Genomic DNA, 230,686 nt, shown 5'->3' with positions numbered 1-230,686 from the left:
ATTTGTATCCGCTTATTCAACTTTTTGACCAAGATTCATCGGTTGCTCTAGGTTCTGTTAAGCAGTTAGACAAAAAAAGGAATGATGATGCGCTCCCACATAATGATATTTTGCTTATTGATGACGATGTTGAATTAGTAGCTTATTTAAAAGAATCATTAGAGAAGCAGAACTATTATGTAAGCATTGCCTTATCCGCTGAACGGGGTCTTAAGATTTTCTATGAAAGCAAACCGGATCTGATTCTTCTGGATATTCTTTTGCCAGATATCAGTGGGATTGAGGTCTTGAATCAAATTATCGGCAAAGCCAAAAAAGAACTTATTCCAATCATCATTATAAGTGGGGAGTACTCCAAAGCGACTCAATTGCATGCCTATAGGCTGGGTGTAATGGATTTTTTATCGAAGCCTGTAGATATTGATTTATTCCTAGCTCTGATCAAAAACCGCTTTGAGCTAAAGTGGGAATGGCAGGACTCCATCATTGTGGATGAATTAACGGGTGCGTTTAATCGAAAACACTTTAATCAAGTGATGAAGCAACTGATTTGCGATTTTAAGCGCACGGAACGGGTATTTTCTTTAGCGCTGATTGATCTGGACTATTTTAAAAAAATTAATGATACATACGGTCATCTAATCGGAGACGAGGTATTACAGTCCTTATCTGAGCTTGTACAGAGTTCGATCCGGATGGAAGATACCTTTTGCCGCTTTGGTGGAGAAGAGTTTGCTGTGTTCCTGCCCAATACGGATGCGAGTTCTGCATTGTTAGTGATTGAGCGTATTCAGGAGCGATTTGCTGCCACCGATTTTTTTGCGAAGAATGAAATCTTCCATGTGACCTTCTCTAGTGGGATATCTGAGGTAACAGAAGCTGAGAATATTGCCGATAAAATTGTAGAAAGAGCAGATCAGGCCCTCTATGCCAGCAAGGATGCCGGAAGGAATCAGACGACACTCTACACGGACCATTTATCGTCAACTAAAAAACACTCAGTTCTCAATGTAATTATTGTGGATGATGATGCGTTGATTCGTAGAATTGTGACTCATCAGTTTGACACTTGGGAGCCGGAAGATATTGCTGAGGTCAGAATCAGCAGTTATGCGAATGGACTGGATTTCTTGCAATCGGATTGGTTTTCCGTCGATGAGAAATATATTATCCTGCTGGATGGTGTGATGCCGGATCTTGATGGCGTTGAAGTCTTGGAAAGAATCCGCAAGACGTATCCGGAAGTGAATATATTAGTGATCATGCTGACAGGAAGAAATAATCAGGCGGATATTGTACATGCCCTGCAGATGGGCGCTGATGATTACGTAGTAAAACCAGTTCACATGCCTGAGCTGTTGTCTCGGATGGAACGATTGGCTCATAGATTCTTGTTCTAAAACGAAGGGAATTATGCAAATATGCAAAAGATAATGGTAGTGGATGATGAAGAAGTATTACGGATGTTAATCGAGGATACGCTGGAAGATTTGGAGAATGTTGAGATTCACACAGCGGAGAATGGATTGGAGGCACTGACAAAGCTATCCAAGAATCATTTTGATTTGGTGATTCTGGATTATATGATGCCGGAATTGACAGGGATTGAAGTACTTCAACAGCTGGATGAGGAGAAGAAGAAAGCTACAGCTATTTTAATGTTAACGGCCAAGGCTCAAGATGTGGATCGAATTCGAGCTGTTGATGCAGGAGCGCGTTACTTCATGCCGAAACCATTCAGTCCGATGGAACTCTTGCAGATTGTGGAGGGGATCCTAAGTGGCGAAGGAAAGTAGCTCTAATCACAGTATAAAAAATAGATATTTGCGCATTATTATTGTTGTGTTCTCTTTAATCGTCATTATGGGAACAGTATTCTTTCTTTTCATAAACTATGAGCAAGATGAATTAGGTAGAGACCGTGAAACTTTGAAGTATAAAGCAGACACGATTAGCGAAATGGCGAGCACCTTAAATGAGGTGTTTTTTCGAGCTAGAGGATTCACTTTGCTCAAGGACCCGAATGAATTAAAGCTCTTAAACACGGCCCTCGCTAACTTTGATCAGATTCTGGATAAGTATTCCAATCTTAATTTAAGTTCCGAAGAAGTCTTATTTAGGGATGGATTAAAATCATTTTATGTCCAGTATAAGAATAATACTTTACCAGAAGCGATTCGGCTTGTTGAGGCTGATGATTATGTAGCTTTGAGAGCTTTGGCTGAAGAAGGTAGTACTAAATCAGTGAATGACTTTCTTGCGTATACGAAAGAGTACAGACTGCGATCAGATACCGCATTAAATAATATGGCTCTGCATTATATCAAACGGGCTAACGAATTTACTTTTATCTCCTTTTTTTTCAGCACTATAATTCTGCTCTTCTTCACTTTTATGATTTGGCGGATTCTAAGGAACTTGATTAATCCCATTCTGAAGCTGGAAGGCGCAACTCATTCATTGGCTGCTGGTGAGGAAATTCTTCTGGGCAAGCTTAAGAATCAGGATGAAATCGGACGACTTTATACTGCATTTCTAAATATGGCCAGAAGTATTCAGGACAAAGAAGAAGAATTGATGATGCAGAATGAAGAGCTACAAGCGCAACAGGACGAGCTTCAGGATCAGCAGTACAGGCTGCAACATTCACTTAATGAAATTGAAAGTATGATGAAAGCGCTGGATCAGTCGGCTGCAGTGGGGATTCTTACTGATAAAGGAGTCTTTACCTACTCGAATGATAATTTAAGCAAATATTCCGGCTATAAAAAGTCTGAGATTATCGGTTTTACCTATAAGTTATTTGAACTCTATAATATATCTAGTGACCAAACGCAGGGGGTCTTTAACAAGTTAAATACGGGTGGGGTATGGAGCAATGAGCTCCAGATTCTGACCAAAGATGGATTGCCGATCTGGATGCATCTGACTATCGTGCCGTACCTGAACAAAGATGGAGAAATATATCAGTATATTCTTATTGCGTATAATATCACCTCTATGAAAAGTGTACAGCTAGAACTGGCGGAAATGCTAGAAAATACGGAACAGACTAAAAAGATTCTTGAGCTTTATAATCAGCTGAATCATGATATTACCTATACCTTAGATAAACATGAATTTGCAGATAAGTTTATTCAATTCATACATCGTAAGTATGCATTTGATTCGTGCTTCTTCCTGCTCGTGAAGGATAAGATTGCGGCTGTAAAAGGGGTTCCTCAGAAAATTGTACAGCGGTATATCGATAATGAGAACAACGAAATGTTATATCGTTTGAAGTCAGAAAAGACATATGTGGTTAAGCGTTTAGCCACGCAATCGGAACAGGGAATTTCTTCGAATAAGGTCTACTGCTATGACTTCTATACCACTGTTGTGAATGCAGAAGATGAGATTGTAGCTGTATTTTGCGGAAGTCGGATTGGACACTCTTTCAGCAAAGAAGAGATTAATGAGGTTCAAGGGATGATGAACCGAGTGGCTCTAGTGGTTGAACGTTTAGTCATGTACGAAGAGATCGAACATGAGCGAAAGCTGAACCACGATATCGTGAATAATGTAAACGAAGGGATTCAGTTCGTAAATACAGAAGGCATGATGCTGCAGATGAATAAGGCGCTGTGTAATATAGTTAACTATGAATGGACCGAAGGTACCTTGATTCCTAGAAAAGAATGGATGGATTATTTCATCGAACGCTCGAATGAACACGATGAACTTCGGTTGTTCTTTGAGCAAGCGATCTCTGAGCATGCTCTGGAGTCGAGCACTATGCAATTCTCTATTGGAACTGAATCCAAGAAGCATATTGATGTATATGCAATTCCTGTTTTCCGTCGTGAGCTTCGAATTGGTTCATTGTTCGTCTACAGAGATATCACCAGGGAGTACGAGCTGGATCTTATGAAATCTGATCTTGTCAGTACGGTAAGTCATGAGCTGAGAACGCCTTTGTCGAGTGTACTAGGATTCACGGAATTGCTATTGTCCAAAACCATGAAGCCTGAGAAGCAGCTGAAGTATCTGGAGACGATTCATAAGGAAGCGAAGCGATTGACTGAGCTCATTAATGATTTTCTAGATCTGCAGAGAATGGAATCAGGTAAGCAGCAGTATATCACGGAGCATGTGAATCTCAGTGAAATTGTACTTGGGGTGATCGATCAATATAAACTTAGCAGCACACATCATGTGCTGCTGGTGGATGAAGCTCTTAATGCAGAAGTGGATGTGGACAAGGATAAGATTGTCCAAGTTCTAACGAATCTGTTAAGTAATGCGATTAAGTTCTCGCCTGCTACTAATGAAATAAAGGTACTGTTGCATAATGAGCCAGGTCAAGTAATTGTTCGCATTCAGGATAATGGTCTTGGCATTCCTAAGGATCAAATAGGACAGCTATTTCAAAAATTCAGAAGGGTAGATAACAGTGCCTCCAAAAGAATTGGTGGAACAGGTCTCGGTCTAGCCATTTGTAAAGAAATTATAGAGAAACAAAAGGGAAGCATCGGAATTGATTCGGTAGAGGGAAAGGGGACGACCGTTTGGTTTAGCCTCCCAATCCTCCATTCAGAAACAAGCAGACATCAAGATGAGCTAAATAAATGGAATGCAGAAAAAGAGCTCAAGCCTAATGTAATGATCGTTGAAGATGATTACAGTCTATCGTTGCTTTTATCAGAAGAGCTTAAAGGGAAGGGCTTCCGTGTTACCCATCACTATCATCCACAGCAAGCTTTTGATCAGGCCTTGAAAACACCATTTGTGGCGATAGTGGTTGATTTGATGCTTGGTGAAGAACTGGACGGTTGGGATTTGATCCGAATGCTAAAAGATGATTCGAGAACAGAGAATATTCCGATTGTTATCTCTTCTGCTCTGGATCAATCGGATAAGAACCAACTGAATGATGTGATTCAGAAGTATTTAACGAAACCTTATCCGCCTGGCGAGTTATCGAATACGCTCGAAGAGATTGTGAAGATAAAGATGGGGGTAGGCGAGGTATTATTTCCCGAAAGTAAAAAGGATTTATAGTTTTTATTTATCACAATATTTTATAAATAGTATCACTTTTTATAATGAAACCGATCAAATCAGAGTAAATCATACTGTTTTGATCGGTTTTTCCGTACTTTCTTGATACTTTTTCAATAATTAACAATTTTTAGGTGAAAATGACTTCATTGATCGTTTACAATTATTGTGATAGCCTGATTTCATGAGGTTCTAAAAAAGGCTCAGGTAGATTTATATGAGGTACGGATCATAACCAGATTTCATGTTTAGGAGTGGTGGATATTGTCGCAACTACAGGTAACGAACAGTCCTTTTAACGAGAATCAAGTCGAGCTTCTCAATCGTCTTCTACCATCCTTAACGGAGACACAGCAAATATGGCTCAGCGGATATTTGTCCGCAATTGGCCGTGCTGCGGCGGCAGCGCCGGCAGGTTCCGAACTTCAAGTGCAATCGAATACGATTGGAAACGCGGAGGTTGGCGGCGTTTTAACGAGTCAACAAGCAGCATCACGCGAAGTAACCCTATTATTTGGTTCGCAAACTGGGAATTGCCAGCGACTGGCGGGGAGCTTGTCCCGCAAGTTGGAAGAGCAAGGATTTCAAGTCACAATCTCCGCGATGAATAGCTTCAAACCTACTGCGCTAAAAAAGGTAGAGAATCTGCTATTACTGGTAAGTACTCACGGAGAAGGTGAACCGCCTGATAATGCACGTATATTCCATGAATTTCTTTATAGTAAAAGAGCTCCTCAATTAGAGAACCTACGGTTTTCTGTTCTGGCTCTGGGAGATACCTCTTATGAATTTTTCTGTCAGACGGGTAAAGACTTCGATCAGAGGTTAGAGGAACTTGGCGGAAAGCGGCTAAGTCCACGTGTAGATTGTGATCTCGATTATGACGATTCCGTTGCCGAATGGTTTGAGGGTGTAATTGGTGCATTAAATGCAAATTTAAATGCTCCAGCTATTGCTGCAAAAGCGGTTCAAGCCGCAGAAGACGCAGAGTCGCAAGAGCCTTTATATACACGGAATAATCCTTTTAAAGCAGAGGTACTGGAGAATTTGAATTTGAACGGGCGCGGTTCGGACCGTGAGACTCGTCATCTGGAGTTATCGCTTGAAGGCTCTAATATACAGTTTGAACCAGGGGATGCACTGGGAGTTTATCCAGAGAATCATCCTGAATTGGTGGACGCCATTATTCATACTATGGACTGGAATCCTAACGATACGGTCCCGTTTAATAAGAAAGGTGATGAAGGAACCTTACGTGAGGCACTTCTGCATCATTACGAAATCACTGTATTGACCAAACCTTTGCTGGAGCAAGCAGCAAAGCTGTCCGCTTCAAACAAGCTGAGTGAGTTATTAGCTCCAGACCGTGCTTCGGAGCTTAAAGAGTATATTCAAGGACGCGATCTGCTCGATTTAATCCAGGACTTCTCACCGTGGGAAGGCTCAGCCAGTAGTTTTGTGACTATTTTGCGGAAGCTTCCTGCACGTCTCTATTCAATCGCTAGCAGTTATAAGGCTAACCCGGATGAAGTTCATCTAACGGTCAGAGCTGTACGTTATGAGGCTCACGGCAGAGAACGCTACGGTGTCTGCTCAGTGCATTGCGCAGAAAGAGTAGAGCCAGGAGATACGTTGCCTATTTACATTCAGCATAATCCTAACTTTAAACTACCGGCTAACCCGGATGCGCCGATTATAATGATCGGACCAGGCACGGGCGTTGCTCCATTCCGCTCTTTCCTAGAGGAACGTGGAGAGCTGGGAGCGGAAGGGAAATCATGGCTGTTCTATGGAGATCGGCATTTTGTGACAGATTTCTTGTATCAGACTGATTGGCAGAGAATGCTGAAGGATGGCTTTCTAAGCAAGCTGGATGTTGCCTTCTCACGTGATACCGAAGAGAAAGTATACGTACAGCATCGCATCTTGCAAAAGAGTCGTGAGGTTTATGAATGGCTGCAAGAAGGTGCTCATATTTACGTTTGCGGTGACGAGAAGTATATGGCGCATGATGTTCATTCTGCTTTGCTTACTGTGATTCAGAATGAGGGTGGGTTGAGCCCTGAAGCGGCAGTGGCTTATCTGGAAGATATGCAACAGACGCAGCGTTACCAGCGCGATGTCTATTAATGGATAGATGGAAAGTTATCGAATGACTTCGGGGGGAGATAACACAATGGCAAACAATGAGAAGGTCAAGCCGATCGGCGGGCCTCCAAGTGATGTTGAGCATATTAAGTCGGAGAGTAACTATCTACGGGGCGCGTTAGTTGAGACACTAAGCAATCCGATTACGGGCGGTCTGCCTGAAGATGATAATCGACTGCTTAAATTTCACGGAAGCTATATGCAGGATGACAGAGATTTGCGCAACGAACGGGAACGTCAGAAGCTGGAGCCTGCATTCCAGTTCATGCTTCGCGTAGTCGCCCCTGGTGGTGTCGCTACACCCGAGCAATGGCTGGTGATGGATGATCTGGCACAGAAATATGGTAACGGAACCTTACGTCTGACTACCAGACAGGCGTTCCAAATGCACGGAGTCCTCAAATGGAACCTAAAGAAGACCATCCGAAGCATCAATGATACGCTAATGACAACCCTTGCAGCATGTGGGGATGTTAACCGTAACGTAATGAGCAATCCGAATCCCTATCAATCAGAGGTTCATGCAGAAGTGTACGAATGGGCGCGTAAAGTCAGCGATCATCTATCACCACGTACTCCCGCTTACCATGAAATTTGGCTAGACGGTGAAAAGGTAGTGGATAGTTTAGGAGATCGGGCAGAAGTTGAGCCGATCTATGGTCCGGTCTATTTACCACGTAAATTCAAGATTGGTCTTGCGGTGCCCCCTTCTAATGACGTAGATGTGTTCTCGCAGGATCTGGGCTTTATCGCTATTCTTGAGAATGATAAGCTGGTAGGGTTCAACGTTTCGGTAGGCGGCGGTATGGGTATGACTCATGGCGATACTAGCACTTATCCTCAGCTTGGTCGTATCATTGGTTTTTGCCGTCCTGATCAATTGATCGTTGTAGCGGAGAAGACGGTAACGATTCAGCGGGACTATGGTAATCGCTCTGTCCGCAAAAATGCACGGTTCAAGTATACGATTGACCGCCACGGTCTGGAATGGTTTGTCGATGAGCTGCATGAAAGACTCGGATGGCGGCTTGAGTCGGCACGTGAATACCATTTTGATCACAATGGAGACCGTTACGGCTGGGTGAAGGGTACCAATGGGAAATGGAATTTGACGCTTTATATCCAAAGTGGACGGATTCATGATCAAGAAGGGTACACGTTAATGACCGGTTTGCGGGAAATTGCCAAGATTCATACTGGAGATTTCCGGCTTACACCGAATCAGAATTTAACGATTGCCAATGTAACCTCTGCAAAAAAACGAAAAGTGGCTGAGCTGGCTAAACAGCATGGACTTACGGACGGAGCACATCTTTCTGCACTACGCCGCAGTTCTATGTCCTGTGTAGCACTCCCTACCTGCGGACTTGCGATGGCTGAAGCAGAACGTTATTTGCCTTCGTTGATTGATAAGCTAGAGCTTGTCCTTGATGAAGCTGGCCTACGTGATGAGGAAATTGTGATCCGGATGACCGGCTGTCCCAATGGATGTGCAAGACCGGCACTGGGCGAAATCTCGTTTATTGGTAAAGGTCCAGGCAGATATAATATGTACTTGGGAGCAGGTTTTACGGGAGATCGCTTGAACAAAATGTATAAAGAAAACATAGATGAAAAAGAAATTCTGGAGACGCTGGAGCCAATCCTTCATCGTTATTCGAAAGAACGTCTGCATAGCGAGCATTTTGGCGATTTCGTGATCCGTGCAGGTTATGTCAAAGCGGTTTCTTCAGGTCTTAATTTCCATGACTAATCCAAAATAGACTGAAGAGGTGTCCCGGAGCCGATTATGGCTACTTGGACACCTCTTTGTTAGTTGTGAGATATGCTGAATTCTCTCCAAATTGGAAGGTGTTCGGATCCTCTAACATTTTTATAAGAATGAGGGGAGTTTTTTTAGTTTCAGACCGGAATAAATATTTTTTTTGCTTAATGATTTGGATTTCTCGTGTTTTTCTTTCATAATATAAAGGGGAAACTAAATACAAACGAAGAGCCATTGCCTGTGAGTGATGTGTTCTGTACAGAAGAGGCGATATTATGATTATCATGAAAACGATGGAAGAGATCGAAAAAATGCGTGCAGCGGGAAAAATCCTCGCTGAATGTCATCGTCAAATTGCGCAAATTTTGAAGCCCGGAATTACTACTTGGGAGATCGATGAATTTGCAGAAAAATTTATATTGTCCCAAGGGGCGACTCCTGAACAAAAGGGATATCATGGGTATCCTTACGCAACCTGTGCATCTGTAAATGATGTGATTTGCCACGGGTTTCCGAAGAAAGAACCGCTGAAAGATGGAGATATAGTAACTATAGACATGGTAGTTAATTTAAATGGCTGGTTGGCAGACTCGGCCTGGTCCTACGGAATTGGCAACATCAGTGAACAAGCTAGTAAACTACTCGACACGACAAAGGAATCTTTGTTCCGTGGAATTATGCAGGCTGTTGCAGGCAACCGGATCGGGGACGTCGCTCATGCAATACAGGTGTATGCGGAGTCTAACGGATTTTCTGTTGTTCGTGATTTTATTGGTCACGGAATCGGTTCAGAAATGCATGAAGCTCCTGAGGTTCCTCACTATGGTCCAGCAGGAAAAGGGCCTCGACTTAAAGAGGGGATGGTATTTACGATTGAGCCGATGCTGAATACAGGCAGCTATAGAACAAAGATTGATGCGGATGGTTGGACTGCTCGTACGATCGATGGCGGACTGTCAGCACAATATGAGCATACGTTAGCTATAACCCCTCAAGGGACTATTATCCTGACTGAACTATAATTTAGAGTTCAAAAAAAGACCTGATTAGCATCATTTTCACATGATGTTGCTGATCAGGTCTTTTTGTTGTTGTTCAATTAATCGGTTATGTTGCGAGTATAATATTCAATGATATCTTTTCGTCGAATGATTCCAACAAATACGCCCTCATGATCAATAACAGGAACGAAATTCTGATCAGCGGCGAGCGTCAGCATATCCTCCATTTCGGCATTTATGAGAACGCTTTCGTTATGGACATGCTTCTGGATATCGCTTACTGGAACTTCCCCTATATTGTCAAAGGTTAGATCTGCTGTGTTTTTCAACTTCCACAATAAATCGCCTTCCGAAAGTGTTCCTACATATTTTCCTTCATTATCAATAATAGGAATAGCCGTATAATGGTGCTGCTCTAATTGTTCTAAGGCTTCCAGCATGGATAGTGAGTTTGTGATATAGGCAACTTGATCTTTAGGCAACAAAAAAGAGGATATTTCCATCGGCATGAACTCCTTTGTATTGAGGTTTTTTGGTTAGGCTACTTTTATTAAAACATACTTTTTGAAAAGATATGCATTTTAAATTTAAATCACATTAAATTATAGGTAATAAGGCCTATTTAATGACAGTCGCATTTTGTCGATTAAAGATAAGGTATATTATCCTAGAGTGGAGATGTTTAGATGGCGTTGTATCGTAGGCTTTCTTTAACGGTTAAATTTGTTCTGGCATTAAGTTTGGTGATCATCATTATCTTTTTCTTTAGTTTGGTTGCAAATCTGCAAAATCTGCGTAGTGTGAGCATATCCAATGGTGAACTTCAGGCAGAGGTCGCGGGACGAAGTTATGCGGAATCTATTCAGAATAGTATGATAAACATTGAGTCAACAGCTAAGGCATTCACAGAAGTGTTGCTGGAATCAAGAGAACATCAGACCTTAAGTCGTGAAGATGTTATTTCTACAATGAAAACTATGCTTGAGAACAGACCAGAAATTTTTGGGATAAGCATATTATGGGAACCCAATGCTTTTGATCAAAACGATCAGGCTAATATAAATAAGATGCCGTATGATGATGATACGGGGCGTTTTATTCCTTATGCCGTTAGAAATCAAGGTTCAGTTACGATTGAACCTTTAAAGAATTACGATGTAGAAGGTGCGGGTGATTATTACCTTTTACCTAAAAAAGAGAAAAAACTGATCTACATGGAACCCTATTCCTTTGAGAGGACTGGTGGGGCTATAGATATGATTTCGGTCATGCTACCGATTTTGGATAAAACGGGTACTTTTCTTGGGACTGTGGGGTTCGATGTTTCGTTAACCCAATTGCAGGAAGAAGCCGTTAACTATAAACCTCTGGGAGGTTATGTTTCTCTAATCACTGGTAATGGTAAATATGTAGCTAATCCTGATGATCCACAAAGTGTACTCAAAGATTTTGGTAATACGGAAGAGAAAGCTGCGCTGTGGAAACGAGTGAAGAATGGGGAGACGGTGCAGGGGTATACCTATAATTCTAAGGGAGAATATGTACTGCGGATTTTTGTTCCGATTCCAATGCCTGAAAGCGATCAGGTATGGTATACGCAGACAGCGATTCCTAAAGCTACAATCATGGCTGACTACGAACAAGCCAAAACAAAATCTTTTATCATCATGATTGTTGGGATGTTGATTCTAGGAGTAGTTATAGGTTTTCTACTATGGTTGATGGTTGTTAAGCCACTTCGAGTGTTATCTGAAAAGCTGCAGCTTATGGCTCAAGGGGATTTAACCCAAACCTTGCAGGTTCGAAATGATGATGAATTCGGCAAGATGGCCTCGCATTTTAATCAGATGACGCATAAGCTTCGAGAAATGTTTGGACTTGTGGCTGATTTGTCGATGTCAGTGGGAGCTACTTCTGAAGAGTTGACAGCTAACGCTGAACAGACAGGGAAAGCTGCTGAACAGATTGCGGTGTCTATTGGACGAGTAGCCGAGGGAGCGCAGCTGCAGAATGATTATGCGGGAGAATCTTCTCTGGCCATGAGCGATCTTTCCGTTGGAGTGCAACGTATCGCCGACTCTTCATCAACGGTGTCTACTTCTGCAGATGAAGTAACCGATCAAACGAAGAGAGGCAGTGCGCAGCTGCAAATGGCGGTTAGTCAGATGACTGAACTTAAGCAATCTGTGGACGAGACCAGTCTGGCGATCGAACGATTAGGTGAAAGATCTGTCCAGATCAGTGGGATTATTGGTCTGATCTCGAACATTAGTAAACAGACTAATCTATTGGCATTAAACGCAGCTATTGAAGCGTCCAGAGTCGGTGAGCATGGTCGTGGATTTGCTGTAGTAGCTTCAGAAATACGCATGCTGGCGGATCAAACTAAACAAGCTGCCGAACAAGTTACTGCATTAGTCGAAGATGTGGTCCAAGATACTAATCAAGCCTCACAGGCTATGGCAGTTGGAAATGAGCAAGTACGTATTGGTGTACAGAGTGTGTCCGAAAGTGATCTGTTATTTACATCGATTCTTGCTGAAATGACACAGGTGACAGATCAAATTCAGGAAGTGTCTGCAGCCGCACAGCAGATGACCGCTGGTACGGAGCAAATTACAGCTAGTGTCAAACAATTAGCCGTACTTGCATCGGAAGCATCCGCTGATTCACAAAGTGTAGCAGCAGCCTCAGAGGAGCAGCTTGCTTCTATGGAAGAAATCTCAGCCTCGACGGAGTCCCTCAGTTCGATGGTGCAAGATTTGCTGGACAAATTGTCTTATTTTAAAATTTAAAATGAATAAGATGTTGTGATTATAAGGGGAGGCTTAGCTGTCTCCTCAGATATTAGTAAAACCCTGTTCTTTTCAAAATGATCAGGGTTTTTCCATTTGTTACATAATGTAAAAGAGTATCTAAATGACTTTAGATGTGCTATAATCAATATATCGAAAGTAGTTACCTAGCGAATTCACATAGCGTAGAGGGTTATTCTTAAGATGACAATAACCTTGTACCATATGTGAATTTTTATTTTTTTAGAGATTTTGTAAGAGATTTTTTAGGGATAAGAATAACATGTAAATTAAAATAAGGTGGTAATTTATTATGCAAACAGGAACAGTGAAATGGTTTAACGCAGACAAAGGCTTTGGTTTTATCGAGGTTGAAGGTGGAGAAGACGTATTCGTACATTTCAGTGCAATCACTGGTGACGGGTTCAAGTCTCTGGATGAAGGACAACGTGTGGAATTTAACGTAGTTCAAGGCAACCGTGGTCAACAAGCCGAGAATGTTGTAAAACTCTAGTATAATGAAATGATCCCCAAACTTATCGTTTGGGGATTTTTTTTATAGAAAGGTGGTTGATGTAAATGCAGGTGTTTGAAGACTGGAATTTAAAAGTGAAGAAGACCTTTAACGCTACAAGCAACAAGGAAGTATTGACGGTATCTGAAGCGGGTAGCTTGCTCGGTCTGTCTAAAGATCAAATGAAAATCTATGTAGATAAGCATAAGTTAACTAAAGTCCCGATCATGAGGAGTGTTGTCAGGTATCTTTTACTGAAAAGTGAAATCGATATGATTCTGAACAAAATCTAATATAACCAACCAAAAAAACATTGAAGACCAATCCTTGATAGGATGTGGTCTTTTTTTTGCCACACAAATTTCATATAACTAGAAACTTATTGATCCGATGATCGTCTATAATAATGGGATATTTAGGTAATGGGGGGTAAGCACAAATTCCGATTTCTTCTTGTAGAATGAATTGTTTGTAATTTTAGTTCCATCCAGTAAAAAAATATCTTCACGAGCTGTTGACGTTACTTTTGATCCATCCACTGAATAAATCACAAATCGAGCCGGCTTATTTAATGAATTAGTTTGATTAGTAGTTACCTCTTTTTTGTTGTCTTCGTTTGCGAAGTCAAAAGTTGCAACAAATAAAATCAGGCAGAAAGCAGCACTTAGAGTGATTACAATTCTTTTCAACTTAAAAAACCTCCATAAATGACCTTAATAGTAATTATAAGTATAAACGTAATTCCCAGTAATAAAAAGTGATGTTCATTAATGGAGAGAAGTCGCATCAACAGAAAGGGTAATTGATCCAGATGAAAAATAACCAAAGTACTCATCCACCTGCTTCATTTACTTTAAGTAAAATCGAGAAAAAGAAGGGAAAGAAGAAGAATAAAATCAGCAAGAAAATGAAGATCTGGTACGCTTCGCTTGCGATCGTACTTATTGCTGGGCTGGGATCTTTTATTTTCCGTAAAGAATTAATGATTTTTGGGTTTGATAATGTTGTAGCTCCAACTATTGAACACACCCTTAATGAGTCCTATGTGCCGTTAGAAGATACTGAAGAACCTGGATTACAACCAACGACGGAAAATAAAGACCATCCGTTTTCTATCCTTCTCCTAGGCACCGACCAGCGTGGCAAAGAGAACGGACTTTCTGACTCCATCATCTATACAGTTATTCGACCTATGGACCATAAGGCACTGCTCGTCTCGATTCCCCGTGATTCATTTACAGAAATTATTGGAGCGGAAAATATCAAAGGAGCAAGAACAAAAACCAAGATTAATGCGGCGCATTCCTACGGTGGTCCACAGATGAGTGTAGATACCGTTAAGAATATATTGAACGCGCCAATTGATTACTATGCTACTATAAATTTCAATGGGCTTGTGGGCGTTACGGATGCTCTAGGAGGCGTGGTGCTTCCAATCACCAAGGTGATAGAGAATAAGAATCCAGTTCATGAGAAACTAAGAATTGAGCCGAACAAACCGATCTATTCTGGTAAGGAAGCTTTAATGTATGTAAGATATCGAGAAGACTCTGATTTTAAGCGAACAGAACGGCAACGGATTTTTTTGAAATCAGCGCTTGAACGAATGAAAAGAATAGATAATATTCTTAATATACAGAACATTATCGAAATTGCTGGTAGTAACTTTAAAACCAATATGAAGTCGGACTTTATTCTAGATTTGGCTAAGAAAGTAATTCTTGAAGGGGGAACCCCTGAAATAACCAGCCATATGTTGCAAGGGGAGGGAAGCCATACGGATCAATGGTATTATATACTCGATGAAAATGATGTGAAGCGTACCCATGATATGATCGAAGTTTGGTTGAATCCGGAATCTACTGAGGCTGATCTCACAACAGCTTCTAAGGATGATGCAGCATAATATTTTTGGTAGACTAATTTATTTTCACACGGAGGTTAGCTTCTATGGCAGTAAAAACAAATGAGCAAATGCTACTCGAATTTAAGTCATTCATTCCATTCGTGGAATCATTAGAAGAGGTGCCAGAAAAACTATGGAATGAGCCCATAGCAACTGGTAAATGGACCGTGAAGGATATTATCTGTCACCTCATGCTGTGGGATAAGTATTTCTATGAAGGTGCTATAAAGAAGATTGTTTTGAAGGAACCGATAACAACGAAACATCTGGATTTTAACGAGTTTAATGCTAACGCTATTGAGTATGCCAAATTGTTATCCAAGCAAACATTGATTGAACAATTTGTGCTTTACAGAACTAGAATTTTAGATGCAGTCTCTGGATTAACGGATGAAGAATGCGATCAGGAATATAAGGATGGAGACCGCAAGAAGTTCAGTGTTCGCAAGTATTTGAGAAGTTTTATCCCACATGATAAGCATCATAAAAAACAAATTGAACAATTCCTAAAATACATACAGCAAGGTTGAATCCTTGTCTTCTCATGGCTTAAGCCTTAGCGCGATTCTGAACCAATTTCATGGATTGGCGAATGAGTAATGGACCGAACATGCTGCCGGCTGAGGCGGCTATAAAGGAATGTAAGGGAAACTTAATGGCAAAGTAAATGACCGTTCCAGCTACAAAATCAATAAGAATGAATTTCTTGATCTCTGATAGTGGGATTGTGACGAATACAAAAGACTCTTTATTTTTCAAGCGGTTGACGTCATAATTGAAAATGCTTCAAATTAATTTATTGTTCATTCTATTTTGAGAACAAGCTGTCCCATTCGAAAAATTTAGAGCGGGATTAGCACTGTAAATTTTCAGGGATGGAGATGTGAGGTATGGAGCAGAAGAAGATCATTGTTTTTTTGGATAGTGGAGATACGCTAGTGGATGAATCCACAGAGATCAGAGACGAGGACGGAATCGTGCTAACAGCGGATCTTATACCGGGTGCGGATGTCATGATTAGAACTTTGCATGAGAAGGGCTATACATTGGCGCTGGTCGCTGACGGGGATACGCAATCATTCAAGAACGTATTTAATCAGCATGAGCTTCATGAGTATTTTACAGCTATGATTATCTCAGAGAATATTAAGGCGGTTAAGCCTAGCTCTCGAATGTTCAAAGCTGCTATTGGTGCCCTTGATTTATCTGAAGCGGACTTCTCACGCACTGTCATGGTAGGCAATAACTTAAGTCGAGATATGAAAGGAGCGAACGCGCTCGGCATTACGAGTATTTTTCAAAGCTGGACGACGCGTTATCCTCACACACCTGCTGATGAATCCGAACGACCAGACTATACGATCAGCGAACCGATTGAATTGATAGAACTAATCGATAAGCTCAACGAGGAGCTACAGTAATAACGGCATAGAAGAGTAAAGGGTGAAGGCTCGTATGGACAATCAGGATCAGCAAAAAGAGCGGAAACCGCTATTATATATACAGACTGCAAATCATGTGATGGAAGAAATCCGGAAGAGGAAGCTTCAGCCACATGATGTCGTCCCATCTGAAGGGGAGATTGCCAAGTTGTACGGTGTCAGTCGTATGACGGCAAAGCTTGCTCTGCAAATCTTGGAGAAAAAAGGGATCGTTTATCGCCATGCCCGTCGCGGGACATTCTTATCTGCTGATTACCAGACGAATTCAGAGGAACTGGTGCTAGAGAAGGTAATCGAGGAGAAGAAACCGATGCGAAGGATTGCATTGGTAATTCCCATCATGGATGATTATATTGGGAGAATCATCGTTTCCGTCGAAAGGGAAGCGCGCGAGGTGAATTGTCATTTACTCATACGAATGACTGCGGATAAGGTAGATGAAAGTGTATGCTTGCAAGAGCTGTACGATGATCAAGTGGATGGTATTATTTTATATCCACGTGGGGGTACGCAGTGCAGTGAGAAAGTGTTGGAGCTTAGTCTACTTAACTACCCTCTAGTTATCATCGATCGTATCTTTCGCGAGGTGCAGATTGACTGTGTTTATCATGATCATTACCATGGGGCTTATAAGATCACCCAGTATTTGATTGAGAAAGGTCATGAGGAAATCGGATATATCTCGATGGCATTTGACGGTGTGACGAGCAGGGAAGATCGGTACAGAGGTTATCTTCAAGCCATGCTGGATCATGATCTGCCGGTCAACAGCCGTAATATTTACTTGAATTGCACCGAGGATTATATGCAGCAGTTGAGTGCTCCTAATACGCAGTTGGAAATGTTTCTAGGTAATAATTCGACGTTGACGGCAGTTGTATGTGTAGACGACTATATCGCTACATCGTGTCTGTACACGGCAATCTCAATGCAAAAATTGGTGCCGGATCAATTGTCCATCATAGGATTTACTGACATTCAATTGGTGAGCTTGTTGCCGGTTCCTTTAACTACTGCAAGACAAGCGACAGAGAAACTCGGACAAGCTGCCGTACAGCGAGTTGTTAAACGGATGGATCATTCACGTGAAGGGGCGCTAACGATTAAAATCGATACCACCATCGTCGAGCGGAGCTCCGTTCGATCCTACGGTGTTATTTGATTCAAGTGTGTATCACCTTTTGAAGCTCTTTTCCCCACCATTTTGGTGGAGGGAAGAGCTTTTTTTATATCAGTGATATATAATTATGACACTGTATTTGTTATATTATTTAAAGATGTTGTTTCGGATTATTTGATTGTATAGATCAGTGACATATATTAGTCTGGGAATAGATCGTTCCGAAATTTCAGTTTTCAATAAGCGATAACCTAACGGAGGTAGAGCGGGAAAATGAATAACACTAAGAAGGTCCATGTTGTATTTAAGACGCATTTGGATATCGGGTTCACGAATATGGCTGCGCATGTGTTAAGACAATACATGGAAGAGTACATTCCGAAAGCGATCGCTTTGGCCGATACACTCGAAGCTGAAGGAGGTCGCGCGCAATTCGTATGGACGACCGGATCCTGGCTGATTCGTTATTATTTGGATCACGCACCTGCTTCGGAAAAAGAAGCGATGGAGAAGGCGATCCGTAAGGGGCATATTGTGTGGCATGGTTTACCATTCACTACACATACTGAGCTAATGGATAAGGAGCTTTTCCGATACGGGCTATCGATTAGTCAACAGCTTGACCAACAATATGGAAAACAAACGATAGCCGCCAAAATGACTGATGTGCCAGGTCATACACTATCCATGGTTCCGTACATGCATGAAGCAGGCATTCAATATATGCATCTTGGAGTTAACCCAGCTTCTATGCGTCCTGATGTACCAAAGCTGTTTCGATGGCAGGCAGGGGATGGCAGCGAATTAATTGTGAACTATGCTGGAAGCTACGGAGAGCCTGTTGAGGTTGAAGGGATCGACGATATATTGCTATTTGCGCATACGGGTGACAATTGTGGGCCGCCAAGTGCTGAGGAAATCGAAGAGCAATTCCGTGAAATCCAAGAACGATACCCTGACGCTGAGATTATTGCATCTTCTCTAGACGCATTCGCGAGAAGTCTTATGCAAGTTCGCGAGCAGCTTCCTGTGGTTTGTGAAGAAATCGGTGATACTTGGATTCATGGTGCAGGGACAGATCCACTAAAACTTGCCAAGCTTCGCGAGCTTCAGCGTTTGAGAAACAAATGGCTATCCGAAGGAAGCTTAGACGAGCATAGTGATGCCTATAAAGGGATGAGCGATGCTATGTTGTTGGTAGTAGAGCATACATGGGGGTTAGACGTAAAGAAATGGCTTCCTGACTTTCAGAACTATGCGAAAATAGACTTTAATGCGGCTAGAATCAAAGACAAGATTGATGTAGACGATATCCCCGCGAAATTCAATTATATTGGTGCATTTGCTATGGATGAATTCGATAAGCATTCTAGTGGCTTATTCGCCTCAGAGCAGAGCGTAAGAACGTACTCGATGATCGAACGTTCATGGGCGGAGCAACGGGGTTATCTGGATCAGGCAGTCGCCTGCCTGGATGAAGATAAACAAGCGGAGGCAAAGGAAGCGTTCGGTAGGTTAGAGCCTGCGAGGAGAGATTTTTCCGCTGATGCTGAGCAGGCCAGTGTCCAAGAAGTGTATGCGGTTGATGGTTATAAACTGTCCTTTGGCGTGAATGGCTCACTTATTCATTTATCGGACGCTAATGGAAAAGTATGGGTTGACGAAAGCCATCCCTTCGGCGTTTATTCCTATGAGACGTTTGGAACGGAGGACTACGCCAGATACTTCCGTACCTATATGCAAAACTTAGGCTCCACCCATCCATGGTCAGATGCCGACTTTAACAAACCTGGTTTTGAATTCGTCCGACCATTGCCTAGTCATCAGCTATATGAGCCCATCGTGACTGATATGAAGCGAATAAACGGCAAACAGTTCTTGCTACGTTTACGCATGCCAGCACAGGCATATGAATTATACGGCGCTCCGAAAGAACTAGAATTACTGTACGACTTTGGGCATGAAGGTGCGATCGACGTATCTCTGCAATGGTTCGGAAAAGAAGCAAACCGCCTTCCGGAAGCAAGTTGGTTCGGTTGTGCGTTGAATGTCGATAATCCCAATCTTTGGATGATGGATAAGATGGGCTTACCAGTCTCACCTTTGCGCGTAGTGAAGGACGGGAATCGAAATCTTCATGCATTAGGTCGTGGAGTTAGTTATCAGGGTGCGGATGGGAGCGCCTTTATCGAAACAGTGGATTCTGCTTTGGCAGCACCAGGTCAAAAAAGGCTGCTGCAATTCGACAATTCTTTTGCTTCCCTTGATAAAGGATGGCATTTCAATTTGCACAACAATATCTGGGGTACGAATTTCCCTATGTGGTACGGTGAAGATGCAGTATTCCGTTTTCGTCTAAATTTACAATCGAACCGTAAATAAAATAATGGAAGTAACTTGTGACTGGAGTGCACCCCATAGAATAAACATTGGAAAAACCCCTGGGTAAATCCGATGTAATTCTAGGAGGTGCATTTTTGTCCAGCTTCTGCAACAGATATAGTTCCAATGTTAAAAAGACAAATTTCCACTTGGAAAATTTGGTTTTCATAGGTGATATCCCATATTCCGCCGGTTTCCTCTACCGCCTTTTTTACGCTTTTTAGACCAATACCATGAAAATGCTTGTCTCGTTTTGTTGTGGCTAGTTCTCCGAAATGGTTAGTACGTATTGAATGTTGGTATGGATTCTGTATTCTTATAAATAAAGTGCCTTTATGATAATGAAGTTGGAATTTAATATAGGGCTCAGTCAAATCTGGATGCTTACATGCTTCAATGGCATTATCGAGAGTGTTCCCTAGAATAATGCTAAATGCATAAGCATCTAAGTCGAGCTGTAGTGGAATCTTAATGTCTGTTTGAAAGGAGATCCCCAGATTTTTGGCAAATTGCGACTTGTAATTAATGATAGAGTCGATTAGGATCGAGCCGGTATTACAACCATCTGAAGAGAGTTCGATCACTCCAAGAAGCTTATCCACATCATACAGTCCTGCTTCTTTCTCCCCGGCTTGTAATTGTGACCTCAAGCCCAGCAAGATATTCCTGAAATCATGTTGAAACGTAAAGACTTCTTGCTGCCTTTCTTTCGTGAGCAGATACTGGTTCATATAGTAGGTGTTTTGTTGTTCCAACAAGTAGTTTTTATTCTGTGCCGATTGTATGGTTAATACGCGATCGCACAGAAGAATGATCAGGAAGTTGATCAACAGCATTCCGCCGGACAAAGTCGGATACAAGGCGGGATATTCCCGCAATGACAGCTCGCCCGATAATTTTGCAATACTGAGAATGCTGATAAACGGAAAACAGAACAACCCGATCCAATACCAACTGCCTAGATTGCCCTCGCCAAAAGCTTTGGTAAAACGAAGCGTGATCTTCACCAGTAAAAACATCAGAATCTTAGACAAAAACAAGGTAAAGATGTATTCGCTGGTCGTATACACAGGCGCAGTAGCTGCATCTGACAGCATAATGAGTGCGACGATGAATAAACCGGCGCCAATACGCCATTGTATTTTTCCTTTGTACAAAAAGGACAAGAGAACGATCCCCGTTATATTGAGCCCAAGCATCCACATGCCGGGGAGCGGGCTGTGATGTAGGAGGAGTACAAAAACATAATAGGCAGTGTATACAGCATAAAGAATCATTTTGGATTCCCAAAGCCGCTGAAAATAATGGTTATAGAAATAATGGATGATAAATGGGAGAGCAGCCAGCGTGAGGGCATAGAACATCTCATCCAGAACAATATTATTCAAGCAGACTCCCCCTGAATTGCAAATAGCTCTTTTTCACTACAGTGCTCTGCTTATCGCTGATCGGAAGTTCTTCCCCACTCGTTAATACAATTCTTTTGCTCTGAATTTGTTTGATGTAATCGAAATTCACAAGATACGATTGATGAATCCGCACGAACTGCTTCGAAGGGAGCTTTCCTTCTTCTATAGATAAAGTACTGTAATACTCCGTTTGATCTTCCGTTGTTTGCAGAATAATTTTTCGACGGTCACTTGCCAAGTACATAATATTACGGATAGGAATAAGTAGTTTAGTTCCACTTTGGTGTACGGGCAGTAATTTTGGTTGGTTTTGCTGACGATTGACCTTTATTTGCTGAATCATAGAGAATAGTTTTTTTTCAAAAGACTCGTTATGTATAGGTTTCTTTATAAATCCCGAAGGTTGAACGTCAAATAGCTGAACATGATACTCTTCGTGGCTCGAAACAAAAATCAACCGAACCCTATCATTATCACATTCTCTCCGTAAGATATGACCCGCTGTTATTCCGCTTATCCCTTTCATTTCTATATCCATAAAAATAAGATCAAATGGACAGCCATGTTGAATCGCTTTCGTGAAGCTTTCACCAGAATAGAATATGGATACCACTATCTTTACGGATTGCTGAATTGGATGGTTAATGATCAATCTCTCAATATATTCTGTTGCCTTGAAATCATCATCACAAATGGCAATATGTATCATGTGAAATTCCCCTCCTGTGTTATAAATAATAATACATTATATGGGAGTATAATCAACCTTTATCCTTTTAGGGATCACTTGGAAGTGGCGGAAGTTACATTTATTCCCTTGTTTTTTACCATAGTGATTAATAATTCTAGTAAACATGCTAATTTGATATCAATTAGTAGTAGCAAGGGTTATGGAGGAGTTGGAAAATGAATACAACAATCTTTGAAGCTGAGGGATTAACTAAACAGTATGGCAGAGCAATTGCGCTTCAAAATATAAATATGCAGATTAAACAGGGTGATATCTATGGCTTTGTAGGTGAGAATGGAGCAGGTAAAACCACACTCATGAAAATAATTAGTGGATTAGTTTATCCTACAAAAGGGACTATCCAATTGAAGGGTAAAAGTGGTGAGAAGGACATCGCTCGGATCAGAAAAAAGATGGGAGTTTTAATAGAGCTCCATGCCCTCTACCCCCATATGAATGCCGAAGAGAATTTAAACTTTTATTGCAAGATTCATGGGATTTCAGATTTTAATAGAATTAAAGATGTACTGAATTTAGTGGGACTAACGGATGTTGGAAACAAAAATACATCGGAATATTCTCTGGGCATGCGTCAACGCTTAGGGCTGGCAATCTCCCTTCTTAACGAACCGGAATTTTTAGTTTTGGATGAACCGATTAATGGACTTGATCCTACGGGAATTGTAGAGATGAGAAAATTATTGGCTAAGCTGGCACATGAAAAAGGGGTAACCATTTTGATTTCCAGCCACATTTTGAGTGAGCTCCAATTGCTCGCTACCAAATTCGGATTTATTCATAAAGGACAGTTAATTAAGGAGGTCTCTGTGGAAGAACTCCTGCAATCAGCCGAAACGCAAATTTGTATTAAAACCGTTGAAACAGCAGCTGCAATATACGTGCTTAAGAACGATCTTAATATTCATTCGATCACATTGTCAGGTTCCGGTGAAATATTGGTTCCCAAGGATTTGACAGATCTTGAACAATTAATGTCAACGTTAATTAGACATGGGATTCCACTTGAAGGAATCAACCTGTCCACTGCAAATCTTGAGCACTATTACATGGATCTGATAGGAGAATGAGCAATGAGGGATTTTCTGAGAGCTGAGTCTTACTTTATGAAAAGGGATACCATGTTTAAGGGGATTTCTCTGCTGTTCCTAATAGCAAGCCTGGTATTAGCGTTCTGGATTGGCAGTAAAGCTGGTTTTGAAATCGGTAATCTCGCGGAACCCTTAACGATTGTAACGCCTTTATCTTTATTTTTTTATTTTATTATTCCAGTCTACGTATGTTTTTTTGCAACCGAAGGATTTGAATATGGATCTATCAAAGTTATCCTTGCTTCAGGACAAAGTAGGTTTATCTATATCACGGGGAAATACCTTTCTGTTTTAAAAATTATTATATGGTGGATTTTACAATTTACAGGAGCGTTTTATCTCACTTATATGATAGCTGCTTTGATAATCGGGACTGACATCGGTAATCGTAATTTAAATGCTGACTTGATTCAGGTTTCTCGTGTATTGGGATTAAATGTCCTTTATTTATCAGCATATGCTGCTCTTATCATTATGATAGGCATTCTTATTAAAAGAACGGCCTCGGCGGTGGTTGTAACTTTTCTAATTGTATTCGGTGATTTCATGATATCGGGTTACTTCCGTGATGCGTCCTCTGCATTGTTAAGGGCTGTTTCAGACCATACCTTAACGACCCAAATTATGAAATTTTCCGGAATCTACGTCGTTAATTCAGAACATATAATCCTAACCGGAGCAAAGAACTTTATTGAAGTGGTGCTGATCCCTGTGATTATCATATCTATCAGTTTGTCTGTCACCTATATTTCGTTTGGAAAAAGAGATATACATGCGTAGATAAAAGGAGGAATTGAAATGGACAGGGGCAATAGATCACCTAAAACGATCGTTATTGTAGGTGCGTTGATAGCTATTGTAGTTTTTGTTGTTCTTTTTGTTGGTATTGAGATGGGATGAGGCTAGTCTCAGTATATGTCGCGGTAGCAGAACTGGATTAGTCTATTCTGCAACGATTAACACGGTGGTACGCGAAGAAGAGACGACGGAGAAGATGGATGGCGTCACTGACAAAGGGATAATATCGTCATAATCCTCGGAAGAGTATTGAAAGTCACAGTAGATTTTTTAAATCCTCGATATAATGTAAGCGTTATCTTTTTGCGGTAGTTTACTTATATATTGAAGGAGCTATGCTATGAGAGTGAACAAAGTTTCTTTTAACCAGTTAGTGTTTATTTGTTTAGGTATTCAATACATGTTAATGCATTTGTTCTCTGCAGGCGAGGCGATTGTCATCACATCCATAGAGCTTGTTATATATATGATTTTTACTGTGGTTGGCCTTGTAGGGTTGTTTATGCGGAGCAGAAAAGTGGATAGTGGGGCTATATCGGGATTGGTCTCGTTATTCTTCAGTGTATTATGGATGGTGTCTTTATTCTCACAATTTAGGAAAGAGAGTTACCCAGATGCCTTAACTGTAATTAATTCGCTCGGCGTATCGACGGCTTTACTTGTGCTGCTCGCTGAGTTTATCATTATAGCCAAGGCCTAGCGTAAACACGAACTTGAGTCGTTATTACTTTTAAACCAAAAAAGCAAGACAAGACTATTTAAGACTTGTCTTGTTTTTTTGCATCCCCAAAAATGAAACCTGGCCTTGATCATTCCATTTAAATTCATATTCTGATTCATGTTTAGTGTGATGGAATTTTGTTTCGGAGATTGGATAAAACGGTGTAACCTCTACATCATTCCACACGAAATAATAATTCTGGCTATTACGCTCCACGCTCGCTTTGCAGCCATATCCCTCATAGGTTCCCATGTATGCATCATAAATACTGTCATCAAGAGGGAAGGCTGGTGGGGATATCGGAACCTCCGTGGGTTCACCAAATACTAATCCTGCTAGTGAATCCGTTAGCTTAGTCACTGGGACACAATCATAATTAGTCAACATGATGACGCTCGTTTGATCTTCCGGGTATCTATGCAGTTCACTTCGGAAGCCGCGATATGCACCGCCGTGATACATTCTTTTTCGATCAAAGCGTTCGTCCAAGAACCAACCAAATCGATATTTGAGATTGCTGGAATGAAAGGCCATCTCCAAGGTGTCGTGAGACACTAATTGATCGGAGTACAAAGCTTGATCCCACAGGAAAAGATCGGCAGCCGTCGAATACATCGCACCAGCGGATAAGATAGAGCTCATATCTATGTACTCCCCCTGAGTGTACTCTCCCCAAGAGGAATGATAAGGTGCGGCTAATTTTGAAATGATTTGATGATTGTTATAAACTCCTGTATTTACCATACCCAGAGGCTGTAATATAAAAGTAGTGATATAATCTTCAAAAGTCATACCTGAAATCTTCTCAATAATCATCCCTAGTAAATAATAACCTGAATTGTTATAGGAAAATGAAGTACCAGGCATAAATGCAGACGGTTGACTCATAAATAGCTGTAACATTTCCAGTGGAGTCAGCTTCAGCTTATTTAATTTTTGATTATATTCGGGTATAGAAGTGTAGTTGGCTAGTCCAGAGGTATGTCCCAGCAGGTGAAGGATGGTAATCCCCTCTAGTTCATGCTGCTGAGGAAGATATTTTAGGATCGGATCTTCTAGTCTCAGACGTTTCTGTTCTTTTAGCATTAGGATGGCCATGCCAGTGAATGATTTGGTAAGCGACCAGATCCGGAATTTAGTATCTAAAGTGTTCGGGATCTGATGTTCAAGATTCGCATATCCGTACGCTTTATGTAGCTTGATTTCTCCATGTTGAGCTATTAATACTGTGCCGCTTAAAGGCCAACTTTGTTCATATTTATCTAAATATTGCGCCAGACGCTGGGATTGTTTATCCACAGGTAACCCCTCCTTAAAGGAATATTCTACCATAATAATAAATTCTGTTGAAGCGGAGAGAAATCCATGAGATATGATTGTTTGATTATTGATGATGAAACTGAACTTGCGGAAACCACCTGCGAATATTTTAATTTGTTTGATGTTCAAACCGCGTTTGTTACAAGCGCCGATGCTTGTCGGAGCTTTTTGAGTGAGCATCAGGTGTCGATGTTACTCCTTGATATTAATTTAGGTGGTGAATCCGGCTTCCAGTTATGTAAAGAGCTGCGTCAGACGACTGGAATCCCCATTCTGTTCATAAGTGCCCGCTCCAGTGAGGATGATGTATTGATTGCTCTTGATATCGGGGGAGATGACTATATTCATAAACCGTATACTCTGAGAGTGCTGCTCGCCAAAGTGAAGGCAGTGCTTAAACGGTACAACAACGAAGTTGTAGCCGCCGAGGCATCCATTTTTGAATCCGGCCCCATCCAGATTGATCCCGAACTTAGAAGGGCAAGTCTTAACGGCGTACCTCTCAAGCTGAAAACGATGGAATATAAATTGCTTAAGTTTTTGATTCAGCATAAAAATCGGGTAATCCCCAAAGAGGAGTTATTCACAGGAGTATGGGGGGATGTTTTTGCGGGAGACGGCACTTTAAATGTACATATACGCCATCTTCGTGAGAAGATCGAGCAGAATCCTAACGACCCACAGTATATCCGTACCGTTTGGGGTATCGGTTATGCTTTTGAGGATAAATAGCCATGACTAAAAAACTACTGTTAACTCTGCTGCTCACTATACTCGCTGCAAGTATAACTCTCCTATTTCTGATATTTAATTTGAAGGTGGAGACCTCAACGGATCGAGTGGCTATCAACACCATTGTTAAGCTTACGGAGCAGAATTGGGAGAAGCTCGATCCGAAACTGTATAAGGAAAGTCCTTATGATTTCGCCGTTATTGATTCCTTGGGAGCTCTTAGATATCAGACGAAGAATGCGATTTCTACTACCATTAACGAGGCCATCAACAATCGTGACACCTTAGTCGATGTTGTTGTTCAGGATAAGATGGTGGGTAAAGTGATTATTAATAATGATTACCGTAAGATTTTTATACATATGAAACAACAATTCATACAAGTTTCTGTTGTGATGCTGCTTTTGCTTACGATTCTAGGCATCCTCTATATTTGGTTCCTGAATAGATCCATTCTTCGTCCGTTTCGCAAAATGCAGTTATTCGCGAAGCACATCGCGAGAGGTGATCTTGAAGTGCCGCTAGAGATGGATCGTAATCATCTGTTTGGGGCTTTTACGGAAAGCTTTGATATGATGCGGGAAGAGCTTGCAGCGGCTAGGCACAGCGAATATTTGGCGAATAAGAGTAAGAAGGAACTGGTTGCTAGTCTCAGTCATGATATTAAGACACCAGTCGCTTCGCTGAAGGCGATCACGGAACTGATGTTATTAAGCACAAGAGATGAGAAGACAAGCAGACAGCTGAACACCTTATTTTCCAAAGCGGATCAGATTGATCGTCTGGTCACAGATATGTTCCATTCGACCTTGGAGGAATTGAATGAACTTAAAGTCAGCTTAACGGAGGAGCATAGTCATCTGCTGACCCAAATTATAAATAATGTGAATTTCTATGAACGGATTTCAGCCGCGTCTGTGCCAGACTGTATCATTACTGTGGACCCCTTGCGGCTACAGCAGGTCATCGATAATGTTGTGAATAATTCCTATAAATACGCCAACTCCGGTACACCCATCGATATTAAATTCGAGATTAGGGATCATTACCTGGAGGTTGATATTCTGGATTATGGACCTGGTGTTCCTGAGGAGGAATTGCCCTTAATATTCAATAAATTCTTTCGGGGCAGTCTGGCCATGAGTCAGAACGGCGCGGGTCTAGGTCTGTACATTTCCCGTTTTATGATGCAAAAAATGCAGGGCGACATTATATGTTCCAATCGGCAGAATGGATTTACAGTAAAGCTGTTGATTCCATTGGCAGGATAGAATTAAGAATTCGCTAAGGATTGCACAAAGACATGTTAAGAACTTTTAACGTACGATAAGGTTGCAATTGCGAATGAATCTGTGATTGCAGCCATTATATTTCGCTTAGATCTTTAGTTTCTATTAGCGTAATTAATGAGCATGAATGTAAATGGAGTGTTCAAGATGAGCGTTGTAAATAATAAAGTGCTAATGCAGACACATAAGCTTGGGAAAACCTTCTCCCATGGAGGAACTCAGCAGCATGTTTTAAAAAATCTAGATCTGACTTTATATCATGGCGATTTCACGATTATCATGGGCAGTTCAGGATCTGGTAAATCAACACTGCTGTATGCCATTTCGGGAATGGATAAGCCAACGCTCGGAGAGGTTCTGTTTGAAGGCCAGGATATTACGGCAATGAGTAATGATCAGCTTGCGGTATTCCGGCGGAAGAATTGTGGATTTGTTTTTCAACAGATTCATCTACTCGATACGATGAGTGTCCTCGACAATGTGTTATCAAGCGCTTTTCTTGTACAAAAGGATAGAGCTGGGGCCGTGGAAAAAGCCAAAAAGCTGCTCTCTGATGTAGGTCTGGATGACTCTATTTGGGGCAAGTTTCCGGCGCAAATCTCAGGAGGCGAAGCACAGCGTGCCGGAATTATCCGGGCCCTGATCAACAGTCCAAAGGCGGTATTCGCTGATGAGCCGACTGGAGCGCTAAATAGCTCAGCAGGAATAGGTGTACTGCGTGTCCTGACAGAGGTGAATAAGCAGGGGCAAAGCATAATTATGGTTACTCATGATCTCAAAACTGCGCTGCGTGGTAATCGGATCTTGTATCTGCAGGATGGAGTAATCGTTGGAGATTTGTGCCTTTCCCCTTATAGCGAAGATAGTGGACCTGAACGGCAGCTGCAATTACAGTCCTTTTTAACCGAATTGGGGTGGTAGGGATGAGAAGCTTAATAGGAAAACTCGCTTGGGCCAATATTCGCAAAAGAAAAAGTGCAACGATTACGCTCTTTGTGTTGATTATGATAGCTGTGCTGCTGCTGAATATTGGCCTCACGGTCAGTTTGAAGCTCAATTCTTTTCAGCAAGAAAAAATGACTGAGCTAGAGACACCAGAAATAAGCGCATATTTTGCAAAAGATGAACATCTAAAAGAGTATCAAGATCTCGTGGATAGTTATCCATATACCGAATCTTGGGAGACTGAAGCAGCGATTCTGTTAGCAGACGCTAAAATGAAGTACGGAGAAACGGACACTACTGTTGCTTTTATAATTCTTAACTCGGATACACCGCGGACCAAGGGAGTATTCAAAACAACGACCCCGCTCAAATTTAGCGATCCGAATATGATCTATCTACCATATTTATTCCATGTAGGATCGGGGTATGATCTTGGTGATACCTTTTCTTTAGTATACGATAATAACCAATTCTCTTATACCATCGGTGGCTTTATTGAGGAGCCGCTTCTAGGGACATTAACGAATGGAGCGTTAAAAGTTTTTCTGAATGATGAAGGGTATAAGCAATTGGAGAAACGTCTTGGAACAGAAGCTCAGTATAGTTTTCTTTCAGCAGATTTGATCGATCCTTCAAAGGATGTGAAGCTGGAACAAATGCTAAGTGAGCGGATTTTTGCCTCAGGAAGTAAGAGTCAATTTCAAGTAATGCGGGCGGAAGTCGGACTCGAAGGGAACCGTGTTTTTGTTAATCTTTTAGCAGCTATTTTGATCGTATTTGCATTGATTATGGTTCTGATCTCGCTTATTGTGATCAGGTTTCAAATATTAGGACATATTGAAGACAATCTGACTAACATTGGTGTTTTAAAAGCGAACGGTTATACCTCATGGCAGATTAAAAACGCGCTTCTGCTACAGTTCGCCTCGGTTTCCATCATCGCAGCCATACCGGGAGGCGGGATAGCAGGATTAGTTATGCCCTTGGTAGGGAATATGATTTCATCTTCGATCGGACTGCTGTGGCCTGTATCATTTGAAATGGTCAGTGCGGTGCTTAGTTTGGTTATCATCTCCGGACTGGTTCTACTGGTTACCTATTTGTCGAGTCGGCGAATCCGGAATATTACTCCGATTGCAGCTCTGCAGAGCGGAATCCATACGCACAATTTCAAACGGAATCACATTCCACTTGAAACATCCCGTATGAATCTGCAAATCAGCTTAAGCCTTAAAGCATTATTAAGGCAGATGAAACAGAATATGATGATCGTACTGATTGTTGCCGGACTAACCTTTTCTAGTATTTTTTGCTCTATACTGAATTTCAATTTTAAGGGAGACACCTCCACCGTTATAGAACTGGTGGGTATAGAGCGCAGCGATTTCATGTTGTTACCAAAGAACGGAAATCTAGAGCAGGGGATGTTTACAGAATTAGAGGCTATGCCAACGGTCAAAAAGTTGACTGTATTGGATAGTATGCTCGCTTCGATTAAAGACACCAGCTTTATGCTTCGAGTATCAGACGATTATAGCAAGCTAGAGACACAAACAACATACAAAGGCAGGCAACCCATTTATGATAACGAAATTTCGATTTCCGGTGTTATTGCGAGATTGGAGAATAAAGAAGTAGGGGATGAGGTTCCGGTCAGTTTTAATGGTATGACTGAGAATTATTTGATCACTGGCCTAAGCCAGCAGATTAATCAGCTTGGGATGGTAGCGAGTATGACCGGAGACGGAATGAGAAGACTGCAACCGGAGTACACCTCTCAATCCATCAATGTGTATCTGAATGAGGGGGGAGATTCTCAAGCTTTTGTGAAGGATCTGGAAGCACGTTTCCCCGGACAATGGAATATTACTAACGTTCGAGAAGCGATGGACAGCACGCTTAGTACATTCACTTCAGCAGTATCTTCTATGACAGCAGTCATTACTGTGGTCACAATTATTGTGGTCAGTCTAATCTTGTATTTGGTGATTAAAACTTTGATTATGAAGCGTAAGCGAGAATTCGGTATTCTTAAAGGTATAGGATATACCACCTTTAACCTGATGACACAGATTACGTTCAGTCTCTTTCCGGTGATTGTAATTGGAGTAGTGCTGGGGAGTTTAGCGGGTTATTTTTTCTCGGATTCGGCGTTTGTATTATTACTTTCAAGTCTAGGAATTTATAACGTTCAGCTGGCGGTTAGTTTACCTCAAGTGCTTCTACTGTGTGCGATCATTCTAGTTGTTGCTTATGTGGTGTCTATGCTAGTTGCAAGGCGGATTCGGAAGGTCAGTGTGTACGGTTTGATTATGGACTAAGCACTTGAACAAAAAAATAACGAGCTGGAGGTAGGCTGCACCCGTATTAATAGGTTTCGCAGCCACTCCAGACTCGTTGTTTTTTTATTACATATTCATTCGTCCGTCATCATAATTGAATTGCCAATCGATGCCGAATTTATCTTTTAAACTACCATAACAGCTGCTCCAGAAGGTTTCTTGTAACTCCATCACTACTTTACCGCCCTCTTGAAGTTTATGAAAATAGCTCTTAACGTTATCCATATTCTTACTAACAACGGCAAGACTAATATTGTTTCCTTCCACAAAAGGCATGCCTGGGAAAACATCTGAGAACATTACATTGCTGCCTTCAATATTCAAACGGGTGTGCATTACCAAATCTTTGGCTTCCTCAGGAAGAGTGAAATTGGGATCGGGGGGTGTTTCTCCAAAGGTCATGATTTGTGGACGTTCAGATCCAAACACCTCTGCGTAAAATTCTGCGGCTTCACGACAATTTCCGTTGAAATTAAGATAAACATCGATAGACATTTACTTCACTCCTTTAAAGTTTTGTTGGCGATACTTCAATGACCTACTTTGTACACAACCTGCATCGTAAGCATTGCCTAAAGTTAAAATTTAAGATTTCATGTGACTTCCATATTGTATCATTTACCAGTTTATAAACAAATATACTTATAGTCTCATTTGGTATGAACTTTTATATCAAAAATCAAAAGAGCCACTGGAATGTTATCCAGCGGCTTTTTCTCTATTATTTAATTCGTTTACCGAGCAGAATTAGCAGCCATATGATACCAGCGCCTACTATGGCATGACCGAGACCCGCAATATGTGGCAAGAAGCTGATGTCAGTCCCGTTAATTTGCAGCATCCCGCGAGTAGCCATGGTACCGATTGTGATTAGAAGACCAATGTTATACACAATGTACCACGCGCCAAAGGACTTAGCCTCATGGATATTAAATAACTTGTCTAGGATCATTGCAATGATAAAGAAGAAGAATCCTAGCACAAGAATATGGGTATGAAGCGCGACTAATATGGTGTTTCCTTCGAAATCATTCATTTTGGTGATTTCACGATAAGCAACACCAGCTATTAAACCGAGAATCGCATAGAAAAAAGATGTGTAATACAATTTTTTCATGATCTTGTCTCCTTTGTATTTAACGTTATGATTGAAAGTATATCATGCAAATAAGAACGCAATATGAACGAATGATTATATAGTGAAGAATTTCACGAAATAGACAAAAATTATCCGCTAACATGCCCCACATAGTTTCAACACAATATTCATCTATAATGTTAATATTATTGAACCCACTGTTCATCGGAGTCAGGGTGTTCGATGACACGGGAGGATAAATATGAAAAAAGCGGATTGGATCATAGCCATTCTAGTTATGGGAATGGGTCTGATGTGCATGTTGGTTTCAGCAAACTTTTTTTCGTATTGATTTTTTTCCGTATTTTAATTTAGGAGATGTTTATTTGAAAAGAGGAGTATTTGCAGTAATCTGTGTAATTATTTTGTCATTTGGAATTGGAACAGCTGTTTATGCTGCCGAGGTTTTTCCGAGCACTTTTAAAGAGATGTTACCCTTTATGAAAGAAAGACATCCTAACATGGGTGATTCCGAGCTAGAGCAAATGTATAAGAGCTGTCATCAAGAAGATGGCATTTCGAATACCCGTGGAATGATGTAGAGGCTATGTTGATGAAGAATCAACTATAATCAATCAATACCTTTTAATAAGAACCTTTTGTTGCATACAACAAAAGGTTCTTATTTTATCTAACCCTAAAAACTATTCTAATACCCTTGAGAGATAAAGAACAAAAAACACTTGAATCCCATTGGTAATGGTTAAGTTGTCGGGTTCATAGCCCCTTGATACTCATTCATTAAATTGTCGATAATCTGCTGTACGGACAATATCTCTTTAATCTCATGAACTCTGGACCCGGCAAAAACCAATCCGTTCTTAACATCTCCTCTAAGGGAAGTAAGCAGGGATTCCATAGTACAGAAGCGATGTGAACAAACTTTTAGACAATCATAGCATTTGGTAATTTTTAATTTGGCATCATCACTGATCCGGTCTGTGAATTCATTCTGAATCGCTCTGCCATCTAGACCCACCGTTGACTTGATCAGGATCGTATCGCCTTGCTGAGCATCTACATACTTTTGCTTGAACGCCAAAGGGGCATCACATTCATGGCTAGCCACAAAACGGGTACCCATCTGGACACCAGATGCGCCCATCCGAAGGGCTTTTGCGATATCATCTCCTGTCAGAATCCCACCTGCAGCAATAACCGGAATCGAAACGGCTTCTACGACTTCAGGAAGGATATCAAACATGGATCTATCAGTACCTAAATGGCCCCCAGCTTCAAACCCTTCGACAACGACTGCGGAGGCACCAAGTCTTTCAGAGATTCTGGCTAATTTGGCGGATGAAACAATAGACACCACAGGTGTGCCATACTCTTTTCCCCAAGCATAAATATCTCTGGAAATTCCGGCTCCGGAAATAATAAAGTCCACCTTTTCTTCCAAAGCAACTTTCATTTTATCTGCAAAGTCCTTCATAGCGAATAGCACGTTCACACCGATATATCCAATCCCTTTAGAGAGTTCTCTTGTTTTGCGAATATGCATTCTTAGTTCTTCAGTGGTGATGCCTGTACCAGAAATGGTGCCGATCCCACCTGCGTTGGCTACAGCAGCGGCTAGTCCACTTAAGGATATGCCTACGCCCATTCCACCTTGAATAACAGGAACCTTGGATTTAATATGTCCGAATTGGATTGTTGGAAGTTTCATACACGCACCTCTTTCACTAGTTGTAGAGCGTTATAAAATCTCTATTGGAGTAACAGCTATAAAGGTATCACAGTTAAATCTTTGCAGATGTGACTGTGCGCATGCTCAAACTATGTTAAATATCATGTCCATTTCATTTGAGTAGAAAATATGGAAATCCGATTATGATACAATAAATAGCATATCAACAAGATCCTGCGTAATGCTAAACTCTTTATTTAGGGTCTGCATTTTAGGGATACATATCATAAGGAGAGAAGGATAACGTATGGAGTTTGAATATTTGCTTCGTGTAGTTGGAGCTGGAATTTGTGGAGTTTTAGTTGGATTTGAACGAAAAAGCCGAATGAAAGAAGCGGGAGTTAGGACGCATTTTATTGTAGCTTTAGGTGCTGCACTCATGATGATCATCTCAAAATATGGATTTCAAGATCAATCCGCTTGGCCCAATCTTACCCTCGATCCCGCACGTATAGCTGCCCAGGTAGTAAGTGGAGTTGGATTTCTTGGAGCAGGAATGATTTTTATGCAAAGACACACAGTGAAGGGTCTCACAACTGCAGCGGGGATTTGGGCAACGGCGGGGCTGGGGCTGGCGATTGGATCAGGCCTTTATATACTTGGTGGAGGAGCAACCATATTAATCTTACTTGGGCAAAAGATATTACATAGTCGATACAGTTGGCTGGCCTCACCGAAAACCCAACAGATTGTTATCTGTCTATCTAATACAGAAGGAGCCATGAGTCGAATTCAAGGGCTACTTGAAGAAAAAAACATCTCCATTCTAAGCTTTCACGCTGAAAATATTAGTACTGAATTCGAATTGAATTTAGAAATTATCGTAAGATTTCCTGAATCGTTCAATCCTGTAAAATTGTTATCACTGATACAAGAGGACGCATCTGTTAAGGCAGTAGAGTTTCAATAATTTCTCAAGACATTCCGTATCAAAAGTTAGTTTCTTTTTAGAGAACTTACTTTTGATGCGGGAGCAACCTCCATTTCACCATCAATCCGCACACTATTCTACTCGTGTTTCAATTCTCAGATTCTCAAACCATCCGCTTCGACCTTTCATCCAAACCTCTCATTATTCTGATATATTCCCCCTTTAAATCAATATCTTACCGTTTATAGTTTTAACTGGATCTATTATGCTATGAGTTTAGGATTTTTGTGTCAAGTTTATGTTATGTATTGAATGAGATTGTTATAAAAATCACAAATTAACCGCTTTCATTTATTCTGAATAAAAAATATGTCATTTATATTGACATACAACCAATGAGCCTTTATTATTAATCCCATCACTGGATAAATTAAACAAAAATTCAAGTCAAACATTATAATATTACAGCTTAATTTGCGAATATTTTCTTGTTTTTATAGTTTTATTAGTTTGATTAATACACTGGAGAAAATAATTAGGAGAATGCCTGTGAAAAAGCACGATCAGGATTTTATGAAGCGGCAAAATCGATTGACGGTCTTCGAAATCATTAAAAACCAACAACCGATTTCTCGCGCTTCCATCGCTAAACAAACGGGTATGAGTCCTACCACTGTAAGTCGAATTGTTGGGGAATTAACTGAGCAAGGATATCTACTCGATTCGGATCAGGTATCGTCAGGATTAGGTCGGAAATCAACATTGATAGCTATGGTTGACGCTTCTGTGTTGTCGGTTGGGGTTGAACTGGATCGCAGTCTTATGAATGTTGGCATCGTAGATTTACAAGGCAAGCTTCTCTGCAGCAGGCAATACCCACGTATACCGGACGAGAGTGTAGACAAGACGCTAGAACGAATTAATGAAGCGATTGAACAACTGAGTCAGCAGCACCTGATTGACAGAACACGTATCGTAGGTATTGGCGTTGGACTTCCCGGCATTGTGAATAACGAAGAAGGTATTGTCGTCTTCTCGGTTCAGTTTGGATGGAAGAATGTAGCCTTAGCTAAACGCCTAAAGGAACTAACCGGTTTTGAAATTGCTGTAGATAATGAGTTGAAAGTTAGAGCTCTTGCTGAACACCTCAAAGGTGCTGCTGTTGGATCTGTCCGTACCGCACTATTGGGCTTCGGGCAAGGCGTTGGCTCGGCGATGATTCTCGAGGGAGAGATTTATCGCGGGGTGATAAACAGTGCTGGTGAAATAGGGCATACGACAGTGGATCCTAACGGAATGATGTGCGAGTGCGGTAAGGCGGGTTGCTTACAGACCTATATAAATATCAGCTCGTTGTTGTCAGAAGCCAATCGGATTCGTCCGATTCGCACGATCGAGGAGTTATTTGAAGCAAAGGATGCAGGAGAGCATTGGGCTATTCATTTGATCGAGCGTGCGCTCATGTATATGGCGATTACAATCAACAATGTCGTATGCATGTATAACCCCGATAGTGTGATCTTGAGTGGAGAACTCGTAGACAAATTCCCGGATATTTATGAAGCAGTCGAGAAGCTCTATCTTTCACGCTTCATATGGGAACCCCTTCGTGGGTCTTTCTCCATTCATCGTTCGATGTTGAACGAGAATGGTGTAATTATCGGATCGGGACTACTATCGCAAAATCGTTTTTTCGCATTGGATTAAAATAATTACATCGAGGGAGGTTGTACAGATGGGGTTTACAACTTTAGTAGAAGAATATCGCGGTGGCTTACTGGAGAATGTGCATTATGGTGCAGTTAGCGTAGTCGATGTGAAAGGTAACATTTTATATAAAGCAGGTAATCCGGAGCATATGACCTATCTTCGTTCAGCTGCTAAACCATTCCAAGCTTTACCGGTTATGAAGCGTCGGATCGATGAAGTTTATGGTTTGACGAGTAAGGAAGCCTCACTCTTTACTGCTTCGCATCGGGGAGAGGCCTTTCATATTGAAGCACTTGAATCTCTTTTTCAGAAAATGGGATTAAAAGAAGAGGGACTTCATTGTTGTTCTACATACCCACTGAATGAGGAAGCCAAAGCGGAGCGCCATCGGGCGTATGAGCCCACTCGCAAAATCTTTCATAATTGCTCAGGTAAGCATGCTGGATTAATGGGCCTTAGCAAATATATGGGTTGGGATATAAATACTTATTATGAGCCTAACCATCCCGTGCAACAGGAGATCCTTGAGATCATGGCCTATATTGCTGAAGTACCGAAGGAATCCATTCCTCAAGGGACTGATGGCTGTGGTCTACCTATCTTCGCACTTCCACTGCACAAAATCGCTTATTCATATTTAAAGCTAGCCTGTCCTGATTTAATCGAGGATATTGAAATACGCAACGCAGCTGCTGTGACTGCAAAGCTTATGAACGATAACCCGGTGATGATTGCAGATACGAAATTTGTCTGCTCTGAGCTTCTAAAGGATGATAATCTGACGGCCAAGGGCGGCGCTAAAGGCGTGTATGGTATTGGACTCCGAAAGGAAAGAATCGGTATCTCGCTAAAAGTATCCGATGGATCCGAACAAGTCTGGCCTTGTATCATCTCTTCCATTCTGGAACGGTTAGGCTATAGCAATCAAGAAACGATTGATCGTTTATATGCACTCGTACCGAACACCATTGTTAATGATGGCGGTACTGTAGTAGGCGAACGCCGTGCTGTATTCCAATGGGAAGTCTGATTCTAAAGATCGAGAATAATCTTCAAGTCTCATGAATAATCGGACTGGGAGCTTTTTCTAATACATCGTTTCTAAAGGGGAGTGTAAAAATGAAAGCAAAAGGAAAAGTATGGTCAATGTTCATGCTGCTGCTTATTACAGTAGTAATGACTGCAGGGTGCGGCAACAAAGGGAACAACGAGGGACAAGGCGGCAATACCGCTGGCGGAACTGAAACTAGCACCCCAACTACAAAGAATGATAAAGACATTGTAATTGCCATCAATTCTAACTTTATTACGCTGGACCCACATAACGCAAGCGATACACATTCAATCAGCGCTGCCAGAACGATGTACGAAGGTCTAATGGGTTTTGATGAGAATATGAACGTAGTTCCTGTTCTTGCCGCAAGCCATTCCATAAGTGAAGACGGGTTGGTCTACACATTTACGTTGCAAGAGAATGTTAAATTCCAAGACGGTACTGACTTTAATGCTGAAGCGGTTAAAGTAAACATCGCTCGTATTCAAGATGAGAAGAACAATCTGAGACTGCGCAAAAGCTTCGCAAAGGTAGCCAAAGTGGAGACTCCTGATGCCAAAACAGTGGTTATTACACTCAGCGAGCCATATAACGCATTTTTAAATAAAGTAGCTATGGCACCTATTATTAGTCCGAAAGCTCTAACAGAGAACGGTGCCGATATTACAAAAATGCCTGTAGGTACTGGCCCATTTAAGTTCAAAGAGTGGGTGCAAGGCGATCGACTAGTTGTTGAAAAGAATACGGATTACTGGCAAAAAGACTTGCCGAAAGTGGATAGCATAACCTTTAGACCCGTACCAGAGAATGGATCACGGATTGCGATGCTAAAAACTGGTGAGGCTGATTTCATTTATCCAATGCCAACCGAGCAAGTATCCGAGGTTGAAGGTCTTGAAGGAATTACTGTAGATACTATCGATTCAACCATTGTTCGTTATGTAACTTTGAATACGATGAAAAAACCTTTCGATGATGTAAAGGTACGTCAAGCCATTAACTATGCTATCAACAAAGATGCTTATATCAAGGTTGTGAAATCGGGTCTTGGCGCTAAGCTTGATTCCACAATGTCTTCCAAAACACAATATTACTCCCAACAAACAGGTTATGACTATGACATTGAAAAAGCTAAACAATTGCTTGCTGAAGCAGGATATCCTGACGGATTCGAAACCGAAATTTGGGGTGAGAATGAATCCGAAACCATGAAGGGGATGCAATTCATCCAACAACAACTGGCACTTGTAGGCATTAAGTTAGATGTGAAGTCTATGGAAGGCGGTACATTGTCCGACCAAATTAACGCTGCTAAAACGCCTGAAGAAGCAAAAATACAAATGTGGTATGTCAGCTGGTCTCCTTCTTCCGGTGATGCAGATGGCGCTACTAGAGGTTTGTTCAGTAGTGAAATGTTCCCACCTGCTGGCTCGAATACAGCTTATTACAAAAATGAAAATGTAGATAAATGGATCGCTGAAGCAAACAAAGCTGTTGATCCAGAAGCGGCTAAATCCATTTATGCAAATATTCAAAAAACAGTATGGGAAGATGCTCCGTGGACATTCATGGGCGTTGACCAAATCATCTCAGGCAAAAGATCGAATCTGGAAGGTGTCAAAGTCTTCCCGGATGGTTCCATTAATGTCCTTAATGCAGAAGTAAAATAACGCTAAACAAATGTAAGATTTAATATCCCAAGAATTGAACGAGGCCGCTTCTTAAGAATGGTAGGAAGCGGCCTCAACTAAATCATTTGTCGATACTGAAGGGGGCTTATGAGTTGGGTAGATATGCTTTACAAAGACTCCTCGGGGTTATTCCGTTGCTATTCATTGTATCGGTACTAGTCTTTTTGTTTATTCACTTAATTCCGGGCGATCCGGCCCGACTTATTGCGGGTAAAGACGCCACGCTTGAAGAGATTCATGGCATTCAAGAGCAACTAGGTCTCAATCTGCCGCTGTGGAATCAATACATAAACTACATGAGCGATCTACTAAGTGGTAATCTGGGTAATTCGATCCGTTCAGGGATTCCGGTCACCGATATGTTAGAAAGCAGAATCATGCCTACTTTATGGCTAACGTTTCTAAGTATGGCTTGGGCGCTTGTCATTGGTCTTTTAATCGGTGTTATTTCAGCGGTTTATCGCAATAAATGGCCTGATCACTTAGGCACATTGACAGCTATTTCGGGAATGTCTATTCCTGGATTCTGGTTAGGTTTAGTACTCATTCAAATTTTCTCGGTAGAGCTTGGCTGGTTTCCGACCGGCGGTGTAGATTCCTGGAAATCCTATATTCTTCCTTCCATTACACTTGGAATGGGGATTATGTCGATGCTGGCTCGTTACTCACGGTCATCGATGCTAGAAACGCTACAGGAGGATTATATCCGTACTGGACGTGCGAAAGGCTTACGCGAGTATGTTGTTATCAGCAGGCATGCGCTGCGCAATTCTCTTATTCAGGTCGTTACTGTAGCTGGACTTCAATTTGGGTTCTTGCTTGGTGGCTCGGTAATGGTTGAAACAGTTTTCAGTATTCCTGGTCTTGGTAGACTGCTGGTAGATTCCATTCTGTTCCGGGATTATACAGTTATTCAAGCTTTGCTACTGCTGTTTTCAACACAATTTATTCTTATCAATTTAATTGTAGATTTATTATATGGCGTACTCAATCCGAAAATCAGGTTTTCTCAGTAGCTAAAATGCCACCGAGAAACAGACATACGATAGTTTTATTTAGGGTGAATTTAGGATTAGGAGGGATATCATGAGCGACAATTCGGCGGTAATGGGAACTAATTCTCCTATACCTGGAGAGGTAATAGCCCCGGAGAAAACGAAAGGCCGCGTGGGTGTTTTTATTCGCAAGTTCAGTAAACAAAAGATGCCCCTATTGGCTGCATTTTTTGTCATATTGCTTTTTTTAATTGCCATTTTCGGGCCATTTCTGACCCCTTATAATCCTGATGAACCAAACTACGATGCACTAATGCAGGGCCCATCTGCCGCTCACTGGGCCGGAACGGATGAATATGGTCGTGATATTCTAAGCCGCCTTATTGATGGTACACGGTTGACTTTGGCGGTCAGTCTTAGTTCTGTGCTCATTGCGGGTGTACTTGGAACCATTCTTGGTCTAGTCAGTGGATATTATGGCGGCTGGCTGGATCGGATTATTATGCGTGGCAGTGACGTACTGTTCTCATTCCCTGATTTACTGCTTGCCATTGGGATTGTTGCTATACTCGGGCCTGGTTTATCCAACGTTGTGATTGCAGTTGCAGTCTTCGGTACACCATTGTTCGCCCGCATTATTCGGAGCGTAACATTGTCTGTGAAGGAAACGTTGTTTGTTGAAGCTGCCCGTTCAATGGGTGCAAAGAATCCCCGAATCATTTGGCGACATATATTTCCTGAAACAGTCCCTAGTATCATCGTTAATCTATCCATGAAAATTGGCGGGGCAATCTTAGCCGCTGCGTCACTGAGCTTTCTTGGCATGGGCGCGAAGCCAACGGAGCCCGATTGGGGCGCGATGTTAAGTATGGGCCGTGATTATTTAAGTATTGCTCCGCATATCGTTTATTTTCCGGGGATCGCTATCTTTTTGACTGTACTTGCATTTAACCTGGTCGGGGACGGACTGCGCGATGCTCTTGATCCCAAAATGAAAAACTAAGGAGGGACAAGACATGACTCAAAATTTGCTGGAAGTACAAGGGCTGAAAACGGAGTTCAAACGCGGCGATGGAAGTATAACGGCAGTTGCAGGTGTTGATTTTGTGATTAAGAAAGGTGAAGTGCTGGGTCTAGTTGGAGAATCCGGCTGTGGCAAAAGTGTAACCTCACTGTCGATCATGCGACTCCTTAAGGATACGCCGGGCAGAATCTCAGGAGGTTCTGTTCGCTTCGAGGGAACTGATCTGACGAAGGTAACGGACAAAGAGATGCGCCAGATACGGGGAAATGAAATGGCGATGATTTTTCAGGAACCGATGACTTCGCTGAATCCTGTGCTGAAGATTGGTTTGCAATTGATGGAGCCGATTATGCTGCATTTGGGTTATGGTCGGAAGAAGGCCCGTGAGCATGCTATTCATATGCTGCGGCTTGTTGGCATACCACGTGCGGAAGAATTGGTGGATGAATATCCGCATCAGCTCTCTGGCGGTATGAGGCAGCGCGTCATGATTGCGATGGCTATGTCTTGCCACCCGAAGCTGCTGATTGCAGATGAACCGACAACGGCGCTGGACGTAACGATTCAAGCTCAAATCCTTGATCTAATGAAGCACCTGAAAGAAGAACAGGATATGGGAATGCTGCTCATTACCCATGACCTTGGAGTAGTAGCCGAACTATGCGACCGTGTAGTCGTTATGTATGCTGGCCGTGTAGTAGAGGAAGCTTCCGTTTATGAACTATTTGCAAGACCGCAGCATCCATATACGAAGGGTTTAATTCAATCCGTTCCGAAGCTGCGTCAAAATGTACGTCGTTTGAATTCCATTAAAGGGAATGTACCTGACCTTTCACAAATGCCAGCAGGTTGTAAGTTTGCGGCACGCTGCGAGTTTGTCACAGAGCGTTGTCTCTCGCAGGAGCCAGAGTTACTTCCGATTGAGGGACTAGAGCGAAAGAGCCGTTGTTGGCTTACACAGCAGGAGAACACGGAAGGAGGGGAACGTTTGTGAAGGAGACTCCACTAATTGAAGTTAAAAGTTTGATGAAGTTTTTTTCGGTGAAGAAGGGCTTTTTTGGAACTACTAGATATTTGCATGCAGTGGATGGGATCTCATTCGCTATACGTAAAGGAGAAACGTTCAGCCTTGTGGGTGAGAGTGGTTGTGGTAAATCTACTACGGGTAGACTAGTGACTCGCTTGCTGAAACCGAATGACGGTGAAGTGTGGTTTAAGGGTCAAAATATAAGCCATATCTCAGACAACCAAATGCGGCCTATTCGTAAAGATATGCAGATGGTGTTCCAAGATCCCTACGCTTCACTTAATCCACGTATGAAGGTGAAGGATCTTGTCGCTGAACCTCTGCTCATTCATACAAAGCTTTCGACCAAAGAGCGGGATAAACTATCATGCGAGTTACTAGAGACAGTGGGATTGAATAGTTTCCACGCCGAGCGCTACGCTTTTGAGTTCAGCGGTGGACAGCGACAACGGATTGGGATCGCCCGCGCATTGTCTGTTCGTCCAAGCTTAATCGTGGCAGATGAGCCCGTGTCTGCACTGGATGTATCGATTCAGTCACAAGTCCTGAATCTATTGCAGGATCTGCAGGAAGAGTATGGCCTGACGTATTTATTCATTTCTCATGATCTAAGTGTTGTTGAGCATATTAGTGATCGAATCGGTGTCATGTATCTTGGTTCCCTCGTAGAGACGGCGGATAAAGATACTTTGTATGATCGTCCAATGCATCCGTACACACAAGCGCTACTATCTTCTGTACCTGTGCCCGATCCTACCTTAAAGAAGGAGCGCATTATTCTGAAGGGAGATCTTCCAAGTCCGGTTGATCCACCGACGGGTTGCCGTTTTCATACGAGATGTCCTTCCTGTATGGAAATCTGTAAGCAGCATGCGCCGATATCCCGAGAAGTTGAACCAGGTCATGAGGTTGCGTGTCATTTATTTGATGAAGAAATGCTGAAATTAGAGCGATAACTGAAATTGTGAGTAAACTTTACGGAAAAGAAGGGACAGCGATGAATATCTTATTCGATTCCGCTAATGTGGCGGATACTATTGTCTATTTAGCTTATGACGAGGAGTCTTTTCCTTTTAAGCTGGGAGCGGCCCACAAACAGAGCTGCAGTGTGACTTGGTTACACGCTCGCTCTGAGGAAGAGTCCGACGTGTTAGCGGTAGGAATGGGAAAGCGCAAGGATATTACGCTTGAGAAGATCCGCCGAGCAGGTGGAGCTGCTGCTCGTGCAATTCTGAAGGAAGGGCGAATCAGTGCTTCACTAGTTCGCCTATCATCAGTGGCTGTAGATGGGAATAGTGATATTTCTGCTGCTGATGAATTACAAGCTTGGATTGAAGGCTGGACTCTGGGTTTGTACCGTTTCCAAACTTATCGCGGAACTACCAAGGTGGAAGGCTCCGTTGATTTACATCTTCAGTCGATAGATTGGCCTGAGCTGTCCTCGGTTGAATTGGAAGCTGTACGGGTTTCTGCACAGATACGCGCTGAAGGAGCAGTAGTTGCTCGCGATCTTGTGAATGAGGTGCCCGGGACACTGAACCCTGACGGTTTCGCGGAATGGATGGCTGAATTTTTCGACCGTGATGATGCTGCACTGAAAGTTCATATCTATCGAGGACAGGAGCTTGTGGATCTTCAGATGAATGGATTGCTTGCAGTTGGAGCAGGAAGTAAGCACTCTCCTGCCTTAGTTGAAATCCGTTACGAGAGCAACCCTGAATTGCCGATGTTAGCACTGGCGGGGAAAGGAGTAACCTTTGACTTAGGTGGCATGAATGTGAAGACGGCCAGTGATATCAGCGATGCACGCATGGATATGGGCGGTGCGGCTGCTGTTATTGGGGCTATGGACATTTTGGTACGGAAGCGGGCTAATGTAAATGTGACCGCACTCATTCCAGTCGTTGATAATGTGCCAGATGCAGAGGCAATGTTGCCTTCGTCTGTTATCCGCTACCCTAACGGGCTAACCGTTCAGGTTGCGAATACGGATGGTGAGGGTCGACTTATCATAGCGGATGCGCTTATTCATGCCGCGAATATCGGAGCCAACCAAGCTATTGATATCGCTACGCTAACTGGAAATGTCGGTGCGGCGCTGGGATTAGGCATCGCGGGTATATGGGGCGATGCCGATATAACGCAGAGCCTGGTTGAGATCGGTGAGCGCAATGGAGAACGATTGTGGCCCATGCCGCTAATGGATGAATATGAAGCAGATCTTCGGAGTAATTACGCTGATCTGCGCAATGTTAGTACTTCCCCCTTTGCAGGTGCGATTACAGCAGCCCTATTTATTCGGCGCTTTGTAGCAGAATCGATGAGCTGGGTTCATATTGATATGGCTGGGACGGTACAGTACAAACAGGATGTGGGGTACTCAGAAGCTGGAGCAACGGGGTATGGTGCACGCCTGCTCGCCGATTATGTCATGAAACAAGTGCATCATTAATAACTGGAAGAGTGGGGGAAAGTTATGAGATTGGAAGTCATCGCTACTTGTATGGATGATGCTCTGACGGCTGAGGCGAATGGCGCAGATCGCCTGGAGCTCATTACTGCCATTACGGAAGGCGGATTAACACCAGGAATAGGATTGGTGGAGCAGGTGGCCAAATCGGTTAGTATTCCTGTCTTTGTTATGGTCCGTCCGCACAGTCGATCATTTAACTATTCCAAGTATGATATTTTGACCATGGCTGCAGAGATCAGGCGGATTGCAGCCAGCGGTGCTTCGGGAATCGTTCTTGGCGCATTAACACCGGAAAAAAAGATCGATGAGCGTGCGCTTGAAACATTATTGCCGTTGACAGATGGCTTACAAGTCACCTTCCATCGTGCTTTTGATGAGCTGGAGGACCAAATTGCAGGTTATCGAACGCTTTGTAATTACCCGCAAATCACTCGTATACTTACCTCTGCTGGACCAGGTCCGGCACCTGAAGCCATTCCCGCTATGCGCAAGCTAGTAGAGGAATCAAGAGGTAGTTCGATAAGTATATTGGCTGGAAGTGGTTTGAAGCCAGAAGGTATTACATCATTTATTAAACAGACCGGAGTCACAGAAGTACATTTTGGATCGGCTGTTCGTCTTGGCAATGACGCTTTGTCGCCAATCGATCCAGTAGCCCTGCGGGCGTTAGCTGAGAATATTCATTCTAACGGCTAATAATAGATAGTGAAAAGGTGAATGGTTATGCATAAGGCTGAGAGCTATGTAGTAGGAATTGATTTAGGCGGAACAAAAATTGCCGCAGCATTGTTCGATTCAAAGGGTACCGTGTTGAATCGGGAATTAATGGAGACAGCTGGCGCGCGCACCGCGGAAGAGGTGGTGCAGCGAATGATCGGAATGATCCGCTCTGTATCCGAAGGACGACCGCTGATTGGGGTCGGACTGGCATCTCCCGGAGCTGTGAATAGTCAGGATGGAATTGTAATTCACGGCACCAATCTTCCTGAATGGGATAATGTCCCACTGAAACGTTGGATGGAGTCAGAACTTGGCACAGAAGTGAAAGTGGTAAACGATGCGAACGCAGCGGCTTGGGGCGAGTATGTAAGAGGAGCTGGCAAAGGCTCGAACAATATGGTGTATGTTACCTTCAGCACAGGTATTGGAGCTGGAATTGTCATGGATGGTGAGCTGCTGCTCGGCACGAACTCATTTGCAGGAGAGCTCGGTCATAATATTATCGACCCGAACGGAACGGAATGTAGCTGTGGAAGATATGGGTGCTGGGAAGTATTTGCTTCGGGTACAGCGATTCGGGACATGGCACTGCGAAGTATGGAGAGCAGAACGTCGATGATTACGGAACTGGCTAGTAGAAGTGTTGAAAAGATTAATTCTCGACATGTCTTCGAAGCGATGGCACTAAAAGATCCGGTGGCTGTTGAGGTGATTGAGCGAACGATTCATTATATGGCGATTGGATTAGCCAATGCGGTACATACGTTTAATCCTGATCGCATTGTAATCGGTGGAGGCGTAAGCAAAGCTGGTGAACTACTGTTTCCAGCGCTGAGAGAGAAAACAGAGGGACTTGTCATGAAGCCGTATATAGGAACTTATACTATTGAATCAGCAGGGCTGAGGGATGATGTAGGTCTTATAGGCGCAGCGGCATTATTTCATACCGCCCAAGGCTAGGTTAACTATTTATCAAAGCTATCGAAAACGGAGGGGCTGAAGAGATGGGTACAAGAGAAGAAAGAACGAGATGGTTCTTGCAGGATAGATTCGGTATGTTCATTCACTGGGGATTATATTCCATTCCAGCACGAGGTGAGTGGATACGCGGGAACGAGCGAATGAGTAGAGAGCACTATATGACGTATTTCGATGAATTTGACGCATCTCGATATGACCCGAAGAAGTGGGCCAGCGCAGCCAAAGCAGTGGGGCAGAAGTATGCGGTTCTTACGACCAAGCACCACGACGGATTCTGTTTGTTCGATAGTAAGCTAACAGACTTCAAGGCGACTAACACGCCTGCTAGACGTGATCTCGTTCGGGAATATGTAGACGCTTTCCGGGCAGAAGGCATTGCTGTAGGTCTATACTACTCTATCATCGATTGGCATCATGATGATTACCCTGGGTATGGTGATAAAGCGCATCCGGATCGGGACAATGAAGCAGCTAAAGATAAGCCGATCGATTTTGATCGATACTTGGAGTATATGCATGGACAAGTGAAGGAGCTGTTGACGAATTACGGCAAAATCGACATCATGTGGTTTGACTTCTCCTATGACAATATGACCGGGGAAAAATGGAAAGCAACGGAGCTAATCCGTATGATTCGCTCTATCCAGCCGGATATTATTATCGACAATCGTTTGGGTGGGAATATCCGCGCAGCCGAGCCAGAAGAATATGCCGGAGACTTCTTCTCTCCAGAGCAGATCATTCCTCCTGGCGGTATTGTTGACGTGAATGGTCAATCCATTCCTTGGGAAGCATGCATTACGCTTAACGATAACTGGGGTTATCACTCCGAAGATAAAAATTATAAATCAACCCAGCAGGTCATTCGCTCAATGGTTGAATGTATTAGCAAGAACGGTAACCTGCTCCTTAACATTGGTCCAGATGCCAAAGGTGAGATGACACGAGAATCACTTGAAATCCTTGATGAAGTGGGCGAGTGGATGCGTCTGAATGGTGACAGTATTTATGGATGCGGCAGTTCCTTGCTTACTAAACCAGAGTGGGGCCGTTATACACAAAAGGGCAACAAGTTGTATGCTCACGTATACGATCGTGGAATTGGTCCAATCTATTTCCAAGGCTTGAAAGGGAAGATTAAGAAGGCTAGATTACTACGAGATGGCACGGAATTGAAGGTAGAAGCACCATGGATGGCTGAGGAATATTCGGATGTCAACGGTGGCGCGTTTATTACATTAAAAGGGGCCAAACTGCCCGACGAGATGGATACGGTTATTGAGCTTGAGCTTTTTACATAATTGTTATTAACTTATATGACCTCTCACGAGAACAGATCCTAGGGTCATTGACCTTAGGATCTGTTTCACTTAAAAATATTAAATTCTGGCCTTGCGGAAGCCTTCAAATATATTAAGAGCTGCAACTAAAACTAATGAGGAGATTCCACCGATAACTAACCCTGCTTCAAATTCATAAGTCTTAATGCTAAATAATTCAGACATGTACGAAATGAAATCTTGGTTGAATACATTTGGATTCCTTAGTATAACAGCGAATACAATGATCCCAAGCAGCTCGAGAGCTGTAGTACATAAGGCCAATCTTCTTGTCCATTGTTTCTTGATTAATTTATAAATAGCTAATGCGACTTCAAGTCCGATCACAACAAGAATGACGGGCCAATATTCAATTAACACATACTGATTAAAAACTGGGGCAACGAAATCAATCGCACCTTCACCCCCTCTATAGACTCCGATCAAATGTTCAGCGTTAAAATAAACAGTAGCCCAAATGGCAATCCACATTAAACTTCCGAACACTTCGAAGTTTGTAATTGCTTTTTTCTTATGGACAAGCGCGATATCCTTCAAATCATCAGGAGTCCATTTACTTAATTTTGTTGTAAGTGGATGACCTTCCTTTCCTTTATCTGCCCGTTCGATAATAGCGAACACAACAGTTATCCAAAAAAAGACTTGGATTCCTACTTCAAGGATGGTTCCAATTCCTGTACTTATAACAGTAGTAACAATATTCACAACTGTTTTATCACCGCTATAGCCAATCAAGTAATCAGCAGCCAGAGCGATTAAAGAAACAACTACAGCGATCGGTATAATCATTTTTAAAAACGTAACATATAAATCGAAATAGCGTGGGCCGATGAGATACATGGGCTGATCGCGATACTCACTAGCTAAAATAGCGGGATTGCCCAATTTTGCAAGGACGGCTTTTACCTCTTTTTCGTCATATTCATCCGGTAACATATCCTCGATGGTTGATCGTAATTCTAAAGCGATATCTTCCCGATTTTGTTCCGGTAACCTCCGAGTCACTTCATGGATGTAAATTTCAATCAGATTCATGGTCATCCTCCCCTTGTAATAGGCCGTAGAGTTCTTTCGAATTCTTAAGCCATTCTTCCTTTAGCTGTAAAAAAATTTCTACGCCATAGTCACTTAAGACATAATACTTACGGGGTCTGCTCTCGGATGTGTCCCAGCTGCTCGTCACTAATTCCTGTCTCTCTAATCGGCGAAGTAATGGATATAGGGTGCTTTGATCAATGGTGATGCTGGAATCCTCCAATAATTGAACAAGCGAATATCCATACTGGGGTGTTCGTAATTGACTTAAAACAGCTAGCGTTAACGTGCCTCTTCTAAGCTCTGTGATTAAAGAATTTAATAAAGTACTCATTCACCCACCTCATTAATTTAAAATATAAGGATTTATAAGTTTCTCTTATAAATTGTTCTTATATTCCTCGTCTAAACGCTTGCCGACCTTGAAAGGATGCCGAAGGCGTTTATACTTGCTATGCGTCATACAGTATTTGATTTATACTATGTATCATACACTATTGTTGTTCCTACATCAATTGAATAAAATGAACTTCTAAGAAAAATTTTCTATTTGATGAATCAATCTAAATTAAAAGGAGGTTATGAAATGATTTCATTCTATAGTGATATCCCGGATGCTTCTACATGGGAAGTCGTTGAACCGGTTCATAAAGGCTGGTCAAAGGATAAGAAATACTATATTAAGACCATTGGCGGCAGAGAACTATTGCTGAGAACGGCGGATATCTCCTTATATGACCAGAAGAAACGGGAATACGAAGGTATCCTACAGCTGGAGCATAAAGATATTTTGATGTCGAGACCGCTTCAGTTTGGGGTATGCAATGGTGGTCAGACCGTATATTCCTTATTGACTTGGATTGAGGGGGAAGATGCGGAAAAGATTATCCCTTCACTTAGTACTGAAGAGCAATATCAGCTGGGAGTGACAGCGGGACAGTTCTTGAGATCTATGCATCAGATTCCTGCGGGAGATGATCAAGCGCCTTGGGCTGATTATTATAATAGGAAGATCGATAAATACATCACTAACTACAAAACATGCGGCATTGTTCTAAAGGGAGCAGATAAAGTCATTCAGTTTGTAGAGGCGAATCGATACCTACTTGATGGACGCCCTCAATCGTTTCAGCATGGTGACTATCATGTGGGAAACATGATTGTTAAGAAGTCTGGTGAACTTGGGATTATTGATTTCAATAGGTTTGATTATGGTGATCCTTGGGAGGAATTTAATCGGATTACATTTTGTGCGATGATGAGTGCAGAGTTCGCCTCAGGTCGTATTCATGGATATTTTAATAACGGCGTCCCGGATCTGTTCTTTAGAATGATGGCTTTATACATCGCTAGCAACCAGTTGTCGAGCATTCATTGGGCGATTTCATTCGGAGAAGAGGAAGTTGCTAATATGTTGAGCCGAGCGGAGAATGTTCTGGAGTGGTATGATGATTTTCAAACCTATATTCCGAAGTGGTATTTAGCAAGCAGGTAGGATTTCTACTGAGCTTGACTTCTTATCAGTTTACTAGTATACTCATATTAATAAATCAAATCATTATCTAAATAACAAACGATGGACGTGACCAAATGAGAAACAATGGATTCACTGAAGATAACCAATTAAGCTTATTGATCTGGTTGCGACTTGTCAGGGTATATGAGAATAGTAACGATCTTTCCAATGAATTCTTGAAACAATTTGACTTGAGTGTCAATCAGTTTGATACATTAGTACAAATATTAATACATCAGCCTGTATCACAGATGGAGATTGCAGAACACCTAACTATTACCAAAGGAGGAGTATCGCATATGTTAGGCCGATTAGAAAAAGAAGAATTAATCGAACGCAAACAGGATTGGAAAGTGAAGTACATTACTTTAACGGAAAAGGGCCAAACGCTTATTGAGAAGGTACTGCCCCTACAATCGGACTTCCAAGCTTCGTTATTCGATCCTTTGACGGACGAGGAGAAGAAAGTGTTCTACAGCATGCTTAAGAAGATCCATCGGTATAGTCAAGATGAGAACCGAATCCCTCGAGGAATTCAGTAGTGATCCTAAAGCTTTATTGATAATAAAGCTTATTTTTTTCTCATCAGTATACTAGTAAACTCAAATTGAATACAACTTATACAGGAGGTTTTTAAAATGAAACAACAACCCATAAACGGACAACATCATGTCTCCATGCTTACTAAGGACGCTAAACAAAACTTATGGTTTTATACAGAGGTACTGGGACTGAGACTTGTAAAGAAAACGGTCAATCAAGATGATCCATCCATGTACCATCTATTTTATGGAAATCGTAATGGCGCCCCTGGCACCGAGGTATCTTTTTTTGAAATGCCAAATGCAGGTCAGACTCGCAAAGGGACGAACAGTATCAGTTCTTTCTCCCTTCTTGTTCCTAGCGATGAAGCCTTATCGTATTGGACTAGTCGATTAGATTCTTTTGAAGTTCCACATGAAGCCATTGTAAGTATAGGGGAACGCAAGTCGCTAACTTTTTATGATAGGGATGAATTGATGGTCCATCTAGTATCTGCTGAAAAAGATAACGGAATCGAGCTGGTTGAGCCGTGGATTACAGAAGATATTCCTCCAAAGTATGCCATCGTTGGGTTAGGACCCGTTTAGGTCCTTTTTTGAAATATAAGAATTTATATGTTCTACGCTATAAATTATCCTTATATTTCTCGCATAAACGCTTACCGTCCTTATAGGACGCCAAAGGCGTTTTTGCTTGTGTTAGCGGATGGTATTATAGTACAAGTACATATTTGTTTGATAGGGTTCTTTTTAAAGGAGGAAAATGTGATGAAGAATATGATTGCTAATCACCGTCTATATAATCAGAGGATCGCAGGTTCCAGGCTAAATAAGCCAGAACAAGTCGTAGAGGAATTGGGTGCTATACAAGCGCAAGACTATATGCAGGCGGTTTGGGCTATCGGGTTACGTTCTCCATCTACGAATTTAGCTGATATAGAGCGTGCTATCGCAGACCGTAAGATTATTCTTACTTGGACGCTGCGAGGTACGCTTCATTTCGTCCCAGCAGAAGATGTGAAGTGGATGCTTCAGCTATCTGCACCACGTTTAGTGGCACAAACGAAGCGGCGAATGGCAGAGCTTGGACTAGATGATCAAACACTGGAGCGCTGTAGAGAAATTATAGTAGATGCATTAAAGGGCGGGAAGCAGATGGATCGTTCTGTTCTACTTCAGCTAATAGAAGAGGAAGGCATCTACACTGGGAATCAACGCGGTTATCACATGCTGTGGAATAGTGCTTACCAAGGGTTAATTTGTTTCGGACCGATGAATGGTAAGCAGCAAACGATAGTGTTGTTAGAGGAGTGGGTGCCAGATTATCGAGAGCTATCTTACGAAAGATCGTTGCAAGAACTCGCTTTGCGGTATTTTACAGCTCGTGGATTGGCGACCGTTCAGGACTTCGCTTGGTGGGCAGGCATAACACTTACAGATGCCAGACGAGGGCTAGAATCTGCGAAAAAGGAACTTCAATCGGAGTACATAGCTGGCAGCGAGTTTTGGATGTCTAGCCATCGACTAGCTCCAACGGATGAAGATTCGGGTGTCTATTTACTTCCGGGTTTTGATGAGTATATTCTTGGTTATAAAGACCGGAGTGCTGTACTTGAGCCTGAAACGGCTCCTTTGATTGTCCCTGGGAACAACGGTATTTTCCTGCCGATGATTGTCGTAGGTGGCCAAGTTGTAGGTACATGGAAACGTACGTTTAAGAAAAAAGGAATTGAGATAGTCATTCATCCTTTTGGAGAGCTTGGAGATGCTGAAGAGGCGGTGTTTAAAGCTGCTGAACGATATGCCGCATTTATGGGGCTGCCGATACTCAAAATGAGTGTTTTTAGATAATTGATTGAGAACATTTACTACATAACACTTTTATGAATTTTAAATAAAAAAGACTAACCAGAAATTTCTGGCTAGTCACGCGTTCCGTTCGAAGTTATTTTGTCACTTTAAAGCCCATGGCTTGCATGACCTTAGTGAATACTTCAGTATTTTCGTATACTCCAGTAAACAACTGAGCGTTTTTGCCCATGGCTGTAATAGGAATATCCACTGCTGTATGACCTGAAGTCGTCCAGTCTACAACGAAATTCTGCTTGGAGTTAGCGATGGCAAACGGACCATCTTCTTTGGAAATGCCGTCACCTGATTCATCTTCAGCGTCTACGGCTTCAATAGAGAAACCACCAGTTTCATGATCGGCGAGAACTAAGACAAGGGTATCAGGATTCTTTTTAGCGAAATCTCTTGCAACCTGTACGGACTTATCCAATTCTTGCCCCGCTTTAATCGTCATTTTGGCATTGTTTTGGTGTGCAAATTCGTCAGTACCTTCTTCTTCAACCATTAGGAAAAATCCCTTTTTATTTGCTGCAAGCGTGTCTATCGCTTTTTTCGTCATTTCAGGCAGGGATACAACCGGGTTGTAGATATCTCCTTCACCCTCTGGTTTTTGCTGGAACATTTCCTCGTTTGCAAATAGCCCAAGAAGCTTGCCGTCTTTTGCTTTTTGCATATCTGCTTTGTTCGTTACATAGGTGTATCCAAGCTGTTTAGCTTTGTCTACAAGATTGCCTTGCGTACCTTTACTCTTCTCTGAAGGATCTTCAGCAGGCTCATCTGCGAATGTACCGGGATTTCCTACCGGATACCAGAAATCTTCGCCTCCGCCGAGAAGAACGTCAACTTTACTCTTGGTCAGAAGTTGCAGAGCGATGTCACTTTGTTTGGAGCGATCTTCAACGTGAGCACCGAAAGCGGCGCCTGTAGCGTCAGTAATTTGACTGGTAGTTACAACACCTGTAGATTTACCTGCTGATTTTGCATATTCCATAATGGTTTGGACGGACTTTTTATCTGCATTCATTCCGATGGCTCCATTATAAGTCTTGAGCCCACTGGCATAAGCTGTGGCTGAAGCAGCTGAATCCGTAACAGGGACAGTGGAGCTTGTATGAATTAGTCCAGCATATGGCATAGAATCCATAGCTAGATTTCCTTTTTCACCTACTGTAGCCAGGCGGATGGCATTGCGTTGGGCAGTTCCCATACCGTCACCGACAAACAGAATCACATTTCGTGTGTTTGATGAAGCTGCATTGGCATGATTAGGTGATTGCGTAGTGACTACGTTTGAAACGAAGAGAGCAGTTGCCGCAGTCGCTACAATTGCCGTTTTAACGACGTACTTTTTCGGTGATTTCATAATTTCCCTCCTAATGTATGTTTACAACCTCATACTATAGTAATTACATTAAGAGAATGTTTTCTGAACTTGTAAAAAATGTAAAGTGTAGCGTGCTTTTGAATTTTCTGATTTGCAGTAGGTAAGGTTTCAAAATAAAATATATCTAGGTGTATTATTACAATATTGAATATATTCATCTCCGAATACGGACTTTAAGTGCTGCTCTTCCTGTAGAATAAGTAAATGAATGGCGACAATGTTAAGAATGAATATAATAAGTGTTAATATATTTGGATACATAAGATACAATCCCAGAAACATGAGATCAAAGCCGATAAATGCGGCGTTTCTACTATATTTATATATACTGTGCGTGATGAGTTTTGTTACAGTAGTCTTATCAATCCCAACTCTCCATGAAGTGCGCATGGCAATCATTGCTTGAATGAAAATGGAACATCCGAGGGCCACTACACCAACGCCGATAAAGTGAATCACGGGATTATCAAACTGTTCGCCTATTAGTGTAACTATGAAAGACTCTGCTAAGGAAAACGCAAACCATGTTGCACCCCATAAAAAAGTAGTAGTCTTAACGAATAGCTCGGTAAAATGGATCTTAGATAGCTTTTTTCCTTTAGCTAATACGTTTCCATTAATATGGTTCTTCTTGTATAGTATAACGAGCTTCAAAAGGTAAGAAATAAGGAAAATGGAGAAAAGAATCAAGGATAGGATATTTTTTAGATTGCTCATAGTAATTTCCTCCTCACTAATACATATGAATGATTGTTCATATGTTTGTTTATATTTTATTTCCTGATGCTGTGCATGTCAACCAATTAGGGGGATAAATTGATGAAGGGACAAAAAGAAGGGGAAGAGAAGGCACGATTGATTCTGCCTTCTGCTGACCAGCAAGAGGAATGAAATCACCAAGCCGCTCTTATAATTAAATATCCAGAAGCGGTGATCATAGGGGATTAACGGGGAAACCGTAAAGCATTTGCGCGCGAAGGAAATCTACAGGCTTATTTATTGGTATCTCTAAGAAATATTCAGACTGCCATTTTTGTGTTTTTTGAGCTTGTGTACTCGTAGGACTATCCCAAGGTGGGTAGACTCGCATTGCTCTTTTCCCACCTTCACCTCTGTCGGACAGTACATCACGATCTCCTAGGACAGCTTTTGGAAATATAAATTGGCCAAAGTGATTCTCTTTTCGTGTACTTATCACGTAGTAATCAACTTGATCTGATACGTCATAGGGTTGGATGGGGCCATCTCCACTTCTCTCCCATAACGTCACAAACTGTCCGACCTTTGTCGGCGTGATTTTTGCCACACGAAATCTAATAGATAGTGCGTTTAAGTTAAATACATAAGCTCCATATTCTTCATTTTGTGGCTCAAGAATAGGTGGAGAGCAATTGAATTTGCAAGGGTTATATACAAGTTCCTTGATGGCAAGAAGGTCAGTATGTATGGTATCTAGAAAGCCATGATGTTTAACTTTCATCTGTTCATATCTCCTCCTGTTTGAGTTCCATAGAACACTCTATAGGTACCCCTAATGTTTCACTATCTTAATGCAAGAATAACGAGTTCACAAGCGCGAATAGAGTAGATGTTCCGGAATTGCAGAGATCTATAGGAGGGATGACGCTAAACTTGGAATGTTCAGAGGTGGTTATGGAGGAAGTGTATTTGGTGAGTTGTTTGTTTTAATTACTGATTTTTTGTCATTAGTTGGATATGTTTTATTAATTTTGTTTTCCATTATACTAATAATAAATAATTTAAATTTCAAAGAAAAGTAAATGACGAAGATGCGAAATAGGTTAGTAATCTAAGGGGAGTAGAAGCTTTGGATATGAGGAATAAACATGATGAACAACGGTATTGTCCCATATGTAAAGAATTAAATCATTGTGGTGCTGACAGTGGTGACTGTTGGTGTTTTCATACGGAAATTCCTACAGAACTACAAGAACGGGTACCTATAGAACTAAGAGGTAAAGCCTGTATCTGTCAAAAATGCGTAGAGACTTTTAAAAAATATTAACCAGAAATTTAACTAACTCAAGGCGTTAACAGTAATTTGAGTGTGTATACTTAAATCATGATATAAAAAAACTTATGGGGGACACAGATGAGAAAGCCAATAATTGCAGTTGATATGGATGACACGATATGCCATCTAGTCAAACGAGCTATATACCATAACAACAACGATTTCCCCACGCATTTGCTGAAGTACGAGGAGATGCTTGATTGGAATACGGATCATTTACGTCATCCGGATTGTACACAAGATGTATTCTATGGGCGACCTGGTCTATATGAGGAACTTGAATTGTTCGACGAGCATGTTGTAGGAGAAATGGAGAAGCTACACAACGCTTATGATGTTATTATCGTTACGGCAGCCCAGCCCAAGGCAGTTGTTGAAAAATGGAACTGGCTACAGAAGCATATGCCGTTTATTCCCTTTGAAAATTTTTTCTCTTGCAAGCGAAAGAATCTTATTAATTATGATCTTCTGATCGATGACGGGGTTCACAACCTAGTTCCTGCAATGCAGGACGGAAGGAAGGTGCTCTGCATTCCACATCCATGGAATTTGAGAGCCCGTGAACAACATGCCTTTCCACTATTGACCTCCTGGGAAGGGGCAAAAGAGAAGATTGATCAGATATTAGAAATTCAAGAAATGAATTGATAATAAAAAGCTATTGCCTCCCCTAAAGGGGGGAACTGTGACCCGCTTTGTGGACAGTTTAAAAGAAAGACCCCGGAGACCAAGCCGGCAATGAGATGACTTCTGAAGGAGTCATCTTTTTTAATGTCCTCTGATATCGCTCGGAGTTGTAGTTGGTGATATACTCCGTAACACATCTTTCATGTGCCAAAAGAATGAGTCCATCGAAGTATTGTCCCAGCAGTTCCCTTTGCGGATATGGATTGTTGAAACCCTGTCTGTTGGATTTGGATCTGAGTTTCAGGATGCGTATAATGCATGACCTAATCAGAGTGAAGTGACTCTGATTAAAACACAAAAGACCCACAAGAAAGTCACTTTTTGCAAAGTATCTTTCTTGTGGATCACAGTTCAAGGTAGCTCTTTTCTGTGGGCGTTAGCCTATCGGTTCCGGGCAGGGACAGTAACATTTGGTCGGAATCCGGTGATATGTCGAATCGAATAAAAGACGACTTGAGCTGCTTCGGGGTTGCCGACAGTAGGACGAATAACGAAAGTGCCATGCCCTACCGATTCCAGAACACCGATCTGGTTTGGCGGATTGCCGTTAGCGCTTGATCCCCCTGAATCAATAACCTCGATAACATCACCGACAAACCGCAGCAGGTTCGACCGAAGTTCTGTCTCACACGAACTTTCCGGTGTAGTCACATTGACGATCGGAGCCGGAATCACGATGGGGGACGGCTGGGTCAGCTCTACATTGGGTGCGGCCACATGAATGTGAGGCGGCGGGCATGCTGGAACATTGACGATTGGAGCTGGAATTACGATAGGAGACGGCTGGGTTAACTCTACATTAGGTGCGGCCACATGAATGTGAGGCGGTAGGCATGCTGGAACATTGACGACTGGAGCTGGAATCACGATAGGAGACGGCTGGGTCAGCTCTACATTAGGTGCGGCCACATGAATGTGAGGTGGCGGGGACGTTGGAACATTGACGACCGGAGCCGGAATCACAATGGGAGAGGGCTGGGTCAGCTCCACATTCGGAGTGGCAACATTGATTTTCGGCCGCTTGCAAGAAGGGAAATGAATGATTGATCTACTGCGGCGTGTACATTTACGGATAATAATCTGTTTTCTCTTTTTCACGAGATGCTTTTTCCTGGGGCGACTCGTTTTCTTTATCAATATATAGGCACCTCCTAGAATGATCAGTGTATCTTACTCAGTTTTTTAAGAGTTGGCATGGTCAATCATCCATATTTTGAAATAAAGGCTAATGCCATCAGTCGGTCAAAGATGATGACTTTGTCTATAACTAAATCGCTCCGTGCTTACTATAATAGATTGGATGCAAGTCTAAATTACAAAATATAGGACTAGAAGGTGAAGCTAACTCATGGCGATTGTTATCTATCCGCCAACTATAGACTGGGAATATATGAAACAGCGGCCGCAGCATATAATGAGCATGTTCGCAAGCCACGGTTTCCCTGTCCTTTATTTTAACAAGCAAAATAAGGAAGGACCTGTCTTGTATAAAGCGGCACCCAATTTATATGTGGTTAACCATTTTGAATTCTTCATGCAGGTTTTATTTCCCCTTCTGAACGGTGAGAAGAAGCTTTATTGGTCCTCTTGGAGTAAAATGCTGGGGATTGCCTCCCACTTTCAGCCGGACACGATCGTCTACGACTGTGTTGATGATTTCCCGGATTGGGAGACGGATGAGAAAAATTGGGTTCATTTGGCTGATATGATCGTCTGTACGGCGGACCACTTGCAGCAAAAAATGCAGCAACAGGCCCCAGGCAAGCCCATAACTATGATTCGGAACGGCTGTGATTGGAACCATTTCTCCGCTGCAGTGTCGATGGAAACCCAGTCGCTTCATCCACTTTCACCAACTGCTGAATTTAAGATCGGATATATAGGTGCCTGGGCCCCTTGGGTAGATGAGGAGCTAATACGGAAGGTAGCAAGTGCATTTCCCAACTCTCAAGTCATCATTGTCGGTCCGAAGTTGCGTGCGGACGGTGACCAGTTAGGGTCAAACGTATTTAATCTCGGTTACCGGAATTATGATGAGCTACCTCAAATCCTATCTTACTTGGACGTATGTATCATTCCGTTCCGCATCAATCGTATCACGGAGAGTACTAATCCCATTAAGGTATATGAATATCTGGCAGCGGGAAAACAAGTGGTTTCGACAAACCTTCCGGAAGTACGCAAGCTTCAGGCGTTCGTGAGCGTTGCTGACAACCACGACGAATTCATTGAAAGTGTCCGCTCTGCCCTGGAAAGCTCCAAGGAGGAGCGGTTCAGTTTATCCCAGTTCGCCAGAGCTTTCAGTTGGGAGCAGCGGTTTGCACAAATTTATGCCATGCTGAAACAACATAGTCCCGACATTATTTCTCCATCTCCTGCTCCGGCGAAGTTGTCGGGGTTGTTGGATGCCATGGCGAAGGGCTACGTGTCCAGCCTAATTCCTCTCGTGCACGGCACGGTAAATTCCTATTATGAGACACGAGTACTCGTAGATGATTATCCCATGATTGGTAAGCTGCCTAGGGGAGAATACCAATGCTTTTTGCAGATAGAATCTGGCGTAACTTTGCCGATTTTTGAAAGAGCATATCTGGAATTTGAGTGTTCTGCTCAGCATGCAGCCACAATGGATATTATCGTTCAAGTGGGAATCAGCAGCATAACATGGGACCCCCGGCAGCTGACGTTCCGCAATAAGCCTTCCAGTACGCCTTGTTCAGTTTGCAAATACTCGGACTATGTCAGCAGTACGATATCAGTCGAGGTGACCTCCATTCTGCAGGCTGGATCTCTTGTAAGCTTTCATCTTAGTACATTGCAACCGCAGCTGATCGGCATTCAAAAGCCTAGATTGACACTAATATCTCAGTCGTAAGGAGGCAACCCCCTTGAATATTTGTGTGTGTGGTTATTACGGGTACGGTAATTTCGGTGATGAACTGTTTCTTCAAACCCTGTCAGGACAATTTCTGGAGGATCAAGTATTTCCCTACACGCCGCAGGTTGATATAAGCCAGGTGGATGCAGTGATTATTGGTGGTGGCGATTTAGTTACCCCTTACCATTACAATAACTATTACTTCCCGCCCGCTCTCTCCGACCTACCCACATGGGTGTATGGTGTAGGGTTCGTTGATTTCTACCCAGAGGAGACATGGCCGGTAGAAGAAGTGCAGCAGTACAGAGAGCGTCTACAGCAAACCCAAGGACTCTACTTGAGGGATAAGTGGTCTGCGGAGATTGCTGAAAAGTATCAGTTCCACTCTATGGTTAAAGTTGTACCTGATATAGCATTCAGCTACAAAGAACCTCATTACCCTTTCCGCTTCTCCACAGACCGAGAGGTTATCGGAGTTTGTGTGTTTTCATATGAAGATTTTCCAATGAAAACGATGCTTAAGCTGCTGGCAGATTTGTCTCGTGAGGAATATCACCTTGTCCTTATTCCTGTAGTACATCATATGGGTAATCCTTACAACGATTCACCCGTTTGTTCCCGGATCCAGGAGGAATTGTTGGCCGACAACCCCTTAGCAGAAATCTTTATTGCAAATGTCATGACGGATTTAAACATGACATATCAATACATCCAATCGGTAGATTACCTAATCTCATTCAAGCTGCATCCGGCTTTGGTGGCGTTACGTGGAGGGATTCCCGTGTTGTGCCTAAGCAAGATGGGAAAGGTTAGGAGCTTATTCCAATCACTTAATCTTGAACCATACACCATGGACTACGAAGCGCCGTTTCAGGACATTTCGGATCGAATGCAGAAGCTGCTGAAGGAAGGGAAAAAGGATGTAAGCAGAATTCTGCCCCTGATTCGGCAAAAGGAAGTGGAAGGAACGGAACAGCTTCGATTGCTGAAGGAACAACTTCACAGAATCTAGCTAGAACACGAAAGCTTCAATTTCCTTTACTCTGTGTGTCCAGGTGTTCTGTAAAGCAAATTTACGCCGTGCTTCACAGTCTCCCGGATCTCTGAGACGCGAGGCTACAAGCTTCAGAAAATTTTCCGGGCTTGACGCAACATCTACAAAGGGCTGCATGAGTTGGCATTCCGGCAAGCCGGTACTTATCACCGGTTTGCCGGCTGCCAAGTACTCATACGCCTTAATGGGGTTAGTGGCAAGGGTTACCGTGTTAAGAAGGAAAGGGATAAGACATACATCCAACAGGCGCAGGTAGCTTGGCAACTGATGGTGCGGTTTCATGCCAGGAAAATGTAGACCAGCTCGGGAAGGAAGAAATTTACGACCAAATTCCGGTCCAATGATGATGACTCTAGCTTCACTTTGTTCTCTTGCCAGTCGTGTCACGAGCTTCGAATCAATCCAGGGAGCCCATGCTCCGATATATCCTAATGTAGGAACGGTTGGAAAATCTTCAGGCATTTGCTGATCATCCGGCTCACCTGGAAGGTGAAGCCTCATGTCAGTATCATACGCATTGCGGATCAAAGCGAGCTTCTTATCTGGGTATTGCCTGGTTATCCGACGGAACAATCGTTCCGAGGTACATATGATAGCATCAGCGGTAGCGGCCATGTTCCTTTCGTACGGGGCCCACTGCGGAAATTCATCCACACAGTCATAAATAATTTTATCTGATTGATAAGCTTGTAATGATAAGGACAACTGGGGAAGCGTGCACCAGACTATTACTGGTGCCGACTTTCTTTTTTGGATGTCCGGCCACTCAGCTTTCAGCCATCGCTCATGATGCTTTACGAGATAAAGACCGGGTGAAATTTCCTCAGGGGGGGCTTCTTCCTGCGTTTTATTACAGTAATAAACCGTATGCCCGGCACGAGCCAGGTATTTCATCAGTTGTTGCGGACGTTGTTTCATCCACGACCAGTCAATCGTGGGAGGATATATAAAAATGGCCATCAAAACACATCCTTTCTTTCAATTAATATAGAATGCACTTCCTATCTTATGATGGAATACTGCATTCTGCACCAAGCCAAAAGAATACTCATAGGATGTAGAACTATTTTTAGAAGCCCATGTAAGTAGCATTGGGGGGGAGAACTATGAATGTGCTTATTTTCTCAGATGAACGGAAATGGGAAGCAGATCTGACTGCTTCCAGCGTGTACTCTATATTCCCAGCAGCCAATGTGTATACCGCCGATGAAAAGTGCAGAGAGGGTATCCAAGCTTGGATAGATAACTTACCATATCCTTATTTGCTGACTGTGCGTGCCGGTACAAAACTCCTCCCGGCTTTTCGTAGTGAAGTAGAACGGGCTTTACAAAGCCTGCAACTGGAAACCTTGGGATGGATCATCTTCTCCGTATCTGAAGCAGGACCTTCCGTCTTCGAGGTCGATCATCATTCCACACCGGTGCTCTGGAAAAGGGGGTGTATCAGGGAGGGGTTAACCAAGGGATTTGCTAATCGTGCCTTTCTTCCATTTCCGAAACTGCTTGTTACTGATAAGCAAGCTCAAGCCACAGACGTTGGATGGTCCGGGACGACGGTAGCCGCGACGGGCTTTATGCTTCCGAAGAGAATTATGGCTAGACTTGGTAAGCCGGACGTTGAACGCAAATTTATCGTCCCCATTCTTACCTCAGCTACATCTGCACCGGCACTTTCCCTGGGAGGACCAGACATTAGTATTCTACTATGTGCATACAACGAGGAGAACTATATTCCATGGGCCGTCAGGAGCGTGCTTGCTCAGACATATTCGGCTTGGGAACTGATCATTGTGGATGACGCCTCATCGGATGCTACTGCCGCCTTGCTCACGGTATTCATGCCCGATTCACGGATCCACTATATTCGCAATGAGACCAATCAGGGGAAGGCGCACAGCCTTAACCGCGGGCTGCAAGAGGCGCATGGGCGCTGGATTATGGAGCTTGATGCAGATGATTGGCTTGTGCCGGAATGCCTGGAGTTAATGATGACAGTTGCTGGGGGGGATGCAGGGGAAACGGCTCTCTGGTACAGCGACTATTATGAATGGGTCGAACTGAGAAGCGGAGAACTTCGTTTTAAAGGTCTGCGCCGTTCATTGTCTACCATTGACGGGCAGCGACTCTTGGAACATGCTGTGCCTTTAGCCCCCCGATTTTATCGAAAAGAGACTTTGCTCCGGATCGGAGGTTGGTACACAGAAGACCCTTCCGGAGGTAGACTGTATGAGGATTTCGAGATGATCGTAAGATTGCTGAATACCTTTCCGATCGCTTATGTTCCTACGGCTCTATATCATAGGAGGCTTCATCCCTCTAGTATTACACGGCGCCATACCTACTCATATGGGGATTGGAAGAAATGGCTAGAAAACTCCAGGCATAGAAAAGGATAAGGGGAGCCTGTGGCTCCCCTTATCAGAACTTACATAAGAATACGGACATAATTCACCTGAGTAGTCACAAGGTTCATTTCCACCGGCGCATAATACCCTTGTGTCTCTGACAGGGTGAAGAAACCATTCCCTACAAAGATCAATTGTCCGGTGAAAAATTCATTACTCAAAAAAACCTCGACGGTACGGCCGAGATAGGTTGCCAACAACTGCTCAAAAGTCATATCGTAAGCTCCTTTCTAACTTTAAATAACGCCATTAATTTGAGCAATCGGGACTAAGATGATGTCCCCCGATTCTTCTAGAAGTTGGGCAACATCTGTTCCGAGCATAATCAGAATTCCGGTGACGGAACCGGCATCCGTTATAAGAGTAACCACTGTGTCGATACGGCTCTGAAGTATGGTGATGATTGGGTTTTGGGGAACCGGTTCCGTACGATTAAACATCACCGTATACCCATTGGAGTCTGCAGACTGAAACTCTAGAGTAAGCCCCTCTTCAAGCAAATAAGATATGCAGGATGCAATATCTTTCCCGTATAAATCTTCTTCAGTCGTGATTCCATTATTTGAAATGCTTGTAACTAGTATGCCTCCGACTAGATTGTTATAAGAGCCTCTTAGAACGATAATATCAGTCATAGGGCCGCCTCCTTATTTCATTTCGTGACCTAGAGCCGTTAGGTCTGTAACTTTATCATACGCAACTATGGAGAATTTGATATGGATATATAACCATTGTCAATGTACTTTGATTGTTACCAGGGTCTGTCAAACAATTGCTCCCACGCGCCATCCGCTCCCCGCCAATCCTCGCCTCTTGGAATTCTAACCGCCTTGAGGTGCTCCAGCCCCCATTCCTCACTGACTACATCCGTTCTTGACCAATCTTCATGATTGTTGACGGCAAGCAAGACATAGTCGGATGTCCCAATCCAAGGTTTGACGGCTTGGAGCAGTTGAAGCGCCGCTTCCTTCGTTAATTGAGTCCGCACCAGCACAATAGATGGACTTTGGGCGAGTGTGTCTAAAAACCGCTGAGCTCTACGTTCTATTTTTTGTTTAAACGCAGCATATTCCTGATTCCATAGGCTTTCAGGCTGGATAAACGAGAAATCATGATAGGAGTCGATGTTGTAGTGGGTATCTCTTACAATGTAATGCTGATGCGCCTTGCCGATCAATTGAACTTGGTCGAAGTCCATGTAATACTGAAACTTATTATTAAATAACTTTACAAGTCCGGGAACGGATTCGGAGATGAACCAGTCGAAAGGACCGGCCTCCTTACGAAGCTTCATGCGCCGGAGCTGATAGGAGGTTTGGCAGGAAGAGCCAATACTGATGATGTCGTGATATTGCCCTAACGATTTCATGGCCCTGATAACCTCCTTCTAACAGGTTAATTCTTCTACAGATTATGTGAAGTACAAGAAGGAGTGAGGGCGTTAAGATCAAAATTGAATACAAAGTATGCTTGATAGGTTATCCGTTACTACATTAGTGAGGATTATCCAAAGGTCTCCTGGAAAGTTGCAAAAAGAGCAGGTTGCTTTAATAGATAAATTGAGGTAACTCTATTCCTTTGGGCATCCTCAGGATTCAGGCTTTTATTCATGTCAAGGAAATTGGAGTCTGAATGATCTAGGAGCATACCCATAATACTTCGCCTTCGCATACACTATCCAGAAAGGAGCGTTTAATCTTATGGATAGAAACTATAAACTAAGCAACGTGACACAAGCTTACCTGAATGCTTACTATACTATTCTAAAAACCATGATTAGAAGGATGACAAGTGTACCTCTCTCGTGTAGCATCTCAGATACCTTTATTCAGCAGATGATTCCTCATCATCGCGCAGCCATTGAAATGTCTAGGAATATACTTAAGTACACGACGAATCTTGAACTGCAGAGTATCGCTACAAATATCATTTCAGCACAAACCAAAAGTATGGTCCGCAACTGTAACTAATGGAGTGAATGCTAATTTTGTGCGAGAGATGATTCCCCATCACGAGGGCGCTGTGCGAATGTCAAATAACGTCCTTCAGTTCAATATCTGCCCAGCGCTAAAACCTATTCTGTATGCAATCATTACCACTCAATGCGAAGGCATAGAACAGATGAAACGCCTGCTAAACAACCTCGATAATTGCTAATATACCCGTATCAAAAAAGCAATTGCTTACCTGGAACATCCGGATAAAAGCAATTGCTTCTTTAGTTTACGACTCAGCTCTATAGAGATATACTCTATATGTTTTTACTCCATCCGGAAAGGGATACATAACATGGAAAATCTGAATTATAACTTATATTTTGAAACGCTATGTGCAAAATACGAGTTAGGTCATTTGAAAAATGAACCTGAACAGGTAACAGGCGGTCTTCTACACAGAATGTATCGTCTACAAACGGACAAAGCGTTATATGCAGTGAAAACTCTAAATCCTCAAATCATGCAACGGGATACAGCCTTGTACAACTATACTCTTTCTGAAAAAGTTGCGAATATGGCTTATCAAAATGGAATAAATGCAGTACCGGCCATCGTATCCAATGATCGATTTATGCATGAAGTTGAGGGTCAATTCTATTTATTGTTTCCATGGGTCGAAGGTAAGTCTTTGCCATCCGATGAAATTGATATAGAGTGTTGCAAAAAGATTGGGGAAATCCTTGCGAAAATTCATAAGATCGATTTCTCTACACTTCTTGATCATCCTATTGAAAATCTTGAGGCAGTAAATGCATCCACTGTTTGTTGGAATGAGTATGCTCTAAAAGCAAAGCAGGATGGTTTGGGATGGTCTAGTTTGCTATTCGATAACCTGAACCAAATAAATCATTGGGAACAACTTGTAGATTCTTCAGCGGAACAATTATTGAATCATATGGTGATCAGCCATAGGGACTTAGATCAAAAAAATGTATTATGGGATGAGCATCACATACCCATTATTATTGACTGGGAAGCAGCAGGACCTATCCATCCAACCCAAGAGCTGATTGACGTAGCCCTGTATTGGTCAAGTTCTGAATCGGCAAGTGAAAGCAAAGATGCTTTCTGTACGCTTATTAATGCATACCGCGATCATGGTGGCGAGATTTATGCTAACTGGTCCGATGTGCTCAACTATGGTTTTCGTGGGAAGCTAGAATGGTTAGCTTATAATATCAGACGGTCACTTGGACTAGAGAGTACGGATGATACGGAGCGAGAACTTGGAACTCGTGAAGTAATAAGAACAATAACTGCTATAAATGACTATGCTGATTTTATTCCTAAATGTTTACTATGGTTAAGTGATCTTTAAGATGATCTTATCCAATTCGCTAAAGGAGGGCTTAATCATGAATGTAGTAAACGCTACTATGGAGGATATAAGAGGGTGGCTATCAGTTTCAAAGCAAGAAAGAAATAAAGGAGTCGCGACAGCCCTTTTTAACCATATTCTCCAAAGTATCGAAACCCCAGCAGAGATATTCGTTACTACATTTGGTGAGGATCATCCAGAGGGTCAACCTGCTAGAAGATTTTATCAGAAGTTTGGTTTTGTTCCTTTGCAGGATGGTTTGCCGGATGGCACTGAAGGTGGCTCAAGACAAGATTTCAAGTTGACGATTGCTCACAAGGATTATTTATGAAAAAATTAATTTATTTATCGACGATTTCAATTTTCTTGTTAGCGATTTCTATTAGCCCATTATTCAACTATATCCGTGAGTATATTATTTCAGATCAAATTAATCAGCGTTATGAGATAACCCATGCTGAAAAGGGTTATAACACTTTAAACGTTCAAGAACTAACGGTTGTTGATAAGAATATTAAAATTCAAGAAGAAAATACAGGCAGGAAAGCAGAATTGACCCTATGGGATGCAGATGAAAATGTCCCACCTGGAGATATTGTGAGAAATAAGTATAGTCCAAAGACTGACAGATGATAGTCAGCCGATGGAAAAGAGAAAATGGAAAATAATCACGGTCACATGATGAAAGCATAGAAGAAAAGGTGCTGAGTTATGCTCAAAGAAGTGATAATCATCTAGGTGTCAAGCTTATCGGGTCTCTGGTACATCACTTATGGGTATGGGTTACTACTCGGATATAACAAAAGGTTATCCCAGCGTTATCTTCCCACTCTTATTTCCGTTTCTAACTGGTGTGTTGGGATTCTTTATAATGATAGTAGTGTTTGCTCTCTTACTAATAAAGCTTCATCATAGACGTGTTATTAAGAACAGCGGGCGATAAAGGCCAAGTTCTAAAATTACTTGTAGTTACGAATCACCTTTAACTTGGTCAAGGTTGATAAAGCAAACAGTAGTAGAAGGACTCCGATGGAACCCATGACAGGGGCTGGACTGAAGTGATCGGATAGGAATGAGACGGCTGTAAGACCAAGTGAGGGGGCTACACTCATAATGGAGCCTAGTACACCAAAGACTCTACCCTGTATATCCTCCGAAACTTCCAGTCTAAGGATGGTATTAATCAGCAATGTACAGAATGAGAACATAAAGCCAATTAGAAGAATGATGGGAATGGCTAACGCAGCAGTAGTGACGAACGATAACAGGAGGTACATGGGACCCAGACATAGCAGTCCAGTCATGATAAGGAAGCCGCGGTTCTTTAATTTGGAGCCGAGAAACAATATCATGCTGGAACCAATCATATAACCAAGTGGAATACAGGCTTCCATGAGTCCAAACTGAAAGGGACTAGAATTCCATACTTTGACGGCCATAACTTGCGTTAGCATCAGTGAAGGCATAAAGAACAAAGTGAGCGTGGGGAGCATAATGATAATCGCTCGGGCGAAGGGGTATCTCCAAATATAACGAACTCCATCAGCAAGATCCTGCGTAAATTTTCTTTCTTCCTTAGGTGCGGTATTTACTCGGTTTGGCAGCGGAAGGGAGCGAACGGCAAGAACCAGTAGAAAGGAAACAAAAAATGTAGACCCATCAAATAAGATGGCATCAGCCGCTCCAAAACTCGCTACAAAAATACCTCCAGCCGAAAACCCAATAGTCCGACAGATGTTCTCCGACAAGTTCAGAATCCCGACCGCTTTTTGCACATGTTCTTTGCCAACAACAGTGGTAATAGAAGCTTGATAAGCAGGGGACTGGAATAAGGCTGAGACTGTCGTAAGTCCCGTCAGTATGGCCACGATAATGAATGATGTCGAAGCCAAGGAAATGGCCAAAGCAAGCGTAACTACTAGACCGAAGCTTATCAAATCTGTGATCAACATGATTGTTCTGCGATTGATCCTGTCTGCAAGTGTACCTCCTATCGATCCGAGCAAAGAACTGAGCAGTAAATTGATTATTGTGATAATGGCAATCATTTTAGCGCTTCCGGTCGTCTGAAGTACCCATAAACTTAAAGCAATATTGTGAAATGTATTTCCAAACAAAGAAATGGAATAGGAGCTGAGTAGCAGCATAAATCTCCGGTTTCTCCAAAGGGTTGGATTGGATTGAACGGCGGTGGATGCATATTTTACTAAAGCAGGATCTGGCATGGATTACTCTCCTCTCAACTTAAACGCTTAAGTGAATATCGAAAAAAAATTAATTAACAAAATAACGATTATTCTCTTGTTCGGAGTAGTCAGGACGGTGTAATAACTCGTGCATCAGTTTAAAAGCGGTGGTTGCTTTATCCCCTGTGAATATGAATTTCTTAACGTCTTCTCCAAGCATTTCTGGGCAATTACAGGTACAAAGAACAGAAAGCCGTGCAAATACCCCGGACTTTTCAACATAACTTCCGATAAACTCATTAATAACTATGGCTTCTTTGTAGATCCCCTCCGATAAGATTGTATTCAATTCCTCCAGATTTTGAATTTTGAATATTGCTTTTTCAGGTAAAGGAAGACTGTCTTGGATAAAGTGAGTGAGCAGGGAGTTATTGAAGCTCTCCATAATTAAACATACCTGTGAAAGATCCTCCGGCATTACCTTTTGTAGAGCTAAACGATAATTGTAAAGGACTTGCTTAAAGAGCTTATCTTCAATCATGCTGTCGATCAAAATCAAGGGAATACCTTCTACAAAATGCTTAGAAATCGAATAGAAGGAATCATCACGGACATCGATCAGAAAGACGGCTTCGAGTTTTCTTTCGACGATGATATCCATAGAAGGATGGTCAGTATCAAGAGAGTATAATAGCGTATGATATCCAGCATCTGTTAAACGCTGTTCCAAAGCACGAATAAATGTGAACTGGGCATAGAGCTTCCAATGTGGCATATGGGCAGAATTATTGACAAGTACGCCTATCAATCCCGTTTTTTTATTGGCTAGCGAACGGGCTGCTAGATTAGGAATGTAATGAAGCTCTTCAGCAAGCAGCAGAATTTGATTGCGGGTCTTCTCAGGAATGGTTTGGTTATCGACGCGGTTCAGAACATAGCTCACAGTTGCAACGGAGACATTGGCCCGTAGCGCGATGTCCTTCATTGTAGTCTTTTTCACCAGTAAACTTCTCCCTTGCTGAGATATTTATTTCCAAATATTATCATTAACACTTGAGAAGAGTCAACGATTGACTTTTTATCAAGAAGATATTGATCTCTGTGAAATCGCTTTATATACTGACACAAATTTGTGAAATCATTCACTTAATTATTAAGAATTTTAATATATAATTAATTCATAATCAAAATTAGGGGGAATCGAAATGAAACTATTTAAAATGATTTTAGTGGCAGGGGTTTCGGTAGCAGTATTGGCTGGTTGTGGTGCAAATGAGGATAAAGCAACCAATTCGGCAGCAACTTCAGCTCCAGCTACTGAGCAGACAGATGCAGTCACTACAGCCTCGATTGTGAATCAAGCAGATGCATTTACTAAGGCTGTTAGCAAAGATGGAAACTGGATTGTTGCGATTCTAAATGACGTAACGATTGCTGAAGAGGTTGTTGTAGCTGGAGAATTTCATGATAAAGGCGCCGCAGATGGTGACATCTACCGTAAGCTTGCCCTTTATGCGCAAGACGCGGATCATAAGATCACTGCCAACTACACACTTACCGTACCTAAGTTAACCGTACAAAGTGAGAATCTGAGAGTTCAAGGCGGAACGATCAAAGGCGACGTGTTTGTAGAAGCGAAAGGATTTAACCTGCATGAATCCGCAACTATAGATGGTAACCTCTACTTCGCAAGCGAAGATCTGAAAGCATCCGCAGGTATTGATGGAAAAGTGACTGGAACAACAGAAGTTAAATAATTACGTAATCTTCTCGTAGAGTAGAAGCCAATCCATAGACTATGGGAGGGCTTCTTTCTTTTTGCGGTGGTGAGATGTATCCCGGTTTAGATGGTTGTGGATAATGATTATGTGATCTTTGGTTGATTTTCTAAATATTGATCTTATAATATTACTACCACTACTAGGAGGAACACATATGTCTAAGGAGTATTCACGCACGTATATTGAGAGTGTAAAGCTTGAAATGTTAAATAGATTGGGATTGAAGCAAGTGTTCTTTAAGGAGCAAATAGGTGACGGTCTCATTTTTGAAGCGGTGGGATTTGATAAAGGGAGCAAACATCGTTTTTGCGTTAGACCGAAGACGAAAACGATTGATGAATTCATTTCAGGAAAATGGATGAAGGTCCGTAGCTTTACAATCAAAAGTGTAGAGATTTAAAGTTGAAGTCTAAAAAGGTAACCCCGTTTAAATCGGAGTTGCCTTTTTATTTTTGAGACTGATTCATTGATAATGTGATGTATCGCCATACAGATCGATGGTTGTATGGTTATCAGTTAGAGTAACTTTACATAATGCTGTGGAGAGAATATCCGGTAGTTCTCCTAATTCCTGCAATGATTTATTGAGAAAATGAGCCATAATGACTTTCAGAGTCATCCGATGTGTGACAATAAGCACCTCAAGTCCTTCGTTATCGTTAATGATACGCTCAAGAGTCGGCGTTACTCTTTGTTCAAGCTGACTATAGGTCTCACCTGAGGCTAGAGGAATAAAAAGATCAGGTCTAGTGAAAAAATGTGAGAACTGTAAAGGATATTCTTGTTCAATCTGATCTGTGTTCATTCCTTCCCAAATGCCCATGTTAATTTCCATTAAAGAAGCTTGCTGTTGAATCGATAAACTCCGACTTCCTCGTAAAATCTGCGCAGTATGCAATGCTCTTGGACTAGTACTAGAATAAATGGCTCCTAAATTTTCGCCTTCCAAACGATCTCTCAACCATTCCGCTTGCTGTTCGCCCAAGGTTGTTAACGCTGAATTTTGATGTCCTTGCATTCTTTTCTGTAAATTCCATTCGGTCTGCCCGTGACGGGTTAAAAATAATACTGTCTCTTTCATTAACGAAACCTCCCTTTTGAATAGTTGTAAGTATAAGATAAATAATTATAAATAAACAATATATAATAGTTAATATCCATAATGTATAGTTATAGTAAGAAAGCCGAAGGTCCGTTAAATAATGATTTTATTTTATATAGTTAGGAAGAAATCAGGATGAACTATCATGTATTAAAATTGTTTTACTACGTTGCGATAACCGGTAGTGTGACCAAAGCCTCTGAACGTTTGCACATCAGTCAACCGGCTATATCCGCGCAGATCCGCAAGTTTGAACGGGAGAATAATATTTTATTATTAGAGGTCAAAGGGAAGAGGATGGTGCTCACACCTATTGGAAAAAGATTGATCGAACCTCTTGAGAAGTTATTTGCCATGGGTGAACAAGTTCAGCAGATCATAGAGGATTATCACAAATTTCCCGAGGGTCATATTCGGATCGCAGGTAATTATCTGGCCACAAGTATACTCATTCCCAGGTGGGCGTCATTATTCAAACAATCTTTTCCGGAAGTTAAAATTCAGATCACTACTACTAATTCTCATGAAGTCATGGAACAATTAAATAACTTTGAAACAGACGTGGCGATTTACAGTGATATGGAGTTCCCTTCGCATAATACAGGTGTATTCGAACATAGGGAGTTATACAAGGACGAGTATTTGTTCGTGGTTGCTTCTAATCACCCTTTTGCCAAGCAGCAGGTTAGATTTGAGGAAGTTGTATCTGAAGCATTTATTATGAGAGAAGAAGGCAGTGCAGCCAGAGAGAGACTTGTTCAATTGTGTGAAGAAAGAAAGGTACAACAGCCGAAGATCGAGCTTCAATTTAATGGAGTGAATGAAGTTATTCAAGCCGTGATTGCGGGTTATGGGATTAGTTTTGTATCCTCTTTGTTAGCAAAGCCTTACCTTGATCAGGGGACGTTAGCTAATGTTGCAGTAGAAAATGTAGTTTCCAAGCATTCGATATGGATGGGCTACAGAAAGAAGGAACTTCAGGAAAGCTATATTCAGTCGTTTATTACGCTTGTTATGAAACAATTAAAAGAAGAGTATAATTTATACACCAATCCAGCCCATAAACCTTAATTAATGTATTAAGATGTATGAGCTGAACTGAGATCATAGATGTGAATGTAATTGAAGCAACTCATTTTGACTTATGTCTTCTGCTTCTGATGATTTAAATTGAATGTTATATAATTGTGAGTAAAGCCCATTCATTTCTAATAAAGAATCATGAGTACCTTCCTCAACGATGGAACCCTGATCTAATACGATAATTCTAGATGCTTCTCGTATGGTGGATAGTCTATGTGCAATAACCAATGTTGTTCGATTCTTCATTAACAAATCAAGAGATTGCTGAATCATTCGCTCAGATTCGTTATCGAGTGCGGAAGTGGCTTCATCTAGAAGAAGGAGTGGAGCATCACGAAGAAAAGCTCTGGCAATGGCTATGCGTTGTCTTTGTCCACCAGATAAAGTCGATCCATGTTCACCTAGGACAGTGTCATAACCATTAGGCATTTTCGTAATAAACTCCTCTGCACCTGCGAGGCGAGCGGCCTCTCGGATATCTTCTTCGCTAGCTGAACTAGAACTGAAGGCGATATTGTCTCGTATAGTTCCTGAGAACAAATAAGGGGTTTGGGGAACATAGGTAATCATTGCTCGTGCTTCTTCAAGCTGATCATGAACAGACTTTCCATAAACCGAGATGCTTCCTACCGTAGGCTCATAAAGTCCATTACATAATCGAACGAGCGTTGTCTTCCCTGACCCGCTTGGCCCGACAACAGCGATAGTTTCTCCATGTTGTATATGAATATTAAGCCCTGTAAATAATGAGGATTCATTATCCGTTTTACCCGAATAGTTGTAGTAGAGATCCTCTATTTGTAATGCAGCAACCTCTTCAGAAGCTAATGGTGAAGAGCTGGATTCTGGTAAAGGATGATTAGCCCCTTCATCAGGTGCATCGAGTATAGCGAATACGCGATCAGCCGCACCTAAAGCTTCCTGCACACCTCCCCATGTTTGAGACATATGGACAAAGGGCCATTGGACCCTACCCATCAGAATAATAAAAGCGAGAACTTCACCTGCTGATGTTCCGCCACTTAGAGCTGATAACGCAATTAAAGCGGCGCATGTCACCATAACTAGATTGTTGATAAAGGCGGAAGATTGCCATAAGAGACCATTTAGAAGTGATCTTCGCAGCTGCATTCTTCTTAACTTCTCACGTTCTAACGCATATTTTTTTAAGAGAGTTTCTTCAAGCGAAAAGGCTCTGATGACCTTCATTCCTTGAAGCGTTTCTTGTAAAATTCCTCGTAATTCCGCCTCTTTTGCATATATTTGAGTAGACAATTTACGTAATCTGCGATCAAAGAAACGTCCGGAAAGAAAAACAAGGGGGCCCGATCCAAGAGCTAACAGTGCGATCCAGACATCCATTTTAGCCAAATATAGAAAGGAAATGAAACACAGAAGAAGATTATAGCCTAAATCGTATACAATGCTGTTTATCATCCCCATGGCCATCCCTGCATCCTTAGTGTTACGCGAAGTCAAATCACCTGAATGCATGGACTGAAGGTAACGGAATGGAATTCGGTGACTTTTGTCAAATAGTTTCGCACGAATATCCCAAGCCATCCGACTCTGCAAAACGAAGCGGAAGTAATGCTGCAGCATAAGACAGCAGATAATGATGACACAAGCAATGGCACAGATTACTGTTACGCGTGTTAATGCATCCATATTGGCGTTGTTGATCGTATCAATAAACACTTGCTGAATGGCTGCAAATCCTATATCCATTACAAGCTTAGCAGAGAGCAGGAGTACAGCCACAATAAATCCAATTCGATAAGGGCTAGCATAAGAGATTAATCGACGCAGAGCATACCCCAGTTTAAGATTCTTGGATTCCATCTCATTCATATCCCTTCCTCCCTGACCAGAGTAGAAATATCAGCCTTCTTCATTGATGTCTCAACCATATTGTAATACTGTCCTTGTAAAGTCATTAACTCCAGATGAGTCCCAGCTTCAACAATAGAACCCGCTTCCATATAATAAATGTGATCTGCATTTCTGATGGTAGATAGTCTATGCGCGATAACAACCGTTGTGCGATCATGCATGAGTTCTTGCAGGGCCTGATCGACAATCTCCTCATTATGGCTATCAAGTGCAGCTGTGGGTTCATCAAGAAGGAGAAGCTTAGGCGCTCGAACAAACGCTCTGGCAATAGATAGCCGCTGCCTTTCGCCGCCAGATAAGGTATGGCCTCGTTCCCCAATGGAAGTCTGATATTGAAGTGGGGTTCTCATTATAAATTCGTGGATCCCCGCACTTTTTGCCGCTTTAATAATTTCTTCATAGGTTGCGTCAGGTCTTCCCCATGCAATATTTTCATATAGGGTTCCAGTGAAAAGATAAGGCTCTTGAGATACATAAGCCAAATGATTACGCCAAGCCCGAAGGGGGATGCTGCTTAACGGCAACTCACCAGATTGGATGACCCCTTCATTAGGTTCATAGGTTGCGAGTATTAATTGAAGGAGGGTGCTTTTTCCACTGCCGCTAGGACCGGCAAATGCGGTTACTTTACCTGGTTCTATGGTTAGATTGACGTTAGTTAATACACGATTATTACTATAATGAAAACCTACATTCTCAAAGGTGATAGGGTATAAGCCACTGATTGCTTGGTTGTTATTCATCGGCATTTCTTGATGAGAATCATCCCTATTACATTCACGGCTTTCGTCTTCTTCTTGTAAATCAAGGACCTCAAACAACCGCTTACCTTGCGCCAGTGAGGCTTGTAATTCAGTCCAAAGATTAGCTAACTTTGATACAGGATTTGTAATTTGCTCGAAACAAATAAGAAATGCCGCCACTGCACCCACATCCAATCTCCCTTGGATAACTAGATATCCGCCATAGGAGAGAACATACAGCAATCCACCAAGGATAACGGCAAAGGGCATATTATAGCCCACAGCTTCCAATCGTGAGACTGGTAGATGAATGTTGAAATATTGCTTAACACGTTGTGTGAATTGATTATGAAGCTTGGGAGCAAGGGAGAAGGCACGCACAACCTCGGCACCCTGTACCGTATCTTGAATAAACATTTGTTGAGCGGTTTCAATTTGCTGTCTTTGCTCGTGCATGGAGCGTAGGCGGGATGTGAAGGGAATCATCACGAGTGGAACTAGCGAGCAAATCAAAATAGTTCCCAATGTTAAGGCATATTGAAGTGAGAGCAGATAAGTTAGGAGAAATGTAATTTGCAACAGATTACTGAATAGTTCGATGGTCTTCTGATTGATACCTTGCTGAGCAGCAGGGGCAGAATCATTGATACGACTAATGAGATCTGCTGAATGATAACGGTCTAAATCTTTCATCTGTACGTTTAATAACCTAGCTAGAATTGATACCTGAAGCTTGGAGGTCGACTTGAACTCAAGTACACCTGATAAGTAAGTCAGTAAGAAGCTGGCTAGAGCATCTACAATAACGATTACTAGAGCAAAGATGGCACCAGACATCAAAAAGGACATGTTCTGAGTAGTAGCAGCGTTGATTATACGCCGTAAAGATTCGGCTATCCCTACTGTTGCAAGGGAAACGACGGCTGCTAAGAAACACAGTATCAGGTACCAACCTAAATAGGGTTTTCCAAGTTTCAGTAATCGCATAAAAGTGTTAGAAACTACTCTGGATTTTTTTATCGAGTCAGCTTCTATGTTTGTAGATCCATTCAATTTAGACCCTCCCCACTATGGTTTGAATTTGCTGCGGTTCACTTAAAAGATGGGAGATTCCTCATCCAGCATGACTTTTGTGGTGACGGCAAGTAATTCTCTCAATTTATCCATTCGAAGATGGTAATATAATCGATGATCCGTTCTTTTTAATTCGATAAGGTCTAAAAAGAATAGGAAGTTGGCATGATAAGTTACTGCCGCGGGCGTTATGCCAAGTGCTGATGCAATTTCTTGTCCATAGTGAGGGCGATTCCTTAAGAGCAGCAAGAAGTCTAAACGTCGTTTATCCGAGAATGCTTTTAAAAAAAGTTCGGTTTTCTCTCGATCAGCAGCAGGTCCGAATACATGATCATTAAAAATGCCGAAGATAACCCAAGCGATACGAGAGTTTCCTGCGTATAAGAAGAGAGTATGATTCCCAACTTGTGAGAAGAAGCTGACATGAAAAGTAGTGGGAACATCATAAACTGCAGGTTCATTTTTGTTGATATCACGAATGAATCTTTCAGGATTAGCTAGGAACAGACCTTCATAACGCTGAGAGGCTTGTTCAGACTCCCTTCTTAACTCCTCTTTCCAAAGTGAAAAGACATCCTTGTAGAACTGGTTTAAGAGCTGCATATAACGTAGCTTGGTTTCTTCGGGATAAGCAAGACACTCTAGTAATGGCCCCTGCGCTTCAATCACATCAAGCTGCGGTTTTGTTCTTGCCACAAGCTCAGCCATTAAACGGGTATCCTTCTTAACGATTTCCCAATCGTTTCCTTCTAGCAACTCATCTAATTTATCGTGATACACGCCATATACCATTTCAGCGACTACTTTTTCTGCAGGACTCTTTTCCAGTCGAGTTATCCATGCTTCAGCTGTTTGTGGTTCTGGACAGGTGCAAATGGATTCATAGAAAGCAAAGTCGAGTGCTTTATGAAAAAAGTTGTACTGGAAAAAAAACTGAAGTTCTCGGTAGGAGTGAGGTGACAACCGTGCTCGTGCATCTTTATGATAAGATAACGCTTGTGGGTCCATTTCAAGTTTGTAATCCTCTGCTGCCTTAAGCAACTGCTCTTCACAAGCAATCATTCCCATAGAAAGAATGAATTCCAAAGCTTCGTTGTACGCAAATTTAATGTTCGATAGTAAGGTATCTTTCATGTTATCTTCCATCACAGCCTCCGATATTTCTTGATATGGAATTTAAATGTTGGGATAATACGACTAATATTTAATTATTACTTAATGTTAAAATAAACCATTCGTTTTCTTTTGTAAAGGGATATTTTACAATTCGTACTAACTGCTGGGATTCGGTTGTCGTGCATGGTAAAGCCTTTCATTCCGCTAGGGAGCTTATGCAATTGCCGGAAAGCTTTGAACGATTATTTGCGAAAGGTACTAAACCTGCAGAGTGGAGCGAGAAACCACCAACACTTGAAGTGTTAATTGAGATGCTTTCGGAGCAACCCAAACGTATTCAGGAAGTTATGCACAATCGCTTAAGTGAGCAAGTAACCCCTCTTACAACGGGTAGTGGATTAACCTTAAATACAATCGGAGAATTCATAAATTTTACGCTTTACCATGAAGGGATGCACTACAATACAATAAAACTATTAAATAGATTTGCAGATAAAAGTCTTTAGAGATCGTTAGAAGCCGAAAGTTTAAGGCCAAGGAGGCATCCGATGGAAGTTGGAAGAATCTTAGGTATCGCTTATAATGTGATTCCGGTTAAAGACCTAGAGAAGTCTCCAGCTTGGTTTGTGAAACATTTTGGCACTTCATAACTATTTAGTTTCAGAAGATGTAAAAGTCGGAAACATTAGCGACGAAGGTGAGTATGGGAAGTTTTTTGTCTTTGAAGATCTGGATGGTAATTTATTTGATGTTTGGGAACACCATGATTGTGTTTGTGAACTGGTTTATTATCCTTTCTAAGGATATCGATTTCTTATCGATATCTTTTGTTATATATTGGAACGAAAAAAGATTTGTAATGAAAGCGGTTTTATGATAATCTAATAACTGTAATACATGTAACCGGTTACACATTGGGGGATGAAATAAATCATGATGACGATTAAAGATGTTGCAAAAATAGCTGGGGTGTCGGTAGCAACCGTTTCAAGAGTTATAAATGAATCTGGTTATGTGAATATCGATACTCGAAAAAAGGTTGAGGCAGCGATCAAAGAAATGAATTATACCCCTAATGAGGTTGCAAGATCTTTGTATAAACGGAAATCCAAATTAATAGGACTTCTATTACCTGACATTACGAACCCCTTCTTCCCGCAATTAGCACGTGGAATAGAAGATCGGATGCAGGAGCATGGTTATCGGATTATTTTTGGTAATAGTGATGAGAACGAGGACAAGGAATTGGATTATATTCAGACCTTTATTCAAAATAATGTCATCGGCATGATCTCATCAACTAATTTTCCCGAGAGTGACGTTTATTCTAACTTGAAAATTCCGGTCGTATTTCTGGACCGTACTTCTAATGATAGCCCCTCCGTATACGCAGATGGCAGAAAAGGCGGACGCCTTGCTGCGCAAGAAATCATTGCACGGGGAAGCAAAAAGATTACAGTAATGCAAGGACCGGCGCATATTAAACCGGCGCAGGATCGATTTCAAGGTGCGATTGAAGTACTTGATGAAATGGGAATCACTTATCAAGTGATTCAAACTTCATCTTTCTCCCACACAGAAGCGGAACAATGGGCTGTAGAGTTGTTTGATAAATATATAGATACAGATGGTGTAATTGCCAGTAATGATATCGTGGCGACAGCAGTTATTCATGAAGCACATCGCTTAGGTAAAAGAGTGCCACAGGATCTCCAAATCATTGGATTCGATGATATCCCACTTAGCAGCCTGTTGTCACCTTCGTTATCCACTATCCGTCAGCCTGCACATGACATGGGACGAGAGGCGGCTGGTTTACTTATTAAGTTAATTGAGCAAGATACGGTAGAAGATAAAATCATTCAATTACCTGTTAGCTTTGTGGAGCGGGAAACAACAAGAAGTAAAGAATAGATGACAACATAAGAAAGGTTGATGAACATGGCTAAGATTTGTGTAATTGGAAGTTGCTCGATGGATTTGGTGGTGACCTCTTCCAAGCGACCTCACGCGGGTGAGACCGTTCTAGGAGAAAGCTTCGCTACCGTTCCAGGAGGTAAGGGAGCGAATCAGGCCGTAGCAGCTTCACGTCTTGGGGCAGAAGTTACGATGGTTGGTTGTGTAGGTGAAGATTTCTATGGTACGGAGATCATGGATAATCTTAAGAGAAATCGGGTTTTTACCACAAATGTGGAACCGGTTACACATGCCGAAAGTGGGACAGCTCACATCATTTTAGCAGAAGGTGATAATAGCATTATCGTTGTAAAAGGAGCGAATGATTTAGTTACTCCTACTTTGGTTGAGCGAGCACTTGATACTATTAAAGATTCTGATATGGTGTTAATCCAACAAGAAATACCAGAAGAAACGGTGTCATTTGTAAGTGAGCTTTGCCATAAATTCAACGTACCTATGCTGCTTAATCCGGCACCTGCTCGCCCAATCAGTGACACGATTATAGAAAATGCTGCCTATCTAACGCCGAACGAACATGAATGTACGATTTTATTCCCTGGGATGAGTACTGCTGATGCCTTACGGAAATACCCAAACAAGCTGTTTATCACAGAGGGAAGCAATGGCGTAAGATTTTACGATGGAGAACAAGAAGTTCTGGTTCCCACTTACAAAGTGAATGCTATAGATACGACTGGAGCTGGAGATACTTTTAACGCGGCATTTGCAGTTGCTTTAGCTGAGGGCAGCTCCATTCTGGATAGTGTAAAGTTTGCCAATCGAGCAGCATCTTTATCCGTTACTAAATTTGGTGCTCAAGGTGGTATGCCAACAAGAGCAGAGGTGGAGGCGAATCTGTAATTATGAAGAAACACGGGATATTAAATAGCCATATTTCCAAAGTGCTTGCGGACTTAGGTCATACCGATACAATTGTCATCGCAGATGTTGGCCTTCCAGTTCCACCAGGTGTTCCGAAGATTGATTTAGCGGTTAAACTAGGGGTTCCTAGCTTCCAAGACATCGTTGACATCATTTCAGAGGATATGGTCATCGAAAAGGTAATTGTGGCAGAGGAACTAGCTACGGATAATAAAGTCACCTCTCAATACTTGAATAATAAATTTAAGGAAATATCCATAGAAGCGTATTCACATGAGCAATTTAAGCAACTGACCCAGCAAGCTAAGGTTATTATTCGCACGGGTGAAGCTAAGCCGTATGCAAACTGCATTCTACAAGCCGGGGTCTATTTTGGATAAAAAGGGGGTTCTAAGTGTATGTACATTACGATGAAAGATATTCATAAGTCTTTTGGCGCTAACCGTGTATTAACCGGTGTGGATTTTGAACTTAAGGATGGTGAAGTTCATGCCCTAATGGGTGAGAATGGCGCAGGTAAGTCTACGCTCATGAATATTCTGATCGGTCTGCACCAACGTGACCAAGGCACCATTCGTATAGATGGTCAGGAGAAATACTTTGCGAATCCCAAAGAGGCAGAACAATATGGCATTGCATTTATCCATCAGGAGCTGAATGTATGGCCGGATATGACGGTTCTGGATAACCTGTTTATTGGCAAGGAACGAACATCCAAATTTGGCCTGTTAAATAGGAAAGAGATGAAAGCGTTAGCAAATGAACAGTTTGCTAAGCTCTCAGTGACCATTCCTTTGAACCAAGAGGCGGGGGAATGTTCGGTAGGTGAAAAACAGATGATAGAGATCGCTAAAGCGCTTATGACTCATGCAAAAGTTATTGTCATGGACGAGCCTACCGCTGCTTTAACCGAGCGAGAAATACAGAAACTATTCGAAGTCATTGCCTCACTGAAGAAAGAAGGCGTCTCTATCGTCTATATTTCGCATCGGATGGAAGAGATTTTTACGATATGTGATCGAATCACTGTTATGCGGGACGGGAAAACCGTAGATACGAAGCCCATTCCTGAAACTAACTTTGACGATGTAGTTCGGAAGATGGTAGGTCGTGAATTAACAGACCGTTTCCCTGAGCGAACTACTAAACCTGGAGAAGTGGTTCTTGAAGTTAAGAATGCATCAAAGAAAGGGCAATTTAAAAATGCTAATTTCTCTGTACGAGCTGGTGAAATCATAGGATTCTCTGGATTAATGGGATCTGGACGTACAGAAATGATGAGAACCTTATTCGGACTGGAATCTTTAGACCAGGGTGAGATTTGGGTGAAGGGAAAGAAGGTTACCATTCGGAATCCCAATGACGCTATGCAAGCTGGAATCGGCTTTGTTACAGAAGACCGCAAAGATGAGGGGTTAGTCCTAGATTTCTCTATTCGAGATAATATGGTGCTGACGAATTTATACGACTTCGCCCCTAAGGGTGTAATCAATGCTAAGAAGGAACAAGAATTCGTGAACATGCTTATTAAACGCCTGCACATCAAGACACAATCATCATCCACTTTGGTCCGGAATTTATCTGGGGGTAACCAACAAAAAGTAGTTATCGCTAAATGGATTGGTATTGGCCTCAGTGTTCTTATTCTCGATGAACCTACACGCGGCGTCGACGTTGGGGCAAAACGGGAAATCTATCAGCTTATGAACGAGTTAACTGAACGTGGTGTCGCCATTATTATGGTATCCTCAGAACTCCCTGAAGTCCTAGGGATGAGTGACCGCATCGTAGTTGTTCATGAAGGGGAAATCAGTGGAGAACTTTCACAACAAGAAGCTACGCAAGAAAAAATCATGACGTTAGCTACAGGGGGGCAATAGTAATGACAACTATCAAAGATGAGAGTGTAAAAAAAGGGTTCCAAATGGGGCAAATCACGCAGAAATTAGGGCCATTACTAGGGCTAATCATTCTTATTATTATCGTAACCGTGCTGAACCCAAGCTTTATGGAACCTCTAAATATACTGAATTTGCTTAGACAAGTCGCAATTAATGCGCTAATCGCTTTTGGGATGACCTTTGTTATTCTGACAGGTGGCATCGATTTATCAGTCGGTTCTATTCTAGCCTTATCCAGTGCCTTTACAGCCAATCTGATGTTGTCAGGATGGGACCCTATCTTAGCAATTATTGTGGGTTGTTTAGCGGGTGGACTGATGGGGATGGTCAACGGGCTGATGATTACGAAAGGCAGAATGGCGCCTTTTATCGCTACACTGGCGACCATGACTATTTTCCGCGGATTAACGCTTGTATATACGGATGGTAACCCGATCACAGGTCTTGGAGACAGCATGACGTTCCAATTGTTTGGTCGTGGATATTTACTAGGAATACCTGTACCTGCTATCACGATGATTATCGTATTCGCTGTCTTGTGGATTGTACTACACAAAACGCCTTTTGGCCGTAAAACGTATGCCATTGGGGGGAATGAGAAAGCATCGATTATTTCAGGGATTAAAGTAGACCGCATCAAAATAATGATCTATTCCTTAACGGGTATGTTATCCGCATTGGCAGGGGCTATCTTGACCTCCAGATTGAACTCAGCACAACCAACAGCGGGTACATCCTATGAACTGGATGCGATCGCAGCTGTAGTATTAGGGGGTACGAGCTTAACAGGTGGCCGTGGACGTATCGTAGGCACATTGATTGGTGCTCTTATTATTGGGATTCTGAACAATGGATTGAACTTGCTCGGCGTATCCTCTTTTTACCAAATGGTAGTTAAAGGGATCGTTATTGCGATTGCTGTACTCATAGACCGTAAGAAAGCCGTATAAGGGGGATTCCACATGAAAAAGCTCACATTAATTTTTACTTCCTTACTCTTGATTCTTATGACTGGCTGTTCTTTAGAGCCACCAGAGTGGGCTAAGCCTAACAGCGGCGGGGGCCCAGGGAATATGAAGATTGGATTATCCATATCTACCTTGAACAATCCGTTCTTTGTATCGGTTAAAGATGGAGTTTTGGCAGAAGCTAAGAAACTAGGCATGGAAGTTCTCGTTATCGATGCGCAGAATGATTCTGCCAAGCAAAGTAATGACGTTGAGGATTTAATGCAAAAAGGTGTAAATGCACTGTTGATCAACCCAGTAGATTCATCGGCGATCTCGACGGTTGTTCAGACGGCTAACAGTTTGAATATTCCAGTCGTTACTTTGGACCGTTCTGCAGATAAAGGGGATATTGAAGCCCTTGTTGCCTCTGATAATGTAAAAGGTGGATCAATGGCGGCAGAATATATTGTAGAGCAGCTTGGAAAAGGTGCTAAGGTCATTGAACTAGAAGGATCACCAGGAGCATCAGCCACTCGTGAACGTGGGAAAGGATTCCATGAACTTGCGGATACTCAGCTTGAGGTCATTGCGAAGCAAACTGCTGATTTCGACCGTACGAAAGGTTTGACCGTTATGGAGAACCTACTCCAAGGAAACCCAGATGTGCAAGCGGTCTTCGCTCATAATGATGAAATGGCTCTGGGTGCTATAGAAGCGATTCAGAGTTCAGGTAAGAATATTCCTGTCATCGGTTTTGATGGAAATGAAGATGCACTCAAATCTATAGAGGCGGGTAAACTAACAGGAACCGTTGCTCAGCAGCCTGCATTAATTGGGCAGTTAGCGATTCAAGCAGCGAAAGACGTGTTAGATGGCAAGACGGTTGAGAAACTGATTGCCGCACCTCTAAAACTGGTCGTAAAAGAATAAGTAAATGCCTATAGAAAAACACTGCATTCACCAATTTGGTGGGTGCAGTGTTTTTGGTATATAAAAGCTTATTTTTCCTCAATCACTCTATCCGGTAACTGTGTCACATAACTATCGGACAAATGGAGAAGCTCTAACGCACGATCGAACTCATCCTCTGTCGTTTGTTGCGTGTGGTTACCATCGCCAGATAAGGTATAATGCTGACCGTCCTCGAAGCCACTGCCAGATAGGAAGAGCTCTTCGTTATTTACGAAAGATCCTGTTGGCAAATAATAGCGCTGAGGAAGTAGGTTATAAGTCGATTGATTCAATAAATCTTGTCCGAAATGAATATGATCATCAAGAGAAACACCTAATAGATTGGATAACGTAGGCATAATATCAACCTGTCCGCCTAATTGTTCCTTCACGCTTGGCGTTGTAATCCCCGTCGCTGATAGGATCAATGGAATATTAATTAATTCGCGTTCCGTATATTCATGACCAAGGATTTCCTGTAATAAGAGGTGATCATTCTCTTTCAGAGAGAAGATAGGAAGTCCGCGGTGATCTCCGTACAATGCGATCAAGCTGTTATCCCACACACCGTTTTGTTTGAGTTCATCGATAAAAAGTCCAAGAGCATAGTCAGCATAATTCTGAGCCCGAATATAATCACCAACAAGCGTTCCTTCGAATCGTTCTGGAAGTGTCATTTTGTATTTATCTTCTGGGATCGAGAACGGATTATGAGCTGACATCGAAATGACATGTGAGTAGAAAGGCTGATCATTCCGATCCATTCTTGCTAGTTCAGCAGCTGTTTTCTCATATAATACTTCATCAGAAGCCCCGTAGAATACAGTATCCTCTTCACTAAAGTAAGTCTTATCGTAGTAACGATTAAATCCTAAGGCACTATAAAGCTCACCACGGTTCCAAAAGTCGACTGCATTCGTATGGAATGTTGCCGTATCATAACCTTGCGCTTGGAGTATCTTGGGTAAACTTGGAAGCTCTTTGGGAGCATACATCTGAGTGGCTGGACCATCAGGTGGAACATAGAAAGAAGTATTTACAATGAATTCAGCGTCAGAAGTGTTGCCTTGTCCAACCTGCTGGTAGAAACGCGGAAAGTAGTAACTGCTAGCCGCAAGCTTGTTCATATTTGGTGTGATTTCTACTCCATCAATCTTTAGATTGATTAAGAAGTTCTGAAAAGACTCCATCTGAAGTATGATCAGATTCTTTCCTTTGGCGGCTCCAAATAGAACCGGATTAGAGGTAACTTGAATTCCTTTGGTTTCATTAATTGTTGATTGTGTAATCTCAGCGACGTCAATTTGTTCTTCTTCTTGATTGGCTAGCAGAGAGTAGGCTTCATAATTGAGAATGCCCATTTGCTCGGCTTTAACGGTTTCGTTCATACTGGCTCGGTTTGGAAAAATATTCATTGCACAAATGACGATGGAAATACAGAACAAGATAGCAACCGTTTTGCGGTTACTTTTACGAGACATGGCTTTTTTCCAATCTAGTGCCTTTTGTTTTCTAAACATGACCAAACCAATAACAATGATATCCAAGAAAATAAGCATATATTGCGGACGCATGACTGAAAATATACTTTTCTTAACGGCTCCAACTTGTTTGACCTGATCTAATACTTGCGAAGTAGCAATGATGCCAAAGTGATTGTGATATACGATTAATGAGAAAAATAGAGTAGTAATCAACACATTGACCAGCATGTAAATGGCAATTTTTCGTTTCGTTGCGAACCATTCAATCAAGCAAAAGACTAGAAGCACAAAAGGGATTTCTTTAAGCCATGTGGTCCAAGTAGGCCCATCTTCGAAAAGAAAATACCAAGTAAAATAACTTTTTACTAGCATGATGAGAGAGAAGAATAGTATGGATCTTTTACTTAGTGTACGAGGTTCTTTAAACGGCATCTCTTATGCCCATCCTTTTCTTTTAGATTAGTTCATTCTATTACATTGAAGTGTTTAAAATCAACTAGACTGGGGTATGCAAGAGACTTATTTTCCTTAATATTACATTTAGGTGAATGAAACCATACATATTATTAAAAGAATTATTTTTATGGGAAATGAACTTTTCAAGGTACTCCTAACTCTTATAGGGGAGAGAGGTGAAAGCATGGATGTCGCTTTCAATCTTCATTAGGTGGAAGAATATTTGATATTCGCTTTGATACATTGCCGAAAGAGCTGCATTCCATGCAGATAGTCGTTAAAGAATTTGCTGGATATCAAAAGCTGGACGAAAAGTATCCCCTGACTTCCCTAAGTGATAAGGCATTTATGCTGAGTGATAAAGAATTGTGGTTAAAGGATGTATCCAAAACCTCTCAGGGCATCGAAATAACGATCGCTACGGATGATGATGTAATGCTGGATGGAGTATCAATAGAAACGAACAATGAGAGTACACCATTAAAAACAACGATCAATCGAAAAGAGGTAAAGCAAGTGGACGGCAAACTGATGAAGGAACGCACCTTATTATTTGATACACAAACGGAGCCTGAGTCACTTCATATAGAAGGAATGCATTACATGAAGGCATACAATAAAGTGATTGAGATACCTGTTGATTAAAAAAGTGATGCCATATCCAAAAATTATGAAATATAGTAAGCTATAATAGTCTGAGAAAGTGAGGGATTAATGGATAATATAGGAGTTTATGAGGTGAGTCGTCCTTCTTTAATGTCACTTCTACTATCAATGATTTTTTCAAGTGGCTTACTATTGACAAGCGTCAGAACCAATACGGATTATAAAGATATTGGATACGCTTTGTTAACCTTCTGTCTGATAGTTGTATTCGTATTGCTCTATAGGATCATTACGATTAGAAGGTTCATTGAAATCAAGATTCTTCCGGACTCAATAATAGTTGGAGATAAAGAAATTGAAGCAAACCGAATTGAGAATATTTATGTAAAGGGCTATTTCAAGCCCGTAATAGGGATTAAACCTGTAGATCATAAATTTGTTCCCTATAGATTATGTTTTAGTTTTCTTGACCAAGAATACAGGGGAATGAAAGAACTAACCAAATGGGCTGAATGTAATCAAGTTAAACTGTCTCATAAAAGATTTATGAGATGGCTCTAATCAGGGACTGTGACAATACAAGGGGTGTTCCAAGAGCCTTGAGATGGCTGATGGGGCGCCCCGTCTTTTTTTTGATCTCCTTCATCCAAACACCAAGATGCAATATCCATTTTTTATAACATATGGTAATCTATATGGACGTGAGAAAAGGAGGGGCACATGGATAATATAGGGGTCTATAGAGTGAGGCGTCCATCGTTAATACCGCTGCTGATAAGCATCAGTGTGCTATTGGGTATTCAATTATTTCAAATTTATAACCTGAACTATCGCTTTACAAATAGCGACAATTTAGTGCTTTCTTGTTTGCTTTATGGTGAGGCTATTTTGTGTTTGATTGTCGCAATTGTGTTAATCTACAGGATATTTACGATTCAAAGGTTTGTTGAAATTCAAATTCATCCGGACGCTATATTAATAGAAGATCTAAGAATTGAAGCAGAGCGGATTAATATTATTTATATAAAAGGATATTTTAGTCCTGTAGTTGGGATTAGACCTAAAGTCAATAAATTTGTTCCTTATAAATTATGTTTTAATTTTCTTGCACAAAAAGATGAAGATGAAGTGATGAAACAGTTAAAAGCTTGGGCCGAACGAAATCAGATCAAAGTATCTCATAAGAATTTTTCGAGATGGCTATAAGCCCCTCTAGTCAAATATGCGAAATGAAAGACACTGACTCCATGTGAGGCCACTGAAAAAGTCCAGTTACTAATTTAACTTAAGGCTATACATTTAAGGAGTAGGTTTAAATACGGGGAATATTTGGACTACCGGCCGCTGTTGTCTCCAGATTTCTTGATTAAATCGCTATTTGCGGTTGAAATCCGGAGACAAAGGCGGTCGCTATCACTCCTACAGTTCCAAATTTCCCCTTCGCTACTCGCCTCTAATGTTTTTTAAGTTCAAGTTATACAGGCGTATTTTGGAGGCCCGTGAAAACTCCATTCCAGGACACCCATCCTCGATCTTTTCGAGGATGGGTGTCCTGTTTTGCTGTATAATGATTAATCCCTTAACCTCAGTCCATTTATGGCTATTTACGATATCGTCGTACCTAAAGATAATATGCTACGACAAATAAATGACCTCGTAGATTTTTCCTTTGTTCATGAAGAATTACAGAATAAATATTGCCTGGATAATGGTCGCAATGCCGTGCCTCCCATTCGTATGTTCAAGTATTTATTACTAAAATCGATCTTTGATTTATCAGATGTCGATGTCGTAGAACGTTCTAAATATGATATGTCCCTCAAATACTTCTTAGATATGGCGCCTGAAGATGAGGTCATCAATCCTAGTTCACTCACGAAGTTTCGTAAACTCCGGTTGAAAGACGTGAACCTGCTCGACATGCTGATTCAAAAAACGGTGGAAATCGCATTGGAAAAAGAAATCATTAAGAGCCGATCAATTATTGTGGATGCTACCCACACAAAATCACGATTCAATCAACAATCACCAAAAGAAATTTTGATGGAGAAGTCTAAGCTATTGCGGAAGGCAGTTTATCAGATCAATGAAAACATGAAAGATAAATTCCCGCCAAAAACAACGACAAACGAATTAGTGGATGAACTGGACTATTGCCAAAAAGTAATTGACGTCGTGGAAAAAGAAGAAAGCATCCGCGAATACCCAAAGGTAAAGGAAAAGTTGAACTACTTAAAAGAAATCGTAGAAGATCACGTGGAGCACCTCCAATTCTCAAATGATCCAGATGCACGTGTAGGTCACAAAACGGCAGATTCCTCTTTCTTTGGCTATAAAACACATCTTGCAATGAATGATGAACGTATTATTACAGCTGCAGTAATTACAACAGGTGAAAAAAGTGATGGAAAACAACTTCAATCCTTGATTACTAAAAGTCGTAAAACGGGTATGGAAATCGATACGATCATTGGAGATACAGCCTATTCTGAGAAAGAGAATATCCAATATGCCCATGAAAATGGATTGCAATTAGTATCCAAATTACACCCATTAATTACGCAAGGAAAACGTAAAAAAGAAAATGAATTTGAGTTTAATAAAGATGCAGGAATGTACGTTTGTAAAGCCGGACAGATGGCAACTCGCAGGGCACGTACGGGGACAAAAAATGTAGGAGCAAATCAAGTAGATACCTATTACTTTGATATCGATAAGTGTAAGCAATGCCCCTTAAAAGAAGGTTGTTATAAAGAAGGAGCAAAATCGAAAACCTATTCAATCAGTATCAAATCAACGGAGCATAGCGAGCAGCAAACTTTCCAAGAAAGTGAATATTTTAAAGAGAAGGCAAGAGAACGTTATAAAATTGAAGCAAAGAATAGTGAACTAAAACACAGACATGGGTATGATGTGGCATCTTCCTCAGGTCTCGTCGGCATGCACATGCAAGGAGCAATGGCTATATTTGCAGTAAATCTCAAAAGAATATTGACGCTATTAAAGTAAAGAGCATGAGGAATACATAAAATAAAGGCGAATTCTCACTCAGAATGGAGGGGAATTCGCCTTTAGCTGTTTAAGCTCATTTTACAGATTCTTAAAACACACGTTTTTCAGTGGCCTCACTCCTTGTTGGTGTCTTTTTTTTAAATAACCGACACGTCATATGACATGTAACAAAGCTAATTGGTGACAGAACGTTTCTAGCTAGAATGACATTCAGTTTGTGATACTCAGAACAGGTTCGCTATTCACAAATAACCCAATAGAGGAGAATGGATTATGAAGAAAAAGACACGCAGGCTCAGCGTCATCGCACTATTATCAACAGCAGTATTTACAGCATGTTCAGCACCAGTCTCCACTAACGCAACAAACACGACTGAATCTCAAAATACGACGGAAGAAAGGTCAAACAGCGCTAAAGGAGCTTTTAATGGAAGGCTGTGTTAAACAATATTGTTGATTTAAGCTCAAAATAAATGGGCGTTTAATTATGCCCATTCGCTTAATTACTATATTTGTTTAACCAGTCCTTTTGCCAATCTTGAAAGGACTTAGGTTGAAGTTCTTCCAACGTTTTACCTTCTAAAGACCAATACCCACCGACTGATGTATCGCCATGTGGATACGAAGTCCCTCCGATGGGTTGACCATTAACTTCGTAAACATAAACATCAACTTTTCCTTGAGTTAGCGGATGATTCTTGACGATAAACTTTTCAATGTTTATTGTCTTGCCAAAATATATGGACGGGTCAACAAGTTGCAATCCCCAATAAATCATATAAGGTAGTGTTACGATTTTCTGTTTTGTCAGTTCGTAACTCTCAGCATGCCCTTCATAAGAAATTACCTGGAAGCCCTTATTCTCAAGATAGCTTTTCGAAACGGATTGTTCTTTCGGTATTTCGTTATTTTTTGTACAACCAATTAATAATACGAACAACAGAATTGGAATCAAATACTTCAAATATCACACCCCCATTCTAATCGAAGAATTTGTGTTCATTGTCCTAAACAAACATGATGTGACCAACATATGTTTCTTAATTGCCTTGGTATTCTCATAATTCTTATTATTCGAGATTGTAAAAAATATACAATTTCTTGTTTGCCGCTATCGTCCAATGCTTCAGCAAGCCTCTTTACTTGCTTTAGTTCCACAGTTAAATCAACTCCGAACAATCAGTTATATCTATAATTATAGAACAATTGTTCGTGTTATTCAATTATCAACATTAGGAATTAACATAGCCTAATGGAAAAGAAATCGAGGCTTTCGCGGACCCTATATTTGCGCAGAAAATGAAGGAATACAATGTGAACGGATCCAATTTTGTAGTGGTTAAAGACGGAAAGGTGCTCGTGAATAAAGGGTACGGATATGCGGACAAAGAAAAGAAAACCCTTGTCGATAAGAATACCGTCTTTCAGATCGCATCCGTGTCGAAGACATTTACAGCTTTAGCAGCTCTGCAGCTAGTGGAACAAGAAAAGATGGATCTTGATCACGATATCAATGCGTATCTTGGAGGAATGAAAGTACCTAATGAAACGGAAACTCCGTTAACCTTAAGAAATATGTTGTCTTACACAACGGGCTTTGATTACCCAGATAAAGCTAACTTTGTTGGACCGGAATATGTAGATCAAGATATCCACATGAAAAAGTTTATGACGGAGCATATGCCGACGGTCGTTCGGACACCTGGTGAAGCGTATACCTATGATAATTTTGCATTTTTACTTGCTGGTTATGCGATTGAGAACGTAAGTGGCACCCCGTTTTATAAGTATATGGAGAACCATGTGTTCAAACCGCTAGGAATGAACTCTACTAGTGCTCGATTTACCCCAAAGCTTTTAGATAGAATGGCCACACATTATAGTCCAGAGGGTAAACCTCATCCAACCTTTGGGCATGCTCCAACCGATGGGCCACAGGGCAGCATCCTTTCAACAGGTGAAGATATGGCTAAATATTTAACTCTTTTTCAACAACAAGGTAGCGTGAATGGAAAGCAAATCATTAGTAAAGAAACCACGAAGATGATGTAAACCTATTCTGTATTTGCGAATGAATCGCTTCCGATGACGACGATTGGAGGATTTGAAGGGTATCGTAATGATCTGATGAATGGCTATCATGTGGTTCTCAAAGGTGGAAATATGCCTGGAGGAGAATACGGCTTTCTACATGTCCTATAACAATGACACAATGATGAGCTTAGATATCTATGAAGCCTTGATGGATCACTATTTCCCTGAAAAGAAAGCTCCAGAGACGCCAACGTATCTCCCATTGCCTGCATCAGAAGCTGCTAAATATACTGGAACTTATTTGAACACAAGATTCAGGTTCTAGTATCAGCAATGACGTGGAGGTTCGAGTCCTCTTGACCGCATCACTGTTTCAAATCGGAGAAGCCTTGATTTATAAGGTTTCTCTTCTTTTTGTCTTTGTTGGAATGCTGGATAGAAGGAGAAGAACGGTCATTTATTGAATTGTTTTTCTAACATTTTTCTAACATTCATTTTATTTTGTGATTTGAAGTGAAAGATTGCGAAATCTCGATACTGTAGTTGGAATTATGAAAGCAGCTGGTGTGAATTTCCACGGAGTAGATCAGAAGAAGAACAATATCAAGCATTATGTACACTTATCGAACAGCTTACATATTTTTTTGCGGGACAAGAGGTTGGCCAATTTGGTTCGGAGGAATGAGCAGATGAATTAAAAAGAACGTTCAGCTTTAGAAACATATGGATGAGGTGAGGAATTACCACATCAAACATTACAGAGTCTTAAAACACTAATATTTAATCAAATAGAAGAAATGGTAGAGCTTAGAAATGAAAATAATTACCTTTAGGAGCGACTTACAGGGAAGAAATTATCCACGTTTTGAAGCAACTTCTAGGAACTGCTAGAGCCATAATTCATGAACTTGATATTGATATTTCCTCTTAAGGGTACAGATTTGTTCTCCTTGTCCTAAAGATCTGTCTGGTCCTTAATAATACAAAATATAGCCTATACATTTCTTTAATATTCAAAATGTATAAGCTGATTTTTTGTCTAAATGCTATGCCATGTTAGAAATAGCAGTGAGTAGAGAACATTAATGATCCATTCTAGGAAATTTATAGTTTGGTGCCTACTATTTCGCTACCATTGACTGTAAATAAAAACCAGCAAGCCTCCGGCCAAAGGAGATTTGCTGGTTTTTTGGTTAAGATTGCACTAAACAGCTATGATTAAGGCAACATTTTTACATATTGTCCGTACACATAGGCTTCTTTGCCGTTAAAGTTGATCTTCACCCATCCATACTTATCGGTGCTTAGTACCTCCAAGACGGTATCCTTAGGCAATGCTGTATAAATTTTTGCTTTGGATGAGGCGTTAGCGCGTACATTCAAGAAATAAGCTGTAACTTTGGCTTGCTTCTCTGTTTTACCCGTAGATTCTTGTACAGGTGTAACTGGCTCTGGTTTAGCCTGCTCTTCAACAACTGCAGGTTCACTAGGTTTAGGTTGTTCTTCAACTACTACACCAGCTGAGGTTTTTCTCGCTTGATTCAGCTTTTGATAGAAATCACCTTTGGTTTTTACGTCGGAGAACAACGCTTGGTTTACATTCGCCTTTGTAGAGAGCTCAGCGATTTCTTCATGGGTAACCGAATCTAGAATGTTAATGGAAGCTATATTTGAATATTTACCATCTTCCGTTGTTGGAACAGATAGAATACCGGCATTAATCAGTTCCACGACATCAACACGCGCCGGCGCTGTCGTATCGATACCTGTCACTTTCCAATTATGATGGATTGTTGGTTCGTACACGCCTTTTTTTACATCTTTCAAATAAGCGATAGAGAGATTTCGAATGGTACCTTTATTTTCGCCATAGGCAGTAGCATCTTTAGAAGACCAGAGCTGCTTGAATGTTCTTCCTTCCAGAGCCCCACCTTTAGCTTTCAGGGCTTCCATTCGGTAGGCGTTCATTCCAAGCTTCAGACTATCGTCTGCCTTCACGGAAGCGCCACTCGCATACTTCAGGTTCTTAATTCTGCTTCCATAAGGCTCGGACAAATCAACTTCATAAGATACTCCTCCAAAGAAATCATTGGTGCTGTATTTAGAGGCACGTCTCTTGGAGTCGAAGCTGATGGTTACATCGCCTGGACGCGTCGAGTTGAAATAACCTACTGCCCATTCCATATAGTCTTTTAAGTCTTTGCCTGTTACCTGGTACACCGTAACTTCACCAAGCGCAAATTGATAATTGTAAGCAATATCTTTTTTCTTAATCGGCCCAACATCTAGTTTAGCCTTATCATTATCAATCTGGTGAGCGACGACATCGGCCTTGCTGTAGTGCAGCATCACTTCGCTGAAGAAGTCCGATAACGGAGTCTCCTGGATTTGAACAGTAGTAATGCCTTGAATTTCATTCGATGGGACAAGATTCGTTCCCTTTAGTTCAGCAACAACGGTATTGGCATCCGCACGTGCGAACTCGTGAAATGGCTTTAAAATGCCCTCTAGTCCGGCATCGGATTCCTCAAACGAACCGTCTGAGGCTTTTACTGCCAGAGCCGTTGCTTGTTTGTCTTTCAGTACCACTTTATCCCCTTGCTTCGTGAACGTCAGGTCGATACGCGAAATATGCGATCCATATTTATTAGGTTCAGAGATCAGCACGCCGTTCACTGTCTTCGATTCAACAAGTGTATGCATATGTCCGGCGAAAATAGCAGTTAACTCTGGATTCGCATTAGCGATATCCGTTACACCTGTACCTGCTTTTCCATTCTCATTATCAAGGCCCATATGCATGAGACCTACAATGACATCAACCTTGCCTTTCAACTCTGCAATGGCTTTTTTTGTTTCTTCTACAGGATCCTTCACGATAATTCCGTCTAGGTGGTCGGTTCCCTTTTCAAACTCAGTAATCATGGGTGTATTCATGCCGATAATGCCAATTTTGATCCCGGCCTTCTCAATAATGGTATAAGCCGGCATGTACCGGTCGCCATTTTCTTTGAATACGTTCCCTACTAAGGGTTGTCCCTTAAATTGTGAGGAGATTTTTTGCAGCACATCAAGTCCGAAATTAAACTCATGGTTGCCCATAACCCAAGCATCGTATTTCATCTCATTCATGGCTACCATCATTGGAGATTTGGGTTGATTATTAAACAATTCTGCAGAGTTATCTTGTATCATGTCTCCTGCATCAAGCAAGAGAGTGTTCGGATTCTCTTCACGAACCTTTTTCACAATCGTGTACAGCTGAGTCAAGCTGCCCGTCTTGTTCGGGCCGTCGAGCGCGTAATCCCATGGCATAAACCGTCCGTGGATATCCGATGTTCCAAGCAGTGTTATGGTTGTTTCGGGTTTAGCCTCTGCGGCTTGAACTTTGTTGCTGGAGAGAGGAGTGACAAGAGTTGTGGCGCATAACACAAATATGAGCAACAGTCCTACATAACTCTTTGGAGCAAATTTCTGCATGTTATTAAGTCTCCTTTGGATAATTTTATGTAAAGATATCTTTCTACACATAATTCTAGTCAATAGGAAGTATTATGTAAACTATTAGTTTCATCTAACCTCATAGGATAAACTACTAGGATGAATAGTTGGAAATCATCCAGCATCATTCTCACCAATGAAACAAAGACCTTGATTCAAGCTGAGAAACAAGCCAGGTTCTCGGCCAATTCCTTGACCGTATTTTTTGAAGTTATTAATTCTAAGTTGATAGATTTTTCTAATGCTATATACAAATTGCTTCTGCTGAGAAAGAGTTTAACAACATTTAGGGTAGGGAATTAAGCACCACATCAAGTGGAGGATCATATATTTCATCAAGTTACATTCTAAAAAATGTTACCATCGAGGTGTTTTTTTAATGATAGGTTTAAGTAGCTAAATGAGATTATCGGTAGTATAAGGTTGTTTTAAATGCTAAAATTACCCAAAAGTATTTTCTAACAGTAAGGAGGTATTCTTTTGGATTACAAAGGGTCATCGGTGTATGACAATGCGGATTTTTTCTATAACTATTTATTGAGAAGAAACAGAGAGGATAGCCCAAATAACATTATTGAAAAGCCGGTTATATATGATCTTATGGGCGATGTACTTGGGAAAAAGATGCTCGATTTAGGATGCGGGGATGCTAAGTTCGGATATGAGTTGCTTGAGCAGGGATGTAACTTTTACGAAGGTGTGGAAGGTTCAAGTAATATGGTCAAAGCGGCAAAAGAACTGTTAAATACATCTAAAAGTAAGATTCACTATGCTACTATGGAGAGTTGGAATTACCCAAAAGAGAAATATGATTTGGTAATCTCTCGGTTGGCTATTCATTATTTACAAGACCTAAAACCAATCTTTGATAGTATCCGTAGTGCGCTTATCCCTAATGGTCAGTTTATTTTTAGTGTACAGCATCCGGTTCTAACATCATCCATGAATAGTGCAACAACTTCAGAAAGAAAGTCGGACTGGATCGTCGATAACTATTTTGAAGTCGGTAAGAGAATGGAGCCTTGGATTGGAGAAAGTGTAGTTAAGTACCATAGAACTTTTGAAGAGTATTTTCAGTCACTGAAACATGTTGGATTTAAGATAGAGGATATTAGAGAATGTAAGCCAAATTCCCAGTTTTTTAATAGTGAAGGAGAGTATAAGAGAAGGATGAGAATCCCACTTTTCTCGTGTTTAAATGTATAAAATAATTTGTCGAAGTAACGCTAGTCTAATGAGTATATGAATTCAAAGAAATGCAATAAGGAGGACTGAGATGAAACACATGACATTTATACGCCCCACTGAGCATTATGATCAACAAATTATTGAGATCGATGAGCAGATTTGTGCACTAATAAAACAACGTAAGGAACGTTCGGATAATAATCCAGGATTCCCTCCTTTTGAGTATATTTCTGATTGGGCGGCGAAGTTTGAACTCTACGAGGATTTCTTGAAAGCTGTATTTGGGACGTTATTTAGTGAAGATCATTTTAAACCGATGGTTGAGCCTACTGGTTTTAGAAAACATATTGCTGTTCTACAATCTATTGAGGCAGATGAGTTCTTCTATACGCTGACCTCTATACGGCAATACAGTAATGCAAGTGTTATCACGCTTAGTATGGATTGGGATATTACCTCTGAATTATATGCTAATAAACCTAACCATTTTGAGCTGTATATAGGAGAAGCGTATGACTGTCGAATGACGAATGGCGGAAGTTCATCAGGACATGCAGCCTATAACTACGTAGTATCTCCCCCGCTCCCTGACGATATCTCCGGTATTAAATTAGAGTTCAAGGAATTTAGTGTTCCCTTAAAGAAGGATGGGACAGGCACTGGAATTGTGTTTAAGCTAGAATAACTATACAAAGTAGTTTAACAATAGAATCTAGCAGGAAGAGGTATATGTCTATGAATCAAATGATATGGCTAACTGGGCTATCGGGTTCAGGTAAATCTACGCTTGCTGAGGAACTGAAAAATCACATTGAGAATTGCTATATTCTGGACGGTGATATATTGAGGAGAGGCATTAATCAGGATCTTCAATTCAGCGAAAAGGATCGATTGGAAGTAGGAAGAAGGATTGGCGAGATTGGCAAGATATTGCTTGATGCGAACTTGAATGTGATCGTCGCCTCGATCTCTCCGTATCGCTCCACTCGAGACAAAGTCCGTTCTCTGATTGGAGAATCGTACTTGGAAGTATATGTTCAATGTCCCTTGGAAGTGTGTGAAGTGAGAGATCCGAAAGGACTCTATAAACAAGCGCGAGCTGGGCAGATCAATCGTTTCACTGGTATTGATTCTCCTTATGAAGAGCCTGAACACCCAGATGTTATCGTAGAGACGGATAAGCTGTCCATAGACGAATGCGTATTGAAAATCATTCAAAGCTATTCAGCTATGCAAAATAGAGAGGGTACCTATCCTCTTAATTAATGAATGGAGGTATTATTGATGAACTCATTGAAAAATAAAATAGCAATCGTTACTGGGGCAAGCAGATCCACGGGGATCGGAACAGCGATATGCCGTTCGCTTGCAAGTCAGGGTGCAGATATCTTCTTTACACATTGGCATCTTTTTGATGAAAAAGAAGGGAATGGTGGAGAAAAGGAGTGGCCAGAACAACTGTGCAAGGAATTGAAAAGCTTGGGAGTCAGAGCAGGGCATATGGAAGCAGATTTTGCCAATCCTGAAATCTCGTTAAAGATTATGGATCAGGTAGAGCAATCTTTAGGAAATGCTTCGATTTTGATTAATAATGCAGCTTATTGCGTACCTACGAATTATCAGAACCTGAGTATTACATCGTTAGATCAACATTATGTAGTAAACAATCGTGGAACGGTTTTACTCAGCACTGAGTTTGCCAGAAGGTTTGAAAAGAATCATTCAAAGGGGACTCCAGGTAGAATCATCTTTATGGTTTCAAAAGGCCCCGATCCTGATAACTTGGCGTATATAATGACAAAGGGTGCATTAATTGGTTTGATCGAACCACTCTCTGTTGGTTTGGCACCTCTATATATCACAGTCAATGGTTTTGATCCGGGTCCTACGGATTCTGGTTGGATAACGGATGAGATGAAAACTCACTTTTTGCCTATGTTTCCAATGGGAAGAATCGGCTTACCAGAAGATGCAGCTAAAGGCATTAATTTCTTAGCGAGTGATGATTCGCAGTGGATTACGGGACAAGTGATAAAATCTGAAGGTGGATTTCTAGGGAAATAATTGTATAGTTTAATGTACATTTTGGAACAAACCTTCATGTATTGATCGATGTTTCATACGAATGAAAGAAACCGTTACTTCAGTTGCAAGTAACGGTTTATAACTATTATCTATATTCCAACAGCTCAATTACAAAAGAAGCACTCGAATGAACACAATAAAAAACTTGAACAGATAGAAGAAAATCAACAGGTCATTATTTTAAAAACAAGAAGTCAGGTAAATGAATTCATTGAACGGCTAGAGAAAAATAAACATGCTTGATGTAGAAAGCTCGAGGTGTGATATGGACAGAGTAGCGAATATTAGGACGGAAGAGAAGAAATATCATGATATGTGTTACGATAGTTATAATTTGTTCGAACCAGGTTCCTGGCTACATAGACCCGTACAATCGGTAATCGATCTCTTAGAAGAGTACACCGATCAAGAATACTTAAGTGTACTAGATTTAGGATCTGGGATCGGTAGGAATAGTATACCCATAGCGGAATCCATGAAAAATAGGAATGGCAAGGTTGTTTGCGTAGATTTATTGGAGTCGGCCATAGAAAAATTAGAGAGTTATAGTCAGAAATTTGGGGTCGAACCCTTTATTGTGACAAGATTATCAGACATTGAACATTTCGTTATCGATCAAGAGGAGTATGACATTATTTTAGCAGTGTCTTCCTTGGAACATGTAAGTTCGGAAAAGGTACTTCACAGAAAACTTAATGAAATGATTTGTGGAACAAAAACAAATGGGACCAATTGCATTATTATCGGATCGAACATACAAGAGGTAAACCTTGAAAATGGACAGGAATTAGATCCAATGTTTGAAGTGAATTTATCTACAGAAAAAATGATGGAATTATTAGTTCATCAGTATACTGGATGGGAAGTTCAACAACGACTTGTAAAACAATTAGAATATGAAATTGAAAGAAAAGGACAAACTGTAAAACTGACAACAGATTGTATAACCTTTGTTGCTAAGAAATTATAATAAACATTAGGAGATAGTTATGCCTTTTACTTTTGCTCATCCTATTTTTGCACTTCCGTTTAAATATGTGAAACCAAAATATTTTAGTGCTACAGGCTTAATACTAGGAAGTATGTCGCCTGATTTTGAATATTTTATTATGCTTGAGCCCTATCAAAGTATAGGGCATTCTGTAACAGGACTATTTTTGCAGGCGATTCCGCTGTGTGTGATCATTGCACTGATTTTCCATTTTATAATTAAAGAGATTTTAGTATTGCATCTTCCTTCAAACTATAATATTGATCAACGAGCATACAATACCTTGAGCAAGTGGAGTTTGAATTCTAAGGGCTGGGTAGTGTTTAGCCTATCTGTGATTATTGGTTTCTTAACTCATGTGTTCATCGATGGATTTACACATTTTAATGGTTATTTTGTAGAGCTATATCCTCCACTAAGAGATTTAATGATTTATAATTTCCCTCTTTATAAAATACTGCAGCATTCTTTTTCGGTATTCGGATTACTCATGATAACCTGGATCATAGGTAGTTCTTTGTATCGACACCATGAAACAGTAACGACAATACCAGTGGTATCTACGAAACAAAAAAATATGTTCTGGACATCAGTAGTTGTTGTAGCAGTTGCTTTAACCAGTATGAAGTTACTTTTTAGTTCGAGCAGGAATATAATCGGTATTCTTGTGGTTTCGCCTATAACAGGGACATGCTTAGGAATATTACTAACATCGATCATCATAAGAGTGTTACAAACAGCAAAACAATAAGAAAAGAGTCACTAGATCAACCGTATGAATATGATCGCTTCATGAAAGCATCCATTGGGTGCTTTTTTTAATATTATTTTAGAAATGGTTGAGAAATACATAGTTAATAGGATGGACTTTACTTATAATATTACTTTAGCGTATTTTTCCAGTACGTTATCAAAATCTTTATTTAAGCAACACTAGGCTGAAAGGAAGTTATCCCTTGTTTGAGACTTTGCTTTTGAATTTCTTGTTTTTATTGTTTCCAATCTTAATTTTTCTGATTTTCTTTGAGAATCGAGCTTTTGCTTACAATAGTAAGATTCTAGTTCTACTGTCGGCAGTGACCATGTGTCTCTGTATAGCCAAACCTTTTAAACTCGATATTGGCTATATTTTTGATTTGAGATATGTCCCGTTTATTATTGTGGCTCTTTTTGGTGGATACATGAGCGTTCTACCCCTATATATCATTTTAAATATCTATCGATTCTATGTGGGGGGAGAGGGGACGTTACATTCTTTTCTTTTTGCCACTGCAATCCTGATTTTGATACCGTTATATAGTAAAAGGTTCTTAAAACTAGATTCAAAGGGTCGCATCATCGCGGCAACAGGGATTGCTTTTCTAACAATGGGATTTTACCTATTAATTTTAAGTTTTGCACAGGGGACGTTAAATAGAGAATTCTGGATTCTTACCTTGAATGCCTTTACGACGCATGTCGGAGTGATGAGTATCAATATGATTTTAATAGAAAAGATTATCACCAATATTAAGAATCGCGATCGAATTATGCAATCGGAAAGATTAAATGTCGTCAGCGAGTTAGCAGCTAGCGTATCACATGAAATAAGAAATCCACTTACGGTGACCAGCGGCTTTTTGCAGCTGTTGAATAAATCGAAAACGATGACTCAAGAGGAGAAGGGATTTATAGAGTTATCTTTACAGGAGCTACAGAGAGCTGAAAAAATTGTGAGTGACTATCTTTCATTTGCCAAGCCACAATCCGACAATATGGTTTACTCCAACATGAAGGCAGAATCAGAATATACTAAAAATATCATCATGCCTTTTGCCACCATGCACAAAGTAGAGGTCCAATTTAGTTTTAATAATTCGTTAAATAAAAGTTACGATCGGAACCAGATTCAGCAATGTCTAATTAATTTGTATAAAAACGGTATTGAAGCGATGAAGGACACAGAAGGCGGCACACTATTTATCAATATATCTGAAAAAAAGCAAAATATAATGATCAGTATTAAGGATAACGGAGTTGGCATGACTAAGGATGAAATATCGCGTCTCGGTAAGCCGTATTATTCGACCAAAGCCGAAGGGACAGGACTGGGAATGCTTATGGTCTACAGTACCATTGATAAAGTGAAAGGAACTATTGAAGTCGATAGTGAAAAAGGCAAAGGAACAACATTTCTAATAACTATCCCTACTTAAGCGAAAACATGCCAAAGAGCACCTATAGCTGTTAATGTTTATACTCAACTAGGAAAGTGTAATACCTCTCATAATTGGATTTTGTGTAAAAAGGCTACGAGCCTGTGTGAATCCATCGGGAGGTGCAGCTATGGAGGTTTTAGCCAATTGACACCACTCGATTTCCTATCATCATTGATTTTAAGTGAATTTGTTGGTAATACAATATACGATGATGAGGTGAAGATCTGGCATCTGCTGTTTGCTCTATTCATCTGGACTGCCTTGGCTTATTTGTTTGAAAAGGCGACTACCCATTTTGTGAAGTTTGGGAACATGGCGGAAGGTCGGACGGTGTTGCTAATTGACGATGGCAAAGTGAATCAGGATTTGATGGAGAAATACGATATTGAGTTAACCCAACTACTGTTCATGCTGCGGCAACAAAATATTTTTTCTCTAAGTGAAGTAAAGTATGCCCTGCTCGAGACGAACGGCTCTCTGTCGGTTATGCGCAAGTCTGAAGATGAGCAGTCGGAGCAGTCTTCTGCTTTTTCCATTACAATTATTGATAAAGGTAGGCTCCTGGAAGATTCCATGCGTGGCAGACCGATGAATAAGATGCAGATTCAGAAATGGGTCAGGGAGCAAGGTTATAAAAGCGTTGAGGACATTACTTATGCTGAATACAAGGTAGACGGATCACTTTATATCATAACTAAAAACAGAAAAAATATAGACAGCGGACAGCTAATGTCCACTGTCTTTTTTGATAAAATTAATAAACTCTAGCACGCTTAACAAATAACGATAAAATCAATCCGATACCTGCAATTGCTGCGATAAATAAGTATGCATGTGTAATTCCAGCGGTTAAAATTTCAGGCTGTGCAGCGGTTGGATGTGTACTAGCGAATCGTGTTTGTCCGCTAGACATTAGCGTAACAGCGAACGTCGTACCAAGGGCACCTGCGATTTGCTGAAGTGTATTCATGACAGCAGCCCCATCCGGATAGTATTTCACGGGTAATTGATTTAAGCCATTGGTTTGAGCGGGCATAATGACCATTGCTAATCCGATAAACATTGCGCAGTGTATTAAAATAAAGGTCAGGCTACTGGTTTCAGTAGAGTTGCTTGTAAATAGAAAACCTGCAATTGTTGCGATGGAGAATCCAAGCGGCAGCAATAATTTCGGGCCGAACTTATCAAATATTCTACCAGTAACTGGAGCCATTGCTCCGTTAATCACACTGCCTGGAAGGAGTAGAATGCCTGCAGCTGTCGCTGATAACAATAAACCTCCTTTTAAATATAAGGGTAATAAAATTGCAGAGGATAAAATGATCATCATTCCTAAAAAGACCATTATCAATCCTATTGTAAACATGGGATATTTAAACACTCGTAAATTCAGCATCGGCGTTTCCAACTTAAACTGTCTTAATACAAACAGGATTAAGCTGATGATACCAACGATAAGAGGCAGATAGACAATGATTTCACTTAAAGAATGATCAGCGATGTTGCTAAATCCAAATACGATGCCACCAAATCCGAAAGTAGAAAGCAGGATGGATAAAATATCTATTTTAGGCTTAGAGATGTTGGCTACATTGTTGATGAATGTTAATCCGAATCCAAATGTAAATAATAATAAAGGTAAGCTGATCCAAAAGATAAACTCCCAGCCCAAATGATCCACGATCAAACCAGATAAAGTTGGCCCGATGGCCGGTGCACACATAATGACCAGTCCCATCATCCCCATGACAGTTCCACGTTTATGTGCAGGGAAAATAATAAGAATAATGTTCGTCATTAGGGGCAGCAACAAACCAGTTCCCAAGGCTTGCACTAAACGCGCAATTAATAATGAAGTGAAATTAGGGGAGAGGGCAGCCATTAATGTACCGACGATAGATAATAGCAAGGAAGCTGTGAATAATTGCCTAGTGGTAAACCATTGCATTAATAGGGCGGATACAGGAACGAGGATTCCTAATACAAGTAGATATCCTGTTGTTAGCCATTGAACCGTTGAGGCGTTGATTGAAAATTCATCCATTAAGTTGGTAAAAGCCATATTTAAGGCGGTTTCACTAAATAGTCCGACGAATGCACCTAGCATAAGTGAGAAGGCCATTAGGGCGGGACGTTTAACTTGAACAGTTGCTGTTGATTCCATGATAGGGATAAACCTCTTTTCAGAAATGGATTTGCATTATTTTTGTACAATAGATGATATGTCAACTATAGGGTAAGAAAAATGCTTTTATGCCTCTCTTACATTATCCTGCACACGAGTTAACAAAGTCTTTAGCGTTGAGTAATCCGCAGGAGATAATCCTGTCGCGATAACTTCGTTTAATTTAATCGTCACCTCATTTATTGTAGCTTCTAATTTCCTGCCTTCTTCTGTTACAAAAACATTTACCGAGCGACGATCTTGCGTACTTGTTACTTTATGAATGTAACCCTTGTTTTCTAAGCTAGCGATCATCCGGGCAACACTGGCTTTGTCCTTCCCAAGTTTATTAGCAATCTCGTTCTGAGATAAACCCTCTTTCTCAAGCAACAAAGCCATAAGTAAATGTTGTTCAGGAGCAAGTCGAACAGGGGCAAGCAATTTTGTTAAATAATTGGCTATTTCTAAATGTAAATCGCGAATAACTAAACCTAGCGGGTCTTTGGAATCCATATGATCACTCCTAATGAAAAAAAGATGATATATCAACGTTATGGCTTGTTCATATTACATAAATTAATTCATACATGTCAAGTTAAAGAACAATCATGTTAATAATTCCTCGGTACTAGCTCACGAATAGAAGATCTATTACATATGGGGGATTTTATGAATATAAATAATTTATTTTTTCACATTCTGTATTGTAACTACAGATTCTTCAATGACCCCAAGAGAAATTGGAGCAAGCTTGTTAGAACCCGTTCATTTCAACTATGCGAAGGTGAGCATGAACGAGGAGAAATGGGGAATTAATGGTCATGTGGAGACACTCCATCTTCAAGATGTAACGGAATTGAAGGATTATTATCAGGTGGGAGATATCTTCGGTAAAATGATTCAGAGCTGGAATACTAAACTGCCAGGATATGAGTTTGTAGCAAAGACTTTATTACAGCAGCTAATCATCGCGATTGTTCAAAATACACAAAAACAAAGTCAAAATTACTCCACTTCCTTAAAGGTGGAAAAAATCATCAACTATATGCATCAAAAGATAAATCATAAAGTGACCTTGGGTGAATTGTCTGACATGGTGCAGCTGTCACCTGCTTATTTGTCGAGAGCGTTCAAAGAGATTACAGGTTATTCTATCATTGAGTTCTTTAATAAAATGAAAATCGATAAAGCCAAAGAGCTGATTCTCGAAGGGGACATAAAAATCAAAGAGGTTGCGCAAGCCCTTGGATTTACGGATGAATTTTATTTCAGCAGAATTTTTAAAAGAATGGCGGGTATCAGTCCCTCGGAATTTCAGAGCAAAAATGTCCATGGAGTTTAGAATAATGCATGGTATAGAGCCAATCTGACTGTTAATATGAGGTTGTTATTGTTAGCAGAAGGAAGGCTTTTTTATGTCCATGTGGAAGAGGAATTTAATCGTTTGCTGGTTTGGTATGTTTGTAACGGGTGTAGGTATGAGCCAGATCGCGCCTGTATTACCGCTTTATATTAAGCATCTTGGCGTTGACAATCCCGATTCCGTTGCTCAGTTTTCTGGCATTGCTTTTGGGATTACCTTTATCGTTTCAGCCATATTTTCACCTATTTGGGGGCTGGCGGCAGACAGGTTCGGACGGAAACCAATGCTTTTGCGGGCAAGTCTTGGAATGGCGATCGTGATAAGCTGTATGGGTTTTGCACCTAATGTGTATGTATGAATTGCGCTTCGATTATTACAGGGCACGATTACGGGTTATAGTACAGCTTGTACAACATTAATTGCAACTCAGACGGATAAGGAACATGCAGGATATGCTTTAGGGACCCTTTCAACGGCTAGTATTGCTGGATCTTTGCTTGGCCCAACGATTGGTGGTTTCATTGCAGAGAGCATGGGTTTACAAAGTTCATTTTTTATTACGGGTGGACTGATGCTGATTGCCTTCATTACAACTGCTTTGTTCGTGAAGGAATCTTTTCATCGTGAAGATAAAAAGACGCTTAGTATCAAAGAGGTCTGGAGCAGTGTTCCAGAGAAAAGCCTAACGCTTACCTTGTTTGTGACCTTCTTTATTCTAACTGTTGCTTTATACTCTGTAGAACCGATTATTACGGTATATGTTACTCAGCTATCCAAGAGTGCTGGTCATGTGGCTCTGCTTGCAGGGATGACATTCTCAGCTTCAGGGCTGGCTAACATTATTGCTGCTCCAAGGCTTGGCAAGCTGTCTGACCGAATAGGTGCTCAAAAAGTTATACTAGTTGCGCTTATAGCTGCAGGACTTCTATTCATCCCACAAGCGATTGTTCAGAACCCTTGGCAGTTAATGGGTCTACGTTTTCTACTAGGATTAGCGGCAGGTGGGTTAATACCTTCTATTAATATCCTCGTTAAGAAAATCACACCGGATTCTCTTACAGGTAGAGTATTTGGCTTTAACATGTCGGCAGGTTATCTAGGCACATTTACGGGTTCGGTTCTAGGTGGGCAAGTGGCAGCCTGGTTTGGGATCCGAGATATATTCTTTATTACAAGTGTTTTGTTATTGATAAATGCAGGCTGGGTTTATTTTAAAGTGTATAAAAAACTAAGCTTAAATGGGAGAGAAGACAATGGAAGACTTAAAGAGATCAGAAACTGAATGTATTGATACAAAGAAAACGGCACTGGTTGTAATCGACTTGCAAAATGGAATTGTTCACAGCCCGAATAAAGCTCCGCATTCAAGTACGCAGGTAGTTCAGAAAGGCAGCAGTTTAGTCCAAGCCTTCACTGAAAAAGGTGCATTTGTAGTACTTGTAAAAGTATCCTCGTTAGATGGACAAGATATGTTAAGACCTCATACAGATTTGAACAGGAATGCAGCATCCTTTCCTGAAGGCTGGGATACCTTGGTGCCGGAATTAGATCATTTCAAAAATGCACATGTGATATCTAAACGTCAGTGGGGGGCATTCTTCGGAACGGATCTTGATTTACAGTTACGGCGCCGTGGTATAGATACGATTGTATTGTGTGGTATTTCTACATCAATCGGTGTAGACACGACAGCTAGAGAAGCTTATCAGCTTGGTTACAACCAGTTTTTTGTGGAAGATGCAATGACTGCTTCTACAAAAGAGGAGCATGACTATGTGTGTAAAACCATTTTCCCTAGGATCGGCAAGATTCGGACCACGGAAGAAGTAGTATTGGCTATAAAATAGAATGTCGGAGGCCAGTGCCTAAAGGTGCTGGCTTTTTTATGTTCATGTGGACTTGACTACACAAGTTATAATATTCTTGGATGTCTTGTTCACTAACCCAGCCTATCGCGAAAGTAACTAAATGAGGTGGAACTATTTGTAGTACATTAATTAAAATTCATCGGCAGGACATTCCGAAAGCCGCCAGGGTTCTGGCAGAAGCCTTCGCAAAGGATGATCCACTTTATCAACATATTTTGCCTGATGAATCAACCAGACTCCGAGTATTGAATATTTTTTTCCATCGCTATATTGAGATGCTCTTTCCTTATTCGGATTTACTAACGACGTCAACAGATTATGAAGCTGTCGCCTTGGTGTTCCATTCGGAGCGTCAGACGGGGACATTGATTTCGAACGTCAACTATATGAAACAAATTGGCCTTGCGATTCTCAAGTGTTTACCGATTTGCCGAATCATTGGTGTGCGAGGGTTTATTCGAGGATTATCCATTTTGCAGTATGAGCTCCTTATGGTTATCGATGTTTGGAGATCAGAAGTATATGCATTTGGATATGTTTGTAGTGCAAGAACGTTACCGTGGGCAAGGTATGTATCAAAGATTATGATGCCGCTGCTCGCCGAGTGCCGCGAGAAGAATGCACTATGTACATTAGAGACACAGACGCCAAATAATCTACCCATCTATGAGCATTATCAGTTCCGCACGGTCAAGGTGATACCCTTACCAAACAGCGCACTAGAGCAGTATTGTATGGCATTTACTCCAGATTCTGCTGAGTAGAAATACATGGATAGAAGCTATTATTTTGTTTAACAAAAAATAGCATAACCTTCGAAGGATTGATATAATAGAAACATATATTCGCGTACTTCAGAACCCTATACGGATGTATATGGGTTTTATTTTATTTGGTGAGGATGGCAGAAAGATGAATTGGTCGGATTTTGGCGAACGAAACAAACGATTGAATCCCCTATGGAATCTGGGGGCTGGCATGAACCTTGGCGAAATTCAACCTTACAAAGAAATGGTGTCTTTAAGCATCTTGTTGCAAGTCTATTATCTGGAACTAGAATCTAATGAGAGAAGATCCAAGGAAGATATTATAACGCTGGCTTGGACTGCGCTGGAACGCTTTAATATCGCGAATCTCGGGACTACCGAATCGGTAGGACGTTTGGTGGAAGGCCTGCTCTGGAGCGGGAATGGTGGGGACTTCGAATCGAATTATTATGATGATGCGGCCCGGCAAATGTCCGTGCAGAAATATAAGTATTTCACGGTGGACGAGGATGCGACCCGCAGCAGTTGGGAAGAGAGTGGCAGAACGATCTATCGCCTCTCCGAATACGCAATGGAGCTCATTTTTATGAGCCATGAGATTATTGAAGAGTTCCAGATCAGCATCAAGCTACTCGAGATTCAGATGCATATTAAGCATGGACGTGTAACTCGGGCACTTCAGGATGTGAATGAACTGATCTCCCGGGTGCGGAAGATGACTCAGCAACAGCAGGAATACCGGAATGCACTACGCCGCAACCCGAAGCATATTTTTAGTGAATTCGGAGTGGCTCGGCATCAGCGACTCGAAGAAATTCATCAGCAGTTCGATGAAGAACGCAAGCATTTTGATAATATTCATCGTTCTCTGGCCCGGCTAGCCAATGACGAGAAAGATGTGATCGACTTCAATGAGATTCGTATTCTTTCCGAACGAGTTGAGCTCTCTAGGCGTGTACACGATGAGCTGGCCGAGATAGTCTTGAACATTTTTGAGGTGGAGACTAATTTAAGATTGAACTTCCCTGAATTATTCTGGGGAGCTGCCGGCTTTAACTTCCGTACTCATATCTGGGAGGAATGGGTTAAAGAAGAGGGGCTGCCAAGCGGCGACAGCCTTGAACTGCTACTCAGCGGATTGTTCGCTCCGAATCAGGATTTTGTTTATCCACTTCCCTGGGCTTGGGAGGAGCAAGAGGTTGGCTTTATCCCGGATGTTGTGATGGATGAACTTGATGATGAGATAAATACTGAGATCGTTCAATATATTCCTAAAGGGATCCCGTGGGCGGAAGTCGTTGAACTTTGGAAGCCTGTGTTCCATTCGCTTGTTCAGCGAGGAAGCTTTACGTTTACTGCGGAGGCTTTTTCCGCTGAAGAACTAACCAGATGGGCACGCACACCGGATGCTATTGATCTATGGGTGCAGTTTTTTCATTCAGAGATTACTGTACAAGAACAGGCTCCAGAGAACAGCAACGGATCTGATGAATGTCAGTTGCTAATCCGGTATGTACTTGCGGGTGAGCCTCAACTGGACAGCTTGCGCGGCAAGGTACTGCGGACGAGCATTGCTCCAGAACCAGCCTCAAGGGTACGGTGCGCTGGCTTGGATATGAGTCCATTTACTATTACGATCGTGGAGAGGTGAGAAGTTACTAACATGAGTTATACATTAGAACAGGTACAGCAAGCTTCACGGCTATTTTTTGAATTACTCCGTAAAAAGGTAATCCCTCTCGATGATCCCGCGGCTGCTGAATGCCTTCAGGATACAGGAACCTATGATGCGCTTGAATATGTTGCTAAGGAAGCAGGCTGCCGAGTGATGAATTCCGGACACCGCCTCCATCTGCTCGTCAATCCACTCGGGTCAGTGTTCGCCAGCAACTTTACTCAGTTGAAGAATAAATATTCACGAATTGAGCGCAAAACTCATTTACATATCATTAATATCATCATCCTTGTTTTTTTGGCTGAGATGGATCAGGACGAGACTCACTTTAAGTCCGGGCAGGACAGTATGTCCTATATACAGATATCTGATCAGGTGTCTTCACTTTTTCAAGCGTGGATGCAGATGGATGATGAAGGCCGGTTTAGCCAGCAGTGGCGGTTGGATATCCAAGCGATGTCGAAGGTGTGGACTAATCTCTATATGCAAACTAAGAGTCAGGAAGAGAGCGATCTTCTAACAAGAGGTGCAGGCTCACGAATTGGGCTGATTCATGAAGGCATGAAGCTCCTGGAAGAGGAGAAACTCGTGTTCATCTCGGAGTCAGAGAAGCGGATATTCCCGCGGGAAGAGCTTTATGAGAGAATGCGGTATTTATATCATGATGTCGACCGGTATCAGGAATTAAAGAATCTCATCGGACGAACTTTAGCTGAGAAAGACGGTGCTACTAATGCCGCGGATTGAACGCATACGAATTACAGGACTTAAATACGAGAAAATGCTCAAGAAATATGATGATATGATTCTGGACCTCTGCAACGAAGAAGGGCCGGCTAATACGCTAATTACGCTTATGAATGGTGGTGGGAAGGGCGTACTCCTGCAATCCATATTTCAGTTATTAATGCCCAAAACGCCATGGGGAAAAGACAGTGAGAACCAGGTTGAAGCTTTTTTCCATAACCATAAAAAACAACTTAAACCTTACACCTTTCACGTAGCTATCGAATGGCACCTCGATAATAGTGAGCGTAATGAGTATATGACGACTGGTATTGCTATGACGGCACATAACTCGCTGGATCAACAGGATATTAAAGTGGATTACCTACTGTACGCACTTACAGATTATGGCGAAGCGTCTGAACTTACCCTTTCGACGTTGCCACTCTTTGATGAAGAGACTGCTGAACCTACGAGTTTTGAAACGATCCAGCAATTTGTGCGAGATCGGCGGGGGGAAATTGTACCTTTCGGTAGCCATAGCTCGGATTTAAAAAGATATTATGATTTCCTGGCTACTCGAGATATCCATATCGCCGAGTGGCGCAATATGCGACGGATCAATGGGGAAGAGGGCGGTATCAAAGGTTATTTTAAAAAGAATGATGCTTTTACCAACCATAACTTATTCGAAAAGCTAATTATCCCTGAGATAGGCTCCAGTCTGAATGAGGGACTGAGAGAAGAAGACAATACGCTGCAGCGGATGTTTATTGACACGGCGACAGTAGCTCAACGCCTACCGATGCTTGAACAGCGGGAACAAGTCTACACAGAGTTTCTTGGCATGGCTGCACCTTTATACGAGCTGGTGAAGCTAGGAGTAGAGGCAGAGAGTGTTGTTCAAGAAACTGAACTTCGTGGACGTCAGATCTATACGGTTATTCATGAAGAACAGAGAAATGCGGAAGAAGAGCGAAGTAAGGTTGGTAATGAACTGGCTGGTCGTTATCAGGATGCGAAGCAATTGCGATTTGAGACGGACAATCTAAAGTATTTGCGCAGCAAGGAAGAAATGGAACTGAAACAAGAAGAGTTCAAAAAGCTTAGTGATGATCAGAGACGTGCACGTGGACGGCTGGACGATTCCAAGACTCAGGAGAAAAAGCTTGAAGTGGCTCATTTCTTAGCTAAACGTATGCTCCACACACGACAAATTGAGCAATGGCAGAAAGAAATTCAAGCGATCGAAGGATCTCTGGAGATGAAAGAACGTCAAGAGGTCATTCAGACTGCTAAAGATAAGCTTCGTAAACAATGGGATGTGGTGTCTAGCCTCTGGCAACAAACGATCAGAGGATTTGGAACAGCGGAGCGAGCACTGACGACTGAAGAAAAAGGTCTGCGCAAGGAGCGGGAGAGCTTCCTGTTGGAGTTAGCAGGTCTGGATATCCAGATTAATGAATTGACGTTATCGATCCGTCAATATACAGAAGAACTCGGAACATTCGCAGCTCAGCATGGTCAGGAAGCTGCACATGCTCCGGTGGCGGCGCTTCAACGTACGATTTCAGCTGCCAAAACGATACTTCTGGATATGGAAGTGCTAGAGGAACAGCATAAAGAGGCAGAGAACCAAAAGCTGGCACTGCATAAGAATCATGCCGAGCTCAGCGAGAAACATCGCTCTTATGAACGAGAGGTAGACGAGCTCGGGGCACTGCTTGATTCGCAGACCTATAAAGAATCACAATTATGGTCACAGATTGTTGTTCTGCTGGAAATGTTTGATGAACATAATCGTTTGGGAGCTACTGGCCTTTTTGAAGAGCAGGATACGATTCAACTACGATTTATCCGAAAAATGGATGAAGTGGAGCAGCAGACAAAACGTTCCAGACGAGATTACTACAATCAGCTTATGGACGTGGAACTTCAAAACCAATCCTACTGGCTGCCGAATTCAGATATTCTCGCGGTCAAAGATACACTCGATTCGCTCAAGATTCAATCTACACCGGGCAGTTCCTATTTAAATGATCGTCCATACCTTGAACGTGAGGAAGAACTAGAGCACCATCCACTCCTTCCTTATAGTCTGATTGTTACCCGGCGCGAAGCTGATAAAATCAAACCGGATTTGCTGAAGGACACACTGCTGAAATCAGCGGTGCCGATCTTTATCCGTGAAGAGATGGTAGCTTCAGATCCAGTATCTTTTAAGCTTTTAGCTAACCAAGGGCCACAAATGGTACTGCAGCCAGATCGTTTCTTAGTTTTTAAAAGCGGTATTCAGACGAAGCTCAAGGAGCAAGAACAGGTGCTGCAGGATGCTGAAGCCTATTTATCGAAGTTGAAATCTGTGCGTCAGGAATATGAGCGGTTATACCAAACGGAGAACACCAAGACGATTACAGCGAAACGGGATGCTCTTATTAAACTGCAGAATGAACTTCAGCAGAGCATTATCAATCTAAGCAACGAGATGGATGAGAATGAGGGAACGCTTACTCGAATCGGTCGGGAGCTCTCCGAGAATAAGGCTCTTAATGCAGAGCATGAGCAGAGAGCTGTAGCGCTGCAAGCCTGGATTGAACGTACGAAGAAGCATGAGCAGGATCAAAAGGAGAAGAAAAAGTATACTGAACGTAAGAGCCTGGTGAGCAAGGAGTTAACGAGTAAAGACCAGCAACTCGAACATCTTGAAGCGCAGATGGTAAGCCTTAGCGGAGAGCGTGAGAAATGGACGGGAGATGCCAAATACGCACTATTTCCTAGACTGCAACATTGGTTTCCCGAGATTGTATTTCCGACATATCACCAGCTTTCGGATGATATGGAAGCCACACCTGTAGATCCAGTAGAGCAGAATCTTCTCTTGCAGCAGCTCAGTACCGTTGAAAGTCTGCAGCAATCGCTAACCGAGAATGAGTTAGAAGTTCGGACAAGGGCTACACAGATTAAAGCGGCAAGTGAGAATCTGGCTGAGCTTGAATCCAGTCTGAATCAAGTCGATGTGAACTGGTGGAAGGTGACAGAACCTACGGAATCGGCCGACTCCATTATGGCTGCAAGAAATCGCCAAAAGTCGGAAACGGCTTCGTTAGAAGAAGATTACCAGATGGTTCACGACTCTTTCATCCGCTGCCAGACCGAATTGGAGAATTTGCAGAAGGAACTGCGAAAAGTAGAAAAAGGAATCAAAGAGAAACACGAGCGTGCCGTAGAGATTTGGAATGAAGCGCTGGAGCAAAAAGAGGCAGACATTCAGGAGCGTTTCCAAGAGAATGAGATCATGCTTAACCAGTGTAAACGATCTTTGGAACGAATGGATGCGCTCCTTCAGACGTTATCCAATCAGATCAAGATTATGAACGCACATATTGAGGATCGGGTTAATCTACGGACTGTGCCAGAAGAATTAATGCTGAGCGTAAGAGAAAGCTGCGAGTCTCTTGTTGCTGATTGGCTTCTACGCATTAAGGATAGCTGGGTTAGACGGGACGAGGTCTCCAGAAAAGTGAAGGAAGAGAAAAATTCATTAACCGGAAAACTTGCCAAGAACGAACGGAATTCTGAACTGGAGACCAAGATTCTAGATCGTTTAAATACGGTTCATTGGGATAACTTTGCTATTGCTCAGCAAGTCCTAGATTCGATGTTACGTAGTTCACGGGATCAGATTGAGAGCATTCAAAGCGATAAGGAGGATATGGATCTGTCCCGCAAGATGTGGGTAGCTCGGGCTTCTTATCGTGTAGTACAAATCATTGATATTATGAAGCGAATGGAACGTCGGATGATTATTCATAACGAGAATAATTATGCCTTCCCGTTGGTACGCCTGAATTACAAGAATATCAATGTACCAAGAACAAGCGATGAGGTAGAGCCGATGGTGAGCGACTATTTCAATCGGTGTATCCATGAATTGCTCTCAAAATATCCAAAGATTGAACAAGTGCCAGCATTGGTAATCAAAGAGGTTATTAATGATGGACGAATCGTCTATGCAGCGCTTCAGAATCGCTTCCCGATTCTTCAAGTATATAAACCGGTAACGGAAAATTACTTCCTCTACGCCTCTCCGGAAGATTATCATTATTCGGACTGGGAGATCATCAATCGCGGTGCGCTGGATGAGGCTGTCGGCAGTGGTGGACAGCGCCAATCTGTACAGCTGCTGGTAGCAATGATGATCATGACGCATAAACGTGTAAATCGTGAGAACAAAGGGTGGACGGTCTTTTTATATGACAATCCTTTCGGAGAAATGGTTTCCAATAACGTGCTTGACCCCGTATTTGAAATTTCTAAGGCTCTCAAATTTCAGTGGCTAATTGTTACACCACCGGAGCTAGTGAAGAATGACGTCAGCGTTCGCTTTGGTGTGTACTGGCAACTCTATTTCGGAGGTGTCAAAGGGGACATGCTAGAGTCCACCCTAGTCAAGGGAGGAAGAAAGATCATTCCTGTTTCGCTTTTTTGAACACTAGCATCCATAATGAAAGAAGCTCCAGCAGCATGATGCTGCTAGAGCTTCTTTTTGTAATCTAGGAGATGAATGGTTATTTAGGTTTGCGTTCAGAAATATATGAACCGGTTAGCGTCAAAAAGGTTCCCACGAGTCACTGCTACACCTAATTTTCCAGTAATATATAATCATTATAGTGTGGAAAATAGGAGCGTTCTTGCACGATGTTGCGGCACTTTATGTACTACATCACAGTTTCTTCTGGCTCTAAAATCGTTGGAATGATTACGGTAAAAGTGGTTCCTTGCTCAGGTATACTTTCTACAGTGATCGATCCGCCATGATTATGTACAATATTCTGTGTGATCATAAACCCAAGGCCTGTTCCTGTTTCTTTTGTCGTATAAAATGGTTTGCCAAGTGCTTTGATCTGTTCCTCTGTCATCCCGCAACCTTCATCCTGCACACTGATTCGGGTTTCACTTTCATTTGTAAGAACATGAATATAAATGTTTCCCCCACTATTCATTGCTTCCATCGCATTTTTAAGTAAATTAATAAACACCTGTTTCAGCTGATAAGCCTCGCCATTGATCCAAATGGATTGATCTGCGCAGACAGGGAGGATCTTTAGGTTTTTCAGTGCAGCTTGTCCATTCATTAATGTGGTGACTTGTTCCAGTAAAGACAATAAATCCACAGGTTTACTGACATGCGTCGTTTGTGGCTTGGATAAGACCAGCAGTTCGTTGACAATAAACTCGATGCGTTTCAATTCTGACTCAATAATGAAGAAATATTTATCATTCATACGCTCAGAAGAGCGAATCAACTTCATAAATCCGTTAATAGCCGTAAGTGGATTCCTGATTTCATGAGCGATTCCCGCTGCTAATTGCCCTGCGGTGGACAATTTCTCGGATTGGATTAGTCGTTCATCTTCCAGCATTTGCTGAGAGATGTCTTTAAATATTCCAATAAATGCTCCGTTACCATTGAAGGTAATCGGTAATGTGAATCCATCCACATATTTCTGCTGACCATTTAAGCAATTGATTAAGTAGCAGACAGAGCCTATCGTATTACCGCTGAAATACCTTTCCCTTCGCTCTTGGAGGATTGCATAATTGGAAAGGTCTACAATATTAGTAGTAGATATACCCAGCACTTGATCCAGGCTCTCCGCGTGGATTAATTGTAAGCCCGCTGAATTCGCATACTGAACAATCCCATTCGCTGTAATAACGACGGTTAGAGGTAATCCCTCTAGCAGTTGCAGGAATGAGTTCTCTTTTTCAAGTAGACTGTTTTCTGCATCCTGTAGCTGAGTCTCCATTTGCCTGATCATCGTCTTATTCTCGAATTGAGTAAAATAATATAGGGGTGCACCATTGCCATCCGAAATGATAGATACGGAGACTTCTAGAGACAAGAGGTGTCCAGTTGGTTGGAAGTAATCCTGTTGGAATCGATGCGGATGAATGTTCATGGAGGAAGGAGTTCCAAGCTCAGCAATTTCATGGATCTGATCAAGAAGCGTCCGGACGGATGGAGAGGGTGTTAATAACTCGTTATGATCATACCCCAAGAGGGTACTTAAGGCAGAATTCCATTTCAGGAACGTTCCATCAAACGAAACAAGAGCCATTCCAATCACAGCATGATTAAAGGCAAAGTCAAAACTTTGGAATTCATTGGGCCGCACTGCAGTTCACCTCTCATATTCATTCCACCATATGTAATAGTCATAGTATAAAACATATATTCCCAGTAAAACATACATTTTTTAATGTTATTGAGAACCGGTCGGAATAGCTATGTGTTGCTGTGAAAATAACGATGTAAGAGTCAAACCAAATCAGGTAGAATGGGAAGATACGTTGCATTTTAAGAAAGTGGAGGCGTTGTGCCGTGCAATCAATCGTTGGTGAAATAACAGAAATAAATCGTTATCCAGTCAAGTCATTCGCGGGTGAGCAATTGGAAACCTGCATGATTGAAACTTATGGTATGCTTGGTGACCGTTTCTGCACCTTTTATGATGAGTCAAAAGAAGGCTGGTGGCGTTACATAACGGCTAGAAATAGTCCAAATATGCTTACCTATCAAGCACAATACATCAATGGAGAAATTCTTGTAACTGCATCGGATGGACGAACTTTTGGTTGGGACAAAGATCTATTGGGAGAAATTCAAAGTCAAACTAAAACGCCAATCTCCATGTCTAATTTAAAAGCCTCACATCCCCAGCCTGAGCATCCGCAATTATTATCAGTGGATGGCGCTAGTATTCTACTGATTACGGATGTCAGCTTAAAGAAGCTGGAGGCTGCGTGGGGACATTCATTGGATCAACGACGGTTTCGCGGTAATTTCGTTGTAGCTCTGAACGATGAAACTTTTTTCGAAGGGGATTGGATCGGGCGGCAACTCAGTATAGGGGATGCACAACTACAGGTAGATAGTTTTTGTGAGAGATGTATGGTCATCACGATGGACCCTGATAGTCTTGAAAAGGACCCTACACTGTTGAAAAAACTGAACAAAGAGTTTGATTTACACTTCGGAGTGTATGCTTCTGTAGTTAAGACTGGGCAAATTCGAATCGGAGACAAAGTAGAATTATTGGATTAAATAATGATAATGATATAAACTTCCTTTACATTCCCATATGGATAATTTACCCTTTAAAGGAATGAATAATTCATAGCGGGAGGGTATGTATGAAGAAGAAAATAATATCCCTGTTGATGGTATCCCTACTTTTAGTAGTGTATCTTCCTACGAATGCTTTAGCAGCGGATAGTAGCAAAACGCAAACATACGTGAACACTCAGAAGGTGGTGGCAGAGAAGGCAGCATTCTTAACGGAAAAGCTAGGGACGACAAGTCTCCAATATGCGCTCATTGATGGAGATAATATCGTGGTAAGTGGCCAATCTGGATATAGCCACGTGGAGAGTAAGACAGCACCAAGCATTACAACGATGTATGGAATTGGCTCGACGAGTAAGATGTATACGACAGCTTCTATTATGAAGCTCGTGGAACAAGGGAAAGTTGATTTGGAGGCTCCCGTCGTAACTTATTTGAATAATTTTACGATGGAAGATTCACGTTATAAGCAGATCACCGTACGAATGCTGCTGAATCATTCATCAGGTCTTGGGGGTTCGAACTTTTCAAACGCTTTCTTATTCAATGATTCTGATCCTATCGCCAAAGATAATTTGCTAGCGACTTTGGCAACACAACGCCTAAAGGCAGATCCAGGCGCCTACTCAGTATATTGTAATGATGGATTTACGTTGGCTGAGTTGATTGTTGAGAAAGTCAGTGGAATGGACTTTACTACATTCATTCATCAAAATTTCATAGGACCATTAGAGCTTGATCATACGAAAACACCAGTTGATTCTGTAGATTCTAGCCAACTGGCAAGTGTCTACAATGCTACCTACTCAGGTGCTTTACCACAAGAGACAATTAACGTGATTGGAACAGGGGGTATCTATTCCACTGCTGAAGACTTGGTGCGTTTTGCAACTATTTTTACTGGCGAATCGGAAGGTGGGATTCTGTCAGAAAAATCTGTGAAAGCGATGGAGCAAGAGGAATATAAGCGTGGAATGTGGCCTAAAGGAATCGATAATTCCTTTGCGTATGGATTGGGCTGGGACAGTGTGAATTTATATCCATTCAATCATTACGAGATCAAGGCTCTGACAAAGGGCGGAGATACAAGTCTGTATCATACTTCACTTGTCGTGTTGCCAGAACAGCGGATGGCAGCAGCTGTGGTATCTTCAGGTGGATCAAGTACAATCGATCAGATGCTTGCAAATGAAATATTGCTCAGTGCCTTACAAGAAAAGGGGATTATTAAGGAACTGAAACCTACACCTACATTTAAAGCTTCGAACAAAGAGGCTATGCCGCAGGAAATGCTGGATTATGCTGGTGTCTATGCTGATTCTACACAACTGATGAAGATAGAGATTAGTAAAGTTGGGGAATTGAGTATATCTTCGATTATGGTACCCACGTTACCAGCTCAGAAATTTTCATATAATACGAACGGTGAATTCTTAGATGCAGAGGGTACTAGTAAAGTTAGCTTTGTGAAGGAGAGCAATGGTCGTATCTATCTTTGGAGTCAAGGGTACGGGGTGATTCCAGGACTTGGTGAAACTTCCAGTACTCAATATGCAGCTGAGAAGCTTGAACCGAATTCATTATCCAATGAGATCACTTCTGCATGGCAACAACGTCAAGGGAAATTGTATTTTGATGTCAGCGAGAAGTACAGCTCACAATATTACATGATTATGCCAGTAGCTGGAATCGCTATGTTCCCAGATGCACCAGGCTATATGGGCTCGAATAAAATAACTGGGCCAAATAAAGCAGAAATGACAGTGCAGATTCCAACATTAGGTGGGCGTGATCTTTCGGATATAATTTTTGAGACGAAAGATGGTGTAGAGTATTTAAAGGTTGGCAATCAATTGTTTATACAACAGGATGCCATTAAACCTATCTATGCAGGCCCGCAATCATTGGTAACCATCCAAGCAGATGGATATGCGAGATGGTATGAAGTACCTGAGACAGCATCAGGTAAGTTGATGACAGTAGAACTACCATCTAAAGGTTCTTTTGCTGTTTATGATGAGAATGGTGTGTGTGTAAATTTCTCTACTGTCAGTGGTCTTACGCAAGTTAAACTTCCGAGTAACGGGAAAATTGTATTTGTAAGCGATGTGGGTGCGAAGTTTGAATTGACAATCAAGGAGTAATAAACGATTCAATATATATTTAAAAAAAAGAATCCGGTTATCAAGATAATTTGTCTTGGTAACCGGATTTTTTAATTGTGATTCTATTTTCCCTATTTGAAATTCTTTGAAAATTCTCTTATTTTATCTACAAAAATACCTTTAAGTTGATCCGTACCTTCCTTGGGTGCCTTATAGGCCTTATAACCGCCAAAGGATTCGATACAAATCGCAGCTTTTTTTAGATCATCCGGGAAATTTTTCTCGATTAACTCTTCGGTTGTCTTTGGTTTCTCATTACAAATATAGTAGCCCATCTTCTTATATAGTAACTCATCTTTATTTTTTTTGATAAAATCACGAATCGCTTTATATATTTTTTCATCTCTTACTCCTGCGCCTAAAATAATGCTATCAAATTCCTCAATGCTTGGCTTCTCTAATTCAATATTACAGATCCTACTATGAGGAAGCTCTTCTGATAATACTTTTGCACATTGCTCTGTTGCTTCTGATTTTGTAGCGTAAAGAATTAGTACTGCCATTGTTTCCCTCTTTTCAGCTTAGAGTATTCAGGTTCCAAAAAGACTCTCGCAATTCGATTATCTTGATTATCAAGATACAATACATACTATCGAATAGGCGGATCCTTTGTCAAGTTAACGATAAGTTGTCAATGTTAAATTAAATATCCTTATTATGGTATCGTGGGAAGTGAAAATTAGAAGGAGGGCAACGGGAGTGATCATTCCATTTTTAGTAATAATTCTTTCTTTTTCTCACCTATTTCTAAGGATATGGATTGTTGGTCCGGACAAAGAAAAACTTTCTGACGACGGTAATGAGCTTAATATGAAAGGTAAACTTATACTCGTACTTGTTGGATTAATTACGGGAATTATCATAATGATAGCTGATGGCGCACAGGGGATTGTTATGAAGTGGTTTTGGATTGTAATTATAATCATTGCACTAGGATTTCAGTCATTTATTGATTGGAAATTTTTAAAGCATACAAAACAACATATCGTTTCACTGATTGTGCTAGTCCTGGGTGTGGTTTTAGTTTATTTCCTTTTCTAATAGTTTGAACCATAAAGCCTAATCCCCTGTCATTGCAGATAGCCGAACTGGCGTGATATTTCTTTTGCCGCCTTTACGAGCTTATTGGTGTAGGAGATAACTCGCTTCACATCCAAACATTGAGCCGGGCCCATTAAAGTAATGGCGGATATCACCTGACCTATTGAGTCCCGAATCCCGTCTGTTCAAGGCTTAGGTCAAATGAGCGAAATGATACTGAATATGTATTTGCAAAATAATGCAGAGCCATCGAATCCTTATTTCTCGCCCTTATTGGCAGAAGATTTAAGCGGTATGCTTGAAACATTGATTGTTGTAGCGGAGTTTGATTACCTAAGGCTCGAGTGTGAAGCATACGCTCGTAAATTGACTCGTTCAGGTGTTGCAACCAAGCTGATTCAATATTCATATAAGTAATAAAGAGTGGAGCGGGTCGGCACCCTCACCGTTTAGGTGATGGAATGTCGACCCGCTTTATTTATTGATCACTTTTTCACATGCAAGGAGGGTTAAAATCCACCCTAGTTTTAGTTATTATTCGCCTATCCGAATCCATAAAAGGAGCTTTATAATTTAAAATGAAAGCGTTTTCCAAAAGGGTTAAAAGGGGTGGTGGAAATGACGACTAAAGGGACAAAACGTTTTATATGGGGATTTCTAATGCTATGGGTGGTGTTCATGGCAATATTTACTTTTTATGATTTGAATCTATCCAAAGCGCTGTACAACGAACATGAATCTCAGTTTGGTTGGTTTTTTGAGGCATTTGGAGAGCATCCAGCTTTCTTTGTGTTATTCGCAGCGAGCAGTATTCTTTTTAGTACGGTTAGAAACGAGCGGTTAGTGAAGAAGATTGTGGTCCGTTTGGTATCTGGATTATTCATCCTTCTTAGTGGATTTAGTATCATATCCATCGCTCTAATGCGTGGGTATGGGCTGGCTGGGAACAATGTTATGCTCATCAGTATAGCTATAGCAGTACTGATTGCAACGTTGTCGCAATGGCTATTGAATCGTATAGCTGTTCAAACGCTAAGCCAGTATAACCGTGCTGCTTGGGCAGCCATCGTGATCGTATTTGCGGAGATCCTCCTTGTAAATGTCCTCAAAATCTTTTGGGGAAGAATGCGTTTTCGAAATATGGAGGGCGACTATTCACTGTTTACTAGCTGGTTCCTCCCACAAGGGATTCAAGAGAACGGCGTCACATCCGAAGCTTACAAGTCATTTCCTTCGGGTCATTCTGCCAATGGCTGGACCATGATGCTGTGGATGCTGTTCATGCCTTTCGCTAGTAAATGGCGCAATATCATGCTTGTCTGTGCGGTAGTATGGGGAATCTGCACCTCGACTAGCCGCGTCATTATGGGAGATCATTTTGCAACGGATGTATTGTTTGGTGCTTTTATCACGATCACATGTATGCTGCTATTCTGTAAGCTCTTTAAGGTTGATTTGTATCCTGATCTTCATAATGACTCGTCCGTTCAGCTAAAAGATATAAATGCCCCCTATTTTCGTTAAAATACGGACAGTTTATTCAGTACAATGCATTAAGAAAGCGCTAACAAAATAGGACGCGGGGAGATGGTAGTATGAATGAAAATCAAATGCCATGGAGAGAGCGAATTAGTTATGGTCTAGGTGATACCGCGTCAAATCTGATTTTCCAGATGACAACACTTTATCTCATGTACTTCTATACGGATGTATTTGGTCTGAACCCAGGTGCAGTAGCTGTTGTATTTCTTGTTGCACGCGTAATCGATGCGATCGTCGAGCCGTTCATTGGTGTTATGATTGACCGCACTCAAACGAAGTGGGGGAAATGCAGACCGTATTTCCTTTGGCTTGCTGTTCCTTTCAGCTTGACTGCTGTACTTATGTTTTTAACGCCGGATTTTGGTGATACAGGCAAACTTGTATACGCATACATTTCGTACACAGTGCTCGGTATTATGTATTCCGGTATTAATCTACCACTGTCTGCAATCCTGCCAAGTCTGACTAGTAATTCTAATGAACGTACAGTGATCAATACAGTTCGCATGGTGTTCGCCGTGATTGGGGTAGTTACAGTTAGTGCTGGAACGATGCCGCTTGTGAAAGCTTTTGGTGGAGGTGATCAAGCAAAGGGTTTTCTGGTCACTATGATATTGTTCTCAAGCATTGCACTGCTGCTGTTTCTTAACATGTTTGCGAATACTAAAGAACGCGTAAAAGCCATTGATGAAAAGCCGCTTCCAATGCGAGAAGGTGTTAAAGCGCTCAAAGGCAATGTACCTTGGTTGATCATGCTTCTGATGAGCTTGTTCCTGTGGATCACAACATCAATACAAGGACAGACCAGTATTTATTACATGACCTATTATATGAAAAAGCCTGAACTCATTCCTATCGTGAATTCGATGCAATTATTAATGATATTTTCGATGGTGATCGCCCCTTTTATTGTGAAAAAAATCGGGAAAAGGAACACAATTATTATAGGATCAGTGGTTTCTATTATTGGCTACCTTATCGCCATTACTGGGGGAAATGCCCTCTCTGTTCCAGTGCTTTTGACAGGGCTACTTATAAGCGGGCTTGGTATGGGAGTAGGGGCAGGTCTGATTTTTGCAATGATGGCCGACACGGTTGATTATGGGGAGTGGAAATCAGGTGTTCGGGCACAAGGTCTACTTTATTCAGCTGCTAGCTTTGGGGTTAAGGTGGGAATGGGACTCGGCGGAGCGCTTGGTGGGGTGATATTGTCGATGGGTGGTTATGTAGCTAATTCCACGGCGCAGTCAGATTCCGCATTAGCCGCGATTTCATTTAACTATTTATGGGCACCGATTATTGGCCAAATCATTATGATTACTCTGCTGTTGTTCTATCGTCTTGACAAGGATCAGCCGGTTATGATGCGTGAACTCGAGGAACGTCGCAATCTTTCTGTTGGTATGTAGAGAAACTAGACAATTATAAGGAGTGAATTGATCGTGGTACTAAATATTCAAGAACTTATTGCACAAATGACTTTAGAGGAAAAAGCAGGCATGTGCTCAGGACTAGATTTCTGGCAGACCAAAGCCGTCGAACGGCTAGGTATTCCATCCATTATGATGACTGATGGTCCACATGGTCTGCGTAAGCAAAAAGCCGGGAATGATCATTTGGGTATATTTGATAGTGTTCCTTCTACATGTTTTCCGGCGGGAGCTGGAATGGCTTGCTCCTGGGATCGGGAGCTAATCAAGCAGGTAGGCGCAGCAATTGGGGAAGAATGTCAGGCTGAAGATGTCTCTATTTTACTTGGGCCTGGAGTCAATATTAAGCGTTCACCTCTATGCGGTCGTAATTTTGAGTATTTCTCGGAGGATCCATATTTATCTTCTGAGATGGCTGTGGGCCATATTGAAGGTGTACAAAGCCAAGGTGTAGGGACTTCACTAAAACACTTTGCTGCAAATAACCAAGAACATCGACGTATGTCCACTGATGCGATTGTGGATGAACGTACACTAAGAGAAATCTACTTGGCGAGCTTCGAGAGCGTGGTAAAAAAGGCGCAACCATGGACTGTAATGTGCTCTTATAATCAGGTGAACGGTGAGTATGCTTCAGAGAATTCATATTTACTCACAGATATTTTAAAAGAAGAGTGGGGTCATGAAGGGTTCGTAGTTTCTGACTGGGGTGCGGTTAATGAGCGGACTAAAGGCTTAGCTGCAGGCTTGGAGCTGGAAATGCCGTCAAGTAATGGCGCTGGTGATCAGAAGATTATCGATGCCGTACGTAGTGGAACATTGTCAGAAGAAGCACTAGATCGTGCGGTTGGTCGCTTGCTTTCTATTATTTTCAAAGCTGTAGAGAATAACAAAGAAAATGCTTCCTATGATATAGAGGTACATCACCAATTAGCTAGAGTTGCTGCCAGAGAGAGTATGGTGCTTCTCAAAAACGAGGGTGGATTGCTTCCTCTGAAGCGTGAAGGCTCCTATGCAGTGATTGGTGATTTTGCCCGTAATCCACGATATCAAGGCGGCGGAAGCTCACATATTAAGCCTACTCGGCTGGATGAGATATATAACAGCATCCAAGAAGAAGCGGGATTAGCTACGAAGTTGACCTATTCACAGGGTTACGTTTCTGATAGCGATGTGCCGAGTATTGAGCTTATTGAGCAAGCCGTAGAAGCCGCTTCGCAAGCGGATACGGCGATTGTGTTCGTCGGATTGCCAGAGCGCTATGAATCTGAAGGCTATGACCGGACTCATCTTCGTATTCCAGAGAGTCAGATTCGCTTGATCGAGGCAGTGGCGGAAGTTCAGCCTAATGTTGTTGTAGTGCTGAGCAACGGATCGCCCATTGAAATGCCATGGCTTGATAGCGTAAAGGCTGTGCTCGAGGGCTACCTTGGAGGGCAAGCGCTCGGCGGTGCCATTTCCGATCTGTTATTCGGAAATGTGAGCCCATCAGGTAAGCTGGCAGAGACATTCCCTATGCGGCTAGAACATAATCCTTCCTTCTTAAACTTCCCCGGCGAAGGAGATACCGTTGAATACAAGGAAGGACTGTTTGTAGGATATCGCTACTACGATGCTAAGCGGATTATACCTTTATTCCCGTTTGGATATGGTCTCAGCTACACAACATTTGCATACTCCGATCTTTCAGTGAGCGCTCACAGTTTGAAAGATACTGACACGCTGCAAGTAAGTGTGAAGGTCACGAATACTGGAGCTATGCAGGGCAAAGAAATCGTGCAGCTTTATGTCAAAGACGTACTCAGTAATGTGGTGCGGCCAGACAAGGAATTAAAGGGCTTCGCGAAGGTGGATCTGCTACCTGGGGAATCGAAGCTGGTGAGCTTTACGCTTGATAGCAGAGCGTTTGCTTATTACAACGTGGAGTTGAAAGACTGGCATGTGGAAACCGGTGAATTTGAGATTTTGGTGGGACCTTCCTCTCAAGAGATCGTATTTGCTGAGCGTGTGGTTGTTGAATCGACAGTAATCTTATCTAAAACCTATACCAGAAATTCAACAATAGGTGATCTTATGGGAGATCCACAGGGTGCTGCTATTATTCAATCCATGATGGCGCAAGCTGGTGGGATGATGTCCATGATGCAGGATGGTTCGGATATGATGATGGCAATGATGCGCTACATGCCTCTTCGTGCACTGGTTGCGTTCAGTCAAGGTGCTATGTCGGAGCAAGGGTTGGATGAGCTGATTAAACACTTGAATTCCAATAAATAAATCTGGGAGAGTGAGGTTTGAGAAATGGTAGATTTGAAAGCAAAGCCTTTTCATCTAGATGATGAGGGGATTAAGTGGGTAGAACAAACCTTAGCATCTCTGGATTTGGCGGGAAAGGTCGGGCAGCTGTTTTGCCCGATCGGGTTCACCGATGATAAGGCGCAGCTTGCACTTTTGACACAAGGGATTAAAATTGGTGGGATTATGTTCCGTCCCGGACCCGGAGAGATGGTGCAAGAAACACATCGCTACTTGCAGGATACATCCGATATTCCTCTTTTAATTGCAGCTAATCTTGAAGCGGGAGGTAATGGCTCTGCTGCAGAGGGTACTTTCTTCGGCAAGCAGCTGCAGGTGGCGGCGACTGATAATACTGAAATGGCTCGTAAACTTGGCATCATTGCTGCGCGGGAAGGTGGAGCTGTAGGTTGTAACTGGGCTTTCGCACCCATTCTCGATATCGACTATAATTTCCGTAACCCGATAACCAACGTTAGAACATTCGGTTCTGATCCACGAAGAGTAGCTCGCATGAGCAAGGCGTACACCGAAGCGATTCAAGAGCATGGCATGGCCGTATCTATTAAACACTTCCCTGGAGATGGCGTTGACGAAAGGGATCAGCATTTATTGACCTCTATTAACTCACTTTCAGTGGAAGAGTGGGATGCTACCTTTGGAAAGGTATATGCGGATTGTATAGAAGCTGGCGCACATACGGTTATGGTAGGGCACATCGCTCATCCCGCCTATTCCAGAGAATTGCGTCCGGGGATTACTGATTTGGAGATTATGCCTGCAACGTTAGCACCTGAGCTTTTAAATGATTTGTTACGTAACAAGCTCGGATTTAATGGATTGATTACTACAGATGCTACACTAATGGCAGGGTTCACGATGGCAATGAAGCGGGAGCTTGCGGTTCCGACATCCATAGCTGCGGGTTGTGACATGTTCCTCTTTAACAAGAGTTTAGAAGAAGACTTTGCCTATATGATGAAAGGAATTGAAAATGGTATTCTGACGGTGGAGCGCGTGAATGAAGCAGTTACACGTATCCTTGGGGTGAAAGCCGCGCTGGGACTTCATAAAAAGAAACAACAAGGCACACTTGTTCCAGAAAAAGAGGCACTTGGGGTTCTTGGCTGCGAAGAGCATGTGCGTTGGGCCCAAGAATGTGCGGATGAGTCAGTTACATTAGTGAAGGATACACAGGAGATGCTCCCGATTAGCAAGGAACGTTACAAACGTCTACTGGTGTTCACACTAGGGGGCGAGGAAGGTTCATTCGGAGGGGCAGATATTGCACCTTACTTCATTTCCAAGCTAGAAGAGGAAGGTTTCGAGGTAACGATATTCAATAAGAATGAAGTTGATTTCGCTGCCATGTTCGGAGGTGTGAAGGCGTTAACGGATCATTACGATGCTGCGGTCTATATCTCAAATTTGGAGACTCATAGTAATCAAACGGTTGTACGGATTAATTGGGCGCCTCCATTTGGGTCTGACATGCCATGGTTTATTCAGGAACTGCCAACGATGTTTATTTCTGTGGCGAATCCATATCATTTGATCGATGTACCACGTATACCGACGTTCATTAATGCGTATTCACCAAGTAATTATGTGGTAGATGCACTTATCGAGAAGCTTGTGGGGCGTTCCTCCTTTAAAGGAGTTAATCCTGTTGACCCGTTTTGTGGTTATAGCGATACACGTCTGTAAACGAAAATGGATAGAGATGGTGGATAGTATCAAGCGATTGAATAGGATAGTTCTATTCAATCGTTTTTTTTATAATATAATAGGACATAAGACATATATTGAAAGAGTGAGAGGAGGGTCCTAGTTGCAAAGCTACACCTACGAAAATATTGAGCTGGACGATCATCTTCCGGTCCACTTGTTTTTGCATAGTACCCATCAGGTTCCGAATCATTGGCATGATAGCATAGAGATATTATTCGTGCTCAAAGGGAAACTCGAGCTTTTCACGAAAGATAGATATACAGAGTTAAATGAAGAAGATTTGTTCTTGATTAATGCCAACGAGATTCATGCCATCAAAGCTGAAGAGAATAACTTGGTTCTAGCATTACAAATTCCAATTTCATATCTTGTTCAGATTGAACCTCAGATCGAAAGGATGTCATTCGAATGTAATTCAGCAGCCTCTAGTCAAGAAGTGAAATCTATGTTTGATGAGCTTCGAACGTTGCTGGCCGAGATGATGTCGCTTCACATTAAGCGTCTAGAAGGGTACACGTTTCGTATTCAGTCATGTCTTCTTAATTTGACCTATTTACTCATGCAAGGATTTCGTGCGCAAGACCATAGCCCGGAGAAGCATGATGATAAGCATCGTGAACGGCTATTGCGAATTACCTCTTATGTGAAAGAGAACTACAATAAGGCGATCAATATCCAGCAGTTGGCCCTTCAGGAGTATTTGACGGTTCCGTATTTGTCGCGGTTTTTCAAAGAGTATATGGGTACTTCCTTTACAAAATATGTGAACGCGGTACGTATGGACAAAGCGGTAAAAGATTTAACGCTTACCAATTTATCCATTACACAGATCGCTCATGATCATGGGTTTCCGAACCTAAAATCATTTAATGCGGTTTTCAAAGAATTTTACAGGCAGACACCTGGTGAATACCGGAAGACAGTCTTGGACGGACGTAGTGCGGTTCAGAAAAACAGTGTGGCTCAGTTTAATTATTTTGACATGAATCCCTCACAGGCGTTTGAGTCGCTGTTCAAATATTTACCTAACAAAACTGTATCAGCGGCATCAAATTTACCTGTTCCCCTTCATTTACATAAGCAGGCCCATAAGATTTCGATAGAGTCTAACCAAGGCAGGGAGCTTGCTCATACTTGGAAGAAGCTGATGACGGTGGGAAAGGCCAAAGAAGTATTGTTTGCAGAGGTACAAAGACATATCAAGCAGTTACAGCAGGAAATAGGGTTTCAGTATATCCGTTTTCACGGTATTTTTGATGATGAAATGATGATTTATGGAGAGAATGAGCGGGGAGAAGTCAGTCTAAACTTTGCTTATAGCGACTCTTTATTTGATTTTTTGCTAGCCTCAGGACTTAAGCCGTTTCTGGAGCTTTCCTTTTTACCACGACAGCTCGCGGGAGAGGGAGCCACTTCCGTTTTTTATAAAAAGAGTTTTGTAGGCAGTCCTAAGGACCTCGGCAAGTGGAACCAGATGATTCATCAGTTTATTAAGCATTACATTCAAAGATATGGCATTCATGAGGTACGGCAGTGGTATTTCGAGGTATGGAACGAACCAGATATCCATATTTTTTGGCCAGATACTTATGAAGCTTACTGTGAGTTGTTCATTACCACATTCCAAACCGTTAAATCCATAGATCCTGAGCTACGCGTAGGTGGACCTGGTATCTTATCCCTTACGTTGTTGCAGTCAGATTGGTTGACACGGTTTCTGCATGATGTGTGCAGACGGGGCGTAAAGCCTGATTTTATTTCCTTTCACAGTTACCCATATGATGAATCGCTAAGATCATCCAATGTGAGTCAGATGGATTATGAAACGAATCCGGATATAGTGTTTCAGAATATAGAGCTTTCAGCGGATACAGAATATTTATCGCGAGTCATTACTAAATTGAAAGAAATCGTATCTGGAGCAAGAGGAGAGTATGCTCCTGAACTGCATATGACAGAATGGAATGCCACTGGATCTCACCGAGATTTAGTAAATGATACATGCTTTAAAGCGGCTTATATCGTGAAAAATGTATTGGAAAATATGGACGGTCTCCATAGTTTGGGTTATTGGACAGCGACCGATCTGCTCGAAGAGTTCAAAATGTCGTCAGAGATGTTTCATGGAGGTCTGGGGCTGATGACATATAACGGTATACCGAAGCCAGCCTTCTACGCGTTTAAGCTGCTTGGAAAATTAGGCCGCCAATTCATTAATCAAGGAAAAGGATATTACATTACTAGCAGTGATATGGGCCTGCAGGTGTTGATGTATGCTTATGCGCATATCGATTCATTATACCGGAAAGGGGATGCCTCGCTCATTAGCCGCACGAATAGATACGATGTGTTTGAAGATGATGGAGACATAGAGTTGGCATTGGAACTAACTGATCTTCACCCAGGATCGTATACACTCAAAAAACACACGATCAACAGACAAAATGGAAGCGTTCTCGACTTGTGGGTACGAATGGGGGCGCCTCACCCTATAGATGCTGACACCCTAGATTATTTGAAGCAAGCGAGCTGCCCGCAATTGACCTTTGAACAAGTCGAAATAACGGGCACCTATACGTTGGTTAGTAAGTTGTCTCCACATGAGGTGCAGTTGGTGGAATTGATGCGCTTATGATGGGGTTACTTACAACTGGACAGAATCCAGGATTTGTTAAACATAGCTGCTCGGAGTACTGCGGTTGAAGCTTGGAGAGCTCTGTGAAATAATTGCTGATCATATGATTACCACTTGCAGATCCATTCTGGAAAGACAGTGATAGAAAGGTGTGGACATGACTGTAATAGTACTTCTTTTCCCGTTTAGGTAGCTTAAAAACATGTGGAGGCGCGTAGGTAACAACGTCAAAGAGATTGGCATAACGGTAACTCTTCCGGACATATCGTTTAAAAGCATTAATGAAGTCCGGATCGCCTACACGTGGGGAACCATAAGTGAACAGGTTAGGTGAGGTGTGAGAGGTGTTGGCCGCAATATCAATAGAACATAAAGTAGCGAGTGCTCCACCGAGGCTGTGACCCGTAATGTATAAGGTCTTATCAGGAGATAGCTTAGAGATTGTAGAGATAATCCCATCACGAGCTGAGGAATAGATAGCAGTGAAGCCGCGATGGGTAAGGCTTTCTTCTTTAATATATTTGAATCTCTCTTGTGAGGCCATAATATTGGACATCCAATCGGTCGTCGAGCTAGTTCCCCGGAAGGCAATAATAATCTCTTGTGGAGATTCCAGAATAAATCCGAAACGTTCCCATACATCACTGAAGGACCTCGCTTCAATCGTATCCACGATTTGATAATCTAAAGGAACGACGAACGAGCCGTCTGTATTTGTAAACTGCGCATAGGTCTGTCCGCAGACTGCAGCTAGAAAGATAGCCCTTTGCTCTTGCTCATTTCTGGTACCCACGTGCATCCCGCCCTTCTTCCTAAACTATATTAGGGGGATGAGGGAGAGATTCCTGATTCCTGTATCATTGTATTTAGAATTGGTAATTCAGTTGATTTTATTGAATATATTGGTCTTCGCAATTACAATACAAACGTAAGCGTTTTCAAATTTGGTTATCTTCTGGCACAAATCCTCGTATACAGCCTTCCACTTTTCTAGATTGTACACTGTTGAATAGTTACTTCAAATTAGCTGTTGTTAGGAGGTTTAACGATATGAATCTAACTTTAGTGTACTCTAATGATTAAATTACTTCGAAAATCAAAAGTTCAGCGACGCTTAATGATTTCATTTCTGCTACTTGCTATTATTCCACTGTGTACCTTCGGCTTCCTAGCTTACCATAAATCGAATGAAGCGATTACCTCTAAAACAACTACATTTGTAAATGATATATTACGCTTGCTAGGAAGCAAGATAGGAACAGAAGTGGCCAAATATGAGACTTTCGCCGATCAAATCATGTTGAATGGAGATATCCAGCAAGCACTGCTCCGCTACAATAGATTGAGTGATCTTGATATTAGTAGTATACACAAGAAGTTTGAAGATACTGTGTTAAGCGATAAATTCTGGTTGTTTGCTACGATCAAAACATTACAGATTCTCACTAATAATGGACAAGTTCTCTACGATTATGGGTATGAAGAACTTACTACAGAGGATAAACAACGAATATTTGCTCAAGCCAAACAGAACAAAAGTGCGGATATTTGGACTACAGCCCATACGGCAGCCGGTGATAATATCCTTTCATTGGCTAGAAGGATTCCACTTTCATACGGTTCGGGTGAAACCGTGGGGTTTGTGATTATGGGTATTGATGAGAATCTATTCTCACAGATTTTATTTGGAAGCATTAATATGGGACAGGGTAGTGAACAAATCATCATGAACGATTCAGGAGAAATATTGACGAGTAACAATCACTTGTTTCAATCAGATAAAGATTTGGAATCTAATCGTACATTAAATGACTTAATAAACTCCCGTAAGGAGACGGGGACAGTAATGCTTACAACGGAGCCCTACTTTTTCGTGAATACATATAATGAGGTACTTCATTGGAATGTAATTGGTTTAATTCTGCAAGCCTACTTGAACATGGGATCTATAACGATAAGAAATGAAATGTTCTTAATTGCAGTTATATGTGTAGTTATTTCCTCATTATTTGCAACATTCAACATACTGGTGGGAGATATTTACCTTATCGCTTGCAAGATCGATATACACGTGAAAGAAAGCCAATCGTCATGAAGTCGATTGTATTGGAAAATGACGTATTGAAAGCAGTCTTTTTACCTGAATATGGGGGTAGACTCTATTCGCTTAAAGATAAACGTACGAATAAAGATATTCTGTATACAAACCCAGTCTTTCAACCGGCTAATTTAGCTATTCTTAACGCTTGGTTCTCTGGAGGGATCGAATGGAATGTGGGTCAGGTAGGTCATACCTTTACGACTGCATCACCTGTGCATGCTGCCAAGTTGATGGATGATAAGGGCAACGAATTTCTTAGAATATACGAGGATCATTCGATTACAAGCACTACATACTTCAAAAAGAAATAACCACCTTATAATATAGGTGGTTATTTGCGTACCCATAAGGATTTCATGTAGTTGAGTATCACAAAGCGGTGATTTATGAAGTGGTATGTCAAAGGAGATGCTCCTTTTTTGTAATAAGAACCGGTAAATTCAGGCAGTCTGAAAGAAACTTGGCTTGCGACAAGGAAACTCATACAGTACACTTTCTTTAGCTAGTACAAACCTAAGATAACTTGGGAAAAGAACTTTGAAAAAGGAAGTGTTAAACAATGAATCTAGAAATGGTCATGCAGGAGCTTGAAGCGCTCGGCAAGGAACGAACCAAGAAAATATATATGTCCAATGGAGCAAAGGAACCGCTTTATGGTGTGGCTACCGGAGCTATGAAGCCAATCTTCAAGAAAACCAAAATAAATCAGCCTCTAGCTGAGCAGCTTTACACGACAGGGAACTACGACGCGATGTATTTTGCCGGAATTATTGCTGATCCCAATGCAATGACGGAAGCGGATTATGATCGATGGATGGATGCGGCTTATTTTTATATGCTGTCCGACTTTGTTGTTGCAGTAACCTTGGCAGAAGCGGATATTGCACAAGAAGTTGCCGATAAATGGATCGCGAGCGGTGAAGAGCTAAGAATGTCAGCGGGCTGGAGCTGTTACTGCTGGCTGCTTGGCAGTCGGCCGGACGTTGAATTTTCCGAAAGCAAACTTGCGAGTATGCTTGAGATGTTGGAAAATACGATTCATGATTCTCCAGAACGTACTCAATATTCAATGAACAATTTTTTATATACAGTGGCCGTATCTTATTCACCTCTTCATGATAAGGCAAGTGAGACCGCAAGGACTGTAGGCCCGGTTGAAGTCAATAAGGATAAGGCAAAAAGCAAATTTATTCACGCTTACGAAAATATTCTAAAGGCAGTCGACAAAGGACGGGTTGGTTTTAAACGCAAACATGTAAGATGTTGATCTATGACAAGCTGCCAGACAAGAAAAAGGATTCCCTGAAACTTCACTCTGAGTTACTATATAGAAATGACTCCGAGAGGGAGAGAGAGGGGGAAATGCATATATGAGCAACTTATTGGAAATTTTACACAAGGAAATCGTACCGGCAGAAGGCTGCACGGAGCCGATTGCAGTTGCGTATGCCGTCTCCTTGGCGGCAGAGCTTCTCGAGGAAGAGATTACGGGGATTCAGCTGCATCTCAGCGGTAATATTATCAAGAATGCAATGGGAGTAGGTATTCCCGGGACAGGCCAGACAGGCCTACCAATCGCAGCAGCGCTTGGAGCGGTGGTCGGACGCTCTCACAAGGAACTAGAAATTCTGTCAGGCTTGACTCAGGATGAGCTGAAGATGGCTAATGACCTGCTTGATCGAAAACTGCTAAAAGTGGAGATAAAGGACACTCCTGAGAAGTTATATATTGAAGCCCATGTGAAGACAGAAAACCATACGGCGACTGCCATCCTTGCTAAGGAGCACACTTATATAGAATATCTGGCTTTGGACGGGAAGAAAGTGACACCCAAGAAGTCTAAAGCCGACTGTGGGAAGCCTGGTCTTTCCGATACTGAAGCCTATGAAGGCTCTGTTGACCGGATTTTCGAGTTTATAAGTACGGCTCCTTTTTCAGACCTTAGCTTCCTATTGGAAGGCGCTCGGATGAATAAAGCGATCTCCGATGAGGGACTTCGTGGTGATTATGGCTTGCAAGTAGGTAAGAAGATGAACCAGCAATCTGCTGTGAATCTGTTCGGTAATGATGTAGCGAACAGAATTATCGCAGCCACGGCTGCGGCTTCAGATGCTCGAATGGATGGCAGCGCAATGCCTGTGATGACAACAGCGGGTAGCGGCAATCAGGGCATCGCCTGTACACTGCCCGTTATATCTCTGGCGGAATTGCTCGGTAAGGATGAAGAGACGCTGGCTCGGGCGCTTGCACTGAGCAATCTGGTCACTGTGCATATCAAGCATTATATCGGGCGGTTGTCGCCTTTATGTGGTTCAGGGATTGCAGGTGGAGTAGGAGCGAATAGTGGGATCATTTATCTCATGGGCGGCAGTCTTGAGCAGATCAAGCATGGGATACAGAATACGATAGCTTCTTTGTCAGGCATGATCTGCGACGGTGCGAATTCAACCTGCGCGTTGAAGATTTCCACCTCTACCAATACGGCGATTCAGGCAGCTACACTGGCTATGAACAATATTGCTCCTACCACCAAAGATGGAGTTATTTTCGAAGAGGTGGAAGACACTATCCGCAACATGGAGCGACTGGTTCAGGAAGGTCTGGCGGATACTGACAAGACTATTCTGAATATCATGCTCTCCAAAGGTGGAGCGAAGTAGCTTCCGAATTAGTTGAAAACATATAGGACATCATAATTTAAGACCGCCCGGTTCCCTGTACAAAATGGCAGGAGACCGGGCGGTTTTTGTAACTATTCGGTAAGGGCATATGTCATCGCGAAGATTTGCATTAAATTTTAACATAATTTATTCTGAGATCATGAAGGCTTAGACTGATGGTATAACAAAGGAGATAATATGACGGAGAAGATAGGTTTAGGATGGAACTTTGAGAACAGTTATGCTCATCTGCCGGAATCAATGTTTACACGAATCAAGCCAACTCCTGTGCGTAAGCCGGAATTGATTATTCTTAATGAACCATTGGCTACTACTCTAGGGTTGAATAGTACAGCATTACATAGTAAGGATGGTGTTCAGATTCTTGCGGGTAATGAAGTTCCTGAAGGTACTGTGTCGCTTGCTCAAGCTTATGCTGGACATCAATTCGGACATTTTACGATGTTAGGGGACGGCCGAGCCGTGCTGATTGGTGAACAGATCACTCCCCAAGGTGAGCGCGTAGACATTCAGCTTAAGGGCGCGGGAAGAACACCATATTCTCGTGGGGGTGATGGTCGAGCGGCACTTGGACCGATGCTGCGCGAATATATCATCAGTGAAGCCATGCATGGACTTGGTATTCCTACCACTCGCAGCTTGGCGGTGGTAACAACGGGTGATTCGATTATTAGGGAGACTGAGCAACCGGGTGCCATTTTGACGCGTGTGGCTGCCAGTCATCTACGGGTTGGAACCTTTCAATATGTTGCAGCATGGGGTACTGTGGAGGATCTCCGTACTCTGGCTGATTACACACTACAAAGACATTATCCGGAAGCTGATTCTGAGGAGAACCGTTATCTTTTCCTACTTCGGGAAGTGATTGGGCGTCAGGCCGAACTGATTGCCAAATGGCAGCTGGTAGGGTTTATTCACGGTGTGATGAACACCGACAACATGGCGCTTAGCGGGGAAACGATTGATTATGGACCTTGCGCCTTCATGGATGTCTATGATCCTGAGACGGTATTCAGCTCCATTGACCAGCAGGGTCGTTATGCATATGGTAATCAGCCGGGTATTGCCGCTTGGAATCTCACGAGATTCGCGGAGACTCTCCTGCCACTGCTGGATGAGGATCAGGAACAGGCGATCAAGCTTGCTGAAGAGGAGATTGCAGGTTTTAAAGAGCGGTCTTACCATCATTGGCTCACTGGAATGAGAGCGAAGCTCGGAATCTTCAACGAAGAGGTAGAGGATGTAGCGCTTATTGAAGACCTGCTAGAATTGATGCGAAAATATCGGGCGGATTATACCAATACTTTCCATGCCTTAACCTTAGAGAAAATGGAAGATACTTCTCTGTTTGGCACACCTGAATTTACTCAATGGAATAAGCTGTGGCAGGCTAGACTTAACAGACAGCAGCAATCTAAAGATGCTTCGCAAGAGCTAATGCGCAGCAGCAATCCTGCGATTATTCCACGGAATCATCGTGTAGAAGAAGCACTTGAGGCGGCGGTACAACGGGAAGAATATGGTGTGATGGAGCGGTTGCTTAAAGCTCTTTCTAACCCATACGCTTATTCCCCTGAACAAGATGAATACTCGGCACCTTCTGAGGAATCCACACATCCATATCGTACGTTCTGCGGTACCTGAATTGCTCATAATTATCTAAATAATGGGGTGAAGTAGGGATGTTTCATGCTTATGATGTTCTGGCTAACCAGTTGCTAGCTAATGCGAATGATCCAAGTTGGTATGTGCCCTTTGCGGTAGCCGTAAAAGACTTAAGTGAAGAGGAAGCTTTTTGGAAGGTAACGGAAGAAAGCAATAGTATTGCTGAGATTGTGCAGCATCTGCTCTACTGGAATGAAACTTGGCAAACAAGGTATAAAGAAGAGAGTGTCCATGCGGTTCCTCCAGTGGATAGTAATAATAATACCTTTGTCGTTGCAGAAGGTGTAACGTTCGAAGAACTTCAAAAACAACTTTTAGAAGTTCTTTTACGTTGGCAGGAACTGATTACGAAAGAACAATTGGAAGCTGATGTTCAAGGATTCCAAGGCAGTCAGTGGTGGGAAGTATTGGGCAATGTAACGACACATAATGCTTATCACGTGGGGCAAATTGTTTTTATTCGGAAGATACAAAAGAGTTGGGATCGCACTGTGGAGTGAAATTAAAGACGTTTACCGGATGTTTATTCATCTGGCTAACGTCTTTTTATTGCGAATATCAATGAAGATAAGTTGTACATCATTACTTATAACTACTTATTATTATTTGTTTAATGCTTGTAAGTACTTATAAAAAGACTTATGATGGCTTTAGGAGGTGGCATGATGTATCAAGAGGAGAGATTGTTAAAAATACTTGAATATTTGAAACAACACCAATCGATGAGTGTTCAAGAGATCTGTACGCAATTTGAAGTATCCAGAGATACCTCTCGTAGGGATATTGTTAGATTAGTACAAGAAGGCGTAGTGATCCGAACTCATGGAGGGGTATCGATGCCTGAGTTACAAAAAGAATTGTTATCTTATCAGGATCGATTGATCGATGAATCTGAGAGTAAGCAGAGAATAGGGAAGACTGCGGCGCAGCTAATCCAAGATCATGAGACTGTGATTTTAGATGTATCCACCACTGTACAGTTTGTAGCAGAACAGATCAGCGCGAAGGATATTACGGTTGTCACGCACTCGATAGATAACGTAGGGATCTTGTCAAAGCGGGAGGATCTGCAAATTTATGTTCTTGGTGGTTACTTGAATGTGAAAAACCGCTTGTTATATGGTCCTTCTATTATCGATAAACTTAGTGAAATCCGTGCTGATAAAGCTTTTATTGGAGCATCCGCGATCCGTGCTGATGGACTCTACTATCCATATGAAGAAGATGTACGGGTGAAGAGAGAAATGGCCCGAAGATCAGATCAAGTCATCTTAGTGGCTGATCACACCAAATTTATTGGCAAATCATTTTTCCGTCTAGACTTTGATTGCATTGATATTCTAATTACCGATCGAGAACTCCCAAGTGAGATCAGAGAAGTTCTAGATCAGAAGAACATCACAGTTATTGAATGTCCAGAAGAAACTGAAGAGGCTCGAGAGCAAGACTGATAACGAAACAGAGGAGGATATTTATGTCATATATTCTGCAAAATGTACAAGTGGTGCTTCAGAATCGTATTGTTCCAGCGGCTAATGTGTGGATTTCTGAAGGGAAAATCATGAAGATAGATACAGAGGATTTTTCGATTCCAGAGGGACAATATGAACGGATGGATGGCGGTGGCCATTTGTTAGTACCCGGGATGATAGATGTTCATATTCATGGCGCCAATGGTTTTGATATGATGGACGGTACTGAAAAGAGTATTCAAGAGGTTTCAAGTGCTTGTGCTGCATCTGGATGTACCTCATTTCTAGCAACATCTGTGAGTTCTACGTTGGAAGATCTTTTAGAAATGATTCGTAGTGTTAAACGTGTGATAGGACATGAAGTGGGAGCAAAGATTGCAGGCATTCACTTGGAGGGACCTTATCTGAACCCGAAGCGAAAAGGAATGCAGAACGAAAAGTATTTGCGGCATCCCAACTTAGAGGAAATGAAGCTCATTTTTCAAGAAGCTGGTTCACTCATTAAGATGGTTACAATTGCTCCGGAGCTGCCGGGAGGGATGGAGCTTATTTCCTTTCTGAAAGAAAAGGGAGTTGTTATAGCGATCGCTCATTCGGATGCTACTTATGAGGAAGCTAAACAAGCCTTTGCCTCGGGGGCAAGTCATGTTACGCATTGTTTTAATGGCATGCGACCGATCCATCACCGAGATCCAGGGGTAATCGTGGCTGCTTTTGAAGAGAATCATGTTAGTCTTCAAGCTATTGTAGACAATGTCCATCTGCATCCTGCTATTATTCGATTGATGCATAACCTGAAAGGACCGGAAGGAATGGTCTTAATTACAGATGCTTTGCAAGCCATGGGGTTGGGTGATGGAAATTATTTATTTGGAGGCCATCATGTTACAGTATCCGAGGGGATAGCGAGATTGGAGGATGGAACACTGGCTTCCAGTACAGTTACCATGAATGAAGCCTTACGTTATACTGTCGAGACCGGAATTCCCTTGATAGATGCCGTACAGATGGCTTCGACTACGCCGGCTAATATTCTTGGACTTCAACATAAGGGAGCAATAACATCTGGTTTTGATGCTGACCTGGTCCTCTTGGATGATGAATTTAAAGTGCGCTGGACAATGGTGGATGGTCAAATACTATAAATCACGATTTTAAAAAGGATACTTCAGCTCAAAGTAGCTGTGACCTGTATTCATGTGCAGTTATGCCAAACACACTCTTAAAATGCCGGTTCAAATGAGTTAGATCGGCTAGTCTTCCATTGAACCTATCTTAAAGATTTTATAAGCAAGGTAGAGCATATATAAACTCCCAATGACTTGCATAATGATCAGGATATTAGGAATGACCTCAACCAGAACACGGTTCAGCAGGGTAGAAAGGATAAGCAATAATCCAAAAGCCATCGTGGCCCCGTATACATAGCTCATAGATTTCTTAGCCCCGGAATGCTGCGCGGAAGAAAGAATAACAATATTGGCAGGGCCGGGTGTAAATGTAGCTACAACGCAATAAATTAGAAAGGAAATTATATTCATGATGACCTCCAGTAAAAGTTGTCTTATGAATATAAACCTCCTAATATGAATGTTTATAGTATATTATTGCAGAGGTGTTCAACTTAATGAATAATACGAATCATTTTACAATTGCAGCACTCACTGAGGCCGATTATGAATCTACATGCCAGGTGTTTGAAGAATCAATTTCAGATGCTTTTGACAAAGAGGGACTGGGTCACTCACTAGAGGATAAACAAAGTGAAATCGATCATAAACAGCACAAGGCGCTTTCCTCACTGGATCAGGCTAACTCAGATACTTATTTCTTTATCGCTAAATTTAATGAGACGGTTGTGGGTACGATTTCCTATGGTCCCTGTGGCGAAGCTATTCAGACCTGTACAGAACATCATTTGGATCATTTGGGGGAATTGGGCAGCTTATACGTTGTGCCAGGCTATCAGGGTCAAGGAATTGGCTCGGCATTAATTAAGGAAATGATGAACTTTCTAAAAGAACATTCATATGGTTTGGCTATGTATTGTAAGTGAATATTTAGATTGAAACTCGTGAGTTGATCCAGAGAATTACACCCACTGAATGTGATAGTTCCATAAATAACTTAAGAGGCAGTATACTAGCAAAAAGACACTAACGAGAAACGAGGAAGTAGTGTCTTTTTGCTTTCTCAAAATATAAGAAAGTATAAGTTTCACACTATACATCATCCTTAGATTTCTACGAAAACGATTGTCGTCTTTTAAGGACGAGAACGTCGTTTCTCTTGTGGGTAATTTATAAAGCTTACGTTGTCCCTTAGTGGAATGTAATTAACTTTACATGTCGTAATATTATATACGTTTTGTCGCATTTTACTACTAATAAAGGGTTTTGTTATGTGATATTTTATTAGTAGATGTCAGAATAACATATATACGGGAGGCACAAGCAAATGACGATTAGAATAGGTAAGATTAGCTATTGGCATGTGCATGCTTGGGACTATACGAAGCAAGCTCAAGAGCATGAGGATACTGTATTGGTTGCTGTTTGGGATGAAGATACAGAGCGTGGGAAAAAAGCTGCCGAAAGCTTAAATGTTCCTTTTTTCGAATCACTGGATGACCTGCTTGCGCAAGAGGATATTGATGCCGTCATAGTGGATGCGCCAACCAACGTGCATAAAGATGTTATAGTGGCTGCTGCCAAAGCTGGCAAACATATTTTTACGGAAAAAGTGATTGCCCCAACGCATAAAGAAGTCGAAGAAATTATAAGCGCAGTTGAAGAGAATAAGGTGAAGTTAACAGTTTCCTTACCTCGTCTAAATGATGGATACACCTTATCGATTCAAGAAGTTCTAAGTCAAGAACTGCTCGGAGAGATTACTTACGTTAGAGTTCGTTTATCCCATAATGGGGCTACGGAAAACTGGCTTCCCGATCATTTCTATAGCTTGGAACAATGTGGTGGCGGAGCTTTGATTGATCTAGGCTGTCATCCTATGTATTTGACGAAGCTTTTTTTAGATCAAGATGTGACCGGTGTAAGTGCTAATTTTGGTTATGTAACGGGCAAGGAAGTAGAAGATAATGCAGTGGTGACGCTGTTTACGAATTCTGGAGCTATTGGTGTAGTGGAGGCTGGGTTTGTTAATAGTCATTCGCCGTTTACGATCGAGGTCCATGGAACCGAGGGAACGCTTCTTTACGGAACACCAGAGGATAAACTACTTCTTAGAACGAACAAATCCGTTGATAAAGAGGAAGGTTGGAAAGAAGTAGCCTTGCATACTAATAGTGAAAGCGCATTCCACCAATGGGTTCATCACATTCAAAATAATACGCTCGCTACACAAAATATTCAAATGGCTGTGGAGCTTACGAGATTAATCGAGGCGGCGAATCGCTCGGCTAAAGAAGGCTGTGTAATTCGGTTAGCTGATGCAAGTCTCCCAATCGGTTAGGAGGATTTAACGTTGAGTAACTTTCCCTATGAGATGATGTTTGAGAAGCAGGATATGCTTGAAAGATTGGATATTTCGATCCTGTGGGGACATTACGAGATTACAGTTCTTAGATTTCATTTGACATCCTTTCCACCGGGAAGAGTTATCGATTTCCATAATCATTCTGAATTCGAATTTCATTTTATTCCGCGAGGAAAGGGAGAAGTTATTCTTGGCGATCTGAGATATCCATTATCGGAGGGATTGTTCTATTTAACCGGACCGGGTGTCATGCATCGCCAAGAGGCGGATGTAGAGGAATCCATGGAAGAGCTATGTCTACATGTCGACATAATAGAAAAGATCAGAGATGAAGTAGACCCTTGGGAGGTTGCGGAAGCCGAGACCTGTGTTAAGAAGCTAAGGCAATTACCATTGGTCCCAGCACAAGATTATCACAGAGCTATGAAGTGTTTTCTCGAAGCGTATGAAGCTTGTGATGGGAAGTTGACGGGTTATTATACTTCAATTAAGCATCTCGTAATCAGCATTTTATTAAAAGCAGTAAGAGCATATGATTCAGGCGGGATCCGAACAGAGGCGCCGGTTAGAGATATGTTAACTTATCGGTATCAATACGCGATACAATATATGGAAGCGAATTATTCAGGAACGGTTACCTTGGAGAATGTTGCAGAAAAGCTCAATATTAGTTCCAGGCAGTTGCAGCGAGTATTTAAGCAAGTAAATGCAGAACAATCTTTCAGTAGGGCTCTTGAGAACATTCGATTGCAAGCGGTCTGCCGCAAACTTGAAGAAAGTAACTTTCCGATCGAACAAATTGCTCAATCGGAAGGATTTACGAATGCGACGTATTTGCATATTGTTTTCCGCAAGCGGTTGGGCATGACTCCAGCGACTTATCGAAACAGCAAGCAAACTAATTAGAAGTGAGGGTGAATGATATGAGTAAAGTCTTTCGCGTAGGAATTATTGGATGTGGTGGAATTGCGAATGGCAAGCATCTTCCAAGTTTGAGCAAGCAAAGTAAAGTAGAGATCGTTGCTTTTTGTGACATTATTAAAGAGCGGGCTATTGATGCGGCTGCGAAATATGGAAGTGCTGAAGCTATTGTCTATACGGATTATACAGAATTATTGAAAGATCATTCTATTGATATTATTCATGTGCTTACCCCTAATGACGCTCATGCAGAAATTTCAATTGCTGCCCTAGAAGCAGGAAAACACGTTATGTGCGAAAAACCAATGGCCAAGACAGCAGCAGATGCCAAGCGAATGGTTGAAGCGGCGAAACGTACAGGCAAGAAGCTAACGATAGGATATGACAATCGATACAGAGAAGACAGCTTATATTTGAAAAAAGCATGTGAGTCCGGGGAGCTTGGGCATATTTATTTTGCGAAAGCACATGCCATCAGACGGAGAGCTGTGCCGACATGGGGAGTTTTCCTTGATGAAGAGAAACAAGGGGGCGGGCCTCTGATCGATATCGGAACCCATGCACTTGATCTAACACTTTGGATGATGGATAACTATAAACCAAAAGTCGTATTGGGTACCAAATATCATGAGCTGTCTCAAAAAGAAGAGGCTGCGAATGCTTGGGGACCGTGGGATCCGAAGAAATTCACCGTTGAAGACTCAGCTTTTGGAATGATCGTGATGGAGAATGGTGCTACGATCATGCTGGAAGCGAGCTGGGCTCTCAATTCACTGGACGTACATGAAGCGAAGTGCAGCTTAAGCGGGACTGAAGCTGGCGCCGATATGAAGGACGGTCTTAGAATAAACGGAGAGAAATTCAGCAAGCTGTACACCAATGAAATTGAGCTTGGTGCAGGCGGAGTAGCCTACTATGAAGGAAAAGCAGAAAGTGCACCTGATATCGAATTAAGAAAGTGGATCGAGGCCATCGAACAGGATAAGGACCCGGTTGTAACTCCTGAACAAGCTTATGTTGTTTCACAGATATTAGAAGCGATTTATGAATCTGCACAAACGGGTAAGGCTGTGTATTTGGATTAGATTGTTAGAAGGAGCTAGGTAAATTCATAGTTATAAGAAGATAACCACCTTTAAAGGGTGGTTATTTCTATTATTAGGTATGAATAAATCAAAGGAACTTTACAGAAACTTTATTCGATAACGTCACTATTTTGCCATTTCAGGAGGGGTAGTTATAAAACCATTTATCGTAATAGCAGCATTCTTACTTGTTACCGCTTGTTCGAGTAATGAGTCGGCAAACAAGGAAATAACTGCTAAACAAACAAAGAATGAAATGCATGCTAAACAAACAAAGAATGAAATGCATGCGCGTAATGTCACTACAACGTCAAACTTAACGCAAGCATCTTCCATTTCCACAACGGATGCAGGGAATTCAACGATTACGGCTAAACAAGCAGCACCTACTGGCGATTCGAATTGGCTAGATTGGCTCATAAGAAATAACGCACCAATAGGCTCAGGAGGTCAGGCTGGAGTTGCGCAACCATCCGCCAATCCGCAAATGACAGCCAATCCGCTACCTTCGGTCAATCCGCAGCAGCCCGCCAATCCTAAGGGGTCCGCTAATTCATCTCAATCCGTACAGCAAGTACTGAATCTGGTGAATAAAGAACGAACGAACGCAGGCTTGAAGTCCCTTAGTTTAAATAGTGAGCTCTCGAAAATGGCTATGGCTAAGGCGAAGGATATGTATGACAATAATTATTTTGATCATCAGTCTCCGACTTATGGATCCCCGTTTGATATGATGAAGGCATTCGGGATTAGCTATCGCTCAGCAGGTGAAAACATCGCCAAAGGCCAGAAGAGCGCGGAGGAAGTAATGAACCAATGGATGAACAGTCCTGGTCATCGTGCCAATATCCTGAATAGTAGCTTCACCGAAATTGGAATAGCTACCTATAACACTGAATGGGTTCAAGAATTTATTGGTTTGTGAGAACCATCTAACATCAAAGTTGATAAAAACTCATGTCAATCGACATGGGTTTTTATTTTTTTTAATCATCCTATTTGTTACAAATATAATTATTCCATCGCTCAAAATCCTTATGCTTTTTCCAGAAATGATTGGCTTTCACTCTCGATAACCTTGACTTCGTAGAATTTAGTTCAGAGATAGACCACCGGTAATTTGATGCCCTGTCAACTCGATTCTGAAATACCTCACTTGGCCATTGTATGGTAGTTTTTATTTATAAGTATTTGTTATATAGTTAAATACTTCCATTTCATAGTATGATGAGAGTATTGTTTATTGCGATAACGAATACATGCCTATAGATGAAAATAAGGAGCTGAGAGTAATGACAGCAAAAACTATAGCGGAACAAATCCGCATTATTGAATATGATCCTTCCTACGCTGGAGCAGTCGCTGAGATGTGGAACCGCAGCAACGAAAGCTGGGGCGGCGGCACCAACCAGAAAACAGAGGATATGGTGCGCAGAGAGATGGAGCTTTCGTCCAATCTTTATGATTTTCTCGCTGTCGATGGCCAGGAGGTAGTTGGCTTCTGCAGTTTCGCTCACTACCGTCATGACGAAGGTGCGTTGTATGTTCCGCTATTAAATGTGCGACCCGATTATCATGGTTACAAGGTCGGTCGCAATTTGATTCTAAACGCCGTCCGCAAAACAGTCGAAGCGGGCTGGCCGCGACTCGATCTTTTTACTTGGGCAGGTAACACTAAGGCTGTGCCGATGTATAAGAAATGCGGATTCTTCTGGGAACAAAATGAAGATTACGTCCATCTAATGAACTTCATTCCAACCGTTCTGCAAACGGAAGCGCTTGCCCCGTATTTAGAGGAACTAGATTGGTATGCAGACAGTACTCGCGAACTCCCCATCCAGCCGGATGGTCGCCGGGAGCGTGGTTTTGACTTCTTTGATTACACTTGGCAAAAGGGAGAACTTTCCTTGCGGGCAGAATTTGAGAAGAGTGGCCGCGGGCTGACCGCTCTCGACACACCCGATTATGAAATATTTACTGAGATCGAAGATCACGATCTTGTATTCGGCTCCACCTATAAGATCCGCTACCACATCAAGAATCGCTCTGCATCTGAGCTTTCGATTGAGATCAAAGGCCAGAACGACAAGAATATCCGTTTTGGCCTGGTCGCTGCACCAACGCTCGCTCCAGGAGAAACGGTCATTGTGGAGGGAGATTTCGAGCTTGATCCTGTTCGGGAGGAGCAAAATGATAAGAAGACCCACCCTGTTATTGTGAGCAAATGGCTCATCGGTGGCAAGCGTGCTGAGTTCCGCATGGGTGTTGCACCTAAATTTCCGGTCAAGATGAAGATAGAGCTGCCAACAAGGGAATTATATCCGGGCCTTCCGGCCGAAATTTATCTGAACGCGGAGAATAATTTTGCCTTGGAAGCGGAGTTCGCTTTTGACTTGCCTGAGGATGAATTCTTGGAATGGAAAGATCGTACGGTACGCTTCACGGTTCCGGCTAAGAGTAAAGCCTCTGTCCGAGTCCCCTTCACTCTTCGGTCATACGGTCTTTATTCACGTGATGTTGAGGTAACGGCTATTCCATCTGGTAAGAAGGCCGTTTCCTTCACAAGCAAGTTGTCCATCCTAATGAAGGGAACACATGGCCGCTATGGTGGAGAAAATGGGGATCAGTGGGTCGCCGTGAACGGTGCATTCTCCCTCCATATGGGCAAGATTGACAATGCCATGTGGATTGAATATCCCGGCTCTAGCCACAACTTCTGGTGGACTTATCCGAAGTTAGGCAAGCCGTTCGCAGAGGAATTCTCCAAGAAGCAGGCCAAAGAAGTGAATATCTATTCGGAAGGGGAGAGCCAGGTTCTAAGAGCCCTCTACGAGTCGGAAGAATTCCCGGGTCTGGAGATAACAACGGTAGCCAAGCTGTTCGCGAACGGAATTGCTGAGTTTCATCACGAGATCAGCAATACCAGCAGCAATGCGCTGGAAGAGAACATGTATGTGCTGACGAATTTCGGTTTCTTCGGCAAGCGGCTCATCCTCCCATACCAAGGCCATTACGTAGACATGGGAGAGGCTTACTCTGGCGATCCAAGTCGTTGGGATAGTGCCCAGATTACCGAGAACTGGCTGTTCTGCAAGGAAGAGAACGTCACATGTGGAATCTGCTGGGATCCTTCTCTGAAGCTGATTCGCCCAGAATACCCACTTGGGCTGGAGCATAATCTTGGCCGAATTTCCGCCGGAGATGTCGTACGGACAAAGGCGATTGTTGTTGCACTGAATACCTTCATCAACTGGTCGGATTTCCGCTCCTTCGCCCGAAAGCAGAAGAATCCGGTCGTACCTATGCTGGACGATCATCTAGAATTAACAATTGGCGGCGGAAATCCCTTTGCACCGGGGGAGCTTCATGCAGAACTAATCGAACTTAAGATGACTCCGCTTGTTGGAAGCCTCGAACTGTATGTACAAGACGACGGCGGAGCGGAGCGGAAGGCTTCTGACATTGAGTTGCTAAGGGAGCAGGATTTGCGCTCCGCGGGCTTTGAAATCTCTTCTGAGGAAAAGAAATCGCCGGGATACAGCGAATCCGGTGGGAAGATCCGGGTCGTCTATCGCGGAGAGGATCGCGTTCAGGAGCGGTCGGGTCTCTGGTACCCTCAGACGGAAACAACCGCAACTTGCGAGATGGAAGAAGGTCCTGCTGGTCCTATATATTCGGTGAGCAACGGAGTTCTCTCCATAGCGGCTGCCCCTGAGTTCGGAAGCTTCGTGCATTCTTTGAAACACAAAGGAGAAGAATGGCTGGATAGCTCCTATCCAGAAGCGGTCCCACGTTCTTGGTGGAATCCTTGGCATGGAGGACTCGGTGTGGAAATTCCAGGAATGGGAGGATTCAGTCGGTTACAGGAGCCAAGAAACGCTGCCTCTGTGGAACGAGTTGATGTTCACGGCAACGTCTGGAAGGGACTACGAATCACCACTTCCATCGAGAAACAGGAAGCGAACCGTGGGATCACAATTAACCAGCATTACCTTATGCTTCCCGGCGTCCCTGTTCTCTGTGTACTGCATTCGGTGACTAACGAAAGTGGATTGGCTCTGCCACATTACTCGCTATCGGAGGATAGTTACTTCAAGCCTTCGCCACTCTTATCCGAAGGATGGATGGAAGTCCCCGAGGAAGGCAAGTTCCTTCTTGGGAAAGCCGAAGCCCATCTTGATTCCAAGGGGATCATGCGAATCGGTTCGGCTACGCGTAAGGACATGCTGCATATTGTAAATAGTTATCCCAATCAGAGGGGTTCAGCGTATGTAAACAATCAGGTGTTTACTTACGGTGTTAATCATCGCCTTCCGCTTCTGAATGGAGAAACCGCTTGGACACAGCCGAGCTTCCTAATCACGGGAGAGATAGTCCTAAATCCAGAGGATGTACAAGGCCTACTGAAGCTCACCTTTAATAGTCCTACTGACAACAAGGAGACCACAAATGCCGATTATTGATATTCACATTCATCTATCGGACATCGATAGCTTTCATCAAACAGCTAGAGAGCTGTCCAAAGTCGATTATACTGCAGCTGGGCTCAAGGCGGAGTTTGACAAGAATGACGTCGTTCTCGGCATTGGAATGGGGGTTACGGAGCAGACGAAGGGAGCCTTTCCCGACGCCACTTCACCTAATCCGATGAGCCTTGACCTTGAAGATAGTGTTCCACCGTTCTTAATGGAATGCGTTGGTATTAATCCGAACATGCTCACAGGGAACCAAGCTCTCGAGGAGCTAGACCGAATCGAAGCGCGGCTACAAGCTCCCGAGGTAGCGGGAATTAAGCTATATGCAGGGTACTATCACCATTTCGTCCATGACAAAATCTATTCACCGGTCTATGAGTTGGCTGCCAAGTACGGCGTGCCCGTGGTCATTCATACTGGTGATACTTACTCGATGAACGGGTTGCTCAAATATTCGCATCCTCTTACCGTGGATGAATTAGCCTACCAGCAGCGAAGCGTGAACTTTATGATCTGCCACTTAGGTGATCCGTGGGTGATGGACGCTGCCGAAGTGGTGGCCAAGAATCCAAATGTCTATGCCGACTTGTCCGGCCTCGTTGTAGGCGATCGGCCCCATTTCGAACGCTTCATGAACGAACCTCTGTTCATGGATCATTTTCGCCGGGCACTGGTTTATTCGGATCATTACGAGAAAATGTTGTTCGGAACCGATTGGCCGCTCGCGCCCATTGACCTGTATGCGGAATTCGTCCGTCGACTCGTGCCTGAGCAGCACCACGAGAAAGTATTTTACGAAAATGCCTTTGGGCTGTTTCCACGCATCAAGCAGCGGATTGCGGCGCTCTAAACGAGCGATAACAACGCAGCTAGAACGTAATGAAGCACAGATGAATAATGCATATGCAAACAAGCCATCCCTAAGATCGTGCGAAGGGATGGCTTGTTTTTATGAAAAGAATGGCTTTGCTAATTACTCTGGTTATTGTCGGCGCGCTCGGGTAGTTGATCCTGTGATGAAGGAGACTGCTGCGGTAGCCATTTCTGAATGACTGGCCATAGTAAATAAGTTATTGTGCCCACGATAATCAAATTAAAGATGATGAGTTCTGAGGGAGTCATTACGCGCATCGATGCAACTAAATTTCGACATGATTCTCGGTAGCTAAAGAGTGAAATGATGTCTAGCATGAAGATCAGTGCCAGTACGAATACAAATAATAGGATAGTTACGACGAATAATTTCATACCATGCCCCTACTTTCATTGTTAATCTTCCAATAATATTTGCTGTTAATGGGTAGAATAATCACTTAATAATCAGCAAATAATGGAGAGAAAGGTGAAGGGAATGGCAAAGGATGGCAATGAGAGTAGTAAAAGTACTGAAAGCAATCCACAATGGACGGTCCCTTCAATTCCGATTGATTCAACAGAATTAAGAGTCAATTTAGAGCAGATTCGCAAAAAGACAGGGAATAGTGGAGATATAATCATTCGCGAATTTACGATAGGTTCGAATGAGGAGCTTCAAGCAGCAATTATTTATGTGGATGGTATCGTTAATAATATAACCATTAATCAATTTGTTATGGAAGTCTTGATGAACGTCATGCTGAGTAGTATACAAAGAACATTAAATGATCTGATCCAAGTGATCACAGATAAAATTGTTCCTATCGGTGGTCTGAAGACTCTATTGAAGTGGGATGAACTTTATGATGCTCTGCTGTTGGGGCAGACCATCCTGTTGATTGATGGATCGGATGAAGCCCTAGCGATTGCAACATCAGGCGGTGAAGTTCGCTCCATAGAGGAGCCTGGTACGGATAATTCAATCAGGGGATCTCGTGAAGGTTTTGTTGAAAGCTTAACAACGAATATATCGATGGTTCGGCGTCGCATACGAAATCCTAATTTATGGCTGGAATCGATGACAATAGGACAAGTTACACATACTAGGATAGGTATCATGTACATAAATGGGATCGCAGATGAAGGCATTGTTGATGAGGCGAAGCGACGTCTCCGTAAGATCAAATTGGATGGCATTCTGGAATCGGGATATATTGAGAAAATGATTGAAGATCAGAATTTCACCCCTTTTCCAACGATCTTACCTACAGAACGTCCAGATACCGTCGCTGCTAATCTCTTGGAAGGTAAAATTGCAATTTTGGTGGATGGGACTCCATTTATATTAATCATCCCAGCCGTTTTTAATCAATTCTTTCAAATTACAGAAGATTCGTATCACCGGTATGACATTAGTATCGCGTTGCGGTTGCTTCGAATCATATTGTTTATCATTTCGATGGTCGGACCTTCCTTTTACATTGCAGCAACAACCTTCCACCAAGAAATGATACCGACGGAGTTAGTGATATCGCTTGTTTCACAGCTAGAAGCAACACCATTTACAGCGTTTGTTGAGGCGTTATTAATGGAGATTATTTTTGAGATTTTGCGTGAAGCGGGTGTCCGTATGCCCAAAACGATAGGATCTGCTGTATCTATCGTGGGAGCACTTGTCATTGGGCAAGCAGCTGTGCAAGCAGGATTAGTGTCAGCAGCAATGGTTATTGTCGTTTCACTTACTGCTATCTCAAGTCTGGCGACGCCTGTTTTCTCAATCGCAGTATCGGCGAGATTGTTACGTTTTCTCCTAATGATCAGTGCAGCAACGTTCGGTTTCTTTGGGATGATTCTTACCCTGATAATGATCATTGCTCATATGTGCAGTTTACGTTCATTTGGTGTACCCTATATGGCTCCATACAGTCCTGTGAAGCATGTTAGTAATAATCAGGTTCGAGCTCATTTGCCGATTTGGATGAGACATTTGGTTCCCAAATTGATGAAGCGTCCTACAACAGAGCAAGTGGGTGATCAAGATGATGCATAGAATGGCAGGACTCTGGTTGTCGATCGTTATGATCTTTTTGCTTACAGGTTGTTGGGATAGTCGAGAGCTAACGGATATTGGTTTTGTTGTTGCGATAGCGGTTGATAAAGGAGAAAAAAAAGACATTCGTGTTACGGTTCAGATCGTTAATCCAGCAAATGCTTCAAGTACACAAGGGGGAAGCAGTCCAACGCCCTTACCTCCAACAACATATTCAGCAGAAGGTAATAATGTATTTGAAGCAACTCGCGTTCTTTCTAAAAAAGTTTCTCGGCGATTGCATTATGGTCATGCGGTTGTTCTCTTAGTAGGCGAAGAATTAGCCACAACACAAGGGATTAAGAAAATTTTTGACGGCATTGAGCGAGATAGTGAATTTCGCCCTTCCGCTACAATGGTTATCGCGAGGGGGACGACGGGAGAAGAAATTATTAAACAACCAACAAGTATCGATAATTCACCCGCCATTAAAATTAAGAAAATGGTATCCGATACGGAGAAAGCATGGGGTGAAAATATTGATGAGAAAATATACCAAGTGGTTCAAGCTATTGTCTCATCTGGTAAAGAAGCGACCATAACTGGCGTTCAACTCGATCCTACAAATAAAGAAGATAAAATTATGGCTAATGGAATTGCTACTTTTAAAGATGGCAAGTTAATTAAATGGTTAGACGGTAATGAGGGCCGTGGATTCTTATGGGTTCTTGGTAGAGTTCGTTCGACATTGTTAACCATGGATTGGAACGGTCAGCCACATACCATAGGGATCGAGAATATACGGACAAAATCAACGTTTCATTCAAGTATTGATAAATCTGGTAAACCAAACATTGAAGTGAAGATTGGTGTGGATGCGAATATTGGAGAAGTTGATGTGGCAATTGATCTAACTAATCCGAAGGTGTTCTTGCAAATTGAACGCCTTTACACACAAGCTATTCACGATGAAGCGCTAGCCACAATTAAATTAATGCAACAGCAAAAGTCGGACATTTTCGGATTCGGAGAAGTAGTACATCGTGATCATCCTAAGCCCTGGAGAACGTTGAACAGGGATTGGAATGATGTGACCTTTCCCACGATTGAAGTAAAAGTGAAAGTGGAAGCTTATGTGCGTAATACTGGCTTGCGTAATAGAACAATACTGGAAAGTATCGAAAAAAGCGGATGAATTCTTCGCAAGAGAGGAGAGATGACTTTGGAAAAAGCAAAGATCAGCACCCGTCAATTGCTTATCCTTGTGTTGATTTTTGAAACCGTGAGCGCGATTATTTCCGGATTTGGAGCGGAAGCAAAACAAGATGCATGGATTACCGCAATAATCGGGATGCTCGGGGGAATATGCTTATTTCTAATCTATCATCGATTGTCTTTATTTTATCCGGATCTTCCGCTCACGGAATATGCAAAAAAAATATTAGGGCCCGTCGTGGGCCGTGTTATTGCTTTGTTATATGTTGTCTACTTTCTGTTTAATGCGAGTTTTGTAATCCGTGATTTTGCCTCAATGGCTGTATCCTTCGTTTTTGTACAGACACCCTTTCTTGTTATCATTGCTGTGATGCTAGTCGCGGTTATGTATGTAATTGGAAAAGGAATCGAGGTGTTATCAAGGACTGCGGAGCTTTTTTTTGCTGTGTTATTTCTTGTTTCTACTACCGGTCTAACCTTGATACTTACGTCTGGGAACGTAGATGTTCAAAATTTAAGACCCGTGCTGGAAGAGGGATGGTTAACCGTGCTGAAGGATTCGATTCCAGGGACCGTTGTATTTCCCTTTGGTGAGGTTATTGTGTTCTTGATGTTGTTTCCCTATGTGGATAAGCCGCGAAAACTGAAGAAAACAGTGATTACAGGTTTATTGATTAGTGGATGTTTTATCGCGTTTATAATGATGATAAATGTGTCCGTCCTCGGTGTGGATTTATTTACAAGAACACAATATCCTTTGCTGACAACATCGCAGTTGGTTGAGGGGAGGGCTTTTCTGGAACGCTTGGATGCATTGTTTCTCGTCACGGCCATTGTAGGAGGTTTTTTTCGGGTCAGCCTCTTTTTGTATGCGACGTTAATAGGTGCAGCAACATTGTTCGGATTTCCATCCTATCGCAAATTAATTATCCCAATGAGTACGGTTATGTTCATCTGTTCACTTGCGATGGCAAGCAATTACGTAGAATTTATCTACACAGGACTACGTATCGTTCGGTTCTATGTCCAGATTCCGATTTTATTCATATTTCCACTGGTACTATTGTTGGTGGGTTGGATTCAAGAGAAGAAGAAACTGAAATCTGCGAGTTGAGATAGAGGATATATCTCAATCCCCTCTTTATGGGATTTCCTTGCAAGGGATCTACTTATAATTGTTAGTAATTCTTATACAATTTGAGTGGGGACGAGATTAGCATGATTGTAGCAAAAAATACAGATTTAACAGGCACGCGCAGGCAGCGGATGGGCATGATGGTGGCTATTTGTATGGGGGCTTTTATTTCCCATTTTACAGCCGGAATTATGATTGTATCGCTTCCTTTTTTTATAAATCATTTTCAGACTGAACTTGCAAAAGGATTATGGATCACAACGGGGTATCTACTATTGATTACGGCGCTTCTCCCTGTTATGGGGAAATTGGGCGACCACTATGGTTTTTGCCGCATTCCTGCTGTGGCGGTTGGCTTGATCGTTAGTTAAATCAACTTGATATAAAAAAATGTGTGTGTAATCACAACTCAAGGTTTGGTGTTCTGTTACGTTGTGAGTAACGAAAGATTATCTAGATATGGAGGATAACGATATGTTTTGTTACCAGTGTGAACAGACACCGACTGGCGGTTGCACCGTTGTTGGAGTATGTGGCAAAAATGAAACCATTGCGAGTTTGCAGGACACGATGATTTTTGCCTTAAAAGGAATTGCAGCTTATGCGACACATGCTCGGCAGCTAGGTTATAGCGATCCCGAGGTGGATCGTATCACCCATGAAGCCTTGTATATGACCTTGACCAATTCCAACTTTAATACGCAGGAGCATTTGGAGATGGCGATGAAGGTCGGAGATGCGGCGGTTCGCGTCATGGATCTGCTGGGTCGTGCTCATACGGATCGCTTTGGGATTCCGCAACCAATCACAGTTAGCCAGAATAAAATAGAAGGTCAATGTATTGTGGTGACAGGGCATAATTTGTATGCACTGGAGGAATTGCTGCAGCAGACGGAAGGAACGGGCATCAATATTTATACCCATTCGGAAATGTTACCTGCCCATGGCTATCCGGCGCTCAAGAAGTATAAGCATTTGAAAGGCAACATCGGCAAAGCGTGGTACGATCAACGCAGACTGTTCGAGCAGTTTCCCGGTGCGATACTTGCTACCACAAACTGTGTGATGCCGATTAAAGGCACTTACGCAGACCGCTTCTTCTCTTATGAAGTGGCGGGGCTGGAAGATGTAGCGAAAATCACGAACGATGATTTCTCCCCACTTATTAACCGTGCGTTGTCATTACCTGCAGCTGATGTAGAGTCAGATTTGGTACTTACGACAGGATACCATCATGAAACAGTAATCGGGCTGGCACCGGAGATCATTCAGGCTGTTAAAGACGGCCACATCCGCAGATTCTTCGTCATTGCAGGCTGTGACGCGCCAGGTAAAGGTGGGAATTACTACCGTGAGTTGGCGACTTCCTTACCAAACGATACCGTCATTTTAACCACTTCTTGCGGGAAATTCCGCTTTAATGACGTAGATTATGGCACCGTTGGAGACACAGGCATTCCGCGTTATATTGACCTTGGGCAATGCAATAATTCTGGTTCTACGGTGAAGATTGCTTTGGCTCTGGCTGAAGCATTTGACTGTACGGTGAACGAGCTACCTGTCAGTATCGTGCTGTCTTGGTTTGAGCAAAAAGCAGTAGCCATTCTGCTGGGCTTGTTCAGTCTTGGCATTCAGGACATTCGTATCGGACCGAAGCCGCCTGAGTTCATCTCGGATGGTGTGCTGGATGTGTTAGTAGAGCTTTTTGGATTGAAGCTGATTACCACTGCCGAGGAAGATATGAACGCGATGTTGGCGTTGTCGTAGGTTTACTGTAAGGGACACTAACTTTTGTTAGTGTCTTTTTTGCTGTCCCATGGGCTACAAATGATTCCCTTTGTCTGCAACATTTTATAATCAGCACTAAGTAATGGTATGATGTAGCCATCAATTTTACGGGGTGCACTGATATGGATATTCGAATCAAAGAACTGCTTGATGTCACACAGCAAAAATATGGATTGGACAATTACTATTTACACACACATGAAATTTATCGCGAAGTTCAATGCTAGGAGAGACTGACTATCTGTTTAGTATGGAATGGTTTCCTTCTCATATTAAGGAATGGAAGGAAGATTACAATCCGGAAGGAACTGCAGTCATCACGATTGACCTGCAATCTCGCAACTATAAAAGTGTGATTTTTGTTGGCGGGAAATCTTATGCGAATGGGACACCATTCCAAAATATTGAATTAAACAGCGTCATCCAGTGGATGGAATCTGAAGCAGGGATCGTGTATGGTAAACAGTTCCACCTAGTGAAGGAAGAGATTGGAGATTATCATTTTTCCGAATGTATAGACGGCATACCAGTCTCCCCCGCTGGGCGGATGGAGCTCCGCTTCGATCCGGAAGGTAGGCTCACTTTTTACAGTGTATATGGTCAGTTTCCTTCTAGCTCTATTGTGCAAGAAGAGAACTATTCTCTCACGCTTAAAGACGTAGAGCCACTTGCGAGAAAGCAAATGCAGCTTATAGATTATCCGTTATATGAGAAGCAGCGGCTCTTGCCTTTCTATGGAATAGAGGAAATCTACATCACGAATGATGGAACAGCGACAATCCCATTTGAGAATAAATCAGGTGCAGGAATGCGACTGAATATTGATCAAGTGATGGTTTGGGAACAAGTGAACACGGAATCGTTCGAAAGGACGGAGATGCGTCTGCAAGAGGGAGTTACAATCGAACAGGCAATAGATCTTGAGCCGCATCCGGACTCATTTTCAATCACAGACGTAGAACAAGCCAAATGTATAGCCGCAGTTGAAGCTGGTTTAAGCCAGCTCTATCCAGATGATTCCGGACAATGGATACTGAAGACGTTGCATCGGGAAAGAGGATATATTCAAGCGACATTGAGGCTGAAGGCGCCAAGTAATCTTGCTTTTCAGCGTAAGCTCCTCCTGTTCATCCATGCGCAGAGTTATAAGGTTATCAATTATATGGATAATAAACCGCTGCTCAATACGTTTGATGAGTTCCAGATCGAAGAGGAAATTTCTGTGAGTCATGACGAAGCCTTTGACAAACTCAAGAGTTGGCTCGAATTAACACCAGGCTATGTGTATGATCTTGTGCAGAAGAAGTATGTATTATGCGGTATGTTAGATTGTAAGTATGCCGTGAAGGCCTCTAACGGAGATGTTGTCGAATTGGATAGTTTGGAATGATGGACAAACCTTCCTTATTCAGAGAAGGACCAAGACCAAGCTTTTACTGAGGTTGCGGAACAGAGTAAAACTATCTTCCTGATAAATTTAGTGTTTGACAAACAATTTCTCTTGGACTATTATTGTCAGTAATCTAATATTGAATAACACGATGAAAGAGCGCAGTAGCAATATTGTCCCTGTTCTACAGAAAGCCAGGGGTTGATGAGACCTGGTACACACAACATTGCGAATTACACTCTGGAGTATCTTAGGTAACGCTAAGCGGACTGGCAATCGATATCATTGCCGAAAGTGGTATTAATAGTGGCTGCAGCACTGTTAATGCAATTTGGGTGGTAACACGGTTAATTAATCGTCCCTATGTCTAAAATAGACTAGGAGACGATTTTTTGTTTTTTCTAAAAGGTACATGTGCATAAAAATTAACTTATACATTTAGGAGCTGAAGCGAAATGTTGAACATTGTAGATGAGCTGGAATGGCGCGGTGCCATTAATCAACAGACAGATGCAGAAGGTTTGCACAAAATTACAAGTGAGAAGTCGATATCGCTATACTGTGGTGTTGACCCTACCGGTGACAGTATGCATATTGGCCACTTGATTCCCTTTATGATGATGAAGCGATTCCAGCTTGCTGGCCATCGCCCCGTAATCTTGATTGGCGGAGCAACTGGTACAATTGGTGATCCAAGCGGTCGGACAACAGAACGTACGCTGCAAACCATGGATCAAGTACAGCAGAACGTAGATGCGCTGACAGCGCAAATGAAGAAACTGTTCGTTAACGAAGGCGACACGGGACTACGCATGGTGAACAACTACGATTGGACACATAACTTAACGATATTGGATTTCTTGCGTGACTACGGAAAGAACTTCAGCGTCAATACGATGCTGGCCAAAGATATCGTAGCGAGTCGACTCGATACGGGGATTTCCTTTACCGAGTTCTCATACCAGATTCTTCAGTCTATGGACTTCCATCACTTGTTCAAAGAAGAAGATGTCCAACTGCAAATTGGCGGTGCAGACCAATGGGGCAACATTACAAGTGGACTTGATTTGATTCGTAAAAAAGAAGGCCCAGAAGCGAAAGCATTCGGTTTGACCATTCCGTTGATGTTGAAAGCGGACGGTACGAAGTTCGGTAAAACAGCAGGCGGCGCCATCTGGCTCGATCCAAACAAAACGACTCCATTCGAATTTTACCAGTTTTGGGCGAATACAGATGATCGTGACGTTATTAGATACTTGAAATTCTTTACCTTCTTGAAGAAAGAACAAATCGATGAACTGGAAGTGAAGGTACAGACAGAACCTCACAAACGTGAAGCTCAGCTTAAATTGGCAGAAGAAATGACGAAGTTCGTTCACAGTGAGGAAGCCTTAAATCAAGCACGAAAAATTACAGAAGCATTATTCAGTGGGGATATTAAATCGTTGACAGCAGATGAAATTGAGCAAGGCTTCAAAGATATGCCTACATTCCATGCCTCCAAGGAAACAAAAAATATTATCGACTGGCTGGTTGATTTAGGTATTGAGCCATCCAAGCGTCAAGCACGTGAAGATATTACGAATGGCGCCATCACGATGAATGGCGACAAAATTACAGATATAAATATGGATGTTTCATTGGGAAACTCCTTTGATGGACGATTCATTATTATTCGCAAAGGCAAAAAGAACTACAACCTTGTAAAGCTGGTATAAATCACATAGAATGTCGCATTAGAACTGGTTTTGTTGCCGTAAATGGCCAAAACCGGTTCTTTTTTTGTTTTTATTTTTTGCCAAATTTACCTTCCCTTATTTTTTCAAAGAACAGAATAAAATCATCATTTGCAAGACATTCTAGAGGTATGTTGAAAACGATAAACGTCATTGTCTGGGAGCAAAATTGATTAAATCATTGTTGTCATAGAAGGAAGGGTAGGGATTATGGCTAATTCAAAAAAATTGACACTGTTCGGGTTAATCGGTATTACAATGGCTTTTTTTGGTACTGTCCGTAGTGTACCGACACTTGCCATTACGGGTTGGACACAGATTTTCTACATGCTGGTTGCAGCGATCTTGTTCGCACTTCCCATTGCATTAATGTCTGCTGAACTGTCCACGGCATTTCCCCAAGAGGGCGGTCCACAAGTATGGGTCAAAAATGGATTAGGTGAAAAGTGGGGATTCGTTACTTCATGGCTGTTATGGGTACAAATGTTTTTCGGGATGGTCATGGTAGCATCAACGGTAGGTGTACTATTTGGATACGTGATTAACGCTCCTAAGTTGTCATCCAATAACTACTTTATATTTGTAGTCATTCTCATATCTTACTGGGGCGTTACCTTATTGAACTTGAAGTTCGATATGGTCAAAATTGCAGGTAACTGGGGAGCCATCATTGGGGTATATATCCCATTCGTCTTTCTTGTTATTTTAGGCGTTATTTATCTATTCAAAAATGGAATTCAGCCGGACAGCTATCTGGGCAACTTCAAGGCAAGCGATCTGCTGCCGAATCTAGGAGATCTGGGAAGCTTGGCTTACTTATCTGGGATTATCTTCATTTTCGCCGGTGTTGAAATTTCTTCCGTTCATGCGAACAATATTGAAAATCCGAAACGGAATTATCCGATTGCCGTTATCGCATCCGTTATTTTGCTCGTCATTTTCAATCTTGTTGCTGGAATGACGGTATCTAATGCTGTGCCGAAAGGCAAAATGGAATTGGCAAACATCACACAGCCCTATATGATCTTCTGTAATAATTTAGGGGTTCCATCGATTTTCGTCAACATTATTTCTGCAATGATTCTAATCGGTGTACTTGTTCAACTGAGTGCATGGGTGCTTGGACCAAGTAAATCAATGATTAAAGTGGCTGAGGAAGGTAACTTGCCGCCGTTCTTCCAGAAGAGAACGTCTAAGAATATTCCGATTACATTCGTTATGATTCAAGCGATCGTTATCTCACTCGTATCTGTACTATACATTGTTGTACCGGACGTCAATAGTGCATTCCTGATCATTACGATTACAACAACCATCTTATATTGTATCGTATATTTACTGATTTCCATTTCTGCCATCCGCTTACGCTATAAGATGCCTCGAGTGGAAAGACCGTTCCGTCTAGGCAACAAAGGTAATGGTCTTATGTGGTTTGTAGCATTGTTGTCTCTGCTAAGTGTAGCTATTACACTTGTAGTCAGCTTGATTCCGCCCTCTATTCTGAGCCCAAGTCAACACACAGGCTACATCATTTTTCAAGTTGTAACGACGATTGTGATGGTAGGTATTGCTCTTGTCATCTATAAAGTAAAGAGACCAAGCTGGAAAAAAGAGAAATAAATTGAATTCATCAGCATTGTCATTGATACACATGAATAGGAGGAAAATACATGAATTATGAAATGCCAGAAATCAACTTAAAAGCACTATTCCTTGGGGATAAAGGGGAAAACGTCGATCTTTTCAAAGAAATATTGCTAAAAGTTGTCGATGAGCACGTTGGTTGGCGCCAGAACTATCAGCCACAAGATTTGCCGGTTATTACACCTTATGATAAAACCTCGGAAAGCTTCCAGGATACAGCAAACCATATGCGCAGCGTGTTCAACGAATTGTCCTCCAAGCTTCGCACGGAATCTCTGCCATGGCATACAGCTGGCCGCTTCTGGGGTCATATGAACTCGGAAACATTGATGCCTGCGATTATTGCCTATACCGCTGCTATGCTCTGGAATGGTAACAATGTTGCTTATGAATCGTCCCCGGGTACATCACAAATGGAAGAAGAAGTTGGACATCAATTATGCAGCATGATGAGTTACAAGGAAGGGGAAAGCTGGGGACACATCTGTGCTGATGGTTCCATCGCAAACTTGGAAGGACTCTGGTATGCACGTAACATGAAGTCCTTGCCGCTTGCGATTAAAGAAATAGCACCTGAATATGTAGAAGGTAAATCAGAATGGGAACTGCTGAATATGTCTACCAATGAAATTCTGGACATTATGGAGCAAATTCCGGACAAACTTGATGACGTAAAAGCAAAATCTGCACGTAGCGGCCGGTACCTTGAAAAATTAGGGAAATGGCTCATCCCGCAAACTAAACATTACTCTTGGCTAAAAGCAGCTGACATTATTGGGATCGGACTTGATTGTGTAGAAGCAATTGATGTAGATAGCAGCTACCATATGGATATCGATAAGCTGGAAGCAAGCATTCGCAAATTAGCAGCAGAGAACATTCCGATTCTGGGAGTGGTTGGGGTAGTGGGTAGTACTGAGGAAGGTCAAATTGACAATATCCATAAAATTGTTGCGCTTCGAGAGAAATTAGAAAAGGAAGGAATTTACTATTATATCCATGTAGATGCTGCATATGGAGGTTATGCTCGTGCCATCTTCTTGGATCAAAATGATGAATTTATTGCGTTTGACAAAATTGATGAAATGTACAAAAAACATAACATTTTCACGGATATGAGCTTGAAAAATGAATGGCTAACTGAAGAAGTATACAATGCCTTCAAAGCAATGAGCCAAGTGGAGACGATTACTATTGATCCTCACAAAATGGGCTATATTCCTTACTCTGCAGGTGCAATTGTTATTAAAGATAGCAGAATGCGCGATGCGATTTCATACTTTGCAACTTATGTATTCGAGAAAGATGCAGACATTCCGGCGTTGCTCGGTGCTTATATTCTCGAAGGTTCTAAAGCAGGTGCAACCGCTGCAAGTGTATGGACCGCTCACCATGTATTGCCACTCAACATAACTGGCTACGGCAAGCTAATGGGCGCAAGCATCGAGGGAGCATACCGCTTCTACAACTTCCTGAAGGACAGAAAATTCAATGTTAATGGAAAGGTGATTAAGATCCACCCGTTGACAAAGCCAGACTTTAATATGGTTGATTACGTTTTTAATGAAGAAGGTAATACCGATTTGGAAAAAATGAACAAGTTGAACCATGACTTCTTTGAATATGCCTCATATGTAAAAGGCGATTTGTACAACAACGAATTCCTTACATCCCATACGGATTTTGCTATTCCAGATTATGGAGATAGTCCACTGGATTTCGTACAGAACCTTGGGTTCAGCAGGGCAGAATGGGATCGTGCTGGCAAAGTAACGATTCTTCGCGCTTGTGCCTTATCTCCATACGCACATGATGCGCAAGTTTTTGAAGAGTATGCGGCTAAGATTGAAGAGGCGATGCAAGAGAAGCTCGAGAAAATCTATATGATTGAAATGAACGAATAGAAATAAAAGGAATGTGTATCAAAAATTGATTGGTACACATTCTTCTTTATTCACAAGGTGTTCCTTACATCTCCCCAAATTCCGATTTTAATTTCCTTAGGGTTCTTATCGCCTGTGCTAAACATTTTATATGGATTCATGAGAAAGTCGACAAAACCTTCACAACTAGCTTAATACAATCACCTGTTTATCATGAAAAATAGGTTGGTGAATAGTGAGACCGCTCCACCTAACACGATTATGAACACGACGGATTAGGTCGTGTTTTTTTCGTGGCCGATCATATGGAATTACCGAAGCATCGACTCCCTGGAAAAAACGCGCGATCAGCATGCTCGGATACTAGGCATGACACAATAGGCCGACGATCCAATCAAAACCGTGGATCAGCATACCGAATAACAGCAGCTTTCTCATGCCTGTATGTTCCGATATCAGCCACAGGGTGAATCGTGATGTTTGGACTTCATTTCAATGTTGTACTTGCATATAACCCCTTTAAATGAGGGGAATCGCAGTTTTTAGGGTCAGTTTTGCGCCAACTTACAAGAATCTGACGTTGGTAATACACACGTACCTGTCATTGATGGGATGTTCGTGTGAATCAATTTTAAGATGTTTTCGCCAGTGGAATTGGCGGAGGCTTTTTGTTTGGAAGTGAAAGAATTCCGTTCGTCATATTTTTCCATTTTATAGTATAATCTATAGGTACAATTAGAATCCTGATTTGATCGTTTATATAATTGTATTCTGTAGATTGGCGAACTTCGTGAATATTACGTTAGGTGAAATTGAAGCATAGTAAATAATGATTACTAGGGAGGTGTCAAAGATGTCAGGTGAAACCATAAAAAACATAGATGATCTTTTTAACATGATAGATTCGTTAATGAGAGAGCCCGCTCCTTTTTGGAACAAGTTTTATAGCGATAGAACGAAGAAAGTCCCTTTTTTGTGAACTATCCAGATGAGAATCTCGTATCATATTTTGAATCGGGGATCTTACATGCTGGTAGAATGCTGGAATTGGGATGTGGGCCAGGAAGAAACGCAATATATGCATCACTTAAAGGATACGAGGTGGATGCAGTTGACATATCGGAAGAAGCTATTGATTGGGCGAAGGAACGTGCCAGAGAGAAGAATATTTCAATAAATTTTGAATGCAAGTCCGTATTTGAACTTAATATAAAGGATCAACAATATGATTTGGTATATGATTCTGGTTGTTTACATCATCTATGGCCACATAGACGGATTGGGTACATTCAAATGATTCATAATGCACTAAAAACCGGAGGATATTTTGGATTAACATGCTTTGCTCCAGGGTTTACTGAAATTGGAGGAGCGCTAGAAATAAGTGATTGGGAAGTATATCGTGAGAAAAGTATGAAAGGCGGACAAGCTTACAGCAAAGAGAAATTACACGAACTATTAGAAGATTATTTTGAAATAGTAGAATTCAGAAGCATGACAACATGTAATGAAAGTGATGAGATATTTGGGGTGCCCTTTTTGTGGGCAAGTCTTTGGAGAAAGAAGTAAATCATTGGTAGTGTTCAAAGAGGGCTTCAACATCACCTAACAACACATTCACGCTACGGATCGCAAGCAATCCTTGGTCTGCCCGATGCATTTTCGAGGAAGTGGAGTCAGACAGACAACCCTGCATCACCTAACCGCAGTCGCGGCCGGTCGCTACGCTCCCTTAAGGTGATGAGGGTTCGTGAATGCGGAAACGTTATATGAAAGTCAGGAAAGCAAATAATTTAGGAATGAGTGCTTTAATACATGGGAATCAAAGAGAAAATTAATGCTAAGTTTGATGAAATATTCGACTTTTATCAGAGTGAAGCTGTTGTATATTGTCAAAATAATAATTCACAACATATAAATGAGCTACTACTTCGAAGAAAAGAATTGAAAAATCAAAAAAAGTATTTGCTAAGTATTGGGGCTGGTATCGGTACAGGTGTAACGGTAGGTTGTTTGTAAATAACATTAATAAATTTGGATTTTTATTAGGTAAACCTGATGATGGAATAATTCCATTACTCTTTAAATTTAGTAGAAATAAATAAAATAGTAAATATTCGTTAGCATTTCAAAGACGACCTGACCCTCATATAACATTATATTCACGCGTTGGGCATACGCCCTCGATCCGGCAGAGGGATTTCGGGGAAGTAGGAGTATCTGGACACATCCGACTACGTCGGACGTCGTGAAAACGGGAACGTTAGGTGAAATAGTTGCATGAAAGAGTATGAATGTCCCGGGTTATACGAAAGAGTTAGTAATTATGCGAAGACTTGTTTCGACCTTGAAGAATCCGATCCAGATTATTCAAGAATTAGTTTTTCGGAATTCTGTACATTTCTCGAATACATGATGTTAGGTAACTCTGCCTCTAGGGTTACCTTTGTTTCTTAATTTGGTTTGCAAAAATAAAAGAAATCAGTTATATTCAATGTAATTAGATAATCTAACTATAGGAGTAAGGAGGTATGCAAATTGAAAAGAAAGCCTGCCAAGGAATATACGACCGAGCAACAATTACCGAGACTTGGAACATCACCTTATTTGAAGTTGATGGAGCGTACATCCTCATCCGATACCAATCTAAATTCAGCGCATCTGGGACTAATTATGCTCTGGCTGGGAGATAACGTTTTAGACATGGTGGATATTGATTTAGCTGCTTTTGACATCACGGAGAGCAAGCTGGATCTATTACTCCTATTATCCCTTCACGCAGATCAGGAGTTGGTTACACCTTCATCCATAGCAGACCGATTGGGGATTCGTCGATCGTCCGTAACGGCCTTGTTAATATGGCTGGAGAAAAAAAATTTGATTGTTCGTGAACCGTATGCCAAGGATGGTCGCATGACTCATGTTCGTATTAGCGCTGAAGGCAGTACGCTTGTGAATCAAATATTGCCTACGTTCTGGTCTACTTGCGCATCCCTTGTTGATGAATTAGATAAAGAGGAGCAAGCGGTGTTCCAAAAAGTGTTGGTTAAACTAAATGCAAGCTTAGAAAAACGACTTGGATCGGGTAGATAATTTTTTTGGTCATATAGTTAGATAATCTAATTACATGAGATCAGAGATGGATATGATCTGATTTGATAACCGTGATGGATATTACAACATGAAGGTATGTGATGCAAAATGAAACAAACTCAGCATTCCGGGGACCAGCAGCAGAGTCGTGAACAGCATTTTATATCGCTGCGCATCATGTTTAAGGAGATGTTCTTGCACACAAGGACGCAATGGGTCTTGCTTATGCTTGGTGCCGTCACAGTGATAGCCATTTCTATTCTTGAATTTATGATCCCCCAGTTAACTAAAGAGATCATAGACCAGATCATCCCTGAAAAAAGGTATTACGCGCTACTAGAAACGGGAGGTCTTATCCTGCTAGCTGCATTGCTGCTGGGGATATTTAACTTCAGTAGCAGTTATGTAATGACAATTGTTAGTCAGAAGGCAATTTTCCAGTTGCGAAACAAATTGCACAAACACACATTAAGTTTGGATTTGAAATTTTTTGATCGTAATCGGACCGGGGATCTTATGGCAAGGTTAACGAGTGATGTAAATCAACTACAAGAACTGGTTTCAGCCGATAGCCTGTCCATCATAGCGGATGTCATAACCTTCGCTGCGATCGTGGGGTACTTATTATATACGGACTGGCAACTAGCATTAATTACACTTATTACCCTGCCTTTCTTATTTATAACATCACGATATTTCAGCCTACGCATTAAGAGTGCCTATAGAGCGGTACGTCACATATCAGCTCAGTTAAACAACTCACTTCAAGATACGTTGTCAGGCATACGGATGATCAAGTCTTTTGCAAGTGAAGATGCGGAAGCTAAGCAGTTCAAGGCATTGAGCGAACAGCATCGGATAGCCACAGTCTTTGCTTCAAGGTTATCGGGAACTTTCTCGCCAATTATCGATTGGCTGAATTATGTAGGTATGACGTCGGTGCTCCTGTTCGGAGCGTGGCAGGTTATGCATGGGAATATGTCCGTTGGTGATATCGTAGCTTACTTAGCTTACTTGCGTTTGTTGCAAGCGCCCATCCGCTCCTTTAGCAGAATGATTACCAAAGTTCAGCAATCGGCAGCAGCATTCGAGCGCATTCAAGAAGTCTTAGCAACCGTTCCAGAGGTTTACGATAAGGAAGGAGCGATTGTTCTACCGCCAGTAAAAGGACAAATTGTGTTTGATGATGTTGAATTTGCATATGAAGAAGGACATCCCATTCTACAAAACTTCCAATTGCGGATTCCATGTAACCAAACTACGGCTTTGGTTGGTTCGTCAGGATCAGGAAAGTCAACGATTGCTTATTTGATTGCCCGTTTGTACGACGTTCAGCGAGGAGACATTTATATTGACAGTTATCCGTTAACGGAAGTGACGGTGAAGTCGCTTCGTCAGCAGATGGGGATCGTATCTCAGGACGTAATTCTCCTCAATGGCACGATACGTGAAAATATTGCGTACGGTAAACCTCAGGCCACAGAAGATGAGATCAAAGCGGCTGCCCATGCCGCAAACGCCCACGAATTTATTTCAGCCTTTCCAATGGGCTATGATACGCCCATCGGGGAAAGAGGGGTCAAGCTTTCCGGAGGACAAAAGCAAAGATTGTCAATAGCCAGAGCTTTCTTGACCAATCCTCGCATTCTTATTTTGGACGAAGCTACGGCTGCTCTGGATACGGAATCTGAACAACATATTCAGCATGCGTTATCTGTGCTTCTTCCAGGTCGAACTTGTCTGGTTATCGCCCATCGTCTTTCCACGATTCAAAATGCCGATCAAATTGTTGTATTGGAGCATGGACAGATTGTGGAGTTGGGAAATCATGAAAACCTACTCCGGCGAAATGGGCGATACAAGGAACTATATGAGATGCAATTTCCAACGAAATCTAACTTCGAACAAATTTTATAATTGAGGTGTAATATGAACAATCCAATCAATGCTACGGGTACAACTAGAAATTATACGCTTATGACCATTATTCTTTGCTGGACCGGCCTTGTTGTCATGTCCAGTCTATACGTAACGATTCCGCTAATTACATTGTTTGCACAGCTTTTTGAAATTTCCACGACGAATGCTGCCGCTGCGGGAAGTACTTTTTCGATAGGCTTTGCCATTGGTTGCTTAATCTATGGCGCGCTGTCCGATAAATACGGACGGAAGACTGTTATATTTGCAGGGCTCCTTTTCCTGGCATTGATCTCATTAATTCTGGGAACCGTTCACAGCTTTGCATGGATTTTATCTTTAAGAGGACTACAGGGAGCAGCAGCAGCAACCTTCTCTCCAGTAGCACTTGCCTATGCGGTTGAGATGTATCCAGCGGAAAAACGGGTAACTACCATTGGTTTTATCAGTACAGGATTTCTGATTGCAGGTATTGTTGGTCAAGTGGTTAGTAGTATGCTTAGTGAGCATTATGGCTGGAACGCTGTTTTTTATATTCTTGCCGTTGTTTATGCGGTGACCGCCTTATTAGTGTTCTTCTTCCTTCCCAAAGGAGGTATCCAGCAGGCACACGCTAATATCTGGGAGCCTATTAAGCAAATTGGCAAAGTGTTTGTTCAAAAACAATTGGTGTTATGTTATCTAGTGGCATTCGTTCTGCTTATGTCTTTTGTAAGCATGTATACAGTGCTGGGTAACTATCTAAGTACAGCTCCATATGAGCTAAGCAAGCAAGAAATTCTTTCTGTCCGTTTTATCGGCATATTAGGCATGCTCGTTTCTCCATTCGCGGGAAGAATATCCAAGCGTGTCGGCGTAGGTATAACGCTTCGCGGTGGATTGTTGCTAGCGATTATTGGTTTGGCGTCTATGGGGATGATTTCTAATCTGCCACTTCTTATTGTGATGAGCATCCTTTTTGTGGGGGGGATCGCACTAGCCGTTCCTTCACTTGTTTCGCTTGTTGGGCAAGTGGGCGGCAAGATGCGCGGGATAGCTGTATCCGTATATACTTTTGTATTGTTTACAGGCACAAGCTTCGGTCCGATTATCTCGCTTCAATTGATGAATAATGCAAGTTATTTAATTACGTTTCTTCTATTGGCATGTATTCTGTGCATTGGGTTGCTAGCGGCATGTCTAATTCATCATGAGGAGGCAGGTGAGTTAAACAGCCAGTAAATTTGTGGTCAATAAACAAAAAACGATGAAATGATATCATAACGATGGTTTATTAAAGGTAACTTCATTTGAAGTTACCTTTTTACTTTGAAGTCGCGTGGGGCCGCAATGTGGTCTGGAGAAGCTTATGTCCAAATGGAAAGGGATTTTTTTAAATGGATACCCAAAATGTAGATCCGAATGAAAATAGTTGTAGAAAAATTTGATATACGCGCAGAGAAATTCCGGTGTATAGCGTCAAATATAAGTAGACGTTATGAAAGACTTAATGGGGTTCAATATGTTCCTTGTTGCAGTCGAACAGTTCTTAAGATTTTTGTAAGAAGCGGATAAGAAAAAAGAAAGTTCCGTTAGGTACAATGGATGAAATGAGAAACAATAAACTGTTTTAAGGATGGTGAATGAGTTGGGTTTTAAAATACGTAAAAACACGGTGCAGTCCGTCTGGATGATGTGGGAAAAAGCTTTTGCGTTGCTTTCACATTTTCGTGGATCGCATAAGTCACGCTTTGGTATATGTACCGTGATGCTAAAAAAGCACCGGGGACAGCCTATTTTATGCCAAGACGCCACGGTCATCAATCAGGGAGAGTGGGTGGGAGAACTCCACCTCGACAATGAAAGAATCCTGAAGTTGATCCGGTCCGAAGGATCGGATCGTGCCGCACTGCAAACGGCTCGCATGCTGCGCAAATCAATGCAGCAAATCAACGAAGCCTTCGAATCGCAGTCCGAGTTCAGGCAGGTCAAGGCTTTATTGGGGATTACACTGCTCCATCGAGGATTAACACACGGTCTTGGCTTTGAACAACAAAATATAAAGTCCGGCGTTTTCGAACGCATCACCACCATCTATCTTCGATTGCTGCTGTCTGCCATGCATCCGGAAGGGAGACAAAGAATCAATCGGCGAACAGAGCAACTGGTCCCGATGTTACTGATTCATTCACGCGCCTCACTGAAGAATCGATTCTCACCCGGACAGAACTACTCTGGATAGGTCTTAAGCTTGTTATATGGAGGTGTAATCATACTTACATATCTGATAGGAGGAATACTATGTGCCGCCACTCTTTACATGTTTATTCCGAGTTTGATTACGCGAGTGAGCGGCTTTGGTGTCTTTCGCAAAGGAACGGTAAAAAAACAGGTGGCATTCACTTTTGATGATGGGCCACATCCGAAATATACGCCGGAATTACTGGATTTATTGAAGTTACATCAAGTGAAGGCTACTTTTTTCATGCTTGGATCGCGAGCGGAGCAGTATCCAGATCTGATCAGAAGAATGGATCGGGAAGGCCATCAGATTGGCATCCATAATTATTGCCATACATCTAATTGGCTGATGCTACCCAGTACTATTAGGCGAGAACATCTGGAACGCTCCGCTGATATTATAGAGTCTATTGTCGGAATCAGACCCAATCATTACCGTCCACCCTGGGGATTAATCAATCTATTTGATTTCTTTCGGCACAAGCAGTATCGAATTGTTCTATGGTCACTGAAGGCGGGCGACTGGAACATCCGGTCCTGTCAAACCCGGATGCAGGCCATTCTATTAGGTGGAATTACCGATGGCTCCGTTGTCTTACTTCACGACAGCGGTGAGACTGCGGGCGCGGACCGGCATGCTCCTTATTTTATGCTGCTAGTTTTAGAAGAAGTGCTAAACCAACTGCAGGCAAGAAACCTGCAATTTGTTCGGCTTGACGAAATGTCTTGACGTATTCCAGTGTTTTTGCTATTAAGACTTAAATTGTTTGCGGAAGCAGAGCGGCGAGATGCCCATCATTAATTTGAAGGTTCGTCCAAAATGGGAGGTATTATCAAACCCAACCATACCTGCAATTTCAGTAACATTAAAAGAAGAGCCAACCAGCAAATCACGCGCTTCTTTAATGCGGATGTTATTGATATATTCAATGAAGCTGAACCCGGTGGCTTCTTTAAAAGTTCGGCATAGGTAGGAAGAGCTTATGTCGAATTGCCGTGAAATCTCACAGAGCTTAAGCGGTTCCATATAATGTTGATTTACATAATTAACGATGTCCAGGACTTTCTTGTGTGTACGATTGGATTCCACCATTGGAGCTACACGGCTGTCAAATAGTTTACGATTAAGATAGAGGAGCAACTCCACCAATAATAGTTGTTGGTACTGTTCATATCCGCGGGCTTGCTTCTTCCCCTCCTGAATCATCTTCTGAAAAAGCTGTTCGATGAAATACTGATCTATCCCGGTCATCTTCAAAGCGCGGTAATCACTTTTGAACAATTCGAACAGTTCCTCACTTTGACCGCCGGTGCAGAAATGCTGCAGGAATTCTTTTTTAAACAGCAGTGTAACCCGTTCATACATATTGCAGCCGGAATTAACCAGTTTGTGCATTTCGTGAATATCCATAAATAGCAACGTACCGCCCGCAACCTGGTAGGTTCTGTCCCCTATAAAATAATAAAAATCCCCGGATATTAAATACAGAATCTCATATGCATCATGATAGTGTCTTGAAGGCATGCTGGTGTATACCTGTTTCTTGCGGCTGATGTCAAAAAGAGTAGATTCATAAAATACCGGTTTCATTCAGCACCTCCTAAGAGGATTGTAGACTTAATCTAGGGTTTGTAGCAACATATGTATAAAAATTAATAATTACAAGAAAATACGTGCTGTTTGGACAAACTTTTTGAGATAAGCTTGAATTGAATTACCAAGTGTTGGAAAAAAGGAGGGCTGTCATGCTCAGATAGGTTGGGGATAAGGTTCACTGCCACTCAAAGTTAAAGCGCTTAAACTATTTAATTAAAGGAGAGATTGCGGTGCTTAATTCAACGAATAGTAAGGTTTCCAAGAAGATGAAATTTTCATTGTTGATCCTGCTCAGTTTTTCAATGATTTTTTCTTATGGCTATCTGTCCAATGCATCTCAACAGAAAAGTTATGCGGCAGGGAACCCTGATTCTAATTTCTCACCGGCAACACTTCAATTCTTGCGCGACAACACAGGTCTGGATGGTGAGCAGTGGAACAATATTATGATGCTTGTCAACAAACCGGAGCAGGACGATCTGAACTGGATCAATTTTTACGGATATTGTGAAGATATTGATGATGACCGCGGGTATACGATTGGAATATTCGGTGCGACTACAGGCGGCTCAAATGATACCGGTCCCGACGGTCCGGAACTGTTCAAGGCATATGATGCTGCCAAAGGCGCGAGTAATCCTTCGGTTAAAGGCGCATTGGCCCGGATCGGTGTCAAGGGTTCGATGAAAGGGAAGATCCTCGAAATCAATGAAAGCGAAGAGAGCTTCTGCAGAAAAATCGGCAATTTGCAAAATGATCCCGAGTGGAGAGAGGCTATGTGGAAAACGTTCTACAATATCTACATTAAATACAGTGTGGAGCAGGCCCGCAATCGCGGCTTTAACTCGGCATTAACTATTGGTTCCTTCGTGGATGCAGCGCTGAACCATGGAGCTACCGGCGGCTCCGAGACTCTTCAAGGGCTTTTGGGTAAATCAGGAAGCAGCACAGATGAGAAGACTTTCATGACCAAATTCTATAAAGAACGGACCAAAATTGTGGATACTAATGAGTACAACTCTCCGCCTAACGGCAAGAACCGTGTGAAGCAGTGGAGCAATTTGCTCAACATGGGAGAGACAGACCTGAAGGGTGCAGATTCGGCAGTCCTTCAAGTCACCGACTGGGAACTCCAATAACAGGAATGCGAGAGTAGACAAAACCGCCGTTCTTCTTGGAGACGGCGGTTCGATGATAAGTGAGATTAATGAAGAGGGAGATGGGTCGAATGGATAACCACCAATCTTATCTCAAAAACAGATTTCCCAAGGTAATCAGTCTAATGGTTATAGGTTTGCTGCTTGCCATGGAGTTGACCGGTTTTGTTTCAGCAGGAAGGGAGGGAAATGAGGAAGATCTTGCAAGCGAAGTAACTGCAGCTCAGGAAACGATTGCCCAGTGGATTTTTAAAGACAAAGGCGAGAACGGGGTATTTCCGGCTACAGGCGGGGTATATCAAACGGCTTCATCCATTCGTGATGTAGGAACAAATACGGATGCATACACCTATGAGCCCAGTGAGAACAGCGTACGCAACCAGGGCTGGCATGAAGGAACGGGCACTAAATACTGGCTTGCTACGCTTTCTACCCAAGGCTTCGAAGGTATCTTCCTCTCTTCACAGCAAACTTCTTCAAGTACAGGACCTAGGGATTTTAAGGTGCAATACAGTATAGATCAGCAGGAATGGACAGATGTTGCGGGCGGCAACCTTGTTCTAACCCAGAACAATTTTAATTGTTCTAATAATTCCTGCAAATTAACGAACCTCGCATTGCCTGCGGAAACTAACAATCAAGATGTACTCTATATCCGCTGGGTGGTTAACTCTACGAAAAGCGTAAGCGGGGGAACAGTGTCCAGCTCAGGCTCAAGTAGAATCAAAGATGTAGTAATTAAAGGAACACGTAGCAGCGGCGAACCTGGGGACACTCCCACTCTTGAGGTAAGCAAAACTCCCGCTTCAGGGGCTGCAGATGTTTCCCTTAATGCAGAGATCTCTGTGAAGTTTAATAAAGCCATCAGTCTCGACAGTGGTTATCAAGTTGTAATCACAGAAAACAATGGTCCTCTTAACAACATTTCTGCTTCGCTCCTCGGTCAAGACTCGGTTAAAGTCAGCCACCCTAATTTTACTGCCGGCAAAACTTATAAAGTGACCATCCCAAAAGAGCTTGTTAAGGGGACTACGGATGGCCGGACACCTGAGAACGATATTACCTGGAGTTTTAAGACGAAGTCTCCGGATACCGGCATCAAAACACCAACGCTGCTGAACATGACTTTTAATGGAGACCCAAAGACAAGTATTGCCTTTGACTGGTATACAGCCGAAACCGTCAGAGGTACAGTAGTGCAAGTAGTGGAGGCCTCCAATGCGGGAGGAAGCGAGTTCCCGGAACAACTGGCAGCTTCTTATGAGGGCAGCGCAACAGTTATTGAAACCTTGATGACATCAGGAGACAGAAGCTCCAAAAAGTATAAACAGTTCGCCAGCCACAAGGTTATTGCAAGCGGTCTTAAGCCTGGAACCAAGTATATCTACCGGGCCGGTAACGGTGATACGGACGGCTGGAGCGAGGCGGGTTCTTTTACCACGGACAAGGCGGATAATCAGGATTTCCATTTCCTCTATGTAACCGACACCCAAGGCTCAAGTAAATCGAATTTCGATCTGTGGCAGGATACTTTTAAGAGAGCTATCGAGAAAACGGTAGATCCCAAGTTTGTTCTTCTTACAGGGGATCTAACGGATGACGGTGATCTGGAGCAGCTGTGGCAGTGGTTCTTAGGTGTGCCGAAAAAAGAATTTGCCAATGTGCCATTTGCACCGATTATCGGCAACCATGAGATAGAGGATTATCCGAATAACAACTTCTATAACCATTTTAATCTTCCAAAAGATGTCGGGACGGGCGCTCATGACGGGTCGGTATATGCTTTCGAATACGGTGATGCCCTGTTTATGCAGATCAATTCCCAGTACGAAGGGGAGGTTAAGCCGTATAAAGCGGATATTCAGTTCACGAAGCAATTGGAATGGATGCGGAATCAAGTGGCAAAGACCGACAAGAAGTGGAAATTCGTCTCGATGCATAAGGGAGCGTATTCTTCAGGGGATAATGCTTCGGCAGAAAGCGACCGGGTAGAATTTTACCGGAAATATCTTATTCCTGTATTTGATGAGCTGGGTGTGGATATGGTGTTTGAGGGACATGACCATATGTATATGAGGTCTTTTCAAATGCTGAACAACGTTCCGATTAAGAATGTCATTACCGATGAGCAAGGAAATGTGCTGAATCCCAAAGGGACCGTGTATCTGATGGGCAACTCGGCCGCTTCGAAATTTTATGCTATTAATCCAGATGCAGACACTTTTTTTGCAGCAAAAAACGACCAGCCCAACAAGAAAATGTTCGTGGATGTTTCCATTACAAGCGACGTGCTGAAATTCACATCCTACACAGCAGTTAAAGATAAACCTCTTGCCGTCTATGATGCTTACAGTATTAAACGGACTGACGTCAAACCCGGCATTGTCGAAAATCCAAGTGCAGTAAGACAGTCAGGGAACCGTGCAGTTCTTTCGTGGAAAGCGCCAGCAAATAGCTCTGAGCCTGTGCGAGGTTACCGGATTTACGAGAAAAATGATAAAGTCAGCACAAATTGGAGCGTGTATGTGCCGACGGTAAGCGGTCAGTCGAGTTACAGCTATACATTAAACGGTATGGATTCTGCTAAAGCCTACAATTTCGTTATTAAAGCAGTGGGGACAAGAAATAACTCGCTTCCAGCAGAGGTAGGAATGCAATGAATGGATAGAGGAGGCGTCGACGGGGCTTAGGCATCCGTTAACGCCTTTTTTTCATAGTTGTTGAAGCTGTCCATTCCTCCTACGGTAACTCCTCCGAAAGATAGCTTCACTTTTTACCAGATCATGATTCATTGCGGATTGGCGTGACTTTTGTTCCTTTTAACGGCATAACCTCTGCATTTGTCCCTTCAAAGTATAACGGCAGACCTTCGGCCAGAATAGGCAAGAGGGTTTGGGTTGGGTCTTGGCGCTGATGATGAATATGCAGATGGGGTTCCGATGTGGAACCACTATTTCCTACATGTCCAAGCACTTCTCCGGCCTTGACGTGATCTCCAACTGCAACGGTAACACTATCTTGTTTGAGGTGATTAAGTAATAAGTAGGTTCCCGTTGCATCAATTCTAAGATAAACGTGATTTCCTTCCATAGAAATGAATTTTTCGGTACCTGGCACAATATCAGATTCATCGTCAAAAGCTGCAATAACCGTTCCAGATACCGGTGATAGGACCTTTTGCTTCCAAATTCCGTAATCTTCCAGATTAGTACTTCCTGTATTATAGGGTTCCATGACTAAATCATAGGCCCAACGTTCCGAAGGCCAAGTGGCATGAGGCAGATTATTGTCGGTGGAATCACCACCCCAGCCAACAACTGTTTGCTCAGAAAATGGCCATTTAACTGTGACTGAAGGGTGGACGTTGATTATACGTACAGGATATGCCAACTGTATAATATTCATGGTCAGGAGGAAATGTGAAGCTAATACAGTACATAAAACGAGATGTACCCATTTCTTAGAAATGCTTTTCTTCTTGATGATAAAAACTAAAATTAAAAGGATATTGAGTAATACTCCTACGAAACCTAGAATTGGGATGATAAATTTAAGTGCCAACCAAGCATAAACTCCGGGTAAGCCGTTAATAAAAAATACGCAGATCCATGACAGTAAAGCTGCTGCTAACAATGTATTACCTAAATACCCGAATGTTTGAATTATTCTTTTCATATTCGCTCCTAACGTATAAGAAAGTGTATAGTGGTTAGACGAATATAAACTGGAAAATCACTTCAACTGCTAACCTATCCGAGGCTCGACTCAGGGAAATAGAAAGCCGCACCTCATGGGAGATCCGAAAAACAGACTCTTATACTGCTGCGTTTGTCTTGTACCGTTCTTTGAAGTTGGTAATAAACTATATCAACCTCAGAAAAGGAGTTGATTTAATTGGCCAACAGTGATGTACGTCTTACTCTTTGGTCGGGTACTAATTTTACCGATCGCCGGATTCGATTCAGACGTGGAGGAGTTGCGGTTCGTGATCTTGGAGCGTTTCGATTTAACAATGTTCTCTCGAGTTTTCGTCTCAGAAATGTTGTGCAGAGGTCTGAAGTAACGCTTGTACTGTTTTCGCGAATTAACTTTCAGGGATCATTCAGGGTGTTCCGTGGCAGCCAAAGCGTGGCAAACTTGAATAATTTTAACTTTAATAATGTCACATCTTCGTTTATATTGGTAGGCCGTATCCTTACAAGCTCCGAAATTTCCCAAATTCAAAGCACTGGTAGAGCGCCTCGAGATATCCTCGTAATAAGACAATAATAATGCAAAGGGTGCCCCTAGGGCGCCCTTTTTTTTGCAATTATCAGTAGCACAGGTCAAGTCAAAATATGCATAGAATTTAATATATAACAAGAGAATAGGTGCTGTCCCGCAAACAATCCTCCTTTAAACTAGTAACGTACTTAACAAAATCTGCTAGAGGAGGATTCAAATGCGCAAAAAGGTTATCGGGAGAATTTGCAGTACCGTTATGGTTTGTAGTCTGCTTGCAGCAGGCAACGGAACGACCTACGCCAGTGGCGCCAATAACTCTGATGCTCCTACCAACAAATCGGTCAAGAACGTGATCCTGTTTATTACGGATGGGATGAGCTTATCCGATGTGAACTTGGCCAGATGGTATCAGGGAGGGCAGGCGCTTGCGATGGATAAGTATTTCAGCGGGCTGGTGAGAACATATTCTACGGATTCACTGACCACAGATTCCGCTGCGGGAGCTACGGCTTATGCCACAGGACATAAGGTTAAGAGTGAGACCGTATCCATACTTCCAGACCGAATAACGATGCCGTTCGTGGGCGCAGTTAAGCCAGAGGACGTGAACAAACCTCTGCCTACCATTATGGATGCAGCGAGAATGGCAGGGAAAAGTACAGGAACGGTATTTACTTGTGAATTAACAGATGCGACGCCGGCTACATTTTTAAGTCATGCATACACGCGTGACAATGCGCAGTCTATTGCAGAACAGATGGTCTACAGTGGTGTAGATGTTCTACTTGGGGGTGGGTCCGGATATTTGGTACCCGGCAAAGAAGACATTAACCGCAAGGACGGAGAAGATTTAACCAAAATCCTGAAATCAAATGGGTATGAATACGTAACGGATAAAGCAGGTTTAATGAATTCTAAAACGAATAAAATCTGGGGTCTGTTCAACCCTGAAGCACTGGATGCTGATTTTGACCTGAATCCGCAAAAGCAACCGAGCCTTGCTGAAATGACCAAAGTAGCGATAGAGAAGTTGTCACAGAACGAGAACGGTTTTATTCTGATGGTCGAAGCAAGCCAGATTGACTGGTATGGTCATGATAACGATCCAGTGGGTATTATGAGTGAGACATTAGCGTTTGATAAAGCCTTTAAAGCCGCTGTTGATTTTGCAGAAAAAGACGGAAATACAGCAGTCTTATCGGTTTCGGATCATGCTACCGGCGGGCTCAATATGACGAACTATGATTCCACCAAAGACCTAGTCTCCGTGATGAAGAAAGCGAAGCATACCAGTTATTACATTGAAGGCAGTATTAATGAGAACAATTTCAAAAAGGTCCTGGCGGATAATTATGGACTTAGTGATCTAACCAAAGAAGAAGCGGATCAAGTCAGATTAGGAATGAAAGATAATCTTTCGCCGGTCATCGGTAAAATTTTGGGGGATAAAATAGGTGTAACCTTCTCTACGGATGATCACACATCGGAGGAAGTCGGGTTATTCGCCTACCATCCGGCTAATTTTAAACCGACTGATTTCGTGAACAGTGGTGTAATCCAGAATACGGATGTGAATAAGTATATTCAAGAAGTGACCGGACTCAATCTGGCGCAGCTTCAGGATACACTGTACGTATCCAGTGATAAATTCAAGGCCAAAGGAGCTACGATTACCCTAGATAAGACCGATAAGACTAATCCGGTGGTTGTAGTGAAAAAAGCAGGCCAAGTTCTCAAGCTGCCTATAGATAAAAATATCGCCATACAGGATGGCAAAACAACGAAACTAAATGTGCTGACGGTAATGATTAAAGATAAAGTGTGGATTTCGCAGGATGCTTTGGACTTGATTCTCTGATTCTTAATGTTCATGTTGTGATCTGTCGCCTAAAAGTTAAAGCGCTTAAACTTGAGAACCCCTTTTTATAAGGGGTTTTTGGGTTGGGAAAATAAATTCCGACTTGCATTAAGAGGAGGAAAGTGAAGTTTTTATTGTTTTGTTCCAGGCTTTTTTCCATAAGTCATCAAGCGCCAAAGCTTTTCTAAGGGTCCCATGGAAAAAAACTTGAACCAGATTGTGCTAAAAATGATTTGAATAATATAAATCAGAACTGCGATGTAGAGAATATCTTTTGGTGAAACAACTTCGAGACCTATAATTGAAATGATTGCCGTCCCTATAATGCTTTGTGCTACATAATTTGTAAACGCCATTTGACCCACCCGTGATATGGGTTTCAGGAATTTCACCATTTGTTTATTTTCTAATAGTAGAAATAATGTTGTTAAGTAGAACAAAGTGGTTGGGAGAGATCCTAAGCCCGTAACTGAATCTACATTGCTGTTCCCATTTTGAGAAGCGTTCCAAATCCATAGTGAAAAACCAATGAACAAAAGAAATGATACCATTTGAATCCCTCTAATTGCTTTAGACAATTCTTGTATGTGTGTCAGCCAACCTGACTTTGCAGTTAAAAAACCAGCTAAAAACATAATAAAGATTAGCATAGCGTCATTAGAAAAAATATCAAGGATAGATGATATAACCCCTAGAGAGGGTAAAAATATTTTTGACACTAAGGAAATGATGTAAATGGATGTCATACCCACAAGCCACTTTTTAAGTGTAGAAACCGTTGTGTGATAAAAAGGGATCAGAAACAATCCGATAATGGCGTATGCGGGCAGAATGGTTCCCCAAAAGATAAATACATGAATGATTCCCAGCAGCAAAAGGATTAGTAAACGTCTAGCCATACGCCATCTAGGTCTATCTCCCCGGCTTTCGGCTCTTGAGGCGAAAATGTATAGACCTACTCCAAATAGGAATGAAAAAATAGAAAAGAACTTTTTTTACGTAAATGTAAGGATGCACACGAACAAGAGTATGAAGAGAGGATGGAAAAAAGGCAATAGGATGTCCGGGACTTATTGAAAAAAATTTAAAGCTTGAGTGACAAGAATTAAGAGACTTCTGGCTCCGAATCAAGCTGCACATTGTAGCCCAAAGATGCTAATTGTTTGACTAACCGTCTTGCTCTGACGTGCTGATTCAGATGATCCAAGTAATCTACACCTAGTTCTACATAAGGTTGCTGTCGAAGGAGCATGTGATAAATCATGGTGAGCATCTTGTGTGCCGTTGCAATCAGCGCCTTTTTCTTACCACGACGGGCAGCTAACTTCCAGTACTTCGAAGCTAAATACGTTTTTTTCGTTCGGGATGCCGCCCACGCGGACTCGGCAAGGATGGATTTTAGGTGTGGGTTGCCATGGAGGATACGTGAGGACTTTTTTTTCCAGCACTTTCGTAGTTGCCAGGGGATAAACCGGCCCAAGAAGCCAAGTGGCGCTCGGAATGAAACTGAAGCATGTCCGCACCGATCTCAGCTAAAATGGCGGAAGCGGCAGTCACATCCACGCCTGGAAGAGTTCGGAGAATTTCGATTTCGACACGATAGGGTGCTAAATGTGAGTCTATGGTTTCATCGAAGTCCTGAATGGAATGCTCCAGGTGAGTAAGATGCTGCCAGGATTGAGCGAGAAGAAAACGATGATGGGAAGAAAGTTTACCTTGCAGTGCATCCATGAGTTGGGGGACTTTGTTCTTGATTTGTCCCTTGACGAGGGAACGTATGGATTCCTCATCCAGTCTGCCATTGTCCATGAGTTGGCGGAGCAAGGCGCGTCCCGTCACACCAAACACGTCGGAGATTACGGAAGCAAGTTTGATGCCAGCAGATTCCAGTACCTTCTGGATACGATTTTTTTCTGCGGTCATGTGATGAACCAACTTCTTCCGATGGCGCGTAAGTTCGCGAAGTTCCCGGATGTCTTGAGGCGGAACGAAGCTGCCCTCAATAAGGCCAGAGCGAAGGAGTTTGGCGATCCACTCCGCGTCGGAGATATCTGTTTTACGCCCAGGAACATTCTTGATACGCTGAGCATTGGCGAGTCTAATCTCACAAGACTGTTCGAGCACATGATAAACAGGCTTCCAATAAACCCCTGTACTTTCCATAGCCACGTGGGTGCAGGAAGCAGCTTGAATCCAGGCCTCAAGCTCATGCAAGCCCTTGGACATTGTTGAAAAGGTGCGAATTTCTTTGTGGGGACGATCTTGGAGGTTGCCGCTTAAGAGACAAGCCACGACCGTATCCCGGTGGACGTCGAGTCCACAACAGTGTTCTAAAATTGCTTCCATGAAATAACCCTCCAAACGAAATGTGTGGAGGGACAGAGTAGGCTGCTGAGAAAGTAAGGATTTTTTTACACGTGCTCATCCGAAGATGGCGACAATGGGTTGTGCTCATGACCAGCCGTAGACGGTTTTTTGTACAGGGTTATACCACCATTAAAGACCTCGTGTTTCTTCTGTCCCTCTATTCATAGAATAGACAGAAATGGTTGGATTAAGACATGGGTGGCAATGAGCAAATAACATTTTCATTCTGGGATGTGAGCCGAGGGCTCATGAAAGTTTTTTGGCTATAAAACACATATTGCAATGAATGAAGAACGTATTATTACAGCTGCCGTAGTTACAACAGGTGAAAAAAGTGATGGGAAACAACTCCAAATACTAATCGAAAAAAGTCGCAAAACGGGCATGGATATCGATACAGTCATTGGCGACACAGCCTATTCTGAGAAAGAAAATATTCAGTATGCCAAACAAAATGAATTGCAACTCATATCCAAATTACATCCGCAGATTACTCAGGGTACTCGTAAAAAAGAAGATGAATTTGAGTTTAATAAAGATGCAGGGATGTACGTTTGTAAAGCAGGGCATATGGCAATTCGTAGGGCACGTACGGGGAGAAAGAATGTAGGAAAAAATCAAAAGGATACTTATTATTTTGATATCGATAAGTGTAAGCAATGCCCCTACAAAGAAGGATGTTATAAAGAGGGAGCACAATCAAAAACCTATTCAGTGAGCATCAAATCCACGGAGCATAGTGAGCAGCAAACTTTCCAAGAAAGTGAATATTTTAAAGAGAAGGCAAGAGAACGTTATAAAATTGAAGCAAAGAATAGTGAACTAAAACACAGACATGGGTATGATGTGGCATCTTCCTCCGGTCTCGTCGGCATGCACATGCAAGGAGCAATGGCTATATTTGCAGTAAATCTCAAAAGAATATTGACGCTATTAAAGTAAAGAGCATAAGGAATACATAAAATAAAGGCGAATTCTCACTCAGAATGGAGGGGAATTCGCCTTTAGCTGTTTAAGCTCATTTTACAGATTCTTAAAACACACGTTTTTCAGTGGCCTCGCTTGATGCTGCAGGAGCTTTTTTAATTTGATTAAAAATCATTCTCAAAAACTGTGTGATGCCGATTAATCGCAAGTATGCGAAAGGGGAATAGCCTATCTTATGATTATGGTCACGGCTCCCGAATGGCGAATACATGCCGTAATACAATATTTTACATGGAAATATCTATTGTAAAACTTTGAATTTTTCGTCCATCATTAAACTCCCATAGTACGATTTAGTTCACTACTGATTGCTCGCTTATCACAGGATTTCACTAAAGTGTTAAACGTGGATGTATCAAGGGCGAAGGATAGTTTTTCGTAATATTAGGTCAACCAGAAACATGTGGGAAGCATAAGCGCCTTATTATGTGTAGACGACATATTATAGGGAGGACATCTCTTCTTTATGGTCAGTGGAAGTTTGAAATTCTTACAATTTTTCTATATTAATCCAGACAAATTTTCATGACCGAGCGACTTTTTCGCATACGTCTCACGCAGACTGCCGATCAGCTTTTTAAGGCGTTTACGGTCGGGGCTATCGCGTTTAATTCAGAAGAATTTGCCAATATGGAAACTGTTAATTGACAAGCTCAATTTTATTGTCTATAGTATGGATAATCTTATACACGGTATACGTCGAAGGAATTAGTAGCAAGCTGTCACTGTTAATCAGAAAACTAGGGGATGATGCGACCTAGTACAAACAGTCTTGTGAATTACACTCTGGAGTATCTTAGGTAACACTAAGCGAACTGGCAATCGATATCATTGCTAAGAGTGGTATGAATAGTGACTGCAGCACTATTTATGCAATTTGGGTGGTAACACGGTTAATTAATCGTCCCTATGTCTAGTTGACATAGGGACGATTTTTTTTATGGACTGACGTTACCTTACGTATAAGAGATTAACCATACTGTAAAACCAAAGGAGCTGGGTGACCATGAATAACATGAACATTATAGACGAGCTGGAATGGCGCGACGCGATTAACCAACAGACAGATGCAGAAGGATTACGCGAATTAGTTAGTGAGAAAAAGATCGCCTTATACTGCGGTGTAGATCCAACGGGTGACAGCATGCATATCGGACATTTAATTCCGTTCATGATGATGAAACGTTTTCAATTATTTGGACATCATCCGGTTATCTTAATTGGTGGAGCAACAGGTACAATCGGTGATCCAAGTGGACGTCAAACAGAACGTCAACTACAAACATTAGAACAAGTGCAAGATAATGTTAACGCGCTAACAGTACAAATGAAAAAGTTATTTGAAACAGACAGCGACAATAAACTGGCAATGGTAAACAATTTTGACTGGACTCATAAAATAAACATCATCGATTTCTTACGTGATTATGGCAAAAACTTTAGCGTCAATGCGATGCTGGCCAAAGATATTGTTGCAAGTCGTCTAGATAGTGGGATTTCATTTACCGAATTCTCATACCAAATTCTTCAGTCCATGGACTTCCATCATTTGTTTAAAGAAGAAGATGTTCAATTACAAATTGGTGGAGCCGATCAATGGGGTAACATTACAAGTGGCCTAGACTTGATTCGTAAAAAAGAAGGTCCAAATGCGAAGGCGTTCGGATTAACAATTCCATTAATGCTAAAAGCGGATGGTACAAAATTTGGTAAAACAGCAGGCGGGGCTATCTGGCTAGATCCTAAGAAAACAACACCGTTTGAATTCTTCCAATTCTGGGTGAATACAGATGATCGTGATGTTATTAGATACCTGAAATTCTTCACATTCTTAACTAAAGATGTGATTGGTGAATTAGAGAATAAAGTTAAAACAGAACCTGGTAAACGTGAAGCACAACGAGTACTTGCTGGAGAGATGACAAGATTCGTTCACAGTGAAGAAGCTTTAGTACAAGCAATTAAAATTTCGGAAGCCTTATTCAGTGGAGATATTAAATCATTAACAACAGATGAAATTGAGCAAGGATTTAAAGAAATGCCTACTTTTCAAGCTACAAAAGAAACTAAGAATATTGTGGATTGGTTAGTGGATGTAGGTATTGAACCTTCTAAGCGTCAGGCAAGGGAAGATATTGTAAATGGAGCTATTTCCATGAATGGTGAACGATTGGATGATGTAAACATGGATGTGACCATGGACAAAACATTTGATGGTCGGTTTATCATTATTCGTAAAGGTAAAAAGAGCTACAGCCTTGTGAAATTAGGGGAATAGCATATCGTAGCTATTTTCATGGGGAAGGTAGGGAATAACCATGCTGGTATCATGGAAGAGATCGCTACAATTAGCATATTATAATCATTACTTGATAACACAGGTTAATAAAGAGAAACATGTCAATTGGTTGATAGTCGAGCTTGGTTTAGATAATGTAACGGAAGAGAATATCAATAAAGAGTTAGATCATATATTAATTGGATTTAATCGTTTGTTTAAGTATAAGAGTATAACGCAAGCTTCACTTGGTTATTTTAGAATGTTAGATATCGTGAAATCAGGTGACCTATATTATCCTAGAATCTATGTCTTACTCCCAATGATCAAAAGTTATTTTCAAGGTAGATATTATATCAAGCATGATAACTGGGTCTCCTTGTGGAGTAAGGCATTGAATAGGGAAAATAACTTATTTGTGAAGATGAAAGTAGTTAGTTCTAAAAAGGATGATCATGGTATTGTTCTAAAAATGGAACAGGGTTTATCTATCCTTCATGATGTAGAAAATACTAAGATTCCTGTTAACTTTAACCCACAACTTGAATCACGAAGATTAATAGGATACAGCAAATTATTAAAAGATGTAATGGATCAAATAGAATCGGATCAAGCCTTTGATCTAGACATGGATCGATTCGATGTAAAAGATTCAATTGCCAATTGTGCATTTGAGAATATGTTAGAATGGCACCCAGGCTTTAGATTTAAAGAGAACAACCCCTTTTCCAATTTAAAATAATAAAGAAGGGAGAACATCATAACTGATGATCTTTCTATAGCGAAGAGTGACGCAAGAGGTCACTCTTCTTTTTGTGTATTCTTTCAAGCAGTAAGAAACTAATTATTCCATATAATCTTCCGCTAAAACAAAATTGTAAAAAAGATGTATAAAAATAACATTTATACAAAACCGATTAATCCACTCTTCTTTTATGATTTAACTTGTAAAAGCATAAAACCATTAATGCATTTATCCATAAGTCAATAAAGGCTTTAATTCGTTAAATAATAAGTTTTTCGGAAACCTTAAAATACCTTGTTAAATCAACGTTAATTAACTCATTGACAAAACAATAAAGAAGGCGTAGTCTTGATCCTGTAAGTTAATCGATTAACGTTAAACATAAATTTAGGATTAAGAAAGGCAGCTTTTTGACAATGGGATTGTTGCATATTATGCACAAAATATCCCTTCATAGTTTGTTTCAATACTTCCAATATTGAAGAAACTGACCATTTGGAAATTGAAAAAGAAGAAAGAAGGATGTAATCATGGCCAGTTCAAAAAAATTAACCCTTTTCGGATTGATTGGTATTACGATGGCGTTCTTTGGTACGGTACGTAGCGTACCATCGCTTGCTGTTACAGGTTGGACTCAAATCTTCTATATGCTTGTTGCAGCAATATTATTTGCACTTCCTATTGCATTGATGTCAGCTGAACTTTCAACAGGGTTTCAAGAAGATGGTGGACCTCAAGTTTGGGTGAAAAAAGCAATGGGAGAAAAATGGGGATTTGTTACCTCGTGGTTATTATGGGTTCAAATGTTCTTCGGAATGGTAATGGTTGCTTCCACAGTAGGTATTTTACTCGGATATGTCATTAACAAACCAGATCTTTCTTCCAATAATATCTTTATATTTGTGATTATTCTAATCTCCTATTGGGGAGTAACCTTATTAAATCTCAAATTTGATATGGTTAAAATCGCCGGTAATTGGGGAGCAGTGATTGGTGTTTATATTCCATTTGGTTTCCTAATCATATTAGGTCTTATCTATATGATGAAACACGGGATTCAACCAGATAACTATTTAGGCCATTTTAAAGCAAGCGATTTAGTTCCGAATTTCAAAGATTTAGGTAGTGTTGCTTATTTATCAGCAATTATCTTTATTTTCGCAGGGGTTGAAATTTCATCCGTACATGCGAACAATATTGAGAATCCAAAGCGCAACTATCCAATTGCTGTAATTTCTTCGGTTATTGCACTTGTAATTCTTAACCTTATTGCTGGGTTGACCGTATCTAATGCTGTTCCACAAGGGAAAATGGAACTTGCTAATATTACACAACCCTTTGTTATTTTCTGCAACGATTTAGGAGTTCCAGCTATATTTGTTAATATCGTCTCAGCTATGATCTTGATTGGTGTATTAGTGCAGTTAAGTGCATGGGTTCTTGGACCGAGCAAGTCAATGATTAAAGTTGCTGATGAAGGAAATTTGCCTAAGTTATTCCAAAAGAGAACAAAAAAGGATATTCCAATCACTTTTGTTATGATCCAAGCGATTGTTATTTCATTAGTTTCATTTCTTTACGTAGTTGTTCCAGATGTTAATAGTGCATTCTTAATTATTACCATCACAACAACTATTTTATACTGTATTGTTTATTTGTTAATTGCGATCTCAGCTATTCGTTTACGCTACAAAATGCCTGAACTGAATAGACCTTTTAGATTGGGTAACAAAGGGAATGGATTAATGTGGTTTGTCTCACTTCTTTCTATATTAAGTGTTATTATCACGATTATTGTGAGTATCATTCCACCATCTATTCTTAAACCAAGCCAATACACAGGATATATGATCTATCAAGTCGCAGCTACACTTGTAATGATTGCGGTCGCTCTTATTATTTACAAGCTTAAAAAGCCGGAATGGAAAAAAAATGATTTAGCTGATTAGTTGTGAGAAATAAGTTTGTGAAATTAAATACTAAATATATTGAACCGGAGGAAAATAAAATGAATTATCCATTACCAGACATCAACTTGAAAGCATTATTCTTAGGCAGTAAAGGTGAAAATGTCGATATTTTTAAAGAATCCTTAAATAAAATCATAGATGAACATGTGGGCTGGCGTCAAAACTATATGCCACAGGATATGCCTGTTATTACCCCTCAAGATAAAAGCTCGCAAAGCTTTCAAGAAACGACTGATCATGTACGTAGTGTGTTTAATGAATTATCTTCCAAGCTTCGTACAGAATCGTTGCCTTGGCACTCGGCAGGTCGTTTCTGGGGTCATATGAATTCCGAAACTTTAATGCCGTCGATTATTGCTTATACAGCTGCAATGTTATGGAATGGTAATAATGTAGCTTATGAATCATCTCCAGGTACTTCCCAAATGGAAGAAGAATGTGGACATGAATTTGCTAAACTGATGAGCTATAAAGCAGGGGAAAGCTGGGGACATATATGTGCCGATGGTTCCATCGCGAACTTAGAAGGTCTATGGTATGCAAGAAACATTAAGTCTCTTCCTCTTGCAATTAAGGAAGTAGCTCCTGAATTTGTAGAGGGTAAATCAGAGTGGGAATTACTGAATATGTCTACAGAATCAATTCTTGATATTCTAGATCAAGCTTCTGAGAAAATGGATGAAATCAAAGCTCACTCTGCACGTAGTGGAAAAAATCTTAGCAAATTAGGAAAATGGTTAATTCCACAAACAAAGCATTACTCTTGGTTAAAAGCTGCTGACATTATTGGTATTGGACTTGATTGTGTAGAAGCTATCGATGTTGATAATGAATATCGTATGGACATTGTTAAATTAGAAGCTAGGATCCGTGAACTCGCTGCACAAAACATTCCAATTCTTGGTGTAGTCGGTGTAATTGGTACAACTGAAGAAGGACAAGTTGACCGTATCGACAAAATCGTAGAACTTCGTGAAAAGTTGGCTAAAGAAGGGATTTACTTCTATATCCACGTGGATGCTGCTTATGGTGGATATGCACGGGCTATCTTCTTAGACGAAAATGATCAGTTTATTGATTTCGATAAAATTGATGAAGTTTATGCTAAATATAATATTTTCACAGAGAAAAATGCATGGTTAACTGAAGACATTTATAATTCCTTTAAAGCTATGAGTCAAGCGGAAACCATTACAATTGATCCGCACAAAATGGGTTATATTCCTTACTCTGCTGGTGCAATTGTTATTAAAGATATTAGAATGCGTGAAGCGATCTCTTACTTCGCAACATATGTATTCGAAAAAGGTGCAGATATCCCGGCATTACTAGGTGCTTATATTCTTGAAGGTTCCAAAGCAGGTGCAACTGCAGCAGCAGTATGGACAGCTCATAAAGTATTACCATTAAACGTAACTGGTTATGGTAAATTGATTGGTGCAAGTATTGAAGGAGCTTATCGCTTCTATGAATTCTTGAAAAACAAACAATTTAAAGTTGGCGATAAAACAATTACTATTTACCCACTAACAAAACCTGACTTTAACATGGTTGATTATGTATTTAATGAAGAAGGTAATACTGATTTAGCAAAAATGAATAAACTAAATCATGATTTCTTTGATTATGCATCCTATGTTAAAGGTGGATTATACAACAACGAATTCATTACTTCTCATACAGATTTTGCTGTACCTGATTATGGTAACAGTCCAATGGCATTTGTTCAAAGTCTGGGATTTAGCGAAGCTGAATGGAATCGTGAAGCTAAAGTAACGGTCTTACGTGCTTGTGCATTATCGCCATATGCTCATAATAAAGAAGTGTTCGCAGAGTATGCTGAAAAGATTGAAAAGGCGATTCAAGAAAAACTTGAAGCTATTTATTTGCACGAACAACAGTAATTAAATTGAATAGTTGGGATGCGTAACTTTATTAAAAGGTTTGCGCATCTCTTCTATTTTTTAAATTTGAAGACTTTTTGGGAGTGAAAAAAATGACTATAAAAAAAGTATTATCGATTGCCGGTTCTGATTCCAGTGGCGGAGCAGGCCTTCAAGCGGATTTGAAAACATTTGAGGAATATGGAACTTTTGGTCTGACTGCCATCACTGCCATTGTCACAATGGACCCCGATAATAATTGGAGTCATCATGTAGAACCTATTGACTCTGAACTTGTGAAAGCTCAATTAAAAACTGTTTTCTCTGGTAAGCCCGTAGATGCCATGAAAACAGGCATGCTTGGATCTATCGATACAATTCAGATTGTTCGTAATTCCATTGACATACATCAAATAAAAAATGTAGTGATTGACCCAGTTATGGTATGTAAAGGTGAAAATGAACAATTACAACCTGAAAATGGACGGGCCATTCGCGATCTACTTGTACCAAAGGCAACAATAGTTACGCCAAATTTATTTGAAGCATGCCAATTATCAGGCATGAGAAAGTTAAGCACAGTTGCTGACATGAAAGAAGCTGCTTATAAAATTATCGAGCTTGGGACAAAATATGTTGTAATTAAAGGAGGGAAATCTCTAGAAGATCATAAAGCGATCGATCTTCTTTATGATGGTTCAGAGTTTACACTGTTTGAATTAGCTAAAATAAATACGAATTATAATCACGGAGCTGGATGTACATTTGCTGCAGCTATTACAGCAGGACTTGCTAAAGGATTATCCGTAAAATCAGCAGTAGAAAAAGCAAAAGTTTTTACAACTGAAAGTATCAAGTATGGTTTTGCTTTTAATAGATTCGTTGGACCTGTTTGGCATGGAGCCTATAATAAAGCGAATCAAGGTTTGAATATTTAAAAATACTGTTAAAGATTCAAAATTGTTTATGTCTTAATCTTTGTCTTAACTTGACTACACTTCATTTAGATGGTCATGAATATAAGGAGTGTCACTATGAAAAAAAGTGTAACTATAAAAGAAGGCATATTTCTTTTAGCTGTAATTTTAGCGATTATAGGAATTTGTATTATTGGCTTAAGTTTGCCTCCTCAAATTCCTATTTTATTTTCAATTGGTATTATTATGTTATTTGCAGTGGTTAAAGGTTTTTCGTGGGATGTTATTCACAATGGAATATTAAACGGAATTCAACCTGGCATCATTCCTATCCTTATATTTATGCTAATAGGGGCCTTAATTAGTGTCTGGATAGCAGCAGGGACAATTCCAACGATCATGGTTTATGGATTCTCGATTTTATCCGCACAATTTTTTTTACCCTCCGTTTTTATTATTTGCGCGATCTTAGGAGTAACCGTTGGTAGCTCATTTACAACGATTTCAACTGTTGGTATTGCCCTCTTCGGGATGGGACAAATCATGGGATTTAATCCAGCAATCACTGCTGGCGCAATTATTTCAGGTGCCTTCTTGGGTAACGACATTTCCCCTTTATCAGATACAACCAACCTTTCTTCTGCCATTGCTGAAGTAGATATGTTTGATCATATTCGCAACATGATGTGGGTTACTATTCCTTCGATCATTGTTTCAATTGTTTTTTTCGGATTGATGGGTCACCCTAGCGGTATCTCAACTGGAAATAATATTGATGAGTTAGTTAATACAATACGCACTGCATTTCCTAATTCAATTATCACATTAATTCCTGTATTGGTATTGTTCTTGTGTGCTTGGAGAAAAATACCTGCAATTCCTACTCTGTTATTAAGCATTGTCACTGCAATTGGTGTCTGTTATATTTATGCTCCACATACTAGCCTTACTTCAATAGCCAATATTATGCAAAATGGATTTATTTCAAAAACAGGTGTGGCAAGTGTGGATGTTCTACTTACTAGAGGCGGCATTCAAAGTATGATGTGGTCGGTTTCACTTATTCTTCTTGCTTTAGCGCTTGGAGGATTACTCGTGGAGTTAAAAATTATTGAGACGATTATTTCAAAAATTCTAAGATATGCTAGTACAAGAGGTAAATTAACCTTAATGACTGCTTTAAGTTCCATAGGAGTAAATATCCTTCTCGGCGAAGCTTATTTGTCAATTATTTTACCTGGTAAAGCTTTTAAATCCCAATATGATAAAATTAACTCGAATCCCACAAATCTTTCAGCAATTTTGGCCAATGCAGGAGCAGCTGTCAATGCGCTTGTTCCATGGGGAGTTAGTGGTGTATTTATTATGGGTACATTAGGTGTTAGTACATTGGATTATTTTCCATTTGCTATCTATTGTATCGCCGCCCCCGTTATTAATATTCTGATTGGATTTATGGGTGGTAAAAAAACAGCTAAAGCGACTTCTAAATAATTTTATATGTCCTGCCATACCAGAGAAAATATAAAATATTTGTAGATTACTTGAAAAAATTACATGAATGCTTATTAAAGAGAGAATATCTTGAAAGAGCAACATTTAAAAACGAAGTGTGATAATATGAAATTGGAGGTTGATACATGATAATAGATAAACTACGTAGCCAAGACCTTGATGGATTATTTGAGATGATTTTAATGCTTGAAAACATAGAAGAGTGTTATTTATTTTTTGATGACTTATGTACATTAAATGAAATTAGAACGATACTTCAGAGGTATCAGGTAGCCAAAATGCTATATAATAATAATACTTACAGAGAAATCGAAGTAGAGACGGGTGCAGGATCAGCAACTATCTCACGGACGAAGCGATCCCTAAATGACGGAAATGATATGTATAATGTTCTCTTTAGCCGTCTGAAGAAGGAAAATAATACTTCCTCGCTGCAGTGAAATGTTTCGGGATTGAGCCATCTGGGGAGGGGTAGTTCACGATCAGCCGTTCGCGAACTTGGTCCAGAATGGTACAGCCTAATTTGGAGGATGGATATCTCAGTTACTGTAGTGTATGTATGAACTGTACCCGAAAGATGGACACATTGGAAAAGTGACCTCTCTCGGGTGTTTTTGCATTTATAATTGGCCGATTGGAAGATAGCTGGTGATTACGCAAACGCATCGTTAAATTAAGGTCATCTAACAAATCTTTCATATACATAGATTTACTCTTGATAATTGATGTATATTCCTGTAATTCTTGGGCTGTTAAATCTGTGGCACTGTCGTTTATAAATTCTGCATAACCTTGAATAGAAGCAAGTGGTGTTTTCATGTCATGCGAAACATTGCTAATCCATTCCTCACGCATTTGGTCGAGACGCTTACGTTCCTCTTCATGTCGATCGAGCTTTTTACATATTTCATTCATATTACGAAAAACATCTTCATAAACGCCTTTGGGAGTAGGCATTTTCTAAAACGTCGTTCCCTAGGGGCCAACTTGCAAACTTTTTTGAACCTTTTTTTCCTCTTTAAAGCCAGCCCTTCTCAGTTGCGCCTTTACCCGATAAGCGACTTCTTTCGGAATGAACGGTTTAGTAATATAATCATCGCTACCTATCGCCAATCCTAAAAGCTTATTTATTTCCTCATCCTTTGCAGACATAAATAAGATCGGTGCATTTGATGTTTCTCGAATTTTCCTGCAAAAATCATATCCTTCTCCATCGGGCAGCATAATATCTAGCAATATAAGCTCAGGATTATGCTCCTGAAACTTGTCCCAACCCTCTGCAACTGTCCCAGCAGTTACAACGTTTGCAATACCTTCTTTATGTAAAACTGTCTTCATCAGACGTGCTAAATCATCTTCATCGTCAATGATCAAAACCCATTTATGACTTACCATTTGTTTCCCTCCATAACACTCTTTATCTACATTATAAAGTACTTTATTTCTTTCGTGAAAAATTCACGGTTCATACCCATGAAGCCGCTGAACACTTTTCAAGTATTGGAATAAACCCCTGTTTTATTCGATGAATCAGACCTGCTAAAAATAGATTAATACGAATATTCCCAATCATATATTCACATACGTATTAATCGGATAAGGGATGTCCTGTGGGATTTCGTTAAAAGAGATATGATGCATCCGCGGGTCTGTGTACCGTTCCCTGTATGCGGTTGCATTCATCCCTTTAATCCGGGAGAAACAGCGGGAGAAATACAGCGCATCCCCAAATCCGACGGCAGTTGCGACTTCCTGGATCGTGAAAAATTCCGTCGTGAGCAGCAGGCAGGCTCGCTCCATTCTACGAATCAGCAGCTCTCTGGTGGGACTATTGCCGAGGTGCTTCGTACACATCCGGGCGAGATGCTCGTGGGACCATCCGACATGAGCTGCTATATCAGGGATACTGATTCGCCGTTCTAAATTCTGATCCATATATTGAAGGGCTTTGCGAAGCTCGCTGGGGAACTTATATTCGCAGGCTGCCACGGATTCCCCCTTGAGCTTCACATTGTTCTTTTCCTGACGGTCTAACAAGTCAAGCTCACCAAGCAAGGCAATTAACAAGCGTTCTCCTTGTAGAATACAAAGCTTCTGTTCGTTGACGCTGTGAGCGAGGCGCATGACATGGTTTATCATCACCTTCAGCAGCGGATTCGTTTCAGATGGGAAAATCGAAGCGCCTGATGCTTTAAGGAATTTAAAAGGAAGCTCCTCGGGACCGATCAAAAAATGAAAGAACAAATGACGTGTGCTTCTGTCCGGATCAAAAATGTACTTATGGCGTTCAAAAGGACGGGTCACCACAAAGCAAGGCTCGCATAGGATCCGGTTCTCGCGGTCGTTCTCGTATCGGGTTGCTGTTGGATATGGAAAAAATACAAGCTCATAATTGGGGGGGGTTGCACGAGGGCCGAGACTCCATCCGGGTTTTACGATGAAATCCCCAGCCTGAGAGATTGCAATTCGATTCACAGCCATCACCTCGTCCCTCATGATAATATCAAATTTGTCCATAAAAAATAAGGATCTGTTTATAGTCGTGTAAGGGCTGAAAATATACAATTGTGTTGAGGGGACAACAATACTGGTATTTTCGGAGGCGTGGAAATATGGCTAATTGGGAAAAGCGAAGGATCGATTTTCGGTACGGTCCGGATGTTATCCAGACTTGTATCGGTCTTGTAGACGATGTTCACAAAACGATCGTGCGTGAAGATGGAAGCATGAATTACAACTTTAATCAAAATGCACACCAGACTAGAAATGAGATGCCGCAGTCACTACTCATCCCCACAATCGAGCGCAACTTGTGTTTCAATCATAGGTATAAGCCAGTTTTCCAACACCGGGATCGGCTCGTTCGTGTTGATCAAACTTACGGGGATCCACGAGCAGCCATAGTGACAACAACGGAAAAGTATGAGCAAAGCGAGTTGACATGGACGGTATTCGCCTACCGGGGCAAGGATAGACTGCGTGCCGATGTGATCAGGTGGACATTAACTGCTGCGGAAGGTTTCGGTCATGCGGGGACCCGGTGAGAATGGCATCGTTCGGTGAAATGGAGAATGGACCAATCTTAATCGGAACGGGAGACCTTACAATACTGGTTGGAAGTGAAGCCTTTTCGAGAAAGAGTTACAATTCCGGATCCGCAGATCATGGAAATGCTGGAAGCGTGCGGACGCAATATCCTGCAAGCCCGTGAAATCAAGGACGAGATCTATGAATTTCAGGTAGGTCCTACTAGTTACCGAGGGCTATGGATGCTGGACGGACACTTCCTGCTGGAAGCGGCCCACATAATGGGAAGATCGGAGGAGGCATACCAGGGCTTGCTCGCCGTACTGAAACGGGCTAAGCCGAACGGATCTATCCGCATCATTCCCCAACATGACAAGGAAACCGGAATTGCCATGGCAACGCTGGTGCGTCAGTGCGAGCTGATGAATGATGACGATCGGCTGCGTGAGCTTTGGCCAATGCTTCAACGAGGACTAGCTTTTATCCGGACACTTCGAAAAGAGGCTAAAGGGCTCGGTACGGAGTACCCTGGTTACGATTTGTTTCCTCCTGCAATTGGCGACGGCGGTATCTGGTATCATCCGGAGTATACGACTCCGCTGTGGATCATGTTCGGTTTGAAGTCAGCCTATCTGGCAGGAAAGCGGCTTGGATTGGATGGCATTCTGTCATTCAAAGCGATGTTCGATGAAATAATGGAAGGGTTTCTCCGATGGACGGAGCGGGATATGAAAGTAACAGAAGGCGGCAGCCGTTATTTCCCGATGTGTATGGAGAATGTTCCAGCCAACAAGCCCCAGACGGCCAATTGGGCGTATGCTCATGCAATCTATCCGGGCGAAGTGTTGGGTGCTGATGACGAATATGTAAGCGACTTCCTCTCCCTAATGGATGAGGTGGATGATGAGCAAGGAATCCCCAAGGAAACCGGATGGACGAAGGATCAGTCCCTCTGGGGGTATTCGAGCATGTTCTATGCACAAGTATGGCTGTATGCAGGCCGGCCGGATAAAGCGATTGATTACCTGTACGCCTTCGCCAACCATGCCGCGCCAAGCCGGGTATGGATTGAAGAACAGTATTTCAAGGATAGCCATTCCAATGAACACGGAGGCGACATGCCTCACAACTGGGCTTCGGCAGAATTTATCCGGTTGGTCCGGCATTTATTGGTCATGGAAAAAGGTGAGGATTTGGTTGTTTTTCCCGGACTTCCTGATGAATGGCTGCCTGATGACACCCCATTGGTATTGGAGAATACGCCGACCCGGTACGGTCTTATCACCCTAGAGCTGCATCGCGACGAAGGCCATGGATATCGGCTGACCTTCAAGCGGTTGGCAGGCTCCCAGGTTCCTGAACGGTTGATTATTCATTGGAACGGTCTTCTCCTCGATGCGGATGCGGAGGTAGAGAGGCAGGGAACAGTTATTGTCCTGCCAGGCGATAGGATGGACTTTACCCTACATTTGGGGGGAAGACAGAACGAAATCAATTTAGCATCTGACCATGGGGGGACAACGGTCTAGTTGAGAACGTAAATCATCATTGAATGGCTTGTAGAACGGCAGATCCGAAGCAGCGTCACAAAGTCCCACAACAATAAATGAAAAGTCACCATACCTTTTACAGCACGCTTATATCCCTGGAAGAAGCTTCCCCGGTCTTGAGTCGAGGGAGCTTCTGTATTTAGCTTTTTTTCATTTTTCGTACCACTGTTATTAACAATAGTTTAGTGTTAGAGTGAGGAGTGTCATTAAGCCAATGAGGAATCATTATTGGTACTTAGAATTTGAGGATACATTTAATGTAGATTAATAATCAGACAAAGGAGATACAGTATGCTACCATCACTCACATTTCTTAAACGTCAATTGGAGGGAATTCTGCGCAATAAATTCGAGCAGGGGCATCAAACCTCGGGTTATTTAGCCAAGCTGGAACAGCTTCCCGCAAGCTATGATGCCTATCTGGAATTTGCTCATAGTTTGGCAGCTATTCCAATGAGGGACAATTGGTCTTACTATGAGCCGAACGATTTAGAGGAGATATGGCGGGAATGTGATCCGACTCGACCTCTCGGCCAGGTAGGAATCCTGAATCTGAAGGAAAGTTCCAAGCGGGTAGAGGCGGCATTCCTTGCTTCAGTCTGCGGCTCAATGCTGGGTAAACCAATCGAGGTAAACCCCAGCTTGTCGGAATTGCGTCAAGCGCTAACTTCCGTAGGGGAATGGCCACTGAACGATTACATTTCTGAAGAAGTTCTCCATGCTTTGGATCGTCGTCATTGGTCCTGGTTTGAGACGACGCGGGGGCGAATTCGTTATGTGGCACCTGATGATGATATCAATTACACATTAATGGGAATGATGGCGCTAGAACAATTCGGTGATGGTTTTACGAAAAGAAATTTAAGAGATTTATGGATAAATCATCTTCCGATAAGTACAACTTGGGGTCCGGAGAGGGCCATCTTGGTTCGATCTGGGATTAGCTATTTGGAGCATGATAGGGAACTATTCAATCATTCTGAAATAGAGGCTTGGCCCGACTTTCTGGTGCAAGATACAGAACTATGCGGGGCGGCGATTCGCGCAGATGCTTACGGCTATGCCTGCCCCGGTCAACCCGCTCTTGCCGCTGAGCTAGCTTGGCGTGATGCAAGTTTTACACATCGCCGGACGGGTATCTACGCCACGATGTTCATTGCCGCTGCAATTGCTGTCGCGCACGTGCTGCGCGATCCTATTGAAATAATAAGTACTGCACTGCAATTCGTACCTAGAAGGAGCCGATTCTATGAGATTACTGAGGATTGCCTGCAGATGGTAGCGAATGCAGATAACTGGTTGGAAGCTTATCAGAGCATTAACCATAAGTATGCGAATTATTTCCACTGTCAGGTTTATCAGGAAATAGGTACCTTAATTAATACATTTCGATTTGCAGACAATGTCGGTGACGGGATATGCAAGCAGGTGATGCAAGGCAACGATACGGACAGCTTTGGAGCAACAGCTGGCTCTCTGCTCGGGGTTTATTTCGGTTCTGATAGCTTGGAAACAAGATGGCTTGAGCCTTTCCAAGACCGGATTCATACGGGGTTATCTAATTTTCATGAGCAAAAACTATCCCGTTTGGCTGAGCGGATAGGGCGTTTGCCAGAGCTGTTGCACACCCGCCAACATCGAATTCAACCCAGCGAGCTCTATGTAAATGAGAACACGGATTTAGGCTTTTGAGTTTGATTTCATCAAAAAAATGTTTGAGAAATCTGTTACTACCATTCATTAAGCTCTTGCAGATAAGTGTCACAGGAGATTCGTGATTTTTTTCTTGTTTGATTTCTTCGAATTGGCGGCCAATTTGGCTGTGCATCATATGAATGGAAATGAGGAGGCAAAGACAGTAATCAGGCTTGGGGAGCCGGTGAGCAAAGATTAACCGAGAAATAGTAGATTATTCCCGGTAATGAGCAGTGTCACCATATAAATCAACGTTCTGGACGTCATTATGAATAGTAACTTTGCATAGAGCAGTTGGGTGAATGTCGGGCATGGTCCCGATTTCATGCAGCTGTTTATTCATAAAATAGCTCATAATCGCTTTTAACGTGATTCGGTGAGTAACAATAAGCACTTGTTGACCCTTATCGAACAGGATAAGGACTCGGTTGTAACTCCTGCATAGGCTTATGTCGTTTCGCAAATATTAGAAGCAATCTATGAATCTGCACAAACAGGTAAAGCTGTGTATTTGAATTAGATTCTATTCTAAGGTAATCCGTTTTTATATTAAGGCTTCTGTTAACCGGTATTGTTAACTTCATATCTATAATAATAACCACCCTTAATAAAGGTGGTTATTTGAATTGAAAACGATCACTAAACATATTTGGCCATGATCTCAGTAAGCACTCTTTTCATACAATCTATCAATTCTGGTGGATGTATTGCTGTCGCCTCATGTCTCAAGCCAATGAAAAACTTTGCAAGAAATGGACGTCACCCTTCGAAATGTCACCATCTAGCCAACCAGTGCCATCATTGCGTATATGTAGTTTTGGCACCGACCATAATTCATCCTCGCAACTCTGGACACCCTCTATACTGAGTTCTACATTAAGACTAACATACTCCTGCTCCACCTTGACAATCGACTCTCTATTTCCAAGGTGAACATGCTGAAGATTTATCGGTTTCGTTTCGGAAGTACTATATACCGCAGAATGGATTCGATCACATCGGAATATACGAATGTCTCTACGAAGAAAGCGATAGGCTGGACAGTACCATAAGCCGTTGCTTGCATAGATGCCAACCGGAGATATAACGGTTAACTTGACGAATCTCTCAACTACGACGAATACAGACGAGGAAGTAAATGAACCCTTGGCACTGGGGAGAATTCATTACATGTTAAAAGTTATTCAGGAAGCATTGGTATTAAATAAAGGCATGCTGCTCCGCATTCCCCAAATCAGCAGTTTTATGAGCCTGTTTTTTATGCCAAGTCAACCAGTATCTCTATAGTCAATACATATTCATTCTGGTACTGTTCTTATAATCTACCGGACACACTCCTACTCGGTTTTTAAACAGGCGGCTGAAATAATATTGATTCATATAGCCTACTTTGATCGCCAAATCACCGATTTTGATATTTTGCATGGAGTTATCCAATATTTCCTTCGCTTTCGAGATGCGAAGCTCAGTCAAATACTCCAGAAAAGATACTCCAACCTCTTTTTTCATTCGTTTACTCAAGTAATTGGAATTAATGTGAAATAATTCTGCTACATGAGGTACGGCCAGTTCAGGATCATTGTAATGATAGTTAATGTAATCTGTTATCTTCTCCATAATTGGCGAGAGATCAGAGGAATTTGGGATAGATTCCTGCGTCATCTCCTGCTTGAGCTTCGTGACTGCGTCCGGATGAAGACTGCATAGGTGATCGTTTAACTTTGCAAGCATTCTGTTAAGATCGCTCTTGGGTATTGGCTTCAGTAAGTAATCATAAACATGCAATTGCAGGGCTCTTTGTGCATATTTAAAATCATCGTATCCACTAATGATCACCACGACCATTTCAGGATATTGACTCATTACAAGTTGGACCAGATCGAGGCCATTCAAACCCGGCATGTTAATATCCGCCAGTATTACGTCTGGTGTAGATTGCTCAATGAGAGATAGTGCTTCAGCAGCGTTCTTTGCTTCTCCTGATGGTTCAAAAGGCAGCCGACTCTCTTGGATATATTTCCGTAAGCCATTACGGATAATTTTCTCATCATCTATAATTAGGACTTGCCACATGATTCGTCACCCCCAAGCGGAATATTTAACGTCATACAGGTTATACCTTGTCTACTACTTATTTGCAATCCGTAAAGCTCACCATAAGCAAGTTTGATGCGATGGCTGACACTATACAGTCCGAATCCGATCTCGTCGTTTTTGTCTCTTTTTCCGTTCCGCAATGTCTCCTGAAGTATCGCCAGCCTTGATTCGGGTATGTCTACTCCGTTATTCTGGGCAGTGACGATCAGCTGATCCCCTCGTTCATATGCACGAATTGATATCTTGCTTTTCTGGTTTGTCAGTGGCTTAATTCCGTGATAGATCGCATTTTCAACAAGTGGTTGAAGGATGAAACGAATAATTTGCTGTTGTTCCAAATGCTCATCGTAGCTCAATTCGTACTCTAGAATATCATCATATCGAACACATTGGATATCCAAATAGCTCTCGACATGTTGAAATTCTTGTTCTAGTGTTACAAATTGACTGCCGCTTGCCAGCCCGAGCCGGAAATAAGTGCTTAGGGATTCTACGATGTCCACCACATCGTTTGCATCATGACTTGCAGCCATCCATTGAATCGTATCCAGTGTATTGTACAGAAAATGGGGCTTGATCTGTTCATGAATCATCTGTAGCTCCATTTCCTTCTTCTCTTGCTGGGATTGATATAGCTTAATGAGCATTTGATTAAAACTACGCCCTAACTCTCCAATCTCATCGCGTCGCTTATCTTTAGAACGCACGCTCCAGTCTCCGTCTTCCACTTGTCTCATCAATTGACGTAACGTCTGAATCGGTTTTGCTATGGAGGAGCCCAGCAATAGGACGAGAATCAAAAAGAAGATACCTACTACACTCCCCACCATAAGAGCCGACCGCTGGGTCTTCGTCATACCTTGGGTAAGCTGGGATTTCGGCACTTGAAAGATGAGTTTCCAGCCTGGAACACCGGCGATCGAAGCCGTAAATGTGGACATGGCAGCTCTGGAATCTTCCGATTCTGGGAATTCCGAATTAACGATAAGCCACCCTCTGCCGTCATAAACCTTAATGTCTTGAGCGATATCCTTCATTTTACGGATGGGGACGGCTGCTGCAATATAAGCTGCATCTTCATTCACAAGCGGTTCAACACGATATAGAATGACGACAATCTCTGCTTTGTTTGCTTTGGAAACAATAACGTTACTAACAACGAAGGGAGCATTCGACGAAATTAGTTCTTTATAATAATCTCGCGTTAATATAGAGAAAGACTTGCTATCTGACGTCCAAGAGTTTCCTTTTAGATCAACGATCCGAATGGACTCGTAGTCATGGCCTCGTCGTTGCTCTAGCATGCGACTTTCGCGTAACAGTTCTTCTCGAGTCCAGTGGTGATCAGAAGTAAGTGTGGCGAGCATTTCGACTTCTCCAATCCGCTGCTGAAACCAATAGGATATTTGTTCGCTTCGGGCATTGATGATTTGCTGTGTCAGTGATTCGTTGAGTGGGACGACCGTTCGTTTCATCTCTGAGTATATGGCGCCTAACAACGCAAGGAATAGTAAGAGAAAGCATCCTCCGGCATATAATGTGATTTTTCGTTGTATTGAGTTCATGTCTTTATTACATCATGTTGCATCCCATCTTTAAATGAGAAGTATCACTTGTCCAAAATGTATAAATAAAATCCGAAATGTGCAAATACTTTTGGAGATGCATAGCCTATAATACACATTGTACATTTTTTCACAATGTCAAAAATACGAATGCAATCAGTATCAGGGGAGGAACTATGAGAAAACACACAGGAAGAGTATTGTCCATTATTATGGTGCTGGCGCTTGTATTCACGATGACCGCTTGCGGCTCGAAAGAAAATGCAAAGGAAGCATCGAATGGTACGGCGACGGCCATTGGGGTAGGTAGTGGTAAGCACGGTGACATTAAAGTTGAGGTAACCTTTACGGATGGGAAAATTAAGGATGTGAAGGTTCTGGAGCAGAAGGAAAATGAAGTTCTATCGGAGCCTGTTTATACCCAATTGAAGGAAAATGTCATGCAGGCAAATAGTGCAGATGTAGATAGTATTAGCGGATCTAGTGTGACGAGCAAGGGGTATTTGGACGCAATTCAGGATGCGGTTGTTAAATCGGGAATTGCGTTGGCGGCAGGCAGTGCAGTAGCAGATGCGAAACAGATCGAAGAGTCGGAGCAGACATACGACGTCGTCGTGATCGGCGCGGGTGGTGCCGGATTTAGTGCAGCGCTTGAAGCAGCAGAGGCTGGGAAAAGCGTAGTTATCTTGGAAAAGATGCCGACCGTTGGCGGTAACACATTGATCTCCGGTGGGGAGATGAATGCTCCTGACAACTGGGTTCAGCAAGCACTTGGCATTACAGATGATAGCGCAGAATTATATTATCAGGATACGATGAAGGGCGGCGACAATCTAGGGCAGCCGGAAATCGTGAAGATTCTGTCCGAGCAAGCACTGGGTTCAGCTGAATGGTTACGTGACGAGGTAAAAGTGGAGTTCTTATCCGATCACCTCTTCCAGTTCGGCGGGCATTCCCGCAAGCGTGCGCTGATTCCAGTCGGTCATACAGGAGTGGAAATGATTACGAAGCTCAAGACCAAGGCCGAAGAACTTGGAGTTACGATCAAGACGAACATGAAAGCTGAGAAACTGCTAACAGATGAGAGCGGTAAAGTAGTTGGAGTTGATGCAAGTACAAATGGTCAAAAGGTGACCTTCCATGCGAACAAAGGCGTTATCATGGCAACCGGTGGATTTGGCTCTAATATTGAGATGCGTATGAAATATAAACCTGAGTTGGATGAGAGCTATATGTCTACAGACACGCCAGGGACGACGGGTGACGGAATTATTATGGCTCAAGCAATTAACGCAGACATTACGAATATGGAGAATATTCAAACCTATCCGATCTGTGACCCTGTTACAGGTGTAATCTCTCTTGTGGCCGATTCGCGGTTTGACGGTGCGATCCTGATTAACCAAGGGGGAACACGGTTTGTAGAGGAATTGGAACGACGCGATGTCATATCTAAGGCTATTCTCGCACAAGAAGGCCGTTACGCTTACCAATTCTGGAATCAGGAAATCGCCGATATCGGTAAGACGATCGAAGTGCACCAAGATGAGTATGATCAATTAGTTAAAGAGGGAATGCTCTATAAGGCAGACACGATTGAAGATGCTGCTAATTTCTTCAAGATAGATGTTAAGACTTTGAAAGAGACTGTAAGCAAAGTCAACGAGTATGCGAAGACAGGCAAGGATCTTGATTACAACCATCGTGGCGGTTTGGTATCACTGGAAAAAGGCCCGTATTATATTCAAAAAGCGGTTCCGTCGGTCCATCATACAATGGGTGGATTGGTCATTGATACGAAAGCACATGTTCTGTCGACAGAAGGCACGGTTATTCCGGGACTGTACGCTGCTGGAGAAGTGACAGGCGTTGTTCATGGTACGAACCGTCTGGGCGGAAATGCCATTTCTGATATTATTACTTTCGGCCGGATTGCTGGTCAGGAAGTCGCAAAGTAAATGTACTTATAAAAGTCGAGCCAAGTGTTGGAGAACTCCTTTTTGTTTCATACTTTGTACGAATCCATCAAAAAATGAGTGTAAGATCTAACTTGATGGAGGGATTACCATGGCACGAAAACACAAGGGTTAGGGATCAAAATATTTCCTAACCCTGGCCGACCAAACATAAATGTGTACTCAAGTGGAGCCTGCCAAGTCAAGTAGGCGCCCGAATAAACTCTTAAAGAAATGAAAAGCTTCGAATTCGAGGCTTTTTTTTTTATTGAAGTTATAGCAGTTTCTCCTAATTGTTATTGATAGTGTTGTAGCCAATTTATTATGACGGATTGTCAAGCCAAGTGCGACAGGGCATCCATGAATGATTCGTGAGCGGTCTTCCAACCTAAACATTTCCTAAGTCGGTTGTTAATGAGATTGATTGATGTTGCCAGTTCATTATCAGTCACCTCTGCGAAGTCTTGACCCTTAGGAAAAAACTCTCGAAGCAGGCCATTTCCGTTCTCATTAGAACCACGTTGCCAGGATGAGTAAGGGTCAGCAAAATAGACATCGATGTTGTAAAGTGCCCTGAGGATACTGAGAAGCGGCAACACCAAAGGCAATTTCCATAGAATGTGCTGACCGGTCAGGCATTTTAATGGCTGTATACAGTCGTGTCTTTCGCTCAATCAAGGTCGCAACACATGCCTTGCTCTTCCCACGACTCGAGACAACGGTATCGAGCTCCCAGTGTCCAAATGTCTCGCGGGACCGGATTTCCTTAGGGCGCTGTTTAATAGATTTACCCACGAGAAAGCGTCCTCGTGTTTCTAGCGGTTTACGACGCTTCCCTTTGTGACGAAGCATGCTTATCTCTGCACGGGCCAAGCGTCCATCGTAGATCCAGCGGTAGATTGTTTTGAAAGAGACGATCGCGTTTCCAGCCGCTCTGTAGTGCTGTGAGATTTGTTCAGGAGACCATGTCTGTTGGAGCCTTTCCTCGACTTCCTTGGCTAGTTCAGTTGTCCATTTTCCATTGAAATGATTGTTGTCTCTATAATGCTTTGTGCGACATAATTTGTAAACGCCATTTGACCAACCCATGATATTGGAGTCAAAAATTTCACAATGTGTTTATTTTCTAATAGTAGAAATAATGTTGTTAGGTAAAACAAAGTGGTAGGGAGTGATCCTAAGGCCGTAACTGAATCTACTTTGATATTCCCGCTTTGAGAAGCGTCCCAAATCCATAGTGAGAAACCAAGGAACAAAAGAAATGATACAATTTGAATCCATCTAATTGGTTTAGACAATTCTTGTATGTGTGTCAGCCAACCAGATTGTGCGGTTAAAAAACCAGCTAAGAACATGATAAAGATTTGTATAGCGTCAATGCTCCAACATATTACATTAAATTAATGCCAACATTACAGGATCCTTAAATATGATAAAATGTTCCAACTCCAATTGAATTAGAATCAGTTTTTCATGATAAATATAAATACTAAATAAATTTAGTGTGTGAATTAGGGGCGGAATATCAAAGTTCCTATAAAGGAGGAAGAAACAATGTCAGCATATGCTCAACCAATCTTTGTGGCAGCGATCTGTTTTGTTGTTTTAGCATTTGCTGAAGACGTTTCTTTTGTGTAGAGATAATTCTAGTATTTTGACACTTTATTTTAATGGAAATAAAATAATGTTGAAATAATATTTCAGAAATGTTATCCTTCATTTAGAAAGCGATTTCATAAATGGAAAAGGATGATGATGAAAATCATGTTAGAGCATTTGACAACAGAGACTCGCAATAAGAAGACAATGAACTTGGATGAATTAACACCTCTTGAACTTCTGGAAGTGATGAATGAAGAAGATCAAAAGGTCGCACAAGCTGTTAAACAAGAAATTCCGCAAATTGCCAAAGCAGTAGAAGCGATTACTATGGCGATCAAACAAGGTGGACGCTTAATTTACATGGGGGCTGGAACGAGTGGACGTATCGGCTTGCTAGATGCTGTTGAATGTCCACCAACATTTGGGACAGCACCTGAAGAGGTAGTTGGGCTAATTGCTGGTGGAGAGAGAGCGTTTATTAAAGCGGTCGAAGGTGCAGAGGACAATGAACAATTAGGGGTGCAAGATTTACAAGATATTAAGCTAACAACCAAAGATGTTGTCGTAGGAATTGCCGCTAGCGGACGCACGCCTTATGTGATCGGTGGATTAGAATATGCTAATTCTATTGGAACACCTACTGTAGCCGTGAGTTGCAACAAAGATTCAGCGATTGGTAAAGTTGCCAAGATTGCAATTGAAGTCGTAAACGGACCGGAAGTGTTAACAGGGTCAACACGTTTAAAAGCTGGGAGCTCTCAAAAATTAATTTGCAATATGCTTTCAACAGCTTCGATGATTGGTACGGGGAAAGTATATGGAAATTTAATGGTAGATGTGCAGTTAACCAATGAAAAACTTGTAGAACGTGCTAAACGTATTGTTATGGATGCGACAGATTGTGACGCTGAAACAGCAGAAGTCTATTTAAAACAAGCAGATCATAAACCGAAAATTGCAATTGTAATGATTCTTGCTGGGCTTTCTAAAGAAGAAGCTGTACAACGTTTGGAAGAATCACAAGGTTTTGTACGTCAAGCGATAAAATAATACGAAAGTAAGAAGGAGGCATAAACATGAGTAAATATCATGATTTAGCAGTCAAAATATTAGAGGCTGTCGGTGGCAGTTCAAATGTATCCTCATATACCCATTGCATGACTCGTCTTCGTGTGACTGTTGTTGATCGCAGTCGAATCGCTGAAGCGGAATTGAAGAAGATTGATGGGGTTCTAGGTGTAGTGGATGATGAAACGTATCAAATCATTCTCGGACCAGGGGTCGTGACCAAAGTAGCTGAAGAATTTGGTAAAGTGTTAGAAGGAAGTGTCTCAGAAGGTAAAAGTTCAGCTTCGGCTGAACAATTACAAGCAAAAGGCGCACAAATGAAAGCGCAATTAAAAAAGAAAAATGATACACCGTTCAAAAACTTTTTGCGAAAAATAGGAAGTATATTCATACCTCTAATTCCTGCATTCGTTGGAGCTGGTTTAATTGCGGGTATTGGCTCGATTCTAGCTAACAATATTACAGCTGGCAACTTAGACGCCACAACTTGGCAGCAATATGTAACGATATTAAATGTTATTAAAAATGCAATCTTTAGTTACTTAGTTATTTATGTCGGTATTAATGCAGCTAAGGAATTTGGAGCTACACCTGCTCTTGGTGGAGTGATCGGTGGGGTAACGCTTTTAACAGGTGTTACAGCTGACCTGCCCATTCATAATATATTTACGGGTGCGCCTTTAACGCCAGGGCAAGGAGGGGTTATTGGCGTACTAATCGCAGTATGGATTTTATCTATCGTAGAAAGATATTTGCGTAAAGTTATTCCTGATGCCGTTGATATTATCGTTACGCCTACAATAGCCTTACTGGTCGTGGGGCTGATTACGATATTCTTCATCATGCCATTCGCTGGATTTATTTCTAGTAACTTAATCGGAGCGATTAACTGGACGTTAGAAGTTGGTGGTGCATTCTCAGGTTTTGTATTAGGAACAGCGTTTTTACCACTAGTTATGTTAGGACTGCATCAGGTATTGACGCCGATTCACATTGAGATGATCAATAGTTCAGGGATGACGCTATTACTTCCGATGCTTGCTATGGCTGGTGCGGGTCAAGTAGGGGCATCCATTGCATTATGGATTCGTTGCAAGAAGAATAAATCATTAACGAATATGATTAAAGGTGCTCTTCCAGTTGGTATTCTGGGAATCGGCGAGCCATTGATTTATGGGGTAACCTTACCGCTAGGTCGTCCATTTATTACAGCTTGTATTGGCGGAGGTATTGGTGGTGCGGTCATTGGTTTATTCGGCAACGTAGGAGCGATTGCCATTGGGCCTTCTGGAGTCGCGTTAATTCCATTGATCGCGAATGGATTATGGTTGAAATATGTAATAGGGTTAATTGCAGCTTATGCTGGTGGATTTATAACCACTTATTTCTTCGGTACACCAAAAGAGGCTATGGCAGAACAGGAATAACTGATTAAAAATACTGAGGTGATTCGATTGTTAGGGATTTCAATTTTTGTAGCGGATCGGACGTTAGAAGAAAACATGAATTATATGAAAGAAATGAAGGAAGCAGGTTGTACAGAAATATTTACATCACTTCATATGCCAGAAGATGATATTGAACTACTGAAGGAGAAATTGCTGGGAATTGCAAACGCTGCCAAACAATTAGAAATGGACTTGATGGCAGATATTTCTGGGAAAGCATTGAAGGAATTTTCTTTTCCCTTTTTATTGGAATCTGGTGTGACAGGTTTGCGGATGGATTTTGGATTTAGCGCCAATGAAATTGCTGCCTACTCGCAAAAAATGAAAATTGCCTTAAACGCTAGTACATTAACAGAAGAGTTCTTAGCTACATTAAAGGATCATCATATTTGTCTTGCGAACATTGAAGCTTGGCATAATTATTATCCCCGCCCGGAAACAGGTCTTGATAAAGAAGCGTTTATTGAGAAGAACAAATGGCTGAAGTCTGAAGGAATTACGACAATGGCCTTTATTCCTGGAGATGGGCTAAAGAGAAAACCATTATTTGAAAGTTTGCCTACATTAGAGAAACATAGGAATCAATCTTCTTTTCTAGCTTACTTGGAATTAGAGAAGGATTGTGCCGTGGACAAAATTTTTGTTGGAGATTTAACACTTTCAGAATGGTCTCAGCATCAATTCAAAAGGTATGAAGAAGGAATTATTCCTTTGCGAGTAACCAAGGAACTGCCTTATGCATTATGGGATATTGTTCATCAGAATCGCCTCGACGCTGCTCGGGATGTGGTTCGCTCAGAAACTGCACGAACAGATGATAACCGTTTTATAATGAACAAAAATATTGCGCCTATGCATACGACCAAGCGACCTAAAGGAACGATTACTGTCGATAATTATTTGTATGGCCGCTATGAACATGAGTTACAGATCTCGTTAACGGATCTCCCGGCACATGAAGGTGTTAATGTCATTGGTCATGTTATAGAGGAAGACATTCCTCTGTTGGACTATGTTAGAAAAGGCGGAAGTCGTTTTTCCTTCATATCTGCAACTTAATGATTACTCTCTACTATTTTGTTACAATAAGATAAATAGATAAAGCAGAGGAGATAAGGACTTGGTAGTAGGGAGTATGATTTCTCAGATTGAACTGGTATTATATGAGCTGCCAGAATCAGAAAAAAAAGTTGCTGAGTACATTCTTGCAAATGCTAAAGATGTGCTGCATATGACCATACATGAGTTAGCGACGAAATCGGAGGCAAGTAGTGCGGCGGTTGTTCGTTTTTGCAGGTCGCTAGGGATAGAAGGTTTTCCCGCTCTGAAAATCCGATTGTCGGCGGAAGTAGAAAACACGCAGCATGTTGGCTACTTTGATGTTGAAGCGAATGAAACGGTGAATTCTATCATTGAAAAAATGTTGTCAAATACAATACTGACCTTTCAGAATACGGCCAGTCAACTGGACCCACAATCTATTGAGCAGGCAGTGAGCATGCTGCAGCAGGCAGAAGTTATTTATGTTTATGGGATAGGTGCCTCGTTTATTATTGCAGAAGATGCCGCTCAAAAATGGCTTCGGCTTGGCAAAAATGTATATGCTATTTCAGATCGTCATTTATTAGCAGCGGCCATGGCTACGAAATCAGAAAACGCCGTCTTCTGGGGGATTTCGTATAGCGGTGAGACGAGAGAGGTTATTCAATTAATAAAACGAGCTAAGGAGCAGGGGATAAAAACAATCAGCCTCACTCGTCCTGGAAATAACAAGCTTTCTCAGCTTGCTGATGTTTCTTTATTTACATCACGTGCACCGGAAGCGACGCTTCGTAGTGCGGCAACAAGCTCTAGATTTGCTCAATTATTTGTGCTCGATATTGTCTTTAGCGCATATGCTTCTGCTCAGCATGATTTTACTGTGGAGCAGCTAGCGAAGACAAGACAAATGATTGAAGTCCTGTATGATTGATGTTGTGATGAGCGCACTTGTTGAATGGAGGAGATTTTTTGGTAGCTAAAGTAATAACACTACCCCCTTTTCATGTTGTAGGTTACAAAATTGAAGCAGATATTAAAGAGTTTGAGTCTGGTCTTGGTAAGAACATTTATCATTCACTATTTGAAAGAAAAGACGAAATTCAAAACAAGAAAAATGAGAATATAATTTTAATGCAGATTTATCCTATGAAGCCCGATTTTAATCCTCAGGTGGATAGGTTTACACATATTCTTTGTTATGAAGTAAGTAAACAAGGCGATGTTCCATTAGATATGATAAGTCATGCTGTCACTGAAAGTAAGTATGTTACTTACACACATAAGGGACTTGAATCGGAACTTAGTCGTTCATATGACTATTTATATGGACAATGGATTAGAGAAACTGGAAATGAACCAAAGGATTATGATTTTGAAATTTGGGATGAAAGATATAAACCAGAAAGTCTAGATAATGAGATTGATTTGTTTGTGGCATTGAAATAAGCATATAACAAGAGATTATAAACTTTTTTGTTTATTTCCCCCAAAACCAACCTAAATCCCTAGGTTGGTTTCTTCGTCGTCCCCTTACATAAGTCTACATTCCCCATCTTACTTTTAGACAAAAAACATTTTTGCAGTCAAAGACATGACCCATAAAAACGCATACATTTAAATAGAACACTAGATGATTATGGGGAGTGTAATGTCGATGATAAATAGAAAAATAATGTTTATGAGCCCATTCCAAGTGGAGACGATTGAAGAGGAGTATGTGCCTAAGACTTTAGGTGACCAAGAGGTACTCGTAAAATTGATTTATTCGCTGATTAGTCCGGGAACGGAGATGGCGATGTTATCTGGCAAGAAGATTGGGCGAAGCTCCCGCTGTGTCCAGGCTATGCAAGCGTCAGCCGGATCGTAGAATGTGGTAAAGGAGTACAGGGTTTTCAAGCGGGTGATGTGGTTTTTCATTACGGAAATCATTGTGAATATCAAGTTGTTGAGACTAGTGATATTTTCATTCGAGTGCCAGATGCGTTAGACTTGAAGTGGATACCGTTCACTCGGATGGCTACGGTAGCTTTTACATCGATACGTGTGTCGGATATCGAACTGGGAGACAAAGTAAGTGTGACAGGTCTTGGCTTGGTAGGCAATCTTGCTGCTCAATTGGTGCGTTTGCAGGGGGCAACGGTAATTGGCATGGATTTGTCTAAGGAACGGCTGCGGACTGCACGTCAATGCGGTGTGGATTACACCTTAGATAGCAGCGAATGCTCGTTGAAAGAGCAGATTATGACGTTGACCAATGGCAAAGGTGTCTCCAGTCATATTGAGGCAACAGGCGTCTCCAAGGTTGGAGTTGAAAGTCTTCAATACATCGGCTCACAGGGGGAAATCATCTTTTTAGGTAGTCCACGTGGGGAATTCAATACAGATATTACGGATGTACTTAATTACTGCCATCTGTATAACCGGGGATGTATTACATTTAAAGGAGCGCATGAATGGCGTTATCCAACAGAGCCTAATTCGTTTGTTAAGCATTCCTTGGTTCGCAATTCTGGCATTGTATTCGAGCTTATGCAACAACAGAAGCTGCACATCGAGCCTTTGATTAGCCATGTCATCAAGCCGGAGCAGGCTAGCGAAGCGTATGAGGGATTAAGAACCAACAAAGATCAGTACAATGGCGTACTGTTTGATTGGTCATAAGGGGGAGAATGACGATGATAAGAGGATTAACAACAGCAGGCTTGGGTGAACTCAGTTCTAAAGAAGAATACATCAGACTTGCGAGCCAATTTGGCTTTCAGTCCATAGATGCAAATCCATTGGAGTTGGTGCAGCAGTATGGCAAGGATGGGGCTGTACAATTGCTGGCAAGCCATGGCATCATGCTAGGATCATTTGGTTTAGAGGTAGATTGGCGCACGACAGAGGAAAGCTTCAGTGAGGGGTTGCAGTCACTTACCCAGATGGCTGAGGCCGCTGCTGCATTAAATTGCACCACATGTTGTACCTATATTTTACCTTCAACAGATCTTCCGGTCGCACCGTTCATGATTGCAGCTACAAGACGTTTAAGACTATGTACAGAAATATTAGGTGCTTATGGAATTTCGCTAGCTTTAGAGTTCGTAGGCCCTCATCACTTACGTACACAATGGGCAAATCCGATGATCTGGGCGATGCAAGATACGTTGAGCTGGATGGAAACGATTCAAGTGAGGAACATCGGATTGTTGCTGGATTCTTACCATTGGCATACGAATGGATTAACGAGTGAGGATCTGCTGAAATTACAACCACATCAAATCGCGTATGTCCATATCAATGATGCTAAACCTCTACCGATAGAGGAATTGCTAGATTCCGATCGATTGTATCCAGGAGAAGGATCTATTGATCTTACAGGATTCCTGGGAAGCTTGAAAAAGATTGGGTATACCGGTGTGATCGCTCAAGAAATTCTTGCGCCAGCTTCTGGGCAAAGTGTTTCTGAATTATTTTCTCGTTCCAAAGCAGGTTTCGATAAAGTATTCTCATCACTGGAAATCTAAACACATCGAATCCACATTGGAAGGAGAATTAAGGATGAATCCGTTCAAAGGTAGAATCGCTGCACACACCATCACTTGGGGGCAAAATCATATCAAGGCGTTGGAGGAAGTCTCCATGCTGGGTTATACAGGGATTGAGCCATGGGCGTCTTTTGCGCTTCAATATGAAGAAAATCCAGAACAATTACAAGCAATCTTGGCTGGGTATGGGCTAGAGATGACAGCGTTGTATGGAGGGACTCCTAGGGGACAGCATTAAAGATTCGGTAATCCCGCAGACCGTTCAAGTATCATTGAATACAATGTGCGTTTAGCTAAAATTATTGCGAAATGTGGAGCAGATATCCTTGTGCTAGGGCCAGGTGGCACTCGGGATCAACCATCAACATTGGAAGAATTGAAGGTTGCTGCAGCAACGATAAATGAAGTGGCTAAAAGAACCTATGCGTTAGGGGTGAAGTCTTGTGTTCATCCGCATTAGTGGACGGAATTGCAAGATGAAAATGAAATTGGGATTTTGATGAGTCTGACAGATCCGAAGGTTGTTTATCTTGCGCCTGATTCAGCACATTTGCTCGGAGCGGGTATGGACCCAGCATCCATCATCCGAACGTATCAGGACAGGGTGGCATATGTTCATTTGAAGGATCTGACAGATAAGTCTGCAGCTACGCCTGATTCACATCTTCCTTATTTTTGCGAGCTAGGTAAAGGATCCGTTAATCTACATCGAACCATTGAAGCACTGAATGAGATTAATTAATACATTTCTTGTCTCATTTATATTACTAAATCATGTGGTGTGGTTTATAACCGAGGCGGTAAATAGACTCGGCGGCATAGATGTGCTGCTGGAATCAGGCTATTGCCAAAAGATAAAGAATCTGATATATTGAAATCAACTCATACGTATGAGTTATGGATGAGCTCAGCCATTATGATATGAAAGCGCTAAATCACTGTAAGCAGCAGGCGTGTGCAGATGTGTTCTGTGATCTGATTTCTTTTCCGTGGTTGCGTTTAAGGAGGCAATATGCTAAACAAACACGATAGTGTTCCGCTATATGTTCAACTGCAGAACCTGATCCGAAGTGATATCATCAGCGGGAAGTACAAGGAAGGAGAGACGATTCCTTCCGAGACAGAAATGATGAAGCTGTATGAGGTCACGCGGACCACGATCCGCAAAGCGATTGACGGCCTTGTGGACGAAGCGCTTCTGGTAAAGAGGCACGGTAAGGGCACGATCGTATGCCTGCGGGAAATGAAGCATAACATCTGGAACTTTAGCGGCTTTACGGAATATGCGCGGAAGAAGAATGAGATTCCCGTTTCGCGTGTCCTGAAGAAGGAGATCGTTAACCTAGACGGGGTATCTTTTATGAATCTGGTGCGGCTTCGCGGAACCCGCAGGGAGACGACCATCAAGTGGTTGACCCTGGACACGTCCTATGTTCCCTTGAACCTTTTTCCAGGCATTGAACAATATGACTTCTCCGAGCATTCCCTGTATCAGATCATGAATCAACGTTACAGTATTTATCCGCAGAACGCCTCACTCGGTATACATCCTATTAACAGCAGCAAGCGGACCAGGCAGTTGTTCGAATATGAGGGGGATTTCCCGCTGATCATGGCCAAAGGCAGTGTGCTGGATGAGAAGGGAACCGAGGTAGAAAAGGTAGAAGTCATTTATGGCCCGAACGTGGAGTTTAAAGTTGTGACGCAAATCTAACGCCGAGTGATCTCGGCTTCATTTCAAAGACAACTCATACGTACAACCGTATGTGTAATATCATTTGGATTGAATTGAAAGACAACAAAAGGAAAAAGAGTAACAAAGGGAAAGTCTGGATTCATAGAACTACCGCATTTAAATAGATAGGAGAGAGATAATCATGAAAAATAGAATTCTTGGCGCATTATACGGAATGGCCATTGGCGATGCCATGGGGATGCCTTCGGAGCTGTGGGGCAGAAACAAGGTGAAGGCGTACTTTGGAACAATTACGGATTTTCTTGACGGTCCTAAGGAAAATGATGTGGCGTGCAACTTTACCCGCGGTCAATTTACGGATGACACCTCACAGGCGCTTCTGATTCTTGATGCACTGATTGAAAGCGATTTCGTCCCGGATACGACTGTGATTGGACGGCACCTCCTGGAATGGGCCGACAGACTGAATGCTTTTGACAACAACATTCTTGGGCCAAGCTCCAAAGCCGCCCTGCTGGCGCTGAAGGAAGGCAAGGATGCTGCCGAGTTCACTTCCAAGGCGGAAACGAACGGTGCCGCGATGCGTATCGCTCCTGTTGGCGGATTATTCCTCCCCGAAGAGCATCAGAAGCTGTCCAAATTTGTGTTCGACATTAGTAAAGTGACGCATTCCACGGACGTGGCTGTGGGGGGAGCTTCAATGGTTGCCGCAGCAGTCGGAGCTGCCATTGCCGACAAGTCCTGGGAGGATATTATGGCGGATGCCGTCTCGGCTTATCAGGAAGCGAAGAAATACGGCGCGGAGACTTACAGTGCCTCTCTTCCAGCCCGGCTGAAGATCGCATTGGAATACGCTGATCAATATGAAGGTCAAGACGAGAAATTTTTGCAGGTCATCTACGATGTCATCGGTAGCGGTGTCATCACGAGTGAATCCGTCCCGGCGGCGCTCGCCATTGCTTATTATGCCAAGGAACCGCAGCGGTGTAGCCTGTTGTGTGCGAATCTGGGCGGTGACACAGATACCATCGGAGCGATGGCGACCGCTATCTGCGGCGCCAAAACGGGAGCAGAGGCCATTGATCCTGCCTGGAGAGCATTGATTGACGAAGCCAACAGTGTGGATCTGGCCCACTATGCCAATCACATTCTTGCGTTCAGAGCACAGCATTAACTCACTGAAGCTTAATTTAAGGGGGAAGAAGAAAATGTCCAATTCGAATTCGAATTCTGAACTGTTTATCTCGCATGCAGAAAGAACCGGAAGTCCCAAGGAATTGTTCTTTATCTGGTTTGCCGGTAATATCGGCATTCTGGGTGTCGTATACGGGGCACTTATTGTCAGCTATCATCTAAGCTTTATTCAGTCGCTGCTGGTGGCTGCAGCAGGCGCATTGTCTTTTGCGCTTGTGGGTTATCTAAGTCTGTCAGGCCTCAAGTCGGGGGGGACAACCTTTGTGTTGTCCAGAGCCGTCTTTGGTGTCAAGGGTAACTACATTCCCAACCTGCTCGGCTGGCTCAGTCTAATAGGCTGGCTAGCAGTGAACGTTATTACAGGAACACTGACTCTAATGTCTCTGTTTGGACTGTTTGGTATGGGGCAATCGGCAGTACTTACGGTTATTAGCCTGGCGTTGTTTGTACTGTTGATTCTGACTTCGAATCTGTTTGGGCAAAATGTTCTTGTCAAGGTACAAACTTTCTTCACCTATGTTTTTGGAGCATTAACCTTCCTGATCCTGGTGATTCTCATTCCCCAAACGGATTGGACGGCATTGTTTCGTATGAGCAACGGCGACTGGCTGAATGGATTTTTGCCGGCGCTCTCCATCATCATTGCGGGAACGGGCATCAGCTGGTCCATTGCCGCCGCTGACTACAGCGCTTACCAGAATCCGACCAATTCCGGCAAAAAGGTATTCTCCAGTGTGACGCTCGGTGCCTTCATTCCCCTGTTCTTCATGATGGGCGTGGGGATTCTGCTCAGCACTTCGGTGCCGGATCTGGTCTCCGCTTCCAACCCGATTCAGGCCATTGGCAATGCGCTACCGAAATGGATGACTGTAATCTACTTCATCACAGCAGTTGGCGGTCTGATTCCGCAGTGCATCATCAGCCTGAAATCGGCCCGTGTTAGCATGGAAACCTTGAATATCAAGGTCAGCGATAAAGTGGCGATCTCTATTCACGCCCTGATCATGATTCTGATTCCGGTCTATGTACTGTTTATTTCGGAGGATTTCCTCATGAATTTCCAGTTGTTCCTCGGTATCCTCGGCATCGGCCTGGCGGCCTGGGCGGCGACCTTTATGTTCGACTATGTGCTACTGCGCAGCAAGACGGGCTATGACGCAGGATTGTTGGAGTATACTACAGGCAAAGCTTTTAATTACAATGGTGTGACTAGCTGGATTATCGGTGTAATTGTAGGCTTCCTGTTCACCAACTCTTCGTTCTTCAGCGGCCCGTTCGCGACAGGAATCTTTAAGGATAACAGTCTCGGTGTGCTGCTTGCTTTCGCGGCGAGTGCGGTGGTAACGATTATATTGAGTCAGTTGAACGGCAAGTCCAAGCAAGGAGGGGTATCACATGAATGAATATTTACTTGAGCGTACAAAATCAGACAAAAGCCGTAAAATTCTCGTTATAGGCGCGGCCGTGGTCGATGTCATCATCCAGCTTGACAAGCTGCCGAAAACGGCCGAGGATGTTATGGCAGAGCACAAAGAAACCGTTGTGGGCGGCTGCGCCTACAACGTATCTAATATTCTGAACCAGCTGCATGTCAACTACAACCTGTTTGCTCCGGTGGGAAAAGGAAGCTATGGCGATATCGTCAAAGCCCAGCTGCAAAAAGACGGCGTTCCTGTGCTGCTGGAGGACGCTTCCGGCGACAACGGCTGGAATCTGTCGATCGTGGAGCGTGACGGAGAGCGGACTTTCATTACCATTCCCGGGATTGAAATACGATGGGATGCCAGCTGGTTCGAAACATTGGATCTCGAAAGCTATGACTATATCTACGTCAGCGGCTACGAACTGGAAGGAACGTCGGGTCCCGTCATCCTGGACGCACTAAGCCGCCGGAAATCGACCGGGAAGATTGTTTTTGATCCGGGTCCGCGTGGAGAATTTCTGGAGACGTCGATCTTGGAGAGAATCTTCAGCATGGGTACGATCGTACATGCCAACGAGTCCGAGATCAAGGCGATAATGCGGGAAAATGATGCAAAGGAAGCAGCCGCCAATCTGGTCCGGCGGACGGGCGAGGCTGTTATTGTCACCTTGGGCGGCGAAGGAACCCTATACTGCTCACCGGATGAAAAGGGTTTCGCCGAGACGAAGCCGGTGAAGGTCGTCGACACGATTGGTGCAGGTGATGCGCACACGGGCGCTTTTATCGCAGGACTGGCCAGAGGGTATTCTCTGCAACAGGCCTGTGAGCTGGGGAATGTCATTGCCGGCATAGTGGTGCAGCAACAGGGCGGAAAGCTACAATTATAAAACAGATTGCGGCGTTCAGCTGGTGAGATAGAGGGCGGTAATTAGAAGGGAACCTTGAGGTACTAATGGGCGCCGGGGTTCCCTTTGTTCTATTATATGTGCATCTTTCCGTTAATCGGAACCTCTATATGAAACTTAAGAATTCGAAAAATCTTTTTTCAGGTGGAACTTTTATTATGTGTCCACAAACTTTATCTATTGGGTATAGCTAACATAATTAATTTTCACGTACCTGTCATTAATGAGATCGCGTGAATTAAGTTCTATAGAAACTTCTGCCGGAGTGTTGGTGGAAGTTTTTTTAAATTATAAGAAAGAATAAATTTCACGATATACTTTATCCTTATAATTCTCGCATAAACGCTTGCCATCCTTAAAAAGGACGCCAAAGGCGTTTATACTTGTCTGTAAGCAAACTTTTTCTCCATGTGATAGTATTTCACTAAAATACGAGATGACTATTTAGAGTATCCAATGCTAGTGAGAGGGGAGAAGTCGTGTCGATTCGGATAAAATTACTGTTATCTTATACGGGAATGTTAGTTGTTAGTTTACTTATGATCGTAATGACGGCAGCATTATTTACAATCGCTTCTACAGGAGATGTTCACAGTCTTCGGGATTTTTATAAAGTGCACTATCAATTAAATCCGTTGTCGGAGCAAGAAGAATCTATTTTTTTAGAATTAAAGTATTTAGCCAAACATGACCCGGATGAATTACAGAACAAGGATTTGTTACTAGAATATGATTTTATGCTAAAGACAGAGAAAGCGGGACTATTTGTAAGGCGATTGAATGACCCTGTTTTTGAATCGCGACCTTCAATCAACCTGAATTAAAGGATGCTTTGCCTCCTTACGATCTGAATAACTATCAGATTCGTAACACGTTTAATATCAAAGAAAGATTTTATAGATATGCCAAATTTGACTTTAAATATTCGGATGGGGCGAAAGGCAGTGTTTTCGTCATCAAAGAACATAGTCCTTTTGCGGAACTCACACGGAGGCTGTTACCGATCTTTTTGTTGATATTGATTGGCGTTCTTGTGGTTGCGAATGTGTTATTAAGCCACTGAACAAGTTAAGGGATTCCGCAGAACGAATTCAAGAGGGAGACCTTCAATTTGATCTTAACCTGCAATCCAGAGACTGCAAATCTCTGGTGCGGAAGCTGTCAGCGGAACATCCATTAATGTAACTTTGGCTCAAGACCCTGGGGATGAATTGTTTTCGGGTCGTAGTGTACAACTAACCGATCGAAACGGAGACAAATTGGTTGCAACGTATAAATTCTCCAGTCGTAAAGGTGCCGTAGGCATATTTGATATTACGAATAACGGTAAATTGGCTGAAGGTACAGCGTATACTGTAACACCACTGGGCGCATGGGTAACTTCCCAAGCAACATTTACTTCGAAATAAGGAGAATCTACATGAAAGGTGTTGGTTGCCATGCGCTTTCTCGTGTTGACACTCATCCTCTTTATTACAGGATGTCAGACAAATGATTTCAAGGTGTTAAACAACCAAGGGCAGCAATCAACTCAGGAGGTGAACAATGAAATGGATAAGTTGAACCAAGCACTGTTAGCTGCTACTCGTCAAGGAGATAAGGATCTTATAACAAAACTATTAGCAGATGGTGCAGATATTGATGCTACAGACAATGAGGGTAGAACGCCGGCTATGATCGCTGTACACACGAATCAACTGGATATATTCAAATTATTGCTTGAAAAAGGTGCCAACATCAATATTCGCGACAACCGCTCAGATAATCCTCTTCTCTATGCAGGAGCTGAAGGTATGCTTGATTTTGTGAGGGTATCTGTTGCTGCAGGCGCCGATACATCTATTCTGAATAGGTTTGGGGGAACCGCGCTTATTCCTGCTGCTGACCGTGGTCATGTGGACATTGTGGAAGAACTTCTTACAAGTTCTGACGTCAATATTGATCATGTCAATAATCTTGGTTGGACTGCATTACTTGAAGCTATCATACTGGGCGATGGAGGCAAAGAACATCAGGTTATAGTTCAACTGTTAATTCATCATGGTGCTGATATTCATCTTGCAGATTCTAATGGAATTAGTCCCTTACAGCATGCACAAAATAGGGGTTATCAAGAAATGGTAGAAATGTTAATGAATAAGAGTAGTGAGTCATTGTAATTTAAAAATGGAAACTCCGCTCAATTTGGAGTTTCCTTTTTTTGTCCTTTGAAACTCGGATTACTTACGTTCACAGACCTCATATTATAGTATAATCAGACTATAATGTTCAATAGTGGAAGATGGGAATATAGCACTATTAAATTTGTCGGAGAATGAGGCGTTCATGAGAACTTCGGAGAATAAGATTAAGTTAAGTCATATGTTATACATAGTAGTATTTATCGGACTGTTGCTTGTTGTGCGATGGGGCTGGCATAATCATTTTTCGTTGTCCAATCCACCTACTGTGAAGCAAGGCGTGTTAGATTTACGTGGGGTGGACATTGAATCACTAAGCTCGTTTCCGCTGGATGGTGAATGGGAATTCTATCCTGAGCAATGGGTGAATGCTACCAATATCGACAACGCTACGAAGGGGCAGAGGCTTCAGGTACCGGGTAACTGGACTGCTGAATTTAATCCAGCAGATCAAGAGAAGGCATATGGATACGGAACTTATCATTTGCGTATTCTGCTGAATCAACCCTTGTCTGAGCCGCTTAGCTTTTGGTTTCAATCGGTCTATACTGCTTCTGAAGTGGAGATTAATGGAAGAGTTCTCTCACGATTCGGGAAGTTATCTGAAGAGAAGGAAGGCCATGTTTCTGTCGCGAAGTCATTCCTGATCAGTTATGCCCCGACAGATCAGAACCAAATGGATCTGTTTGTTCGAGCGTCAAATTACGGGTCTCCGTTAAAAGGAGGCATTGTTAGGTCTGTAGAGTTTGGCATTCAACATGAGGTAGATACAATCTACTGGAATTCCATTGGCTTACAGCTTATCGTCGTGGTAATTCTTCTGCTTCACGGGTTGTATTTGCTGATCATCTATTTGATGGATGTGCGAAAAACAGAGTTGATTATTTTCTTTCTGATGTTGGTCACAGCGGCTATGACCGTTGGTGTTAAGCACAATGGATTGTTATTCCGGTTTCTTCAGGTCGATTTTGGATGGACGTTGAAGCTAAAAGCTCTTTCATTTATAGGCTTCTGTTTGTTCCTATTCCTGATGGGCAGAGAGCTCTTGGGTAATCAGCGTAATGGTAAGGCTTTTTATAGCTACATCCTCATAGTCATAGGTTACACCCTATATATTGTAGTGGGCCCAGAAGAGAACGTTTTATATTCGATTGAAAAAGGGTTCTATAAGATCTTGTACTATGTTCCATTATTTTGGACGGCGTATTATTTTGCGAAAATGGTGTTCTTACGGGCTGAGGGCGCTCTATTTTTGTTATGTTCAGTGCTAGCTGTAATAAATAATATGTTGTGGGGGTCTGTCTATTACGCAGGAACCTCACAATTTATGTTCTATCCGGTAGATATGATTGCAGCTCTTGTCACTTTTTCCGCCTATTGGTTTAGAAGATATTTTCATCAATCACATCAAAATGTATTATTAAACGCTCAGCTGGCAGAGGCCAACAAATTAAAGGATCGTTTTCTGGCGAATACGTCACATGAACTACGCACTCCACTGCATGGGATTATGAATATTGCCCAGAGCGTGTTAACGAGAAAAAAACATGTGCTGGATGAAGAGAGTCAACGTGACATGGAACTGTTAATTATGGTCAGTCGGCGGATGTCGCTCATGCTGAATGATTTGCTTGATGTGGTGAGATTGCAGGATAAACAGATTGTGATGAACATAAAAGCGGTGCAAGTAAGGTCACTGGCTGAGGGGGTGCTGGATATTTTACGCTTCCTGACCGGTGGGACGAAGGTGGAGCTTAGCATGCATATTAATGAGGATCTGCCTCGTGTGTATGCTGATGAGGAGCGATTGGTACAGATTCTGATTAATCTAGTTCATAATGCGCTCAAGTACACTGAACAGGGTAGGGTTGAACTGGCAGCAGAACAAGTGGACGAGCATGTATGGATACATGTCACGGATACAGGAGTAGGTATGGATGAGGCATTGAAAAAGCGTGTTTTTATGCGCTATGAACAAGGGGCTTATGGCGAAGGTGGTATAGGTCTGGGACTTAGTATTTGTAAGGAGTTGGTCGAACTGCACGACAGTGAATTATTGCTGCAATCGCAGCCAGGCCAGGGAAGTAAGTTCAGCTTTAAATTACCTGTAGTAAATGAGAGTGTTCAATCATTCATTCCTGATGCTCAATTAGAAAAAGATACGGAAACATTGTCACCATTCAGCACGTGGATCACTGCTGAGACATCTACTATGGTGGCTGCCACTTATTCCACGAAGGAAGTAGAGCCACTCTCAAAGCTGGATACAGACTCTGATTTTATTCGTGTTCTGGCGGTTGACGATGATTCGGTCAATCTAAAAGTTTTGCAAAATATTTTGTCAGAAGGAACCTATCAGATAGTTACTACGACTTCTGCAAGTGAAGCGCTGGATATGTTAAACCATGATCGATTTGATCTAATCATCGCTGATGTGATGATGCCAGGTATGTCTGGTTATGAACTGACAAGATTGATTCGTGAGCGGTTTACGATGTTTGAACTGCCTATTATTCTACTGACTGCTCGCAGTGAGCGGGAAGATATCTATGCAGGCTTCTTAGCTGGAGCAAATGATTATGTTACCAAGCCGGTAGATGCAATGGAATTGAAGTATCGCGCCTTGTCTCTTTCATCTATGAAGCGAGCGGTCAATGATCGGTTGAGGATGGAGGGTGCTTATTTACAAGCGCAGATCCATCCACACTTTCTCTTCAATACACTGAATTCGATCATGTCCTTAAGTGATTTTGACACTGCCAAAATGAGAGAACTATCAGATGCGTTCACAACTTATCTGCGCATTAGTTTTGACTTTTTAAATGCAGGCAAGCTCGTTACTCTATCACAGGAGCTTGAACTGGTTGAAAATTACGTATATATCCAGCAGCAGCGTTTTGAGGAGAGGCTCAATGTGGAATGGGAAGTAGATGCGAATCTTGAAATGTTGATTCCTCCGCTAACGCTTCAACCACTAGTTGAGAATGCCGTTCGACATGGCGTTTTAAGTCGGGCTAAAGGTGGAACACTGCGTATTCACATTGAGACACGTGCGGATGCTGTCCATTTTAACGTTGCAGACACAGGGATGGGAATGGACGAAGCTCAAGTCAGCGAGCTGCTAAATCCAAAAGGCCATAAGAATCAAGGCATTGGGCTGCTTAATACGGATAGAAGATTGACACAATTATATGGACGTGGCTTGCAAATTCAAAGTATTCCTGGCGTGGGAACTACGGTGTCTTTTATCATTCCTGACTAGGAATGACTGTTTCATGGGGTAACTCCTTGGAGTTATCCCTTTTTTTGATTTTTATAATGTTCAAGAATGTAAGAATGAAATTGATACAGTGTTCAATTGGTAATATTTTTAGAAAATTATGTAATTATCTCACTATTGTTCCATTAGTAATTGTAAAAACAGAATCTGACTGCCATTATTACAAAGAAAGGAAAATTTGTCATCTAAGATATTAATATGTAGCGTTTCAAAAGCTTCTGTGTCAGGCGCAAGGGATTGAAATCTTTTCATTTTAACTTTGGAGGTAATGATTATGAACCATTCCATCATTGTACCAGTAAATCATTATTACTACATCCTGCCCCTTTTTACAGAGTCCCTAATGAGGACAGTCGAACCTTTCACAAAAATTATTTTCATCAATGATGGTTCTGTCTTAAGTGTTCAAGAGGATCTGGAGAATTTGCAGCGAGCAAGGTCTACGACAATAAAGATTGAGATTATACGTCTTGAAGATAAAGTTCAAATTTATCAATAGGAAGGAGGCAACGGCTATTTTAAAGGTAAAAGTAGGATGTTAAAAAATCATTGACGATAGGAGAACAAGAATGACTATAAACTTATTTGTAAATGAAACAAGAAAACAGCTACGCTGGATGAATCGCCCCAACTACTGGGAGTTTACAGCTTTAGATGCACTGACAATAATTGCTCCTCCTAAATCAGATTTCTTTCAAGATCCGTCAAGCAAACATATCGCTAGCTCAGCGCCATTCTTATCTATACCTGCTGGAGATTCCTTTGAATTGACAACTAGAGTACGTGTCGATATGCGTCATATATATGATTCAGGTTGCCTCATGCTTATGATGGACGATCGGAACTGGGCTAAGCTATGCTTTGAATTTAATGGACAGCACCCAATAATCGTGTCTGTGGTGACAAGAGAGGGGGTGTCAGATGATTGTTACTCCGTACAAGTTACTGTAGACAAGCCTTATTTGCGCATAACCAAGCAAAATAATTGTGTTACCTTCTCCTATTCGGAGGACGGGGCTAATTGGATGCTTATTCGTTATTTTGGAATGAATGAATGTGCTGAATACGTAGCAGGTGTTGTCGCGCAATCTCCACAGGGTGAAGGCTGCACTGTGGAATTCGACTATTTGAATTTGTCGGAATTAAAGCAAGAAAGCCGCTTCTAACTTAATGATAGTGGACTCTATAAAAAACAAGCCAGAGCGAATGCACGCTCCGGCTTGTTTCTATGTTTGTTAAAGCTTATTTCGTGGATACAGATTTGTACCAATCGTTAACTTCTTTGGTGATTTGGTCACCGCCATTAGATTTCCAATTAGCAACAAATTGGTCAAAGGCATCTACAGGCAGTTTACCGTAAATAATTTTGTTGAAAGTTTCCATTTCGGACTGACGAAGCAGGTTCCATTTGGAAACCATCGTTGGTGTCGCAGCACCAGTAAAGTAGTTTTGTTTGCGAATGTCTAATTGCGACATAACAACTTTTCCTGCCGCCCAGTTTTCTGGTTTACGGAATTGTGCCATTTGTTTTTCATAAGGTGTTTCAGGTTTCTCACCATCAGCAAGTTTAACCAAAGTCTTCATAAACAGATCAGGAATACGGGCCGGACCTGTTAAGAATGGGAATTCATTGGAGAAGTCTTTAATTTTGTCTTTATCACTGGTAGGTTTTCCATCAATCATGTCCCAATCGTAACCTTTAGCAAATCCATATTCATATTGACTACCTGCAGCAGGGTTTGCTAAGTTATCAAGCAAGTAATTGTAGTATAAGAAAATCGCTTCAGGATGCTTAGCATCCTTGTTTATCATGATACTAGCGTTCACACCGGAATTCTGCCATTTAGTTCCAATCAAGCCATCTGGTCCTGCAGGAACTGGATAACCTTTAATCTTAGCTCCAGGTACATTCTTTATAAGATCGGGAGCAGGCCAGTCTGGAACCCAGTTTGCGCCTGGCAGAATACCAGCTGCACCTTTCGTCCAGCTCTCAGCTGATTTACCCTCATCCCAAAGTGCGGAGTCCGCGTGAATATAACCTTTGTCCATCCATTCACTAAGCTTCGCGAGTGCTTGCTTAGCACCTGGATTAACTGAACCATACTCTAGATTTCCGTCTTTGTCTTTGTTCCACTGTTCCTCAATCGTACCGTATGCCCCGAATAACCAGTCGAGTTGGCCCATCCAGGTGTTTGTATTATTTTTCAAAGAAATTGCAAGCGGGTACACATCTTTAGGTGCTAAGCCATCAGGGTTTTCGTTCTTGAATTTGTCCATGATGTTCTCAAGATCGGCGATGGTCTTAGGAGCCTGAAGATTCAGCTTTTCCATCCAATCTTCACGCAACCACAGAAGCGTATCATCATTGTCGGTATATTCAAGGATCGGCATATTATATTTCTTACCGTCTTTAGTGAATGGGTACCAAAGTTCTGGATGTGCTGCAACGTGGTCTTTCAGAATCTTATTGGCATACTTATCAAACAATTCATCGATGGCAATGAACTGACCGGAATCAATTAGCTGATTAGTCAATACTGCGTTAGTTGGTACAAAAACGAAATCAGGCAGTTTCTCGCCAGAAGCAATAGCTAGCTGAAGCTTTTGTCTGTATTGATCGTCGTTTGCAGGATACCAAGTATCTTTATGCTTCATGCCGAGTGTTTCAAGCATCCAGCGATCGTGAACGTTGTTTTCTTTGGTATCACCTTGAACATACTTCTTAGGCATCAATACGGAACTGAACTCAATCGGTGGATCGTATTTGCCTTTTGCGAAAGCAGCATCTGCTTCGGATTGAGTATTTTCAGTTGTATTGCCTTTCTTAGCGTTCTCATTAGACGTGCCGCTACTGCCACATGCTGTGAGAGTGATAAGTGCTGTGACCGTGAGTAGCGACCACATTTTCTTAAACTTGATCATTCTTCAATTCCCCCTACTGTGTATAATCTTTACAAGTGTAACTTTAACAACTTGTCGGGGATGTCATCTATATGAGATTTTTAGTTTCGATAGGACTCTATCATGCTATTTATTTTGTGTCCCTATATTCCTGCGGCGTTACCCCAAACTGCCGTTTGAATACTTTGATAAAATAAGCAGGGTCCATATAGCCAATCTCCATGCTGATTTCATAGACTTTTTTAGAGGTGGTCTTCAGCTTATGACAGGCACGATCCATCCGTAAACGCGAGATATAATCGCTAATTCCTTCACCCGTTTCAATCTTATAAATTTTTGATAAATGCGTCGGATGGAGATTTACATGGTCAGCCAGAACACGTAATGATACATCATCATGTAGGTTCTTATCCGTATAATCTTGAATTTTCTTTACATACTCTGAACGTATGTCTTTGATTTCGTTGGACGTTCCTTCTTTTAGATTGGCTAGAACACTTAACGACCATTTTCTTAGTTTACTAATGCTGGTAAAAGCATCCCCACTCTGCAACGCTTCGATATCGGTCCCCATTAAGTTTGCCAGCGTATGACCATTGCGATGTGCGAGATTCGTGAAGGAGGCCGTAATTAAAAAGCCAGCCTCCATGCAATGCTCCCAGGATTCAGACCATTTCTCATCCAGTTCTGCACAGACGGCAAGTAATTTCTCTTCAGCCGCATCCCAATGTCCACTCTCTAGTAGATGAATCAAAGTGGGAGGGGTATAAAGAGCATCCAAGGGCCCGTGCGCTGAAGGAAGTTCCAAGTCACTGACCCGCATAATGAATTCTCGCTCATCTCCGACAATTTGACGGAAAGAGGATGAGGCTTGACGGAAACGATTCGATAGCTGCTCAGGAAACTTGAACCATTCCGTGATTACAATGGATAGTGAACCTTTCAAGAATTGCTTAACTTTATACTGAAGTTGTAAAGAGAGCTTCTCTAATATGGATTCTTTTCCGAGGTCGGTTCCTTTTTCTTTAAGCTGAAGCAGAAACACAAGATATCCATGTTCCTCCTTAACGCCCCAGACCTCCATAAATTCACCCATAATCTCTTCAGCCATATTAATGATTGCATATTCAATCAAGGTTTGATCGGTTTGATCGGTATTATCGAATTCTCCAAATTCTTCTTCCATTCGGACAAGCATCAAAGCGCATTCTCCGGAATGGAAGGGCAGATTGTAGCTCGCAAGCTTACGTTCCCATTCGCCGGCTTGAAATCGATGACCTTGTAAGGCATCAAGCAGCAATCGCCCCCGCAAAACTGGAAGATTCTCCCGGAGGGTGAATTGGGTTCGCTTAAGAGAACTTATGAGCTCCCATTCTGCGTTCAATTGATTGATCGCATTTTTGACTGCTCCGAGCAATTCATCATCAGTTGGCGGTTTAAGTAAATAATCCACGGTCTTGTTCTGGAGTGCTTTTTTGGCATAATCGAATTCTGAATGTCCGGATAATATAATACATTTTATTTTTTTATTGTGTTTTCTTATCCGCTCTATCAATTCGATTCCTGTCATTTCTGGCATTTGAATATCTGAAATTACAATATCAATGGGATGCGTATCAATAATTTGTAGCGCTTCACGTGCTGAATAAGCTTTATGCACATGTTCGATTCCTAGTGTATGCCAGGGTTTAGTCATGGAAAGATTATCTACCCAGTGTGCTTCATCGTCTACTATGATCATCTGCATGTTGTTAGTCTCCTTGATGGTTCTTTAATTTATAACTTTCATCCTCAGATGGGATTTCCCAGATAATCTCTGTTCGGAATCCACCGAGAGGGGATGGCTTGAATGCCAGACTTGAATGATTGCCAAACAGGTGAATGATCCGCTGATTCGTATTCCAAAGACCACAACCCATTTCCTCCTGCAAAGGCTGCTGCATTTTACGATTTAATGCTTCTAGCTGACCCGGATTCAAGCCGGGACCATCGTCATCAATATAAATTTTGCAGAAACCGTTTGACTTCTCACCAGTAATTTTGATCTCACCTGATGAATAAGACTTCGCTACTCCGTGAATTACAGAATTCTCCACCATCGGTTGAAGCATTAGGCGTGGCACAGACTGGCTAAGCATATCCTTAGGAATATCAATATGATATTCAATTCTGCCATTGCGCAGTTTCTGGATATCCAAATAGTTGACCAAGAGCTTGATTTCTTCATCCAAAGAAGCCGTCTCCCGTTCCATTCGGGTGGTATAACGATAGTAGGCACTTAAATTATAAGCCATAGAGACGACAGCGTCCTCATCTTTCATTTGGGCCATATTGATAATATAACCAAGACAGTTATAGAGAAAATGTGGATTGATTTGAGCTTGAAGCTGCTTCAGGGTAGCTTCTCGAGCTCGGATCTTTTCATTAAATACATTTTCTATCAGGTCTTGAATTTGATGGGACATGTCATTAAAACGACGGAACAGAAACGAAAACTCATTTTTCTCATTGCTATGAAGCCGTATGGAATAGTCTCCCTGCTCTACGTGCCGTAAGCCACTAATTAGCTTTTTGATGGGAGATTGAACGTTTCTATATAGTAAAATCGAAGAGAAAATTCCCACTCCTAACAGCAGAATCATAGAGATATAGAATAAATCTCGACTGAGAGAAATCGGTTTGAGAATTTGATATAGAGGGACAACATCTATTAAATGCCAATCCAAAGAGGATGACTTCACAGAGCTGACCAAATAGTTCTTTCCATCCAGTTTCACTACATCCTGGGTTGTATTTTCCGGAGAGTGGTTATCTAGATAACGAATTAGTTCATCTGATAGCTGCTTGTCCGCGCTGCGGTTCAGGATCGGTTTATCCCCTTTGTGATAGAAGAACGGATTGCCTTGCCCACCTGCTTTATACGAATCTAGCATGTTCTGAATGTTCTTATAACTGAAACTGGCTTCAATGACTAAGCTACTTCCCGTTAAAGTCCCCGGCTGAGCTAAGGAATCCGTAAAGAACCAGTAAAAGGATTTTAGATCGCCTTGAGATTCCACGCTATGATCACCATACGTCCATTTTCCACTCATATTTGCTTTTAAATAATCCTCATCATACCCAGCAGGTCTGTCGTAATTGGCGATGACATCTTTATTCTGCTGTGAATGAACGGCGTATCTGGTAGGCCAAATATCTGTAACCCCAGTCTGAAGCACCATCTTTTCCTGAATAATATACCTTGTCTGCATCTGATCATATCGATCATCCCACATATTTAATCCGTTGAATGCCCTGACGTTGGGATCTCTTGAAAGAATAAGGGTGAAATCCATCATCTGATTAATTCGCGAATCAATCTGATTGGATAGAAAAGTGAGTTGTTTCGTATTGGACGTTTGCAACTCTTTGCTTACAACCTCGAAGGTGACTTTATTTGAAAAGGTATACATGATAATGATGGGAATGAACAAGATTATGATCAAGCTGTTTATTTTGGCAAACAGACTAAATCGAGATTGTAAGTTTCCTCTAAGTTTTGTAAAGCGCTTCCATAAATTCATAAATGCCCCTCCAAATGATGTCCTAATAAAACCCTATCTAGCCCTAACAATGTTATATAGTCAAACCTAAGAAACGCCTGATACTATTTATAGCAGAGATCCCCATCACACACAAAATATTTTTTTTGGGAATAGGAGAGAGCTATGGAGGCTAAGTTGGAGGTTAACTCGATACAGCAGGCGAGCCTAGAAAGTCAGCCGAGTAAAAAAAGAAAAAAAGGCTTTAATCAACCATGGAGTCTCCATTTAATGGTGTTGCCGGCGGCAATTATGGTTTTTATTTTTTCTTATATTCCGATGTCCGGAATTCTTATGGCATTTCAAGACTATAAACCTGCACTAGGTTTTTTTGATTCCGAGTGGGTCGGACTTAAGCATTTTAGGTACATGTGGGAGAATGATTATTTCCTGCAAATCACATGGAATACGTTGTTTTTTGCATGCTCCAAGATTGTTTTGAATTTGATTATTCCGTTCATCTTCGCCTTGTTGCTTAATGAGGTACGGAATATGGGCCTTAAAAGAAGCATTCAAACACTCGTTTATCTTCCGCACTTTCTGTCTTGGGTTACACTTTCAGGGATTCTCATTGATATCCTTGCTCAGACAGGTATTGTCAATCAATTCCTCACATCTGTATTCGGCATCAAGCCGATTTTCTTTCTAGGGGATGGCAACTGGTTCAGGTTCACTATCATTGCTAGTGATGTCTGGAAAGAGTTTGGTTTCAATACGATCATCTTTCTAGCGGCACTTTCGGGTATAAATCCATCGCTCTATGAAGCTGCTGAAGTGGATGGAGCGGGGCGCTGGAAACAAACGATGTATATTACAATTCCTGCGTTGATTCCAATCGCTATTGTTATCGCAACCTTGGCACTAGGTAATGTGCTCAACGCTAACTTCGACCAGATCTTTAACTTGTACAGTCCATTGGTCTATCAACAGGGAGATATCATAGATACCTTCGTGTACAGAGAAGGTCTTCTCAGCGGACAGTTCAGTTTCGCAACCGCAGTTAATCTATTCAAATCGGTAATCAGCTTGGTCTTAATCGTTGTCTCTTACCGGCTAGCTTATAGATTTGCAGGGTACAGAATTTTCTAGAAAGGATGACAACTGATGTACCATAAAACAATTCCATATCGAATATTCAGTATAATCAATAATGTGTGCCTGACTATCCTTTCGGTGCTCTGCTTGCTACCTTTGTATCACTTACTCATGGTATCTCTAAGCTCTTCCGCACCTGCTAATGCTGGATTAGTCACATTCTGGCCGATTGACTTTACTCTTGAAGCCTATGCAAAGACGTTTAATAATGTCAATTTCCTTACCTCTTTGTGGGTGTCTGTACAGCGGACAGTACTCGGAACTGCACTTGCACTAGTAGTAAATACGGTTGCAGCTTATGCGCTGTCTAAGGAAACACGAGTCTTTCGTGCACGCAACGTCTATCTTTGGTATTTTGTCGTTACCATGCTGTTCAGCGGTGGTTTGATTCCGAGTTATATCCTAGTTCTGAAGCTTGGACTAATGAATTCATTGATGGCGCTTATTCTTCCTGGATTAGTTGCTGTATTTAACATCATTTTGCTTCTGAATTTCTTCCGTTCCGTACCTAAGGATCTTGAGGAAGCAGCTTTTATTGATGGAGCAGGGCACTTTCAGACCTTTATAAAAATATATTTACCGGTCTCCGTACCTGTTATCGCGACAATTTCTCTATTCCTTATGGTAGGACACTGGAACGCTTACTTTGACGGTATCATCTATATTAGAGATGCAGACAAGCTTCCGCTAGCGACGTTTATGCAGACAATTATCGTTCAGGCAGATATGTCTAAGCTTGATCCGACAGCTGTTGCTAATTTGTCTCAACGAACCATTCGGGCCTCGCAGATTTTCATAAGCGCATTGCCAATTCTATTGGTTTATCCTTTCTTGCAACGTTACTTTGTAACTGGGATTGTGGTTGGCGCTGTAAAAGAATAATCTCTTTTAGTAAAAGAGTTTGAAAAAGGAGCTACGGTTCTA

201 protein-coding genes, 10 pseudogenes and 1 other annotated feature (1 of these 212 cut by a window edge) are annotated in these 230,686 nt (G+C 41.9%); of the genes and pseudogenes, 160 read left to right on the top strand and 51 right to left on the bottom strand.

Annotated features, from left to right (window positions below; genetic code table 11):
- From MHH52_RS19275 to map, 6 genes are all read left to right on the top strand, one after another.
- Nucleotides 1-1,400, top strand: partial view of a diguanylate cyclase gene (locus MHH52_RS19275; protein WP_340004074.1) — the 3' portion only. It extends 232 nt beyond the left edge of the window; 1,400 of the gene's 1,632 nt are visible here — the last part of the coding sequence; its start codon lies beyond the left edge, outside the window; the stop codon is at nucleotides 1,398-1,400.
- Between the two features lie 21 nt (nucleotides 1,401-1,421).
- Complete coding sequence (locus MHH52_RS19270; protein WP_313640195.1) at nucleotides 1,422-1,796, top strand: response regulator; 375 nt, start codon at nucleotides 1,422-1,424, stop codon at nucleotides 1,794-1,796.
- Nucleotides 1,780-5,040 carry an ATP-binding protein gene (locus MHH52_RS19265; RefSeq protein WP_340004073.1) on the top strand — a complete coding sequence of 1,087 codons (3,261 nt, stop codon included), beginning with the start codon at nucleotides 1,780-1,782 and terminating at the stop codon, nucleotides 5,038-5,040. Before MHH52_RS19270 ends, MHH52_RS19265 begins: the two co-directional genes overlap by 17 nt.
- Before the next feature lie 264 nt (nucleotides 5,041-5,304).
- Complete coding sequence (locus tag MHH52_RS19260) at nucleotides 5,305-7,170, top strand: assimilatory sulfite reductase (NADPH) flavoprotein subunit (RefSeq protein ID WP_340004072.1); 1,866 nt, start codon at nucleotides 5,305-5,307, stop codon at nucleotides 7,168-7,170.
- Nucleotides 7,171-7,216: 46 nt separating this feature from the next.
- Entirely contained in the window at nucleotides 7,217-8,941 is a 1,725-nt protein-coding gene (gene cysI, locus MHH52_RS19255) for an assimilatory sulfite reductase (NADPH) hemoprotein subunit (RefSeq protein ID WP_340004071.1), read from the top strand.
- Nucleotides 8,942-9,228: 287 nt separating this feature from the next.
- The gene (gene map / locus MHH52_RS19250; protein WP_340004070.1) at nucleotides 9,229-9,975 is read left to right on the top strand and encodes a type I methionyl aminopeptidase; all 747 of its coding nucleotides are present in this window, start codon (nucleotides 9,229-9,231) and stop codon (nucleotides 9,973-9,975) included.
- Nucleotides 9,976-10,052: 77 nt separating this feature from the next.
- Here map and MHH52_RS19245 read toward each other — a convergent pair whose 3' ends face one another.
- Nucleotides 10,053-10,457 (bottom strand): CBS domain-containing protein, encoded by a 405-nt coding sequence (locus tag MHH52_RS19245; RefSeq protein WP_340004069.1) that lies wholly within the window; start codon nucleotides 10,455-10,457, stop codon nucleotides 10,053-10,055.
- 183 nt (nucleotides 10,458-10,640) lie between these two features.
- Here MHH52_RS19245 and MHH52_RS19240 point away from each other — a divergent pair, with 183 nt between their 5' ends.
- The 3 genes from MHH52_RS19240 to MHH52_RS19230 all read left to right on the top strand — a co-directional run bounded on the left by MHH52_RS19240 (nucleotide 10,641) and on the right by MHH52_RS19230 (nucleotide 13,556).
- Nucleotides 10,641-12,749, top strand: coding sequence for a methyl-accepting chemotaxis protein (locus tag MHH52_RS19240; protein WP_340004068.1), 2,109 nt, complete (start codon nucleotides 10,641-10,643; stop codon nucleotides 12,747-12,749).
- 313 nt (nucleotides 12,750-13,062) lie between these two features.
- Nucleotides 13,063-13,263, top strand: coding sequence for a cold-shock protein (locus tag MHH52_RS19235; RefSeq protein WP_036685790.1), 201 nt, complete (start codon nucleotides 13,063-13,065; stop codon nucleotides 13,261-13,263).
- A 65-nt stretch (nucleotides 13,264-13,328) separates the two neighbouring features.
- A complete protein-coding gene (locus MHH52_RS19230) occupies nucleotides 13,329-13,556 on the top strand; it encodes a DNA-binding protein (protein ID WP_313640203.1) in 228 nt (75 codons plus the stop codon).
- 105 nt (nucleotides 13,557-13,661) lie between these two features.
- Here MHH52_RS19230 and MHH52_RS19225 read toward each other — a convergent pair whose 3' ends face one another.
- Nucleotides 13,662-13,952 carry a hypothetical protein gene (locus tag MHH52_RS19225; protein WP_340004067.1) on the bottom strand — a complete coding sequence of 97 codons (291 nt, stop codon included), beginning with the start codon at nucleotides 13,950-13,952 and terminating at the stop codon, nucleotides 13,662-13,664.
- 122 nt (nucleotides 13,953-14,074) lie between these two features.
- On the opposite strand from MHH52_RS19225, the gene MHH52_RS19220 reads away from it, so the two are divergent.
- Complete coding sequence (locus MHH52_RS19220; RefSeq protein ID WP_340004066.1) at nucleotides 14,075-15,169, top strand: LCP family protein; 1,095 nt, start codon at nucleotides 14,075-14,077, stop codon at nucleotides 15,167-15,169.
- A gap of 44 nt (nucleotides 15,170-15,213) precedes the next feature.
- Nucleotides 15,214-15,699 (top strand): DinB family protein, encoded by a 486-nt coding sequence (locus MHH52_RS19215; RefSeq protein ID WP_340004065.1) that lies wholly within the window; start codon nucleotides 15,214-15,216, stop codon nucleotides 15,697-15,699.
- A gap of 19 nt (nucleotides 15,700-15,718) precedes the next feature.
- Here the strand turns inward: MHH52_RS19215 and MHH52_RS19210 are convergent, their stop codons facing one another.
- Nucleotides 15,719-15,928, bottom strand: coding sequence for a hypothetical protein (locus MHH52_RS19210; RefSeq protein WP_340004064.1), 210 nt, complete (start codon nucleotides 15,926-15,928; stop codon nucleotides 15,719-15,721).
- 131 nt (nucleotides 15,929-16,059) lie between these two features.
- Here MHH52_RS19210 and MHH52_RS19205 point away from each other — a divergent pair, with 131 nt between their 5' ends.
- From MHH52_RS19205 to MHH52_RS19195, 3 genes are all read left to right on the top strand, one after another.
- Nucleotides 16,060-16,590 carry an HAD family hydrolase gene (locus MHH52_RS19205; RefSeq protein WP_313640207.1) on the top strand — a complete coding sequence of 177 codons (531 nt, stop codon included), beginning with the start codon at nucleotides 16,060-16,062 and terminating at the stop codon, nucleotides 16,588-16,590.
- 34 nt (nucleotides 16,591-16,624) lie between these two features.
- Nucleotides 16,625-17,773: a GntR family transcriptional regulator gene (locus MHH52_RS19200; RefSeq protein ID WP_340004063.1), complete on the top strand. Its 1,149-nt coding sequence runs from the start codon at nucleotides 16,625-16,627 to the stop codon at nucleotides 17,771-17,773.
- Between the two features lie 231 nt (nucleotides 17,774-18,004).
- Entirely contained in the window at nucleotides 18,005-20,113 is a 2,109-nt protein-coding gene (locus MHH52_RS19195) for a DUF5054 domain-containing protein (protein ID WP_340004062.1), read from the top strand.
- Nucleotides 20,114-20,193: 80 nt separating this feature from the next.
- On the opposite strand, the gene MHH52_RS19190 is transcribed toward MHH52_RS19195, so the two are convergent.
- Nucleotides 20,194-21,501 (bottom strand): GHKL domain-containing protein, encoded by a 1,308-nt coding sequence (locus MHH52_RS19190; protein ID WP_340004061.1) that lies wholly within the window; start codon nucleotides 21,499-21,501, stop codon nucleotides 20,194-20,196.
- Nucleotides 21,494-22,231 carry a LytTR family DNA-binding domain-containing protein gene (locus tag MHH52_RS19185; protein ID WP_340004060.1) on the bottom strand — a complete coding sequence of 246 codons (738 nt, stop codon included), beginning with the start codon at nucleotides 22,229-22,231 and terminating at the stop codon, nucleotides 21,494-21,496. Before MHH52_RS19185 ends, MHH52_RS19190 begins: the two co-directional genes overlap by 8 nt.
- A gap of 197 nt (nucleotides 22,232-22,428) precedes the next feature.
- Between MHH52_RS19185 and MHH52_RS19180 the strand changes: the two genes are divergently transcribed.
- The 3 genes from MHH52_RS19180 to MHH52_RS19170 all read left to right on the top strand — a co-directional run bounded on the left by MHH52_RS19180 (nucleotide 22,429) and on the right by MHH52_RS19170 (nucleotide 24,859).
- Nucleotides 22,429-23,340, top strand: coding sequence for an ABC transporter ATP-binding protein (locus MHH52_RS19180; RefSeq protein WP_340004059.1), 912 nt, complete (start codon nucleotides 22,429-22,431; stop codon nucleotides 23,338-23,340).
- 3 nt (nucleotides 23,341-23,343) lie between these two features.
- The gene (locus tag MHH52_RS19175) at nucleotides 23,344-24,141 is read left to right on the top strand and encodes a hypothetical protein (protein WP_340004058.1); all 798 of its coding nucleotides are present in this window, start codon (nucleotides 23,344-23,346) and stop codon (nucleotides 24,139-24,141) included.
- A 358-nt stretch (nucleotides 24,142-24,499) separates the two neighbouring features.
- On the top strand, nucleotides 24,500-24,859 hold the full coding sequence (locus MHH52_RS19170) for a hypothetical protein (RefSeq protein WP_340004057.1): 360 nt from the start codon (nucleotides 24,500-24,502) through the stop codon (nucleotides 24,857-24,859).
- 54 nt (nucleotides 24,860-24,913) lie between these two features.
- Here the strand turns inward: MHH52_RS19170 and MHH52_RS19165 are convergent, their stop codons facing one another.
- The gene (locus tag MHH52_RS19165) at nucleotides 24,914-26,179 is read right to left on the bottom strand and encodes a serine hydrolase domain-containing protein (protein ID WP_340004056.1); all 1,266 of its coding nucleotides are present in this window, start codon (nucleotides 26,177-26,179) and stop codon (nucleotides 24,914-24,916) included.
- A 66-nt stretch (nucleotides 26,180-26,245) separates the two neighbouring features.
- Here MHH52_RS19165 and MHH52_RS19160 point away from each other — a divergent pair, with 66 nt between their 5' ends.
- From MHH52_RS19160 to MHH52_RS19145, 4 genes are all read left to right on the top strand, one after another.
- On the top strand, nucleotides 26,246-26,932 hold the full coding sequence (locus MHH52_RS19160; RefSeq protein ID WP_340004055.1) for a response regulator transcription factor: 687 nt from the start codon (nucleotides 26,246-26,248) through the stop codon (nucleotides 26,930-26,932).
- Between the two features lie 2 nt (nucleotides 26,933-26,934).
- Nucleotides 26,935-28,203, top strand: a complete 1,269-nt coding sequence (locus MHH52_RS19155; RefSeq protein ID WP_340004054.1) for a HAMP domain-containing sensor histidine kinase — start codon at nucleotides 26,935-26,937, stop codon at nucleotides 28,201-28,203.
- 165 nt (nucleotides 28,204-28,368) lie between these two features.
- Nucleotides 28,369-29,142 carry an ABC transporter ATP-binding protein gene (locus MHH52_RS19150; RefSeq protein ID WP_340004053.1) on the top strand — a complete coding sequence of 258 codons (774 nt, stop codon included), beginning with the start codon at nucleotides 28,369-28,371 and terminating at the stop codon, nucleotides 29,140-29,142.
- A gap of 2 nt (nucleotides 29,143-29,144) precedes the next feature.
- Nucleotides 29,145-31,487: an FtsX-like permease family protein gene (locus tag MHH52_RS19145; RefSeq protein WP_340004052.1), complete on the top strand. Its 2,343-nt coding sequence runs from the start codon at nucleotides 29,145-29,147 to the stop codon at nucleotides 31,485-31,487.
- Between the two features lie 87 nt (nucleotides 31,488-31,574).
- On the opposite strand, the gene MHH52_RS19140 is transcribed toward MHH52_RS19145, so the two are convergent.
- Together MHH52_RS19140 and MHH52_RS19135 are read right to left on the bottom strand one after the other, a co-directional pair.
- Nucleotides 31,575-32,003, bottom strand: a complete 429-nt coding sequence (locus tag MHH52_RS19140; protein ID WP_340004051.1) for a VOC family protein — start codon at nucleotides 32,001-32,003, stop codon at nucleotides 31,575-31,577.
- Between the two features lie 226 nt (nucleotides 32,004-32,229).
- Nucleotides 32,230-32,625, bottom strand: coding sequence for a DUF2871 domain-containing protein (locus MHH52_RS19135; RefSeq protein WP_340004050.1), 396 nt, complete (start codon nucleotides 32,623-32,625; stop codon nucleotides 32,230-32,232).
- A 347-nt stretch (nucleotides 32,626-32,972) separates the two neighbouring features.
- Here MHH52_RS19135 and MHH52_RS19130 point away from each other — a divergent pair, with 347 nt between their 5' ends.
- A complete protein-coding gene (locus MHH52_RS19130; RefSeq protein ID WP_313640395.1) occupies nucleotides 32,973-33,188 on the top strand; it encodes a hypothetical protein in 216 nt (71 codons plus the stop codon).
- Nucleotides 33,189-33,349: 161 nt separating this feature from the next.
- On the opposite strand, the gene MHH52_RS19125 is transcribed toward MHH52_RS19130, so the two are convergent.
- Nucleotides 33,350-34,315 (bottom strand): nitronate monooxygenase, encoded by a 966-nt coding sequence (locus MHH52_RS19125; protein WP_313640396.1) that lies wholly within the window; start codon nucleotides 34,313-34,315, stop codon nucleotides 33,350-33,352.
- Nucleotides 34,316-34,583: 268 nt separating this feature from the next.
- On the opposite strand from MHH52_RS19125, the gene MHH52_RS19120 reads away from it, so the two are divergent.
- From MHH52_RS19120 to MHH52_RS19065, 12 genes are all read left to right on the top strand, one after another.
- Entirely contained in the window at nucleotides 34,584-35,246 is a 663-nt protein-coding gene (locus tag MHH52_RS19120; protein ID WP_340004049.1) for an MgtC/SapB family protein, read from the top strand.
- Nucleotides 35,247-35,756: 510 nt separating this feature from the next.
- Complete coding sequence (locus MHH52_RS19115) at nucleotides 35,757-36,914, top strand: ROK family transcriptional regulator (protein ID WP_340004048.1); 1,158 nt, start codon at nucleotides 35,757-35,759, stop codon at nucleotides 36,912-36,914.
- Between the two features lie 28 nt (nucleotides 36,915-36,942).
- On the top strand, nucleotides 36,943-37,947 hold the full coding sequence (locus MHH52_RS19110) for an asparaginase (RefSeq protein WP_340004047.1): 1,005 nt from the start codon (nucleotides 36,943-36,945) through the stop codon (nucleotides 37,945-37,947).
- 89 nt (nucleotides 37,948-38,036) lie between these two features.
- A complete protein-coding gene (locus tag MHH52_RS19105; protein WP_340004046.1) occupies nucleotides 38,037-39,641 on the top strand; it encodes a glutathione ABC transporter substrate-binding protein in 1,605 nt (534 codons plus the stop codon).
- 113 nt (nucleotides 39,642-39,754) lie between these two features.
- Nucleotides 39,755-40,678, top strand: a complete 924-nt coding sequence (locus MHH52_RS19100) for an ABC transporter permease subunit (protein ID WP_340009739.1) — start codon at nucleotides 39,755-39,757, stop codon at nucleotides 40,676-40,678.
- Nucleotides 40,679-40,748: 70 nt separating this feature from the next.
- The gene (locus MHH52_RS19095) at nucleotides 40,749-41,660 is read left to right on the top strand and encodes an ABC transporter permease subunit (RefSeq protein WP_340004045.1); all 912 of its coding nucleotides are present in this window, start codon (nucleotides 40,749-40,751) and stop codon (nucleotides 41,658-41,660) included.
- A 13-nt stretch (nucleotides 41,661-41,673) separates the two neighbouring features.
- A complete protein-coding gene (locus MHH52_RS19090; protein ID WP_340004044.1) occupies nucleotides 41,674-42,675 on the top strand; it encodes an ABC transporter ATP-binding protein in 1,002 nt (333 codons plus the stop codon).
- Nucleotides 42,672-43,664, top strand: coding sequence for a dipeptide ABC transporter ATP-binding protein (locus MHH52_RS19085; protein ID WP_340004043.1), 993 nt, complete (start codon nucleotides 42,672-42,674; stop codon nucleotides 43,662-43,664). Before MHH52_RS19090 ends, MHH52_RS19085 begins: the two co-directional genes overlap by 4 nt.
- 41 nt (nucleotides 43,665-43,705) lie before the next feature.
- On the top strand, nucleotides 43,706-45,160 hold the full coding sequence (locus tag MHH52_RS19080) for a leucyl aminopeptidase family protein (protein WP_340004042.1): 1,455 nt from the start codon (nucleotides 43,706-43,708) through the stop codon (nucleotides 45,158-45,160).
- Nucleotides 45,161-45,184: 24 nt separating this feature from the next.
- On the top strand, nucleotides 45,185-45,877 hold the full coding sequence (locus MHH52_RS19075; RefSeq protein ID WP_340004041.1) for a copper homeostasis protein CutC: 693 nt from the start codon (nucleotides 45,185-45,187) through the stop codon (nucleotides 45,875-45,877).
- A 27-nt stretch (nucleotides 45,878-45,904) separates the two neighbouring features.
- The gene (locus MHH52_RS19070; protein WP_340004040.1) at nucleotides 45,905-46,861 is read left to right on the top strand and encodes an ROK family protein; all 957 of its coding nucleotides are present in this window, start codon (nucleotides 45,905-45,907) and stop codon (nucleotides 46,859-46,861) included.
- A 44-nt stretch (nucleotides 46,862-46,905) separates the two neighbouring features.
- Nucleotides 46,906-48,183, top strand: coding sequence for an alpha-L-fucosidase (locus tag MHH52_RS19065; protein WP_340004039.1), 1,278 nt, complete (start codon nucleotides 46,906-46,908; stop codon nucleotides 48,181-48,183).
- Nucleotides 48,184-48,261: 78 nt separating this feature from the next.
- On the opposite strand, the gene MHH52_RS19060 is transcribed toward MHH52_RS19065, so the two are convergent.
- Both MHH52_RS19060 and MHH52_RS19055 read right to left on the bottom strand, forming a co-directional pair.
- Entirely contained in the window at nucleotides 48,262-49,257 is a 996-nt protein-coding gene (locus MHH52_RS19060) for a hypothetical protein (protein WP_340004038.1), read from the bottom strand.
- Nucleotides 49,244-49,591, bottom strand: a complete 348-nt coding sequence (locus MHH52_RS19055; protein WP_340004037.1) for a PadR family transcriptional regulator — start codon at nucleotides 49,589-49,591, stop codon at nucleotides 49,244-49,246. The genes MHH52_RS19060 and MHH52_RS19055 overlap by 14 nt, the downstream gene beginning before the upstream one ends.
- A 252-nt stretch (nucleotides 49,592-49,843) precedes the next feature.
- Here MHH52_RS19055 and MHH52_RS19050 point away from each other — a divergent pair, with 252 nt between their 5' ends.
- From MHH52_RS19050 to MHH52_RS19035, 4 genes are all read left to right on the top strand, one after another.
- On the top strand, nucleotides 49,844-50,752 hold the full coding sequence (locus tag MHH52_RS19050; RefSeq protein ID WP_340004036.1) for a phosphotransferase family protein: 909 nt from the start codon (nucleotides 49,844-49,846) through the stop codon (nucleotides 50,750-50,752).
- Between the two features lie 95 nt (nucleotides 50,753-50,847).
- Nucleotides 50,848-51,315, top strand: a complete 468-nt coding sequence (locus tag MHH52_RS19045; RefSeq protein ID WP_340004035.1) for a MarR family transcriptional regulator — start codon at nucleotides 50,848-50,850, stop codon at nucleotides 51,313-51,315.
- A 96-nt stretch (nucleotides 51,316-51,411) separates the two neighbouring features.
- A complete protein-coding gene (locus MHH52_RS19040) occupies nucleotides 51,412-51,903 on the top strand; it encodes a VOC family protein (RefSeq protein ID WP_340004034.1) in 492 nt (163 codons plus the stop codon).
- 180 nt (nucleotides 51,904-52,083) lie between these two features.
- The gene (locus tag MHH52_RS19035; RefSeq protein WP_340004033.1) at nucleotides 52,084-53,166 is read left to right on the top strand and encodes a winged helix DNA-binding domain-containing protein; all 1,083 of its coding nucleotides are present in this window, start codon (nucleotides 52,084-52,086) and stop codon (nucleotides 53,164-53,166) included.
- Nucleotides 53,167-53,260: 94 nt separating this feature from the next.
- Here MHH52_RS19035 and MHH52_RS19030 read toward each other — a convergent pair whose 3' ends face one another.
- From MHH52_RS19030 to MHH52_RS19020, 3 genes are all read right to left on the bottom strand, one after another.
- Nucleotides 53,261-54,529: an alkaline phosphatase gene (locus tag MHH52_RS19030; RefSeq protein WP_340004032.1), complete on the bottom strand. Its 1,269-nt coding sequence runs from the start codon at nucleotides 54,527-54,529 to the stop codon at nucleotides 53,261-53,263.
- Nucleotides 54,530-54,658: 129 nt separating this feature from the next.
- Nucleotides 54,659-55,267, bottom strand: a complete 609-nt coding sequence (locus MHH52_RS19025; RefSeq protein ID WP_340004031.1) for an isoprenylcysteine carboxylmethyltransferase family protein — start codon at nucleotides 55,265-55,267, stop codon at nucleotides 54,659-54,661.
- A gap of 217 nt (nucleotides 55,268-55,484) precedes the next feature.
- Nucleotides 55,485-56,030, bottom strand: a complete 546-nt coding sequence (locus MHH52_RS19020; protein WP_340004030.1) for a MepB family protein — start codon at nucleotides 56,028-56,030, stop codon at nucleotides 55,485-55,487.
- 354 nt (nucleotides 56,031-56,384) lie between these two features.
- Between MHH52_RS19020 and MHH52_RS19015 the strand changes: the two genes are divergently transcribed.
- Together MHH52_RS19015 and MHH52_RS19010 are read left to right on the top strand one after the other, a co-directional pair.
- Entirely contained in the window at nucleotides 56,385-56,576 is a 192-nt protein-coding gene (locus MHH52_RS19015) for a cysteine-rich CWC family protein (protein ID WP_340009737.1), read from the top strand.
- Between the two features lie 87 nt (nucleotides 56,577-56,663).
- The gene (locus MHH52_RS19010) at nucleotides 56,664-57,233 is read left to right on the top strand and encodes a hypothetical protein (RefSeq protein WP_340004029.1); all 570 of its coding nucleotides are present in this window, start codon (nucleotides 56,664-56,666) and stop codon (nucleotides 57,231-57,233) included.
- Nucleotides 57,234-57,291: 58 nt separating this feature from the next.
- On the opposite strand, the gene MHH52_RS19005 is transcribed toward MHH52_RS19010, so the two are convergent.
- Together MHH52_RS19005 and MHH52_RS19000 are read right to left on the bottom strand one after the other, a co-directional pair.
- Nucleotides 57,292-57,579 carry an IS3 family transposase gene (locus tag MHH52_RS19005; RefSeq protein WP_340004028.1) on the bottom strand — a complete coding sequence of 96 codons (288 nt, stop codon included), beginning with the start codon at nucleotides 57,577-57,579 and terminating at the stop codon, nucleotides 57,292-57,294.
- Nucleotides 57,580-57,653: 74 nt separating this feature from the next.
- Nucleotides 57,654-58,370 carry a hypothetical protein gene (locus MHH52_RS19000; RefSeq protein WP_340004027.1) on the bottom strand — a complete coding sequence of 239 codons (717 nt, stop codon included), beginning with the start codon at nucleotides 58,368-58,370 and terminating at the stop codon, nucleotides 57,654-57,656.
- A 250-nt stretch (nucleotides 58,371-58,620) separates the two neighbouring features.
- Here MHH52_RS19000 and MHH52_RS18995 point away from each other — a divergent pair, with 250 nt between their 5' ends.
- Together MHH52_RS18995 and MHH52_RS18990 are read left to right on the top strand one after the other, a co-directional pair.
- The gene (locus MHH52_RS18995; protein ID WP_340004026.1) at nucleotides 58,621-60,147 is read left to right on the top strand and encodes a glycosyltransferase; all 1,527 of its coding nucleotides are present in this window, start codon (nucleotides 58,621-58,623) and stop codon (nucleotides 60,145-60,147) included.
- 13 nt (nucleotides 60,148-60,160) lie between these two features.
- Complete coding sequence (locus MHH52_RS18990) at nucleotides 60,161-61,162, top strand: polysaccharide pyruvyl transferase family protein (RefSeq protein ID WP_340004025.1); 1,002 nt, start codon at nucleotides 60,161-60,163, stop codon at nucleotides 61,160-61,162.
- On the opposite strand, the gene MHH52_RS18985 is transcribed toward MHH52_RS18990, so the two are convergent.
- Entirely contained in the window at nucleotides 61,163-62,164 is a 1,002-nt protein-coding gene (locus MHH52_RS18985; RefSeq protein WP_340004024.1) for a glycosyltransferase, read from the bottom strand.
- Nucleotides 62,165-62,310: 146 nt separating this feature from the next.
- Here MHH52_RS18985 and MHH52_RS18980 point away from each other — a divergent pair, with 146 nt between their 5' ends.
- The gene (locus tag MHH52_RS18980) at nucleotides 62,311-63,600 is read left to right on the top strand and encodes a glycosyltransferase family 2 protein (RefSeq protein ID WP_340004023.1); all 1,290 of its coding nucleotides are present in this window, start codon (nucleotides 62,311-62,313) and stop codon (nucleotides 63,598-63,600) included.
- 29 nt (nucleotides 63,601-63,629) lie between these two features.
- Here the strand turns inward: MHH52_RS18980 and MHH52_RS18975 are convergent, their stop codons facing one another.
- The 3 genes from MHH52_RS18975 to MHH52_RS18965 form a co-directional block, all read right to left on the bottom strand.
- Nucleotides 63,630-63,824, bottom strand: a complete 195-nt coding sequence (locus MHH52_RS18975; RefSeq protein WP_313640035.1) for a hypothetical protein — start codon at nucleotides 63,822-63,824, stop codon at nucleotides 63,630-63,632.
- Nucleotides 63,825-63,845: 21 nt separating this feature from the next.
- Nucleotides 63,846-64,244: a hypothetical protein gene (locus MHH52_RS18970; RefSeq protein ID WP_313640036.1), complete on the bottom strand. Its 399-nt coding sequence runs from the start codon at nucleotides 64,242-64,244 to the stop codon at nucleotides 63,846-63,848.
- A gap of 116 nt (nucleotides 64,245-64,360) precedes the next feature.
- Nucleotides 64,361-64,978 carry a DUF1796 family putative cysteine peptidase gene (locus tag MHH52_RS18965; protein ID WP_340004022.1) on the bottom strand — a complete coding sequence of 206 codons (618 nt, stop codon included), beginning with the start codon at nucleotides 64,976-64,978 and terminating at the stop codon, nucleotides 64,361-64,363.
- A 331-nt stretch (nucleotides 64,979-65,309) separates the two neighbouring features.
- On the opposite strand from MHH52_RS18965, the gene MHH52_RS18960 reads away from it, so the two are divergent.
- The 5 genes from MHH52_RS18960 (at nucleotide 65,310) to MHH52_RS18940 (ending at nucleotide 67,557) form a co-directional block, all read left to right on the top strand.
- The gene (locus tag MHH52_RS18960; protein WP_340004021.1) at nucleotides 65,310-65,579 is read left to right on the top strand and encodes a DUF305 domain-containing protein; all 270 of its coding nucleotides are present in this window, start codon (nucleotides 65,310-65,312) and stop codon (nucleotides 65,577-65,579) included.
- A 28-nt stretch (nucleotides 65,580-65,607) separates the two neighbouring features.
- Nucleotides 65,608-65,766 carry a DUF305 domain-containing protein gene (locus tag MHH52_RS18955; RefSeq protein WP_340009735.1) on the top strand — a complete coding sequence of 53 codons (159 nt, stop codon included), beginning with the start codon at nucleotides 65,608-65,610 and terminating at the stop codon, nucleotides 65,764-65,766.
- Between the two features lie 132 nt (nucleotides 65,767-65,898).
- On the top strand, nucleotides 65,899-66,924 hold the full coding sequence (locus tag MHH52_RS18950; RefSeq protein ID WP_340004020.1) for an aminoglycoside phosphotransferase family protein: 1,026 nt from the start codon (nucleotides 65,899-65,901) through the stop codon (nucleotides 66,922-66,924).
- Between the two features lie 37 nt (nucleotides 66,925-66,961).
- The gene (locus tag MHH52_RS18945) at nucleotides 66,962-67,255 is read left to right on the top strand and encodes a GNAT family N-acetyltransferase (protein WP_340004019.1); all 294 of its coding nucleotides are present in this window, start codon (nucleotides 66,962-66,964) and stop codon (nucleotides 67,253-67,255) included.
- Nucleotides 67,252-67,557 (top strand): hypothetical protein, encoded by a 306-nt coding sequence (locus tag MHH52_RS18940; protein WP_340004018.1) that lies wholly within the window; start codon nucleotides 67,252-67,254, stop codon nucleotides 67,555-67,557. The genes MHH52_RS18945 and MHH52_RS18940 overlap by 4 nt, the downstream gene beginning before the upstream one ends.
- Nucleotides 67,558-67,883: 326 nt before the next feature.
- On the opposite strand, the gene MHH52_RS18935 is transcribed toward MHH52_RS18940, so the two are convergent.
- A complete protein-coding gene (locus MHH52_RS18935) occupies nucleotides 67,884-69,149 on the bottom strand; it encodes an MFS transporter (RefSeq protein WP_340004017.1) in 1,266 nt (421 codons plus the stop codon).
- A 49-nt stretch (nucleotides 69,150-69,198) separates the two neighbouring features.
- The gene (locus tag MHH52_RS18930; protein WP_340004016.1) at nucleotides 69,199-70,110 is read right to left on the bottom strand and encodes a LacI family DNA-binding transcriptional regulator; all 912 of its coding nucleotides are present in this window, start codon (nucleotides 70,108-70,110) and stop codon (nucleotides 69,199-69,201) included.
- A gap of 205 nt (nucleotides 70,111-70,315) precedes the next feature.
- Here MHH52_RS18930 and MHH52_RS18925 point away from each other — a divergent pair, with 205 nt between their 5' ends.
- Together MHH52_RS18925 and MHH52_RS18920 are read left to right on the top strand one after the other, a co-directional pair.
- Nucleotides 70,316-70,867, top strand: a complete 552-nt coding sequence (locus tag MHH52_RS18925; protein ID WP_340004015.1) for a hypothetical protein — start codon at nucleotides 70,316-70,318, stop codon at nucleotides 70,865-70,867.
- 178 nt (nucleotides 70,868-71,045) lie between these two features.
- The gene (locus MHH52_RS18920; protein WP_042189863.1) at nucleotides 71,046-71,291 is read left to right on the top strand and encodes a hypothetical protein; all 246 of its coding nucleotides are present in this window, start codon (nucleotides 71,046-71,048) and stop codon (nucleotides 71,289-71,291) included.
- 63 nt (nucleotides 71,292-71,354) lie between these two features.
- Here MHH52_RS18920 and MHH52_RS18915 read toward each other — a convergent pair whose 3' ends face one another.
- Nucleotides 71,355-71,972 carry a histidine phosphatase family protein gene (locus MHH52_RS18915; RefSeq protein WP_340004014.1) on the bottom strand — a complete coding sequence of 206 codons (618 nt, stop codon included), beginning with the start codon at nucleotides 71,970-71,972 and terminating at the stop codon, nucleotides 71,355-71,357.
- A 156-nt stretch (nucleotides 71,973-72,128) separates the two neighbouring features.
- Here MHH52_RS18915 and MHH52_RS18910 point away from each other — a divergent pair, with 156 nt between their 5' ends.
- Complete coding sequence (locus tag MHH52_RS18910; protein WP_340004013.1) at nucleotides 72,129-73,064, top strand: LysR family transcriptional regulator; 936 nt, start codon at nucleotides 72,129-72,131, stop codon at nucleotides 73,062-73,064.
- 33 nt (nucleotides 73,065-73,097) lie between these two features.
- Here the strand turns inward: MHH52_RS18910 and MHH52_RS18905 are convergent, their stop codons facing one another.
- Genes MHH52_RS18905 through MHH52_RS18895 form a run of 3 tightly spaced genes read right to left on the bottom strand, consistent with a single transcriptional unit; the run spans nucleotide 73,098 to nucleotide 77,932 of the window.
- Nucleotides 73,098-74,927 carry an ABC transporter ATP-binding protein gene (locus MHH52_RS18905; protein ID WP_340004012.1) on the bottom strand — a complete coding sequence of 610 codons (1,830 nt, stop codon included), beginning with the start codon at nucleotides 74,925-74,927 and terminating at the stop codon, nucleotides 73,098-73,100.
- Complete coding sequence (locus MHH52_RS18900; RefSeq protein ID WP_340004011.1) at nucleotides 74,924-76,765, bottom strand: ABC transporter ATP-binding protein; 1,842 nt, start codon at nucleotides 76,763-76,765, stop codon at nucleotides 74,924-74,926. The genes MHH52_RS18905 and MHH52_RS18900 overlap by 4 nt, the downstream gene beginning before the upstream one ends.
- Before the next feature lie 42 nt (nucleotides 76,766-76,807).
- Complete coding sequence (locus MHH52_RS18895) at nucleotides 76,808-77,932, bottom strand: helix-turn-helix domain-containing protein (RefSeq protein ID WP_340004010.1); 1,125 nt, start codon at nucleotides 77,930-77,932, stop codon at nucleotides 76,808-76,810.
- Between the two features lie 185 nt (nucleotides 77,933-78,117).
- Between MHH52_RS18895 and MHH52_RS18890 the strand changes: the two genes are divergently transcribed.
- From MHH52_RS18890 to rbsB, 7 genes are all read left to right on the top strand, one after another.
- Entirely contained in the window at nucleotides 78,118-78,408 is a 291-nt protein-coding gene (locus MHH52_RS18890) for a DinB family protein (protein WP_340004009.1), read from the top strand.
- Nucleotides 78,409-78,835: 427 nt separating this feature from the next.
- The gene (locus tag MHH52_RS18885) at nucleotides 78,836-79,816 is read left to right on the top strand and encodes a LacI family DNA-binding transcriptional regulator (RefSeq protein ID WP_340004008.1); all 981 of its coding nucleotides are present in this window, start codon (nucleotides 78,836-78,838) and stop codon (nucleotides 79,814-79,816) included.
- Nucleotides 79,817-79,843: 27 nt separating this feature from the next.
- Nucleotides 79,844-80,722, top strand: a complete 879-nt coding sequence (gene rbsK, locus MHH52_RS18880; protein WP_340004007.1) for a ribokinase — start codon at nucleotides 79,844-79,846, stop codon at nucleotides 80,720-80,722.
- 2 nt (nucleotides 80,723-80,724) lie between these two features.
- On the top strand, nucleotides 80,725-81,123 hold the full coding sequence (gene rbsD, locus MHH52_RS18875; RefSeq protein WP_340004006.1) for a D-ribose pyranase: 399 nt from the start codon (nucleotides 80,725-80,727) through the stop codon (nucleotides 81,121-81,123).
- An 18-nt stretch (nucleotides 81,124-81,141) separates the two neighbouring features.
- Entirely contained in the window at nucleotides 81,142-82,623 is a 1,482-nt protein-coding gene (locus MHH52_RS18870) for a sugar ABC transporter ATP-binding protein (protein ID WP_340004005.1), read from the top strand.
- Between the two features lie 2 nt (nucleotides 82,624-82,625).
- Nucleotides 82,626-83,594, top strand: a complete 969-nt coding sequence (rbsC, locus tag MHH52_RS18865) for a ribose ABC transporter permease (RefSeq protein ID WP_234532232.1) — start codon at nucleotides 82,626-82,628, stop codon at nucleotides 83,592-83,594.
- 12 nt (nucleotides 83,595-83,606) lie between these two features.
- The gene (gene rbsB / locus MHH52_RS18860) at nucleotides 83,607-84,524 is read left to right on the top strand and encodes a ribose ABC transporter substrate-binding protein RbsB (RefSeq protein ID WP_340004004.1); all 918 of its coding nucleotides are present in this window, start codon (nucleotides 83,607-83,609) and stop codon (nucleotides 84,522-84,524) included.
- Nucleotides 84,525-84,592: 68 nt separating this feature from the next.
- On the opposite strand, the gene MHH52_RS18855 is transcribed toward rbsB, so the two are convergent.
- The gene (locus MHH52_RS18855) at nucleotides 84,593-86,461 is read right to left on the bottom strand and encodes an LTA synthase family protein (RefSeq protein WP_340004003.1); all 1,869 of its coding nucleotides are present in this window, start codon (nucleotides 86,459-86,461) and stop codon (nucleotides 84,593-84,595) included.
- Nucleotides 86,462-86,749: 288 nt separating this feature from the next.
- Between MHH52_RS18855 and MHH52_RS18850 the strand changes: the two genes are divergently transcribed.
- The 5 genes from MHH52_RS18850 to MHH52_RS18830 all read left to right on the top strand — a co-directional run bounded on the left by MHH52_RS18850 (nucleotide 86,750) and on the right by MHH52_RS18830 (nucleotide 90,547).
- Nucleotides 86,750-87,130, top strand: a complete 381-nt coding sequence (locus MHH52_RS18850; protein ID WP_340004002.1) for a hypothetical protein — start codon at nucleotides 86,750-86,752, stop codon at nucleotides 87,128-87,130.
- A 69-nt stretch (nucleotides 87,131-87,199) separates the two neighbouring features.
- Entirely contained in the window at nucleotides 87,200-87,652 is a 453-nt protein-coding gene (locus tag MHH52_RS18845; RefSeq protein ID WP_340004001.1) for a hypothetical protein, read from the top strand.
- Between the two features lie 159 nt (nucleotides 87,653-87,811).
- A complete protein-coding gene (locus MHH52_RS18840; protein ID WP_340004000.1) occupies nucleotides 87,812-88,297 on the top strand; it encodes a hypothetical protein in 486 nt (161 codons plus the stop codon).
- A gap of 390 nt (nucleotides 88,298-88,687) precedes the next feature.
- On the top strand, nucleotides 88,688-90,100 hold the full coding sequence (locus MHH52_RS18835) for an IS1182 family transposase (protein ID WP_340003999.1): 1,413 nt from the start codon (nucleotides 88,688-88,690) through the stop codon (nucleotides 90,098-90,100).
- 276 nt (nucleotides 90,101-90,376) lie between these two features.
- Entirely contained in the window at nucleotides 90,377-90,547 is a 171-nt protein-coding gene (locus MHH52_RS18830) for a hypothetical protein (RefSeq protein ID WP_340003998.1), read from the top strand.
- Nucleotides 90,548-90,602: 55 nt separating this feature from the next.
- On the opposite strand, the gene MHH52_RS18825 is transcribed toward MHH52_RS18830, so the two are convergent.
- Nucleotides 90,603-91,067, bottom strand: a complete 465-nt coding sequence (locus MHH52_RS18825) for a hypothetical protein (RefSeq protein WP_340003997.1) — start codon at nucleotides 91,065-91,067, stop codon at nucleotides 90,603-90,605.
- A 293-nt stretch (nucleotides 91,068-91,360) separates the two neighbouring features.
- Between MHH52_RS18825 and MHH52_RS18820 the strand changes: the two are divergent.
- Nucleotides 91,361-92,450: pseudogene (locus MHH52_RS18820) on the top strand (serine hydrolase); the annotation flags it as partial.
- 905 nt (nucleotides 92,451-93,355) lie between these two features.
- Here the strand turns inward: MHH52_RS18820 and MHH52_RS18815 are convergent.
- Nucleotides 93,356-95,617: a 5'-nucleotidase C-terminal domain-containing protein gene (locus tag MHH52_RS18815; protein ID WP_340003996.1), complete on the bottom strand. Its 2,262-nt coding sequence runs from the start codon at nucleotides 95,615-95,617 to the stop codon at nucleotides 93,356-93,358.
- Nucleotides 95,618-96,118: 501 nt separating this feature from the next.
- Here MHH52_RS18815 and MHH52_RS18810 point away from each other — a divergent pair.
- The 8 genes from MHH52_RS18810 to MHH52_RS18775 all read left to right on the top strand — a co-directional run bounded on the left by MHH52_RS18810 (nucleotide 96,119) and on the right by MHH52_RS18775 (nucleotide 102,868).
- Nucleotides 96,119-96,844, top strand: a complete 726-nt coding sequence (locus MHH52_RS18810; RefSeq protein ID WP_340003995.1) for a class I SAM-dependent methyltransferase — start codon at nucleotides 96,119-96,121, stop codon at nucleotides 96,842-96,844.
- Nucleotides 96,845-96,914: 70 nt separating this feature from the next.
- Entirely contained in the window at nucleotides 96,915-97,511 is a 597-nt protein-coding gene (locus MHH52_RS18805) for a chorismate mutase (protein WP_340003994.1), read from the top strand.
- Complete coding sequence (cysC, locus tag MHH52_RS18800) at nucleotides 97,508-98,092, top strand: adenylyl-sulfate kinase (RefSeq protein ID WP_340009733.1); 585 nt, start codon at nucleotides 97,508-97,510, stop codon at nucleotides 98,090-98,092. The genes MHH52_RS18805 and cysC overlap by 4 nt, the downstream gene beginning before the upstream one ends.
- A gap of 18 nt (nucleotides 98,093-98,110) precedes the next feature.
- The gene (locus MHH52_RS18795) at nucleotides 98,111-98,890 is read left to right on the top strand and encodes an SDR family oxidoreductase (RefSeq protein WP_340003993.1); all 780 of its coding nucleotides are present in this window, start codon (nucleotides 98,111-98,113) and stop codon (nucleotides 98,888-98,890) included.
- Between the two features lie 286 nt (nucleotides 98,891-99,176).
- A complete protein-coding gene (locus tag MHH52_RS18790; protein ID WP_340003992.1) occupies nucleotides 99,177-99,881 on the top strand; it encodes a class I SAM-dependent methyltransferase in 705 nt (234 codons plus the stop codon).
- A gap of 19 nt (nucleotides 99,882-99,900) precedes the next feature.
- Nucleotides 99,901-100,653, top strand: a complete 753-nt coding sequence (locus MHH52_RS18785; protein WP_340003991.1) for a DUF4184 family protein — start codon at nucleotides 99,901-99,903, stop codon at nucleotides 100,651-100,653.
- 205 nt (nucleotides 100,654-100,858) lie between these two features.
- A complete protein-coding gene (locus MHH52_RS18780) occupies nucleotides 100,859-102,097 on the top strand; it encodes an ATP-binding protein (RefSeq protein WP_340003990.1) in 1,239 nt (412 codons plus the stop codon).
- A gap of 147 nt (nucleotides 102,098-102,244) precedes the next feature.
- Nucleotides 102,245-102,868, top strand: a complete 624-nt coding sequence (locus MHH52_RS18775; protein WP_340003989.1) for a YetF domain-containing protein — start codon at nucleotides 102,245-102,247, stop codon at nucleotides 102,866-102,868.
- Here the strand turns inward: MHH52_RS18775 and MHH52_RS18770 are convergent.
- Both MHH52_RS18770 and MHH52_RS18765 read right to left on the bottom strand, forming a co-directional pair.
- On the bottom strand, nucleotides 102,855-104,264 hold the full coding sequence (locus MHH52_RS18770; RefSeq protein WP_340003988.1) for an MDR family MFS transporter: 1,410 nt from the start codon (nucleotides 104,262-104,264) through the stop codon (nucleotides 102,855-102,857). The two genes, MHH52_RS18775 and MHH52_RS18770, sit on opposite strands and share 14 nt — an antisense overlap.
- 87 nt (nucleotides 104,265-104,351) lie before the next feature.
- Nucleotides 104,352-104,777, bottom strand: a complete 426-nt coding sequence (locus tag MHH52_RS18765; protein WP_313639376.1) for a MarR family transcriptional regulator — start codon at nucleotides 104,775-104,777, stop codon at nucleotides 104,352-104,354.
- A 211-nt stretch (nucleotides 104,778-104,988) separates the two neighbouring features.
- On the opposite strand from MHH52_RS18765, the gene MHH52_RS18760 reads away from it, so the two are divergent.
- From MHH52_RS18760 to MHH52_RS18730, 7 genes and pseudogenes are all read left to right on the top strand, one after another.
- Nucleotides 104,989-105,606, top strand: a complete 618-nt coding sequence (locus MHH52_RS18760; protein WP_340003987.1) for an AraC family transcriptional regulator — start codon at nucleotides 104,989-104,991, stop codon at nucleotides 105,604-105,606.
- Between the two features lie 73 nt (nucleotides 105,607-105,679).
- A pseudogene (locus tag MHH52_RS18755) lies at nucleotides 105,680-106,909 on the top strand (multidrug efflux MFS transporter).
- On the top strand, nucleotides 106,881-107,474 hold the full coding sequence (locus MHH52_RS18750; protein WP_340003986.1) for an isochorismatase family protein: 594 nt from the start codon (nucleotides 106,881-106,883) through the stop codon (nucleotides 107,472-107,474). Before MHH52_RS18755 ends, MHH52_RS18750 begins: the two are co-directional and overlap by 29 nt.
- Before the next feature lie 266 nt (nucleotides 107,475-107,740).
- The gene (locus MHH52_RS18745) at nucleotides 107,741-108,259 is read left to right on the top strand and encodes a GNAT family N-acetyltransferase (RefSeq protein WP_340003985.1); all 519 of its coding nucleotides are present in this window, start codon (nucleotides 107,741-107,743) and stop codon (nucleotides 108,257-108,259) included.
- 148 nt (nucleotides 108,260-108,407) lie between these two features.
- Nucleotides 108,408-109,913, top strand: coding sequence for a hypothetical protein (locus MHH52_RS18740; protein ID WP_340003984.1), 1,506 nt, complete (start codon nucleotides 108,408-108,410; stop codon nucleotides 109,911-109,913).
- Between the two features lie 12 nt (nucleotides 109,914-109,925).
- Entirely contained in the window at nucleotides 109,926-110,684 is a 759-nt protein-coding gene (locus tag MHH52_RS18735) for a DUF6063 family protein (RefSeq protein WP_340003983.1), read from the top strand.
- A complete protein-coding gene (locus tag MHH52_RS18730) occupies nucleotides 110,671-115,152 on the top strand; it encodes a hypothetical protein (RefSeq protein WP_340003982.1) in 4,482 nt (1,493 codons plus the stop codon). Before MHH52_RS18735 ends, MHH52_RS18730 begins: the two co-directional genes overlap by 14 nt.
- Nucleotides 115,153-115,381: 229 nt before the next feature.
- Here the strand turns inward: MHH52_RS18730 and MHH52_RS18725 are convergent, their stop codons facing one another.
- The gene (locus tag MHH52_RS18725; RefSeq protein WP_340003981.1) at nucleotides 115,382-116,842 is read right to left on the bottom strand and encodes an ATP-binding protein; all 1,461 of its coding nucleotides are present in this window, start codon (nucleotides 116,840-116,842) and stop codon (nucleotides 115,382-115,384) included.
- 206 nt (nucleotides 116,843-117,048) lie between these two features.
- Between MHH52_RS18725 and MHH52_RS18720 the strand changes: the two genes are divergently transcribed.
- Both MHH52_RS18720 and MHH52_RS18715 read left to right on the top strand, forming a co-directional pair.
- A complete protein-coding gene (locus MHH52_RS18720) occupies nucleotides 117,049-117,771 on the top strand; it encodes an MOSC N-terminal beta barrel domain-containing protein (RefSeq protein WP_340003980.1) in 723 nt (240 codons plus the stop codon).
- A gap of 89 nt (nucleotides 117,772-117,860) precedes the next feature.
- On the top strand, nucleotides 117,861-119,936 hold the full coding sequence (locus tag MHH52_RS18715; protein WP_340003979.1) for a serine hydrolase domain-containing protein: 2,076 nt from the start codon (nucleotides 117,861-117,863) through the stop codon (nucleotides 119,934-119,936).
- Between the two features lie 92 nt (nucleotides 119,937-120,028).
- Here the strand turns inward: MHH52_RS18715 and MHH52_RS18710 are convergent, their stop codons facing one another.
- Nucleotides 120,029-120,460 carry a flavodoxin domain-containing protein gene (locus MHH52_RS18710; RefSeq protein ID WP_340003978.1) on the bottom strand — a complete coding sequence of 144 codons (432 nt, stop codon included), beginning with the start codon at nucleotides 120,458-120,460 and terminating at the stop codon, nucleotides 120,029-120,031.
- Nucleotides 120,461-120,656: 196 nt separating this feature from the next.
- Between MHH52_RS18710 and MHH52_RS18705 the strand changes: the two genes are divergently transcribed.
- From MHH52_RS18705 to MHH52_RS18675, 7 genes are all read left to right on the top strand, one after another.
- The gene (locus MHH52_RS18705; protein ID WP_340003977.1) at nucleotides 120,657-120,998 is read left to right on the top strand and encodes a DUF4181 domain-containing protein; all 342 of its coding nucleotides are present in this window, start codon (nucleotides 120,657-120,659) and stop codon (nucleotides 120,996-120,998) included.
- 201 nt (nucleotides 120,999-121,199) lie between these two features.
- The gene (locus MHH52_RS18700; RefSeq protein WP_340003976.1) at nucleotides 121,200-121,415 is read left to right on the top strand and encodes an alpha/beta hydrolase fold domain-containing protein; all 216 of its coding nucleotides are present in this window, start codon (nucleotides 121,200-121,202) and stop codon (nucleotides 121,413-121,415) included.
- A 201-nt stretch (nucleotides 121,416-121,616) separates the two neighbouring features.
- Entirely contained in the window at nucleotides 121,617-122,522 is a 906-nt protein-coding gene (locus tag MHH52_RS18695; protein ID WP_340003975.1) for a phosphatase PAP2 family protein, read from the top strand.
- Between the two features lie 71 nt (nucleotides 122,523-122,593).
- The gene (locus tag MHH52_RS18690) at nucleotides 122,594-123,949 is read left to right on the top strand and encodes an MFS transporter (protein ID WP_313639391.1); all 1,356 of its coding nucleotides are present in this window, start codon (nucleotides 122,594-122,596) and stop codon (nucleotides 123,947-123,949) included.
- Nucleotides 123,950-123,982: 33 nt separating this feature from the next.
- Entirely contained in the window at nucleotides 123,983-126,247 is a 2,265-nt protein-coding gene (locus tag MHH52_RS18685) for a glycoside hydrolase family 3 C-terminal domain-containing protein (RefSeq protein ID WP_340003974.1), read from the top strand.
- A gap of 24 nt (nucleotides 126,248-126,271) precedes the next feature.
- A complete protein-coding gene (locus tag MHH52_RS18680; protein ID WP_340003973.1) occupies nucleotides 126,272-127,972 on the top strand; it encodes a glycoside hydrolase family 3 N-terminal domain-containing protein in 1,701 nt (566 codons plus the stop codon).
- Between the two features lie 124 nt (nucleotides 127,973-128,096).
- Nucleotides 128,097-130,631 (top strand): helix-turn-helix domain-containing protein, encoded by a 2,535-nt coding sequence (locus tag MHH52_RS18675; RefSeq protein WP_340003972.1) that lies wholly within the window; start codon nucleotides 128,097-128,099, stop codon nucleotides 130,629-130,631.
- Here MHH52_RS18675 and MHH52_RS18670 read toward each other — a convergent pair.
- Nucleotides 130,579-131,430 (bottom strand): lipase family protein, encoded by an 852-nt coding sequence (locus tag MHH52_RS18670; RefSeq protein ID WP_340003971.1) that lies wholly within the window; start codon nucleotides 131,428-131,430, stop codon nucleotides 130,579-130,581. The two genes, MHH52_RS18675 and MHH52_RS18670, sit on opposite strands and share 53 nt — an antisense overlap.
- 318 nt (nucleotides 131,431-131,748) lie before the next feature.
- On the opposite strand from MHH52_RS18670, the gene MHH52_RS18665 reads away from it, so the two are divergent.
- From MHH52_RS18665 to nagA, 8 genes are all read left to right on the top strand, one after another.
- Nucleotides 131,749-132,726 carry a cache domain-containing protein gene (locus MHH52_RS18665; protein WP_340003970.1) on the top strand — a complete coding sequence of 326 codons (978 nt, stop codon included), beginning with the start codon at nucleotides 131,749-131,751 and terminating at the stop codon, nucleotides 132,724-132,726.
- Nucleotides 132,723-133,043: a DUF5107 domain-containing protein gene (locus tag MHH52_RS18660; protein ID WP_340003969.1), complete on the top strand. Its 321-nt coding sequence runs from the start codon at nucleotides 132,723-132,725 to the stop codon at nucleotides 133,041-133,043. The genes MHH52_RS18665 and MHH52_RS18660 overlap by 4 nt, the downstream gene beginning before the upstream one ends.
- Nucleotides 133,044-133,291: 248 nt before the next feature.
- Complete coding sequence (locus MHH52_RS18655) at nucleotides 133,292-133,999, top strand: DNA alkylation repair protein (protein WP_313639396.1); 708 nt, start codon at nucleotides 133,292-133,294, stop codon at nucleotides 133,997-133,999.
- A 103-nt stretch (nucleotides 134,000-134,102) separates the two neighbouring features.
- Nucleotides 134,103-135,392 carry an L-serine ammonia-lyase, iron-sulfur-dependent, subunit alpha gene (locus MHH52_RS18650; RefSeq protein WP_340003968.1) on the top strand — a complete coding sequence of 430 codons (1,290 nt, stop codon included), beginning with the start codon at nucleotides 134,103-134,105 and terminating at the stop codon, nucleotides 135,390-135,392.
- Nucleotides 135,393-135,590: 198 nt separating this feature from the next.
- Nucleotides 135,591-137,057: a YdiU family protein gene (locus MHH52_RS18645; protein WP_340003967.1), complete on the top strand. Its 1,467-nt coding sequence runs from the start codon at nucleotides 135,591-135,593 to the stop codon at nucleotides 137,055-137,057.
- Between the two features lie 38 nt (nucleotides 137,058-137,095).
- The gene (locus MHH52_RS18640) at nucleotides 137,096-137,578 is read left to right on the top strand and encodes a DinB family protein (RefSeq protein ID WP_340003966.1); all 483 of its coding nucleotides are present in this window, start codon (nucleotides 137,096-137,098) and stop codon (nucleotides 137,576-137,578) included.
- 162 nt (nucleotides 137,579-137,740) lie between these two features.
- Nucleotides 137,741-138,529, top strand: a complete 789-nt coding sequence (locus MHH52_RS18635; RefSeq protein WP_340003965.1) for a DeoR/GlpR family DNA-binding transcription regulator — start codon at nucleotides 137,741-137,743, stop codon at nucleotides 138,527-138,529.
- Nucleotides 138,530-138,552: 23 nt separating this feature from the next.
- Complete coding sequence (nagA, locus tag MHH52_RS18630; RefSeq protein ID WP_340003964.1) at nucleotides 138,553-139,695, top strand: N-acetylglucosamine-6-phosphate deacetylase; 1,143 nt, start codon at nucleotides 138,553-138,555, stop codon at nucleotides 139,693-139,695.
- A gap of 108 nt (nucleotides 139,696-139,803) precedes the next feature.
- Here the strand turns inward: nagA and MHH52_RS18625 are convergent, their stop codons facing one another.
- Nucleotides 139,804-140,091 carry a LysE family transporter gene (locus MHH52_RS18625; RefSeq protein WP_340003963.1) on the bottom strand — a complete coding sequence of 96 codons (288 nt, stop codon included), beginning with the start codon at nucleotides 140,089-140,091 and terminating at the stop codon, nucleotides 139,804-139,806.
- Between the two features lie 86 nt (nucleotides 140,092-140,177).
- Between MHH52_RS18625 and MHH52_RS18620 the strand changes: the two genes are divergently transcribed.
- The 7 genes from MHH52_RS18620 to MHH52_RS18590 all read left to right on the top strand — a co-directional run bounded on the left by MHH52_RS18620 (nucleotide 140,178) and on the right by MHH52_RS18590 (nucleotide 149,376).
- The gene (locus tag MHH52_RS18620; RefSeq protein ID WP_340003962.1) at nucleotides 140,178-140,606 is read left to right on the top strand and encodes a GNAT family N-acetyltransferase; all 429 of its coding nucleotides are present in this window, start codon (nucleotides 140,178-140,180) and stop codon (nucleotides 140,604-140,606) included.
- 401 nt (nucleotides 140,607-141,007) lie between these two features.
- On the top strand, nucleotides 141,008-142,021 hold the full coding sequence (locus MHH52_RS18615) for a Gfo/Idh/MocA family oxidoreductase (protein ID WP_340003961.1): 1,014 nt from the start codon (nucleotides 141,008-141,010) through the stop codon (nucleotides 142,019-142,021).
- A gap of 12 nt (nucleotides 142,022-142,033) precedes the next feature.
- Entirely contained in the window at nucleotides 142,034-142,951 is a 918-nt protein-coding gene (locus MHH52_RS18610) for a helix-turn-helix domain-containing protein (protein WP_340003960.1), read from the top strand.
- 17 nt (nucleotides 142,952-142,968) lie between these two features.
- On the top strand, nucleotides 142,969-144,051 hold the full coding sequence (locus MHH52_RS18605) for a Gfo/Idh/MocA family oxidoreductase (protein WP_340003959.1): 1,083 nt from the start codon (nucleotides 142,969-142,971) through the stop codon (nucleotides 144,049-144,051).
- Nucleotides 144,052-144,307: 256 nt separating this feature from the next.
- Nucleotides 144,308-144,976 (top strand): CAP domain-containing protein, encoded by a 669-nt coding sequence (locus MHH52_RS18600; RefSeq protein ID WP_340003958.1) that lies wholly within the window; start codon nucleotides 144,308-144,310, stop codon nucleotides 144,974-144,976.
- Nucleotides 144,977-145,343: 367 nt separating this feature from the next.
- On the top strand, nucleotides 145,344-148,514 hold the full coding sequence (locus MHH52_RS18595; protein ID WP_340003957.1) for a GNAT family N-acetyltransferase: 3,171 nt from the start codon (nucleotides 145,344-145,346) through the stop codon (nucleotides 148,512-148,514).
- Nucleotides 148,501-149,376, top strand: a complete 876-nt coding sequence (locus MHH52_RS18590) for a TatD family hydrolase (protein WP_340003956.1) — start codon at nucleotides 148,501-148,503, stop codon at nucleotides 149,374-149,376. The genes MHH52_RS18595 and MHH52_RS18590 overlap by 14 nt, the downstream gene beginning before the upstream one ends.
- 119 nt (nucleotides 149,377-149,495) lie before the next feature.
- Here MHH52_RS18590 and MHH52_RS18585 read toward each other — a convergent pair whose 3' ends face one another.
- Nucleotides 149,496-149,774: a hypothetical protein gene (locus MHH52_RS18585; RefSeq protein ID WP_340003955.1), complete on the bottom strand. Its 279-nt coding sequence runs from the start codon at nucleotides 149,772-149,774 to the stop codon at nucleotides 149,496-149,498.
- A gap of 103 nt (nucleotides 149,775-149,877) precedes the next feature.
- On the opposite strand from MHH52_RS18585, the gene MHH52_RS18580 reads away from it, so the two are divergent.
- The 16 genes and pseudogenes from MHH52_RS18580 (at nucleotide 149,878) to MHH52_RS18505 (ending at nucleotide 170,161) form a co-directional block, all read left to right on the top strand.
- Nucleotides 149,878-151,431 carry a spore germination protein gene (locus MHH52_RS18580; protein WP_340009732.1) on the top strand — a complete coding sequence of 518 codons (1,554 nt, stop codon included), beginning with the start codon at nucleotides 149,878-149,880 and terminating at the stop codon, nucleotides 151,429-151,431.
- Nucleotides 151,421-152,605, top strand: coding sequence for a Ger(x)C family spore germination protein (locus MHH52_RS18575; RefSeq protein ID WP_340003954.1), 1,185 nt, complete (start codon nucleotides 151,421-151,423; stop codon nucleotides 152,603-152,605). The genes MHH52_RS18580 and MHH52_RS18575 overlap by 11 nt, the downstream gene beginning before the upstream one ends.
- A gap of 27 nt (nucleotides 152,606-152,632) precedes the next feature.
- The gene (locus MHH52_RS18570) at nucleotides 152,633-153,739 is read left to right on the top strand and encodes an endospore germination permease (RefSeq protein WP_340003953.1); all 1,107 of its coding nucleotides are present in this window, start codon (nucleotides 152,633-152,635) and stop codon (nucleotides 153,737-153,739) included.
- 158 nt (nucleotides 153,740-153,897) lie between these two features.
- Nucleotides 153,898-154,086, top strand: a pseudogene (locus MHH52_RS18565) (MFS transporter); the annotation flags it as partial.
- Between the two features lie 148 nt (nucleotides 154,087-154,234).
- Complete coding sequence (gene hcp / locus MHH52_RS18560; protein ID WP_340003952.1) at nucleotides 154,235-155,527, top strand: hydroxylamine reductase; 1,293 nt, start codon at nucleotides 154,235-154,237, stop codon at nucleotides 155,525-155,527.
- Nucleotides 155,528-155,798: 271 nt separating this feature from the next.
- On the top strand, nucleotides 155,799-156,938 hold the full coding sequence (locus MHH52_RS18555) for a hypothetical protein (protein WP_340003951.1): 1,140 nt from the start codon (nucleotides 155,799-155,801) through the stop codon (nucleotides 156,936-156,938).
- A gap of 142 nt (nucleotides 156,939-157,080) precedes the next feature.
- Nucleotides 157,081-157,304, top strand: a binding site (T-box leader).
- A gap of 92 nt (nucleotides 157,305-157,396) precedes the next feature.
- Complete coding sequence (gene tyrS / locus MHH52_RS18550) at nucleotides 157,397-158,656, top strand: tyrosine--tRNA ligase (protein ID WP_340009731.1); 1,260 nt, start codon at nucleotides 157,397-157,399, stop codon at nucleotides 158,654-158,656.
- Nucleotides 158,657-158,884: 228 nt separating this feature from the next.
- Nucleotides 158,885-160,294, top strand: a complete 1,410-nt coding sequence (tyrP, locus tag MHH52_RS18545) for a tyrosine-tyramine antiporter (protein ID WP_340003950.1) — start codon at nucleotides 158,885-158,887, stop codon at nucleotides 160,292-160,294.
- Nucleotides 160,295-160,344: 50 nt separating this feature from the next.
- Complete coding sequence (gene tdc, locus MHH52_RS18540; RefSeq protein WP_340003949.1) at nucleotides 160,345-162,222, top strand: tyrosine decarboxylase; 1,878 nt, start codon at nucleotides 160,345-160,347, stop codon at nucleotides 162,220-162,222.
- A gap of 832 nt (nucleotides 162,223-163,054) precedes the next feature.
- Nucleotides 163,055-163,770 (top strand): annotated as a pseudogene (locus MHH52_RS18535) (class I SAM-dependent methyltransferase).
- A 246-nt stretch (nucleotides 163,771-164,016) separates the two neighbouring features.
- A complete protein-coding gene (locus tag MHH52_RS18530) occupies nucleotides 164,017-164,220 on the top strand; it encodes a hypothetical protein (protein ID WP_340003948.1) in 204 nt (67 codons plus the stop codon).
- A gap of 519 nt (nucleotides 164,221-164,739) precedes the next feature.
- A complete protein-coding gene (locus tag MHH52_RS18525) occupies nucleotides 164,740-165,294 on the top strand; it encodes a MarR family transcriptional regulator (protein WP_340003947.1) in 555 nt (184 codons plus the stop codon).
- 108 nt (nucleotides 165,295-165,402) lie between these two features.
- Nucleotides 165,403-167,211 (top strand): ABC transporter ATP-binding protein, encoded by a 1,809-nt coding sequence (locus tag MHH52_RS18520; RefSeq protein ID WP_340003946.1) that lies wholly within the window; start codon nucleotides 165,403-165,405, stop codon nucleotides 167,209-167,211.
- A gap of 12 nt (nucleotides 167,212-167,223) precedes the next feature.
- The gene (locus MHH52_RS18515) at nucleotides 167,224-168,432 is read left to right on the top strand and encodes an MFS transporter (protein ID WP_340003945.1); all 1,209 of its coding nucleotides are present in this window, start codon (nucleotides 167,224-167,226) and stop codon (nucleotides 168,430-168,432) included.
- Nucleotides 168,433-168,880: 448 nt separating this feature from the next.
- A complete protein-coding gene (locus MHH52_RS18510; protein WP_340009730.1) occupies nucleotides 168,881-169,432 on the top strand; it encodes a polysaccharide deacetylase in 552 nt (183 codons plus the stop codon).
- A 78-nt stretch (nucleotides 169,433-169,510) separates the two neighbouring features.
- Entirely contained in the window at nucleotides 169,511-170,161 is a 651-nt protein-coding gene (locus tag MHH52_RS18505) for a polysaccharide deacetylase family protein (RefSeq protein WP_340003944.1), read from the top strand.
- A gap of 21 nt (nucleotides 170,162-170,182) precedes the next feature.
- On the opposite strand, the gene MHH52_RS18500 is transcribed toward MHH52_RS18505, so the two are convergent.
- On the bottom strand, nucleotides 170,183-171,022 hold the full coding sequence (locus MHH52_RS18500; protein ID WP_340003943.1) for an AraC family transcriptional regulator: 840 nt from the start codon (nucleotides 171,020-171,022) through the stop codon (nucleotides 170,183-170,185).
- Between the two features lie 236 nt (nucleotides 171,023-171,258).
- Between MHH52_RS18500 and MHH52_RS18495 the strand changes: the two genes are divergently transcribed.
- Both MHH52_RS18495 and MHH52_RS18490 read left to right on the top strand, forming a co-directional pair.
- Nucleotides 171,259-172,167, top strand: coding sequence for a chitosanase (locus MHH52_RS18495; RefSeq protein WP_340003942.1), 909 nt, complete (start codon nucleotides 171,259-171,261; stop codon nucleotides 172,165-172,167).
- 89 nt (nucleotides 172,168-172,256) lie between these two features.
- The gene (locus MHH52_RS18490; protein ID WP_340003941.1) at nucleotides 172,257-174,845 is read left to right on the top strand and encodes a metallophosphoesterase; all 2,589 of its coding nucleotides are present in this window, start codon (nucleotides 172,257-172,259) and stop codon (nucleotides 174,843-174,845) included.
- Nucleotides 174,846-174,966: 121 nt separating this feature from the next.
- On the opposite strand, the gene MHH52_RS18485 is transcribed toward MHH52_RS18490, so the two are convergent.
- Complete coding sequence (locus tag MHH52_RS18485) at nucleotides 174,967-175,860, bottom strand: M23 family metallopeptidase (RefSeq protein ID WP_340003940.1); 894 nt, start codon at nucleotides 175,858-175,860, stop codon at nucleotides 174,967-174,969.
- Nucleotides 175,861-176,079: 219 nt separating this feature from the next.
- Between MHH52_RS18485 and MHH52_RS18480 the strand changes: the two genes are divergently transcribed.
- On the top strand, nucleotides 176,080-176,454 hold the full coding sequence (locus MHH52_RS18480) for a hypothetical protein (protein WP_340003939.1): 375 nt from the start codon (nucleotides 176,080-176,082) through the stop codon (nucleotides 176,452-176,454).
- A 172-nt stretch (nucleotides 176,455-176,626) separates the two neighbouring features.
- Nucleotides 176,627-178,267 carry an alkaline phosphatase gene (locus tag MHH52_RS18475; RefSeq protein WP_340003938.1) on the top strand — a complete coding sequence of 547 codons (1,641 nt, stop codon included), beginning with the start codon at nucleotides 176,627-176,629 and terminating at the stop codon, nucleotides 178,265-178,267.
- Nucleotides 178,268-178,398: 131 nt separating this feature from the next.
- Here the strand turns inward: MHH52_RS18475 and MHH52_RS18470 are convergent, their stop codons facing one another.
- Nucleotides 178,399-179,166 (bottom strand): DUF418 domain-containing protein, encoded by a 768-nt coding sequence (locus MHH52_RS18470; RefSeq protein WP_340003937.1) that lies wholly within the window; start codon nucleotides 179,164-179,166, stop codon nucleotides 178,399-178,401.
- A gap of 206 nt (nucleotides 179,167-179,372) precedes the next feature.
- Nucleotides 179,373-180,613: pseudogene (locus MHH52_RS18465) on the bottom strand (IS110 family transposase).
- A 276-nt stretch (nucleotides 180,614-180,889) separates the two neighbouring features.
- On the opposite strand from MHH52_RS18465, the pseudogene MHH52_RS18460 reads away from it, so the two are divergent.
- The 8 genes and pseudogenes from MHH52_RS18460 to MHH52_RS18425 form a co-directional block, all read left to right on the top strand.
- Nucleotides 180,890-181,576: pseudogene (locus MHH52_RS18460) on the top strand (transposase); the annotation flags it as partial.
- A 1,060-nt stretch (nucleotides 181,577-182,636) separates the two neighbouring features.
- Nucleotides 182,637-183,899 carry a tyrosine--tRNA ligase gene (tyrS, locus tag MHH52_RS18455; RefSeq protein ID WP_313637797.1) on the top strand — a complete coding sequence of 421 codons (1,263 nt, stop codon included), beginning with the start codon at nucleotides 182,637-182,639 and terminating at the stop codon, nucleotides 183,897-183,899.
- A 40-nt stretch (nucleotides 183,900-183,939) separates the two neighbouring features.
- Complete coding sequence (locus MHH52_RS18450; protein WP_313637653.1) at nucleotides 183,940-184,641, top strand: protein rep; 702 nt, start codon at nucleotides 183,940-183,942, stop codon at nucleotides 184,639-184,641.
- 533 nt (nucleotides 184,642-185,174) lie between these two features.
- The gene (gene tyrP, locus MHH52_RS18445) at nucleotides 185,175-186,593 is read left to right on the top strand and encodes a tyrosine-tyramine antiporter (RefSeq protein WP_340003936.1); all 1,419 of its coding nucleotides are present in this window, start codon (nucleotides 185,175-185,177) and stop codon (nucleotides 186,591-186,593) included.
- A gap of 59 nt (nucleotides 186,594-186,652) precedes the next feature.
- Entirely contained in the window at nucleotides 186,653-188,518 is a 1,866-nt protein-coding gene (tdc, locus tag MHH52_RS18440) for a tyrosine decarboxylase (protein ID WP_340003935.1), read from the top strand.
- A gap of 92 nt (nucleotides 188,519-188,610) precedes the next feature.
- Nucleotides 188,611-189,435: a pyridoxine/pyridoxal/pyridoxamine kinase gene (gene pdxK / locus MHH52_RS18435; protein WP_340003934.1), complete on the top strand. Its 825-nt coding sequence runs from the start codon at nucleotides 188,611-188,613 to the stop codon at nucleotides 189,433-189,435.
- A 96-nt stretch (nucleotides 189,436-189,531) separates the two neighbouring features.
- Nucleotides 189,532-190,908, top strand: a complete 1,377-nt coding sequence (nhaC, locus tag MHH52_RS18430) for a Na+/H+ antiporter NhaC (RefSeq protein ID WP_340003933.1) — start codon at nucleotides 189,532-189,534, stop codon at nucleotides 190,906-190,908.
- Between the two features lie 146 nt (nucleotides 190,909-191,054).
- Nucleotides 191,055-191,369: a YerC/YecD family TrpR-related protein gene (locus MHH52_RS18425; RefSeq protein ID WP_313637663.1), complete on the top strand. Its 315-nt coding sequence runs from the start codon at nucleotides 191,055-191,057 to the stop codon at nucleotides 191,367-191,369.
- Between the two features lie 103 nt (nucleotides 191,370-191,472).
- On the opposite strand, the gene MHH52_RS18420 is transcribed toward MHH52_RS18425, so the two are convergent.
- The 3 genes and pseudogenes from MHH52_RS18420 to MHH52_RS18410 all read right to left on the bottom strand — a co-directional run bounded on the left by MHH52_RS18420 (nucleotide 191,473) and on the right by MHH52_RS18410 (nucleotide 193,446).
- Nucleotides 191,473-191,886, bottom strand: coding sequence for a histidine kinase dimerization/phospho-acceptor domain-containing protein (locus MHH52_RS18420; RefSeq protein ID WP_340003932.1), 414 nt, complete (start codon nucleotides 191,884-191,886; stop codon nucleotides 191,473-191,475).
- 21 nt (nucleotides 191,887-191,907) lie between these two features.
- A pseudogene (locus MHH52_RS18415) lies at nucleotides 191,908-192,324 on the bottom strand (response regulator transcription factor); the annotation flags it as partial.
- A gap of 174 nt (nucleotides 192,325-192,498) precedes the next feature.
- A complete protein-coding gene (locus MHH52_RS18410) occupies nucleotides 192,499-193,446 on the bottom strand; it encodes an AraC family transcriptional regulator (protein WP_340003931.1) in 948 nt (315 codons plus the stop codon).
- A 95-nt stretch (nucleotides 193,447-193,541) separates the two neighbouring features.
- Here MHH52_RS18410 and MHH52_RS18405 point away from each other — a divergent pair, with 95 nt between their 5' ends.
- The 3 genes from MHH52_RS18405 to MHH52_RS18395 all read left to right on the top strand — a co-directional run bounded on the left by MHH52_RS18405 (nucleotide 193,542) and on the right by MHH52_RS18395 (nucleotide 197,198).
- Entirely contained in the window at nucleotides 193,542-193,973 is a 432-nt protein-coding gene (locus MHH52_RS18405; protein WP_340003930.1) for a hypothetical protein, read from the top strand.
- A 69-nt stretch (nucleotides 193,974-194,042) separates the two neighbouring features.
- Nucleotides 194,043-195,485 carry a hypothetical protein gene (locus MHH52_RS18400; protein ID WP_340003929.1) on the top strand — a complete coding sequence of 481 codons (1,443 nt, stop codon included), beginning with the start codon at nucleotides 194,043-194,045 and terminating at the stop codon, nucleotides 195,483-195,485.
- Nucleotides 195,486-195,797: 312 nt separating this feature from the next.
- A complete protein-coding gene (locus MHH52_RS18395; protein ID WP_340003928.1) occupies nucleotides 195,798-197,198 on the top strand; it encodes an ADP-ribosylglycohydrolase family protein in 1,401 nt (466 codons plus the stop codon).
- 217 nt (nucleotides 197,199-197,415) lie between these two features.
- On the opposite strand, the gene MHH52_RS18390 is transcribed toward MHH52_RS18395, so the two are convergent.
- Nucleotides 197,416-197,595, bottom strand: coding sequence for a histidine phosphatase family protein (locus MHH52_RS18390; protein WP_340003927.1), 180 nt, complete (start codon nucleotides 197,593-197,595; stop codon nucleotides 197,416-197,418).
- Between the two features lie 12 nt (nucleotides 197,596-197,607).
- Between MHH52_RS18390 and MHH52_RS18385 the strand changes: the two are divergent.
- Nucleotides 197,608-197,721, top strand: a pseudogene (locus tag MHH52_RS18385) (gfo/Idh/MocA family oxidoreductase); the annotation flags it as partial.
- Between the two features lie 205 nt (nucleotides 197,722-197,926).
- On the opposite strand, the gene MHH52_RS18380 reads toward MHH52_RS18385, so the two are convergent.
- Nucleotides 197,927-198,271 (bottom strand): WYL domain-containing protein, encoded by a 345-nt coding sequence (locus tag MHH52_RS18380; RefSeq protein ID WP_340009727.1) that lies wholly within the window; start codon nucleotides 198,269-198,271, stop codon nucleotides 197,927-197,929.
- On the opposite strand from MHH52_RS18380, the gene MHH52_RS18375 reads away from it, so the two are divergent.
- Nucleotides 198,270-198,488, top strand: coding sequence for a hypothetical protein (locus tag MHH52_RS18375; protein ID WP_340003926.1), 219 nt, complete (start codon nucleotides 198,270-198,272; stop codon nucleotides 198,486-198,488). The two genes, MHH52_RS18380 and MHH52_RS18375, sit on opposite strands and share 2 nt — an antisense overlap.
- On the opposite strand, the gene MHH52_RS18370 is transcribed toward MHH52_RS18375, so the two are convergent.
- The gene (locus MHH52_RS18370; protein ID WP_340003925.1) at nucleotides 198,489-199,274 is read right to left on the bottom strand and encodes a response regulator; all 786 of its coding nucleotides are present in this window, start codon (nucleotides 199,272-199,274) and stop codon (nucleotides 198,489-198,491) included.
- Nucleotides 199,259-200,863 carry a sensor histidine kinase gene (locus MHH52_RS18365; RefSeq protein WP_340003924.1) on the bottom strand — a complete coding sequence of 535 codons (1,605 nt, stop codon included), beginning with the start codon at nucleotides 200,861-200,863 and terminating at the stop codon, nucleotides 199,259-199,261. Before MHH52_RS18365 ends, MHH52_RS18370 begins: the two co-directional genes overlap by 16 nt.
- A 176-nt stretch (nucleotides 200,864-201,039) precedes the next feature.
- Here MHH52_RS18365 and MHH52_RS18360 point away from each other — a divergent pair, with 176 nt between their 5' ends.
- The gene (locus MHH52_RS18360; protein WP_340003923.1) at nucleotides 201,040-202,821 is read left to right on the top strand and encodes a flavocytochrome c; all 1,782 of its coding nucleotides are present in this window, start codon (nucleotides 201,040-201,042) and stop codon (nucleotides 202,819-202,821) included.
- A gap of 332 nt (nucleotides 202,822-203,153) precedes the next feature.
- On the opposite strand, the pseudogene MHH52_RS18355 reads toward MHH52_RS18360, so the two are convergent.
- A pseudogene (locus MHH52_RS18355) lies at nucleotides 203,154-203,838 on the bottom strand (IS30 family transposase); the annotation flags it as partial.
- 744 nt (nucleotides 203,839-204,582) lie between these two features.
- Here MHH52_RS18355 and murQ point away from each other — a divergent pair.
- The 21 genes and pseudogenes from murQ (at nucleotide 204,583) to MHH52_RS18250 (ending at nucleotide 223,351) form a co-directional block, all read left to right on the top strand.
- Entirely contained in the window at nucleotides 204,583-205,470 is an 888-nt protein-coding gene (murQ, locus tag MHH52_RS18350; protein ID WP_340003922.1) for an N-acetylmuramic acid 6-phosphate etherase, read from the top strand.
- Between the two features lie 26 nt (nucleotides 205,471-205,496).
- Nucleotides 205,497-206,915, top strand: coding sequence for a PTS transporter subunit EIIC (locus MHH52_RS18345; RefSeq protein ID WP_340003921.1), 1,419 nt, complete (start codon nucleotides 205,497-205,499; stop codon nucleotides 206,913-206,915).
- 27 nt (nucleotides 206,916-206,942) lie between these two features.
- The gene (locus MHH52_RS18340) at nucleotides 206,943-207,995 is read left to right on the top strand and encodes a MupG family TIM beta-alpha barrel fold protein (RefSeq protein ID WP_340009725.1); all 1,053 of its coding nucleotides are present in this window, start codon (nucleotides 206,943-206,945) and stop codon (nucleotides 207,993-207,995) included.
- Between the two features lie 61 nt (nucleotides 207,996-208,056).
- Nucleotides 208,057-208,908 (top strand): MurR/RpiR family transcriptional regulator, encoded by an 852-nt coding sequence (locus MHH52_RS18335; protein WP_340003920.1) that lies wholly within the window; start codon nucleotides 208,057-208,059, stop codon nucleotides 208,906-208,908.
- A gap of 38 nt (nucleotides 208,909-208,946) precedes the next feature.
- Nucleotides 208,947-209,423 carry a GyrI-like domain-containing protein gene (locus tag MHH52_RS18330; protein ID WP_340003919.1) on the top strand — a complete coding sequence of 159 codons (477 nt, stop codon included), beginning with the start codon at nucleotides 208,947-208,949 and terminating at the stop codon, nucleotides 209,421-209,423.
- Nucleotides 209,424-209,631: 208 nt separating this feature from the next.
- The gene (locus MHH52_RS18325; protein WP_340003918.1) at nucleotides 209,632-209,844 is read left to right on the top strand and encodes a hypothetical protein; all 213 of its coding nucleotides are present in this window, start codon (nucleotides 209,632-209,634) and stop codon (nucleotides 209,842-209,844) included.
- A gap of 38 nt (nucleotides 209,845-209,882) precedes the next feature.
- Nucleotides 209,883-210,638, top strand: coding sequence for a zinc-binding alcohol dehydrogenase (locus MHH52_RS18320; protein ID WP_340003917.1), 756 nt, complete (start codon nucleotides 209,883-209,885; stop codon nucleotides 210,636-210,638).
- 14 nt (nucleotides 210,639-210,652) lie between these two features.
- On the top strand, nucleotides 210,653-211,486 hold the full coding sequence (locus tag MHH52_RS18315) for a sugar phosphate isomerase/epimerase (RefSeq protein WP_340003916.1): 834 nt from the start codon (nucleotides 210,653-210,655) through the stop codon (nucleotides 211,484-211,486).
- A 34-nt stretch (nucleotides 211,487-211,520) separates the two neighbouring features.
- Nucleotides 211,521-211,745 carry a hypothetical protein gene (locus tag MHH52_RS18310; RefSeq protein WP_340003915.1) on the top strand — a complete coding sequence of 75 codons (225 nt, stop codon included), beginning with the start codon at nucleotides 211,521-211,523 and terminating at the stop codon, nucleotides 211,743-211,745.
- A 45-nt stretch (nucleotides 211,746-211,790) separates the two neighbouring features.
- Nucleotides 211,791-211,967: a hypothetical protein gene (locus MHH52_RS18305; RefSeq protein WP_340003914.1), complete on the top strand. Its 177-nt coding sequence runs from the start codon at nucleotides 211,791-211,793 to the stop codon at nucleotides 211,965-211,967.
- A 9-nt stretch (nucleotides 211,968-211,976) separates the two neighbouring features.
- Complete coding sequence (locus tag MHH52_RS18300) at nucleotides 211,977-212,249, top strand: hypothetical protein (protein ID WP_340003913.1); 273 nt, start codon at nucleotides 211,977-211,979, stop codon at nucleotides 212,247-212,249.
- Nucleotides 212,250-212,519: 270 nt separating this feature from the next.
- Nucleotides 212,520-213,221 carry a GntR family transcriptional regulator gene (locus tag MHH52_RS18295; RefSeq protein WP_313637703.1) on the top strand — a complete coding sequence of 234 codons (702 nt, stop codon included), beginning with the start codon at nucleotides 212,520-212,522 and terminating at the stop codon, nucleotides 213,219-213,221.
- Nucleotides 213,222-213,384: 163 nt separating this feature from the next.
- Entirely contained in the window at nucleotides 213,385-214,377 is a 993-nt protein-coding gene (locus MHH52_RS18290) for an ADP-ribosylglycohydrolase family protein (protein WP_340003912.1), read from the top strand.
- Nucleotides 214,378-214,411: 34 nt separating this feature from the next.
- The gene (locus MHH52_RS18285) at nucleotides 214,412-215,800 is read left to right on the top strand and encodes a cytosine permease (protein WP_340003911.1); all 1,389 of its coding nucleotides are present in this window, start codon (nucleotides 214,412-214,414) and stop codon (nucleotides 215,798-215,800) included.
- A complete protein-coding gene (locus tag MHH52_RS18280; protein WP_313637712.1) occupies nucleotides 215,793-216,707 on the top strand; it encodes a PfkB family carbohydrate kinase in 915 nt (304 codons plus the stop codon). The genes MHH52_RS18285 and MHH52_RS18280 overlap by 8 nt, the downstream gene beginning before the upstream one ends.
- Before the next feature lie 497 nt (nucleotides 216,708-217,204).
- A complete protein-coding gene (locus MHH52_RS18275) occupies nucleotides 217,205-217,549 on the top strand; it encodes a hypothetical protein (protein WP_313637714.1) in 345 nt (114 codons plus the stop codon).
- Between the two features lie 312 nt (nucleotides 217,550-217,861).
- Nucleotides 217,862-218,134: pseudogene (locus MHH52_RS18270) on the top strand (S-layer homology domain-containing protein); the annotation flags it as partial.
- A 141-nt stretch (nucleotides 218,135-218,275) separates the two neighbouring features.
- Nucleotides 218,276-218,884, top strand: a complete 609-nt coding sequence (locus MHH52_RS18265) for an ankyrin repeat domain-containing protein (RefSeq protein WP_313637716.1) — start codon at nucleotides 218,276-218,278, stop codon at nucleotides 218,882-218,884.
- Between the two features lie 166 nt (nucleotides 218,885-219,050).
- Nucleotides 219,051-222,167 (top strand): ATP-binding protein, encoded by a 3,117-nt coding sequence (locus MHH52_RS18260; protein ID WP_340003910.1) that lies wholly within the window; start codon nucleotides 219,051-219,053, stop codon nucleotides 222,165-222,167.
- 292 nt (nucleotides 222,168-222,459) lie between these two features.
- Nucleotides 222,460-222,684 carry a hypothetical protein gene (locus tag MHH52_RS18255; protein ID WP_340003909.1) on the top strand — a complete coding sequence of 75 codons (225 nt, stop codon included), beginning with the start codon at nucleotides 222,460-222,462 and terminating at the stop codon, nucleotides 222,682-222,684.
- Between the two features lie 70 nt (nucleotides 222,685-222,754).
- Nucleotides 222,755-223,351, top strand: a complete 597-nt coding sequence (locus MHH52_RS18250) for a DUF1349 domain-containing protein (RefSeq protein WP_340003908.1) — start codon at nucleotides 222,755-222,757, stop codon at nucleotides 223,349-223,351.
- A gap of 76 nt (nucleotides 223,352-223,427) precedes the next feature.
- Here MHH52_RS18250 and MHH52_RS18245 read toward each other — a convergent pair whose 3' ends face one another.
- The 3 genes from MHH52_RS18245 to MHH52_RS18235 form a co-directional block, all read right to left on the bottom strand.
- A complete protein-coding gene (locus MHH52_RS18245) occupies nucleotides 223,428-225,107 on the bottom strand; it encodes an ABC transporter substrate-binding protein (RefSeq protein ID WP_340003907.1) in 1,680 nt (559 codons plus the stop codon).
- Nucleotides 225,108-225,216: 109 nt separating this feature from the next.
- Nucleotides 225,217-226,833, bottom strand: coding sequence for a response regulator (locus MHH52_RS18240; protein ID WP_340003906.1), 1,617 nt, complete (start codon nucleotides 226,831-226,833; stop codon nucleotides 225,217-225,219).
- A 4-nt stretch (nucleotides 226,834-226,837) separates the two neighbouring features.
- The gene (locus tag MHH52_RS18235) at nucleotides 226,838-228,649 is read right to left on the bottom strand and encodes a histidine kinase (protein ID WP_340003905.1); all 1,812 of its coding nucleotides are present in this window, start codon (nucleotides 228,647-228,649) and stop codon (nucleotides 226,838-226,840) included.
- Between the two features lie 144 nt (nucleotides 228,650-228,793).
- Here MHH52_RS18235 and MHH52_RS18230 point away from each other — a divergent pair, with 144 nt between their 5' ends.
- Together MHH52_RS18230 and MHH52_RS18225 are read left to right on the top strand one after the other, a co-directional pair.
- Nucleotides 228,794-229,756 carry an ABC transporter permease subunit gene (locus MHH52_RS18230; protein ID WP_313637730.1) on the top strand — a complete coding sequence of 321 codons (963 nt, stop codon included), beginning with the start codon at nucleotides 228,794-228,796 and terminating at the stop codon, nucleotides 229,754-229,756.
- 15 nt (nucleotides 229,757-229,771) lie between these two features.
- The gene (locus tag MHH52_RS18225) at nucleotides 229,772-230,644 is read left to right on the top strand and encodes a carbohydrate ABC transporter permease (protein WP_340003904.1); all 873 of its coding nucleotides are present in this window, start codon (nucleotides 229,772-229,774) and stop codon (nucleotides 230,642-230,644) included.
- The last annotated feature ends 42 nt before the right edge of the window (nucleotides 230,645-230,686 follow it).

The organism is Paenibacillus sp. FSL K6-0276 (assembly GCF_037977235.1).
In the GTDB taxonomy this organism is placed as follows: domain Bacteria; phylum Bacillota; class Bacilli; order Paenibacillales; family Paenibacillaceae; genus Paenibacillus_AQ.
The sequence above is the reverse complement of the archived record's forward strand: the minus strand, read 5'-3'. Positions and strand labels throughout refer to the sequence as shown.

Bases quoted from the DNA above. Each gene is read 5' to 3' on its own strand.
- MHH52_RS19155 (WP_340004054.1), top strand. From the start codon at position 26,935: ATGACTAAAAAACTACTGTTAACTCTGCTGCTCACTATACTCGCTGCA.
- MHH52_RS19060 (WP_340004038.1), bottom strand. From the start codon at position 49,257: ATGAATCTGATTGAAATTTACATCCATGAAGTGACTCGGAGGTTACCG.
- MHH52_RS19240 (WP_340004068.1), top strand. From the start codon at position 10,641: ATGGCGTTGTATCGTAGGCTTTCTTTAACGGTTAAATTTGTTCTGGCA.
- MHH52_RS19200 (WP_340004063.1), top strand. From the start codon at position 16,625: ATGGACAATCAGGATCAGCAAAAAGAGCGGAAACCGCTATTATATATA.
- MHH52_RS18595 (WP_340003957.1), top strand. From the start codon at position 145,344: ATGACAGCAAAAACTATAGCGGAACAAATCCGCATTATTGAATATGAT.
- MHH52_RS18370 (WP_340003925.1), bottom strand. From the start codon at position 199,274: ATGTGGCAAGTCCTAATTATAGATGATGAGAAAATTATCCGTAATGGC.
- MHH52_RS18600 (WP_340003958.1), top strand. From the start codon at position 144,308: ATGCATGCTAAACAAACAAAGAATGAAATGCATGCGCGTAATGTCACT.
- MHH52_RS18640 (WP_340003966.1), top strand. From the start codon at position 137,096: ATGTTTCATGCTTATGATGTTCTGGCTAACCAGTTGCTAGCTAATGCG.
- MHH52_RS18985 (WP_340004024.1), bottom strand. From the start codon at position 62,164: ATGGCCATTTTTATATATCCTCCCACGATTGACTGGTCGTGGATGAAA.
- tyrP (WP_340003950.1), top strand. From the start codon at position 158,885: ATGGCTAATTCAAAAAAATTGACACTGTTCGGGTTAATCGGTATTACA.
- MHH52_RS19235 (WP_036685790.1), top strand. From the start codon at position 13,063: ATGCAAACAGGAACAGTGAAATGGTTTAACGCAGACAAAGGCTTTGGT.
- MHH52_RS18230 (WP_313637730.1), top strand. From the start codon at position 228,794: ATGGAGGCTAAGTTGGAGGTTAACTCGATACAGCAGGCGAGCCTAGAA.
- MHH52_RS18855 (WP_340004003.1), bottom strand. From the start codon at position 86,461: ATGCCGTTTAAAGAACCTCGTACACTAAGTAAAAGATCCATACTATTC.
- MHH52_RS19025 (WP_340004031.1), bottom strand. From the start codon at position 55,267: ATGAGCAATCTAAAAAATATCCTATCCTTGATTCTTTTCTCCATTTTC.
- MHH52_RS18420 (WP_340003932.1), bottom strand. From the start codon at position 191,886: ATGCCTACTCCCAAAGGCGTTTATGAAGATGTTTTTCGTAATATGAAT.
- MHH52_RS19090 (WP_340004044.1), top strand. From the start codon at position 41,674: ATGACTCAAAATTTGCTGGAAGTACAAGGGCTGAAAACGGAGTTCAAA.
- MHH52_RS19080 (WP_340004042.1), top strand. From the start codon at position 43,706: ATGAATATCTTATTCGATTCCGCTAATGTGGCGGATACTATTGTCTAT.
- MHH52_RS19145 (WP_340004052.1), top strand. From the start codon at position 29,145: ATGAGAAGCTTAATAGGAAAACTCGCTTGGGCCAATATTCGCAAAAGA.
- MHH52_RS18895 (WP_340004010.1), bottom strand. From the start codon at position 77,932: ATGGAAGATAACATGAAAGATACCTTACTATCGAACATTAAATTTGCG.
- MHH52_RS18345 (WP_340003921.1), top strand. From the start codon at position 205,497: ATGAGTAAATATCATGATTTAGCAGTCAAAATATTAGAGGCTGTCGGT.
- pdxK (WP_340003934.1), top strand. From the start codon at position 188,611: ATGACTATAAAAAAAGTATTATCGATTGCCGGTTCTGATTCCAGTGGC.
- MHH52_RS19075 (WP_340004041.1), top strand. From the start codon at position 45,185: ATGAGATTGGAAGTCATCGCTACTTGTATGGATGATGCTCTGACGGCT.
- MHH52_RS18950 (WP_340004020.1), top strand. From the start codon at position 65,899: ATGGAAAATCTGAATTATAACTTATATTTTGAAACGCTATGTGCAAAA.
- MHH52_RS18850 (WP_340004002.1), top strand. From the start codon at position 86,750: ATGCAGATAGTCGTTAAAGAATTTGCTGGATATCAAAAGCTGGACGAA.
- MHH52_RS18670 (WP_340003971.1), bottom strand. From the start codon at position 131,430: ATGCACGTGGGTACCAGAAATGAGCAAGAGCAAAGGGCTATCTTTCTA.
- MHH52_RS19095 (WP_340004045.1), top strand. From the start codon at position 40,749: ATGAGCGACAATTCGGCGGTAATGGGAACTAATTCTCCTATACCTGGA.
- MHH52_RS18795 (WP_340003993.1), top strand. From the start codon at position 98,111: ATGAACTCATTGAAAAATAAAATAGCAATCGTTACTGGGGCAAGCAGA.
- MHH52_RS19185 (WP_340004060.1), bottom strand. From the start codon at position 22,231: ATGATACATATTGCCATTTGTGATGATGATTTCAAGGCAACAGAATAT.
- MHH52_RS18710 (WP_340003978.1), bottom strand. From the start codon at position 120,460: ATGGCAGTACTAATTCTTTACGCTACAAAATCAGAAGCAACAGAGCAA.
- MHH52_RS18740 (WP_340003984.1), top strand. From the start codon at position 108,408: ATGAATTGGTCGGATTTTGGCGAACGAAACAAACGATTGAATCCCCTA.
- MHH52_RS18935 (WP_340004017.1), bottom strand. From the start codon at position 69,149: ATGCCAGATCCTGCTTTAGTAAAATATGCATCCACCGCCGTTCAATCC.
- MHH52_RS19020 (WP_340004030.1), bottom strand. From the start codon at position 56,030: ATGAAAGTTAAACATCATGGCTTTCTAGATACCATACATACTGACCTT.
- MHH52_RS18250 (WP_340003908.1), top strand. From the start codon at position 222,755: ATGACTATAAACTTATTTGTAAATGAAACAAGAAAACAGCTACGCTGG.
- MHH52_RS18405 (WP_340003930.1), top strand. From the start codon at position 193,542: ATGGCTAATTGGGAAAAGCGAAGGATCGATTTTCGGTACGGTCCGGAT.
- MHH52_RS18585 (WP_340003955.1), bottom strand. From the start codon at position 149,774: ATGAAATTATTCGTCGTAACTATCCTATTATTTGTATTCGTACTGGCA.
- MHH52_RS18395 (WP_340003928.1), top strand. From the start codon at position 195,798: ATGCTACCATCACTCACATTTCTTAAACGTCAATTGGAGGGAATTCTG.
- MHH52_RS18425 (WP_313637663.1), top strand. From the start codon at position 191,055: ATGATAATAGATAAACTACGTAGCCAAGACCTTGATGGATTATTTGAG.
- MHH52_RS18625 (WP_340003963.1), bottom strand. From the start codon at position 140,091: ATGAATATAATTTCCTTTCTAATTTATTGCGTTGTAGCTACATTTACA.
- MHH52_RS18655 (WP_313639396.1), top strand. From the start codon at position 133,292: ATGAATCTAGAAATGGTCATGCAGGAGCTTGAAGCGCTCGGCAAGGAA.
- MHH52_RS18790 (WP_340003992.1), top strand. From the start codon at position 99,177: ATGGACAGAGTAGCGAATATTAGGACGGAAGAGAAGAAATATCATGAT.
- MHH52_RS18770 (WP_340003988.1), bottom strand. From the start codon at position 104,264: ATGGAATCAACAGCAACTGTTCAAGTTAAACGTCCCGCCCTAATGGCC.
- MHH52_RS18410 (WP_340003931.1), bottom strand. From the start codon at position 193,446: ATGGACAAATTTGATATTATCATGAGGGACGAGGTGATGGCTGTGAAT.
- MHH52_RS19180 (WP_340004059.1), top strand. From the start codon at position 22,429: ATGAATACAACAATCTTTGAAGCTGAGGGATTAACTAAACAGTATGGC.
- MHH52_RS18650 (WP_340003968.1), top strand. From the start codon at position 134,103: ATGAGCAACTTATTGGAAATTTTACACAAGGAAATCGTACCGGCAGAA.
- MHH52_RS18815 (WP_340003996.1), bottom strand. From the start codon at position 95,617: ATGCAGAAATTTGCTCCAAAGAGTTATGTAGGACTGTTGCTCATATTT.
- MHH52_RS18690 (WP_313639391.1), top strand. From the start codon at position 122,594: ATGAATGAAAATCAAATGCCATGGAGAGAGCGAATTAGTTATGGTCTA.
- MHH52_RS18980 (WP_340004023.1), top strand. From the start codon at position 62,311: ATGAATGTGCTTATTTTCTCAGATGAACGGAAATGGGAAGCAGATCTG.
- MHH52_RS19245 (WP_340004069.1), bottom strand. From the start codon at position 10,457: ATGGAAATATCCTCTTTTTTGTTGCCTAAAGATCAAGTTGCCTATATC.
- MHH52_RS18760 (WP_340003987.1), top strand. From the start codon at position 104,989: ATGACCCCAAGAGAAATTGGAGCAAGCTTGTTAGAACCCGTTCATTTC.
- MHH52_RS18365 (WP_340003924.1), bottom strand. From the start codon at position 200,863: ATGAACTCAATACAACGAAAAATCACATTATATGCCGGAGGATGCTTT.
- MHH52_RS19170 (WP_340004057.1), top strand. From the start codon at position 24,500: ATGAGAGTGAACAAAGTTTCTTTTAACCAGTTAGTGTTTATTTGTTTA.
- MHH52_RS18960 (WP_340004021.1), top strand. From the start codon at position 65,310: ATGGATAGAAACTATAAACTAAGCAACGTGACACAAGCTTACCTGAAT.
- MHH52_RS18870 (WP_340004005.1), top strand. From the start codon at position 81,142: ATGTACATTACGATGAAAGATATTCATAAGTCTTTTGGCGCTAACCGT.
- MHH52_RS19205 (WP_313640207.1), top strand. From the start codon at position 16,060: ATGGAGCAGAAGAAGATCATTGTTTTTTTGGATAGTGGAGATACGCTA.
- MHH52_RS18580 (WP_340009732.1), top strand. From the start codon at position 149,878: ATGGCAAAGGATGGCAATGAGAGTAGTAAAAGTACTGAAAGCAATCCA.
- MHH52_RS18695 (WP_340003975.1), top strand. From the start codon at position 121,617: ATGACGACTAAAGGGACAAAACGTTTTATATGGGGATTTCTAATGCTA.
- MHH52_RS19135 (WP_340004050.1), bottom strand. From the start codon at position 32,625: ATGAAAAAATTGTATTACACATCTTTTTTCTATGCGATTCTCGGTTTA.
- MHH52_RS18515 (WP_340003945.1), top strand. From the start codon at position 167,224: ATGAACAATCCAATCAATGCTACGGGTACAACTAGAAATTATACGCTT.
- MHH52_RS18910 (WP_340004013.1), top strand. From the start codon at position 72,129: ATGAACTATCATGTATTAAAATTGTTTTACTACGTTGCGATAACCGGT.
- MHH52_RS18645 (WP_340003967.1), top strand. From the start codon at position 135,591: ATGACGGAGAAGATAGGTTTAGGATGGAACTTTGAGAACAGTTATGCT.
- MHH52_RS18840 (WP_340004000.1), top strand. From the start codon at position 87,812: ATGGATAATATAGGGGTCTATAGAGTGAGGCGTCCATCGTTAATACCG.
- MHH52_RS19195 (WP_340004062.1), top strand. From the start codon at position 18,005: ATGAATAACACTAAGAAGGTCCATGTTGTATTTAAGACGCATTTGGAT.
- MHH52_RS18885 (WP_340004008.1), top strand. From the start codon at position 78,836: ATGATGACGATTAAAGATGTTGCAAAAATAGCTGGGGTGTCGGTAGCA.
- MHH52_RS18510 (WP_340009730.1), top strand. From the start codon at position 168,881: ATGATGTGGGAAAAAGCTTTTGCGTTGCTTTCACATTTTCGTGGATCG.
- MHH52_RS19055 (WP_340004037.1), bottom strand. From the start codon at position 49,591: ATGAGTACTTTATTAAATTCTTTAATCACAGAGCTTAGAAGAGGCACG.
- MHH52_RS18245 (WP_340003907.1), bottom strand. From the start codon at position 225,107: ATGATCAAGTTTAAGAAAATGTGGTCGCTACTCACGGTCACAGCACTT.
- MHH52_RS19035 (WP_340004033.1), top strand. From the start codon at position 52,084: ATGAAGAATATGATTGCTAATCACCGTCTATATAATCAGAGGATCGCA.
- tyrP (WP_340003936.1), top strand. From the start codon at position 185,175: ATGGCCAGTTCAAAAAAATTAACCCTTTTCGGATTGATTGGTATTACG.
- MHH52_RS19110 (WP_340004047.1), top strand. From the start codon at position 36,943: ATGGGGTTTACAACTTTAGTAGAAGAATATCGCGGTGGCTTACTGGAG.
- MHH52_RS18475 (WP_340003938.1), top strand. From the start codon at position 176,627: ATGCGCAAAAAGGTTATCGGGAGAATTTGCAGTACCGTTATGGTTTGT.
- MHH52_RS19270 (WP_313640195.1), top strand. From the start codon at position 1,422: ATGCAAAAGATAATGGTAGTGGATGATGAAGAAGTATTACGGATGTTA.
- MHH52_RS18715 (WP_340003979.1), top strand. From the start codon at position 117,861: ATGAAGAAGAAAATAATATCCCTGTTGATGGTATCCCTACTTTTAGTA.
- MHH52_RS18970 (WP_313640036.1), bottom strand. From the start codon at position 64,244: ATGACTGATATTATCGTTCTAAGAGGCTCTTATAACAATCTAGTCGGA.
- MHH52_RS18325 (WP_340003918.1), top strand. From the start codon at position 209,632: ATGATAAATAGAAAAATAATGTTTATGAGCCCATTCCAAGTGGAGACG.
- MHH52_RS18530 (WP_340003948.1), top strand. From the start codon at position 164,017: ATGGGAATCAAAGAGAAAATTAATGCTAAGTTTGATGAAATATTCGAC.
- MHH52_RS19215 (WP_340004065.1), top strand. From the start codon at position 15,214: ATGGCAGTAAAAACAAATGAGCAAATGCTACTCGAATTTAAGTCATTC.
- MHH52_RS19050 (WP_340004036.1), top strand. From the start codon at position 49,844: ATGATTTCATTCTATAGTGATATCCCGGATGCTTCTACATGGGAAGTC.
- MHH52_RS18555 (WP_340003951.1), top strand. From the start codon at position 155,799: ATGGAATGGTTTCCTTCTCATATTAAGGAATGGAAGGAAGATTACAAT.
- MHH52_RS18975 (WP_313640035.1), bottom strand. From the start codon at position 63,824: ATGACTTTTGAGCAGTTGTTGGCAACCTATCTCGGCCGTACCGTCGAG.
- MHH52_RS18915 (WP_340004014.1), bottom strand. From the start codon at position 71,972: ATGAAAGAGACAGTATTATTTTTAACCCGTCACGGGCAGACCGAATGG.
- MHH52_RS18830 (WP_340003998.1), top strand. From the start codon at position 90,377: ATGAAGAAAAAGACACGCAGGCTCAGCGTCATCGCACTATTATCAACA.
- MHH52_RS18765 (WP_313639376.1), bottom strand. From the start codon at position 104,777: ATGGATTCCAAAGACCCGCTAGGTTTAGTTATTCGCGATTTACATTTA.
- MHH52_RS18925 (WP_340004015.1), top strand. From the start codon at position 70,316: ATGAAACTATTTAAAATGATTTTAGTGGCAGGGGTTTCGGTAGCAGTA.
- MHH52_RS18620 (WP_340003962.1), top strand. From the start codon at position 140,178: ATGAATAATACGAATCATTTTACAATTGCAGCACTCACTGAGGCCGAT.
- MHH52_RS18280 (WP_313637712.1), top strand. From the start codon at position 215,793: ATGAATGAATATTTACTTGAGCGTACAAAATCAGACAAAAGCCGTAAA.
- hcp (WP_340003952.1), top strand. From the start codon at position 154,235: ATGTTTTGTTACCAGTGTGAACAGACACCGACTGGCGGTTGCACCGTT.
- MHH52_RS18225 (WP_340003904.1), top strand. From the start codon at position 229,772: ATGTACCATAAAACAATTCCATATCGAATATTCAGTATAATCAATAAT.
- MHH52_RS18660 (WP_340003969.1), top strand. From the start codon at position 132,723: ATGAAGTCGATTGTATTGGAAAATGACGTATTGAAAGCAGTCTTTTTA.
- MHH52_RS18315 (WP_340003916.1), top strand. From the start codon at position 210,653: ATGATAAGAGGATTAACAACAGCAGGCTTGGGTGAACTCAGTTCTAAA.
- rbsD (WP_340004006.1), top strand. From the start codon at position 80,725: ATGAAGAAACACGGGATATTAAATAGCCATATTTCCAAAGTGCTTGCG.
- MHH52_RS18290 (WP_340003912.1), top strand. From the start codon at position 213,385: ATGAAAAATAGAATTCTTGGCGCATTATACGGAATGGCCATTGGCGAT.
- MHH52_RS19030 (WP_340004032.1), bottom strand. From the start codon at position 54,529: ATGAAATCACCGAAAAAGTACGTCGTTAAAACGGCAATTGTAGCGACT.
- MHH52_RS18845 (WP_340004001.1), top strand. From the start codon at position 87,200: ATGGATAATATAGGAGTTTATGAGGTGAGTCGTCCTTCTTTAATGTCA.
- MHH52_RS19010 (WP_340004029.1), top strand. From the start codon at position 56,664: ATGAGAAAGCCAATAATTGCAGTTGATATGGATGACACGATATGCCAT.
- MHH52_RS19120 (WP_340004049.1), top strand. From the start codon at position 34,584: ATGGAGTTTGAATATTTGCTTCGTGTAGTTGGAGCTGGAATTTGTGGA.
- tyrS (WP_313637797.1), top strand. From the start codon at position 182,637: ATGAACATTATAGACGAGCTGGAATGGCGCGACGCGATTAACCAACAG.
- MHH52_RS18615 (WP_340003961.1), top strand. From the start codon at position 141,008: ATGACGATTAGAATAGGTAAGATTAGCTATTGGCATGTGCATGCTTGG.
- tdc (WP_340003949.1), top strand. From the start codon at position 160,345: ATGAATTATGAAATGCCAGAAATCAACTTAAAAGCACTATTCCTTGGG.
- MHH52_RS18310 (WP_340003915.1), top strand. From the start codon at position 211,521: ATGAATCCGTTCAAAGGTAGAATCGCTGCACACACCATCACTTGGGGG.
- rbsB (WP_340004004.1), top strand. From the start codon at position 83,607: ATGAAAAAGCTCACATTAATTTTTACTTCCTTACTCTTGATTCTTATG.
- MHH52_RS19160 (WP_340004055.1), top strand. From the start codon at position 26,246: ATGAGATATGATTGTTTGATTATTGATGATGAAACTGAACTTGCGGAA.
- MHH52_RS18605 (WP_340003959.1), top strand. From the start codon at position 142,969: ATGAGTAAAGTCTTTCGCGTAGGAATTATTGGATGTGGTGGAATTGCG.
- cysI (WP_340004071.1), top strand. From the start codon at position 7,217: ATGGCAAACAATGAGAAGGTCAAGCCGATCGGCGGGCCTCCAAGTGAT.
- MHH52_RS19125 (WP_313640396.1), bottom strand. From the start codon at position 34,315: ATGAAACTTCCAACAATCCAATTCGGACATATTAAATCCAAGGTTCCT.
- MHH52_RS19175 (WP_340004058.1), top strand. From the start codon at position 23,344: ATGAGGGATTTTCTGAGAGCTGAGTCTTACTTTATGAAAAGGGATACC.
- MHH52_RS18285 (WP_340003911.1), top strand. From the start codon at position 214,412: ATGTCCAATTCGAATTCGAATTCTGAACTGTTTATCTCGCATGCAGAA.
- MHH52_RS18505 (WP_340003944.1), top strand. From the start codon at position 169,511: ATGTTTATTCCGAGTTTGATTACGCGAGTGAGCGGCTTTGGTGTCTTT.
- MHH52_RS18995 (WP_340004026.1), top strand. From the start codon at position 58,621: ATGGCGATTGTTATCTATCCGCCAACTATAGACTGGGAATATATGAAA.
- MHH52_RS19105 (WP_340004046.1), top strand. From the start codon at position 38,037: ATGAAAGCAAAAGGAAAAGTATGGTCAATGTTCATGCTGCTGCTTATT.
- MHH52_RS18265 (WP_313637716.1), top strand. From the start codon at position 218,276: ATGGATAAGTTGAACCAAGCACTGTTAGCTGCTACTCGTCAAGGAGAT.
- tdc (WP_340003935.1), top strand. From the start codon at position 186,653: ATGAATTATCCATTACCAGACATCAACTTGAAAGCATTATTCTTAGGC.
- MHH52_RS18490 (WP_340003941.1), top strand. From the start codon at position 172,257: ATGGATAACCACCAATCTTATCTCAAAAACAGATTTCCCAAGGTAATC.
- MHH52_RS18235 (WP_340003905.1), bottom strand. From the start codon at position 228,649: ATGAATTTATGGAAGCGCTTTACAAAACTTAGAGGAAACTTACAATCT.
- MHH52_RS19065 (WP_340004039.1), top strand. From the start codon at position 46,906: ATGGGTACAAGAGAAGAAAGAACGAGATGGTTCTTGCAGGATAGATTC.
- MHH52_RS18805 (WP_340003994.1), top strand. From the start codon at position 96,915: ATGAAACACATGACATTTATACGCCCCACTGAGCATTATGATCAACAA.
- MHH52_RS18240 (WP_340003906.1), bottom strand. From the start codon at position 226,833: ATGCAGATGATCATAGTAGACGATGAAGCACACTGGGTAGATAATCTT.
- MHH52_RS18905 (WP_340004012.1), bottom strand. From the start codon at position 74,927: ATGAATGAGATGGAATCCAAGAATCTTAAACTGGGGTATGCTCTGCGT.
- MHH52_RS19015 (WP_340009737.1), top strand. From the start codon at position 56,385: ATGAGGAATAAACATGATGAACAACGGTATTGTCCCATATGTAAAGAA.
- MHH52_RS18575 (WP_340003954.1), top strand. From the start codon at position 151,421: ATGATGCATAGAATGGCAGGACTCTGGTTGTCGATCGTTATGATCTTT.
- MHH52_RS18375 (WP_340003926.1), top strand. From the start codon at position 198,270: ATGCCAACCGGAGATATAACGGTTAACTTGACGAATCTCTCAACTACG.
- MHH52_RS18680 (WP_340003973.1), top strand. From the start codon at position 126,272: ATGGTAGATTTGAAAGCAAAGCCTTTTCATCTAGATGATGAGGGGATT.
- MHH52_RS18635 (WP_340003965.1), top strand. From the start codon at position 137,741: ATGATGTATCAAGAGGAGAGATTGTTAAAAATACTTGAATATTTGAAA.
- MHH52_RS19140 (WP_340004051.1), bottom strand. From the start codon at position 32,003: ATGTCTATCGATGTTTATCTTAATTTCAACGGAAATTGTCGTGAAGCC.
- MHH52_RS19040 (WP_340004034.1), top strand. From the start codon at position 51,412: ATGAAACAACAACCCATAAACGGACAACATCATGTCTCCATGCTTACT.
- MHH52_RS18730 (WP_340003982.1), top strand. From the start codon at position 110,671: ATGCCGCGGATTGAACGCATACGAATTACAGGACTTAAATACGAGAAA.
- MHH52_RS18470 (WP_340003937.1), bottom strand. From the start codon at position 179,166: ATGGCTAGACGTTTACTAATCCTTTTGCTGCTGGGAATCATTCATGTA.
- MHH52_RS18500 (WP_340003943.1), bottom strand. From the start codon at position 171,022: ATGAAACCGGTATTTTATGAATCTACTCTTTTTGACATCAGCCGCAAG.
- MHH52_RS18835 (WP_340003999.1), top strand. From the start codon at position 88,688: ATGGCTATTTACGATATCGTCGTACCTAAAGATAATATGCTACGACAA.
- MHH52_RS18945 (WP_340004019.1), top strand. From the start codon at position 66,962: ATGAATGTAGTAAACGCTACTATGGAGGATATAAGAGGGTGGCTATCA.
- nagA (WP_340003964.1), top strand. From the start codon at position 138,553: ATGTCATATATTCTGCAAAATGTACAAGTGGTGCTTCAGAATCGTATT.
- MHH52_RS18750 (WP_340003986.1), top strand. From the start codon at position 106,881: ATGGAAGACTTAAAGAGATCAGAAACTGAATGTATTGATACAAAGAAA.
- MHH52_RS18785 (WP_340003991.1), top strand. From the start codon at position 99,901: ATGCCTTTTACTTTTGCTCATCCTATTTTTGCACTTCCGTTTAAATAT.
- rbsC (WP_234532232.1), top strand. From the start codon at position 82,626: ATGACAACTATCAAAGATGAGAGTGTAAAAAAAGGGTTCCAAATGGGG.
- MHH52_RS18965 (WP_340004022.1), bottom strand. From the start codon at position 64,978: ATGAAATCGTTAGGGCAATATCACGACATCATCAGTATTGGCTCTTCC.
- rbsK (WP_340004007.1), top strand. From the start codon at position 79,844: ATGGCTAAGATTTGTGTAATTGGAAGTTGCTCGATGGATTTGGTGGTG.
- MHH52_RS19220 (WP_340004066.1), top strand. From the start codon at position 14,075: ATGAAAAATAACCAAAGTACTCATCCACCTGCTTCATTTACTTTAAGT.
- MHH52_RS18955 (WP_340009735.1), top strand. From the start codon at position 65,608: ATGATTCCCCATCACGAGGGCGCTGTGCGAATGTCAAATAACGTCCTT.
- MHH52_RS18295 (WP_313637703.1), top strand. From the start codon at position 212,520: ATGCTAAACAAACACGATAGTGTTCCGCTATATGTTCAACTGCAGAAC.
- MHH52_RS18890 (WP_340004009.1), top strand. From the start codon at position 78,118: ATGCAATTGCCGGAAAGCTTTGAACGATTATTTGCGAAAGGTACTAAA.
- MHH52_RS19070 (WP_340004040.1), top strand. From the start codon at position 45,905: ATGCATAAGGCTGAGAGCTATGTAGTAGGAATTGATTTAGGCGGAACA.
- MHH52_RS19150 (WP_340004053.1), top strand. From the start codon at position 28,369: ATGAGCGTTGTAAATAATAAAGTGCTAATGCAGACACATAAGCTTGGG.
- murQ (WP_340003922.1), top strand. From the start codon at position 204,583: ATGTTAGAGCATTTGACAACAGAGACTCGCAATAAGAAGACAATGAAC.
- nhaC (WP_340003933.1), top strand. From the start codon at position 189,532: ATGAAAAAAAGTGTAACTATAAAAGAAGGCATATTTCTTTTAGCTGTA.
- MHH52_RS18940 (WP_340004018.1), top strand. From the start codon at position 67,252: ATGAAAAAATTAATTTATTTATCGACGATTTCAATTTTCTTGTTAGCG.
- MHH52_RS18520 (WP_340003946.1), top strand. From the start codon at position 165,403: ATGAAACAAACTCAGCATTCCGGGGACCAGCAGCAGAGTCGTGAACAG.
- MHH52_RS18485 (WP_340003940.1), bottom strand. From the start codon at position 175,860: ATGAAAAGAATAATTCAAACATTCGGGTATTTAGGTAATACATTGTTA.
- MHH52_RS18255 (WP_340003909.1), top strand. From the start codon at position 222,460: ATGAACCATTCCATCATTGTACCAGTAAATCATTATTACTACATCCTG.
- MHH52_RS18665 (WP_340003970.1), top strand. From the start codon at position 131,749: ATGATTTCATTTCTGCTACTTGCTATTATTCCACTGTGTACCTTCGGC.
- MHH52_RS18920 (WP_042189863.1), top strand. From the start codon at position 71,046: ATGTCTAAGGAGTATTCACGCACGTATATTGAGAGTGTAAAGCTTGAA.
- MHH52_RS18260 (WP_340003910.1), top strand. From the start codon at position 219,051: ATGAGAACTTCGGAGAATAAGATTAAGTTAAGTCATATGTTATACATA.
- MHH52_RS19230 (WP_313640203.1), top strand. From the start codon at position 13,329: ATGCAGGTGTTTGAAGACTGGAATTTAAAAGTGAAGAAGACCTTTAAC.
- map (WP_340004070.1), top strand. From the start codon at position 9,229: ATGATTATCATGAAAACGATGGAAGAGATCGAAAAAATGCGTGCAGCG.
- MHH52_RS18450 (WP_313637653.1), top strand. From the start codon at position 183,940: ATGCTGGTATCATGGAAGAGATCGCTACAATTAGCATATTATAATCAT.
- MHH52_RS18735 (WP_340003983.1), top strand. From the start codon at position 109,926: ATGAGTTATACATTAGAACAGGTACAGCAAGCTTCACGGCTATTTTTT.
- MHH52_RS18360 (WP_340003923.1), top strand. From the start codon at position 201,040: ATGAGAAAACACACAGGAAGAGTATTGTCCATTATTATGGTGCTGGCG.
- MHH52_RS18590 (WP_340003956.1), top strand. From the start codon at position 148,501: ATGCCGATTATTGATATTCACATTCATCTATCGGACATCGATAGCTTT.
- MHH52_RS19045 (WP_340004035.1), top strand. From the start codon at position 50,848: ATGAGAAACAATGGATTCACTGAAGATAACCAATTAAGCTTATTGATC.
- MHH52_RS18700 (WP_340003976.1), top strand. From the start codon at position 121,200: ATGAGCGAAATGATACTGAATATGTATTTGCAAAATAATGCAGAGCCA.